A 230,686-nucleotide genomic window follows, 5' to 3' on the forward strand; every position below is an offset into this window, starting at 1 on the left:
CATTCTTTAGCACGTTGCATTTTGACACGGGTCGCATATTCGATAAAGGTCTCACCGGTTTCTTTTTTGAATAATCGACTAAAATAACTGGCATTCAAATGCAAATGTTCTGCCACCTCTTCTAATTTGACCAGACGATTCATATGTTGTTCGACATAATTGCGAGCATGAATAATTTCAGAGCGACAATGCGCTTGTAATGTCCAATCTCTTGATAATACAGCCAGCGCTCCAAAGCGGATATTCATCCATTCGGTAAGTTCATGGATATGACGAATATGCCCCATTTCACGATGTAATTCTTCTACAGAAAAAGCAAACGGTCGCTCATGCAATTGTTGTTGCTTTAATTGCCAGTCGATTGCTAATTTGAGCATAAATGTTTTGACTGTTTCTGGATGATAACGTTCTTGCTTGAGGCGTTCAATCCAATTGTTAATCCAGAGATTAATCTCACCATCAGGCAAAAGTGCCAATGACAATGATTCTGCCGCAGTTCCATAATTGGCAAATAAATCACTTTCTTTTTGAAAATCTAGTCGATAGCTAGTATCGCATAGTGTAGATGGTGGTAAGTAAAAATAACGATCAGCTTCTGCTTGCAATTGAATAGTATCGTTTATCGCTTCTTGCAAATGCATTGTTTTGGAACCACATACGGTAACAATCTCTGCTTTGGCAAATTTCTGCACACTATAGATCAATTGGTATATCACTTCATGCAGTATTTTTTCTTGTTCAGCACTAGAGCGAATCGGCAAAGCAAACCAGATAAAGCCTTCGCCAGGGCTTTTGCTCAAATGCACAGCGGTTCCTGAATGTTCTACTATTTCTTCGACGATATTTTCTACAGTAAATGAAAGCAAATCTAGATCATGAAATCGCTGTTTGCGCTCTTCATTGGCTGTGACAGTGTAATAGACAGGTAGCATCAATTTACCACGTGTGTCTAATCCGAAATGAGTCAATCGCTGAATCCCATACTCTTCATCTTGAATACTGCCAGATAGCAATTCACTGGTGAATTTGCGCTTAATTAATAATCGATGTCGCAAATGATCTTCTTGTAGTCGTTGATGTTCACTGGAATGCGATTGAGCTTGATCCAGTCGCTGGCGTATCTGTTCAAGAATAGGTACCAATTGATCTGCGGTTAGATTTTCTTTGAGCAAATAATCTTGTACACCTAGCTTCACCGCTTGTTGTGCATAAGCAAATTCTCCATGACAAGAAATAATGACTGACATTAGTGATGGATGTGTCTGCTTGAGCGTGGAAATTAATTGAATCCCATCGATCTTAGGCATTCCAATATCGGTAATCAATACATCTGGAGTGTGTTCCTGTCCATAAGTAAGCGCTTCCTCTGGATCACTAAAAGAACCTGCTAATTGAAAGCCGAGTTGCTCCCACGGGACAGCACGAGACAAATAATGAAGTACGGGCATGCTATCATCGACCAGTATGACGCTATACATCATCATCAACCTCCTTTGATATCTCAAGCTAAATTATGTTCTATAGCTAGGGCTCCAATCTATTGCTTATGCGGCAATCCGATCTTGATCTCTGTTCCTTCGCCGGGATGACTTTCGATGTGGACTTGTACAGCAGAACCATAGATCATTTGCAAACGACGGATCACATTCGTCAAACCAATTCCTGAAATGGCAGGCACAGAGGGTGAACTTGACTTGTATTCTGCTGAGCTATGATCGGATGATGCCTGTTCACTCGTGTTGTCTGTATCTGCTGTTGCTACATCTCTTTTGGATAAGTCCGTATGTGTAGATGCTGATAATGATAAAGGATGTTGAGCGTATTCTATGTTTGGTTTCTGAATCTGATCTATCACTTGTTGTACCGCTTGCAAACGTTCTTCATTCATCCCTTCGCCACTATCACGAATACTGATCCATAGCACATTATCTTTCAACCAGGATTGTATCCACAAAATACCGCCGTACTTCGACAATCCATGATGGTAAGCGTTCTCAACCAGCGGTTGAACAATAAATCGAGGAACATAGATACCGACCGTATCTGTAGCTAATTCCATTTCTACATGTACTTTAACTTCGCGCTGAAAATCCACTAGACGAATATAATGTTGTACCGTTTCTATTTCTTCTTGTAGTGGAATACACTCATTGCCCCGATTCACTGTCATGCGTAGCAATGAAGATAGTGAGCCTAGTAACACTGCCGCTTCTTCAGAACCTTTTAACAATAGATCCATCCGGATCGCACCCAAAATATTAAAAAGAAAATGAGGATTGATCTGTGCTTGAAGCATTTCTAGTTCTGCTTTGCGACGTTCGCTTTGTTCGCATTCTATCTGAATAATCATCTCTTCAACTCGATCTAACATCGCATCTAGCGATTGACCGAGTACACCTGCTTCATCTTCTCCACGAATACCGGAACGAATACTGAGATTATCGTTATCAATTTTGCGAACAACTCCTGTTAATTTGACAATCGGACGGGTCAGACGTGCAATCCCTAGTACCAGCAAAATCAGAAAAACGATCAACACCGCCATCTGTACAAAATTAGTCACTTGATAGATACGATTAATCTTTTCAGCGGCAACGCCATAAGGAACTAATCCTTCCAATCTCCATCCAGCGACAGACATGTCTCTTTCCAGTTCAAGAATACCTTCTCGTTGTTGATATAGCTGTGTAAAATCACTACCGATCCATGCGTTATTCGGATGAGAAATAATCTTGTTATCTGCTCCGACGATCATCATCTGAATCGTAGAATTATATTTATTGAGTACAGCTTTGAGTTGTTCTTCATTCATACTTACGATCACATAACCATAGACTTTACCTGATAATAAGCGTAAACTGCGAGCTACCGAAAGCATATACGTTGGTGGTTCTTCTTTCGATTGCAGATACGATGGATGAAGTAAAAAGTTCAGCTTCCCACCTGTTACAAATGAACCGCTATTGGTCAGTTGATGGATATCGAGCTTATCAAGCTGGTATTGATCCGACTGGAAATTGCTATATACCATTTTACCATTTCCTGTCCAGACAGAAATATAGACTTGTTCGCCTGCATAAGAAAGATTGTCTAGCTTTTTGGTAACATCAGATGCTTCGGTCTGTCCTACATAGATTCCGCTACGTCGATATTTGAGTGCTAGATTGAGTTCTTGATCCAAGTACAGATAATTGGAAATATAGATCAGCCGATTGATCTGATCGGTTAAGTACAGATTCGCTGCATCCAATGAATTGCCTGCATTTTGCAAAACGGTTTCTTTCATCATGTCTTTGGTTAGCCAGCTAGATAACATTGTGCCTGCGCCGATCGTTAACAGTAAGCAACAGGCTACGGAGGCAATTAGCTTGCCCCTTAGTGAAGTGTGCCAGATTCTCCTCCATGCCTTCATGCTCATATGACCTTTCATTGTGGATTAAAAGTTTTCATCAAAAATGGTGGGTGGGAGCGTGAAGGAGGTTGTCCGCTTCGGTGAAGGAATTGTCCTTGTCATCGCTGTTGAACAAAAATACCTTGATTGACCTGAACGGTCGGTATTTTTATTCAAAGGCGACCGCTTCGCTTTTTCAGGACAATTTCCTTTACCTCCGCTCCGACGCTCCTTAGCTCCCACGCAATTTCTTGATGTAAAGCTTTCTTAATTTGGGGTAGCCGTTTTGGGGCTGAAAGAAATTAGTTTGTGTTATAAGAATTTTTGGTTTTGTGGTGATTGGGATTTCTTTGTTTTAGCTTTAGTATAGAGTTTGGTTATTATAATAAGGATGTTTAGGTGAATGATATGATTTTATTTTTAGTTGGTTTAGTTGGTATATAGGCTTGTTTTTATTTTAGAGAAATTCATTTCATTTCATTTTTTTCGTTTGGTTTATGATTTGGTTTTATTTTATCTTTTTTGTATAGATTCTATAAATGCTATAGATTAGCTTTTGTTGGCGTCTATGATTTGTTGGACGATGGCTTTGGCGTTGGTGATGGTGGTGTCGATGTCTTGTTTTTGTAGGATATATTTTTCGAACTCGGCGTTGACTTCTTGTTCGATTTCACTCAAATATGGGACAGCAGGAGCTTTGTTGATGCCTTTGCTGACTTTGAAAGTATAGATGAGTGAGTCTAGATCGACATTTTCTGGATGGGTACCATTGTTGATAATACTCTCCAATGCTTTGCTTACATCTGCTTTTTGCCAAGAAGAAATATCTGTGCCTTGCGCTTGAATACCTTCTGTAGTCATCCAGCGGATAAATTTCATCGAAGCGTCTTGTTTGTCTGAACCTGCACCGATTCCATAGTAATCGTAGTCATTGCTAGAATAGATTTCTTTGGTATCTGCGCTATTTTTGGGATAAGGTGCGACAGCTACTTTGAAGTCTGGTGCAGATTCTTTGCTACCTGCGATATTAGAGTTCATCCAGCTTCCCATAACTAACATACTTGCCGATCCACCTAGAAATTGATCACGATAGTTTAACTTTTGAGAAATAGCATCGCTATAAGGAACAGCCGATTTGTCTTCATGTTCTGCATTATAACGAAGTTCAAACGATGCCTTAAAGTTCGGATCGTCCATATTGGATGTTCCATCTGCTTTGAGATAGCTATTGTTCTCCGGTTGATTCAATAGTTCTAGTAGCGTCTGAGATGCCCATGTATGGAAGTATACACCATAGTAGCTATGATCCGGTGCTGTTAATTTTTTGGCATATTCTCGAAATTCGTCCCATGTCCAATCGGTAGGTACTTTTAAGCCTGCTTTATCCAGACGATCTTTATTTAACAATACATACGTAATCGCACGCTTACCTGGTAGTGCATAACGTTTACCATCGACAGCGAAGTCTGCTAGATATTCATCTTCATATTTAAAATCAATCAGATCGTCTAGCGGTGCAAATAGTCCCATATCGACACGTTGAGCATACGTATTGGCATTGTTGACCATCACAACATCGATCGGATCACCTGAACCTGCGGCAAGGTCTAACTTTTTGATATATTCATCGGTATCACTTTTTTCAGACAAGCCTACATATTGTACTTCGATATCTGGATTCTTTTTTTGCCATGCTGCATAGACATCATCCCAATGGAATTGATCTTTGGTATACCATGTGTAAAATGTGATTTTTGTTTTGCCATCTGCGGTTGTTGCTGTATCTTTAGCCGGGCCACATCCTGCGAGTACCAATAGTAGACAACAACTTATAATAATCATTGATTTCCATCGTAGATTCAATTTCATGATAATCCCCCTTAGAATGTATACATTGTATATAAAAAATAAATCACGTTTATCCTTTGACACCACCGAGTGCAATGCCACCAATCACATGTTTTTGAGCCAGTAAAAAGACGATCACTAGCGGTAAAATAGCCGAGCATGTACCTGCCATAATCAGCGAATAGTATTCGCCGGTCGCATCGGCAAAACGGTTAATTCCTAGTTGAACCGTAAATAGTTCTGGGGAACGTAGAAAGATCAGCGGTGCTTGATAATCGTTCCATGTCCAGATAAAGCGCAGAATCGCATATGTAGCGATAAATGGTTGCACTAACGGTAATGCTATTTGAGCAAAAATCCGTAGATGCCCTGCTCCATCAATCTTAGCGGATTCAATAAATTCACTATGAATCGACATAAATGCTTGGCGCAACATAAATGTGCCTAGTGCGCTGAACGATTCGAGCAATACCAATCCGATATGGGTATCAAAAAGCCCTAGACTGCGATACATAATAAATTGAGGAACCAGTACCGCTTGCCCTGGAATCATAAAAGTCAGTAAGACGATAATAAATAATGTATCCCGACCGCGAAAATAGATTTTGGAGAACGCATATGCTGCCATTGCTGAGGTAATGACTGAGATTAGAATCGTCATCACCGATACTTTGATCGAGTTCCAGTAATACAGCATAAATGGCGGATCACCGAACCAGACAGCACGATAATTTTCGACTACATTCCAGTTATGCGGAATCCATTGTACCGGATATTTGAATACATCAGCTTCTGGCTTGAACGATGCTGACAACATCCAGATAAAAGGTAGTAAAAAGATAATTCCTATCACCAGCATGATAACGGTTACAATAATTTTCGTCAAAGACAGTTTATCTTTTGTTGGACGTTGAGATGAAGATACATGTGGAGCTGAAATCGGATGTTCCAACAGCTACACCTCCTTATAGCATCATAATAATTTAGTAGTTAACCCACTTTTTCTGACCCCAAAATTGAACAACCGTAATCAGTAAAATCACAGCGAACAGAAAGACCGATTCTGCGGCGGCATATCCCATTTTCAAATTCACAAAAGCTTGATCATAAATTTCATAGACCATAACATTGGTTGATTTGGCAGGGCCACCTTGTGTCAGTACAGCGATCAGATCGAACGTTTTGAACGAATAAATGATACCTGTAATCAATAAGAAAAATGTAGTTGGTGATAACATCGGTACAGTGATCGAACGGAACTTACGCCATGATGAAGCTCCATCAATATCGGCGGCTTCGTACAAGTCTTTGGGAATCGACTGTAACCCTGCTAGATAGACGACCATATTGAAGCCTATCGATGTCCAGACTGTAATCATCATAATCGAAGGTAGCGCATACGTAGGATCTGCTAACCATTTCGGTGGATTAGTAACACCTAGAGACATTAGAAATCCATTTACAGGCCCTTGAGAAGGATGAAATAAAATCTGAAATACAATCGCTACGGCAACCACACTTGAGATATACGGCATAAAGTAAATAATTTTGAAAAAGCTTTTGAAATACACTTTTTCATCTACTACAATCGCTATAACTAATGAAAATAAAAGTGTAAATGGTACAGCTAATAGTAATTTGATATTGTTCAGCATCGATACAAAAAACGATTTATCTTGAAACAAATGACGGAAATTATCAAGTCCGATCATCTCAACTCCGCGAAACCCTTGAATAAAGTTCCATTTGGTTAAACTTATAAAAAAGAGTGAGACCATCGGAATCAAAATAAAAACGGTAAGTCCGATCAACATTGGAGCAGCAAATAGATAACCAGCAATCGTTTCTTTGGCTGTTGTTGAAAGCCAGCGCTTGGACGAAGATGAAGCTGTAGATTGCGATGCAGAACGTTCCACGATTGGTACCTCCTTGTAGAATAGTGCCACAGCCGCGGACTGTAACAGGTATTCAGTTGATATCTTATGTTCTAAGTGTATCGTGGAACAATTGTTCATTTAAGACACAGAACTGACCTGTTTACAAACAATTTTTACCTTTTACGATTTCATGAGAAATTATTTTTCTGTTATGAACTATTATTAGGATCTATTAGTTGTTTATCAGCAGAAAATTACATTAAGTGTATTCACAACTATAGATAATAAAATAGACAACAAAAAAAGCAGTCTGGTTATTATATCCAGACTACTTTTTGTATAAGCATCATCAGCTAGACTATATTTTATGCTCAATCCTATCTGATTATAAAAAGAGTTCAAAAGAAATACGTGAACCTGTGGCTTCAATTCTTGCTCCTCGTAATAATCCGTTACGACTGGCTACCTCATTCGCTTCGTTAGGAAACGTAATCGTCGCTTGCGGGGTACGGGGTACGATTCGTATATACTGATCACGATAAGTCACTGTAATCACTTCTACCTGTTCTTGCTCTGTCATCGTTGCTGATGATGCCCCCACCTTATCTGCTGTATCCCATTCATTTATCGATTGTTCTGCACGAGCTGTTAATGATTGACGATCGATTCGTTCTGTCTTGATCGTAGATGATGCTTGTCCGTCAGATAGAAATAAAGGAATCCACGCACCGATCTGCTTGATCTGTTCTGTAGAGTTACCAGCTTCTGCTTCATCATTAGCAACAACTTCATACGTTACCACGATATGTCCGGGAGACTGTTCATAAGTCGCAACTACATAATTAATGCCTTGTAATGGCCCCTGCCATCGTATGACCAGATGATTATGATCTGCGGTGGTCGAAGATTGCTCAATACGATAAGAGCCTCCACCATCAGACGGATCAACTCCTGTATCACGATCAAAAGGAGTCGCAGTCGGTATTCCTTCTGCTAGATGATGCCATACGTTATCTTCTGTCTGCCACGCAGGCATATGAATAAGCGGGAAAATATCACCTGCGTTAAACTCTGTAAATCCTTGATCTCTATGTCCGGGAGAAGAAGTAGCTAGATTCGCGTGTAATCCGGCACGCTGAATACGTGCTATACCTGGAATGATATACGGATCATTCAGTGCCGTATGAATGACTATCTGCTGGTCTGGTACTGAACTAAAGACCGTCTCAAACCAACCATCTGCTTGAAGAGTACGACTTCCTAACTCTGCCGGAATAGGATAAGATGTAATCTCTTCGGGTTGTTCATACCAGAGCGTATAGGCCAGTGCAGCCGCTGTCCATAGATTATACGTCGTATGATTGCTATACACTTCATATCCATGTCGTTGCTCTGCCGGAAAATGATTACGAACGATCTGCACATATCCTTCAGAAGTTTGCCACTTTTCTATCGCTGCCCATGTCTTATCCGCTGCACGCCGAAATGCTCCAGCCCATTGTAATGCTCCATCTGCATACGCTTGCTGGGCTTGCATCGTAAATACAAATGCTGCTGCCGCTTCATTCCATTGATGCTGTGCACTGCGCCCCCGTGGAGGTAATTCTCCAAGTGGTGATAGTGTTAATAATGAACTGATCGCTCCATGCTGTAACTGACTTTGCAAAGCGGTTGCTGTTGTACCAGCATATCCCGATAACATCATCACACCCAGATGATAACGAGTCGCAATATCGTAAGCAAACGGGCTATTGGGTCGATCTAGCGGCCCATCTTCATACCAGCCAAGTGATGTAAAGCGAGGCAGATGGTACTTTTGCAAATAGTTGTCTATCCATGTCGTATCCTTAGAAGCTATACCTTCGGCTTGCCGTATCACTTCTCCAGACAACATAATCGCATTCCAGTTGATCATACGATTCGGATTTTTCATTTTGCTCATCGTAAATAAATAAGTCTGCTCCGGTTCAATCGTTGCTAATGCTTGTCGCCATAGTTCGGCTTGCTCTGGCATTTTTTCTTTAAGAATACGATAAGCTCCCATAATCATCACAATAAAAAAATCAGGATGCTGATCCGGTGTTCGCTCGGATACTAACAATTCAATACTATGAGTTAACGCAGACGCCGCAGAGTCAATTAAGTCTTCTCGTCCGCTACTCACTAATACCGCCGCCGCAAGAGCATACGAAGGTGTCGAATAATAACGTTCGGCTTGCGAATAAGGATCGATAATCGCTCCATCGGCTTGCTGATGACTCGCATAATAATCTACCATTTGACTGAGCATCTTCACTTTGCGTTCATGTGTCCAATCTGATGCAGGTAAAGGCTGACTTTGATGCAATAGTTGTTCATATTTACGTGCCTCATCTGCCCACCCATAAGAAGATGGATTCCATCTATTCCACTGTTTCAAAATAACCCCTTCTTTCGGTCTTTTGATAGTTCATGATTACGTCTATTTCTTCATGAGTTCAGTGTAGCACCTTGCTTAATCCGATAAGATTCACAGATTTGACTGATTAAGCGACAATCTTGACTCTGGTTATCATGCTAAAGATGGAATAGATGTAATTACAAATGATAGACCGATTACCACAGTGATTGTATGTTCTGAATGTGAGATGCCTTCTAACGAAGAACTATTTGCTGTAATACTCTTTTGCTGTATAAATTGTTCTTGTATTCCCTGTTCTATAGAAGCAACATGCTGAATCGATGTTCGATACAATACGATTGCCGCACCATGATGATCGACATGTTGAATCACTTCCACTGTGACCTTTTTTCGAGCTTGTGCAAGCTTTAGACAGACTTCTGCTTTGTTGCCAATCCAGCGCACAGTATCAGCTTCTATAATCGGCTCTATAGTGCTCATAAATCGTTCAACAATTGGCGGCATAGCGTGATCTAGTGAATGAGTACTACTTTCCTGTGCACTAAATCTATTCTTCTCTCCCTGCGGTTGAAGATTAAATGTAAATCGATCGATCAATTGCAACGTGGCTTCTGCTTGATCTTGTGAAACAGACCAATCCAGATCACGAGTATACTGTTGTAAAGTCGGATGTGCATAGGCTTTGGTGATATCTAGCTTCCATATCGCACGATCTGTCTGCCCCTCTCTCCATATACGCTGTTCTAACACATGAGACTCTGCTTCACGTCCACTTTGTTGCTCCTGACCATCTATCTGCGGAACCGAATGCCCTGCTGACGAAATATTCAAAATCTGTTCCCTGCCAGGCGCAAAATAAGCCTGTGTATACAACCCTGCTCCAAGATCAGATAATATATTTTCTCCACCAGCATGAATAATGAACGAACCCAGATCATTATGATTGTGAGGTTCATCATTATGCCCGCCTTTGGTTGCCAGCGCTATCGTCATATCAGACTTGGAAAGATTACTTTTGCAGATCATCCAATTCAGATCAGGTAAATAGACCCCACCTTCCTGTCCATCGACCTGCACAGAATCATAAGACGCAAAGGAACTTTCATCTGACCATAACAAATTACGAATCAAATGCGCCCATCGGCGACAAGGATCATCTATCAATAGATTGATCTGAAAAGGTAACGAATACTCATGCCCTGTCCATTTGCCCAATTGCGATAATAATCCAGGTGGCAATATCTCTTGTTCATCACTATCCGAGAAATTAACAAATACTCCGTCTGACAAATGAAGATGTTCTGGAAAAGCCGCCATCTGTGCAATCTTAGTAGAACGCAATAGATGTTCATACTGTGGTTCTACACGTATCAACATATCTGCAAAATAAGTATAATAACCGAATCCATAGACCCAATACCCTAACCCTTCTGCACATCCTCCATCTTCACCATATCCTGATAAAAAGTGACTCATTGCTTGAATCATCCGTTCCAGAATCTGAACCCGTCTAGGATCGTCTTGCTTCAGTAATAATAAAGTGGCAATTCCGCATCCTGATCCACAGACAGCCGACCAATTATGATCTGCGGTCTCCCAGCCGAATAATGGATTAGGTTCGCTCAATGGCTTGAATATCCGTCGCTGCACTTCGGACTCGATCCGTTCTATAATGCGATCATCTAACCGCCCCTGAAATAACGTACTTAGCTCGGCTAACATACCAGCTGTCTCTGCCGCAAACAAATCAATTTCTTCCCATACCGGTCGTTGTGCGTGTTGGTTGGACTGTGGCAAATGTGCAGGTAAGCACCATGTATACTCATTGCAGATATCCCATAATGCTTCTTCTAATGCTTCTATGTATGATGTACTCTCATCGGTTGTGTGTAAGCTTATGATCGCCAACGCTCCGATACGCCCTCTTTTCTCAAAATAAAGCTGTTGATACTGCTCCCGTCCTCCATGATCAGAAAATTCACGAAAAGCTTCAAACGACAGTACAGGAATCGGAAGAATCAATGCTTCATCCGCTAGATGCTGTAACTCTGTCCACCATGCTGTATAGTTAGGATTGCTTAATGTATGTTGTACTCGATTTTCCAGATCATCTATCCCCCAGAGTAAAGCAGAGGACTTGGTAGAAATATTCATGATATTCACCTCGTAGCTAGAATAGTTGTTGATTGTTTTGAAGATAACGCTTTCAACGATAAATGTATATCTATTATGAATTTTTCATATAATGAAATAATTATAAATGACTGGATATTTGAGCATTATAGGTTATGCTATATAAAAATATATACCGAATTGGAGGAATAATGATGAGTGTAAATATTGAGTTGGAACAACATATTACTACTTTGACCGATGAGGAAAAAAATGATTTTATCAAACATGTCTATTTAATCCTAAATAATCGTAGCAATTCGGATCTAATCGTTAGAGCTAAAATTAGTGAATTAGTAGGTCGTTATATCAATATCAGTAAATAACATACATCGCATACGATGATGAACTATTCATGATATCATTCTGCATTTTTAAATATAGAATACTCATTTTTAGCAAATAAAAAGTCGCTTTTTTATCAAAGCGACTTTTTGTGTTGCATGCTATTTTTTTATTAAATGCTATTGGTATAGATGTCTAGCGAAACCGTAGTCCGCTCTTTTTATGCTTGCGTCTACGGATCAAAATATAAAATAACATAACTAATACGATCCCAATTCCATCGACTAATGTATCTGTAAAATGCCCTGTTCGTCCTGATACAAATGTCTGATGCCATTCATCCGACAACGCATATAGATAAGATACAATACCTGCCCAGACAATCGGCGCATACTCTCGGCGTGTCAGTGGAGAAAACACACGACATAACAAAAACGCCAGAATCGCAAATTCAACCACATGCGCTATTTTACGAATAAAAAATTCAAAAAAATCATAAGGCGATGTGCCACTCACCAGATAACCATCATACGAAAATTCAATCGTAGGTGTAAATGTAGACAACGTGGACTCTGGAATCAAGTCTGCCAAAAACGGCTTCAAATCCTGCTCAATATACGGCTGATTGGATTTGTAAAAAATAAAAGCCATCCATGCTAAAGCCAGTACCGTCCATATGATCCAGCGAACGTACGGAAATTTTCGACTACTATAGATAGAACTCATTCAGCTTATCCCTCCAAACATATGCAGCATAGTATATCATATCCTGCACATCTGATCATCCCACTGTCCAAAGCAACATATCAAAAAACAGCCCGATCTTTACCAGACTGTTTTGGTTATTACACTATGTATTTTTCAGCACATACGGCTATCCTAGTATGTTTTTATCTTATCGACCCTATCGTGTCTTTAATCAAACATACTAGCTAGTCGTTAACCTATTTATCAAGTACAAACTTGTCTAGACAAACAGTCATTTTTCACGTTGCAATTACAGAATTCTTATTCTATTCGATAGGAGCACGTTCTACAAAATATTTATTTGTCATATAGAAAGCTTCACCACGTGATGTTTCCACTTTTCCTTTTTTCGGATCAAGGAACACAATCTCTTTACACTTCGTGCAATACCATTTGGTACGCATAAATGGTGAATCTGTAGTATAAGCTGTTCCACATTTGCAATCCACTTTGATCAAAATCTCATTTGCTTTATAAGCAGTGCTCAAGTCCTCAGCAGGATGTTGTTCTTCCGGCTGAATCGGAACAATCACACGTTGATGATCAGAGAATTGATTTTGTACTTTAAAATCAGCAACTAATTCGGGATTCAACCCAAAAAATTCTTTACCTATATTAGTCACATAACGCGTATTGCTTCTATAACTTTCAAGCCATTCCTCGATCTGCTGGTTCGATAAAGGTACAGTACCTTTTATACCACTGTTCAAGGTGTATGTCATGATGTGCAAAGCATCGCTTGGTCTGCTTGAGTACATTAGAAACCTCCTCTTTCTTCAAAGCTAATGTACTATAAATCATCGTTTTTATCAAAGCACGAAATTAACTAAAATCCCATGATATTGAATTCGCTAGTACATATATGCCGTTTTATTCCCGGTAAAACGGATTATTACATTTTTGTTACAAATAAGTCAGCAAGCATCGGACCCTACTTTCTAGCCTATCCCCCCTATTCGCGATGATTATGTACCATTGCTTAACTTATATAATCGCCCAGATCGACATGCCAAGTTATCTGGTTGCGGGCAATCCACAATTGGACAGCATCATGAAAATGCTGAGCATATTGCTTACGGGAGACCTCATTTACAGTACAAAAATGCTCTATTAATTGATATTTTTCTACCCAATCATTCATCGTAGCAAAGCCAATATGCTTGATCATATGACATTGGAAACATAACGACTGAAACCCGTTCAGGTACTGAACTTGTACGTCTGTATCAAATGTCCATATCTCATGGCAATGTAGCTTATCGATCGTATCCCCTTTGACACGATGACAGATACAGCAGCTATACTGATCACGCTTTTGAATATCCTGGCTGAATTGTCGCCACTGATAAGAAGTTAATCGATTACGAAGATTCAAGTGCATTGTCGATTCGGGAATTAATTCTATTTCTAACTTTAATTCATTATGATTCATAGAAGTTTCCTGTACCCAATCATTTTTGAGCTTCCTTAGATTATAACACTAATGTTAATAATTTATAACACTAATGTTAACATTAAGGCAAGACTAGAACTTGATTCAACGTACATAATTAATACGATTAAACTTTTGATCATTATATATCAATTATTCATTTTTTGAAATCGTTAAATCTAAGAAATGTAGATTTGGATCATTTTATTTGACAGTTAATTGAAATTTGCCGTTGATATTATTACCGATCTCATAATTATTGATCGTCATATATACAACCGTCTTTTTATTCCACGTCGGTAAATGTTCACCTTCTGCATATAATTGTTGGACATCGTCAATCATCTGCTCACATTTGGCTTGTACCTGCTGATCCGGTAAATCATATACCCCCTGCGCGCTATAATACGGTTCCATCTTCGGTTGATTGTAAATATCAATATATAGATACTCTAATTGATGAGATGGATCTTTGTAAAAGTAAATTTTATTGACTACAAAATCATCTGTCGCCACATAATCTTCGATCTGATGGGTCATATCATGAATAGCAGTATCTTCTTCTATCGTCCGCACATTCTTTTGGACAGTTGTTAACTCTTGTTGATACCTCTCAAGCTTCTTGGTTAGCGCCTGATTGCTCTGCTCACTCTGGTATATCGTTGTATAAAGCTTCTGATTGCTTATCCACAATACGCCAGCCAGTGCAGTTACTACTATTAGTAGAACAACGGCTATGATCCAACCGGTATGCCTTCTTTTATGCTGAATAACAGAAGTCGTCCAGTCTTTTTCTACAAACCGCATAACAACCTCCTTCAATATTATTCTCGTTTGCATTATACATGAAATGAATCATAAATCAGCACTTTTTTTACAAGCATGAGTAATGAATCAAGACTTTGGAATGAGGAAATAACAGCATTAGGTCTATCCACTTATTTTATAAATATTTGTCAAAAACACTAGCTGTTTATGTAAACCTATGGTAATATTAGTCCATACAGAAAGGAGGTGCGTCAACATTCAGATTAACATGTTGAACGCGTCCTTTACCCAATCCGAGGTTCTTGTCTAAACCACACGAACTTCGGAGGCGCGGGATGCGGATCAAAGATTTCAATTAGCGCCATCGGGTTAGAAAGACCACCTTCGGGTGGTCTTTTTATGTGCAAAAAAATATTTTTCCGAGTAATTCATATTTTTTTTCAGATAAAACTAACTTATTAAGGAAACTATGTTAATATGAAGTTAAATCCTATTACATAAGCCAAATAACTTCCTGAATATAGGGTATCCGTAACATCAAAGGAGGTTTATGACGAAAAGATAGATTGCACTTTCATTAAAAGGCATATAGTTCTTTTGTTTGTCTACTCTTCATAGGGAGCATCCAACTCTATAATATTATGATCAGGATCAAGAATATAAATCTGTGCAAAGCCGGCCAAACTATGGGGACGTGCTTCATAGAATACATTTTGTTGATCTAACCACTCCAATGTCTGACGATAACTCCTTACCCAGATAGCTAGATGTCCATCTGTTGAATCAATATTCCCCTCACGTAATGTTTCTCCTTGCGGTTGCTGTATCAAATGCAACTGTTGCTCACCTATTGCATACCATATTCCTACAGAATCAAATGGCGGACGCTCAATTTCTTTCAATTGAAGTACGTCAGAATAAAAGACACGAGATCTATTAATATCACGTACTGCCAAACTCATATGATGAATATATTCAAATTCAATCATGTTTGTGTTCTCCTTTTGTCTTTTTTTATTCATTGTTGGAACATTCTTTTTCTATATTATCCTGTATGTATGGATAAAGTAAATTCAGTTAGAGAGTGAAACGTGAAAAAGGGATTCTATTTACTAGGCATATGCTGTTCAAATTAGTATTCAAAGGAGAAATAAATAATGAAAAAAACATGGGTTACATTGGGTCTTACAACAGTGACAGCACTAGCGCTCGTAGTTCCTTTCCATTCATCTGCTTATGCGGCTACTTCTACAGCAACTCAAGAAACTACTCCTTCTTCGATCGATAGTCAGAATATTGATCTCAATTTCGACCTTGTACTTCAAAAAGGAAACTCTGTTGTCAAATCGAGTACATTCCCTTCTTATAAAGATCTGGTATCAGCAACAGCTGATCTTACCCTTCGTTCAGATGAACGTATCGTTTTATCCTATGAAGGCTATGATGTAGTTAAGAAAAAATGGGTTCCTGTTAATGTAAACATATACGATTATTCTTATAATAGTGATATCAGTCTGGCTCCAGACCCTAATGCAGATGGTGGTCGTGGTGCTGTTCAATTCCGTTTTGTAATAGCAGGATTCAATATCCAACAAACATCTCACCAAAAAATATCTGTACACTATTTTGCTTCTTAACGATAATATCTACAACTCATTTTAAAAACGTATAACATACAGATAGATAACCCTCTGACTTACGCTTGTTATCATAAGCAGAAGCTAGAGGGTTATTATTTAATTTCTCTACTTGAGTACATCTATTTCTAGCCACCCTATGAAAAATAATTGCCAACTTTTAAGAGAACGCTTACAATATGTAATATTAATATTCAATTAGCTATCTATTTTTTAACGCAGGAGGTACATTCACAATGATATCCAGCGAAAACGATTTGCATCATTTCTCTCAAAAGCCTATCCGCTTTATTCTCACCCCTTCTCCTGTCGCTCAATCCACTTATCTGTATATTCAAGAAATCGGGTATCATTATATCGATTCATCTTCTTCTATTAAGCATGCCAAAATTGCGTCCTATCTGTTCTTATATACATTGTCCGGTTCTGGTTGTCTGTATTATCGAGGACAGTCTTTTCTATTACAAGCAGGTGATTTCTTCTGGATCGATTGCAAAGAAGAATACCGCTATGAAGCAAAGTCCGAACAACCATGGGAAACGTTATCGATCCATATGTATGGAGCCACAATAGCGGGCTACTATGATCAATATGACAATAATCAGATGCCAGTATATCATTCACAATCGTCTTCGCTGATTCTGGAGCTAGCTCAACAATTACTTAACTTGCAATACACACGTACACAGAAAACAGAGCTTCTGAATGCTCAACTCCTCACACAATTGTTAACCGAGATCATCTTAACGACGATCTATGCCAAAGACAATACATACAGCATCCCCTCCAAAATTCTGAATATGCAAACTTATCTCGAACATAACTACACGCAAGCGATCACACTCGACCAGCTCGCCAAACAATACGGGATGAACAAATTTCAACTGACCAAAGATTTCAAACAATATATCGGACTCCCTCCGATCGAATACCTGATCCATATTCGGATCAATGCTGCCAAAGGCATGCTACAATATTCCGACAAAAGCGTCCAAGAAATCGCCAACGAAGTCGGCGTAGACAATGTATCTCATTTTATCAATTTATTCAAAGCCAGAGTCAATTGCACCCCGCTTAGTTACCGAAAAGAATGGTCGTAACGATAATTCAGACGACGGATGACATCATATAACTCTCTACATTTCACTGTACTTTATAAACACTATTTTAAGTGTAGTATACGTATATTCTCCTGTGAACAATAGAAATTATTCCTAATATATGGTATAAAAAATATGATAAATAAAGGATACTATTATTCATAAGGAGAATACGATGCTTATTTCGAACGATCATTTGTCTATTCGTTCTCTTACCATTGAAGATAAAAATAACCTTGCAAAATGGATGTCTGACCCTACAGTTTTGCAATATTATCAAGGTCGAGATGAACCTCTAGATGTGGACAAAGTCACTGAAATCTTTTACGATCCAGATAATGAAGATGTTCAGTGTATTATCGAATATGATGGTATACCGATAGGTTATATTCAATATTACCTGTTAGATCAAGAAAGCAGAAATGTATACGGATATCATGACTCTAGTGAAGTGATCTATGGGATGGATCAGTTTATCGGCGAACCAGACTATTGGAATCGGGGTATTGGTACTCTACTCATCCAGACAATGATCACCTTCCTCACACAGCAAAAACAAGCCCACCGCATCGCAATGGACCCTCAGACATGGAATACGAGAGCACTCCATTGTTATAAAAAATGTGGATTCCAAAAAGTAAAATTATTACCCAACCATGAATGGCATGAAGGTGAATATCGGGATTGTTGGTTAATAGAGTACAAAAAGTAGTAAAAGCTTATAATGAGGTTAGATAGAATTGAAAAATATGCAATTGTACGTTATGATTTGGCTGATATACATATGTAGGACATATTTATTTTAGAGGATATGCAAAGTCAATAACTGTACAGCACCTGACTTAATTGCAAGCCATCTTTGATCCCCTGCTCATACATCGTCGATTCTGCTAATCCTTGAATAAGCGTCACTACTTCTTCGTATTGGGTGAACAGAATTTGGATATCTGACGGAAGCTGATCATAGATAGTGGCAAATAGTTCTGTGCATTCAGTGGTGAGGGCTTGATACTCAGGCGAAGGCGAAATAGCATCCTCACTCACTTGATCCATACGTGTGGATATGAACTGATTGAAGGCTTCTTTGATTTGGGCTTTTCTATGTAGTAGTTGGGTCATTTAAAGTCCTCATCTCTAATTTAATAATTACCAAACTTTAAAAGTACTACTTTATTAGTACTATATTTATTTAAATATACTACTTTTCGAGTACTACGTCAATAAGTCATTAAAATAATTTAATAGTGTTACTTTAAGTGAAAGGCGGCTACGATTCAATGGAACAAATTCGATTTAAACTAAATGAAACTTTGAAAATTATTGGGGCTACTCGAAATAAATTATCTGTAGAATCTAAAATACGTTCTGCTACTATTTTAGACTTAGCAAGTGGTAATACTCGCACAATCAAATTAGAAACACTAATCAGTATACTGAATGCAATTAACGAAATTGCTATCAATAATGGAGTAAATCGTACATTTGATATTGAAGATATTATAGAATACATTCCTGTGGACCAAGAGAAAAAAGACCAATAAATTTTGGTCTTTTCTTAATTTCAGGATTTATTATTTATATTTAGAAAAGATTGTAAAGGCGCTTCATGTAAAAAATATTTCTGTGCCAACTCAATTTATCAACAAAATGGTTAATTATATCTTAACTTTTATAAAGATCTCATCTTACTTTTTAAATTTTCTTTATACTCTTTTTTCTCACTAATAACAATTTCTAAAATATATTTATGTTCAATTATTTTACGTAATCTTCGAAAGTATACTATTATTATTACTGCCAAAAACGTAAGTGTTAATGTAGCCAAAATATACGAAAAAAATAATCCTAATTCTTCACGAGCTGAAAAAAATTGTTGATAAAGAAAAACAAATATTCCAATTAGTAAAACCATCAAAGGATGTTTATATACAGCCTCACTTGCTTCTAATCTAGCTTTTTCTAGCTCTAAATCACTAACTTTCTCTTTAAAATATCTCAACTTTTGTTTTCTTCTACTTTCTAATGTTTTCAATTCTTGAAATTTCATTTGGGAATTTTCTCCTTATAATATTCTTTAGAAAACTTAAAATTAGTACATATGGAAATAATAGTTAATAAAATGCCACTCACTATAGAAAAAATCTCTATCAATAAGTGGCATTAATTAACATACAATTTAGCAAATAAATTTTCTACTCTGTTAATTCGGAACCTTATGCTCAATTCTAAGCTTGTCTGCTACCATCGCGATGAACTCCGAATTGGTAGGTTTGCTTTTACTAATATTAATCGTATAGCCGAACAAATGACTGATACTATCAATATTCCCTCTTGTCCAAGCCACTTCGATGGCGTGGCGGATGGCACGTTCTACGCGGGAAGGGGTTGTTTTGAACTTGTCTGCGATTGCAGGATATAAGGTCTTGGTGATCGATCCTAGAATCTCGATATTGTTGTAGACCATCGTGATCGCTTCACGTAAGTATTGGTAGCCTTTGATATGTGCAGGAACGCCGATCTCGTGGATGATTGCTGTAATATTCGCATCCAAATTCTTGCCTCTTGTTACAGGCGGTAGACCGTTATTGACTTTGTTGCCCATGCTATTGCTGCTATTACCTGGTTGCATATTGCCACCGCTATTGGTAATCGGAGATCCTACCAATTGGCGCACACGACTTACCAGTACTTCCATATCGAAAGGCTTGAGGATATAGTAAGACGCACCCAGTTGTACTGCACGTTGTGTAATATTTTCTTGACCAAATGCAGTCAGCATAATAATCTTCGGTGCTGGAGATAGATTCATATCCCGCAAGCGTTCTAGTACGCCCAATCCATCGAGGTGTGGCATAATGATATCCAAGATCAACACATCTGGAAGATCTGGTAATTGATCGATCATCTGCAATACTTCTTCCCCATTAAATGCGATACCTGCTACTTCCATATCTTCTTGATTGGAAATATATTCAGCAAGCATATTGGTAAATTCACGATTATCGTCCGCTAATAATACTTTGATATCTGACACGGTATAATTCCTCCTTATGAGTTTTCTTTAACTATGATATAGCGGTTCGTTGGACTTGCATCATTAGACTGTTTGGGAATGATTGAAGACTATATTTGAACTTTAATCACAGTGATCACAAAGTCTTTACAGAAATTTGACTGTTTTGGACTCTTTAGTATAGTTTTCGACATCAACAAGGGTATTCCTGCTGTCGAATGTAAAAAAGCGGATTATTTTTCCATATTTGCTAACTTGGTTGATGAACAGACCTTATCTATATGTATAACACAAAAGGAAGAGCTTTAAGCTCTTCCTTTTGACTTGAGCATCACTTATGCATTTGCTTAGTGTACTGCATACGTAGAGCTATCTTTACGCGCTTCAGCAAGCTTCAACATTTCATGAGCATGATGATTCGTTTTTTCGGTAATCTCTACTCCACCTAGCATACGAGCAAGTTCACCGACACGTCCATCTTCATGAAGCGAAGTTACACGAGTCGCTGTGCGATCTCCAATAATATGCTTTTCGATCAGGTATTGATGATCTGCCATACAAGCTACTTGCGGTAAGTGAGTAATCGAGAATACCTGACAATCAGCAGATAATTTGAACAATTTCTCTGCGATCGACTGAGCTGCCCGACCACTCACCCCTGTATCCACTTCATCGAATACCAGTACAGGGACTTGATCATGACGAGCAAAGATACTTTTCAGTGCAAGCATAATACGTGACAACTCACCACCGGAAGCAATTTTACCCAGTGGACGTAAAGGTTCACCCGGGTTAGGAGAGATCAGGAATTCTGCATTATCGATCCCTTGACGGGTAACGCGAATTGTTCGTCCATTCCACTCTGCTCCATTAGGATCATCAATATAATCCATATTGACACGTAGTGAAGTACGTTCCATTTGCAAATGTTTAAGCTCTGCTTCGACTTGATTAGCCAGTTCATCTGCTGCTTTACGGCGAATCTTACTTAATTTCTCACCGGTCTGAAGCAACTTATCACGTAACCGATCACGACGTTCTGTCATTTCAGCCAGACGTTCGTCTTTATTCTCAAGTAGATCGGTCTCATGTTGAATTTTCTCATAGTACGTTAGAATTTCTTCTACATTGTCTCCGTACTTGCGACGCAGACCAGAGATCTGATTCAGACGAGTCTCTACTTCTTCCAGACGACCTGGATTAAATTCAATATTTTCGCGATAACTACGCAATTGATAAGCAGCATCTTCCAACTGATAAAAAGCCGATTGTAACTGCTCTAGAATTGGGTCTAATGCTTTGGAATCGTAACGAGCTACATCTTCTAGCTGTGAAATAGCGACCGTTACAGAACCCATGCCGCCGTCACCATTGATCGAATGATATCCACCTACGATGGCTTCCATCATTTTTTCACTATGAGATAGACGTAGACGTTCTTCTTGTAATAGATCATCTTCTCCTACTTCAAGTTCTGCTGACGCAATTTCTTCAAGTTGGAAACGGTATAGGTCTAGCATTTGATATGTTTTCTGACTGGTTTCTTGTAGATCACGTAATTCACGTTCTACTTTGGCATAGTCTGCATATTGTTGTTGATATTGAATTTTTACTGGATTGATATCTGCAAATCCGAATGTATCTAGCAAGCTCAGATGACGTTCTGGCTTCATCAAAGATTGGTGCTCATGCTGTCCATGAATATTGACCAGTTGCTCACCGATCTCACGCAACATTGTCAGATTCACTAACTGTCCATTAATACGCGCAGTACTCTTACCACTCGCTGTCACTTCACGGCGAATGACTAGATGTTCTTCTGCGGTTCCCTGAATGCCAAGCCGTGACATCGTATCCCATACCGGGTGATCTCCACGTAGCTCGAATAACGCTTCCATCTCAGCTTTATCATTTCCGTAACGTACCAATTCCGCTGAACCTCGACTACCTGCAATCAGACCTAATGCATCAATAATAATTGATTTACCTGCACCTGTCTCACCGCTCAGTACATGGAATCCTTTATGAAAATAAACGTCGATTTCTTCAACAACAGCCAGGTTTTTAATGCTCAGCATAACTAGCATGAGCCTCACTCCTCTTCGTATAAAAGACTATAGAGCAACGCTTTTAGACCGAGATGGATCAAGCTCATGCTGTTAGGCTGACCGCTTGTGTGCCGAGCCGAACATTAACGTATCCATTACAACGAGATTGATGATTATGAGATAAAGCTCATAATTTGATCAATCACCTGTTGGCTGTCTTCCGGTTGACGGCAAATAATCAGTAGCGTATCGTCTCCTGAAATAGTTCCCATAATCTGAGGCCATTCCATATTGTCGATAAGCGCTGCGATTGAATTCGCTGTACCTGGTAAGAACTTCATAACCACCAGATTAGTTGTAAAATCTACTTGCAAGAAATTGTCCACCAATGCACGCTTTAACTTCTGCACCGGGTTATAACGTTGATCCGTTGGTAATGAATATTTATACCTTCCGTCATCCGTTGGAATTTTGATTAGTAATAGTTCTTTAATATCCCGTGATACGGTTGCTTGTGTTACTTGAAAGCCTGCATTACGCAATGCTTCGACTAGATCGTCTTGAGTTTCGATATCTTGATGGGTGATAATCTCCCGTATTTTGATATGTCGTTGTCCCTTCATAAAGACCTCCGTTTGTGATGTGCTCTCTACAGTCTTAACCTTCCGCTATCTCTATCTGTGTGTATTTATGCACCATACACAGAACATGCTCACATCTTTATTCGTGAACATATACGTATATTCCTTTTTGTGAATGGAAAATACTGTAGATATGAGGATCATTGATCATTAGCCGAACAGATTATCCTATTGTAACATCCAGAACGAGAAGGTCCAAGCTTCAGCGATCTCAATTGAGTCGATTCGCTGTGAAGCATATAGGCTACACTGATAGTGCTAAGCGCTATAGTCGGAACGTTCGTTCTCATTATATAGGAATACCTGTTCGTAAATCAATAGTCTTTTGAAATTAGTTTTTTCTTCCAGTTGAATCAATACATACGAACAAAAAAACCTGAGCTCAGTAACATACACCGAACATCAGGTCTTTGTTGTGTTTGAATCCATATCAATCGATCTTTATTATTTTTACTTTTTAGCAGAACCCCCGCGAAACGTATGAGCCGCTTCAAGTGCGGTCTGCGAAGCAAGTGCAGGAATATCGATAACATCCAGTTGCTCGGCAGTATCGTCTCCTTCACCGGAAGGCAGATACCAGTGAGCTAGAAATTCAATATTCCCTTCTCCCCCGGTAATCGGTGAAAAAGTAACACCTTTCAATACGTATCCGATTTCTCTGGCAAAAGTAAGCACATGTAGCAATACTTCTTCATGAATCTTCGGATCACGTACAACGCCTGTTTTGCCCACTTTTTCACGACCAGCTTCAAATTGAGGCTTAATCAGTGCTGCAATATCAGCAGGACGATCTAGCAAGTCTTTGAGTGGTGGTAACATCAATCGTAACGAGATAAAGGATACATCGATACTTGCAAAATTAGGACGTGGCCCTTCCAGTTGATCCGGTGTCATATAACGGAAGTTCGTCCGCTCCATCACCTGTACTTGTGGATGGTTCCGAAGTGACCAATCAAGCTGGTTGTAACCAACATCAATCGCATATACATATTCGGCTCCATGCTGTAATGCACAGTCGGTAAATCCTCCTGTTGAAGAACCAATATCAAGCATCGTTCGTCCTGTCATCGGGATTTCAAAATGTTTGAGTGCTTTCTCTAGCTTCAATCCGCCACGACTTACATATGGATGAACAGAACCTTTGACATTGAGATCTGTATCCCGAGCGATCTTCATGCCGGGCTTCTCCAGACGTTCTGTGCCTGCATAGACTAATCCAGCCATAATGGCTGCTTTGGCTTTCTCACGACTCTCGTAGTAGCCTTGTTCGACGAGTAAGACGTCAATTCGTTCTTTATCACTTGCCATGATTGGATATCTCCTAGCTTGCAAAATGAGATAACAACATGAAACGAAGCGGACAAAATACTCTCCGCTTCGCTTCTGTTGATCTTATGGTGTATTTATAAAAAGATTAGACTGAGTTTTTGTGAAATGTAATCGCTTCGCCTGGCGCAAGCGCTTTGAGAGCAGTAGCGATATTTTCAGTAGTTAATCCTGCTTCACGTTGTTGGTCTTTGATACTGCCATGTTCGATAAATTCATCCGGTACACCCATGATGCCTACAGCAACATCGTGTAATCCTTTTGAAGCATAAAACTCAAGCACAGCACTACCCATACTACCTGCTTGGGAAGCTTCTTCGACAACAAGCATACGTGTACCTTTTGCAGCTAGATCAAGCAACAATTGCTCATCTAACGGCTTCATAAAGCGCGCATTCACTACCGACACGTTCATACCGTCACGTTTCAGTTCATCGGCTACTTCCAATCCAAGCTGAACCATCGGCCCAGAACCTAGAATTGCGTAACCTTCCCCTTCACGTACCGTTTCCCATTGTCCGATAGGAATAGCTGTTAACACTTGATCCAAAGGAACACCTAAGCCGTTAATACGTGGATAACGGTAAGCGATAGGGCCTTCATTGTAATCAAGAGCTGTTTTCATCATATGACGAAGTTCATTCTCATCCTTCGGCATCATAATAACCATATTCGGGATATGACGCATAAATGCGATATCATATACCCCTTGGTGAGTCTCTCCATCTGCACCGACAAAGCCAGCACGATCAATGGCAAACATTACATTTGCATTGTGACGGCAAATATCATGCACAATCTGATCATACGCACGCTGCATAAATGTAGAATATACCGCATAGACAGGTTTCATGCCTTCCATTGCAAGCGCCGCACACATCGTAGCTGCATGTTGCTCTGCGATCCCTACATCAATCATACGATCAGGGAAACGCGCTGCAAATGGGAACAATCCTGAACCACCCGGCATCGCCGGTGTCACTGCTACAATACGCTCATCTTGCTCTGCAAGTTCGATCAATGTCTGACCGAATACTTCAGTATACATCGGATGACCGCCTGCTGCTTTGAGTACTTGACCGGATTCAATTTTGTATGGCGTAATTCCATGCCATTTGTAGGAATCCGCTTCTGCTGGTAGGTATCCTTTACCTTTGATCGTTACTACATGGATCATTACCGGACCTTCTACATTATCCGCTTGTTGCAACGTTTCCAACAATTTAGGAATATCATGACCATCGACAGGTCCTAGATAAGTGAATCCTAATTCTTCAAATAGTACACCCGATACCATAGCATATTTCAGCGTATCTTTAAGCTTTTCAGCCGTTTTGGCAATTTTATCACCGATTGCTGGAATCTTTTTGATCAATGATTCCATTTCATCTTTAGCACGCAAATAATTTTTATCCGAGCGAATTTTGCCTAGATATTTGTGCATTGCGCCTACGTTTGGAGCAATCGACATTTCGTTATCATTTAAAATAACTGTCAATTTACGTTGCTCATGACCGATATGGTTCAATGCTTCAAATGCCATACCGCCTGTTAACGCACCGTCACCGATAATCGCGATAACTTTGTTATCTTCTTTTTTGAAATCACGTGCAAGTGCCATACCCATAGCCGCAGATAAAGAAGTACTGCTATGTCCGGCTTCCCATACGTCATGTTCACTTTCATTCCGTTTGACAAATCCGCACAATCCTTTATATTTACGCAATGTATCAAAACGATCCATCCGTCCTGTCAATACTTTGTGCACATACGCTTGATGTCCAACATCAAAAATCATTTTGTCTTTTGGACTATCATACAAATAATGAAGTGCCAGGGTGAGCTCCACTACACCCAGATTAGAAGCAAGGTGCCCGCCAGTTGCTGACAATTTTTCGATCAGAAATTGACGAATCTCACCTGCTAAATCGGCTAATTGCTCTGTTGTTAGATCTTTAAGATCACTTGGTTGATGAATCTGTGGAAGCAGCACACCATTTCCCCGCTTTCCTTGTTGAATGCTTATCTACATCCAATTGGTTTTAAAATTATAATGTTTACCTTGCCTAACTTTTCATCTATCTTTTATATTATTATTCACTATATCACAACATTCCATTTTTTTCGAAAATGCCTAAATGGATGTACCTGAATAATGAATGTCTATCCTATATACGTATAGACGAACAAAAATGATCATACCTTGCGATTAATGATCTCTTTTCATCAAATAATCTGCAATTTCGGCTAGTCGTTGTGAATCTGCTAGATTAGCTTCTGCTAATGCTTGCTTCGCACTTTCCGTTAAGCGTTCTACCTCAGCTTGAGAAGCTTCGAGTCCGATAAAGTAAGGATACGTCACTTTTTGAGCTTTAATATCGCTTTGTGTCTTTTTACCCAGTAATGCCTCGTCTCCAATCACATCCAGAATATCATCCTGAATTTGAAACGCTAGACCAAGGTCAGAACCGAAGCGTCGCAAGGCATCCAGCTGTTCTTCAGTTGCCCCGGCTGTACGTGCGCCAGCAGTCAAAGAGAACATAAATAGATCGGCTGTTTTGTGCAAATGAATATATTCCAGTTGAGCAATTTCGGTCATCCCTTGCTCGCCTTCCATATCAGCCACCTGACCGCCTACCATCCCGCGCGGTCCTGCATATTCAGACATATCGCTGATAATCGCTAATACCGCTTCAGCAGGCACACCGGCTTTGGCTGCTTCGGTTACGGTGTAGAACGCTTGCGTTAACAGCGCATCCCCAGCTAAAATCGCCATCGCTTCTCCGTATACTTTATGATTCGTCAATTTACCACGACGATAATCGTCATTATCCATTGCTGGTAGATCATCATGCACAAGTGAATACGTATGCACCATTTCTACAGCACAAGCTACAGGAAGAGCTGCTTGACGGCTTCCGCCCAAAGCTTCAGCGGCGGCAATCACGAATAATGGACGCAGTCTTTTGCCACCTGCCATTAACGAATATTGCATCGATTCTTGTAGATTGACTGGTACACTCCACTCAATCGGTAAAACAAATTTCAGTTGATCGCCCACATAAGTAGCAATCTCTTGCATATATGTTTGTAGATCCGGACGATTAGTCAATACTGCCACCGCTTTCTGATGCATCAAACGGCTTTTTGCGCAGTTCGCCATCTTCCTCTACGATCATTTCGATTTTGCGTTCTACTTGCTCTAACTTCGAACCGCAGACTTGAGACAATTTCATTCCTTGTTGAAAAAGGTCGATTGCTTTTTCCAATGGAACATCTCCATTTTCCAGTTCGGAGACGATTTCTTCCAGACGATCCATTGCTTCTTCGAAGTTTAACTCTTTTTCTTTTTCAGCTTTTGCCATCGGTTGCCGCCTCCTTGATCTCTGTCACCTGACAATTCAATTGTCCATCTTCTACATTGACGATAATAGAATCGCCTTGTTGCACCTGCTGTACGGATTTGACCAATTGTTCTTGTTCGTCATACACCAGACTGTACCCTCTAGCCATCACTTTAAGCGGACTAAGCGCATCTAATTGCTTCATACCGAAGCCTAACTTTTGTTGCTTTTGCCGTAAAATACTGCTCATACGAAGTTCCAGTTGTTGACGTGCTACGTCTGTACGACGACGAGCATAAATCAATTGTTCTTGCGGATTATGACGAGCTAAGCGCTGGTTGAATCGTCCCAGACGATCACGCTGAATATGAGCACGACGCTGTAGACTGCTACTTAACCGTCTTTCTAACATATCTAATCTCGTCATATGTTGAACCAAATGACGTTGCGGATGTAACAACACAGGTGCACGACGTAGACGTTCTAATCGTTCACGTTGACGCTGAGATAGACGTAACAGCCCTTGCTTGAGTTGTCTACGCCGTTGTTCTACTTGAGCGCGTAATTCATTGATATTCGGTACAGCTAGCTCTGCCGCCGCTGTAGGCGTTGCAGCACGAAGATCGGCTACAAAGTCAGCAATCGTAAAGTCAGTCTCATGACCGACCGCAGAAATAATAGGAATCGTTGAAGAAGCGATAGCACGTGCCACGATTTCTTCATTGAACGCCCATAATTCTTCCAGTGATCCACCACCACGACCGACAATCAATACATCTGCTTCTTGCATACGATTGAAATTTTGGATCGCTTTGACGACAGAAGCTCCTGCCCCTTTTCCTTGCACCAGTACAGGGTAGACTTCAATCTTAACGATCGGATATCGTCTACGAATCGTTGTTAAAATATCTCGCACTGCTGCTCCTGTACCGGAAGTAATCACACCGATCACTTTGGGATACAGAGGTAATGGACGCTTACGTGTAGAATCAAAAAGCCCTTCATGCTCCAACTTCTGCTTGAGCTGTTCATAGGCAAGATATAGACTTCCTATGCCATCCGGTTGCATTTGCGTCACATAAAATTGATACTGTCCGTCCCTTTCAAATACAGAGATATTGCCTTTTGCCATCACTCTAGCGCCTTCTTTAGGTATAAAAGGAAGACGCTGATTGTGAGAAGCAAACATAATCGTTTTGATACGACTGCTTTCATCTTTTAACGTAAAATACATATGTCCACTGGAATGATGGGTGAAATTCGAAATTTCACCGCGTAACCATACCTCGGACAACAATGGATCGGATTCCATTTTCATCCGAATATATTTGTTTATTTCTTTGATTGAATAGACTTTTTGCTGCTGCATACCATCAGCCGCCTTCCTTACTTCAAGCCGTGAGCACGTTTCGCAGCGACCAGAGTGTTCTGCATTAACATCGTAATCGTCATTGGGCCTACACCGCCGGGTACAGGAGTAATTGGACCGGATACTTGCTTCGCACTTTCAAAATCAACATCGCCTGCAAGCTTACCGTTATCCAGACGATTTACCCCTACATCGATAACGACAGCACCGGGCTTGATATAGCTAGCATCGACAAAGTTAGCTTTTCCGATCGCTACTACCAGAATATCTGCTTGTTTGGCTAATTCTTTCATATTGCTTGTCCGGGAGTGACACATCGTTACTGTTGCATTTTCACGTTGTAATAGTAGAGATACCGGTTTACCTACAATGTTACTGCGTCCAATGACTACAGCATGTTTACCCGAAATCTCAACGCCTGCACGCTTGATTAATTCAATTACGCCCGCAGGTGTACAAGGCAATAGGCTATCGTCACCAATAACCAGATTTCCTACGCTGATCGGGTGAAAACCATCGACATCTTTTTCTGGAGAAATCGCATTGATAATTGCTTTTTCTTCAATCTGCTCTGGCAATGGAAGCTGTACTAAAATGCCGTTAATATTTTCTTGCTTATTCAATCGATCGACCATCGCTAACAATTCTTCTTGCGAAGTTGTAGATGGTAGACGGTGTACTTCAGAGTAATAGCCAAGATCATGACAAGCTTTTTCTTTATGGCGCACATATACTTGTGAAGCAGGGTCTTCCCCTACCAGTACAACAGCGAGCCCTGGTTGGAAACCTGTTGTTTTCAATTGTTCCATTTCTTGACGGATACCTTCACGAATGTCTTCTGCTATTTGTTTACCATTGATAATTGTTGCTGTCATGATAATCGCTCCTTTACCTGTTCGGAAAATTAAGTTTTATCGTTCAACTGCTTGACGTTTATCGTTGATGTCTGATGATCTTTTACTCTAAAAAATGATTATTCTGCTTCTGTACGTGCTTCTTTTAATTTATCCAGATCTTGAATCATTTTACCCAGTACACCGTTAACGAATTTACCGGATTCTTCTGTACCAAAATGCTTGGACAATTCGATCGCTTCATTGACAGCGACTTTGGCAGGTACATCATTATGGAATACCATTTCATAGACGGCTTGACGCAAAATCTGGCTGTCTACACGAGATAGACGGCTGATCTGCCAGCCTTTCAAATACTCTTCCAATAGGTGATCGATCGCTTCTTTGTTCGTAAATGTACCGTTTACGATATCAAGTACATATGCTTTTAATTTGGCTTCATCACGAATTTCAACTTCAGATTCGTTTTCTTGTGCTGCTTCTTCCAGCAACATTTCGATCGCTTCTTCTGCTTTTACATCGTTCATTTCCATTTGATACAGACTTTGTACAACGATCTCACGTGCTAATCTTCTTTTCATTCTTGGGTTCCTCCCGGTATGGATAAGCAGCTATATCTACATTCAGCCTACTATCCTGTGTACCTTATTATTTTCAATTCATTTATTGTACTCACGACAACCTATTCGCATCTATCGATCTTTCAAGTTCATATCTTCTAGCATACCAAAAAACCTGTCGTACATCATGCCCGGCTGTATAATTTATGATCCAATACGTAGTCCGGGAATGAGGTATGACAGGTTCATTTAAACGGGCGCCAGCGATCCGATATCCACGCATTCACCCGTTCCCAGGGAATGACAGAGCCTAATCGCATATCTTTATGCTTGCCGACGCTATAGCCTATGAACACTAACAGTGCAAAGAACAACATATCCCAAAAACCAACTACCACATATAATACTCCGAACAAAAGACCTGCGGCTACACCTGTTATCCGTCCTCCGTGAGTTTCCCAGATCGCTTTCCATATCATAAGGAGAACTCCCTTCTACTCCACTCTGCTTTTGAATGCAGGAGATTGAACGATATTCGCTATAAACACCGATACCGAGGATACCGGAATACCTGTAATTTCTTCGACCTGATCATGAACCGATTTTTGCATATTTTCCGTCAGTTCTGGAATAGAACTTTCTCCGTCTACGATCGCTCTAATCATAATTTCAAGACCCGATTCGATCACCCGCACACGCGTTTTGACATCACGTACACCACGCGAACGTTCGGCTACTTTGAGGCACATATTTTCTACCGTTTCCAGTGAAATCTGAATATCCCCAAATTCTGTACGTTGATGCACCGAATGATGATGTCCACGCTCTGAACGCACAGATAGATAGAAAAAGCGGATACTTAGCAAAAATAAGATTACAGCTACAATCACAATCGTAATATACAGATTTTGTTCGTTACGATCATTCAATTCTACAGGCACTTTGCCACTTAGTAAAAGGATTGCAAGCACAGACAAGATTCCAATGCTCAGACTGTAAATAAATAAAAGCAGTCTGTCTATAATTTTAGCCAAGAGTGTGCAGCCCCTTTACATTATAGTAAACATAGTAAACCCCTGACTGTTACGTCGGGGGTTTATGATTGCTTTTCGTACTTATTTGACCCGCTGTGAAAATTCCACTTCTTCGCTTCTGCTCTTCTCTGTCGTCTCTAAATGCACATCATGAATCTGTACATTTACTTCAACTACAGTTAGACCAGTCATCGTTTCAATAGAACGTTTGACATTACGCTGAATCTCAGCTGCTACTTCAGGTAGACGATGTCCATAATGAACAATCACAGAGACATCTACAGCTGCTTCACGTTGTCCTACTTCTACTTTTACACCACGGGAAAGATTTTTGCGACCGAGCAATTCAGCAATACCACCGGCAAAGCCGCCACTCATGCCTGCTACACCTTTTACTTCAATTGTCGCTAGACCTGCGATCACTTCAATGACCTCGGGAGCAATCTGAATCTCACCTATATCTGTCCGCTCAAATTCAGTCGGTAACGTACTCATATTTATCTATACACCTCCTGCTAAGTAAACTAAATATAACATGTGAATGATTCATTGACAAACAAGCTTAGACTTCGTTTTCCTCAAGGAACTTGATGTCAAAATCGCCACGTACAAATGTTTCATGATTCAATAGACGCATGTGGAAAGGAATCGTAGTATAAATACCTTCAATCGCAAATTCATCTAAAGCACGTTTCATTTTGGCAATAGCTTGCTCACGAGTTGGAGCCCAGACAATCAACTTCGCGATCATAGAATCATAGTAAGGACTGATCGTATATCCTGGATATGCGCCACTATCTACACGTACACCCGGACCACCTGGTGGTAAGTAGAAATCAATCTTACCTGGACTTGGCATAAAGTTACGTTCAGGATCTTCGGCATTGATACGACATTCCATAGACCATCCGTTGATCACTACTTCATCTTGACGGAAAGAAAGTGGATTGCCTTCTGCTACAGAAATCATTTCCTGAATCAAATCTATTCCCGTTACCATTTCAGTAACTGGATGTTCGACTTGAATACGAGTATTCATTTCCATAAAGTAAAATTGTCCATCTTCTCCAAGCAAGAATTCCAGTGTACCTGCACCTGAATAATTAACAGCAACAGCAGCACGTACAGCCGCTGCTCCCATTTCTTCGCGTAATTCAGGAGATAATACAGGACAAGGTGCTTCTTCAACCAATTTTTGACGACGACGTTGTACCGAGCAATCACGTTCACCTAAATGAACCGCATTACCATGTTTGTCTGCAATAATCTGCACTTCCACATGCTTCATCGACGTTAAATATTTTTCTAAATAAACGCCACCATTACCAAACGCTTTTTGCGCTTCTTGTTGAGCAGCTGTGATTTGCTTGATTAGTGATTCTTCGTCTTCTGCAAGGCGAATCCCTTTACCTCCACCACCTGCGGTAGCTTTGATAATGACAGGGTAACCAATCTCACGCGCGATCACGATCGCTTCGTCCATATCTTCTACGATTCCGTCAGAACCCGGAATAACCGGTACGCCTGCGGCAATCATCGTACGCTTCGCTTCAGACTTATCACCCATACGTGTAATCGCATCTGGTGATGGTCCGATAAACGTAATATTGCAAGATTCACAGATCTCTGCGAAATCTGCATTTTCAGCTAAGAAACCATAACCCGGGTGAACAGCATCGCATTCAGTCAATGTCGCAACACTCATTAAGTTGGTTAAGTTTAGATAGCTATCTTTGGATAAAGTCGGCCCGATGCAGTATGCTTCATCAGCCAACCGTACGTGCAATGATTCGCGATCTGCTTCAGAATAGACAGCTACAGTAGCTATGCCTAGTTCGCGACAAGCACGGATAATACGAACCGCAATTTCTCCACGATTCGCTATCAGTATTTTATGAAATTTCATTTTACGTTTCCTCCTCCGGGATTTGGCAAAAGCAATGTCTTGCTTATTCCGGTTTTACTAAGAATAATGGCTGTCCGTATTCAACAAGCTGTCCGTTTTCTGCCAAAATCTCTACAATTGTTCCTTTAGTCTCTGCTTCAAGCTCATTCATCAGCTTCATCGCTTCGATAATACATACAGTCGATTTATCGTTGACTTGATCACCCGTGCTTACAAAAGGAGCCGCTTCTGGTGAAGAAGAACGATAGAACGTTCCAACCATAGGCGATACAATGGTATGTAAAGAAGGGTCTACTTCCGGAGTAGTCGGTGCTGCCGCTGGGGTAGCAGATGTTGGTGCTGTTACAGGCGCTTGCACCGCTTGAGGTGTAGCTACTGGTGCACTTGCCGCTTGCTGTACATATACAGTCTCAGCTTTGCTTGGCTTACGAATCACTAAACGTGATCCTTCATTTTCGATTTCTACTTCTTGTACAGATGTCTCGTCTACCAATTGAATCAATTCTTTAATTTCATTTAAGTTAAACATCTATTTTTCACTCCTTTAGCTTCATTGCCCGTTGTACACGGAAAGTTACACATAACGCTATGTATTATAGCACATTCATTAAAAAGGCGTGAACATCTTTGTTCACGCCTTTTTAATAAAGAATCCATCTACCAATTATCTGGCAAACAACTCCTTATTGATTTTCAATTTTGCGATTGGAAGATTAACCAATGCTCTACTCTTCATCTTGCGGAATTATTCGACCGATGCGGACAAGCAGACCACTAGGATCACTCACTGCAAATTCGTATACTCCCCAGGGTTTTACGCAAGGTGTTCCTTTTTCGATAATCAAATCACTTACCTGTGCAGCTATCTCATCTACATTTTCCACATACAAATATAAACCGAAAGGATTGTCTTCGACTGTTTTGGGCCAATCTGGTACATAATTCAAATGCAGATGCCAACCACGTCTATCAGACAGAATACGGTAATGACCATAATCATGGAGTACATCAAACCCTAATCGCCTATAGAAAGCTTCACTCTTATCAAGGTCTTGGCTCGCTATAATTGGAACGGAATAATGATTCATACAGCTTCCTCCCTTATAAACAGCATTGCATCTAGGTTAGCCTTGCATCGTAATAATCTCTTTCAAATTTTATAAATGTTATGCTTTATTATGCAGTTGTATCGCAATACAATTCATTTAACGACGATCTTGAGGGCCGCCCACAAATGCTTGTTCTTCGGTATCCAGACCATATGCTGTATGAAGTGCAGCCACTACATCTTGCAAGCGACTTGCTTCGATTACGCAGGATACTTTGATCTCAGATGTACTCACCATCTTAATACTAACTCCCTGTGCAGAGATGGCAGCGAACATTTGCGCAGCTACACCCGGGTGACTGACCATACCTGCACCAACAATTGATACTTTCACTAGATCAATTTCAGAAGTGACTTCACTGAAAGGAAGTTCGCTACGCAAGCTTTCCATAACTGCAAGTGCACGTTCACGATCTGCTAGACTTACTGTATAAGAAAAGTCTGCTTTACCATCTAACACACCGCTCTGTACGATAAGGTCAACGTCTATTTTGGCAGTTGCGAGTTCTCCAAACATTTTCGCAAGTACTCCCGGTAGATCAGCAACGCCACGGATTGTAAGACGTGCTACATTTTTGTCATAAGCAATGCCGTTAACGACTGCTCCCTGTTCCATAGTTGTCTCCTCCTTCACAACGGTTCCTTCATTATAGTTAAAGCTAGAGCGCACAACGAGGCGTACATTGTTATGCTTGGCGTATTCTACAGCACGCGGATGAAGTACCGCTGCCCCTAAATTCGCCAGTTCTAGCATTTCGTCATAAGATATCTCTTGCAGTTTGCGAGCACATTTCACAATACGTGGATCAGTGGAATAAATACCATCAACATCGGTGTAAATTTCACAAGTATCGGCATTAATAGCTGCTGCAAGTGCAACTGCTGTTGTATCTGATCCTCCGCGTCCAAATGTTGTAATCTCGCCTTCTGCTGTGATTCCCTGAAATCCCGCTACGATCACGATTTTACCTGCTCCGATCGCTTTAAGTACACGTTCAGGCTGAATATTACGTATGCGTGCCTTGCCATGTTCCGCTTCTGTCTCAAAACCTGCTTGCCAACCGGTGAAAGATACGGCTTCTCTACCTAGATGCTGAATCGCCATCGATAACATCGCCATCGAGATCTGTTCACCTGTCGTCATCAACATATCCATTTCACGAGCAGGTGGATTCGGATTGAGCAGACGTGCCTGATCAATCAAATCATCTGTAGTATCTCCCATTGCCGAAACAACGACTACACAGTCGTGTCCTTCATCTTGCTTCTCAATAATGCGCTTTGCTACACGTTGCATGCGCTCGGTATCCCCGACGGAACTACCGCCGAATTTCATGACATACAAAGCCAAGACCTCTTCACTCCCTACTTGATACGGGTATATTATCTCTACAATATTTTACCCGGATTGAACAGCGTATTTAGGCGTTTCATACATAATAATGCATGAACATGCTTAGTCTTTAACAGTATAATACGAGAACGCGTTAAGTACTACCCGTAAATTAAAAAAGCTACACTAGAATGTTTACTCTATGTTAAATCCTTTTCTATTTAATTTCCATTGATTTCTAACTGATTGTAATAGATCAGTATGTTTTGTAATCTTGATTAGACACATATCTTTATCAGCAGCAGGTTCATAACCAAATTTGATAGACGGTATATGATAAAGTTGTATTAATTTTTGAAAATAATTAAGCATATGTAAGCATTTCATCGTGTCTAATACACCTTCGTAACTCAACTCAGTCTCTACAAAATTAAATTCTACAGTGATGTATTCTGCATCTGAAGAAATGATAAGCAATACCTCTTTTAACTCTGTTCCTAGTTCAAGAACTTCAAACAATATTGTTCCGGTACCTGGATTTAATAAAAATGCCGAGAAAGAATATATATCATCAAACTCTATATCTTTAGTAGTCGTCTGATCATAGAAGTGGGAAGATTTTATACTTGCTGAGATAATGTCTAGTTCATCTGTTAATAGCTTATCTATATAAGAAATATGTATATCAAACACAACTTCAAGATTATCCATCTTCTATACTCCTTATTGTATTTTATTCTAAAAAAAGAATGAGCAGGCATTAAAGCCACTCATTCTTTTGATGGTACATATAGTAAGTACTACGCGCGAGAAACGTATTTACCTTCACGAGTATCGATGATTAGAACGTCACCTTCGTTGATAAACATAGGAACTTGAACCGTATGTCCAGTTTCTAATTTCGCATTTTTAGTTGCGCCTGTTGCAGTGTTACCTTTGATTCCTGGCTCTGTTTCTGTAACAGCTAACTCTACGCTTGTTGGCAAGTTAATTCCAAGAATTTCACCTTGATAGCTAACGATGTTAACTGTCATGTTTTCTTTCAAGAATTTCAATTCCCATTCCAATTGCTTGGAGTTCAATTCGAATTGATCGTAAGTTTCGTTATCCATAAATGCATGCTCGTCACCACTTGCATACAAGTATTGAACTCCACGGTTTTCGATTTGAGCACGAGCAATCGTTTCACCTGCACGGAAAGTACGTTCTACTACGTTACCGTTACGCAAGTTTCTCAATTTAGAACGCACGAATGCTGCGCCTTTACCTGGTTTTACGTGTTGGAATTCCAAAACGGAATAAATATTACCTTCTACTTCTACGGTCAAACCTGTTTTAAAATCATTTACTGAAATCAAAATAACGCCTCCTCAGATGTGGTAAAGCTGGTCTCTTGCATAATTCTATGAAGCCTATATATTGTACTATACCCCATAACAATCGGATACTATATCATCATATACAGGTATTTTATTCGGCAAAAGATAGTCATCATCCTGCATGACAGAACAATCTTTTCGTTATACCGGTAAAATCGTAAGTTCTTTGGTGGAATGAGTTAATACTCGAATACCATCTTCTGTGATTAATACATCATCTTCAATACGCACGCCGCCAAACCCTGGAATATAAATGCCCGGTTCTACGGTTACCACCATACCTGGAGATAATACCGTATCGCTCATTTTAGACAAGCGAGGCTCTTCATGCACTTCCATACCGATACCATGACCTGTGCTATGTCCAAATGCTTCACCGTAACCATGAGAAGCAATAACATCACGTGCCAGTGCATCTGCATCTCTACCGCTCATACCTGGTTTTAAGTGTTTAAGCGTATTCAGTTGTGCTTCTAGAACGATATTGTAAATTTCAAGATGCTTTTCAGTGGGTGTACCTACAAATACAGTACGGGTTAGATCAGATACATAGCCTTGATAAATTGCACCAAAGTCTAAAGTAACAAATTCATTTTCACCGATTACTTTTTCGCTTGCTACGCCATGAGGCAAAGCAGAACGTTCACCTGAAGCGACAATCGTCTCAAATGAAGTCCCTGTTGCTCCTTGACGGCGCATAAAGGATTCCATTTCAAGTTCGATTTCTTGCTCTGTTACACCTGGTTTGATGTAGTTCAGGATATGGCTAAATGTGCGATCTGCGATATCAGTCGCTTTTTCGATAATAGCAATTTCTTCAGCGTCTTTGAAATTACGAATCTCTTCCATGATGCCGGATACAGGAACCAGCTCCACTGGTGCTAAATGTTTGCTGTACATTGCATATCTGCTATAAGGCACCAAATCTTGTTCAAATCCAAGCTTACTGATATTGCCTTTGGACAACAATTCTTTCATCGTATCGACTACATTTGCCGAATGTTCGACAACTGAAAAAGCTGTGGCTTGTTCTGGCGCTTGAGTCATATAACGGAAATCAGTCAATAAGTAAGCTTCCTGTGCAGTCACTAACACATAACCCGCAGAACCTGTAAACCCTGTCAAATATCTGCGATTCACACTACTTGTAATTAACAATGCCTCTAATTGTTGCTCTTGCATTGCTTGACGTAACTTATTTAAACGTTGTGTACTCAATTACATCTCTCCCCTTCAGCATTTTAGAATAAAATACGACTTCTGCTAGTGAAATCAAAAATAATCTTTGCAAAGCAAAATATCTTACCTTCGCTTGGTTCTTTGTATCGTCGTATTGTGATCATTTTGGACAAATGTAAACTGAGAAATAGCCAAAAATTATTTTACCATACGAATTGCAATTTTGAGAATAGGCAGTACAATATCTTATCTGTTCTCTTTAGGCTTTCTCATAGTGTATTCTGGTAAAAATCAGCTAAATCCGCTACAATTAAAGGATAAGCTTATTTCTATCTATGATCAATGAACAGATAAGCTTGATCAGGCATTTCGTGAGTCACGATAATGTCGAACTACGGAAGGGTGACTATACTTGTCAAAACAATCTGCTCCTCCGAGCTATGGCGGCCAAGCAGTAATAGAAGGCGTTATGTTCGGTGGAAAAAATGTGAATGTGACCGCTGTAAGACGTAAAGATGGTAAGATCACCTTTTTAGAAGTACCTAGACAGGATAAGTCATGGGTCAAAACATTACGCCGCATTCCATTGTTGCGAGGAATTATAAGTTTGATTGATTCAAGTGCCAAAGGCTCCAAACATCTGAACTATGCTGCTGATGCTTATTCCGAAGATCAGATGAGCCCTGAAGAATACGCAGAGCAGAAGCAAAAAGAAGAATCGAAAATGAGTCTTAGTATGATGCTTGGTGTGGCAGTAGTCGGTATTCTTTCTTTAATCGTAGGTAAGCTTGTTTTTACACTGGTTCCTGTATTTGTCGAAAGTTTATTATTTGGAAAAGCTTTTGACAATCATGCACTGCATACGTTGCTTGAAGGAGTTATCAAAATTGTTCTGCTGTTGATCTACCTCTGGGCGATCTCACAGACACCTATGATTAAGCGACTGTTTCAGTATCATGGTGCTGAACACAAAGTTATTACAGCTTATGAACATGGTGAAGAATTAACACCGGAAAATGTGCAAAAGTATAGTCGTCTGCATTATCGCTGCGGAAGCAGTTTTATTATATTAACCGTTATTATCGGAGTGATTATCTACGCACTATTCAGTTGGGATAGTCTAACCGAGCGTATTATCCAACGTATCGTTTTGTTGCCTGTCGTGATTGGTGTATCGTTTGAATTTTTGAAATTTACAAATAGCTTGCGTGAAGTACCTGTATTGCGCTATTTGGGATATCCCGGATTGTGGTTACAGTTGTTAACAACAAAAGAACCGACACTGGATCAAATTGAAGTCTCTATTGCTTCATTCAACCGCATGCGTGAATTAGATGCTGCTCTTGAACAACAGCATGTTCATTCTGCTGTTACCACTTCTTCGCCTGACCCTGTGAAAGGATGATAAAAATGAGAAAATCACCTGTTCAACTGATTGTTTTTGGAGTAGCTATGTTACTGGGTGCGGTCGGGCTGTTTCTTGAAATATTCCAAATGGTGGCTTCTCCTGCAACATATAATTGGGCGAATCTTATTGTACCGATCATCTTAATTGTTGTATTGTTTTTGGTTCTGCGTTCTACTTCTGGTATGTCTGGTCGAAGTTACAATGGCCCCAAAGTCAAACCTTCTGCACGCACCATGGCTAAAATGAATGGATCACAGAAAAATAGCTACAAAACAACTTCTGCTAGACCATCCAGCAGTCATTCATCCAAACCGAAAAAGAGCTATCCTTTTCAAGTGATTCAAGGCAATAAAGGAAAAGATGATGATGAAGCTCCTAAATTTCACTAGATTAATGAATAGATTCCAGATCCGTTCAGTATAACAATTATTATCATAAAGCTATTTATATCTATAAAAAAAGCATGACTTTTCCTTCTTACCGAGGAACAGATCATGCTTTTTTTACTATCTAGGTATTATGTTCTCAGATTTTAATGTTCTATATTTATCCATGTTGCTTTTTTAATCAAAAAAAGGGATTCTATCGCCTCAGTATCTGGCTGATAAAATCCCTTTTTTGTGATCTTATACTATCTTATAATCCCCAGTATGAACGTAATTTTGCTAATACGCCTTGCGGATTCTTTTTCAAATCTTTAGCACTGAAGAAGATACTACCTTTGATATTGCTGTATTTCTCATTGTATTTGAGCTGGTTAATGATTTCATTAGAACTGCTCCAGCCGATTTCTGGTGTACTGATTTTGTAAAGCGCCTGACCGATATACAGATCGACACCTGTATTTTTGGTTTCATTTGCCCACCAGTCTACCACTTTATCATAACGAGCTACAGGAAGTGTCATGCTCCAGTATACTTGCGGAGCAATATAGTCGATCCAACCATTTTTGATCCATGTGCGGGTATCTGCATACGTTGTATCGTAAGCTGTTACGCCTGCTTTGGTATCTGAACCTGTAATATCTGAAGATTTGTTACGCCATACACCAAATGGGCTGATTCCGAACTTCACAGCAGGTTTGGAATTGTGAATCGATGTATTTAGTTGTTGAACAAAACTGTTGATATTCCCACGACGCCAATCCGCTTTTGTTTTGAACTTACCACTGTTGTAACTAGCATAAGTGCTATCATCGCCAAACTTGTTCGAAGCGGTCTCTGAATATGGATAGAAATAGTCATCCAAATGTACACCATCAATATCATAGTTATTCACAACTTCCATCACTGTATCAATAACCGATTGACGAGCAGCTGGAATTCCCGGGTTCAAATAATATTTATTATCGAACTTTATCACCCAGTCAGGATGTTTGAGTACTACATTGTTGCTTGCCAATTTGCTTGTATTCGCATCGGTTGTTGCACGGAACGGGTTAAACCATGCATGGAATTCCATACCGCGTTTATGAGCTTCAGCAACCATATACTCTAATGGATCATATCCAGGATCTTTGCCCTGTGTTCCGGTTAGATATTTTGACCATGGCATCAGTGAAGATTTGTACAATGCATCTCCAGCAGGACGAACCTGTACGAATACTGCATTAATCCCCATACCTTGTAGATCATCTAACAATTTTGAAAATTCTTGCTTTTGCTTGGTTGCACCGGATGTAGCCGGCCAGTCTAGATTGTAGACAGTAGAGATCCATGCACCACGAAGCCCATCTTTGGCTACGGTGCTCGTTGGAGCTTTTCCACTATTACTATTATCTGTTGTTCCTGTATTGGTAGTAGGTGGTGTAGAAGGCTTGCTACTGTTATTTTTACTACCTGTACCTTGATAGCTACTTGTTGCTAGATTTACCGTTTGGTTGGCTTGATCCCAATTAACATCAAGACCGAGACCTTCCCCGATAAAACGTAGCGGAACCATCACACGACCGTTTTTCATTTCAACCGAAGCATCTAAGCTAACCGATTTGTTATTGATCGTAGCGGTATTCTGACCGGAAGTCAGTACCAGCACTTGCTTATCGCTGGTAATCGTAACAGTACTTGTCGATTGATTCCAGGCGATTTTGGCTTTTAAATTTTCGCTCACTAAGCGCAAAGGAACCATCGTTACATTGCTCTTGCTGGTTATGTAAGGAGCAGCATCCCCTTGTATCTGTTCTCCATCTAGCATGATCTTAATATCCGAATCTGCGGCGTGAAGTGTACTACTGATCGAAGGGACAATCATCAACATGACTAAAAATACAGCGATAAAACGAACCATTTTCATAAATTCAAACCTCCAGTAAATCGTTGCTTGGTGCTTATAACATTAGACGACTGACAGTTACCAAAGTTGCGAACAAAATAAAAGACATCTGCCAAGTGATCGACAGATGCCTGCCTTACGAGTCGCTAATCAGCTCTTTTTGTAGATTCTGTAGCGCTTCCACACGTGACGGATCACGACGGAAATATTCTAGCAATGTTTCAATTTGAGTGATCGAATTCCAACTCAGGTGATGCTCTATACCTTCTACATCTTTGTATATATAATCCGGGTTAACACCGATAACATTCAGGAAATCTTCGAGTAATTGATGGCGCTCTACAAGGCGTTTGCCCATCTTTTTCCCTTTGCTTGTCAGCACTAATCCCCGGTACTTCTCATAAATCAAATATTCATCTTTATCTAATTTTTGGATCATCTTTGTAACGGACGAAGGATGTACTTCTAACCCTTCTGCAATATCCGAGACACGCGCATATCCCTTTTGATCGATTAATTTATAAATGCGCTCTAAATAATCCTCCATACTGGGCGTTGGCATCTTGCTCCCCCTTTTTCACTACGTACTGTATTCATTTGGCAAATATTGATTCAATAATCATACATTTAATTCGCATGAGTTGGCAAGTTTTGCACGCGATTCAAACGATAGAAAGAACCTTCCATGTGTACACCATATATGCTGTTCCACGGAAGGTCTTTACTTATCTTTTGAAAATACTTTTACTTCACAATAGCACCGTTCGGCATACCGTCTGGAACTGTAGCTAGTGTCAATTGATCGCCATGAGAAGCCGCTAAAATCATACCTTTAGATTCTTCTCCGCGTAATTTCACAGGCTTAAGATTAGTGACGCAGATGACTTTGCGTCCTACTAATTCTTCCGGTGTGTAGAACTTCGCAATACCAGATACAACCTGACGTTGCTCTGTACCTAGATCCAATTGTAATTTAAGCAGTTTGTCTGCCTTTTTAACTGGTTCAGCAGAGATCACTTGAGCTACGCGCAGTTCGACTTTGGCAAATTCGTCAATACTGATCTCAGGCGCTTGTGACTCTTCTACTTCTACAGGTGCAGAAGCTGGTGTAGTTGTTGGTGCAGTTTCAGTTGCTGCTGTTAATACGCCACCCATCGCTTCTACGATATAAGCTACTTCTTCTTTGCTATCTAGACGAGGGAAAATAGGGTCACCTTTAACAACAGTCGTACCTGCTGGAATCTGACCATACGTACGAATACTTTCCCAAGCGGTAAGTTCGCCTTCTGTAATCCCAAGTTGTGCCCAGATTTTTTTCGGTGCACGTGTTAAGAATGGTTGCAATAACACAGAAACGATACGCAAAGTCTCTACAAGATGATACATCACCGAATCCAATTGCGGTTGATTAGCTTCGTCTTTAGCAAGTACCCACGGTTGCGTCTCATCAATATATTTGTTAGTACGACTAATCAACTGACTGATCGCTGTTAGAGCTACAGAAAATTCAAGATTTTCAAACGCATTTTCTACTTTCTCGATTGTTTGTGCAGCGATATCTTCTAATGTTCCATCCACTTCAAGTAGACGACCTGGATAAGCAGGAATAGTACCACTACAATACTTATCGACCATAGCTACCGAACGATTAAGCAAGTTACCTAGATCATTCGCCAAATCTGAATTGACACGATCGACAAAGCTCTCCGGTGTAAATGTACCATCAGAACCAAAAGGTACTTCACGTAGCAAATAATAACGCAGAGAATCTAGACCATAACGATTGATTAAAGTTACCGGATCAACCACATTGCCTTTGGACTTGGACATTTTACCGTCTTTCATCAATAACCAACCATGTCCAAATACTTTTTTAGGTAATGGTAGATCTAGCGCCATCAACATAATCGGCCAATAGATTGTATGGAAACGAACGATTTCTTTACCTACCAGATGAATATCTGCTGGCCAGAACTTGTTGAATAATTCTGGATTATCTGTTCCATAGCCTAATGCTGTAATGTAGTTAGAAAGTGCATCGATCCATACATACACAATATGCTTAGGATCTCCTTTAACTTGTACGCCCCACTCAAACGTAGTACGGGAAACTGCCAAATCTTCAAGTCCCGGCTTGATAAAGTTATTGATCATTTCATTTTTACGGGATTCAGGTTGAATAAATTCAGGGTTATCTTGATAGTATTTCAATAGACGATCTGCATATTTGCTCATACGGAAGAAATAAGATTCTTCTTTAACCAATTCTACAGGATGTCCACTATCCGGACTTTTCCCTCCAATAACCTCGCCATCTGCATTACGCTCAATATCGACAATTTGCGTCTCTGTATAATAGGTCTCATCTGGAATACTATACCAGCCTTCGTATTCACCTTTATAAATATCACCTTGTTTGAGCAAACGATCAAAAATTTCTTGAACTACAACTTTATGGCGCTCTTCCGTGGTACGGATAAAATCGTCATACGAAATATCTAATTGATCCCACAATTTTTTGATTCCTTCTACTACACCATCAATAAATTGTTGTGGAGTCTGCCCTTTTTCTAACGCTTTACGTTCGATCTTTTGTCCATGCTCATCTGTTCCTGTAAGATAACGAACATCGTATCCTCTTAGGCGTTTGTAACGAGCCATCGCATCACCGGCTACAGTTGTATATGCATGACCGATATGCAATTTGTCGCTCGGGTAATAGATTGGTGTTGTCAAATAAAAAGTAGGTTTGGCTGACATTATAATTCCTCCTTAAATATGTTGAAATTGCTATGTTCTCATTTCCATATCTGGACGCAAAAAAGCCCCCGCCCCTATATGGGACGAGAGCATAGACTCACGCGTTACCACCCAAATTCTCTACTCCTTTACAGAAGTAGACTCTTTCAGTCTTTTGCAGACTGCCCATTAACGCTGGTTCACGCTGAAGCCTTACATATGTATACGTGACATATGCTTGACTACAGTTCCTCCTGGACCATATTCGATGACGCTAACCATACCGGTTCCCAGCTACTCCGGCTCTCTGTACTGGTGCATTTTTCATCTACTTATCCATTCACAGGAAATAATATTTGATGTTATGAATATACCGAACTTCCAAATCACCTGTCAAGCATTTTGCTGTTCCTGATTAGTGACTGAAGAAGATGTATCCTTCGATTTGGCAGGCGGTACAGGGTCGAATCCTCCTGGATGAAAAGGATGACATTTCCCTATCCGTCTGGCAGCTAATCCTACACCTTTGACGACACCATGAATATCAATTGCTTCTAAAGCATACTGAGAACAAGTCGGATAAAAGCGACATGTTGGTGGTTTGAGTGGTGAAATGAATTTGCGATACACATGGATCGGCGCCTGAACCGCACGACGACTCAATTTGCGCTTCACTGGCTTTTACCTGCAGGCTCATGAGTATCATATTCATGAGACATCAATTTAGATGGTTTGAGATGTAGAGTGGGACCTTCTTTGCCATCTCCAGCACCCATTTCTTGACGACAATCTTTACAATATCCAAACACTTCAAATTTGTGTTTGACCACTTCAAATTGTTCAGGCATATCTGTCATATCCATCGGGCAAAAAGCAATCGGATACGTTTTTTCACATTGTAAGCAGATCATATGATGGTGATGATGATCTTGACTGCAATGACTTTTAAATTTGACACCATCTTCAAAAACGATCTGTTCTAATACACCTAGCTCCTGCATCACACGCAAATTGCGATAGACCGTATCAAAGCTAAGCCCACTGTACTTTTTACCCATATAGTCATATACATCTTTAGCGGTCAGATAACCGGGAGCTTCTGCAAATAAACGTGCTAATGTGCGACGTTGATCTGTAATTCGCAACCCTTGTGCTGACATCGTATCGATGATTTGTTCTGTCGACAGCATGAGTTATTCCTCCTGTCCTAATCTATCTTTTATCGTTTACATGAATTATTGTATTATTCGTAATAATAACTATTATACAACATAACGGTGTGCGATGCGTAATTATTCGTCAAAAGTTTATGGCGATTACGTTACTAATTGAAGCGTATTGGAACATCATTACACATTTCTCCATCATGCCTTATTTGAACACAATCGTCAATTGATTCTAGTAAAAGTTAATGATTATATCAAAACAAGCAAAAAAGCCCGAATCAGTAAAAACTGACCTGGGCTTTTTGATAAAACGATTATTGTTTTTTAGCTGGCAATTGTGTGAATAACAAGTTGACTGGCAAGTTACTACCAGGCGCTGCTGTAAACCACAATTCTACTGCTTCTGTATCTAATGTTCCTGTACGATAAAGCACAACATTATCATTCGCTGTTGTTGCTGCACCGTTATTTTTAATTGCTGTGATTGCTCCATTTACATACATGTAACCAGAGTAACGACCACCACGAGCATTAAAGGAAATCATTGTGTTAGGTGCAACCATATCTAACTTGATTTTGTATAACACACCGAAGTTACCTGCGTTAGAAGCTTCAGTCATTGACAATGGATCTGTACCCATTAAGTTAGGGTCACTATTATTGTCTCCGATAGGCATACGAACTGTTGTGTTACCGATCAAGTCAGCTACATGAATATTACGTACAGCATTGTCATACGTACCACGGTTATGAATACCATCGCGGTCCAATTTAGGTTCTGTAGCAAGTGCAGCGATAGGATCTTGATTTTCATCAATCATCATCACTGTGTATTGTACGTTAGAATCACTTACTAGATCGCCGAATAATGAAATAACGGTATCGTTCTTCATTGCAGTAGCACTTAGTTGATTAAAGATAACTTGGCTTTGTCCTGGTTGTAGAACAACAGATTGAGCATCTGCTCCACTTTGCATGGATTCAAAGTAACGTCTAACAGAAACTTTACCTACTGCTGTAGCATAAGGATTAGGTCCTCCAAAACCAACAGCTTGAATGTTAAGTGTAGCTGGTGTAGCGTTCGGGTTCGTTGCTACCACGTACATTTTTTTGCTACTACCTGTTTCATTCAAATGATGCACCATAAAGCGTGTTGCACCTGTAGCAGATTCTTGATATACGATACCTTTAGTTAAAACACGTTCAGGGCTGTTACTACGAATCAGACGACTTGGATCATCAGTGACTTGAGCATTTGTTACTGTTGCCCATGTTGGAATCAATGAACCGTTAAAGTCGAAAGAATCTCCAGTTGGTGTAAATAGCGGATAGAAATCTTCTGCTGTATACAATGTTTGATCTGTTATATTGATCGTTTTGCTATATGTGCCTGTTGCACCATGTTTATCGGTTACTGTTAATGTAATCGTCTGTGGACCTGGTGTAAAGAATGCTAATTGCTTATTATCCCATTTTGTTAAATCTGGGTTAATTGCATTTTCATCATCTGTACTCATATCCGTATAAGTTACCAATTCACCCATGCTATATGTTTCTTGGTTCGTATTAAACATCGCTACTGGCGGTTGGTTAGGAGGAAGTACGTTGATCGTAACGGTGTACGGATCACTCCATTGACCAGATGAATCCATTACAGAATACGTGATCACATGAGGACCTGCTTCTGCAAAAATGTCTTCGCGTCCTGTCCATGTTTCATTAGCGATAGGACTGCCATCAGAAGTGGTAGATTTTGTTTTGTATGTTACCAATGTTTGACCTGCATAAATAGCAGTAGGTGAAACAGTAAAGGAAGCTGTTGGTTTGACAACTAGATCCAATACCACTAATTTACCTTGTACAGTATAAGGAATATTTAATGCTTGAGTGATCGAAGTCAAAGGAACCATAAATACATTTTTTTGTTGAAAAGCTGGGCCTTTCATCAAAGTGCTCACACCATTTACAGTGTAGTACTTACTGTCTGTTTTGAAGCGTAATTCTTTACCATCTTTTTGCATAATGGTTTCTTTGGTCTTAGCATCATATGTAAGCTTCAGACCGACACGGGTCACAAGTGCGCGAACCGATACGTAAGATACTCCACTTTTCACAGCCATAGGTTGATCTGAAAAGTATAATTTACCATCTTGATAAATCTGGTTAGAGTTCATCATAAAAATCACTTTGTTAGGGCCAGCAGAATACACATCAGTCACCACAGTAGGTGTTGTCGGTGTAGTTACTGGAGGTGTAACTGTAGTAGGTGGTGTTGTCGGAACAGTGGGTACTGTACCAGCAGGATCTGTCGTCGGATCAGTCACTGCGTTAGGATCTGTAACTGCATTAGGATCAGTTACTGTAGTATCGTCTCCTACAGCACCTTGAGTATCATTGTATACATCTTGTACGATACTGCTATCCACATCGCCTTCAGCAGCGTGAACTTGTGCTCCTGGAACAGTCGCAACAGTCTGGGCTACAGCGAGTAATGCAATTAGTAACGTCTTCTTGAATTTCATTATTAGGCTCCTTCTCATAGCAATTTACTGTCTTGTACATCTAAAAACATTGGTCTTTCCCCCGAATTGGCACATTAATAAGACGCACCAAACGTTAAAAAGTTTCTCTGTTGTTGAAGAAACCTTACAACATACGTATCTGTTCACACTTCAGCCACATCTATTACAACGAAAAATCACATAAAAAACAGCCTTATCCATCAGCGATGAATAGACTGTTTTTGACTACATGATGTGCTCAGAAAACGTCATTAGTTATACTTTACCACAAATAAATCCAATAACCTATTTTGACGATAGATATTATCTATCAGCTATAGATGGAACCATATCCTAGGCACAAAATAAACGATATCACGTTCTATAATTGAATCCGATATTGGTCGTTTAAGCTAACGGGTAACTTGCCAAGTGCCGGCTTCACTCCTGCGATCACAGCGGCTAATGCTTCTACAGCATACTTTCGATTTTCATAACTACATATATACGTCTTGATCTCAGGTAGATCATTTATATCATAAGGATTACGTACAGAAGCTACGATCAATGCTGTATCTGATAACAAAGATAACTGACGAGCTAGTTCTGCCTGTCCAAGAGGTAACAGTCCTGATGATGTATACGCAGCAAAAATCACTTTAGGATAATGAACGGCTTGCTCTAACACGTGCTGAATCTCTTCTGGTTCTGGTCTAGAATCGATAATAATCTGCGTAGCATTAATGCCATAACTACGAAGCGCTTGAGCAGAGCTGATATCATGCCCTGTTGGTTCATCGACTTCTGTTAGACGTGTTACCTGTGGCCAGATCACTAATACCTGATCGTTTTCTTGTAAAGGCAATTGCCCTTCATCTTTGACAAGTGTAATACTTCGTTCTGCAATATCACGTAAAATCGGTTCGATCGTTGACGGCTCTAACCGCTCTGTCCACTCTTCTATCGGGTAAGGTTTTGCGTTCATTTGATGCTTCGCTTTGAGCGCAAGTATACGTTCGACCGAAGCATCAATTTGTGCTTCAGATAGATGACCTTGTTGAACAGCTTCTTTGATTGCTTCAATCGCAGCAATCTGATGCTCTAGTGTATGACTAACCAGCAATAGATCGGCTCCTGCTTGCGCCGCCATCACTGTTGCCTGTGGAATCGGAAAATGCTTCGCAATCGCATGCATTTCCAGACAATCGGTTACGATTAATCCGTCAAAACCCATTTCAGTCCGAAGCAGATCAGTCAATACTTTACGTGATAAAGTTGCTGGAATCGACTCTGGTTCAAACGCTGGAAAAATCACATGTGCAGACATAATCATATCTACCCCTGCTTGTATAGCCGCTCGAAAAGGAAGTAATTCTATCTGTTCCAAACGAGCTTTATCATGAGGCACCGAAGCCAAGCCGTAATGAGAATCGACTTCTGTATCTCCATGCCCGGGAAAATGCTTGGCTGTAGCGGCTACCTGTTCTTGTTGAATCGCTTGAATGGCAGCTGCTCCATGAGTCGCTACCACTTCTGGTTTTTCCGAATAGGAACGTACACCGATAACCGGATTGCGGGGGTTATTATTTACATCTACACATGGAGCAAAATTAACATTGATTCCAAGTGTGCGTAGTTCGCGTGCACTTATCGCTGAAGCCGCAGAAGTCAGACTTACATCATTTACAGCTCCTAATGTCATATTGCCTGGAATCAGGCTCATCTCGTCTTGGTCAATTCGGCTCACCATTCCTCCTTCTTGATCGATTGCTATCAATAATGGAGGTAATCCTTGCCTGTGAGCAATCTGTTGCAATCCTGCTGAAAGGTCTGTAATCTGACGAGCTTTTCCTATATTACGGCGAAAATAAATCACTCCACCTATATGATATTTCTCTATCAATTCAGTAATATGTTCATTCGGTACATTTGTATGAAATCCACATACAAATAATTGCCCGATTTTCTGGTCTAAGGTCAGGTCTGATAATTGAATCGTTTTCATATGTATCCCCCTTAAGCTTGAGCCTATTTTGAAAAGATGTCTTTATCCGAGCATGAAATGACTAGCTAGATCCTTATTTAAGTATAGATAACTATATGTAAGGCAACAAGCGGATAAAGTTTGGGTTTTGGGGAATTTTTTTAAGTAAATATACTGTATAGCTAGCGAAATATATGACATACCTATACACACCAAAAAGACATACCAAAAAGCCCTTTCCATTATTACCCTGGAAAGGACTTCTGGTTTCACGTTCGTATACCCTTTTTACTGACTATGGTTGTTATTCTATCTATTTTCATAAAGAGGAGGATTAGACACAAGAGACTTGACGACGACCTTGTTCGATCAGACGATACGCACGATCGACTTCAGCTTCGGTTGGCGAAGGAACCCCATCCAGCGGATAGATGCGTCCCAGCGCTTCCCATTTGTAGATGCCCATCTGATGATAAGGTAAAATTTCGAACTTCTCTACTCCTTTTAATGTACCGATAAATTCGCCTAAAGCGATCAAATCTTCTTCAGCATCATTAATTCCCGGTACAAATACATGGCGTATCCACATTTTGCGTCCATTGTCAGACAGCCATTGTGCAGTGTGTAGAGTGCGTTCATTCGATACACCAGTCAATTTTTTGTGCTTTTCATTGTTAATATGCTTAATATCTAGCATGACTAGGTCTGTGACTTCAAGCAGTTCATGGATTTTACCAGGTTCGTTGAATCCATTACTGTCGAGTGTTGTACTGAGATTCCAACGTTCTTTGACTGCCTTGAACAATTCTCTAACAAAAGGTGCTTGCAACGTTGGTTCGCCGCCGGATACAGTCAATCCTCCACCAGAAGAACGGTAGTAACTCAGGTAAGGTTCGATTTCAGCTAGCACTTCTTCTAGCTCCATCACTTTACCTCCGTCCAAGTTCCATGTATCAGGGTTATGACAGTATTGGCATTTCATCAGACAACCCTGCATAAATAGTACAAATCGTATGCCCGGGCCATCGACGGTACCGAACGTTTCTAGCGAGTGAACACGGCCTTTTACCATGATCAATCACCCCTTTCGTCTGAGTTGATGTATATAAGTTATGTGAAAATGTATCGCTCTAGCATGCTCCGTTACGTCAATAGATTATTTTTACGATCGCTGTTAAGATCGGATATCTGGAATGAACTGCTTTCGCAGTCGATATCCGAATCTTAAAGGCGAACGCTTCGCTTCTCCAAAATAATTCTATAGCCTTCACTCAGCAGATAGAGTTACATTTTCAGATATAACTTATATCATTCATTGTTGGTTAGCAGTTAAAAGCTTTGGTTAGTTTTATTGCTTTATTATTTTTAAAAGTTTGTATTACATTGATCCGTGGAATGTGCGGTTGATGACATCCATTTGTTGTTCACGAGTCAATTTCACAAAGTTAACAGCATATCCAGATACACGGATAGTTAATTGTGGGTAGTTTTCTGGGTGTTCCATAGCGTCTAGTAGTTGTTCACGAGCAAATACGTTCACGTTCAAGTGATGAGCGTTGCTACCAAAGTATCCATCTAGCATAGATACAAGGTTTGATTTACGGATTTCTTCTTCTTTACCTAATGCTTTTGGTACGATAGAGAATGTGTTAGAAATACCATCTAAGCTATCTTCGTATGGTAATTTAGCAACAGAACTTAGAGAAGCAAGTGCACCTTTTGTATCTCTTCCGTGCATAGGGTTAGCACCTGGTGCGAATGGTTCGCCAGCTTTACGTCCATCTGGTGTTGTACCTGTTTTTTTACCGTATACTACGTTAGAAGTGATTGTTAGTACTGATTGTGTTGGTGTTGCACCACGGTATGCTTTGTTTTTGCGAATCATACCCATAAATGTTTCTACCAATTCAACAGCAATTTGATCGACTTTATCATCGTTGTTACCGTAGCAAGGATATTCACCTTCAATTTTGAAGTCTACAGCAATACCACGTTCGTCACGGATAGGTGTTACTTTTGCATATTTGATAGCGCTCAATGAGTCAGCTGCTACAGATAGACCAGCAATACCACAAGCCATTGTACGTAAGATATCACGATCATGTAATGCCATTTCGATACGTTCGTAGCTATATTTGTCATGCATGTAATGGATAACGTTCAATGTGTTCATGTACAATTTGCCTAACCATTCCATCATTGCTTTGAAGCGTTTCATGACTTCGTCATATTCAAGCACTTCAGAAGTGATTGCAGGATATTCAGGTCCTACTTGAACGCCTGATTTCTCGTCACGTCCACCGTTGATTGCATATAATAATGCTTTGGCAAGGTTAGCACGAGCTCCGAAGAACTGCATTTGTTTACCGATACGCATAGCGGATACACAGCAAGCAATACCGTAATCATCGCCATAGATCGGACGCATAAGATCATCGTTTTCGTATTGGATAGAACTTGTTTCGATTGAAACTTTAGCACAGAATTTTTTGAAAGCTTCTGGCAATTGTTCTGACCACAATACAGTCAAGTTAGGTTCTGGTGCAGGTCCCAAGTTGTATAATGTATGCAAGAAACGGAAGCTGTTTTTAGTTACTAATGTTTTGCCATCTACAGCCATACCACCGATAGATTCTGTAACCCAAGTAGGGTCACCACTGAACAATTCGTTGTAGTCTGGAGTACGCAAGAATTTAACAATACGCAATTTCATTACGAAATGGTCAACTAGTTCTTGAGCTTGTTGTTCTGTTAATGTGCCTTCTTTTACATCACGTTCGATATAAATATCAAGGAAAGAAGATACACGTCCTAGAGACATCGCTGCACCATTTTGTTCTTTGATTGCTGCAAGGTAACCGAAGTATACCCATTGGAACGCTTCTTTAGCTGTTTGTGCAGGTTTGGAAATATCGAAGCCATGCATTTCAGCCATTTTTTTCAATTCGCCTAGAGCACGAATTTGTTCAGATACTTCTTCACGAAGACGAATAACTTCTTCATCAATTACATCAACTTCCATGTCATTCAAATCTTGTTTTCTTTCGTTGATCAAGAAGTCTACACCGTACAATGCTACGCGGCGATAGTCACCGATAATACGTCCACGACCGTAAGCATCTGGCAAGCCTGTAATGATACCTGCTTTACGTGCTGCTCTCATATCGGAAGTGTAAGCATCGAATACACCCTGGTTATGCGTTTTACGAATATTAGTGAAGATATCAATGATTTGTTCTGGTACTTCAAAGCCATATGCTTTACAAGCATCGATCATCATTTTGATACCACCGAACGGTTGAAGCGAACGACGGAAAGGAGCATCTGTTTGAACACCGACGATTTGTTCTTTGTCTTTGTCCAAGTATCCAGGACCATGTGAAGTGATAGTAGAAGGTGTTGCAGCATCTACATCCCATACTCCGCCACGTTCGATCTCTTCTTTAGATAGTTTAGAAATAATATCCCACAAGTCTTTTGTATTTGAAGTAGGGCCAGCTAGGAATGTTTCGTTTCCTTGATATGCGCTAATGTTTTGCTCAATAAAATCACGAGTATCTACATGTTTTGCCCATTTACCTGATTTGAAATTGCGCCATGCATCTTTTTTTAAATTATCCTGTACATTTCTTTCGATAACTGACATTGATAATCCCTCCATTATTGTGAATAAAATCACAAAAGCGTTTAAGCTAATGCTTGTCTCGCCTGTACGATACCGGAAGCTGTTATTTTCTCCCTCCGGCTATGTCTTTATTATGATGTAATTCATAAGCAGAGTATGTGACATTTATCACAAAATCGCATTTTTATTATGATTTTTATCACATTCTGTATCTATAACAGTTTTCAAAAATAACTATTACAGATATTCAGAAACCCTTTTACAGCATAAGCGAGCAACTAATTATGCTGTAAACACAGTAATATCAATCTACTAATACAAAAATATACATAAGATTTTACAACAAATAACTGTAGCATAATACCGGAATATACGACTTCTAACAACGAAATATATCACACTATTTCTGTATTATTCTATCTACACACTATAGAATAATGTTGGACATTGCATCACTCCTCTCTACGAATAAAAGAACGACTCTCATTAGTTCTGCTCATATCGCAAACTAGGAGATCGTTCTTTTGTATGAGGTGAATTTCCATATTTGCTTTATTTTTTATTTTCAATAGCGTATCTTGAGAGCCTATTTTTAGAGATGCCATTTAAATAAGAAGAAAAAAGGATCATCTCCAACGACTCTGCTATAAAAGCATTTGTGGAGTGATCCTTTTTTCAATCTACATGATTACTATTTCAAAAGTATACTTATTCAAATCTACCGTAGAATGCGTTGCGGTATACATCAGCTAGTTCAGTCACTAAAGGTAATTTAGGATTCGCTGTTGTACATTGATCTTCAAATGCACGGTCAGCAAGGTAATCGACACGAGATTCAAAGTCTTTTGCATCAAAGCCCAAAGCTTCAAATGTTTCTGGAATACCTAATTTACGGTTCAAGTCACGAATAGCATTGATCAAGCTGTTTACGCCCTCTTCAGTTGTACGTGCTGGCAATCCTAGGATGCGTGCAATTTCAGCATAACGTTCGTGAGCGATAAAGTGAGAATATTTAGGGAACGATGCGAATTTAGTTGGTTTTTTTGCATTGTAGCGGATAACGTGTGGCAACAAGATCGCATTGGTACGACCATGTGCTGTATGGTATTGTCCACCCCATTTGTGTGCCAAGCTATGGTTAATACCTAAGAATGCATTCGCAAATGCCATACCTGCAATCGTAGAAGCATTATGCATTTTTTCACGAGCCAGTTTGTCGCCTGTTAGAGCAGACTGTTCTAGATATTGGAATACCAGTTGAATCGCTTTGATTGCTAGTCCATCGGTAAAGTCACTTGCCATTACAGATACATAAGCTTCAATTGCATGAGTCAATACGTCCATACCTGTATCAGCTACAGCTACGCGAGGTAAAGAGTATACAAATTCAGGATCGATAATCGCTACGTCTGGTGTTAACTCATAATCGGCCAAAGGATATTTAGTGTTGCCTTTTTCTTTATCTGTAATAACTGCGAACGATGTTACTTCAGAACCTGTACCCGAAGTTGTAGGAATAGCTACGAATTGTGCTTTTTGTCCCAAATGTGGGTATTTGTAAATCCGTTTGCGGATATCCATGAATTTTTGTTTTAAGTTATCAAATTCAGTATCAGGGTATTCGTAGAACATCCACATGCCTTTAGCAGCATCCATAGGTGATCCACCACCAAGAGCGATAATGCAGTCAGGTTGGAAACGTTCCATCATTTGACGACCACGTTCAACTGTAGCTGTAGATGGATCTGGTTCTACATCAGAGAACACTTCAACAACCACTGGAGTTTGACGTTGACGCAAGTAATGTTGTACTTTTTCTACATAACCGAGTTGTACCATCATCGCATCTGTTACGATCACAACACGGCTAATATCAGGCATTTTAGCAAGGTATTGAGTTGCACCTTTTTCAAAATAAACTTTAGAAGGTATTTTGAACCATTGCATATTCACAGTACGACGAGCCACCCTTTTCACATTAATCAGATTCACTGCACTTACATTAGAAGAAGTAGAGTTACGACCATAAGATCCACAGCCTAGTGTTAGAGATGGTAAGTTAGTGTTGTAAAGGTCACCGATAGCTCCGTGTGTAGAAGGAGAGTTCACGATAATACGTCCAGTTTGTAGACGGTTAGCGAATTTTTGAATAACTTCATCATTATTAGAATGGATAGCTGAAGAGTGACCCATACCGCCAAATTCTACGATTTGTGCAGCACGTTCAATCCCTTGATCCGCATTTTTAACTCTATAGCAAGCCAACACAGGGCTTAATTTTTCAGCAGATAATGGGAATTTCGTACCGACACCTTCCAGTTCAGCAACCAATATTTTGGTGTCCGCTGGAACAGTAATTCCACAAAGTTCAGCAATTTTTACAGCAGATTGTCCTACAATAGAAGGATTCACTGCACATTTATCTGTATTCATTGCACCGTTTGTTAATTTGCCTGCTTCTTCTTTTGTTACAAAGTAGCAACCGTTATCGATCATTAATTTTTTCACTTTTTCATAGACAGGTTCTTCAATAACTACAGCCTGTTCAGAAGCACAGATCATACCATTATCAAACGATTTGGAAAGAATTAAGTCATTAACAGCTTGTTGTAGATCAGCACTTTTCTCGATAAAAGCAGGAACGTTACCAGGACCTACGCCAAGTGCAGGTTTACCACAGCTATATGCTGCTTTAACCATTGCGCCACCACCAGTAGCTAAGATCATGGCTACATCAGGATGGTTCATCAAAGCGTTTGTTTTGTCCATTGAAGGAGCATCAATCCACTGGATACAATCTGCAGGTGCACCATGTTTTACAGCTGCTTCAAGCAAAATGCGAGCTGCTTCTTTACTACAATTCTGTGCTGATGGATGGAAGCCGAAAATGATAGGGTTACGTGTTTTAATTGAAATTAATGATTTGAACATCGTTGTTGATGTTGGATTCGTTACAGGTGTAATCCCCATAATGATTCCGACAGGTTCAGCGATTTTTTGGAAGCTTTCATAATCATTGTCTTCAATAACACCGACTGTTTTATCATTTTTGATGCTGTGGTATATATATTCAGTAGCAAACATGTTTTTGATAATTTTATCTTCATATACACCTCTACCTGTTTCTTCAACAGCCAGTTTAGCAAGATACATATGTTGATCCAGACCAGCTAACGCCATTGCTTGTACGATGTTATCAATTTGTTCTTGATTCATATTCATAAATGCAGCGTGCGCTTTGTTAGCTTTATCAATTAATTTTTGAATTTCTTCCTGTGCACTCAATTCCACGTTGCGACTAGCATCATTTTTTACAGCCATTTCTCTCATCCTCCTCAGAATGTGTATTGCTTTTGTCTACGCACTGATCATAGCATAGAGACATAAATCATAATGTGATATTTTTCACAATCAATTTTTATTTTTTAAATTTATTCTATTTCATTTTTTCCTTTTGCATTTTAATATAAAAAGATGTATGATAATAGTGAAATTAATCACAAAGTACGAATAAGCTTTTCTTCATTTGTAAGTCATCATTATTACTATATAATGTAGAATTTAACTAATCATTTAATTTCCAATTTTTTTCCTAAAATGTTATGCATTATGATTAATTTCACGTATAATTGAAATAAAGGGGCGAATAATAATGAACAAGTCTTTAGAAGAAACTCAACCACGTCATAATACAGCATGCTTTTCGGAAATTAATCAGGAACGATTACTTAACCATTCTACAGAACGTAGTATCGCAGCAGGATCTCATTTATTCTGGGAAGGCGATTTATCCGATAAATTATATTTCCTTAAAAGTGGACGCGTTAAATTAACGAAATCAACCGATGAAGGTAAAGAATTGATTCTATATATGTATCAAGCAGGAGATATGATCGGTCAAGCTGACCCATTCTCTGGTACACGCCTTGGATTTACAGCAGAAGCAATAGAAGATACAGAAGTTGCTGTGATCGAACATAAAGAATTAGAATTAATGATCTGTCAGTATTGCGACTTTGCAATCGACTTTATGAAATGGATGGGAACGCATCACCGTCTGACTCAGACTAAAGTTCGTGACTTGATGTTATATGGTAAACCAGGTGCACTCTGCTCTACATTGATTCGTTTAAGCAATACGTATGGTGAAGATTACAATGATCAAGGTTCTATTTTGATTAACAAAAAAATCACGCATACAGACTTATCGAATATGATTGGTGCTACTCGTGAAAGTGTAAACCGGATGCTTAGCGATCTACGTAAAAAAGAAAGTATCGAATATGAACATGGTATGATCATTATCCATGACCTTGAAGCTTTACAAGAAGTATGTCACTGTGAATTATGCCCTAAAGAAATATGCAGAATCTAATGAATATTCAGTATCTTCTATACACTTACCTGTTTAGACAACTAAAGATACCAAAAAAGCTTTCCGTGTGTTACTCATAGCGGAAAGCTTTTTTTGATTCATTCATAGCGTACTATTCTACCCAATGCTCTGCCCAGTTCTGAATCTGCTCCATAACCGGCTTAAGTGCACGACCTTTGTCTGTTAACTCATATTCGATTCGAACAGGAGTCTCTGGATATACCTGACGAATCAGAATTCCACTGCTTTCTAGATCTTTCATTCGTTCAGATAGCATTTTGTCGCTCATCATCGGAATCAGATTAGAAATATCTTTAAAACGTTTAGGACCACTCATTAATGATTGAATAATTAGACCATTCCATCTTTTTCCTAAAAATGAAAACGCGGTCTCAAAACGGGGACATAATCCCAACTGGTGTTGCTCCATGTTCTCTCACCTCTTCAATTGTTCCGAAACACGGGATCGGATAGTCATAAGCTCGTATTTCATCATATTACGATGTTAACTTACGATTAGTTAGTACATATATTTTAGCATATTTTACCTGAAAAGAGAACGAAAACATTACATAATTACAGATTAATGCTCAATCTTTCAACATTATATTATGATTGTAGCGTTAAATCGATCAATTCTCGCAAAATGACCAGATCTTCTGCAATAATAGTTGTCAATGATCTATTATACAATACTGCCGCAGGATGATACATAGGAAAAATCCAGTATTCCTGTTCTGACCAGTGATATCCCTGATCCATATGATCGGCATCGACTTGTTGAATATGACTGCGCCGTGCTTGACCATGAACCTGAGAGACTTGGTATCCTTTGCCTAGTAATCGTTGTAAAGCAATATTGCCAAGCGTAATAATAATTTGCGGTTGTACCGTTTCAATCTCAGTATCCAAAATAGGTGCAAACGCAAATACTTCATACGAAGTCGGCGTACGATTCGATCGACTTGATCGTTCGGCTGTATGTTTACCTTGAATCATTTTGTCTTTGTATGGACGACTACGTACAGTACTTGTAATATATAGATCATTTCTTGTAATATTCAAAGCATCAAAGTAACCATCTAACACTTTACCTGCTTGTCCACAAAAAGGAATCCCTTTTTCAATCTCATTCGCTCCCGGTGCTTCTCCTACCATCATTAATCCACCCGGAAATTTACCATAACCACCTAAAAATCCTTCTAACCGATGTCCGGCTACTCGCTCCAAACATTCGCTAATTCGTGTTGGCGATAACGGAACGTTGCCAATCTGTGATTCTCTCTGTGCTTTAGACATCCATGCACTCCTTTCTATCACTAATCTACATGGTAGAGTGCTTTCATCAGTGTATAATAGCGATCTTGCTGGATAAAATCCCAAAAAAAGTACGCCTGTAGGCTATTAACCATACACGCGCACTTTTGAAAGATTTATTTTCTATGATTAATACTGTCTGGAACTCAGTTTGTTTGGTATAGCTGTTACGCCATTACTTTACTACCAAGTGCACGTGTAGGTTCTGTGCGACCGAATTCAGGACGTGTATTTATTGCAGGATACGCCCAGCGTACAGCGTTAGAGATAATGTGCATAATATCCTGATTGTAATACGTTGGATACGTCTCATGACCTGGACGGAAGTAAAAGACTTTACCATGTCCACGACGATACGTACAACCGCTACGGAATACTTCTCCGCCTTCAAAGTTGCTCAAGTATACCAATTCATCAGGAGCAGGAATATCGAAAAATTCACCATACATTTCTTCTTTATCCAGTGTAATGGAAGGGTTAACACCTTGAGCGATAGGATGCGTAGGATTTACACACCATAGAATTTCTTGCTCATCGGCTACACGCCATTTCAGATCACAACTGGTTCCCATTAATTGTTTAAATGGTTTGGAGAAATGTCCTGAATGAAGAACGATTAATCCCATACCTTCATTGACTCTTCTTGCTACCGCTTCTGCAATATCATCATCTACTAATTCGTGAGCTGTATGTCCCCACCATAACATCACATCGGTAGAATTCAACACAGACTCTGTCAAACCATGTTCCGGCTGATCGAGTGTAGCTGTACGGCAGGCAAAGCCTTCCTTCGATAGCCCATCCGCCAGAACAGTATGAATCCCATCAGGATATACTGCTTTGACATCATCACGGATTTTCTCATGTACAAACTCATTCCAGACCGTTACATTAATCATAAAAAACTTCCTCCTCTATATTAGACCCACCACATCTCACCAAGTTCTTCCTCAATCAAAACCTGCTTCAAGTTATGGACAGCTTTTGTGAAACCTTCATTTACTGACATTAGACCATCTTCGTGCTCTATACTTACAACATAATCGTATCCAACTAGACGTAATGTGCTGATAATATCAGCCCATGTTTTGTTATCATGACCAAAGCCTACTGTACGGAACTGCCATGCGCGATCTTGCATTTTGGTGTAGTCTTGCATATCTGTTACGCCGTGCATATTAACATTATCGGTATCTACCAGCGTATCTTTAGCATGAAAGTGATGAATTGCATTATTTTTTCCTAAAATTTTAATCGCTTGTACCGGATCAATCCCTTGCCACCACATATGACTCGGATCAAGGTTCGCTCCGATCACTTCACCAGCAGCTTCACGCAAGCGTAATAGTGTACCTGGAGTATGCACTGAGAAACCACCATGCAGTTCCAAACCAACTTTTACATTATGATCAGCAGCGAATTTACCATTCTCTGTCCAGTATGGAATGACTTTTTCTTCCCATTGCCATTTCATAAGATCCTGGAAATCATTCGGCCACGGTGCTACAGGCCAGTTCGGGTATTTCGCATCATCACTATCACCCGGACAACCGGAGAATGTATTTACAACCGCTACATCTAACTTCTGTGCCAGTTGAACGGATTTGATAAAGTCTTCATGGGATTCTTTGGCAATCGCTTTTTGCGGATGCAAAGGGTTACCATGACAGCTTAATGCACTAATCGTTAAACCACGAGAATCGATCGCTTGCTTGAATGCTCTAAGCTTACCTTCATCCGCAAGTAATTCGTCAGGCTTACAGTGAACATTACCTGGATTACCGCCAGAACCAAGCTCTACCATTTTAACGCCTTTTTCAGCTACATAATCCAATGCTTCTTCAAAGCTCATATTGTTGAGCAATACCATAAATACGCCTAATTTCATTTGTCCATCCTCCAGCTTCATTCGTTAATTTTATGAATGCAATCTGGTGAACTTATCACTTGAATCTAATCAATAGAGCGAACGGTGAGTTCTGTATTTGTCCTATCAGACAGTTGAGAATAGTGTAAATGCTCTATTATTAAATAATACGTCGAAACATGTCATAAAGTTCACCTAAATTGCGATTTATATCCATTTTAGTACAATTATTAGGATTGAACAGTAAGAGTTAGATTACACGCTTACTTTTCCACCTTTAGCACCGTATGATTTCACCCAGTTGATGCTTTGCTCGATACTTTGCAAAGGCGGTTGTAGGCATGAATCTTGCTCTACGACTAACCACTCTGCTCCTGCTTTTTCAGTAGCATCGGCTATCGCTGCAACAGGCACTTCACCTTCACCAAGTTCAACCGTCTGTGCACCTTTATCCGTGCGTTTGAAATCTTTCCAGTGAACAATCGGTAAGCGTCCAGCGTATTTTTGAATATATTCAATAGGATCATATCCACCATACTGTACCCAGCAACTATCCAATTCAACTTGCAATAGTGATGCAGGCACTTCAGTATACATCGCATCAAATACAGTATGTTCCCCTAATTTTTCAGTAAATTCAAATTCATGGTTGTGATATAACAACACTACATCGTTTTGATTGCACAATTCTCCAAGCTTGCGTAGATTCGTGAAAACTTCTGGCCAGTTACTACGGTGCTCTTCAGACAAGAATGGTACAATAATATAACGATTGCCAATTTCTTTGTTATAATCGATTAAAGACTGCGCATCTTGTAATAATTCTGTATATTGGGTATGAGAACCCACAACTTCAAGGTTGTGTTTTTTGAGTAATTCGTTAATTTGACTAGCAGTACGTCCGTAAAATCCAGCAAATTCAACACCTTGATATCCGAGCGATGCAACTTTAGCAATTGTACCTTCAAAATCTTTTTCTAAATCGTCTCGTACTGTGTATAATTGCAGTCCAACTTTAACCATTGCTCCATTCACTCCCACAATTTATGATAGTTGTATAGGATGATGATATTTAATAGCTGTTACCTTGTCTGTACCCTGCACGACTTTTGATAATCACATGCTTGCCTTCTAATGAAGAGCGTTGGAATGCATGCATCGCTTCAAGTACATGGTATGCTAGTTCACCACTTGCGCGGTGAGGTTGATTGTTGCGAATCGCTGTTACCATTTCGTTCAGACCTTTACCACGTTCATTACGAGTTCCTTCAAATACAGGAGGCACAATCTCAAACTCTTCTGAACCTGCACGTCTCAAGCGAACATCACCATCAAAAAAGTTAGGATCCGGAATATCTAATGTACCTTCTGTACCGTAGATTTCCATCCGAGGCAGTTGAGAGCCTCCTTTAATATCAAAACTGGTAATCATGGTAACGATTGCACTGTTTTCGAAATCGATCGTTCCTGCCAGATGTGTAGGTGTCTGTACACGTAATGGCGTACCTTCTTTGGGACCGCTATGAACATGACGATCAGGAATCTGTATACCGGCTGATGAGCTAATTCTAGTCATCGATCCTAACAAGCTTGTTAATGCTGTCAAATAGTAAGGCCCCATATCGAACATTGGTCCTCCACCTGGCGCATAGAAAAACTCAGGATCAGGATGCCAGGATTCAGGCCCACCACTCATCATAAAAGCAGAAGCTGCAATCGGTCGACCGATCAATCCATCGTCGATCGCTTTGCGCGCTGTTTCTATGCCTGAGCCGAGAAATGTATCCGGTGCACTGCCTACGCGGCGACCTACTTCTTTGGCTCGTAACAGTGTACGTTGACCATCTTCTAGCGATACTGCAAATGGCTTTTCAGCATAGACATGTTTTCCTGCTGCTAGTGCCGCCAAATTGACTGAAGCATGTGCCGCAGGAATCGTCAGGTTGATAATTAATTCAATATCTTCCTGTTGAAATAATTCCTCCGGAGTGAATGCGTTTGCAATGTTAAATTGTGAAGCTCTTGCTTGAGCCTTCTCAATCACCATATCTGCGCATGCTACCACTTCAACAACTGGACTTGATTGTAAATTTTCTAAATAGATCTCACTGATGTTACCGCATCCGATTAAGCCAGCTTTCATTCGTTCCACAGGTGATCCTCCTTTGGGCATCTGTTTTTCTAGGTGCAGAAAAGCTTTTCCTCTGGTGATAAGTATATCTAGGATTGCCCTGCATAACGACAATCTAGCAATGCTATGATAAACCCTTTATGTATGATGGACTTATACATACCATTGTCCTTTTTTGTTGATGATGTAATCTTGATGTTTTATAAGCTCGTTACAATAGTATTACTATTTGGTTTCAATTAAAATGAATAATATGATTAAAACATGAACTATTTGGTCAAATTTTAAATTTGTTGCTGAAAAGAGGATTTTTAATGGAATTAAGTGGAGAAATTTGTAAAGTTTACACCGCAGGTTATTCGTTTCATCGAAAACCTTTTTATATGAATGAGCCCGAAGGTGTCAAAAGTTACTTATTCCGTTTTCAAACCGAAGGAAACTGTTTGCTCCGTTACAAAGGAGGTATGGATGAAGTCGAAGTAGGTGATCTACATCTGTATGCACCTGATGAACCATATGAGCTAAAAATTGATTATACGCCTAATGCGGCTGGCTTACCTATGGTAGAAAGCGGCGACTATCATATCTTTTTCGGTGGTGAATGGGCAGACAAATGGTGGAAGCGTACAGAGCGACCTGCTAAAATAAAAATTCCGCTTAGTGATAATATCGTTGATTTATTACGTCAGATTTCGATGGAAAAAAGACGGATCGATGATCCTTATCCTGAGATTTTGTCTTATTATATGAAAATTCTGTGCTTATCGATCGATCGTTATTTATCTGAACAGCCTAGCAGTGGTCCAAAAACCTATTTAGCGTATCAAATCAAAAATTATATTGAAGAAAATGCGTCTACTGCGTTCAAATTAGATGATGTAGCGATGTATGTAGGAATTAGTGTTTCGCGGGCTGTCCATTTGTTCAAAGAAGCATTTGATACAACGATTATGCAATACGCCCTTGATGTTCGGCTGAATATGGCACAAGAGCGAATCGTATTTAGTCCAATGCCACTGGAAGAAGTTGCTGAATCTTCTGGGTTTGCAAATTATACGTATTTCCACCGGGTATTCCGTTCTCGCTTTGGCATGTCACCTAAAGAATTTCGGATCTCAAAGCGTGAACATATCACTTAAATAGGTAGCAGTTACGCCAAGATTTTACGGACTAATCATCTATAGGTAGAGAGATTCTTTGATCTAAAGAACCTCTCTTTTTTCATGTATAATAAACAGAATACACATTATAGATTATTTCATCATTTGATAGATCATTTCATTGCTTGATAAATCAGTCCAGCGCTTGTTCTATCATTTGTTTAATGAGCTATCTCAATATTTTGGATCTTTATAAGGAGCTTACAGCTATGAAAACGATTATCGATATTGCTCAAGCTGCCGGTGTTGCCAAAAGTACAGTATCACGTTATCTGAATGGCGGCTCGGTCAGTGACGAAACAAGAGAAAAAATCGAACGCATTATTAAACAATATAACTATGTCCCTAATACATTTGCTCGCAGCTTAAAAGCCAAAAAAACAAGTATTATCGGGATTATTGTACCGCGGCTCGATTCCTTTGCTGTATCTCAAATGTTAATAGGTATTGATGATACTTTGCGCCAAGAACAGTACCAGATGTTACTTGCTAATGCTAATCAAGAAACAGCTCGTGAGATCGAAGCGATCTATGAATTTTCCCGTCAAAAGATTTCGGGATTGCTGTTTATGGCAACCAAAATTACAGATGAACATCGCCAGGCTATTGCGAAATGCAATATCCCTGTTGTACTTATTGGTCAAGATGACGCGCTGTTACATAGTGTTATTCATGATGATCGTCAGGCTGGTTATATGTTAGGCAAATATGTATTATCCAAAGGGCATCGCCAGATCGCTTATCTAGGGGTGACTGAACAAGATGATGCAGTAGGTATCCAGCGTAAACTAGGATTCCAGCAAGCTTTTGAACACACGACTGATTATGATATCCGTTACTATGAATCAGGCTTTCGGATGGATCAAGCAGTCATCGCTGCTAATGATCTTCTAGATCAATGGAACCCTTCTATTGTTGTCGCTGCTACTGATAATATAGCGATCGGTGTATTCAAAGCAGCCCTCTCCAGACAGATTGATATTCCGACTACTTTATCGATCACAGGGTTCGGTGACTATGATATTACAGAGATTATGCATCCTGCTTTGACAACAGTCAAATTTCACTACAAAGAAGCCGGACAGTTAGCCGCTACCAACCTTATTCAGATGATTCATGGAGATTCTGTTCAAAAAACAACGATTTCAACTTGCGAACTTATTGTCCGAGAAAGCGTTGACAATCGTTAAATACCGACTTATAATACATTGGAACCGGTTCCGGTGTATTTTTTTAATTCAAATTGGAACCGGTTCCGTAGAAAGAATATATCAATAGCGATGGAGAATAATTTATGAAAATGAGTCGAACACAGTTGTATCGCACCTTAGATCAAGCTGATGTTGGAGAATGGGAAGCACTGAAGGTATTAGCCGATCAAAGCCCGTGGCGTCAGACTTTTCATATTCAACCTGAAGCCGGACTACTGAATGATCCGAATGGATTTTGCTTTTTTAACGGAGAATATCATCTTTTCTATCAATGGTTTCCATTAGGAACACAACATGGTATCAAATACTGGTATCACACTTCTTCTACTGATCTGGTTCATTGGCGTAATCAAGGGATCGGGATTGCTCCTGATACTATATATGATTCTCATGGAGCTTATTCTGGAAGCGCTATAGAAAAAGACAATCTGTTATATCTGATGTATACAGGTAATACGCGTAACAAGGATTGGAAGCGTTATCCATTCCAATGTATAGCTGTGATGAACACCCAGGGTCATATCTCAAAGCTACCCCCTGTGATCGAGCATGTACCTGATGGATATAGTGATCATTTTCGTGATCCGAAAGTCTGGCAAGATGGAGAATATTACTACTGTGTCATTGGCGCTCAGCGAATCAATCATACCGGGTGTGCGGTTATGTATCGTTCGCCTGATCTACAGACATGGACATTTCAAGGAGAATTACAGACATTCCTACCTTCATTCGGTTATATGTGGGAGTGCCCGGATTACTTTGAACTCAACCAACAAGGAATATTGTTATTTTCACCGCAAGGAATAGAACCGTTTGCAGATTCATTTCAAAATATTTATCAGTCCGGTTATATGATTGGTACTCCTTTGGATCTGAATACATGTGAATTTGATCATGGAGACTTTTGCGAGTTAGATCATGGATTCGATTTCTATGCTCCACAGACGACACTTGCACCGGATGGACGTAGATTGTTAGTCGGTTGGCTAGGCATGCCAGAGATTGATTATCCTACAGATCATCAAGGATGGGCGCACTGTCTCACATTGCCACGTGAATTGACGATCGAACAAGGGGAACTACGACAACGTCCTGTTCAAGAGCTTACTCAGCTACGTGGACAACGTTATCATGTTAATCATACAGTGGATAACCAACACCATCTGCTATCTTCTATGCAAGGCGTACAGTATGAAATGCTTGTTCAAATCAGTGATATTCAAGCTACCCGAATAGGCATAGAGTTACGCGTAGGCAACAATGAAAAAACCGTTCTGTATTATCAACCAGAGCTAGAAAAATTAACTTTAGACCGCTCATTATCCGGTCAACCTCTAGCGCTTGAATATGGAACAACACGAAGTTGTAGTTTATCTCTAGATGAAGGCACAGTAACACTGCATCTATTTGTAGATACATCTTCGATTGAAATTTTCGCTAATGATGGTCGTAAAGTATTGACAGCTCGTATCTTCCCTCAACCTGATAGCACAGGGATATCATTATTTGCGGAAGATGGAAGCGCATGCTTTGATGTTACACAATGGGATTTGTTAGCTAAGGAGGAACAATAATCATGTCTGAAAATCAAAAAATTGCTCAACAGGTAATCGAAGCTGTCGGAGGTAAAGACAATATCGCCTCATTTGCTCATTGTGCTACTCGCTTGCGAATTATGGTACATAACAAAGAGCTTATCGATCAAGAACGTACCGAAAACATAGATAAAGTAAAAGGCGCTTTTTTCAATTCAGGTCAGTACCAGATTATATTTGGTACCGGTACAGTAAATCGTATATTTGAAGAAGTTGAAAACTTAGGCGTAGAAAGTACTTCCAAAGACGATATCAAAAGTCAAAGTAAAAATGCAGGGAACTTTTTTCAACGCTCAATTCGTACATTTGGTGATGTATTTGTTCCTATTATTCCTGTTCTTGTAGCTACAGGTTTATTTATGGGATTACGAGGATTGTTAACACAACCTCAAATTCTAGCTCTTTTCGGTATGACACCTGATCATATCTCAGCTAACTTTCTATTATTTACACAAGTTTTAACCGATACAGCCTTTGCTTTTTTACCAGCGCTTGTAGCATGGTCTGCATTCCGTGTGTTTGGTGGAAGTCCAGTATTAGGGATTGTACTTGGTCTGATGTTAGTCAATCCTGCGCTCCCTAATGCTTATTCTGTCGCCGATGGATCTGCGCATCCGTTAACATTGTTCGGCTTTATTCCTGTTGTCGGTTATCAGGGTTCTGTATTGCCAGCATTTGTTATTGGTCTGATTGGAGCGAAGTTAGAAAAAGCATTACGTAAGCGGATTCCTGAAGCGATTGATCTGATTTTAACACCATTTCTAACGTTATTGATTATGATTACGCTTGGACTATTTGCAATTGGCCCTATTTTCCACTCACTGGAATCTGTTGTATTGAATGCGACCATTTATGTATTGGATATGCCTTATGGAATTGCAGGGCTATTGATCGGTTCTTTGCATCAAATTATTGTGGTAACTGGTGTTCATCATATTTTCAACTTTTTAGAAATTCAATTGTTAGAACGAACAGGTGTCAATCCGTTTAATGCTATTATCACTTGTGCGATGGCCGCTCAAGGTGGCGCATGTCTAGCGGTAGGTCTCAAAACCAAAGACAATAAGCTCAAAGCATTGGCGCTTCCTTCTTCTTTATCTGCTTTTCTAGGGATTACTGAGCCGGCTATTTTTGGAGTCAACTTACGTTATATGAAGCCATTTATTATGGGATTAATCGGTGGCGGTATTGGTGGTTTTATGGCTTCTTTGTTCCATTTAGCAGGATCAGGAATGGCGATTACTGTTATTCCAGGAACTTTGCTTTACTTGAACAGTCAACTTCCACTGTATATCTTATGTAACGTAGTAGCGATCGCGATCGCATTTACACTCACATGGTTGTTCGGATACAAAGATAAAGTAGTGATCACTGCAACAGATTCCGTTGTTGCTGATTCTATTGATTATGCAGAACCATCCACTTCTTCTATTGAATCAAGCTCATCTGCTATCAATAATACAACTTCTGCTTCTGCTAGTTCTCATGCAGTTAGTGACGTTCCGACTGATACCGCTGTATTGAATATTATAGCTCCGATTAGTGGAACACTGGTTCCGTTAGAACATGTGCCTGATCCTGCTTTTGCCGGCAAGCATATGGGTGAAGGTATAGCGATTGAACCGAACGAAGGTAAATTATACGCGCCTTTCGATGGAACGGTGGCACATGTGATGGATAAAAGTAAACATGCTATTATTGTTGAACATGCTAGTGGTGTACAATTATTGATTCATATTGGATTGGATACAGTGTCTTTGAAAGGACAAGCATTTACTTTACATGTGAAATCAGGTGATTCTATTCAAGCAGGGCAATTGTTGATTGAATTTGATATCGCTATGATCCAATCTTCTAATCTCTCTGTCATCACACCTGTTATTGTGCCCGATGGTATTGAACATATTCAGCTGATTCAACCTGCTGAACCTCAGCAAGTTCAAGCAAATGAACATTCTATTATGCAAGTGACGTACACTATCTCATCCTAACTATCAAAATAAACCTGAGGCGAACCAACGTTATGCTGGTGTATCGCCTCAGGTTTTTATCATTTATTATGCCTGTGTTACAGTGAATATTGAGTCTTAACGTTGCGTACGGTAAGCTTCCATCAATTCTTCAATAGCACTACGGCTAATCATTTTACCTTTAAAATAGATAAGGTCTTCTGAATCGCCTGTGAAAATGCAAGAAGGCTCATATTTTTTCAAAATAATACGATCGCTATCGACAAAAATCTCTAAACCATCTTTTACATCAATATTCATTACACGGCGCAATTCGATTGGAATAACGACCCGTCCTAATTCGTCTACTTTTCTTACAATACCAGTTGCTTTCATCATGTTATTTCTCCTCCAATTATATACTAGTATAACCCCTATATGACACTATTATATATCATTCTACAATTTTCTACATTTTTTTCAAATCGTAATAGTTATTATTAAATCATATTCAGTGTAATATGCCAAGTTAAAATTTTCAAATTTGCAAAAATAAATAAAAGCTTCTGTCATTTCCTTTAATTTTCAGGAAATAACAAAAGCTTTGTATACATGGTTATTCTACTCTTCTTCGCCTTCTTGTGAAGCCAATCGACGCTCTGTAGCTGCTCTTGTATCTATCGCTTCGCTAATAACCAGAGCAAGATCTTCATTTCCATACATCGACAATACACCGAATAATGTGTCATCAGGAATATCGCCTGCTTCTTCTTTGGGCACTGTCAAATTAATTCCTTGTTGTAGACGTGGATTATCTACCTGATCTGGATAAGCGGTCTGGTACAATTCTTTAGCATCAAATCCACGATTTACACACCACTGAGCAAATACCAGAATCATCATATCTTCATCTTGACGATAGCTTTGTACAATCTGCTCTTCTCTTAATTTCTGTTGCTCTTTGCTTGTTAGGTTGTCGTAATCATAATCATCCATCATATTGCATCCTTTCGAGGTGAACTATTTCTGTTGTTTATAAATCAGACGTTAATCGATCTGCTAAAATATGTGATTCCAATACCAGATCTGCGCGTATACTGCATTGTTCAGGCGTTGATAAACGATCTAGAAAATGATCAATCACTCCCATAAATCCGCGCCGTTCCCATATCGTCTCCCAGCTACCAAATTGTTGCTGCTGTGGTAACATATCTTTTTCATATAAATAAGCACTATCCATATTCATCACTTCGGCAGAACGTCCGCCACCATGCAAAATCAATCTTTCCATATCAATCCCTGCACTGCGAGCCATCGTATAGCTTCCGTATCGTCCATTACCTAACGACAACATGCCAGAAGCATGAAGCATCGGACCGTTGCCATTTCCTTGCTGACGAAGCTGATGAGCCATAACCGTATACGTGTCATTACCCAACCACATTAATAAATCCAACATATGGATCAGATCATCATATACCGTTTCTTTAGCAGGTACACTTTGTAAACGGGTACGATGTTTGACCACTTCGCACAATTCAAACCCGCCTGCTTCAGCTAGCCAGGCATAAGCATTCATATATAATGGAGCAAAACGACGATTAAATCCAACCGCAAGCAACAAATCTTTTTGCTCTGCTGTTGAGGTCATCTGGCGTGCTTCTTCTATATTATAAGATAACGGTTTATCCACATATACAGGCAATCCATATTGCAGACATTTCATTACAATATCATAATGCGTCGAAGTTGGGCTATGTACAAATACCGCATCCAGTTCCCACTTTTGAATATCTTCAATGTCAGTACTTCCTTTTGTCAGTCGAAATGTATCCATCGTCTGGCGTACAGTCTGCTCTGAATGACTGATAATTCCTACGACTTCTATATCTACACGATTGATCAGCAATGGCAAATACACTTTACGAGCAATATCCCCTATCCCGATCAAAGCGATCCGTTTGCGTTTTATATGTTTATTCTCGTGTTCTGTCATCATCTAATCTCCTTTGATCACAAGTATATGTATCTATCTCACCACTACTTCTACTATAGAAGCAATATCAAAAAGATAAAAGTAATTTTTAAATTTTATCTTTTTTTGTATTTATTTTGAAATTTCATATGGTTTTAAGCTATAACTCATGTGAATTTAATCGCAAAGCTTATAATAAGAGTATACAACATGACAGAACAAATATTTTAAAAATAACATCAAAAAAAATATACATCATCTATTGCAATTGTCGAATCATGGTGGTATATTTATATCATAAAGTTACTAAATGAAAGTAAGTTATAAAAAATTATGTAATTACAGAGGAGAAAATATCATGAACACAACATTTAAAAAAGTCTTATTGTCTACTGCTTTAGCTACTAGCCTGGGAGCTGTTGCTCTTGTTGCACCTATGGGAGCAAGCCAAGTATCGGCTGCTGCTGATACAAGTAATCACCAAAAAGCAAAAGACAAAGCAGAACAACGTGCAGATAACCTAGCTTACCAAACAGCAGTGTCTCAACAAGTAGAAGCTATGTTTGGAACAGCTAAAGAAACACCAACTGAACCAACAACTCCAGCAGTAACACCAACTAAAAATGCAACAACTGTTATTGTTCCACAAGGTGCTAGCTTGACTGAAATCGCTGCTCAATACGGTGTAACTGTAGATGAATTGATTGCTGCTAACAATCTTTTACCTGCTGGATACCAATTGACTATTCCACAAAAATAAGATTGATCCATCTGATCGGCCAACCGGATATCTTATAAAGACCAAAATATGATTATAGACCGCTCACATGCCAACATGTCAGCGGTTTTTGTCCCTTTATTTATAAATAGATGTCATCCAAATGAACAGTTTATACGTATCTAATGTTTGAATACACTGTTTTTTTGGGTTTTATATAGTGTAAGATATATTATGTATTATTTAAATTTTAATTATTTATTCAAAGAAATGGAGTGAACGATAAATGAGCAACTCACAATATGAAAAGGCTACTTTTGCAGGCGGATGTTTCTGGTGCATGGTATCCCCTTTTGAAGAACTACCAGGCATCATCAGTATTCGCTCCGGATATACAGGTGGACATACAGAGAATCCGACGTACAAAGAAGTATGTACCGAAACAACAGGACATGCAGAAGCTGTACAAATCGTATATGATCCAGAAATCTTTCCTTATACTAAATTGCTAGAATTATACTGGCAACAAATAGATCCTACTGATGCAGGTGGACAGTTCTACGATCGTGGTTCTTCTTACCGTACAACGATCTATTATCATACAGATGAGCAACGCGAGTTAGCAGAAATCTCCAAACAAGAAGTAGCTGCTAGCGGACGCTTTGACAAACCGATCGTAACACCGATCGAGCCTGCTCAGACTTTTTATGAAGCAGAAGAATATCATCAAGATTATCACAAAAAAAATACAGGACATTACAAACGCTATCGTAAAGGTTCTGGTCGGGACGCTTTTATCAACGAACACTGGTCTACCAAAATTGATAAAAGTGATCTAAAAAACAAACTATCCGAAATCCAATACCATGTTACTCAAAAAAATGGTACAGAACCTGCTTTCAAAAATGAGTTCTGGGATCATCATGGTGAAGGTATCTATGTCGATATCGTTTCTGGCGAGCCGTTGTTTAGCTCACTCGACAAATATGATTCCGGTTGCGGATGGCCAAGCTTTACCCGTCCAATTCGAGATTATCAAGTGAAAGAAAATATGGATTTGAGCCACTTTATGGTTCGTACTGAAGTACGTAGTCGCGAAGCAGACTCTCATCTAGGTCACTTGTTCGATGATGGCCCGGGTCCAAATGGATTGCGTTATTGCATTAACTCGGCTGCTCTACGCTTTGTTCCTAAAGAAGATCTAGAAGCTGAAGGATACAGCGAGTACAAAGCAATGTTCCAAGAAGCATAATAATACTAGATTCATCCATAAAGGCTCTTACCGCTAAGGTGAGAGCTTTTTATTATGCCCGGCTACCGTTTCGTCTAAGCATAGACGGGTAAATGAACTACATGGAATCCTTCTTATTCATCCTTTTAGGTGGTTGAATAATTAGTGATCGTTGTCTTTTATTCTATTTTATTGATAAGGAGTGTTTATGATGCCGTGGACTAACGGAGATTATCCCCCATCTATGAAAAATTTAGATACTCGTGTACGTCATAAAGCGATTGAGATCGCGAATGCTTTGCTAGATGAAGGTTATGAAGAAGGTCGAGCAATCGCGATTGCGACTGCCAAAGCTGAAGAATGGGATAAAGATCATCCCAAATAATGATCTAATGATAAAAAAACGATTGAACACAATGTTCAATCGTTTTTTCATTAATATCTTTATTTATGGAAATTTTATTACATATAGCGATATAGATATTATTCATCATCGTCATCTTCCCAAGTGTCATCATCTCTGTATGCAATATTGGATTTGGATTTGGATGAAGAAGAACTAGACCCGAATAAAGTAATCCCTTTAGAAGTATGAGTATGATAATGGTTGACTACTTTAGTATTATTCTTTTGATTTTGTAATTGACGTGTACGATAACGTTCTTCTGTTTTTGCTTTTTTTAGTGCTTGTTGTTGCGCTGTTATTTGATCATAAGCTAGTTGTAGTTCTGCAATAATACCTTTTATATTTTGTAATGATGCAAATGCAGATTCGTACTGACCATTCATTGTTAAATCTTCATAATCTTTTATAAATTTTTTAAAAGAATTTTTATAACGTTCACTTGCTCCCATGGGTAGATACCATTTTACTGTTCGATAGTGAAGCTTAAAATCATTTTCTAATCTTAACCTAAGGGGCACAGCATCATCACGGTAATCTATTAAGGTATTGATTGTACTAACCCATTGTTCAATAGATTCAATATAGGCTGTACATTGCTGTTGCAATAGATTTAAATTTTGGGGGGATTCTGAGAAAAGAGCATGCACTTTATCGTGTTGTTTCTGTATAGATTGATACTCCTCATCTAACATTGTGTTCATATTCCACTTGATCGCTTCTTGTTCAGCTTTAGCATAACTATATTTTAATTTATACTCAGCTTGCTTTACTTTTTCAGGAAGCTGTTGTTGTAATTGTTGCCACAATTGCAATTGCTCCTGACTAGCATATAATTCCTGTTCGATATAGATTAATTTAGAATCTAATGGTATAAGATGTTTTTCAGCTTCTATATATTTTTGAATATCTTCATGAAGATACTGTTGAATATGCTCTAAATCTGATTCAATCGTTTGTAAGGCTCTACATGCTTTCTCAAAATTTTTAAATGTATGATTCCAGACTGAAGATTTCAAATCTTGACGCGCTGAAACCCATGTTACAGATAATTCTAATTCAATACTCTTTAATACTTGCAACCGTTCATGTGCTCTTCTATGCTGTTCTCGAACGTTTTCTTGCAGAGCTATTCTATTCTCAATAATAACAATTGATTTCTCAATAGAGTCTTCTAATTGATTCCACAAGGATTGGGCTTGCAATAGATCAGCCTGACGAATAGAAGAATGAAAGGCTTCTAAAGTGTTACTGCTTTTATTTATCCATTGATAGGGATCAATCTCAACAGTTAATAAGCTATGCTTCTCTAGAGAATTATGAATTTCAAGGCGTACTGCTTTTATTTTGTCTTCAAACTCAATAGCATATTGATAATATATTTTTAGTTGTTCATACTGTTTTTGCAATATATTCACTTTTTGCTCTACTTTTTTTAAAAGTTGAAATGATTGAATAGTATCTGAATACTGCCATTGCTTACTTTTGCTGAGTAACTCTTGAATTTCTTTTTGTTGCCTAGACCACTTGGATAAACTTGATCCTATTTCAGTGGTAAAATGGTAAATATGTTGTTCTAGTATCTTAAAGGAATCTTCCCAATGAGTATAATAATCTTGTGTATACTGCTCTGCTTCTAGTAATTCATTTATTTTGAAACGATCTAAATTAATTTGTTCTTGAATCGTTTTATGTTTCTGCAAATATTTTTTTAATTCTTCTATCAGTTCTAATGAATCCCAAAAGAATGATGTCCAAGGTAACTTAATCTCAATTTCAATATCTTTTAACTGATTGAGTGTTTCTTTTAATATACTATATATTAATAAAGCATCTTTTTGAGTAATTCCACTTTTATTTTTTAATATATGATTAGAGTGTTCTAACAGTTCTTCAACTTCCTCCATAAGATTATTATTTTGAACATCAATAATTACTTTAATTTTGTGTATGTAAACAAATTTAGATTGTTTATATAACTTGATTATCCCTGTGAAAATAATAATCAAACCTGGTAAAAAAAATATACTTGCTACAATCCAAAATATAATAATCCATCCGTAGTTTGCTAAAAATCCATTCATTATTCGTACTCCTTGCTACTATGTAATGTATGTAGTTGATAAGTTTTTATCACTATTCTTATCGACAAAAATACTATAAATGTGAAGAATATACAAAAGAGGCACAGACTAATACATCGTCTGTGCCTCTTTTTCATTCATTTATAAAATAGCTTCAATACTTATTCCATATTCAATCAATGTTTATACAGACTGAATCGCTTCTTCAATAGCATCATCGCCAGACACAAGGTCGAAAGAACGACGATACGTACTGGATTGATCTAAAATGGATGCGATCACTGAAGCGACATCTTCGCGTGGGATACTGCCTTTTTCTCCTAAATGTTCAACCAATTTCACTTTCCCTGTACCACTATCGTTCAACAATCCACCCGGACGGATAATTGTATAATCAAGTGAACTGGCTTCTAGCATTTTATCCGCATAATGTTTAGCGACATAATAAGTTTTCATATCGTCTGGCCATTGCGTACGATCTTCTGCATACAATGCGCTCACTAGCACAAAGCGTGAAATGCCTGCTTTCTCAGCAGCTTCCATACTTTTGACTGCTCCATCTAGATCAATCAATAACGTTTTGTCTGCACCTGTGCTACCACCAGAACCTGCTGCAAAAACCACTGCATCTGCTCCTTGAAGTACTTTGGTTAGATCTTCTACTGATCCTTCCAAGTCTGCAAGTACAGCTTGAGCACCTACTTTTTCTAATGCTTCCGCTTGTTCCGGTTTGCGGATAACGGCACTGACTTTATGTTGATTTGCTGCTAATTGAGTAGTTAAGATTTTACCAATCTGTCCATTAGCTCCAATAATTGCGATATTCATTTTAGTGTCCTCCTATAGGCAAAAAAAGATTCGGTCTTTACTATGTATACCCCAATTACATACTATTTATTCTGTCTGTGTTCAAATTGTACTTGAATCTTTAGATTTCTGATTAGAAAAAACAATGGCTATACGTCAAAAAAGCGAGCATTCATCGTCATTAGCTACGAATTCATACTCGCCCAAATATTTTTGATATAAACTTAATTCCAAGAAGCTGGTTTGATCTCGACAGGCTTGATCTCAGCCACATCCATATAGTGTTTGCCCCAGTTATACATCGCATCCAGAATAGGCATTAAAGTTTCGCCCATTTGGGTTAATGAATATTCTACTTTGGGTGGAACGACTGGATAGACTTCACGATGCACAATAAGATCTTCTTCCAGTTCACGTAATTGACTGACTAACATCCGTTGCGTAATGCCGGGGATCAATGCTTTAAGTTCACCGAACCGTTTTGTTCCGCTTTTACCCAGATGCCACAAGATCAACATTTTCCATTTACCACCGATCACAGATAAAGTTAATTCTTTTTCACAATTAAATATACGTTCACGCATGATTAAGATTCCTCCAATTCGGCTAATAACATATGCTAAAGGATTGTTTTTTATACGGATTTACCTTTTTACGTTACCTTTATTATAACTGAAAAAAGGTTAACAGTATACTTTTAGACACTATGTAAATAAAAAGTGCGTACTTACATAAAGAGCACCTTTTACTTTATACTAGCAATACGTCGATGATAGCTGTCCACGCTATGTAGCATGATAGTAATCATCGAACGAGTCATTATACCGAACGAAACATACAACTAGGAGGAATTATATATTATGGAACTTCAATTAGCATTAGACTTGGTTAACATCCCTGATGGGATTGCACTTGTAAAAGAAGTAGAACCTTTTATCGATATCGTAGAAATTGGTACACCAATCGTAATTAACGAAGGTCTTCATGCTGTAAAAGCAATGAAAGATGCTTTCCCTAACTTGAAAGTACTTGCTGACCTTAAAATCATGGATGCTGGTGGTTATGAAGTGATGAAGGCTTCTGAAGCTGGTGCAGATATCGTAACTGTTCTAGGTGCAAGTAATGACCTAACTATCAAAGGTTGCGTAGACGAAGCTAAAAAACAAGGTAGCAAAGTATTGGTAGATATGATCAATGTCAAAGATATCGCAACTCGTGCTAAAGAATTGGACGAGCTAGGCGTAGACTATATCTGTGTACACACAGGTTATGACGGTCAAGCAGCAGGTCAAAATCCGTTTGAAGATTTAGCGACTATCAAAAGTGTAGTTAAAAACTCTAAAACAGCAATCGCTGGCGGTATCAAATTAGAAACATTGCCAGAAGCAATCAAAGCTAACCCTGATCTAATCATCGTTGGTGGCGGAATTACTGGTCAAGACGATAAAGCTGGCGTAGCTTCTCAAATTCGCGACTTGATCACTAAAGGTTAATTCGATGAGTAACCAAGCAGGAATCTCTACACATTTTGATCGTATTATTCAAGAATTAGAACGTACACTTGCAGCAATTCCTGAAGTCGAAGCAGAAGCATTGGTACAACAGATTTTGACAGCACGTCAAATCTTTGTAGCTGGTGCTGGACGTTCCGGTCTAATGGCAAAAGCATTCGCTATGCGCTTGATGCAATTGGGTCTTGATGCTTATGTTGTCGGTGAGACGGTTACTCCGCGTGCTGGAAAAGGTGATTTGTTAATCATCGCTTCCGGTTCTGGAGAAACACAAGGTCTTGTCCTAATGGCTGAAAAAGCGCAAAAAGCGGAAGTGACTATTGCTGCGGTTACCATTTTTCCTGAATCAACAATCGGTCAGAAGTCTGCTCTAACTGTCAAATTGCCGGGTTCTCCTAAAGATCCAGCCGATCATAATCAATATGAGACTGTTCAACCGATGGGTTCATTGTTCGAACAGACTGTATTATTATTTTTCGATGGATTGATGCTTCGCTTAATGGAACATCGTGGCGGAGATTCAGCAGCTATGTTTACTAATCACGCTAATTTAGAGTAAATTAATTTCTAAATAAACAGCATTCAATATCCACAGAAGGATTCCCCTCCTTTTGTGGATTTTTTGTGTGTAATGGGACAAGATGAATGATTTAGGTTACACTATTAAAGTAACATAGTATCGAAAAGTTACGATGATCACATTTTATCCCAAACAGAGGTGACTATATATGTTGAAATTAGGCGTACTGGATCAATCCCATATTAACGAAGGCGAAGATGCCAAAGATGCTTTGGCCAATACATTAAAATTAGCGCAAGAAGCAGACCGATTAGGCTTCTCCAGATTCTGGATGTCAGAACATCATGCTTCTCCAAGTCTGGCTCATTCCAGCCCTGAAGTATTAATCGCTCATGTAGCCGCACTGACATCACGAATTCGTGTCGGTTCAGGCGGTATTATGCTACCTCACTATAGTGCTTACAAAGTAGCAGAAAATTTCCGTCTATTAGAAGCACTTTATCCTAACCGTATCGATCTCGGTGTTGGTCGTGCACCTGGTGGTATGCCACTGGCTACACGCGCACTTCAAGAAGGTAAACTTCCATCGATGCATGCATCTGATCGCTATCCACAACAAATTGTTGATCTTATTGCTTATATGAATGATGCTCTACCTGGGGATCACCGGTTCCCCGGATTGATAGCTGAACCTAGTATCGAGACAGCTCCTGAGTTGTGGTTACTCGGTTCGAGTGGTGGAACTGCTGATCTGGCCGCAATGACAGGCGCTTCGTATGCATTTGCTCAATTTTTCGGGACAGCCGGTGGTGAAGATGCAGTTGCTCATTATAAAGAGAACTTCAAACCTTCACTGATGTCTAACACTCCAAAATCACTTGCAGCGATTACTGTTTCTTGCGCAGACACAGAGGAAGAAGCAGAATACCATATGCGTAGCAATGATCTGTATTTCTTAATGCTACGTCAGAATAATCCAATGCCTTATTTACCATCTGCCAAAACAGCAGCACAATACCCTTATACCGATTCAGAAAAAGCACATATTCAAGATACACGCCGCTTCCGTGTTGTCGGTACACCTGATCAGGTCAAAGAAAAAATGTTACAGTTTGCTAAAGACTATCAGACAGATGAATTACTTGTGGTCTCCGCTATTCATAACACCGAAGCTCGCTTGAAATCATATCGTTTGTTAGCAGAAACTTTTGATCTTCAAGCTTAAATCATTGATGTTCGTCAATTGTACTCTGATATGCTATGTAATTTGACCATAATCTTATCTATTGAAAGTACATTGATAAGTTATTGATAGCTGTCAGACTCCTAATTAAGTATTTATCTGTATAATGGATCTGTATTTGCTAAAAGTAAAAAACAAACCAACAAGGGAGCGACTCATTATCGCTCCCCTTTGATTTGCGTGTCATATGCATATGTGTTGTACCAATGATTGATAAGAGTTGTATCTTTGTTTATATGCTGACTATATCTATTATAGGTGCATCTTTATACCTGAGTTAAACAATGAGCAGGAATATGATCGGACAACCAGACTTCATGCCCTGCAAAATAAAAAGTCACCCCTGCTTCTATCGCGCGCACAGTATCGACTTGTAAAAGGACTAATTTGCCTCTACGCTTACCTGCTAATTCGGCAAAATGTGTACTCGCTGATAAATGCACATACTGGCGATTCATAGACAGAAGCCCTTGCTCTAATATGAGTGGTAATGCTTTCTCATGTGTACCATGATATAAGATTTCAGGCGGTGTACCTTGTTCATATTGCACCTGAGTATGACTATGACCATATCTAGCTTTGATACGATCTTCATTGATTTCAAAGCGTTGTTTGTCAGATTGTACGACTACCTGATGAATATCACCTTCTGTAATCTCGCTCCATCCTTTTTGCTCACGTAACACATGGACTAACTCTTCCAATGTACACGAACCATCACGAGCATCTAACAGGATTCCATATTCTTCAGGCGTATGACGCAAAATCAGACTCATATATTTACTTAATTGTACTTCTTGTTTGGATGTTAACATCGCCAAGCTCCTTTAGTATGAATTTTGAGTAAGTGTATACTCACTTTGAATTTTAAATGTTACTATGTACATACAGAAAATTGTACAAGCATTTTAGAGAAAAATAGTTCATTTCAGAAAATAGGAGATCATGTATGCAACCATCTGTAACAAAAGAACAAGTTTCACCTCAAAATGACCGCTTTCCAGCAGCTCTATTCTGCCTGACTGCTGGTGCTTTTGCTATTGGTATGACTGAATTCGTCATTATGGGACTGCTACCTAATGTAGCTAACGACCTTCATGTCACGATTCCACAAGCAGGGCAATTGATTACAAGTTATGCACTTGGTGTAGCTGTAGGAGCACCTGTCTTAACCGTATTAACCCATCGTATTCCGCAGAAGCAATTACTGTGTTTGTTAATGATTATTTTTATACTGGGTAATGCTCTGGCTGTCATTGCTCCTAACTATGGATTATTAATGGCTTCAAGACTAGTGACTGCTCTAGCACACGGTACTTTTTTGGGAGCAAGCTCACTTATAGCGGCTAGACTGGTACGACCGGAGAAAAGAGCTAGTGCCGTCTCTATGGTTCTTGCCGGGCTTACGATCGCTAATATTATCGGTGTTCCTTTTGGAACATTTATCGGACAATATTTGGGCTGGCGTTCTTCATTCGGTGCGATTACGATTATGGGTATGATCTCACTAATCGGTATCTTTTTCTTAATTCCGAAGATTGAGCAGTCTGGACCTTCGAGTCTTGCCAAAGAATTCCGTAGTCTAATCAATCCACAAGTGCTGCTTATTTTATTCACCGGTGCTTTTGGCTGTGGTAGTATGTTTACTGTCTTTACATACATTACCCCTTTACTCACAGATGTGAGCGGATTTCAAGAACATAGTGTAACATGGATTCTGGTGATGTTCGGTGTAGGTGTAACGTTAGGTAATATTATAGGCGGTAGGTTAGCAGATTGGAAGCTAATGCCTTCTCTAATTGCGACGTTTACTATTCTTGTGATCTTATTGGTTATTCTATCAAGCGTACTTCACAATCAGATTTTAACGTTAGTATTTGTTTTTCTCTGGGGTGCAGCCGCGTTCGGGATTATGCCAGGTATCCAGATTCGTATTATGAATCTGGCTCATGAAGCACCAAGACTTGCAGCGACTTCCAGTCACTCTGCACTGAATTTGGGCAATGCAGGTGGTGCTTTTCTCGGTGGTGTAGTGATTACACATCTTGGATTGCCTTATGTACCGCTGATCGGTGGTGCTGTAGCTGTAGTTGGCATTTTGGGATCGATTCTTAGTTATTATCTTGTTGAAAAAAGAGCTAGCACCAAAACGATATAACAAAAAAAGCCGTCAGGTTGATCTTAATGATCTACCTGACGGCTTTTATTTTATACTTTGATACTTTTATGATTGATTTGTAGTGATTGCGGAGTAGATGTTATTGGTTTAACAGCTACTTTACTTACAGATACAGCTAATGTGGATGTACGTTTGATCGGCAATAAGTGACGTACTTGCCATGTTGTTGTCATCGTCCATGTGATCACTTTACCTGCAATCCATACCGCCAAAACGGTATATATGGTTTCTTTAAGCGGTAAATAGAACAGACAGATTAACAATACAATCGCATCACTTGCAAAAAATACATTACCGATTTTCCAACCGCTCCAATCACTGATCAATTTGGACAACACATCATCGCCTCCGGTCGCCCCACCATATCGTAGAACGATTCCTGCTCCTAGACCGGTTAACAACCCAGATAATACAGCGGCTGCTAGCAGGTTACCGTGCAGGTCCACCACAAACAACGATAATTGCTCAAATAATGAGTAAAATAGTGAAAACGATAGTGCTCCAATCAGTGTAAATAACATAAATCGGCGGCCTTTCAACCACCATGCAAGTAATATCACTGGTATATCCAGCAGTAAAGCTGTCCAAGCCGGTGACCATCCAAATGCATATTTTCCTAATAAGGCTAATCCTACAAATCCGCCTTCTGATAATTGATTCTGAACATTAATGTGATAATAAGCAAACGCTAAAATCAAAGTTCCAAGCAGTATTATGGCAATCTGCCTTAATACTGTTTTATCCATTTGTTTTCTCCTCATACAAGCTCCCTCTATTTCTCGTAAGTTTGATCGATATCGACCGACTCTTACGTGAGGCAAACTTGGAGGACTTTGTCCTTCGCATACATGATTCCCTCTTCCGTTCGAGTTGGTCTATAGTGACTTGTTCTCTACGGAAGAGCTAAGTATAAGAGAGATCATAACGTTTCCAAACCGTCCTTTGGGGAAGTATCCTTCGGGGACCCATGGTATCCTGATCCTTTCGTTAATAGATTCTAAAGCTAAATTAATTATACCACAGGAACAGCAATGCTAAACAGCTTGCTTGTGTAAAATATAAAGAAGTATTGTATAATGTACGTTAAAAATGGTTCCAAGGTGATTTATTAATATTCTCGTTAATAATATTTAACACTTTTCGGAAAGAGGCTAGTTCTTCTTCGGTAACTCCTGACAAAATATCAGCATGAAGCGATTCGTTCACCGGTTTAAGATTTTGTTGCATTTCTTTTCCCTGTTCTGTGATATATGTAAAATAAGCTCTTCGATCGGTAGGGCTTTCTTTTCGCTCCACTAGATGTTTCTTTTCCAATTGATCAATTAAACGAGTTACATTTGCAGAAGGTTTATCAAGCAGACTTGCTAACTCTTTTTGATTAATACCTTGTTTTTCTGTTAATTGATTCAATACTGCTGATTGCTCTGCTGTAATTTCAAATTCTTCAAATCGGTTGGTAGCTGTTTGTCTGAATTTACGGCCAATATTACTAATAAAAAATCCTATAGACTGTGCCATCCTCTATGTTGTCTCCCTTAAAGTTCAGAATATATGACTAGATGCAAATCACTTTAAAGTTCATTTTTCATTTTCTTGTGTATCTCTTATCGATTATAGTGAAGCTTTTTTTAAAATGCAAAAAAAAGACCTTATAGCTAGAGCTATAAGACCTTTTTTTGAATATAAAATAGCAGTTAAGCTTCAACAGGAATAGCTACAGCTAATGAACTTGCTGCTATACAATCACAAGCTAATTTGGCTTCAGCAAACATCGAATGAACAACTTGCTCTACACTCGTGATCTCTTTAACCAATCCTGCAATTTGCCCTGCCATAACTGATCCATTTTCAGTATCGCCTTCCAGTACTGCTTTGCGTAGCGAGCCTAATGCTAATTCTTCTAATTGATCTCGTGAAGCATGTTCTTGTTCTAATTTAATATATTCTAATGTCATTTTGTTTTTGATGCTACGTACAGGTGCACCTTGCGTACGTCCTGTCACTAATGTATCGGTATCTTTAGCATGAACAACAGCTAATTTGAAATTCTCATGGGTTGGGCATTCTGTAGTCGCTAAGAAGCGAGTACCTACTTGCACACCTTGTGCTCCAAGTGCAAAAGCTGCCGCCACACCACGTCCATCCGCAATGCCACCTGCGGCAATCACAGGGATTGTTACACTATCAACCACTTGTGGGATCAAAGACATTGTAGTCGTTTCCCCTACATGTCCCCCTGCTTCGGTGCCTTCTGCCACAATAGCGTCTGCACCAAGCTCTTGCATTTTACGAGCAATTGCTACTGAAGGTACCACTGGAATGACGATAATTCCTGCTGCTTTCCACATAGGAATATAATTTTTAGGTGAACCAGCACCTGTAGTCACTACTTTAATCTTCTCATCAATAATAACTTGTGCTAATTCATCCCGATTTTCCGCCATTAGCATAATATTTACACCGAACGGTTTGTTTGTTAACTGTTTGCATTTGTGAATTTCTTCACGTAATTGCTCGGCTGTAAATCCACCTGAAGCTAAAATGCCTAATCCCCCTGCGTTCGATACTGCTGCTGCTAATGGAGCTAATGCAATCTGTGCCATAGCACCTTGAAAAATAGGATATTGGATACCTAGTAATGTTGTAATACTCATGTCTAACTCCTCCTTATATCATAATAAATGATTTTGAATACAATCAATTAAGCAGCTTTATTTTTAAGAGTAACGGTACGATTTCGATTTTCATACCATTTAAAGAATAAGGCTAGTAAGATACCGAATAAGCTAATCGCCAAAGCGATATAAAAAGCTTGTGTAAAATCACCGTTATGCGCATCTGCTACTTGAGCCGCAATTCTTGGTCCAAAAAAAGCTGCCATAGAATACCCGATAAATGTGACTCCATAATTAATGCCATAATATTTCATACCGAACTTCTCAGCAACAAGGGAAGGAAATACTCCCATCGTTCCTCCAAAGCAAAGACCGATACCGATAAGAGCAACAGCAAATCCGACAGTCGACGTTGTCAATGCAATCAATAAAAGCATGGCAGCAATAACACCATAAATACAGATCAGTGCATTATAACGTCCTAAGCGATCTGATACAGCGCCCCAGAATACTCGTCCAAGACAATTACTTAATGAATATAGACTTACATAATACGCGGCTGCAACAGCAGTCAAGCTAAACATACTTTGACCGATAGCCGAAGCATTCGAAGCCACCATCATACCCGATAGTGCTCCGATCATAAATAATACCGCAATAATATAGAATTTAGGTTGACGAACCATCTCTGTCCATCTCAGACTTTGACCACTATTCGATGTATTATGGATAGTTGATGGTGGTGTCCAACCGACAGGTTGATAACCAGCCGGAGCTACTTTAATAAATAATCCGCAACCTATAATAATAATTAAATAGACAACACCCATCGTATTAAATGCAGATGCTACACCACTACTTTGAATCAAATAACCTGCGATTGGTGCAGCAATAATAGTTCCGCCTCCATACCCTGCGGTGACAATTCCGGCGGCAAGCCCTTTTTTGTCTGGAAATAACTTAATCGTGTTACCTATAGTACCGGAGTAAGCAATCCCTTGACCAAGCCCTGTCAGGACACCATATGAAAGGTATAACATCCAGGGAGTATTACTCAATCCTGTTAAAAAAAATCCGATGCCAAACATCGATCCACCTAATAAAATCGCTAGCTTAGCTCCACCACGATCGACTAACTTTCCTCCAAGAATCATAGGAATAGGAGAAATAGCACCATTAATTGTAAAAGCCATCATTACGACTGCTCTTGACCATCCGTGAGCTTCTTGCAAAGGTCCAGCAAATACACTAAACGCATAGATAGCACCTACACATAAATTAATGAGTGTAGATAAGATTAAGATTCGCCACCGATTTAATGTAAGATCCATATATTCAGCTTCCTTTCAATCTTCAGTTATAGTAATCGTTTAAACTTCTACTGCTTCTAATTGTTTTGCTTTTTCTTTTGTCGCAATAATTTCTTTCAGTTCGCCCCATGTTTCTTGAAAAAGACCTATATCCATTAATTTTAATTGAGCAGAAATATCTGGTTTGAATCCCATTTGGTCTAATACATCACGTTGCAAATCAATACCAGGCGCAATTTCAATTAATGTCATTTTGCCTTTAATCAATTGAAAAACTGCACGTTCAGTAACATATAAAACGTTTTGCTCTGTAGTGGATGCATATTGACCGCTGAACGTAATTTGTTGAACTTGTTTAATAAATTTTTGAGCTTTGCCTTCTTGAACAATATTTAACTGACCATTTGCGACGCTGATCTGTAGACCCCCCGCTGTAAAACTACCGCAAAAGATTAAGTTTTTGGCAGACTGAGAAATATTAATAAATCCACCACAACCGGCGACACGTGTACCAAATTTGCTCACATTCACATTGCCCTGCTCATCCGATTGAGCAAGACCTAATACAGATAGATCAATCCCACCACCATCATAAAAATCGAACTGTGCATGATGATCAATAATTGCTTCGCTATTATAAGCATGACCGAAATTACCACCTGATCCCGGTACACCACCGATTGAACCTGCTTCTGTAGTCAACGTAAGTTGATCATTGACTTCTTCTTCCAAAGCCACAGTAGCTACATTCGCTGGAATACCTACACCCAAATTCAAAATCGTATTCGGTTGTAGTTCCATTGCACAACGTCTAGCAATAATTTTACGTTCATCTAGTGGTAGAGGATCAACAGATTGCAAAGGTACTTTCAATTCACCAGAGAAACCAGGATTGTATTGTGTGACTTCTGTCTGAAAATGATTTTCAGGTTTAGCAATCACGATATGATCGATAAGAATACCCGGTACTTTGACATGCTTGGGATTGAGTGTTCCTGTTTTGGCTAGGCTTTCTACTTGGGCAATAACAATCCCGCCTGAATTTCGTACAGCTTGAGCAATAGGTAACACTTCCATCAATAGACCTTCTTTTTCCATCGTTAAGTTGCCACGTTCATCAGCTACTGTCCCGCGGATCAACGCTATTTGAATCGGAAACGTTTTGTAAAACAACCATTCTTCGCCTTCAAATTCAATGACTTTAACAATATCTTCTGTCGTACAAGCAGACATTTTAGCCCCTTCGATCCTTGGATCAACAAAGGTACCTAGCCCAATTTTGGTAATGACTCCTGGACGTTTGGCTGCAATTTCTCGGTACAGTTGAGTAATCACGCCTTGTGGCAAATTATAAGCTTCACATTTATTATCTTCGATTAATTTCGCCATTTGAGGAGACGCGATAGCTATACCACCGATCCAACGTTTAATTAATCCCTCGATGCCTAAATGACTCATTCCTTTTTCTTTGCGGTTACCGACAGCACTTGCATGCATAATCGTTAAATTACGTGGTGCTCCTGTTTCATTAAAACGATCTTTAATAGCAATCCCTATCTCTTCTGCCCAACAAGATAATCCAAAACCACTTGCTGCTACGGTATCTCCATCTTTGATCAATGCTGCTGCTTGAGCTGCTGTTATTACTTTTGACATGATCCACACTCTCCTTGTGATTAATTTCACATAATACTCATCAAAAATTATTTTTTCATTTGCCGATGATAGATTATGTTATTTCCTTATATATTAAGCACTACATAACATCGGTTATTATTGCTGAAATGAAAAAATAGGTGGTATACAATATTTTATTGCAAGCAATACTGCACTATCTTATAAATACAACCATTTGAAATAGTTTCATGTGGTTGTATTTCATATGTCTAATATACATCATATAATGCTAATTAAAAGTGTATAGTTTGTGTTGTTATATAAAGAATAATAAGGATATTTTTGATATATTTCTTTGTATATGTATCTAGTATGTATCTAGGAAAAGCAGAGTATTTCCATTTACCTTTCTTTTACTTTTGATTCTATTCACTTGTTCTATAGATGATTGTTTACTAAAAATGTTCAATATCTGAATAAAGTACACTCCATATTTTGAATTTTTTGGTGATTTAAAATATTCATTTTAAAAGTGAGTAATGATATAGACAGCTATAGACTCATCTTATCTTGTTCTATAATTTTAATATCCAATACTCACATTCAACTTCAAATCGAATCTACATTTCCAACTGTATTTTAAATTGTTTATCATTTTCAATAGATTGTACTCTTCTCGGTTAAATCGTTGGTTTAACAATCTTATATACTGGTTCTCTTTGGATTGGTTATTATGATATAACAACAACTACACTAAAATAGATTTTTACTTTTTTATTACATCGGTTATACCAATATACAAAAAAGCCTGCATCATATACATGTGCAGGCTTTACATATTATTACTTTTTGATAGTTGGCTTCTGGTGATTAGCCAGCTTCTTTTTACCATTCATTAAAATGAATTTGCGCTCCCATAGACGTTCAGCACGCATTGCGACTTTGAACCATTTGAGAGAAGCACAACGTTTGTCTGCGGATACAGCGAGTCCCCAATGAATCACTCTTGTTAAAATAGGAGAGACTTTGGTCATATCACGCAAAGGTTCTAACGTATCATGGAACAAACGCTTCGGCACATCGATAGGTGCTTTGCCCTGACAGCAAAAATACATCGTAGCCGCTAAACTATAAATATCAGATACAGGGCCTTGCACCGAACGACCCGAATAAAATTCAATCGGTGAGTATCCTGCTGTCGTAAGGATCGTATGCGTCTTTTCTTGATAACGTACAGCCGAACCAAAATCAAGCAACTTGGTCTGTCCATCTTCCCCAATCAAAATATTACTTGGACGAATATCACGATGAATATAACCGAGACTGTGTATGTATTCTAGAGCACGAATAACCAGACCAAGCCGTTCTAACAAAAAGTCGTTAGTGATTTCTGTAGGATGTTCTTCAATAAATTGATCCAATGTCATACCTTTGCAATACTCTGTCACTAAATAAGCCGTACCATTTTCTTCAAAATACTGCACATAACGCACAATCCCTTGATGATCAATCTGACTTAGAATCTCAGCTTCAGATCGAAACGTTTCCAGCATTTCTCTATATTTAGAACCCAGACCTGGTTCATGACAATCAATATTTCGACGATCTCTTTTACGTTGTACCACTGCACTTGGAAAAAATTCTTTTACCACATGAAGTGTACCCTGCTCGATATGCCTTGCTACATAGACGATAGATAGTTCACTAACCGATAATGTCCTGCGAATCTGATATGTATTCGCAAGTGTATGGTTTCGGGCAAGGGCCGGATTGACTATTATTTTATTCATTCTACACCCCTTCGCACCTTCCCACAGCATAGCGGTTCCCCCATGTATGCGCCCTGCCGGTGAAGAATATGGATAACAGTCATAGATATGGCTGTCTACACAGACATTTTAGCATGAAACTTAACAAATGTGAGCAATTTCTCTGACAAATTTCACTTATTTCAGCAAATACTCTGGTTTTTTTGCATAATCCCAGAATATTTGCTGTTTTGCTGACTAATATCAACATTTATTTATAGTATCTCCCATTTTATAAACGTTATCAACGTTACTCTAGCATACCCAAATCAAGCTTCATCTTACATCGGTTACGCACGTTCAGATAGCCAATCACTATCACGCATAATCTGAATAGCACTTTCTGCAATTTCAGCAACTCGCGAATCAGGGTCATGACTAGCCGTATAGACTAACATCTTCTCGAACTCTTGCCATCCGATAAAGCTGGTAGCAAATACAGCCGATTGACGTACCCGTACATCTGGATCACGAAGATATAATTCAAAAATGTGCAATACTTCAGCAGACGGTTCTCCGTAAGAAGCAATACCAAGACGACAAATCGCATCAATTTTCTGATCGACATGTTGATCATGCAGACAACGATATACAATATCTTTACTTGAATATACAAGTCCACTTTGATATAAATCATAAGCTAATTGTTGGCAAGCAGGTCCTGAAATCAACAAATACGGAATGCTGGTAGATTGATCGTTAATTAAATGAACAAGTGTCGACTGGTCTTCCATCACAAATGTAAAATATTCTGCTGTCGCATATTCATTGGTATCTTGTTTGATGTCTAGCTTAGCTATATACGGTAAATTTGATAACGCTTCCAATATATGAAGAAAAAGTAGATTAGGTTTGGTACATAAACGAATATCTTTCATACGAATACCTCCTCCTTTACATAATGGGATAGAGTTAGTCTTACTTAAAGTATAACGATATCCGCCTACAAACGAATCATTTTGCTAAAAAATGTAAGAAAAAGTAATATAGAAACAGCTTCCCTTAGTGTATAAGAGAAGCTGTTGATTTTTATAATATAGTTAGATTATGAATGAACTTTGCACGTATTCGCTTTTAGAACATATTAACTACGTGCTGTATGAGGTTTGGCAGTCCATTTTTTCTCGTCTGCTGTTTGTTTTTCTTCGCTTGCACCAGCTACTGGAGGTTTGATCCATAGTGCAATCAAGAAGGACACGATACACAACATACCGATAACGATAAATGTAGGTTTGAATCCACCCATCCAAGCAGCGATAAACGAACCTGCTAAAGCACCAATACCGAAACCTTGATATACGATACCATAGTTTTTACTGTGGTTTTTGAGTCCAAAGAAATCACTAACAATTGCAGGGAATACAGTGATATTACCACCGAAGCAGAAAGCAATCGCAGCTACTGCGGTGAAGAATATGCTATAGGTTAGTGGAATAAAGCTAAGTACTGCTACTGCGGCGGCTGTTACGATAAATGTACCGCAGATGACTTTCATACGTCCTACTTTATCGGATAAAGCTCCCAAAATAATACGTCCTGCTGTATTGAAAATAGCGATCATAGCAACGGCATTTGCGGCTGTAGCTAGATCCAAGCCTGCTAATTGTACACCGATATCTTTGACAATGCCGATTAAGTATAACCCACTCATACAAGCTGTGAAGAACATAATAAATAGTAAGTATACTTGTTTTGTTTTGAGCATTTCTTTTACTGTGTAATCATGAGCAACAACTGTTGTTGGTTTGATTGCGGATGGCTGACTATTCCCTACACGTTGTTCTGCACCTTTAGCTTGTGGAGCAGTTGCACCATATACATTCGCTTCACGAATCAGACGAGAACCGATCACAATCATTAACAATACGATAATGCCCCAGTACAAGAACGTTGCCGATACACCGACAGAACCGATAAATGCGCCATTAATGTATTTGAAAATAAGACTTCCTGTTCCATATGCGCCGACAGATATCCCCGAGATCAATCCTTTACGTTCTGGGAACCATTTGATCAAATTAGAAAGTGAAGTGATATATGCTGTACCATCAGCAAATCCGACGATCACCCCTGCTAACATATACAGTAAAGGTAAAGAGGAGACTTGCGAACTAAGCATTAAGCCTAGACCAAGTACAATACCTGCTATACCGATCAGACGACGGATACCCCATTTTTCTTGTAATTTCCCAGCAAATAAAGTGGAAAATGCTAATGCAAAACTGGTAATCGAAAATGTAATCGCTACTGAACTTAGACCCCAACCGAATTTATCAACAAGAGGCTGGTTAAAAAGACTCCATGTATAAATCGTCCCCAGACCCATTTGTACAATAATTGTACCGAGTGCAATCAACCAACGATTGACTGGAGGTTTGGTAGATTGTAAGTTAGTTGTGCCTGCTTGATTGGATACGTTTTTCATGATTGATGTTCCTTTCCGTAAGGACCGCAAATTGTAGTGTTATATGGTTCGGAGAATTCTCTGTTTCCTATGACCAAATTATAACCCTACCTTTAATGTCACATTCCAAAAAAGGAATGAAATGCAGTATATACGGAATGAAATGCCTTTAGATACTCATGATCTGCCTGAACTCTTTGACCTTACTTCGGCTCACAGGAACTTCATAATCCAGATCATGTAAACGCAGTAAATAAGTGTTATTAAACCAAGGTACAATTTCACGGATTTTGGTAATATTAACGATATATGAACGATGACAACGGAAAAAATATTCGTCTGGCAACGTATTTTGAAATTCTGAAATGCTAGATGTCACTGTATATTCAGCTCGCTTGGTAAATACATTGGTTACTTTCTCACTAGCAGATGCATAATAGACATCATCTACAGGGATCACTTGAATTTTATCATTTTTCCATAAGCTGATTTTGCCTTGAAGCACATGAGAATGATGCGGCACATGAGTGGTACTTGCTGTTGTTGATTGTCCCAACAATGGTTGTGCTTTATGCGCATCATAATCTTCCGAAGAGTGATCGGCTGGTTCTTTGTCGATCGGCTGTGAGAATATCGGCTGTGCACCATGATCACGTTCATACGTACTTTCCAACTTGCGTAGCATCGAAGTCATACGTGATTCACTATACGGCTTCAAAATATAATCAAAAGCTTCAATTTCAAAAGCTTCTGCTGCATGTTCTTTGTATGCTGTAATAAAAATAATATAAGGCTTACGTGAAAATTTGCTAATCGTATGTGCCAAAAACACCCCGTCTAACGAAGGGATATTAATATCTAAAAAAATAGCATCGACTTCATGATCCTGTACATATTTCAATACATCCATTCCATCGTCAAAACTACCTACAATCTCGATCTGACTATACGTGCGAATATAATATTCTAATTCTTGTCTTGCCAGAAATTCATCTTCCACTACGATTGCTTTCATGATAGCTCCTTTTTCACTTTAAACTGAATACGTGTGCCTCGTTCCAGACGCTGAATCTGTAATCCTTCACCATAGATTAATTTAACCCTTTGATGCACATTAGACAATCCGATTCGATTTTCAGGCATTTTACCATTATAGACATTTTGAATAATTTCTGGATCGATACCTGCTCCTGTATCTTCAACACTAATCAGCACTTGATCACCATGATCTTTTACAGATAAGGTTACTGTACCGGAACCTTTCCCTTTCAAAATGCCATGAACTATCGCATTTTCAACTAATGGCTGAATAATAAGACTAGGAATTTTCACTTCTACTTCTTCGTCCACATCATAGATTACTGTCAATTTATTACCGAATCGTGCTTTTTCGATCTCTACATAATTCACTACTTGACCCAGTTCTTTGTTAATATCGATTAATTGGTCACTCCATTCCAAACTATGACGAAGATAACCGGAAAGGTTAATAATCATCTCGCGTGCATAATTCGGATCAATACGAATAGAGGAAGCAATCGCATTTAGCGCATTAAACAGAAAATGAGGATTAATACTGGTCTGTAACGCTTTAATCTCTGCTTTATTTGCCATTTCTTTCATCTGTTCAATTCGGGATACTTCCATCAATGTTGAAATAATCTGTGACAGACCGACAGCTAAAGTTTGTAAAGAATACGTGATTTTATGCGCTTTACGATAATAGATTTTGAGCGCACCGGTGACGACTCCTTTTTCAGTTAAAGGAATAATAATTAACGATTGGATATTAGGCACTTTACCTTCTGCATCGTTGTTGCTGATCATAATCTCGCCACTGCGAATCGTCTGCTTGGTCGCATCGGTTATAATTTCATGTCCAATATTATAATGATCTTCACCAAGCCCTACATAAGCTAAGATCAGCTTTGTATCGGTTATAGCTACCGCATCTGCTTGAATATCTTCTTTGATAATACCGCATATTTTGCGTAAAGATTCACTGTTTATCGATCGGAAATAAGGAAGCGTTTTGTTCGCAATATCAAGTGCTAATTTGGCTTGCCTTGCTGCTATATTTTCCTTTTCCCCTTCGACTCCTTGTACAAATAACACAATCAACCCTACACTCACCTGACCGAGAATCATCGGCAAAGCAATAATCGATACAATTTCTCTACCCAATTGAGCAGGTTCTGCCATCACTAGAATCAAAAACATGGTTAACGCTTCGCAAAACATACCTGCGATAATTCCGACAATCCAGCGTCGATTGCGTTTTATTTTTTTGTGAATATAACCTGAGACAATCCCTGCAATAATACTGGTAATGAGACACGGTAACGAAGTCACTCCATCAATATCGATCAAATAACGATGAAGCCCTGACACTACCCCGGTCACGATACCTACAGGCCAACCAAAAAGGATACCACCTGCCATCACAGCGATAATACGTACATTGACCAGTGATCCTTCGACGTTAATACCGGTATAAGTTCCAAATACAGCAAAACCGCTAAAAATAATCGAAATAATCAGCAAATCTTTTTTAAATAAAATATCTTTCTGGAAAATCTGTCTAAAATGAGATAGACGGGTCAAAAAATATAAACAGATCAACAGCAAAGCTGCTCGTTCAAACAGTTGTAATAAAATAATCACAGTCACATTATTGGTAAGCATCTGTTCCTCCAATATCAATTTCACAAAGTATAAGCTAGATCATATGTTCATTTACTACATCTTTTCTAGTGTACACTATTTTGCGACTATGGATTGTGACACCTTTCAAAATAAACCCAATCACTCTGCTAATCACAGAATCATTGGGTTTAGATTGAAATATATTAGAGAGTACAGTTAACCAAGCACAACACGATCATCTGCCATTTTAGTTCCGCTAATCTGTTCGAATTCAGACATTAGTCGTTCGATCGTAAGATCCTTTTTGCGTTCTTCATCAATATCCAAAATAATTTTACCTTTATCCATCATAATCAGGCGATTACCAAGACGGATAGCTTGCTCCATATTATGAGTAACCATCAATGTGGTTAGATTCATATCACGCACAATTTCTTTGGTAAGTGAAGTAATCAAATCTGCACGTGCAGGATCAAGCGCTGCTGTATGTTCATCAAGTAACAGAATCTGTGGACGGGTAAATGTGGCCATCAATAGACTGAGCGCCTGACGTTCTCCACCGGATAACATCCCTACTTTGGCGCGTAATCGATTTTCCAGTCCAATCCCCAGACGTGATAATTCCTGCTTGAATAGATTCCGTCTTGTAGAAGTCACTCCAAAAGCAAAACCACGATTTTTGCCACGACGATAAGCCATTGCTAGATTTTCTTCAATCGACATATGAGGAGCGGTTCCAGCCATAGGATCTTGAAAAACACGTCCGATCCAGCGACTACGCTGATACTCTGCTAAATGCCCTACAGATTGCCCTTCGATCTTCACCAGACCTGTATCTGGTTTTATTACCCCGGAAATAATATTCATCAGAGTTGATTTGCCAGCACCATTACTACCAATGACCGTTACAAAATCACCAGGGTTCAAATGAAGCTGAATTCCTATTAAAGCAATTTTTTCATCGACTGTACCAGGGTTGAACAATTTAGATACATTTTCGATATGTAGCATTACTGTTCACCTCCGGTTGGTTTGGAATAAGGAGTGGTCTGGATATTGCTTAGTAATTCTGCAGAACGCTTTTTAGCTAATCCTTTTTGCTTCACTTTACTGCGAATAGCCGGGAATACAAGCGCAATAATAACGATAACTGCTGTGATTAATTTGAGATCAGATGCTTCAAACCATTCAATTCGTAGAGCGGCTGTAACCACAATCCGGTACACAATCGAACCTAAAATAACAGCTAAAGTAGCTCTGAATACTGTTTTGGCACCAAATATTGCTTCACCTATAATGACAGAAGCAAGTCCGATCACAATCATCCCGATTCCTGAAGTTGCATCTGCAAAGGTAGACGTCTGAGCAACAAAAGCACCTGATAAAGCGACCAGACCATTGGACAGACTCACACCAATAATAGTGGTAGTGTCTGTATTCGCTCCCAGACTACGAATCATCTGCTTATTGTCGCCAGTCGCTCGCAATGCTAATCCCATATCGGTACGCAAAAAGGCATCCAATAACAATTTGCATAAAATCACAATTATCAGCATTAGTGCAATCGGAGAAATATGATCAAATACCATGGCATTACCAAAAATAGATACGTTAGGACTTCCCAAAATCCGCAAGTTGATCGAATATAATGCAATCATCATCAAAATTCCGGATAACAATCCATTAATTTTACCTTTCGTATGAAGTAAGCCTGTACATGCTCCTGCTGCCAGCCCTCCTGCAAAAGCACCTAAACAGGCAAGCCATGGGGAATATCCATGTACAATCATAACGGCTGTAATTGCACTACCTGTTGTAAAACTTCCATCTACCGTCAAATCAGGAAAATCCAAAATACGAAATGTAATATATACTCCTAATGCGAGCAACGCATATAACAACCCTAGTTGTAACGATCCCTCGCCTATTTTCAAAACTAAGTCCATAAAATAAGCTCGCCCCTTTCTTCTTCATGCTGCCTATTGCTAATCGCTGTTGGTTACGCTTATCTTATCCAACACCATGTACCAAAATAGGATGAACTCCAAAGAAGCTCATCCCATTTTGCATGATCTTATTTGCTTTTGACGACTGGTGCAATAGGGCCATACGATGTGATCTTATAGCTTTATTTTATTGTGTTAGTATCTAATATCACTGTTTTATCTTTTTATTGAATCAAATTATTCTCTGGATCTTTCACTTTGGCTTTCATTTCATCGGTCACTTTGATTCCCTGAGCTTCTGCGGCTTTGAGATTTAAGATCAAATCTAATTTTTCTTGCATCGCTACAGGTAAGTCACCTACATTTTTGCCATTTTTCAATACATCGACAGCCATTTGCCCTACTTGATAACCATGATCATAATATTTAAAGCCTACTGTAGCAAAAGCTCCTTTTTCTACAGTATCCCGATCACTTGAAAAGAAAGGCATTTTGTTCTCATTCGCTAATTGAATAATTGTATCAACAGCACTTACGACCGAATTATCCAGCGTAATATAAAAAGCATCTGCACGACCGACTAACGATTGTGCTGCTTGTTGAACTTCAGACGTGTTTGTCACTGCTGCTTTGATTAATGTAATACCATGTTTTTTGAAAGCTTCTTCTGCGCGCTGTGCCATAATAACAGCATTCGGTTCACCTTCATTGATGACCAGACCAATTGTTTTGATATCAGGCAATTCTGTACCGATAAAGTCAGCTAATTCTGTGATCGCTTCTGGGTTGGTATCCGATGCTCCAGATACATTTCCACCCGGCTTTTGTAGATCACTTACGATTTTGGCGCTTAATGGATCAGTAACTGCTGCAAATAAAACCGGTGTATCTTTCACCTGACTCACTACTGCTTGTGCTGAAGGAGTAGCAATCGCCAGTACCAGATCATTGTCACTTTGCGATAATGTCTGTGCAATAGATAAGTTATTGGTAGAATCACCTTGTGCATTTTTATAATCAACTGTTAAATTTTGACCTTCTACAATCCCTGCATCTTTTAAAGCTGCTAGAAAACCTTCACGTGTCTCATCCAAAGAAGGATGCTCTACAATTTGCGAGATACCAATTTTGTACGATTTGCTATCTGTGCTACCTGTATCTCCTGAAGAAGCACCTTCATTTGCATTACTGCTACATCCTACTGCTGTCAACATCATCATTACCATACTTAGAGGTAAAATCCATTTCTGCTTCAAATTCATTGACGTGTAACCCCTCTCATCTCTAGTCTTAAGCTGTATATGTTCAGTAAACTGAACTGCATCATTCAAACTACAATGCCGTTTGAATGCGTTGCAACTTTACTTAATGAAAGTAAGAGTATAAAAAAAGGAATCTTTTTATACTTCACATTCGGTGAAATATTCTTAGCGTATTTTAATTTACTTTTAAGAGTATTCTCATCTACATCGATTATGCTAAGCGGGTATCCTCAACGTAAAGCATCAATTGAGAAAGGTGGAGAGCCTGAATGGATATGAAAAAAATCGTAGCGACCAGTTCGATAGCGATGGCGCTAACTATCAGTGGAACAGCAATCATTAGTCCACAAGCTCATGCATCAACGATTAGCAAAATCATTCCTAGTCGACTGGAAAGCACTATCGCTACTCCGTTATCCGATAATCAGACTCCAAAGCGTGATATGCAACAGCTTATTCAAGAACAATATAAACCATCGATTTCGATCACTTCATCGGCTCCAAATAGTCTGCTATCTACTCATTCGTTATGGAGTATAGGCAACTTATTCGATGAAATAGCCAGTCTGCTTGGAATGACGAATCATGAACTGAAGCAACATTTGCAGGATGGAGATACAATTGCTCAAATCGCTGAGCATCAAGGTATGGAACAAACAAAAATTGCTGATGTGTTGATTACTAACATAAGTATCATCTGGCAGCAACAACGAGCTGCTGGTCAAATTACACAATCTCAATATGAACAATATAGGGTAGAGGCTGAAAATCAAGCACAGAGGATCATTAACAGTGCTATGTAAAAATATAAGTGATAGGGAAAATGTATATTGAATCTATATTAAAGCGCTGGACTATGGGAAGTCAATCTATAATTAGATATACATGTGTAAAAAAATCATTTGCTACCAAAGCGCTTGTTTATCCACTTTTTTCATATGTATGTTATAACGTATACTCAAAAGGAGAGCACGATAATCGTACTCTCCTTTTGTTTGTGATGTTTTGCTATAATCTAGATTTAATCCATTAACTCGCCTTGAAAAACTTGCTGTTTTTCAAGATAATCCCGTAAAGCAGCATATTCTGGTGAAGTCCAGAAAAATTCATTACTCACTAATTTTACAGCATCTACACGAGCAATCTCTAACACTTCGTAATCGCTCATCATATCCGCTACTTTGAACTCTGGCAGTCCACTTTGCTTGGTACCGAAAAACTCACCAGGTCCTCGAATTTCTAGATCGCGCCGGGAAACTTCAAATCCATCTTCAGTCTCAGTCATGGCACGCATTCGTTCTTGCCCTGTTTCCGATTTGGGATCGGCTATCAATATACAGAACGAAGCATGTTCTCCCCGACCGACACGTCCACGTAGCTGATGAAGTTGTGATAATCCAAAACGATCTGCATCCATAATAATCATCAGTGTCGCATTCGGAACATCGACACCTACTTCTACAACTGTTGTAGACACTAATAATTGAATATCATTACTGTAGAAATGACGCATCGTTTCTTCTTTTTCTGCTGCACTCATACGTCCGTGTAACAGTCCTACTTTGTAATTCGGAAAATCTTGATCCATCTGTATATATAGATCAATCGCATTCTGCACATCCAATTTATCGGATTCTTCAATCAGTGGACAGATTAGATAAGCTTGTCGTCCTTGATCAATTTCACGAGCGATAAATCCTTTGACACGATCCATCATATTATGTTTTACCCAGTACGTATTGATCGGCTTGCGCCCTTTAGGACGTTCGGCAATCGTCGACACATCCATATCTCCGAAAGCAGTAATTGCCAGTGTCCGCGGAATAGGTGTAGCTGTCATCGTTAGTACATCAGGATCAAAGCCTTTACGTCTTAAAATACTTCGCTGATTAACACCAAAGCGATGCTGCTCATCGGTGACAACCACCCCTAGACTGCGAAAATACACTTCATCTTGAATCAAAGCATGAGTACCGACCAAAATATCGATCATCCCCATTTGCAATGAAGCCAGCAGATCCTTCCGCTTGCGTCCAGTGACACTACTCGTTAACATCCCTACAGTTATCCCAAATGGCTCAAACATCCGCTGGAGCGAACGCATATGCTGTTCTGCAAGGATCTCGGTCGGAACCATTAATGCGCCTTGATGACCAGAACGTACGGTTGCAAATAAAGCAATTGCAGCAATGACCGTTTTACCTGAACCCACATCGCCTTGAAGCAGACGATTCATACTATAAGGTGCACGCATATCTTTCAGAATTTCCAATTCAACCTGTTTCTGTGCATCAGTTAATTCAAAAGGCAAGCTACGAACAAATTCCCGAATCGTTGCGTTATCTGTCGTATGCACAATCCCACCATTTCGCTTACGGTTAATATTGCGATACGCTTGTAATTTTAATTGGAATAGAAATAACTCTTCATAGACCATCCGGCGACGTGCTTGCTTACCTTCATCGGTATCACCCGGTTGATGCAAATGACGAATCGCTTGTTTGCGTGATACAAGCTTATAACGTTGCATAATCTCTTGTGGTAAAATTTCAGGAATCATTTCCCCATATTGATCCAAAGCTTTGCCTATCGTTTTGCGCATCCAGCCCTGTGTAATATTGCCTCCTACCGAATAGACCGGTTGAAGACTACCACTACGCTGTGTACCTTTATCGGGAAATTCGGAATCAAGTACAGTCATTTGTGAACGACGTTGATCCCATTTTCCAGTAAGTATAATTTCACGACCTGATGTTAATTGTTCTTTCAGATAATGACGGTTAAACCATGTCGCTGTTACCATCCAATCATCGACCATCATTTTACAGGTTAGACGTGATTTTTTACCATATCGTTGTAGTACAGGTAGACCTACAATTTTGGCTTGTACCGTAATTTTTTCTCCATCTTTCACTTCTATCAGTGACCGCAGACGGTAATCTTCATATCGAAAAGGAAAATACTCCAGTAAATCAAGTATCGTATAGACGCCAAAGGCGTGAAGCTCTCCTTCTTTGAGAGCACTCACGCCGTTCACTTGCCGAACTGTAATCTGTTCTAGACTGATATTCATGTTCATCCCTCGTTTATGGCTGATCCGGCCACGCGAAGATTCCAAGTGTACGCGCTCCTGTATGGCTTCCCACTACAGATCCGATGTCTGGTAGCACCAGCTCACCAATCTCATAATGTTCTTTGAACAACGCTAACAGTGGCTCGGTAGACTGTGGATCAGCTGTATGTCCCAAAGCTAGATTGATTTTATCCACTTTTAATTCTTGACGCATCATTTCTACGATACGTGCCATTGCTTTTTTCTGACCTCTTACTTTTTCAACAGCATAGATTTGACCTTGTTCATCAATCGATAAGATAGGCTTTACATTCAGTAATGTTCCGAGAACTGCTGATGCTCGTCCAATCCGTCCACCTTTACGCAGATTTTCCAGATCATCTACGATAAAGTACAATGAACGACTTTTCAAAATATGTTCTACACCGTCTATAATCTCATTGACTGTTTTTCCTTGCTGAGCCAGTCTAGCTGCATGTACTACAGCCATTCCAAACCCGTACGAAGCCGACTTGGAATCCAGTATCGTAATATGATCATCTTGATCGATCATCGATTTGCCGATTAATGCTGATTGATACGTCCCGCTAAGTCCTGATGATAAATGAATAGATACGATCGAAGCATCAGGATACTGCTCATGAATGGATTGGTACGCTTCTGCAAATTTGGCAGGAGCCGGTTGTGATGTAGTCGGCAAGACAGATACAGACACCAGACGACGGTAAAATTCATTTGCCTGAATATCTACACCATCTTCAAACGTTTCTTCACCGAAAAACAAACTTAACGGGATAATCCGTATACCATACTGTTCTGCTAGAGCAGCCGGAATATCTGCTGTACTATCAGTGACGATTATCGTATGTGCCATCGTTTCTCCCTCCTATCGTTCCTATTCTCAAGATTCCACCGAGAATAAATAATGGTAAACCGGTTGACCACCTTCATGCATCTCAATCTCTGCATCAGGATAGGTCTCTTCAAGCCAGCTCATCAGAGCAGTCGTGTCTTGATCATCTGCATCGTTACCAACCAATACAGTAACTACTTCTTGTCCTTCTTCAATCATTTTGGACAATAGTTGCTGACAGGTCGTAAGCATCAGATCACTAGCAGCTACAATTTTGGAATTATAAATTCCGATATATTGTCCTTCTTTGATATTCATATCTTCAATCACTGTATCACGTACAGCATTGGTTACCTGACCGGACTTCACATGTTGCAAAGCTTCATTCATATTGCTCTGATTCACACTGACCTCTTCATCTTCTTGAAAAGCAAACGCAGCCGCTATACCTTGTGGAATACTTTTACTTGGAATAACCGTGATCTGATGCGTTTCTTCTAATAAGTCTTTAGCTTGTTGAGCCGCCAGTACAATATTAGAGTTATTCGGCAGAATAAAGATATGATCTGCGGACATACTTTCGACCGCTTTTACAAAGTCTTCTGTACTTGGATTCATCGTCTGTCCACCGGATAAGATAACATCTACACCTAGACTTTTGAAAATATCAGAAATACCATCACCTGATGATACCGCTATAAATCCATAAGGTGCTACTTCTTCCGCAGGTGGTGTCGCTGTTTCTTGCGCAGTTAAAGGTTGGGTTGGCATTTCCGCAAATACATCTGGAGATGGAGCAATATCTAACCCTGCTGACAATAGATCACGATGTTGCTCACGCATATTCAAAATATGAATCTGTGTAATTTCACCATAACGTAACGCTAGATTCAATACTTCACCCGGTGCTTTGGAATGCACATGTACTTTGACCACTTCATCATCTGCAATCACAATAATCGAATCTCCATTAATTGAAAGTTCCTGACGGAATGCTTCTTCATGAAAAGGAGCATTTTTGATATCACCGATTTGACGATTGATAAAAAACTCCATATCGTACAAAAACTCGATATCTTCAGTTTCGATGCGTGATTGAGCAGAATGATCGTGAGTGGATAGATGTGCATCTGTAGTCGTCGCTAATCCTTTTGCTTTATCCAAAGCGACACTCGAACCATGTATAGGCACACTTTCTCCGATATTTGCATAGATATCTGCTTGATCTTGATTAACTTCATAACCGTTTTGCAAATAATTGTAGAATCCTTCATAGATATAGACTAATCCTTGTCCACCTGAATCGACAACGCCTACTTGCTTCAGGATTGGTAACATTTCTTGCGTCTGTGCTAATGTTTCTTGAGCACGTTTAAGTACTTCGCCCATCAACTCGGTAATATCAGTCGTGCGACGTGAATAATATAACGCATGCTTGGCTGCTTCTTTGGCAACAGTTAAGATTGTTCCTTCTACTGGCTTGACTACCGCTTTGTACGCAGATTCCACTCCGCTTTGAAGTGCTGCGGCAAATTGATTAGCATTTAATTCTTCATAAGAAGCTACAGAACGACTAAATCCGCGGAATAATTGTGATAATATAACACCAGAATTACCGCGTGCGCCCATTAATAACCCTTTCGATAATACAGTTGCAGTGGAGCCTATTACTGCTGAATGATTACGTTTTAATTCAGTTACACCCGCAGTCATAGTCAAATTCATATTCGTTCCTGTGTCTCCATCAGGTACCGGAAACACATTGAGGGAATTGACGTGTTCTGCATGTTGTTGCAATCGCTCTGCTCCAGCAAGCACCATAGCGGTGAAATCAGTCCCATTTAAAAAACGCTTACTCAATGAAAATTCCCCTTCCTCATCATACCTATACATCCTGCCGGTTCATATTTCGGTCAGGATATTCATTTTTATTTGTAGTTAAGTTTGTCGAAAAGCAATATTTGTATTTCATATGGACTATAACAGACTAGCCTCTACAGATGCCACTCTATCCATTACCACCATACCTATAAATTAGAACCTTGTCCTTGTACCAAGTACCAAAAATAGGCGAGAAGGTATAAAGAATAGACGATTTCTTCTCAAGCCTTCTGAAATCATCAAGTTCATTCCCTTTAATATCCGACAAAAAGATACACGTCGAACTATTTTACATTGTACTATAACCTACCATAGAAATAAATAAAGTATTTGACACTGTTGACTATAGCCAAATCGTTATGCTAATATGGTAGAAGTGTTGTTTTCATGCAGTTTTTTTGGAAATAGGAGGTGTAACTATGGCTCGCAAATGTTATGTAACAGGTAAAAAACCTGGTAGTGGTAATACTGTTTCTCACGCTAATAACCGCAATCGTCGTACTTGGGGCGTGAACGTTCAAAAAGTTCGCATCTTGGTAGACGGTAAACCAAAACGCGTATATGTCAGCACCCGTGCTTTGAAATCCGGTAAAGTGACTCGCGTATAATTTACGGCTAATACATTAAGTATTATATGTAATGATGAAAAGCATCTCTAGCGATAGGGGTGTTTTTTTGATGTCTTTTTTTGATGTCTCGGTTTTCTTTGTCTTTTTACTATCACAATACAAGAGTAACTTTATAGATACAAAAAACCAGTAATTCATATCTATACGATACGGATTACTGGTTTTTTTAGTATCAGATCAATATCGATCTTAGTGATAAATGCGGATGATTTAATTCAAGCTATCTCGAATACTTTGAATCGCTTTGGCACGATCAGGAGCTCCGAATATCGCACTTCCTGCTACCAACACGTCTGCACCTGCATCAACTACTAATTTGGCAGTTGTTGCCGAGATGCCTCCATCCACTTCGATATGAAAAGCAGTATGACCTTTTGCATTAGCCCAATCACGTAGTTGTTTTACTTTATCCACCATACGTGGGATAAACGCTTGTCCCCCGAATCCCGGGTTCACTGTCATAACAAGCACCATATCCAAATCATCCAATACTTCTGCAATCGCAGAGACTGGAGTTGCAGGATTCAAAGCTACCCCTGCTTTTACACCATGTTCTTTGATTAAATGAATTACACGATGTAAATGTACACATGCTTCTGCATGCACCGTAATCATATGTGCGCCTGCTTTTACAAAATCAGCGATATAATTCTCTGGATTTTCGATCATAAGATGAACATCTACAAATAATCCTGTATGTGGAGCAACAGCCTGTAATACAGGAGCACCAAATGTAATATTAGGTACAAAGTGTCCATCCATAACATCAACATGTAACCAGTCTGCTCCACTGCGTTCGATTTCTGCGATTTCGGCACCTAATTTGGCAAAGTCAGCTGACAAGATCGAAGGCGCGATTTTGATAGGATTCATAGTTCAATACCTCCGTTTTTCATCTTTCATTTCTTGATAAAATAATTGATAGTGCTTATAGCGACTTTCTGCAATTTCACCGTTAGCCAAAGCTTCGGTTACTTTACAGCCCGGTTCATGCAAATGAGTACATCCACGGAACTTACAACCGTCCGAGTATTCATTGAACTCACGGAAACATGATCCCAGGTCTTCTAAGTCCACACCGAGCTGTGTAAAGTTCATTTGACTGAATCCTGGAGTATCTGCTACATAACCGCCACCATCAAGCTCAATGAGCTCGACATGGCGTGTCGTATGCCGTCCACGTCCTAGACGCATACTAATCTCGCTTGTATTGATTGTACTTCCCGGAATAATAGCATTCAGTAAAGAAGATTTACCCACACCGGATTGTCCTGCAAACATACTCAGTCGATTTGATAATTCGGCACGAATTGCTGCGGTACCGGAGCCGTCTTCAGCACTGGTCAAAATTACTTTATAACCAATTTGCTCATATAGTTGACGTGCTTGCTCTACTTCTGTCAACGTTTGCGTATCTTCTGGATCAATTAGATCCATTTTGCTAAAACAAATCAAAGGTTCTAGATTCGCATCTTCTACATGAACAAGAAATTTATCTAATAAATGCAGACTCAAATCAGGTTCTTTGACCGAAAAAAGGAGCACAGCTTGCTCAATATTAGCTACAGGTGGACGAATCAACTCTGTTTTTCTAGGCAATATTTCTTCTACTGTGCCTTCTCCATTTTCTGTTAACGAATACAGTACTTGATCGCCAACTAATGGCGCAATTCCTTTTTTCTTAAGAATACCGCGTCCACGACACTGAACTGTTTTCCGGTGATCCCCGCCCGAGGCTATATCATCGACTTGTTGTTGCACATAATAATAGCCGCTTAAAGCTTTGACGATTAAGCCTTGTAGCATGTGATTCCGTCCCCTCATGGATAAAGCTTATTTCTTTTGTTTGTTCATTAATTGTTATTTTTTTATGAATGATCACTACATTACGGTGTACTGGTCGTTCCACCATCTGTTGATCCTTCTTCTGTTGTCGGATCTGTCGGAGTAGTTCCATCTGTAGCTGGATCTGTTGGTGTAGTTCCTTGACCGTCTGTTGGCGGATCTACAGCAGGATCATCAGTTCCTGTTCCTGTGCCCGTATTTCCACTGTTATCAACCGGTGGAACTTCAACAGGAGCGTCTGGTTCGATAACCGTTTCCTGTACACTGCCTTGCTTCGCTTCATTGTATCCAATCGCATACGTATCAATAAATTCGCCATCACGATAGATCGATACTGCACCATCACGATTCGGTCCTAACACCATATTCACTTTTAGAGATTGACGTGAACTGATTGTTTTGGTTCCCCAATCTTTATTTTCACCAGTAGCATCGGTGTATTTGATATTGATTTTACTAGATTTGCCTGCTGTTGCTGGTGGAATAGATACAGAATACGTAAAGTCAAATGCTTCTGGTGGATATCCAGAACTCACCCAGAACGATACTTTACTTCCTTTACTTAATGAATTACCAGCAGCCGGATTTTGACGAGTTACTTTACCGCTAGCTACGGTATAACTTGTCTCTTGTCCTACATCTCCTACAGTAAATCCATTTGAAGATAATTTAGCTTGAGCATCAGACTGACTCATCCCTGTGAGATCAGGTACAGAAGCCGTCGCTGTTCCTTTACTTACAGTTACAGTGACTGTTGTTGTTGCAGGGTCAACATCTGCATTCGCTCCAGGTGTCTGATCAAATACAGTTCCACTATCGACACTATCGTTATTTTCATCGACACGTGTAATCTGATCTTCTTTAAATCCTTCTGCTAGCAACAATTTACGTGCATCTTCATACGTTTTGGCATTCAGATCAGGCATTTTGGATAATTCTTTTTCAGCGGTGACTGTAATATCAATAGAAGCTCCTTGTTTGACCATCGTTCCCGCGTCTTTACTCTGGGCGATAACGATACCAGCAGGCTGTCCTTCTTTGTATTCACTTGTTACTTGACCTCTAACTAATCCTTGCGCCTCTAGCATACTTTCAGCGCTAGCTTGCGTTTGGTTAACTACATTGGGTACAGCCACCTCGGCTACATCGAGAGTAGAACGTACATACATTGTTGCAAGACCCATCAATACCAACAGAATCACAACCGCCGATATCCAGATGGTTGGTTTTACCCATTTGCGCTGTTGCTTCGCAGGAGCAGAAGATCGTGACATTTCACGATCTGACTTACGATCATCATCTCCTACAGGAATCGAAGTCGGACGAATCGCTGATATGACGCGTGTCTGCTCTTCATCATCTACTGTTGGGAAATATACTTTCGTTTCACTACGACGTTCTGGTAACAGACACGTATCTAGATCTTGTAACATTTCATGAGCAGAATTGTATCGTTCTGAAGGGCTTTTACGCATCGACTTCAAAATGATATTTTCTACACTTTGCGGAATCAACGGATTGATTAACCGCGGTTCTTCGAATTCATCTTGTAAATGCTTAAGCGCTACACTAATCGGGCTTTCACCGAGAAAAGGAAGTCGCCCAGTCAGCATTTGATACAACACAATCCCAAGCGAATACAAATCAGACTTTTCACCAGTAGCTACACCTTTAGCATGTTCAGGTGAAAAATAATGCACTGAACCAACAACAGAACCTGTCTGTGTAATCGTGGTAGAAGTCACCGCACGAGCAATACCAAAATCAGTTACTTTCACCCGTCCATTACGACCGATCAAAATATTATGCGGCTTGATATCACGGTGAATAATCTGATTATGATGTGCATGATCAAGTGCATCGCAAATCTGAGAAGCAATTCGGATCGCTTCATCCACAGGCAAAGGAGCACGTTCTTTGATCACTTCATTCAAATTGTAACCTTGTACATATTCCATCACGATATAGTGAATATCGCCTTCTTGTCCAACATCATAGATGCTAACCACATTAGGATGTGATAAGGACGCCGCTGATTGAGCTTCCCGACGAAAACGGCGAATAAATTCTTCATCATATACAAATTGCTGGCGCAAAACTTTGATGGCAACATGACGATTAAGCAGCACATCACGCGCATTGTATACAAGCGCCATACCGCCGCCACCGATTTCCTCGATGACTTCATAACGGCCGCCTAGCGTATGTCCGATCATTGTTCCCACCCCTTCGTGCTCAACTCTACCGTAGAGTCATCCATTTCGAATAGGGCAACAGTAATATTATCTTCGCCACCAGCTTCAAGTGCTAGAGCTACCAGATGCTTCGCACGTTCTTCAAGTGCAATACCTGCCAGAGCAACCGTTTCGATCTGTTGACTACCAATCATATTCGTTAATCCATCACTACATAGCAAAAGCACTTCACCGATTTTAAGCTGAATATCGTCTATTTCTACAACGACTTCTGCATCTGTACCCAGTGCACGTGTTAACACATTGCGACGAGGATGCACAGCTGCTTCTTCTTGAGTAATCTGATGATTTTTGAGCAATTCATTAACCAGTGTATGATCTTGCGTTAATAGACGTAATTCTTCTTCGCCTACCAAATAAGCGCGGCTATCACCGATATGACCGATAATGCCGCTATCACCGCGTAGCAATACAGCTACAACAGTCGTCCCCATATTGTGGTAACTGTCGTCCATTTGAGCAGTATGAAAAACAACATTATTCGCATGTAAAATCGCATCATGTAAAGCAGCACGACAAGCTTCTAGCGATAAGCCAGCTTCTAGCCCTTGCAGATCACCGATAATGGTCTGCACAGCCAGTTGACTTGCTGTATCGCCTGCACGATGTCCACCCATTCCATCTGCGACTATACCTAGTGTATATTCCTGTTGAATAGAACCGATCCATACTGAATCTTCATTCACTTGTCGAACGTGTCCCCTATCACTATGTTGCGCTGTTCTAATCAAATGTGATCACCTCGCAGTCGACTCCATGTGTTTCGCTCGTAGCTGTCCACAAGCAGCAGCGATATCGTGTCCTTGCTCACGACGAATCGTTACATTCACACCTTTGTCAGATAAAATACGCTGGAATTCAAAAATATCTTTGCGCGGGGTACGCACATAATCACGTTCTGGAACATAGTTAACAGGAATCAAATTGACATGACACATCATAGTTTTGAGAACATCTGCTAATTCTTCTGCATGCTCAGGCTGATCATTAACGCCACCAATCAACGCATATTCAAACGTAATCCGGCGACCGGTTTTATTCAAATAATAACGAAGAGATTCCATCACATCATCAAAAGGAAAACGACGGTTAACCGGCATCAATTTAGAACGCAATTTATCGTTCGGTGCGTGAATAGAAATCGCTAGGTTAATCTGTGTATCTTCATCTGCAAATTTATAAATATTCGGTACGATTCCACTTGTAGAAACAGTGATATGACGTTGCCCGATATTCAATCCTTTTTCATGAATCATAATCCGTAAAAAAGTCATTGTTGCTTCGTAATTTTCAAACGGCTCACCTGAACCCATAATTACAATACTGCTTACACGCTCATTCGTTTCATCCAAAATCTTCTGTGCTTGAACAACCTGAGCCACAATCTCACCTGCTGTAAGGTTACGTTTCAAGCCACCCAATGTGGACGCACAGAATGTACAACCGATACGGCAACCTACCTGTGTAGTTACACAGATACTATTTCCGTAGTTGTGACGCATAATAACGGTCTCGATCGCATGAGCATCATGCAGACCAAACAAAAATTTAACCGTACCATCTTTAGACTGCATTTTAGTAATCTCATCTAACATAACAAAAGAAAACTGGTCGTTTAGTTTAGCGCGAAGTTCCTTGGAAAGGTTAGTCATTTCCTCAAACGAAGTCACACGCTTCACATACAGCCAGTCAAAAATTTGTCCTGCGCGGAAAGCAGGCTCATTATTTTCCTTTGCCCAGTTCTGTAGATCTTCCAAAGCATAATCATATATAAAAGGTTTCATTACAATTATCACACCTATTCTCAAATTCTTTTCATTTTTTGATACCACAAATCATATGACGGTCAACATTGAATTTCATCCTTACTATTCTAGCATAAAATAATCAAACCCTAAAGGGTCTGTTCATTAAGATATCGTTACTATTTGTTACTATATTTTTTATATCGGTTGATTATAGATTAGCATTTATTCCTAAACACAGCAAAAGTGGCTTTACTCAGGATAACTATACTCTCCATAAGTAACAAGCCACTTTTATCGTGTCTATTTAGAAGATCAGAATAAACTAGATTACATACTGATTTTACGTAGTACAGCAATATAGAATCCATCCGAATGGAAATCTTGCGGTAAAATTTGAATCCCTGTTTGAGCATGATTCGTATTTACAGGTGCAAACGGAACCAATTCAAACTGTTTATTTTGATGTAAAAAAGATTCTACAATCGCTTCATTCTCACTACGTTCAATCGTACATGTACTGTACACCATAATGCCATCTGGCTTGAGTAGTGTAGAAATATTCTGCAACAGTTGTTGTTGTAACTGTACGATTTCTTTAATGTCCGCCATACTTTTATTCCATTTGAGATCAGGTTTACGACGAATAACCCCTAGACCTGAACATGGAGCATCTAATAAGATTCGGTCAAAAGACTCGGCAGGATAACGTTCTGTTAATGTTAACGCATCTCCAACTGTCGTTTCGATAATAGAGAGTTGGAGACGTTCTGCTTGATCATCCACTAACTGACGCTTATGTTCATGAATATCATTCGCAATAATATGACCACTATTATTCATTTTTTCAGCTAGATGTACACTTTTGCCTCCTGGAGCGGCGCAACAATCCAATACATTCATACCAGACTTCGCTTGCACTGCTTCAGCAACGAGCATAGAACTTTCATCTTGTACTGAAATTAATCCGTCTTGATACCATGATGTTAATGCCATATTCCCGCCACCATGCACCAGAATACCATCTGGAGATAATGGAGAAATTTCTACATCATATCCTTCACCTTGTAGCAATTCCAACATCGCTGTACGAGAAGTGCGATGCGTATTCACACGAATACTTACCGATGGTGCTTCGTTATTTGAAATACAGATTTGTTCAGCGGTTGCTTCATCATATTGCTTGATCCAACGTGCTACCATCCATTCAGGGAATGAATGTTGCAATGCTATTCTTTTCGCAGGTGGCAAATCTTGAGGAATCACTAATTCTTCCCGGCGACGAATCACATTACGTAATACGCCATTGACCATACCTGATATGCCTTGATGTCCACGACGTTTCGCGATATTAACCGCTTCGTTTACCGCCGCATGAGCAGGAATACGATCAAGATAATAAATTTGATAAAAGCTAAACCGTAACAAATTACGTACCCACGGTTGAAGCTTATTTAAGCCTTTTGCCACAAATTGCCCAAGAAAATAATCAATGGTATTCAGACGTGAAATGGTACCATAGACTAACTCTGTAGCCAGTCCAATATCTGCACGTTCTAGACGAATACGATTGAGCATTTGATTCAATACAAGATTACTATAAGAACCCTCTTCTTCCACTGCTGTTAATACTTCGAGCGCAACTTCACGAGCAGTAGTTGGACGAACCGATTTGCTTTTCGGATCAGACTTAGTCTTAGTGTTATTCGCTAACGGGCTATCTGCATTCGGTTGACGTTTGGATTTGTTGTTATGACTATTATTTTGATTATTCACCCGAGCACCGTACCTTTAGTCATTGACGTGCCACGTACAAAGTCAGACGCTTGTAGTGCTTTTTTGCCCGCAGGTTGAATCTCTGTCAGTGTAACGGTGCTATCGCCTGTACGAACAACAATACCTTCTGGCAATAATTCCAGAACTGTACCCGGTACAGCTTCTAGTGCTGCCCCTTTTAATGTAGCATCCGTCGTAGGCTTGCTTATTTTCCATACTTTGAATACTTCGCCATTCCATAATGTAAATCCACCAGAGAATGGTACAAGACCACGAACTTGATTATATAATTCACGACTGGTTTTCGACCAATCCAATTCTTCATCTTCACGAGTCAAATTCGGAGCATAGGTGGATTCGTCATCATTTTGCGGTTCTGCTTCTACTTTACCTTCTAGCAGTCGTGGCAATTCTCGACGCAGAATCGTTGCTCCTGCTTCACTCATTTTGGCAAATAAAGTACCGGATGTATCTTCATCTGTAATCGGCACTTCGATCTTCGAGATCATATCTCCTGTGTCTAGACCCTCTGCCATATACATCAGCGTAATGCCTGTTACCGTTTCACCATTGATAATACAACGCTGAATCGGTGCACCTCCGCGATATTTAGGCAACAATGATCCATGAATATTTACACAACCTAAGCGTGGTAGATCCAATACAGCTTTCGGTAAAATCTGACCAAAAGCCGCCGTAACGATCAAATCTGGCTTATATGCTGCAAGTTCAGCGATAGATTCAGCATTTCTCATCCGTTGCGGTTGAAGTACTGGAATACCATGTTCTACCGCTGCTGCTTTGACAGGAGTAGGTGTTAATACTTTTTTACGACCTTGAGGGCGATCCGGTTGAGTCACGACACAGACTACATTCATGCCTTCTTCAATCAGAACATTTAAGCTATGCACAGCAAAATCGGGTGTTCCCATAAATGCAATGTTCACGATAGACTTATTCCCCTTCCTCGTCTAGCTTACGGTCATAGACACGCTCTGCGATATCGGTAAATAGTACACCGTTCAAGTGATCAATCTCATGTTGAAAAGCACGTGCTAACAGATCACGACCTGTAATTTTCACTTCTTCACCATTGCGATCTAATCCTTTGACCGTTACTTCCAAAGCACGACGAACTTGACCGTTAAGACCGGGAATACTAAGACAACCTTCTGAACCTAGTTGCTCGCCGTTACTTTCTATAATTTCAGGATTAATGAGTTCGATTAATCCATTATCATCGCCTACATCTACTACGATCAAACGTTTCAAAATACCGACTTGGGGCGCAGCAAGACCTACCCCGTCTGCATCGTACATTGTGTCTGCCATATCGGTTAACAACTTCTGTACATTCGGTGTAATTTTGGTTACTTCTTTTGCTTTTTTGTGAAGCACTTCATCCGGTTCCGTTACAATAATACGTATAGCCATTCTTTATCCCGTCCTTTATATTATCTCTCTACATGTACATTCGATCCTGTTACATTAATACTTGTGGATCTACATCAATACTGATTAATAACTCTTTATCACGTACACTATCTTGCAATTGTTCTGCCACATGCTCAGCAAGCTTGGCAACGTCCATATCTCCACGCCATTTTATCATACATTGGAATCGGTATCTATTTTTTAAGCGTGGTATTGGCGAAGCGACAGGACCTAATACATCCAATGCTTCATTTGAAAATCGTTCTAGACTACCTAACCAACCTAATTTAGAAGCTTGATCTTTAATCATCTGTGTATAATTTTCAGCGATACGTACTAATAAGGCTAATTTTTCATGTGAAAAAGTAATCAATGCTAAGCGACAATAGGGTGGATACCCCAGTGTCTGACGATGCTTCAATTCTTCACGCACAAAAGACCCGTAATCGTGACGGCTCGCATGAATTACTGAATAATGCTCTGGATTATACGTCTGTACAATCACTTCACCCGGTAAATGATGACGACCTGCTCGTCCTGCTACTTGAGTCAGTAGTTGGAACGTTTTCTCAGCTGCGCGGAAATCAGGTAAATGTAGCGCTGAATCGGCTGCAATGACACCTACTAACGTAACATCTGGAAAATCCAATCCTTTGGCTACCATTTGCGTACCTAACAGTAAATCTGCTTTTTTATCGCGAAATTGATTTAATAATTTCTCATGTGACCCTTTTTGTGTGGTTGTATCGACATCCATTCGCACTACTCGAATACCGGGAAATAATTTCGCCAATTCTTCTTCGACACGCTGTGTTCCTGTGCCAAAATAACGAATATGTTCACTACCACATTCCGGACATATTTGCGGAGCAGGTTCAGCATGACCACAATAGTGACAACGCAGACTATTAGAACGCTGATGATAGGTGAGCGAGATATCACAATTCGGACATTCCGCCACATAACCGCACGTACGACACATCACAAATGTAGAATGCCCGCGCCGATTAAGCAGTAAAACAATCTGTTGCTTTTTCTCCAGCCGATCTTCTATCGCTTGATGAAGAGGTCGACTGAACATCGAGCGATTGCCTTCTTTTAACTCTTCACGCATATCAATAATCTCTACGGCTGGAAGTTCGCTTCCAAGTGCCCGTCCATGAATTTCCAATAACATTGGCATAAATTCATCATTGGCTTGCGATCTAGCTGCATAATAACTTTCCAGTGAAGGAGTAGCTGAACCTAGAATGACAACAGCATTATGCTGGTGAGCACGATGAATCGCTACATCACGCGCATGATACTTGGGACTTTCTTCTTGCTTATATGACGTCTCATGCTCTTCATCCATAATAATTAAGCCTAGATTGGAAAAAGGAGCAAAGATCGCTGAACGCGCACCAATCGCGACTTGAGATTTACCTTCACGAATTTTGCGCCATTCATCATAACGTTCACCACTAGACAATCGGCTATGCATCACGGCTACACGATCACCAAAACGACCTTTAAACCGCTCAACCATCTGCGGAGTTAGTGCAATTTCAGGCACAAGCATAATCGCTTGTCGATCTTGTTCGATTACACGCTGAATACATTGCAAATACACTTCTGTTTTCCCACTACCTGTAATCCCATGAATTAAATATTCGCCTTGTTCACGTTTATTAATACGGCTGATAATCGAGTTATATACTTGCTGTTGTTCATCTGTGAGCGTAAATGGTGTACTTGGTGTAAAGTTGCGATCTTGATAAGGATCACGGTACACTTCCATATCTATAATAGCGATATATCCTTTGTCTGCCAGAGCTTTCACTGTACTGGCTGTGACGCCAAGCACTGTCATGATTTCTTTGAGTGGTACATCGCCACCGGTATCTGCAATATAAGTCAGTACTTCTTGCTGACGCTTGGCTTTGGCTGGAAATTCTTCGATAATGGTACGAATCTCATCTTCTGGCAAATGCAAAGAAACGGTTCTCACAGTTTTCTTTTGCACTTTATCGCGTATACTACGACTTTCTAATAAAATGCCACGTTGCAATAACGATTTGATAATATGCGCTTGTTCGCCAAACCGACGACTTAACAATTCCATCCGCACTTCTTGTTGCTTTTGAATATGAGAAACAATCTGTTCTTCTTCGTCGGTTAATAATGACTCTGTAGCATCAAAAAGAGAATCTTCTCCTACCCAAGATTCACGTTCAGCGACTCGAATATACCGTTCTGCTTTTCCTTTCAAAGCCGCAGGTAACATGGATTGAAGTGCAGTAATCCGGTGACACGCATATTTGGCACTCATCCATTCAGACAATTCAACCAATTCTTCGGACAATGGAGGTACAAGATCTAGTAATTCTTGTAATGATTTGAGCTTATTTGCTGGTGTCTCAGAAGTTCCACTTAATCCAATCACGAATCCTTGCAATGTACGCGGACCAAAAGGAACACCTACACGACTTCCTACTTCTAACCATCCTCGCATCGATTCTGGCACGATATAATCAAATGGACGATCTGTGCCCCGGCTAGGTACATCAACAATCACCTGAGCAATAAGAGTCATAAGGTAGACACTCCATTCAACCGTTTGGCTACAATACTTAGCAATTGGATGGCGACTTCATCTTTACTCATTAATGGTAGATCCACTACTAATCCCTGTGCATCATAAATCTGAACAAGATTCGTATCTGTGCCAAATCCAGCTCCAACTGCGGTGACATCATTAGCGACTAATAGATCACAGTTTTTACGTTTTAATTTACCTATAGCATGTTCAGCGACATCATTCGTTTCTGCGGCAAAGCCAATCAAAAATTGCCCCTGTTTACGTTGACCTAGACTTTCCAGAATATCGACTGTTTTTTCCAATTCTAGTGTAAGTCCTTCGTCTTTTTTCTTCATTTTGGTCTCGTACACAGTTTGCGGGCGATAATCAGCTACCGCTGCTGTTTGAATCATAATATCAGTATGATTCCATTCGCCTAATACTGCTTCATACATATCTTGAGCAGATTGAACACGCACTGTCTCTATGCCTTCAGGTAAAGGTACTTGTACTGTTCCTGCAATCAATCGTACCGATGCCCCCATATCGTGAGCAGCTTTGGCAATCGCAATTCCCATTTTGCCAGAGGAATCATTGGTAATAAAACGAACAGGATCGATCCGTTCTACTGTTGCACCTGCGGTAACGGTCACTTTTTTACCTGCTAACACCTGACGTAACTGATTGCGGTGTGCTTGAGCTTGAAAAAAATCTTGTACTACTTTAATAATCGTCTCCGGTTCTTCCAAACGCCCTTTGCCGACATAACCACAAGCCAACATGCCACTTCCTGGCTCAATCATCAACACACCACGACTAACCAGTGTATTCATATTTTGTACAACTGCTGGATGCTGATACATATGCACATTCATTGCCGGTGCGACCATGATTGGAGCTGTTGTGGCAAGCAATGTGGAAGACAGCATATCATCTGCTAATCCATGTGCCATTTTAGCAATTGTATTGGCAGTGGCTGGAGCAATTAATACCAGATCAGCTAGATCAGCCAGGTTAATATGGGTGACTACTTCTGGATCACGTTCGTCAAATGTATCTATATGAACCGGGTTACGAGAGAGCGTCTGTAATGTAAGTTCGGTAATAAATTTGGAAGCAGAACGTGTCATAATGACATGCACATCTGCCCCTTGTTTTACCAATCCGCTACACAACGCTGCCGCTTTGTAAGCAGCGATTCCGCCAGTAATCCCCAGCACAATCTTTTTACCTTGCAGCATCTCTATTTCCCCGCTTTCGTTTAATTTTTGCAATTATTCATCCCTTTATTATACCTCTTTTTATCGTAAAAGGGGAATCTATTCCATCGTTTTAGTATATTTTCAAAAAAAATAACAACCTTTCGGTTGTTAGCAAGTGGCACAGGGGTCCGTATTTAATTAAGCTTCTATAGCGGGCCCCTTTACCGTAGCCTGTTACTTATTTTTCGTCGTCATACTCTGTTTCAGTTCTGCGTTCGATACGAAGAATATCGTTATAGATTTCTTCTAATGCAATCCCTACATATTTGCTCGCATGAGCATCTTTCAATTCACTAACACTACCTTCACGTAGTTGTCTAGCACGACGGGAAGCTGCAACAACAAGCGAGTACTTACTGTCGACTTTAGTCATCATTTCATCAATAGAAGGATATAACATTAGATACACACACCTCTTCGTGTTCTGCGAAATTTATTTCACAGGACTTATTTTGTAATCTTACAATGTTCTGCGACAATAATACTCTGGATTCGCATACACGCTAGATCAATTTCATCATTGACTACAGAGTAATCATAATGCTTCATTAATTCCAACTCGTCAGCAGCTACCGTCATTCGATTCATAATCGTATCTACGGTTTCGGTTCCACGTCCATGCAGACGTTGTTCCAATTCTTCAAACGAAGGTGGAGTCAAAAATATAAATACGCCTTCTGGAAACTTCTCCATGACTTTCAAAGCACCTTGCACTTCGATTTCAAGGAAAATATCGTTACCCGCATTCAGCGTATCTTCTACAAAATCGCGTGGTGTTCCATAAAAGTTGCCTACATATTCTGCATGTTCTAACAAACGATCGTTTAAGATCATTTCTTGAAATTGCTCATGGCTTTTGAAAAAGTAGTTCACTCCATCCACTTCACCTGCACGAGGCTGGCGTGTGGTTGCAGATACAGAATAGATCAATTCAGGCATACGCGTCCGAAGAGCACTGCATACCGTTCCTTTACCGACACCGGAAGGGCCGGATAACACAAATAATAATCCTTTAGACATGGTACACTCCATTTTAGGCTGTTGCGTCGTCCGGTGCATAGTGGATTGATCAACAGCCTCTTTTTGTTTATTCGTCGTGATCATCATCTTTAGTCGATAAGCGATGTGCTACAGTTTCCGGTTGCACTGCGGAAAGAATCACATGATCGCTATCTGTAATGATAACAGCACGGGTACGACGACCATATGTGGCATCAATGAGCATATGACGATCGCGTGCTTCCTGAATAATTCTTTTGATTGGTGCAGACTCAGGGCTTACTATAGAAATAATCCGATTCGCGGATACAATATTTCCGAAGCCAATATTGATAAGTTTGATGGCCATCTTCAGGTTTTTCCCCCTATACATTTGACTCATTTACGCCGAAATGAGGTCGCTGACTTGCATTCATTCCAAATTTGCGGCTTGTTCACGGATCTTTTCCAGTTCCGCTTTCATCTCGACGACATGATTCACGAGAGCCAGATGATTCGCTTTAGAACCAATCGTATTCACTTCTCTATTCATTTCTTGAATCAAAAAATCAAGCCTACGCCCGATTGCATCATTACTTTCTAGCAATAATTTGCACTGCTGAAAATGACTATTCAAACGCGTCAATTCTTCGTCAATATTAGAACGATCTGCAAATACAGCTATCTCCATGCTAATTCTGGAATCGTCCCAATGATAACTTCCATCCTGAAGTTCAGATAATCGCTGTTTTAGACGTATGCGATGTTCTTCTACTACAGTAGGCGCCAATTCACACATACTGCGATAATACTGCTCTAGCAGATTCAGCCGCTCCCGCAAATCGTTAGCTAAATGAATCCCTTCTCGTGCACGCATTTGCAGTAAATTTTGAAGTGCTTCTTGTAGTCCTTGTCCAAGAATCTGTTGCCACTGTGCTTGTTCTTCTTCATCTGCCAATTCCGAAGGTTGCTCGGTAGTCATGACTCCTGGTAATGCAAGCAATTGATTGATATCCAAATTTCCATTCACACCATAACGCTCTGTAAGCTCTTGACCGGCTTGTAAGTAAGACTGAACGTTAGCATGGTTGAGCTTCAAAGACGGAACTTGCCCTGTATCTTGCTCTTTGTTCATAAATACATCTATCCGTCCACGCTTGATCGCATCTTGAATCAGCCTTTTGAGACTGTCCTCCATTTGACCCCATTCACGTGGTAAACGCATCATAATTTCGCAATAACGATGGTTGACGGATTTGACTTCAATCTGGACTTTGTAGCCGCCAAATTGCACGGCGGACTGACCGTATCCGGTCATACTGAATGACATCGGCATCACATCCGTTATCCTATTGTAATTGATTATCTATTGTGAAACAAGGGGTTTGGACGGCGCTTTGCTTTTGCCCATATATATTCAGTTAGCTGTACACTCATATCATAAAACATAAACGGAGTCATAATATAAATTCCGTTAAAATGTTCCATAGCGACATCCAGCAATTCTTTGGCGATGATTACGCCTGTGGCTCTGCCTTCTTCGCCTTCCAATCCTGCCATCCGTCCGCGTACTTCATCGGATAATTGAATACCAGGTACTTCATTATGAAGATATTCTGCATTACGTCCACTAGCGAGAGGCATAATACCTATAAAAATAGGAATATCTAAATGCTTGGTTGCTTCCCGAATATCAGCGATCAACTGCACATTATAGACAGGCTGAGTCATAATATAATCAGCACCAGCCGCAATTTTCTTTTCCAGACGAACAACTGCTTTATCCAGATGTTTGACATTCGGGTTAAAAGCGGCGCCTACTACAAATTTGGCACGTTGTTTGAGCGGTTTGCCTGAGAATGCGATACCTTCATTCAATTGCTTAATCATTTTGATCATATCAAATGAAGTCATATCGTAGACAGAACTTGCTCCAGGCAAATCACCAAATTTAGACGGATCGCCGGTCACAGCCAGTACATGATCAATACCGAGAGCATCGAATCCCATCATATGAGATTGACTACCAATCATATTACGATCACGACAAGCGATATGAATCAACGGACGAATCCCTGCTTCACGTTGCACAATATGTCCGAGTGCCATATTACTCATACGAGTCACTGCAAGCGAATTATCCGCTAGAGTTAGTGCATCTACTCCAGCTTCTTTAAGTGCGGCTGCCCCTTTAAGAAAGCGTGTAATATCAAGATCACGAGGTGGATCAAGTTCTACAATCACTGTTGGACGTTCACGCACCAGGTCTACCAGTGTCGGCGGTACATCTTCTCCGTTACGATCGCTTTCATCCATAATGGCGTTCTCAATCGTTACACTAATTTGAGGAGTCGGTGTCTGGACATTGGAAAAGTCTAACTTCTCCGGTACATATCCTTCTAACGCTCTAGCAATAGCGGCGATATGTTCAGGTGTTGTTCCACAGCATCCGCCGATCACTCGTGCTCCTAATTCGGCAAATCGAATACTACGCTGGCCAAAATAAGCCGGACTTGCCCCATAGCGATACTCACCATCTACATAATCCGCTACTCCTGCATCAGGGTACACTGATAATGGCAAAGATACTTTACCTTGAACTGCTTCCAGTGCATGAAGTGTTCCGTTAGGGCCTACACGACAATTCAGTCCTACCATATCTGCACCCGCATCAGTCAGTAAAGCAAACGCATCTGGCAAAGCAAACCCATCCAGCGTCCGAATCGCATCTTCTACCGTTAACTGACACATCACCGGAATATCAGTCAGTTTGCGTACTTGCCGTAAAGCAATCGCCAGCTCTTCTACTTCAAAAAACGTTTCCAACAAAATTCCGTCTACGCCTTCTTCTAACAAAGACGATACTTGTTGTCTAAAATGCTGACGTAATTCAGACCGCGGAATATTGGTTCGTTTACCATTGCGAATCGCACCTACTGAACCGACAACATAAGCTTGATCACCAGCTGCTGCCCGGGCGATCCGTACACCTGCGCGATTAATTTCATCTACTTTATGTTCAAGCCCATATTTAGATAATCGGTCATAATTAGCAGAAAATGTATTCGTTTCGATCATTTGAGCACCAGCAGTTACATATTGACGATGTACATCTTCTATAATATGTGGACGAATCAAATTCAATTCTTCATAAGAAATACCTACAGGAAATCCTAATTGGTACAAATAGGTTCCCATTGCTCCATCGCCTATAATTACATGATCTGTCCATTTGGAACGCAAATCTGGCTTCATTGTATAGTCCACCCCACTGTATGTCATTTACGTTCTAATGTATCATATAAAAACGATCTATAAGACGTCTGAACGGTGGTATAGTTAAATTATATAACCAGACGCGTAACAAGCATATTATTCGGTTGTTTCTCCAGTGTATACAGTAGCCGCAGGGCCGGTCATATATACTTTGTTACTGGACTCATCCCATTCAATATATAAGTCTCCACCTTTAAGCGAGACATAACCAGTACGATCAGAATATCCATTCAGTACAGAAGAGACCAATGTCGCACAAGCTCCTGTTCCACAAGCAAGTGTCGGCCCTGCTCCTCGTTCCCATACACGCATGTCCATTCGATCACGACTTTGCACCGTTGTAAATTCTACATTGACTTTACGCGGAAATAATGGATGATTTTCAAGTAGTGGTCCCCATTTATTCAAATCGATATTCACAGCATCTTCTACATAAATAACGCAGTGAGGATTACCCATAGATACCGCTGTAAAATAGAAAATCTGACCTTCCACTTCTATCTCTTGATTGATTACTGGATTGCCTTCGATTGCTACAGGAATTAACGTACTATCCAAAATAGGCTCTCCCATATCTACACGAACTGTATGGGCTATTCCGTCTTCAGCTTGCACAGTAACCGATTGAACTCCTGCACCCATCGTTTCTATCGTGATTTCAGTATGAGGCGTTAACCCACGATCATACACATATTTGGCAACACAACGAATCGCATTCCCACATTGTTCTGCTTCTGATCCATCTGAATTAATAATTCTCATCATAAAATCTGCATTCGCAGACGGCAAAATATAAACTAATCCATCTGCACCGATACCAAAGTAACGATTGCAATGCTTAATCGCTAATTCTGCTACATTTGCTGGTAAGGATGGCTCTCCATAGACGATGATAAAATCATTGCCCAGACCATTCATTTTTGTAAATTCCATATTGATTCTCTCCTCCGAAAAACACGTTCTATTGGGTAAGCATACATGATGGCACTATAAATTGCTATGGCTTTGTGGCATGATAGAAGATGATTATGATAGTAAGAATAGGAGAATACTCGATATGGCATTAGATGGCATTGTTACCCGTGCGATTGTTCATGAGCTTCAATCTCTGCAAGGCGCACGTATTAATAAAATTCACCAACCGACAGGTAATGATATTGTTTTTCAGATTCGTGCACAGCGCGGGAATCGCAAATTAATTTTAAGCGTTAATCCTACCTATCCACGTGTTCAATTTACCGAGCAATCCTTTATGAATCCACAAGAAGCACCTATGTTCTGTATGTTGCTTCGCAAGCATTGTGAAGGTGCTATTATTGAATCGATTGAACAGGTAGGTATGGAACGTGTAATTCATTTCAATGTACGTCAGCGGGATGAATTAGGCGATGTTTCTTTCAAACGATTGATTATTGAAATTATGGGTCGTCATAGTAATATGATTGTGATCGATCCTGCAACCAATACGATACTGGACGGAATTCATCATATTACGCCAGCAATCAGTAGCTATCGCGTGATTATGCCTGGATTTAGCTATGTAGAACCACCAGATCAGCACAAATTAAATCCTTTAGAAACCAGTGAACAACAATTCATGGAGAAGCATCGTGAAAATATCGATCCTCCTGCTCGTTTTCTATTGAATACATTTAGCGGTCTAAGCCCATTGATTGCCGAAGAAATTGTATATCGTGCTCAACAAGCTGATATTAGCGCTAATGGAGAAAATGAAAACACTTATCCAGATGTACCGTATATCTGGCAAGCATTTTCCAGCTTAATGGAGCAAGTATCCAAAGGGGAATTTGCTCCGGTGAGCGGTCTTAATGCACAAGGCAAAATTGTGTTTTCAGCAGTTCCTTTAACATTGATTCAAGAAGAAGAAAAGCACTATGATTCGATTAGTCAATGTATCGAAGCTTATTATGGTGACAAAGCTGAACGCGATACGGTTAAGCAAAAAACAAGCGATCTGTTGCGTTTTCTCCAAAATGAACGTAGCAAAAATATTAAAAAATTAGATAACTTGCAAAAAGATATTAAAGAAGCTGAAGGCGCTGAAAAGTTCCGTATTCAAGGAGAACTATTATTTGCTTCTCTCCATGAACTAAAACGTGGTGATAAGCAGATCGAATTGATTAACTTCTATGATGAAGAACAGCGTCCAATAACGATTAATCTTGATCCACAATTAACACCGTCTGATAATGCACAGCGCTATTTCAAACGTTATAACAAATATAAAAATAGTCTCGCTGTAATTGATCAACAATTAATCAAAACACATGCTGAAATTCAATATTTAGATTCGTTACTCCAACAGCTAGGCAGTGCTTCACTACAAGATATTGATGAGATTCGTGAAGAATTAGCTGAACAAGGGTATGTACGTAATCGTAATAAACGCGCCAAAAAGAAACGCAAAGACAATCGCCCTACTCTTCATGTCTACACTTCCAGTGAAGGTATCGAAATGTATGTAGGGAAAAATAATTTGCAAAATGATTACATTACGAATAAATTAGCTCACTCGAATGACACTTGGTTACACACCAAAGATATTCCGGGTTCTCATGTAGTTATCCGTAGTCAACAATTTGGCGAAGCTACATTAGCAGAAGCCGCTCAGCTTGCCGCTTATTTTAGTCAGGCTAAAGAGTCTAGTAGTGTGCCTGTAGATTACACTCTTATTCGTCATGTACGTAAGCCAAGTGGAGCCAAGCCGGGATTTGTGATTTACGAACAACAGACTACGCTGTTTATTACTCCTGAAGAAGAGGTAGTCAAAAGCTTGGAAAGCACGATCAAATCGTAATGCTCGTCTGACTATAGGATAGGTATGCTTCAATAAAGTATGCTTTGAATAGGCTCTTATGTTTAAATCAAAAAAAGAACGGCTGGACTACACCTATTACAGGTGATCATCCAGCCGTTTTTTCTTATAACTATATCTAATGTTTTTGCTATCATTCCACTGTGATTACTGCATAATGATTATTCTGCTGTAATCCCTGTCTCGATAGCTGTCTGTAATTGGCGCAATTGAGTCAAGGTAGACATCGGTACATTTTTGCCACCTAATGGGCCATGAAATACTTTTCCTTGACGCTCTCCATGATAATCAGAGCCACCGGTAACTATTAGATCTCGGCGTTGGGCGATTTCCAGATATCGTTGCTCATCTTCAGCAGAATGATCGGAATGATACACTTCTAAGCCTGCTATAGAACTGTTATCCAGAATACGCTCTACTAATGCATCATCACCATAAATACCCGGATGAGCCATCACCGGAACTCCATTGGCTTCACGAATCCATACCGCTGCATCAGAAGCTGTAATACGTGGTGGAGAGACATATGCAGCCGCTCCTTCTGCTAGATACTTGTTAAAAGCATCTTTTAGATCGACAGCATATCCTTTCGCTACCAATACATCAGCCATATGCGGACGACCGATACTTTCATCAGGCATTAATTCTCTGCCTAATTGCTGGATGACTTCATCCATCGTAATCTCTACACCCAGATCACGTAACTTTTGCAAAATTTGTACGTTACGATTGTCTCGAACTTCGCGTAGTCCTTGCAGACGTTCTAATAATTGAGGATCTTCTGTATTAAGGTAATAACCAAGAATATGAATATCTTTATTGTCTTCTCTAGTGCTAATTTCTACACCAGCAATTACTTCAATATCATACTGCTTGCCTGCTTCTATCGCTTCGGCTACACCAGCTACCGTATCATGATCGGTTACAGCAATCGCGCCAAGACCTGCTTCTACTGCTAACTTTATATTTTGCGTTGGTGTATTCATACCGTCTGATGCCTGACTATGAGTATGCAAATCTGCATAACGTTCTTCTTGAGAATTATCCATTATCTAATCACTCCTATGTTATTGCTTCTACCTATCTATTACACTTCTATATTCACACCCACTCATACTCTTGTACAAATTGTAAAAAAGTAACTGCCGGAATAGTCAATAATGTAGATTTAAGATGAATCGAATAAAATTGCCGTTGAAACGAAACATTTTCAATAGTTAACACTTTCAATAATCCTAAAGTGACTTCATGCTTAACCGATGATGGTGATAAAATCGTAATACCTAATCCAGCTTCTACAGCAGATTTTACTGCTCCTGTACTGCCTAATTCCATCACTGTCTGAATTTGAGAAAGATCGACTTGATGTCTGATTAGCTCTTCTTCCATCACTTGGCGAGTTCCAGAGCCTTTTTCACGTAACACAAATGGATACTTCAACACATCTGTTAATTGCACAATCTCTTGATCAGCCAGAGGATGGTTGCCGGGTACAATGAGTTTGAGTTCATCTTGCATCACAGGCTTAATCGTCATATCGGGATGTTCAACAGGCGCTTCGATCAATCCAAAATCTAGCTGATTACGACTAATTTCATCTAAAATTTGAGTGGTATTCATCACTTTGAGCATGACTTTCATATGTGGATATTGCTGACCTAGTGGACCGAGTAGACGAGGTAATACGTACTCACCAATCGTATTACTTGCACCTAACACTAATCGCCCTGCTAGACTATCGGTAAATCTGGACATGACTGCATCGGTTTCCCGCATCAGATGAATCCCTTGCGAAGCGAACGGCATTAACGCATGACCTGCTTCAGACAACTCAATGCGCTTGGTCGTCCGATTGAACAATTTGGTGCCAAAATGATCTTCTAAAGACTGCACTTGCATTGTGACTGCCGGTTGCGTCATATGAAGAGCTTGCGCCGCCGCTGAGAAACTGCCACGCTCAGCAACTGTATAAAAAATGTGTAATTGATGAAAATTAAATGCCACTACCGTTCCCCCTCCTTGCTATGTATATATTGTACCATTTTCAAATAAGCATACAAAAAAGAAGCTCGCTTTAACAGCCGCTTCTTTTCAAAAGTATTATGATTAGATATGTGAGTCGTTTTATAAATATTGCATGTTTACGTAAACTCCTAATACAACGCTATGTCTTCTTTTCTATTAGGCACATCTGCTGTCGATATACAAATCTTATTTGCGTTTACGACTGTTTTTGATCAAAGTCATCCGACGAGAGTGTCTTAACCATGAATAGTAAGATTTAAGATCGCGAAGCTCAATCGTTTCCGACATTTTACCCAAAAATGTAACGATAATCATTTTGTGCAGTGGGTTACCTGTAAGATCGTATTCACCTGGTAGATCAGCAAATTCAGCAACAACAACAAGGTCTTCATCAATTAAATATACATCTTCTTCTTTGCGATAATACGATACAATACGATTTTGTTTAAGCGTTTCCCACATAAATGAAGCAATTTCTTCAGGTTTAGTCTGAGCCTTAGCGATACGGTCGTTATAACGACTAATAGCATGATTCGTAATTACGATATCTGCAACTTTTTTCTCGCCAAGTTCTACATGAAAAGGTTCATACGTGCTCCAACGTTCCATTACTTTATCTCTCATTAACTATTCACTCCCCATTCTGTATGGGTCTTTCCGTCTAAGTATTTATACCTATTAAGATATATACATCGTTCGCCCTACACAAGACGAAAAAGCTACCATTTTTTAACTCATTTCACTAAATTTCTTTAATTTTTAAAGTAAATTGATTTAAATTCAATATTTGTCTTTGCAACCTTACAGTTCTGTAGTCCCACTAAATATTATATCGACAGGGAGTAACGTTTCTTTAACCCATAAATGATAAATCTTCAAAATTATCATAAATAATACTTAGTACATACCTTTAAACGCTGTTAAATGAAACCGTTTCCTACAATAAAATATAAAAAAGCGACCATTAAAGGTCGCTGATAAATGGTAGTCAGAACTGCTCATTTCAAAATACTTGATTAAATACCGTAAAATTGAGTCTGATCAGGTACCGCTTTGGTATATTCCGTTTTGATCTCATTTCGATAAGATCGTTCAACTTTGCGCACGTAAGAAAGACGACGGATATTTTTGAGTGTTTCTTCTGCTTTTTCAGTGTACAAATACATAACTACATAATGCATGCGACGTGAAATATAATGAACACAGCCATATTTTTCAAGATTGCGTGCTGCTTTAACATCATTAACCCAGATAATGTAGCCCATACGTGAAGGCAATGCTAATTCTTGTTCTTCTGGTTGCTGTGTTACATTTTCTTGTTGTTCGTTCTCAACTGCATCCACATGATCCTCCACTACCACATCCGCCTCCTTTCGGTAAAGGGTTATTGCTTGGAACTTTAATACTTTCAGAGACCGAATGTGCTATCAACTCTGACATTTCGTATAACATTTGATCCAATTTTTCCTCAGCATCTTTAAAGCGCCATACTGCTTCTATCTGTTCCATTTCTCGTTGAACAGCTTCTACCTGTTCTTTGGCTTCATGGAAGTTGGGATGAAAATGTCCAAACCGTTGTGTTTCTTCAAATAATTCTTTTTTGCTGTTGAGCTTGTGCATCAAGCTTATAACTTCCGGGTGAGCCAGCATACGCTCTTCCCAATATAGGTAATTCGCGACTTCGATAGAATTGTTGATCATATCGCCTAATTCATAGGCGCTTGTCAAGACTTCGGCCATATCGACCGTCCTAATCTCGGTTACGCTCATGAAATTCATCTCGTTTCTGTATATAAAGTGGACAACCCTCTAACTTAGTTGTCTTTATTATCATAGCATAAGCCGAGAACAGATTAGAAGTGCTTTTCCAAAAATGGTATCTTTAATACATAAAGTTCACTATATTTAGCGATAAAACAACGATTTTCTTCTAAATACCTTACAACAAAGGTGAACATTCTTTGCGATAATCCATCGGAGATAGACCTATTTCTTTTTTAAATAGTTGGGAAAAATACGATTGCGATTTAAATCCTACAATTTCGGAGATATCCAAAATCGAATAATTCGTAGATTCTAGCAAAAATTTAGCTGTATTGATTCTAACCGTAGACAAATATTTAAGTGGCGATATATCGTATGTTTTTTTAAAAGCATGAGATAGATAGTATTTATTAATATGTGCTTCACTGGCTAATACATCTAGCGTAATATCTTTTTTGAAATGAATATCGATAAAATTGCGTACAAGAGCGATCTCACGATTTACTTTTTGGGAAGGTTCTACATGCAATGATACAGACTTTTTACGCAAAATAAGATAAAGCAAAATACGGATCAGATGTCTGCCTATTTCTTCATAAGCATACTGTCTGGCATTGTATTCTTCAAAAAGTTGATGAACATAAAATAAAATACTGTTGTTCACATCATCTATTTTAAGATAAGAAAAAGGGTTTTCTTCATTTACTAGTGAAATGCCATGGATTCCAATAACAATATATTCAAGCAACTGATGCGTATCTGAAATTTCCGTATGTTCGACATTGGGATTAATAACGATTATATCATTTTTTTTGATTGCAAATCTCTTATCCTCTACTAGAAACTCGCCTCTTCCACTCGTCACATAAAAAAATTCAACAAAATGGTGTGAATGTTTCATCGTGACCCAATTTTCTCCATCCGTATCCGATTTGTTAATATAAATTAACTCCGCATTGACATACGAATGAACATCGATCGTAGACGAATGTCCTCCACTATTCATCATTATCACCTCTTCATTCTAAAATCATCCACCTTTATAAACAATTCTTTACATCCTATGAACCCAATGTTCACACTATTTAGTCATATTATTTATTTTAAAGCAATAAATCTAAAATACATAGCAATAAAGATAAATTCTAATCTAAATTGCAAACGTATAATAAATTTATTCATACATTCATTTTGTAACACTAAAGGAGGGATAAATGATGAGCAAAAAAGCAGTAAACACCAAATCGTTTTTGTTATTAATCACAGGTTTATTTATCGTAGGGGGTACACTTTTAACCGTTATGCTGTATATGCTTAACTCCAATGATGAAGTTGCTACAGTCGATGAACATGTTATCAGTCAACAAGAATTAACCTTTTATATGCAACAATTACGTCCTAAAATACAAAATGAATTTCAAACCAAATACCAACGTCCACTTAGCAAAGAAGATTGGTACAAAAAAGTTGACGGAACAACACCTATGGATCAGTTACAGCAACAAGCATTAGCTCAAATTGTAAAAGACAAAACATTATTAATTGTTGGCAAACAGCAGCATTTGATCGAACATATCGATTATGCAGATATTATTCAAGCAATGAATACCGAAAACAAAAGTCGTACCGAGGCGATATCGCGTGGTGAAATTGTATATGGATTAACTTCTTTCACACCACAATCGTATTATTCTCACTTGCTAACCTCTCTCCGAACAGAACTGAAAAAGAAATTAAGCCAATCTCCAAATGACCCTCTTTATATTGATAACAAAGACGCTTATGCCTACTTTAATGCTCATCAAGCAGATTGGACGGTTAATGCGACTACGTACGAAATGACCAAGCTTCATATCCCTTCTACTCAGCAACAGAAAGCAACTACTTTACAACAAATCACACAAGATCTACAACAAAATATGAGTCTTACTATGATTCAAAACAAATACAAACTACCTCAAAAAATAGCAGAGACTATTACACCTGATAGCAATACCTCGCAAAATTCGTATCAAAATGAACTGATTATGAAGCTCAGAAATACTGATGATGCTTCAAAACCAATATTTATCGAGACAAAGCAAGGTTTTGATTTGTATCAATTAGAACACACTGCTATCAATAAAGAAGAAGCTTTCAAACAGTATCAAGCGCAGATTACACAAACATTGCTAGAAGATCGACTGAATACGTATTTAAAACACGTTCAACAATCCCTTCCGGTTACAGTAGATCAACCCAAAATCAGTACCGTATTAGCCACTTCTTCATTCATGATGCTGTAGCATTCTATATTGCTTATTCTGTAGTTTGGAAAAGTAAATTCAATTGGAGGTCTATAATGCCTAACATTAAAAAAGCTTGTATTGGCTTGGTATTGTTTACGTTATTATTTACTCTATTCCCTACTTATTCTGCGAATGCTAATACTTCTTTAGACTCACCTAAAAATGCACTTAGCGGCAATGCTCCTAATCCATACGGCGGAACCGATTATTATCTTGATGCAACCAATGGAAAAGATACCAATGACGGTAAATCTATCGATACTGCATGGCAAACGTTACAAAAAGCAAACAATACTACATTTCAGCCAGGAGATCGTATTTTGCTTAAATCTGGTGAGAGCTGGCAGAATCAGCAACTCTGGCCCAAAGGATCTGGAACAGCCGGTAAACCGATTGTGATCGATCGTTATGGTGATGAAACACTGGGCAAACCTTATATTGCTACCAACGGCAAAGTAGATAACCCTCTTCAATATATAAATGGAGATTTTGTCAAAGATAAAAATAAAGTCGGTTTGACCGGTGCTGTCGTTCTACGCAATCAGCAATACTGGGAAATTCATAATCTTGAATTATCCAACGATGATGATTTCAATACCGATATTAATGTCTCTGCCAAAACCAAGTCAGTCGTTCGAGATGGTATATCTATTTCCATTAATGCTGATTTACTAGAAGGAAACGATAAAATTATGGATTACTTCCGAATCAGTGATAATTATATTCACAATATTGATGGGCCTACAGACTGGCAAAAGATTCACTATGGTGGCATCGTTTTTCAAGTATTTGGAGAAAAAAGTTATAAATCTTACGATGAAGGTGCTTATTATTTCCAAGATGTGCGTATCGAAAATAACCGTTTCTATCAAACAGAATTACATGCGATTGAATTTGCTTTTAACTGGTTTTATGATCGCGATGCTAGTTCTGGTGAATATGATGAAACAGGTAAATTTCATGAAGGTTGGGAACAGCTATGGGTGAAAAACAGAGATTTGTACAGTCGTGATGTGTATATTGGTCATAACTATGCGGAAGATATTGGTCAAGGCGCGATTCAGCTAGCGAATACCAAAGATATGATTGTCGAATACAATGAAGTGAATGGCTATTTGCAACGCTATAATGCGGTTTCTTGTGGGTTGTACTTATGGGCAGGGGCAGATACAGTTATGCAATATAACGAAGTCTACGGCGGGCCGTATGGAGAATATGATGGTACCCCGTGGGATTTGGAATTCACCAATTTTAATGTAACCTATCAATATAATTATTCTCATGATAATGCAGCAGGTTGGATGGCCTATATGGGGAATAGCTCTAATTCGATTGCACGCTACAATTTAAGTGTAAATGATAACGGAGTTATTGTTAAAAATATGCTATCTACCAACTATTCACCTACGTATTTCCTGAATAATGTATTTGTCTATGATGCTTCCAAAATGGATTGGTTCCATGATGAAGTATTTAAAGATACCGTTTATTTCTTAAATAATGTATTTTATAACACATCAACAACTACGCCTACTAAATGGTACCGCAAAGAAGGAGCATTGAACAAAGCTGTCTTCTCGAACAATGCGTACTATGAAGCTGGTGGCGTACAGTCTGCACAACAACCAGCCGATGCGCATGCTGTACTAGCAGATCCGCAATTTGTAGCTGATCCTGCGGATTACAAACGTGGTAATGGCGTTGCTAACATTGTTGATTCAGCCGCTAATTTCAAAGTCAAACCAACTTCACCATTAATTGATACTGGTCGCTATAATGTACATGCAGGACAAGCCGATTTCTTTAACAATCATCTATACTATGGCGACAATATCGATATCGGAATTCAAGAAAGTCCAATAGGAACCAAAGTTGAATCACCTGTGGATACCAATCCTATCGAAAATGAGCAGCCTGCACCACGTGAAAATCTAGCGCTTCATCAGCAGATTTCAGCTAATTATACTCATCCAAATAAAGGCTTAGAAGCTACTAATCTAGTAGATGGCAAAACAACGACACGCTGGGCAAGCCCGGACGAAGTCACCTATCCAATCGAGATCACTATCAATTTTGGTAAACCTATTGCTTTTGATGAAGTCTATTTAGACGAATATGTCGACAGCGGAACTGATCCACGTATTCTTGAATATGAATTGCAACAATATGATGAAGCTACAGATACATGGACTACTTTTGAAAAGCAGACCAACGGTTTGGGAACCAATGTCTCGTTAAAAGATTTTGGTCATATTACAAGTAGTCAGCTTCGCTTGCTAATTGATAGTGTCAAATCTGATGCAACTGGAACGCCTACACTCACTGAAATTCAGGTATACAATAACAACAGTACTGAAAATCCGCAACAACCGACAACCTCAATCACTTCAGCAACATATGATCTGAATCCGTCCAAACAAAATGATCCTGCGAATCAAGTAACATGGGATGTCTATCTGAATGGAGATACGTTATCCACGATTCGTTATATCGGAACAGAAGGAAATGTATTGAGTAGTCTGACCGAAGGCAAAGATTATACAGTTAATGGAGATACGTATACGCTAACACGAAGTTTTCTAACAACACGAGCAGTTGGCAAGTCAGGCTTACAGCTTGAATTCGCTTCAGGAGCACAACTCAAAATCGATCTGAATATTATCAATTCTACAGATACTTGAGTGATCGTGATACCATGATAGATAAATAGGAACAGCTGGTAGCAAAAAAGATTCAGAATGTGGTGTATTGTTCACCCGTTCTGAATCTTTTTTATCGTCTAATTTTTTATAAAGTATAGTTTATTGAATACTTTTCACATCATTATAAATAACACTACAACTCAGTGTTGCAAAATAGATTACGTTTCTACCGCAGATTGTTGCAAATAATTTTCAGCAAGTGCTGTTAATATTTTGGCGGCATTTAACATTCCTGCTTCATCCATATCGAATTTTGGATGATGATGCGGATACGTAATCCCTTTATCTTCATTGCCAACTCCAACAAAAATAAAACATCCTGGCACTTCTTGTACATAATAAGCAAAATCTTCTGCTGGCATCATCGGTGGAGTCACTTCAACATGATCTGCTCCAAAGACTTCGGTAGCCACTTCGAAAAATCGTTCTGTTTCGCTTGCATGATTCACCAGTGGTGGATAACCCATCATATAATCAATCTCTACTTCTGCTCCGTTCATCGCACATACATGACGGGTCACTTCGTCAAACCGTTTACGGATAACTGCTCTAGTTTCTTCATCAAATGTACGTACTGTTCCCGTTATTCGGCAAGTTTCAGCAATTACATTTTTGGCTGTTCCACTATTGATGGTTCCGATCGTCAACACAGCAGGTTGCAAAGGATTTACATTACGACTCACGATAGATTGTAATTGCACCACCAATTGCGCTCCAGTAAGTACACTATCGACAGTCACATGAGGAATCCCACCATGACCCCCTTTTCCTGTAATATCAATCACAAAGTCATCAACAGAAGCCATAATCGGACCTGCGGCACTAGCTAATATTCCGACAGGCAAAGGCGACCATAAATGCACACCATAGATAACATCTACACCTTCAAGAGCACCTGCGGCAATCATTTTCAGAGCGCCACCCGGACATACTTCTTCACCCGGTTGAAAAATAAGACGAATTTCACCTTTTAATGTTGCTCGGTGTTCACTAAAATAACGAGCGACTGCTAATAAACCTGCGGTATGACCATCATGTCCACAAGCATGCATAACACCATCCACCTGTGAAGCATATTCACATTCTTTTTCATCTTGAATAGGTAAAGCGTCAATATCAGCACGTAACGCAACTGTTTTACCGGGTAAATCTCCTTTGATAACACCAATGACTCCTGTATCGCCGACACCGGACGTTGTCTCAATTCCAAAAGACATTAATAGATCAGCAATAAACTTCATTGTATGATGTTCTTGATAAGATAATTCAGGATGACGATGAAGATGCCTGCGCCATTCTACCATATCTGGAAATAAAGCTTCCCAATTGTAATTCCCCATCTGCTCTTCATCCTTTCAATGCTATTCTCATTATTTCATTATACACATAATTATACGTTTCAATACTGCTCAGGTGGTTAAATAATAGTTTATATGACTAGATTCTGTTTCATTATAGTATATTCATGGTAATATCTATGTTCAAACTGATGGGTAAAGCTTGCACCTACCTACAAAACGTACTATCATGAAAAGTGAACTTAACCATAATTTGATATGAAACAAAAAATAGATATATTTTTTTATTACAAAAGGAGGATTTGTGCATGAAAATTAGCAGTTGGTTAACTGCCTTGAATACTTCTGATCTGTACATATCCGTTCTATCCTTGGAGACTCGTTATGAATAAAATCAGACATACTTCGCCACGAACACTAAACAACCAGACAACAGCTAATCGCTATCGGAACGCGAATCCTTCTTCCAGTTCTAATGTGCGTAATATACAGCAACCTGCACAGAAAATCACTAAAAAAGGTGCTCCTGATTTTCAATTGTTAATCATGACCGTCATTTTAGTCTGTTTTGGTATTATTATGGTCTTTAGTGCAAGTTCAAGCATTGCATGGACGAACAAAAACTATAACTTTGACTCCTTGTATTTTACGAAAAAGCATATTTTATATGCGGTTATCGGTCTTGTAGGTATGTTTTTCGCTATGAAAGCTCACTATAGTAAATATAAAAAATGGTTTGCGCCCTTTTTTCTAATTACTTTAGCCTTACTGGTTATCGTTCTAATGGTAGGTAAAGAGCTCAATGGTGCTCGAAGCTGGTTGAATATTTTTGGATTTTCACTTCAGCCTTCTGAATTTGCTAAATTAGCTGTTATTTTGTATCTAGCAGCTTTGATCTCCAAAAAAGGAGATAAATTAAGAGATTTACGTAGCGGTTATATTCCGGTCATGGTCGTGGTCGGCTTAATCGCTGGCTTGATCTTTTTACAAAATGACTTGGGTTCTTGTATGATTTTGGTCGCTACAGCGGGTCTAATTATTTTTGCAGGTGGCGCTAGTGTAAAACACATTATGGCTTCTGTGCTTTTACTCGTTCTTGGAGCATCACTTGTATTAGGTATAGGTGCTCTTTTTAATCATGATGATAACACTGGTACAGAAAGTAGCTACAAAGCAGGTCGGATTGAAGCTTTCCTTGATCCGATGGCTGATGAAAAAGGAAGTTCTTACAACCTTGTTCAATCGTTAACTGCTATTGGAGTTGGTGGATTTACAGGTTCAGGTTTTGGACAAAGTATTCAGAAGCTTCATTACCTTCCTAACCCTTACAATGACTTTATTTTTGCAGTAATCGGTGAGGAATTCGGATTTATAGGAACCAGCTTATTTCTACTACTGTACGGGTATTTTATCTGGCGAGGTTTGTTTATCGCATTGCGTTGCCCTGATATCTTTGGGACACTGGTCGGTGTTGGTATTATGAGCTTGATTGCGATTCAAGCGTTTATTAATATCGGCGGTGTTACGAATACGATTCCAATTACAGGGGTTACATTACCATTTATTAGTTATGGTGGTACATCATTGATTATGATGATGACCAGTATGGGAATCATGTTAAGTATTTCTCGTGAAACCAATCGTGTAGCTAGTGAGAAATCACAAACGACCAATTCACGTATCGGTAATCGTCAATCGATCTCGATGCGAATGAAATAATAAAACAATAGTATAAAAAAGACGACAGAGATTACTTCTGTCGTCTTTTTGTATGTTTATGATCAAAATGTCTACAAAATATCGTCTTTAAAAGCAACGCCTTCTACTTTTACGTTGACTTCAACCACTTTAAGCCCGGTTAGATTTTCTACAGCTTCGCGTACATTTTGTTGAAGCATGCGGCATACTTCATGAATTGGAGTTTCATACAGCACGATAATACGTAGATCAATTGCAGCTTCCAATTGTCCGACTTCTACCGTAACTCCTTTTTGTACATTTTTACCACTTAGACGTTTGGCAAATCCATCGGATAATCCTCCAGACATAGCAGCAATACCTGGCGTTTCTAAAGCGGCCATGCCCGCTACTTTTGCTACGACGTCATCGGCAATTTTGATAATACCCATTTCCAATTGTAATGATTCGGTCATGTCCCATCCTCCTCTAAAGCTTAAGCCATTATCTTTATAAAAGAACTTCTATATCAAGCTGACTTTTCTCCTCTATTGTATCAGCATTCTGCCAAAATCTAAACTTTATCTCACGCAATTGGTTTAAATACACTACTGTTTTGGTTATAATGTTAAAGAATTTACATAAAATATATAGAAAAAGGGGTGCAGAATGAAGAAACATTTATCTACGATTTTATTGGCTATCTTTTTTGTGTTTAGTGCTATTGCTCATTATGCACATTTGAATCCTATTCTACAATTTGTAGTCTCGGCTATAGCTGTTGTATTAGTCGCTGGATTTCTAGGACGGGCTACAGAAAGTGTAGCTCATTATGCAGGACAACGTTTAGGTGGATTTCTTAACGCTACCTTTGGTAATGCCGCAGAATTAATTATCGCTATCATGTTGCTACGTGAAGGATTATACGATATGGTCAAAGCCAGCTTAACCGGCTCGATTATCGGTAACCTATTACTGGTACTTGGTCTTAGTATTTTTGCAGGTGGCGTGAAGCATAAGATTCAGAACTTTAATGTAGCGCTTGCTAATATGAACGGTTCTTTGATGATTGTAGCTGTCATCGCACTATTTGTGCCTGCTTTGTTTTTGAATACTCATTCGATCACTCCTACCGAAGTCGATACACTTAGTCTGATTGTAGCCGGACTATTGATCGCTGCGTATGTTGCCTGGTTGATCTTCTCGATGATTACACACAAAAAGTATCTTGAAGATGTGAAAGATCCCAAAGCACCTGAAGATCATGAAGAACCCAAATGGTCTAAAAATAAATCTATTTTGTTTTTGGTGATTGCTACTGTCATGACTGCTTTTGTCAGTGAATGGCTTGTAGGTACGCTTGAGACATTTACAACAGACTTTGGATTCAGTGAATTATTTGTCGGTGCATTTGTAGTAGCGATTATTGGTAATGCTGCTGAACATAGTGCTGCGATTATGCTAGCCATGAAAAACAAAATTGGTGCATCGGTTGAGATTGCTGTCGGTAGTAGTCTACAGATTGCTCTCTTTGTAGCGCCAGTACTGATTTTTGTGAGCTTTTTCTTAGGCAATACGATGGATATTGTATTTACGACTCTAGAACTTGTCGCGATTATGGTATCTGTATTTATCGCCAAATCTATTATTCAAGATGGTTCGACCAACTGGTATGAAGGGCTATTGTTATTAGTCACTTATATTATTCTCGGTGTCTCTTTCTATCTTGTCTAAATTAAAACAAACCAAAAACGCCTGTGCCCTCTTCTGAAGGTACAGGCGTTTCTATGTAACGAAAGTCTGCTACTCAGCAGACTGTTGTTTATTATTCATGGCTTCATACAACACAGACAAATTACGCTCCAGGTTGCTGATCAGCTGTTTGCCTACAGGCTCAGAAACAAATCCAGCACGTATAGCAAAATCTACTTCTTTGGAAAAGCCGTATACTTGAGTATCCAGAACTTCCTCGTACAGAGGACAGTAACGAGTATCCAAATTCTCCATCTGTATTTCAATTAATTTTTCAATTTTATTTGCATCTTCTTGTAGAAGATTCAATGCTTTTATATTCAACTGCTCTTGTAAATCAGATGAAGTCATGCTCTTCCCCCCCATGTTCGAGAATCGTCAGTCACTACTACTATTAATATTAGACGAAATTGGAGGCTAATACAAGAACCCCTAACGAAATTAAAGGAATTTACATTATATTTTAACTATTTATTGAAAAATAGAATTCGGATTGATCCATACAAAAAATGCTGCGATTCACAAGGAATCAGCAGCATTTCGTTAATCATTGACCTTCTGCAAGTTTTACGGCAAGTCCGTGCTTTTCAAAAGCAGCAACTACTGCTTTTTTAGCCTCTTCTTCGTCTGGTCCATGTACATGGAGCTCATAATCTTGATTTTTCACAAGTGTTGTAAATAGCCCCAAAATACTTTTAACATCAATAAATTTAGATTCGTGTTGTAAAACAATAGAAGAAGTGAACTGACCTGCTGTCTGTGCGATTTCAACTACTGCGGCATTATTCGTATTACTTGTTGCCATTTGAGAACCCTCCTACTCCGACTAAAATTTTCAACAATTCAGGTTTTCCATTTACATCATAATTGAATACGCTTTCTTATGCAACCCATTTCTTACAGCGTATGAGAGCGATAAAAAGAGGTTACGATTGTGAATAGCGTATAAGATGCTCTCAACAATATATAACCTCTTTTACCATTTTCAATCTTTTATAGTATTTATTAAAAGATTATTTCAAGTTCTCTGGATTAAGCGCTTCTAGTTCTGGCAATACAAAGATTCCGTCTTTGCGAATCAATACATCATCAAAGTAAATCTCACCGCCACCGTATTCTGGACGTTGAATAAATACTAGATCCCAGTGAATCGAAGAACGATTACCGTTATCTGTTTCTTCATATGCTTGTCCTGGCGTGAAGTGGAAACTACCTGCGATTTTTTCATCAAACAAAATATCGTTCATCGGATGCAAAATATGAGGATGGAATCCAATTGCAAATTCTCCGATATGACGAGCACCATCATCTGAATCCAAAATGCTGTTTAATTTCTCAGTATCATTACTTGTTGCTTCAACAATTTTACCATTTTCAAAACGGAAAGTGATGCCTTCAAAAGTAGTACCGTTATATACCGTTGGTGTGTTATAGCTGATAACGCCATTAACCGAATCACGAACCGGCGCGCTAAATACTTCACCATCTGGAATATTGCGTTGACCGGAACATTTTTTAGCACCGATATCTTTGATAGAGAATTGCAAATCTGTATTTTTACCGACTAAGCGAACTTTGTCTGTACGGATCATTAATTGCTCTAACGCATCTTGAGCTTTGTCCATTTTAGCGTAATCTAGATTACATACGTCAAAATAGAAATCTTCAAATGCTTCTGTGCTCATTCCTGCCAATTGTGCCATGCTTGCATTTGGATAACGAAGCACTACCCATTTGGTATGTTTAACACGTTGCTCGCTATGAACAGCATGTTGATAAATACTGTTGTACAACTTTTGTTTGTCATCAGGAACATCGGATAGATCATTGATATTTTCGCCTGCACGAATACCAATATATCCTTGCATCTGCTTCATACGCTCTAGATCAAGTGCAGCCCATGTTTTCATGCTTGATTCTGTCGCATTCATCAACATAGCACGTTGTACTTTACGATCAGTCAATTGAACAAACACATTACCGCCTCGTTCGCCAATCGCATGAATCACTGCATTTAATAGATCACGTTCATTACCGATCATTTCGACCAAAACATTTTCCCCTGGTTGTACATCGATTGAATATTCAACCAAATTTTTGGCTAATACTTTTACTCTAGGATCTTGCATCACATATCTTCCCCTCGTAAATAGTTTTTTAAATATTTTTTTGAACAACGGTTAATTATTCAAAAAACATTGTATCACGATGTTAAGTTTCTTGTCTTTACCTGTCGTTATAAAATAAAAAAAGTAGCTCTAGCATCTATATCGCTTATCGATAATGATCCTATAGAACTACTTCTTATATTATTCTCTTGGACTTTCATCAATACAGACTTGATTACGTCCACTTTTTTTAGCCTGATATAGCGCCATATCTGCACGATAAAATAAAGATTCTACACTTACTTTTTTGTCTTTGCGATCCCAGGCTGCAATTCCGCAAGAAACAGTCACTGTTGGATCTGTTTCCTGTTCGATTTTTTCACGAATCCGTTCAGCGATCACTTCTGTTTTCTCTGCATCAATCTGAGGGAAATAGACCGCTAATTCTTCTCCGCCCCATCGGGCTGCAATATCGTCTTCACGAATAGAAGATTGAATCATTTTACTGACTTGCTTCAAAATCTCATCGCCGATCTGATGACCATACGTATCGTTCACCTGCTTGAATTTATCTATATCGACCATCAATAACGTTCCGCTATCTTCTTTGCTTTGATAGCTGTGGATCTTTTCGTCTAGATAGCGACGTAGATATAACCCTGTGAGCGCGTCACGGCTTGCCATACGTCTTACTTCATCATGTAGGGTTGCATTGGCTACTGCTAGTCCAATGTGCGTTGTAATGACTTGTAATAGCTTAAAATTACCATATGAAAAGTAATGACTGGTACGATGACCTAAAAAGATCGATCCATTAACTTCTCCACCACTCATTAATGGAGAAGCGATCATCGAACAAGAACCTGAAGCATTCATAAATAACGATTCCAGACTAGGATTTTGGCAATAATCAGATAAGATCACAGGCTCTTTGGTTCGATACAGTAATCCGGTATATCCATGATCTTTCCCTACTGACTTGCCTTCCATACTTGGAACATTACCGGTGACCACTTCAAATTGCTCTGTCTCTGGATTCAGATGGAGTACTGCGACGGTCTCTGCTTTGAATACATCAAGTAATTCTTTACCTGCAATATCAAAAATCTCGTTCAATTGCAGACTTTGGTTGAGCCTTCTTGTAATCTCATTGATGAGACGCAGATCTTCGTTGAGCAATTGTGATTGTTCATATAATTTAGCATTTTCAAATGTACGTCCAGCCGCTTCTGCCATAATCCTCATGAGCTCTATATCTTCTTCCTCTAAAGGAGACTCAGACAATAGATGAAATACACCATAGATCGCTTGCTTCCCGATTAGAGGAATCGCTACTTCCATTCGATCAGACCCTTGAGCTTTGGCGTGTATTTCCATAAGTGGTTGCCCTGCTGTAAAAGCACGTACACACATATCTTCTTTTGGATTTTGCAACGATAAAGGCTTTACTCTAGCATTGTTGCTTTTATTATCTTGTGATACTAGCAATTCAAATTCTACCTGTGGATACATCTGATCTACGATAGCAAAAAGCTCATTGATCAAAGCATCGATATCGAATTTGTCGTGCATACGTTGAATCACTTGAAACAAGACAGAGCGACGCTGGGCTTCACGCTCTGCTAGTGTTTTGGAATGTAACATATCCGCTACAAATGTATATTCGAAGCGACGGTAAAATAGACTTTTATAATGCAACACAAGCAATTTAATTTCTTCTGTCAATAATACATCGGAGTCACGATTTAATTGAGCACATCCCATCATCGCAAATTGTTGATGATGACGGCGGGTATAAATAGGAACCATCGTATATCGATAAAGTCCTTCTTCATATTCAATCACATGCTCCTGATTCGTATGAGGAGTTAAGGTTGCTATATCTATCTTTGGTATCAAATGATCACTTGTCTGATCTCCGCCTATATATTTATGCATATGATTTATTAAAAACCAATGTGCATTACCTATCCGCATTTGAGAATGATTTTGTTGTTGCCAATCTTCCAGACTTTCTTGCAACAGTGGTTCAATATGCGGAAAATCTTCAGGATTAATATCCAGATTTTGCAGCCAGAACGTTTCGTCAGCAGTTGATACAACCGGATAGGAGGCATGTCCTTCTTCGGTACGCCAGGCTTGCACCGGATAATTCCATTGATTGTCTGACATATAAAATGCCTCCTTTCACGAATACTAATAAGTGACTAAATTTCTTAACATTAATACACTCATTCTACAATTTTATGCTATGGTTTGCACACAATATTTAATACATAAATAACCCGTAACAAATTTTACACAAACAATATTTACAAACCTATTGACGACAGATCCCTATTTCCTATATAATTTATTATTGATGAAGACTGGATAGACTTTAATTTGGGGTAACGTTGTTTCACCCTCACGCTTTTTGTTGCTAGCAAGACTGCGGCTGAACATTTTTGCTAGTAGTACGCTTCCTATCCGAGCCTACGACAAACAAAACGCGGCAACATGAATCACAGACCCAAAGCCCCGGAATGTTTATATTCAAAATAAAACTTTAATTACGAAGGAGCTTATTATAAATGTCACGTTACACTGGTCCTAAATTTAAATTAAGTCGTCGTCTTGGTATTTCGCTAAGCGGCAATGGTAAAGATTTGAAACGTCCTTTCCCTCCAGGTCAACACGGAGCGAACCAACGTCGTAAAATGAGTAACTATGGTATGCAATTACAAGAAAAACAAAAATTGCGTCACATGTATGGTTTGGGCGAAAAACAATTCCGTACTTTGTTCTCTAAAGCACAAAAAATTCAAGGTATTGCTGGTGAAAACTTCATGTTCTTGCTAGAAAGCCGCTTGGATAACTTGGCTTACCGTATTGGTTTTGCTAACAGCCGCGCTGGAGCACGTCAATTGGTATCCCACGGTCATATCACTGTTAACGGTAAAAAAGTAGATATCGCTTCTTACTCCGTAAAACCAGGTGATGTTATTGGTCTTCGTGAAAGAAGCCGTAGCTTGTCTTCTGTTAAAGAAGCTATCGAAAACCGTTCACACTTGCCTGCTTACATCGAGTACAACGAAAACGCTGTTGAAGGTAAATATATCCGTTTGCCAGAGCGTTCTGAATTGTCTCAAGAAATCGACGAAAAACAAATCGTTGAGTTCTACAACCGTTAAGATTTAAATTCAAAGCTGTCAGAGAATTCTCTGACAGCTTTTTTTATTTGGTTATTGAGCACAACACCAAAAAACCGCCAGCATATTGCAGGCGGTTTTTTGGTCTATCCTATCCATTTGAATCTATTTCATCATCATAAAGGGATCATATTATCAAGTACGGAATTTAGAAATAAGTTCATTCAAAGCATCTGATACAGCATCTAAAGATTGTGCGGAAGCTTGTAACTGCTGTAAAGATTGTGACTGTTGTGTAGAACGTTCTGTTGCACTTGCTGCACGCACTGCTGATGATTTAGCAATATCCGCCAGGTTGTTCAAAGACGCTGTCACTTCTTCTGCGCCAGCTGACATTTGTTCAGATGCAGATGATACTTCTTGAATCTCACCAGCTACACTTTCAATATCTCCACTAATAGAAGCAAACATCTGCTTCGTATCTTCTAACATGATGATACCGTCGGTAACCTGTGTTGATCCATCTTTCATCCCATTTACTACAGCAGACGTTTCTGCTTGCATAGAGACGATCTGTTCAGTAATCAATCTAGCCGAATCTCCAACGTTATTCGCTAGATTACTGATCTCAGACGCAACTACAGCGAATCCGCGACCTGCTTCTCCTGCTCGTGCTGCTTCAATAGAAGCATTCAGAGCAAGCAATGTCGTCTGTTTGTTAATCGATTGAATCATATCTATAATGCTACTGATCTGTTGAGAACGTTCATTTAGTGAAGCCGCCATACGTCCTGCTTCATCCATGACTTCTTTAGCTCTATCGATTTGCTGAACTGCTTTGTTCAGATGCTGGTTACCCTGCTCTGCTTTTTGCTCAATAATAACTGTAGCTTCCGATACTTCTTGTACCGATTCTGCGATCCGTTGTACACCAATCGCCATTTCTTCCATTGCTACTGTACTTTCATCAGCAGCTTTTAATTGTAATTCGGCACCACTTTCCATTTGTTGCAACTCTTTGACATTATGACCTGCATCTGTGGCGGCCATCGTTGAATCTTGAGCAATCTCTGTAGCTGCATTTTGAATCATAGTCGATTGTTGATTCAGATGATTCATAATGCCACTGGTAGACTCTAGCACTTTGTTAAACTCATTAGCCATCTGACCAAATTCATCGGCTCTTTGATTAGACAATCGTGCAGAATAATCGCCTACAGCCATTTTACGGCTGACTTCGACTACTTTACGCGTTTCTCGAATCATCCCTATATTATTCCACAAAATCGCGGCACTAATAATGATGATACCGATTGCGCCTACAATAATTAGAATATGTAGCAATTCTTGAGTAGGCTGTTGAATTTCAGAATCAGGTAATACTACAGCAATTTTCCAACCTGTTTCTTGCACAGTCATATAGAAAACAGTATTTAATTCTCCCTGAATATTCACTACTGTACGACCTGTTTGATTTTTGTTAATCAGGTTAGCTACTGTATCCATACCCTCTATTTTTTCATCTTTCAAAGGCATATCCGCTACAATCTCAGGTCTACCACTTGCTAGTACTTCGCCTTTACCGCTGACCAATATAGCACGACCGGCTGTACCTATTTTCAGATTGTTTACATAATCTCGAATATTATTCATACTGATATCTGCCAAAGCGACACCAAGCACTTGACCATCATTATTACGAATCGTTTTACCTGCTGTAATCATTTTGATTTTACTAACCGAATCGGTAAATGGTTCTGTATAATAGATTTTATCAAAGTTATTAAGAGTTGCAGTGTAATAAGGTTGTGTTAAATAATCATAAGCGGGATCATCATATTCTGTTGTAGTTGTAATTTTGTCTCCATCTCGGATTGCATAAGCAGACCGATATTTAACACCTTGTTCATACTGATTTTCTGCGAAGAAAATACCTACCCCGTACGTAAATGGACTTAACATTTGCCAGCGTTCTGTCAGTTTAAAATAATCGGCAATATCTAGATTATTTCCCAATTCTCCTGTAGCTGCTGCAAGTGATGATACAATCATTGAATTTTGTTTTAATTGACTGTTTAAGCTCTCATTCAGTCCTATTAATGTGTTATTAGCATTGGTATTGATTTCTGTATTAAGCTTCTCCTTTGCAAATTGGTACGATAACACACTAATGCCTACAAGAGCGATAATAACAATCGGAAGTAATGTTAATAATGTGCGAGCCTGGATACTTTTAAACTTGAATCTACGCAATGTAATTACCTATCCTCTCTTTATCTATAATAAAATCCACATTCTACTTATATCGACAAATTGATACATAAAATTAATAGTTTCACTTTGAGATATTGGATAAACAACTGACTATTTTGTCACTGTTTATCCTGTTACCTGTAATGAACACAAAAAACCTTTAGCATTACCGAAGTAATACCAAAGGTTGAAATGTATTTGTATTGAATTTGGATTTAATTTTGATTAAGCTTTTTTGATTTTGGCAAATTTACGTTTACCTACTTGTACGATATCTCCATCAGACAGTTCGATACTTGCATTCACATCATCATGTTTTTGCTCGTTAATTTTGAGAGCACCTTGTTGAATACTGCGTCTAGCTTCACTGGTAGATGTTGCAAATCCCAAAGTCATGACCAATTTAATAAGACCGATTTGTCCATTTTCCAAAAGATTTTCATCAATGACTACCTCTTGAATATCATCAGGTAATGCACGCTGTTGGAATACAGTCACAAAATGATTTTTCGCAGCCACTCCTGCTTCTTCATTATGGAACATACGTACATAATTTTGAGCTAGATTCATTTTGGCATCACGTGGATGGATAGAACCATCTGCAAGTCCTGCTTTGAGCTTAGCCAGATCTTCATTTGAAATATCTGTTGTTAACTCGTAGTACTTGAGCATCAATTCATCAGGTACACTCATGGATTTACCAAAAATTTCGTTCGGCTCTTCGTTAATCCCGATGTAGTTACCCAGACTTTTACTCATTTTCTGAACGCCATCTAATCCTTCAATAATCGGTAAAGTGATCGCTACTTGAGTTGCTTTACCGTATTCCTTTTGCAGTGTACGTCCCATCAATAAGTTAAACTTCTGGTCTGTACCACCAATTTCGATATCACTTTCAAGTGCTACAGAATCCATCCCTTGCATCAACGGGTAGAAAAATTCGTGAATACTGATAGGCTGCCCACCCTGGTAGCGCTTTGTAAAATCATCCCGTTCTAACATGCGTGCTACTGTAACTTTGGCAGCTAGATTGACTACATCTGCAAAATTCATCGGGCTTAGCCATTCGGAGTTAAAGTATACTTTCATTTTGCTAGGATCAAGAATCTTTGTGATCTGCTCTTTGTATGTCTCTGCATTATGTTTAACTTGTTCTTCGGTTAATTGCTTACGTGTCTCTGATTTACCTGTTGGATCACCTATTCTTCCGGTAAAGTCACCGATAATCAATTGAACATGATGTCCTAATTCTTGAAATTGACGTAACTTCTGCAAAACAACAGTATGTCCAATATGAATATCAGGTGCAGATGGATCAAGACCTAATTTGACCGTTAATGGCTTACCTGTTGCTACTGATTTGATAACTTTTTGACGCAGTGCATCTTCAGGAATAATCTCTGCTGTTCCTCGCTCGATTACACTTAATTGTTTTTCTACTTCTGCTTGTTGTGCTGGTGTTAGTTCTTCCCATTTCATGATCTATTCGCTCCCTATCACATCATTATACGGATGACTTCCGTTAGAGTGCCTGCTTGAAAATGAGCACCAAAAAAGACCTACCCATCCCCATAAAGGGACGAGCAGGCCTCGCGTTACCACCCTAATTAGAAGACTGATCTCATACTTATAACATCATAAGATATAGTCAGCTTCTCACTTCATTATATATAACGGAATCTTCATCCCGGCTTGATATTATAGATACATTCATTAATATCAAACGACTCCAGACCTGTAATTCAAAGGAAGTCCGCTTGCCGATTTGCACCAACCATCGGTTCTCTGAGAACGGTAATCTTCACTTCTACTGGGTGTCTTTCTTCGTCTTTGTGTTATGTAATTGTAGATTGCTTCAACGTATCACTTTTATAACATACCTTTTGCAAACAAGTCAATGCTTGTTCACATCCGACTTTGTGCCCATCCTACTTTTATCGTTCAGAAGAAACTGATTATAGCGTAATTTTTATGCTATAATAGTGGCTGGTAAAAGGGGGAAGTTACATGGCTGAAAAGAAGGACAAGCGTCCAACAAATAATTCCGCTAGCAAGCACTCTGGATTCCGCAAATTACTCACTGTGTTCAAATGGGTAGTTATTGCTGGTTTTGCTATTTGCCTGTTCGGTGGAGGTATTTTGATGGGCTACGTTTCTTCGATTGTAAAAGACGAACCTGTGCGTTCGCGTGAAGAAATAGTCAAAAAGATCAATGAAAATGCAGTGACCGGCTTTGCTTATTTTAATGACGGTTCCCCGATTGGACAACTTCGTACAGAAGAAGATCGTCGATTGGTGACTTATGAACAGATTCCTCAACCTGTCATCGACGCCATTATTTCCATAGAAGATAATCATTTTTATGAACATAAAGGTGTAGATATGAATGGTACGCTGCGCGCTGTCAAACAGCGGGTACTGAATGAATCCGTCCAAACCGGAGGGAGTACGCTTACACAGCAATTGTCGAGACGGGTATTTTTGAACTTGGACAAAACAGATGATCGCAAAATTAAAGAAATGTTGCTTTCTCTTCGTATCGAACGCTTTATGACCAAAAACGAAATTTTGACTGCCTACTTGAACAAAATGCCTTTCGGTAAAGGTTCAAGCGGATACAATATTTTTGGAATCAAAGCAGCAGCCAAAGGGATTTTTGCTCTAAATGATTTGAGTAAAATCAATATTGCTGAAGCCGCTTATATTGCAGGGCTACCTCAATTACCAACAGCTTATTCTGCTTTTGATAGCAACGGTAAATTCAATGAAAAAGGATTTAAACGTGCTGTAGGCAGGCAACAACTGGTTCTTGAACGTATGAAAGAGTTAGGTAAGATTACAGCGAGTGAATACAATGAAGCGATTAATTTCGATCTCAAAAGTGCACTGGCTAAACCAACCGCCAAAGCGTATTCTCAATATCCTTATCTTATGATGGAAATTGAACGACAAGGCGCACAAACAATTGTAAAAATGGAAAATCCAGATTTGGATATGTCTACTTTATCTTCAGAAGAACGCAATCAATTGTTTGAAGATGCTCGTCAAAAATTGTTAACTGGTGGTTATCGTGTATATACGACGATTAACAAAACGGTCTATAACACGATGCATGAAGTAGCAGAAGACAGCAGCAACTTCTCGCCTGATAGCAATACTAAAGGTAAAGAACAAACAGCCGCTATGATGATCAATCACAAAACTGGCGCTATTCTCGGTATGATTGAAGGTCGTAGCTTCCAAGAAGAACAAATGAATTATGCTACCCAGATGACACGTCAGCCTGGTTCTACAATGAAGCCAATCGCTGCTTATCTGCCTGCGCTCGATGCAGGTCTGGTACAACCGGCAAGTATTGTAGATGATGCTCCGATTATTTTGAAAGATGGGGGCAAAGGATATCACATCCCTGCGAATGCAAATGGACGTTATCAAGGTCTAGTGACGGCTCGTACTGCTCTTGATGAATCGTTAAATGTCCCTGCTCTCAAACTATTTAATCAAAAAGTAGGTATTGATAAAGCTTGGACATTTGCTAAAAAATTAGGCATTACGACGATTCAGGATACCGATTACTCTGCACAAACAGGAGTACTCGGCGGTCTTAAATATGGAGTGACTGTCGAAGAATTAACCAATGCGTATGGATCTATTCCGAATCAAGGGATATTCAATGATGCTTATATGATCGACAAAATTGTTGATCCTTATAACAAAATTGTCTACAAACACAAAGCTGATCCACAACGAGTCTTTTCCAAACAAACAGCTTATCTAATGACAGATATGCTTCGTACTGTTATTACAGATTCACGTGGTACAGGTAGAACGATGCAGACGTTATTTAATAAATACGGCAAAATACCAATCGTCGGTAAAACGGGTTCCACTCAGAACTATGCCGATGTCTGGTTTATGGGCTTTACGCCAGATGTAACGCTCGGGGTATGGGCAGGTTATCGTGAACCAGTGAACACCCTATCCGAGGATGGAAAAAAACGTGCTCGTACTTTATGGGCAACGATTATGAACAAAGTGACCGATAGTGATCCTGAATTGTTCAAAACAGACGCATTTACCAAACCAGACGGCATTGTAACGCAAACAGTCTCTGGATTCAGCGGTAAATTACCAACGTCTGCTACACGGCAATCTGGTAACCTTGTCACTGATATTTTCAATGCTAAGTATGTACCTAAAGACTTTGATGACGGTGTAGCTTATGCGAAATACATTACGTACAATGGTGTAAATTATATTCCACAAGATGGCACACCAGATGATATGGTGAATCAACGTACTGTAGTTAAACGTGAAATGCCGATCTCTGAATTGATCAAAGATCTGCAACATGCATTAGCTAATATGTCAGGGCCTAAATATGCACTATGGCGTTATCTACCTGAAGATGCAGGCGCAGATGCTCCAACACGTATTGATCCAAGACAAGATGATGGTGGCTCACCTAATCCGCCTAGCAATGTACGCTTATCTACTAGCGGTAGTGATGCTCGTATTACATTTAACTCTGGCGGTTCTGGTGATGTAGTCGGTTATCGTCTATATCGTTCAGCCGGCGATGGTTCGTATCAATATCAGAAATCAGCACAATTAGGCAGCAGTCAATTCAATTCATTTGTCTCTGCTAATGGCAATTTCTCTTTCTATGTTACTGCTGTCGATGTAGGTGGACATGAATCTAGTCCAAGTAATACTGTTGATTACAGTGCTGCTCCTGTGCCTGTAGAAGAGCCAGATGAAGGCACTTTATTACCAGATGGAACGACTGAAGAACCTTCAACAGATGGTACATCACCAGCTGAAGGTAACGCTACTGACCCTGCTACGACTACAGAAGAAGCTGCTCCTGCTAAAGCAAAAGTAGCTCCTTCTGCTCCATCTTCACTTAGCGCTAAAGGTGCAGGTAAAAGTGCAGTCGTGATCTCGTGGGGCGCTCCATCTCAGTCTGCAAGTAATTACAAAGTATACTTTAGCAAAACAAGTGGGGGTCCTTACAATCTAGCCGGATCTACACCAGATACAAAGTTCCAATATAATTCCAGTCGCAAAATTGATGGTTGGTTTTATGTAGTAGCGGTCAATGAGAGTGGTTCATCCCCACCATCATCGCCAATACAATATAAAGGTAAGTAAAAATACTGATATACTAAACAGCGAATACCGATTGAATATAATCGATATTCGCTGTTTTTTCTGTTTGTTTATAGATAAAAAGTGATAAACATTGATTTGAATTCAATCGTAACGCTCGCCTACTATACCTATAAAGCACAACAAAAAAAAGCATCTTTCCTTTGCAGGAGAAGATGCTTTTATCTATATTCATAGTTATTAATGATATGAACTATTAGTTCAATTGATTTACAGAAAGACGTAGAATCGTTTCGTGTGGCAAAATAACACGTGTATTCTCAACGTTTTCTTTTTTCATCAATTTCGTTAATAGACGCATAGCTACAGCACCCAGATCATACATCGGTTGCGCTACGGTTGTAAGCTGTGGACGAACCATAGAAGCAAGACGAATATTATCTACAGAAATAATAGAGAAGTCGTCCGGTACTTTCAAACCTTCGTCTTGAATACTGTGAATCGCACCAATAGCCATTTCATCGGTTGCTGCAAAAATAGCAGTTGGACGTTTTTTGAGACCGATAAAATATTTCATAGCTTCTACGCCAGATTCATAACGATAGTTACCGATACGTACCCAGTCTTCTTTGTATTCAATATTGGCTGCTTCTAAAGCTTTTTTGTATCCTTGAAAACGGGAGTATCCATTTGCAGGATCTTGTAATGTACCACTGATCATTGCAATCTCACGGTGTCCATGACGAATCAATGTGTTTACAGCATCAAAAGCTGCTGCTTCATGATCGATATCTACTGATGGAATCAATCCATTTTCATCACGAGTTGCACATAATACGATCGGTACAGCTGAAGATTGAAATGCTTGTAAATGATCTTCTGTTACTGTTCCGCCCATAAATAATAGACCATCTACTTGCTTTTCTAACAATGTGTTTACCACACGAATTTCTTTTTCTTTTTTCTTATCTGCATTACAAAGGATAATATTGTAATGATACATATTCGCAATATCTTCGATACCGCGGGCAATTTCTGCAAAAATAGAATTTGAAATATCAGGAATAACAACGCCTACAGTGGTGGTTTTCTTACTTGCCAATCCACGTGCTACTGCGTTAGGACGATATCCTAGACGTTCTATTGCTTCATAAACTTTTTTGCGTGTTTGTGGTTTTACGTTCGGATTATTATTCACTACACGAGATACTGTAGCCATAGATACTCCAGCTTCGCGTGCTACATCATAAATGGTTACTGTCACGGTCCTTCTCTCCATTACCAATAAATTTTCTTCATGTTTTCAAGAATTTGCTTCGTTTTTCATTTAGATTCATGATACGCTAAAATAGTATGACTTGCAATCATTGTTATGATGTTAAGATAGCGCTTCACGTAGCGAACTTACTGTAATCTTCGAGTGTGAAGTGTTCCAGACAGGCTCACCATTTTTAACTAAAATCACTTGTGGTGATTCATGTTTGACTTGCAAATGTTCTGCTACTGCATTCGATACATCGCGATTTTCCACTACATAGACCAATCCATAATCGACATCTTCACTTGGATTGCTTTCCAAATACGATTTAAATTCACTATAAGCGCCAGCGCTAATCGGACAACGAGTACTATGTTTAAATACAAGCAGTGGTTTTTGTGTTGTATGATTCAAAGCTTCTTGTAACTGATCGGTTGTAGTCATCTGAGTTACACTTGCCATTATGCACACATCCCCTTTTGCTATTAATTAATGTAAGAACGTTTTCATGAATAACTATCATAAGTATCTTAACAAATAACAGTGTAAAAATCCATTTTTTTGTCATTGTTACCGTTTTTTCAGCCGAATTTAGATGAATGTAATTTTCATAATGTTTTCTTTTCATTCTTCTGAGTCTTTTTTTTCATGATCATGGATTTTGATCCTTATCGTTTATTTTGATACAATGAACCTCAATAATGGGATTGATCGGTTCATATCGATCGCTATCATAGAATATAACTCTGAAAGGAATGATGATATGAGATTAGCAGGTAAAAAAGTCATTGCTTTAGTAGATGAGGAATTTGAAGACTTGGAACTATGGGTTCCTGTGTATCGAGTACGTGAAGAAGGTGCTGAAGTTCATCTAGCTGGTGCGGATCGCGGTAAAAAGTATATTGGTAAATATGGAGTACCTGCTGAAGCAGAATATAGCTTTGACGAATTAGACAGTGCTGATTATGATGGTATTTTGGTTCCTGGAGGTTGGGCACCAGATAAATTACGTCGCTATCCTAAAGTATTAGAACTGGTGCGAGAAATGCATGAAGCTCGCAAACCTATCGGTCAAATCTGTCATGCAGGATGGGTATTGATCTCAGCCGGCATTTTAGAAGGCGTTACTGTTACTTCTACACCGGGTATTCGTGATGATATGCAAAATGCAGGTGCTATCTGGAAAGATGAAGCTGTTGTGGTTGATGGACATATTATTTCAGCTCGTCGTCCACCGGATCTTCCTCCATATGGCAAAGCCTTTTGTGATGCGTTAGCTGAAAAAGTGTAACTATTGTATTTGTGGTGATCACCATTTAACAGCATAAGTACAGCAATATTTTAATAGACATAACAGGCTAAATATAAACAAAAAAGACATACCGTTAAAAGGTATGTCTTTTTTTGCTCTAATCTATAGAGTAAGATAAATCATTTTATGAAGTAGATGAAGCAAAAGAAGCATCTGAATCTGTTAATGTATTCATATATTGTTGAATACCTTCTTCGATCGCTTGCGATGTTTTTAATTTCATCCACGATAATGCTTGACTGCTCGCTTGCTTGGAATCAGTATTCAGTATACTCTGTTTAACTCGCAACAATGATTGTGGTGACATACTTAGATGATCGACACCCATCTGTAACCAAAATGGAATAGAACGCTCATCGCCAGCCATTTCTCCGCATACACTCACAGGAATGCCTTCTGCATGAGCTGCTTGAATCGTACTGCGTAACATACGCAACACAGCCGGATGATAAGGATTATACATATGAGCAATATGTTCATTCATACGATCAACAGCCAGTACATATTGCACCAGATCATTAGTGCCGATACTGAAAAAGTCACATTCTTCAGCGAGTAGATCCGCTATCGCAACTGCTGCTGGAATTTCGATCATAATACCAACTTGAATCTCACGATTGTAAGGCAATCCTCGTTGATCCAATTCATCCATCGCTTCATGCAAAATAACATTAGCTTGTTGTACCTCTTCTACAGAAGAGATCATCGGATACATGATTTTGACTGCTCCATAAGCACTTGCACGTAATATCGCAAGAAGCTGTGTTTTGAACATTTCTGTATGTTCCAGACAGATACGAATTGCTCGATAACCGAGAAATGGATTTTCTTCTTCAGGTAAAGGGAAATAATCCAGTTCTTTATCTCCACCAATATCAAGCGTACGAATAACCACTGCCTGTCCTTTGGCTTTCTCTGCCACTAAGCGATACACTTCAAACTGCTCTCGCTCACTTGGAAAAGAATTACGATCCATATACATAAATTCTGTACGGAACAAGCCTACACCTTTGGCTCCATTTTTCAAAGCGATATCCAATTCTTTAATCGAACTAATATTCGCTGAGAGACGCATAGGGATACCGTCTTTGGTAATAGAGTCAACAGTAGACAACATCTCTAGCTGACGCTTACGGCGATCCTGAGCAGTTCTAATCAGCTTATAATGCTCGATCGTTTGTTGATCAGGATGAACAATAATTTTACCATTATCGCCATCAACAATAATCATTTCGCCTGTCTGAATCGGTGGGTCTAATTGACTTTCTAATCCAGAGACAAGCGGAATCCCGATCGCTCGTGCCATAATCGCAGAATGCGATGTTTTCCCGCCTAAAATAGTAGCAATTCCCAGTACATTATGTGGATTCAAATGAACCAATTGCGAAGGCGATAACTCTTTGGCGACCAGAATGTAAGGTTGTGTATCTGTAGGCAAAGTCACCTCAGGTGCACCAAGTAAATGTTTAAGTAGACGGTTACCGACATCTTTAATATCAGCAGCCCGTTCTTTCATATATTCATCATCCAGTAGATCAAACATCGTTACAAAGTGGTTAATCGCTTCTTGTACAGCTACTTCTGCCGCTTTGTATTGGCGTTCGATAATACCGCGAATCTCATTCATAAATTCAGGATCTTCCAAAATAGCTAAATGAGCATCAAAAATACTTGATTCTTCGGGACCTGCGATTTCCTCGAATTCATTTTTCATCAGCTCAATCTCAGTTTTGGATGTACGAATGCCTTCATATAAGCGCTCAAATTCTTGCGCAAGGTCTGTCGGATCAAGACACTGATCCGGTACATCCCATTCCCATGTTGGCAACACAAAAGCTTTTCCTATGGCTACTCCACCAGCAGCTGCGATTCCTTTGATCATGTTTAGTCCCCCCCACCGCTCTTATCATGCAATACTACCGACATTACAGCCCCTTGTCCTTTTTTTACATTTTTAAATGGAGCATAACTCCATGATCGGACACGATCAGGGTTAGTAATAACCATCGGAGTTGCAAGTGACGGTGCGTTTTTTTGCAATGTTTCCAAATCAAACTTAATCAATAATTGCCCGGCTTCGACTACATCGCCAGCAGCTACAACCGCTTCAAAGCAGCCTTTTTGCTGAGAGGTATCAATACCGATATGAAGCAATATTTCGACACCTTCTGATGTACCGATACCGATCGCATGCATCGTAGGATACAAATGCATAATCGTTCCAGCTACAGGCGATACCAGTTCACCACTTTCAGGCAAAAAAGCTACACCTTCACCGACTAACTTACCTGCAAAAATCTGATCAGGCACTTCAGATAGGGCAATCATTTTACCCTGTACAGGTGCACAAAATTGAACATGTGTCAGATCGCGATCCATCAACTTCCGAATTTCTTCACGAATCAATTCCGAATATGTTCCAAATACAATCTGTACATTACCGCCACCTAACTTGATCAATCCTGCTGAACCCAGTGACTTTAACGCACGGCTATCTATAGCACGATCATTAACGACCGTTAATCTCAATCTTGTAATACAAGCTTCTACGCGTACAATATTTTCTTTGCCACCTAATGCTTGTAAAATAAGCGGTGTCTGATACGGAATATTTCCTACCCAATCGCCTAATGTAGAAGCTTCTTCACGACCGGGTGTCGGGATTCGAAAGCGCCGAATCGCAAATCGGAAAATAAAGTAATACGCTAGTCCATAAGCTATTCCAATCGGAATTAACATCCATGCATTGCTAGATAAATGATAATTCAGCACATAGTCGATCGCTCCTGCTGAATACGAAAAGCCATGATGAATATCTAACGCATACGTAATCCACATTGCGAGTCCAGACAATACAATATGAATACCGAATAACCATGGAGAAGCAAATAAAAAGGCAAACTCAATCTGCTCGGATACGCCTGTTAAAAAGCACACTAGAGCAGCACGCATAAATGTTTTACGTACTTTGGGCTTCAAATCTTCGCGCGCTTCTTGGATAATCGCTAATGCCGTTGCTGGCAAAGCGAACATCATCACCGGATATAATCCTGCCATATAAATACCGGCTGTCGGATCGCCACTAAAAAAGCGTGGCAAATCGCCTTGTACGATATCTCCATGGCTTTCATACGAACCGATCTGGAACCATACAATATTATTCAATAAATGATGCAGTCCAAAAGCAGACAAAATACGATATAAGGCTCCATATAAAAAGAGTCCAAACCCGCCCATTGTCGATAATCCCCATGTCAGCCCATTTAATAGGTGCTGTAATATGGGAGCGAACCACAACATGACGTAAGCAAACACAGAAGAGAATAACCCCATAAACAGCAAAACAAAACGCGATCCGCCAAAAAACTGGATCGCTTCGGGAAGACGTACATTTTTGAATCGCCTGTACACTGCCCCGGCAATGATACCCATCATAATTCCAATCAATGTGGAAGGCTGTATCAAATCACTGCTAAAATGCTTGGTCACCTGATCATATAATGCCATTCCGGCAAAAGCGGCAAGCCCTGCGGTGCCTGCTTGATTAGCAAGCCCTAACGCAACACCTATCGCAAAAATAAACGGTAAATAATGAAAAATACTTTGACCTGCTATTGTAGCTACCTCAGAGACGACAGGTAAGCCCCATGCTCCCCATGGAAGCCCTCCTACACTGAGCAAAATAGCCGCTGCCGGAAGTACCATGGTAGGAAGCATAATAGCTCTTCCGAACTGTTGCAGGGAACCTAGCCAATTCAACGCGCCCTCCCCCTTCCTATACCTGATGGTACGCTGTAGGCCATGTTTTGTCAAAGCGGCTCTATATGATAAGAATGTCATGATTTCCTCATTTTCATATATAACATACACCTATTTTAGAATCTATTCTATACCTATTCGGCAAAACACAATGAAATGACAAAAAAATATAGAAAAGCCTGATCAGATATCCTACAGACTTTTCTATATTTTTATGAATTACCTATCCTGTACAGGATAGGATCCGATATATTGTTCTAAATTTATACTCTTACAGGGCGCACAATCGCTTCTTCTACTTTAATACAACGATCCATAATCATATCAATACCCTGTTCTTCTGCGATCTGTGCTGCTTCATTATTAACTACACCTAATTGCAACCAGATCGTTTTGGCACCCACATCTACTGCTTCTCTAGCAATATCTGCACAATATTCACTACGACGGAATACATTGACCATATCAATCGGTTCAGGAACATCTTTAAGACTGGCATAACACGTTTCGCCTAGAATCTTCTGACCTGCTGCTTGTGGATTAACAGGAATAATACGATATCCCCGATTTTGCATCGCTGCGGATACCATATACGATGTACGATCCATTTTGTCAGAAAGTCCTACTACTGCAATATTGCCTACGTTTTCCAAAATCGTTTTGATTTCTTCTCGTGAAGGATTGGTAAAAGCCATCTTGATCTTCCTCCTTGATGTGTATTTGATCATGAAAAGTGGATGAGTCTATTCAGCTATATATGAATGCTTATATTAACCTTGTACCCATTCTATATTAGCCCCAAGCGCCTGAATATGATCAAAGTACTGTGGATATGACTTCGCTACATGATGAGCATCACGAATAACAATTGGTTGCTTCGCACGTAAGCCAACAATAGACAGCGCCATAATGACACGATGATCGTAATGAGCATCGATCGTTACACCGCCTTCTACTCCTTCAGGACGACCATGTACGATAATCTCTGCTTGACGTTCTTCTACATTAGCTCCTGCTTTGCGAAGCTCTGTCAAATAATCAGTAATCCGGTCACATTCTTTATAACGTAAATTTTCTACATTATAGAAACGTGATGTTCCTTCTGCAAATACAGCCGCGGCTACCATCGCAAGGACAGCATCTGTAGCAGCATCTCCATCAAATTCGACCGCTTGGAGTTGACCTGTTCCTTTGACATGGACAATATCATTTTCATGCGTTAACGGAACTTGCATCATTTGCAATACATCAACTACTGCTTTTTCGCCTTGCTTACTTTCTACAGGTAGACGGTGAATAATAACATCAGACTTTGTCACAGCCGCTGCTGCAAGTACAGCCGCTGACCCAGGATAATCTCCTTGTACAGTATAAGATTGAGCTACATATTTTTGACGACCAGGTACTTTATATGTCATGAGGTCTTCACTAGCTTCAATTGTAATACCTGCTTGAGCCAATACTTCAAGTGTCTGACCTACGACTACTTTGGATTTGAGATCATGTAGGACTGTAATTTCACTATCTTCTTCTAATAAAGGAGTCAAAAATAACAGCGCACTCAAATACTGTGAACTTACGCTACCGGATACAGTAATCTTGCCACCACGCGGCTGACCTCCACGAATCGTAATCGGTAATCTTCCGTTCTGATGTTCTACTTCTACACCTAATTGACCTAATGATGTAATCAGATCATCATGTGGACGTTTACCCAGTGAATCAGGATATGTATTCACAAACGTCACTTCAGGGCACAATGCAGCAATAGCCATCAAAAAGCGTAGTACCGCGCCAGCATTTCCTACATTAAGCTCTTTTACATCTACAGGTTTACTACCAAAACCCGTTATCACTATTTTCTCATCATCTTCTTCCAACACAGCGCCTAAATCTCGAATACAACGACGCATAGCATCACTATCTTCACTATGTGCTGGAAAATGAATTGTGCTTGTTCCTTCTGCTAGAGCAGCGACTAACAAATAGCGAGTCGTATAATTTTTAGAAGATAACGCTCCGATTTCTCCTTTGAGTTCAGGGGTAGGGGTAACAATAACATCCATGAGTTCAATCTCCTTTAAATAAAATAATAGTATTTATATAGTGATACAATTGCTTATATGTTTGGTATTTCTTTGCAGTTATCGGCTCACTTCAATTGACAGTCCAGAACACGCTTCGGTATGATAAAGAAGTTAAAACACATTCAGAAATGAGGGTATAACATATATGTCTAATCCTACTCAGATCGACACGGATGAACTGCGCGAACGCATAGCGGCAGGAGAAAAATTGCAATTGATTGATGTACGTGAAGATGAAGAAGTGAACCAGGGTATGATCGATGGTGCCAAACATATTCCTTTGGGTCAAATTCCTGATCGTCTGAATGAAATCGATAAAACGTTACCGACTGTTTTGATTTGTCGTAGTGGATACCGTAGTGAACGTGCTCGCGAATACTTACAACAATTAGGTTACGATCATTGCCTTAATATGTCTGGCGGTATGATTGATTGGGTTGAAAATCAATAATATATAGCTAGATTTTACTCAAAAGACTTGTTGACTTCATGTAACAAGTCTTTTACTTTCGCACCTAAACATTAAAAAGCTTGAACGCGGTAACGTGTTAAAACATGTGAAGCCACTTCATCAGGATTCAAAAGCGATGTATCTACCGTAACATGTGCAAATTGATAAGCATGTTTACGTTGCTCCATAATACTACTTACCCGTTCATACGTATCTCCTGCTAGTAATGGACGGTTATCATCTCCGCCTACTCGCTGTACAATATGATCAATATCCGCAGTCAGACAGACTACAAGCCCTTTCGCGATCATCAGATCACAATTTTCAGCACGTAGTACTGAACCACCACCTGTAGAAACTATCTGCCCTTTTTGCTCTAATACGCTAGCAAGCGTTTGGCTTTCAAGCTCACGAAAATACAATTCTCCTTTGGAAGCGAAAATATCCTGTACACTCATACCTTCTGATTCTGCAATCACTGCATCAATATCAACTAATGGATATTGTAATAAATTAGCTAGTAATGTGCCTACGGTTGTTTTACCTGTGCCCATCATTCCAACCAGTATAATATTGGAATGTACACTATCTTCTGATTGATGCACTATATCTACACCTCTTTCAACAACTATGCTATTCCACCCATCATAGCATAGAGATAAAACATAAGACAATCATTCGTTTTGATGAAAAAAGCGCACTGGCTTTTCCTATATTTATAGGAGTACCAGTGCGCTTTGATATATTTAATATGATAGTCAGCAGACTATTCTTGCATCCATTCGTGATGGAAAGTACCTTCTTTGTCCAAACGTTTGAAAGTATGCGCACCGAAATAATCGCGTTGAGCTTGTAACAAGTTCGCTGGCAATCTTTCTGTACGATAGCTATCAAAATAAGCCAATGCGCTGGAGAATCCAGGAACAGGAATACCATATTTCACAGCGATCGATACTACTTCACGCCATGCATCTTGATATTCTTCAACTACACCTTTGAAGTAATCATCAAGCAATAGGTTTTTCAAGCCAGAATCTTTGTCATACGCATCTTTGATGTTTTGCAAGAAACGTGAACGGATAATACAGCCACCGCGGAAGATCATAGCGATGTTACCATATTTCAAATCCCAACCGTATTCGTCAGAAGCTGCACGCATTTGTGCGAAACCTTGAGCGTAAGATACGATTTTGGAGGCGAACAATGCTCTGCGTACTGCTTCGATAAATTCAGCTTTATCACCTGCAAAAGCATCTGTTTTAGGTCCGTTTAAAATTTTGCTAGCTGCTACACGTTCTTCTTTCATTGCAGACAAGAAACGTGCAAATACAGATTCAGTGATCATAGACAAAGGAACACCTAGATCAAGTGAACTTTGACTTGTCCATTTACCTGTACCTTTTTGACCAGCAGAATCAAGAATCACATCAACCATCGGTTTGCCTGTTTCTTCATCGTATTTAGAGAAGATATCTGCTGTGATCTCGATCAAGTAACTGTCCAACTCGCCTTTGTTCCACTCGCTGAAAATCGATTGCAATTCTTCAGCAGATGTTCCTAGAACAGATGTAAGCAAGTTATATGCTTCACCAATCAACTGCATATCGCCATATTCGATACCGTTATGCACCATTTTTACATAGTGTCCAGCACCGTCTGGTCCGATATATGTACAGCAAGGGTCGCCATCGACTTTAGCCGAAATCGCTGTAAGAATAGGTTCTACTAATTTATAAGCACTTTCTTGTCCACCTGGCATAATAGCAGGTCCTTTAAGTGCGCCTTCTTCACCACCGGATACACCTGTACCGATAAAGCGGAATCCTTGAGCTTCCAAGTCTTTGCTACGACGTTGCGTATCAGGGAAGTAAGCATTACCACCATCAATAATGATGTCGCCTTCAGTTAAGAAAGGAATCAATTGTTCAATTGTAGAATCGGTTGCAGATCCTGCTTGAACCATAATTAGAATTTTGCGTGGAACTTCTAAAGAATTCACGAACTCTTCAATAGAGAATGTTCCTGTTAAATTTTTACCTTTTGCTTCTTCAAGCAAATCGTTCGTTTTTTGCGGAGAACGATTGAATACAGATACTGTGAAGCCTCTGCTTTCAATATTTAAAGCTAAGTTCTTACCCATAACGGCAAGACCGATAACACCAATTTGTTGTTTAGACATTTCTGGTTCTCCATCCTTTGCTTCAATATTTTGTATTCATGATTTTGCATAAAATAAGTTGGCTCAATTCATCATTTTACAGGTTTTAATGTCATAAGGAAAGTCTCAAAACGTGATCTGACCAAAATTCATAGAATTGTTGAAAGAATTGTGAATATTTTGGCTATTTCAACAAATTATTTTGGGGATCACGTTTTAAAGTTTACTTTTCCAAACGAATCAGTTCAAAACGAAGATTTTCCAACACTTTTTTGCATTCATCAATTTTTTCAGTATCGCCTGTTTTGATAGCTTCATTCAATCGATCAAGGGACTCGTCAATTTGGGTCTCTATATTTTCCAATCTCTCTTCACCTTCCGTTGATAAAAAAAGTGTGTGTAACGCTTCATGCGTTAGCGTTGATTCTTTTTGATACAAAACACGTTGTTCAAAACCAGAAATTTCGACCATCCGAATCACTTCGCCAAACAGAATATTCTCAACTAAAATTTGTTGATCTTTAAATCGTTTGACAATAGCATGACCACGCGTATCACCGATTAGTTTTTCCATCCATTCTGACAAACGTGAATCATGGATACGATAATCTCCGATCAATTTGTATCCTTCTTGCGTTTGTTGAAAACGTAATTTGGTCATATGATCATCTGTACGGATCGAGACGATAAATGAATCCTCTGTTTCTCTCCAATACAATGAATACCCTTCTTTGATCAAATCACGAATCAAATTCTGAATATCACGACGTTCAAAACGCAATTCCAAGTTACAATACTCTACTTCATAACTTTTGTTCATAGTAGTACCTCCTTTTTAACATTGGTTTATCTGTATGTGGGTCTATATATCTGTTTAGCTGTTCTGTAGTTAATTGATAAAATATACAAAAAAAAGTATAAATAACGAATACTGTTTCTGAAATGGTACCTATGAAGAGTGTAGTTATCTGTTGCATCTTTAGTACAATATATACTTAATATAATTTTACCCCTTTACAAGGTTGTCTAAGCACTAAAGCATACAGTCACATGTAATCTTCATGAAATAATTGCCTGTTCCTATGCTATAATAAACGCTGATTATCTCTACATTGATATGGATTGATTTGGAAAGAGAGGCATGACAAAGATGAATAATATTGAATTTAACGGTTTTGATTCTAAAGACTTTGATGTATTCACGATTGATGGATTAGAACCACGTATGGATGCATTGATTAGCACGATTCGACCTAAATTAACAACAATTGGTGAACAGATACAGCCTTATCTAGCTACATTATGTGGTGAAGAGATGTATGTGCATGTTGCCAAGCATGCTCGTCGTACGGTCAATCCACCTAAAGATACATGGGTAGCATGGGCATCGAATAAACGTGGTTATAAAGCATTGCCTCATTTTGAAGTAGGTATGTTTGGTAGTCATGTCTTTATTGTGTTTGCTATTATTTATGAGAGTCCCCGTAAATTTGATTTTGGAAAAGCGCTTCAGAAAGATTGGAAAAAGGTAAAACAAATGATTCCAGATGAATTTTACTGGTCTACTGATCATATGTCGCCACAAGCTAACATTCAGGGAGAATTGGATGATCAATACTGGCTAGATACTGCTGAACGATTGCAAAATGTCAAAAAATCCGAAATCGTATGTGGATTACGGATCGAAAAAGATGATCCTTTACTTCAAGATGGCAAAGCTTTTATCGAAAAAGTAGAACAGACTTTTGAACAATTGCTTCCGTTGTACCGTATGGCATTTTAATAGATCATTGTGAAAATAAAAAAACCTTATCTACTGTTATGCAGATAAGGTTTTTTGCATCTGTTTTTTTCATATATTGCTCATTAATTATTTGAGGAAGATAATTTTCGAGTATGACGTATCATAATCCAGTGAATACCGAATAAAATAAACATAGAGCTGGCACTAACAAAAAACGGCGCTTGAGGACTAATGATATCCCATAACTTTCCCGATACCAAAGGGCCAATAACAAGCCCTGATCCTTGTAATGTCAAAAATAATCCCCAGATCATACCACGCTCTTGTGCAGGTACAAGATTAGCCAGTAACGAGTTCCATGCTGGTAAAATCATTGCGTAACTAAGACCAATACCTATTACAAATATCCATATCCAAGCCAGTATCGTTGTAGAAGCAATCCCTATTAACGCTGTCCCTGCTAATAAAAATCCGATATGCAAAAAAAATCGACTGCCCCACCGATCGATCAGACGACCTGCTGGAATCAGACCCAAAGCAGTAACACCACCACCAGCAATTAACAATCCATTAAAATAAGCGGGGGTTAATCCTAACTGACTGATTACGTATAAAGTAATAATAGGCGTCAAAATACCTAAAGCAAAAGATTGCAAAAAAAGGGCTGGATACAATAGCGGATGAATATGTAGTGAACGAATCAACGCTATATATTGCTGTACCCGTTGTTTACCAGTGATACGTGTCACCGATACATGAGGTACAGATAATTGATTTGCATGAAGTGATCCAGTAGTAGCATCGTTGTATTGCTCGGTTTCATGGCGACTCCCTGTTGCTATCGAAGCTGATTCTTTACGACCGGGTAAGCATAATGCTATAGCTAGTACAACAGTCATAAAAATCAACATCATCCATAATGTAGATTGGTACGATGTATCACTAATCCAATTGACTGTAACCGGCCCAAGCCCCGCTCCTCCAAGAGAAGCAATCTCGATAATACTCATAGATGTTCCGTATTTTCCATCTGCATGTGACAGATCGGTGATCTTGGACATTACACAAGGCCATAATGGAGCACTGCCAACCCCCATCACACCACAAGCAAATATTAACCAGCCTGTACTTTTTTCTGTTGCCATAATAAATACTGCACCTAAGACAAGGATCATACCAATCGACATAATCATCCGAAATCCTAATCGTTCTGCTAACCAGCCTGCAGGACCTCGAAGTGCATTATCACCTACATACTGCAAAGCAAAAGCAATACCGATAGCAAAAGCAGGCAATCCAAGTACATGCCCCATATATACAGGTAACAAAGTAACTAATAATCCACCTTTAACAAATTCAACTAAAAAAATAAGTAACCACAGGCATACAAATACAAAAATATTGCGTTGACGATTTTTAGCTTGATTCTGATGATCTGTGTCAGCATTTGAAATTGATACCATTAATAACGATGACTCCCTTCAAGTCTACCCTTGAATGTATACCCATTTATCTTATATGCATTTTATCTTATCATAATAACTATTGCATTCCCCCCACGTTTTGCTATACTCATTTTGTTTGGCAAAATGTTGGATAAGCATTTTAGCCTCAGAATAATTACTTTACCTCAGAAAGGTTGTGACAGCTTCAATGGATCATAAGCAAACGCCGCTTTTCACCGCTCTACGAGAGCACGCGGCAAGCAATCCCGTCCAATTCCATATTCCAGGGCACAAAAAAGGAATCGGCAGTGATCAGGAATTCCGAGAGTTTGTGGGTGATAATACCCTTTCTATAGATCTGATCAATATTGCACCACTTGATGATTTGCACCAACCGATGGGTGTTATCGAGCAAGCACAAAAATTAGCTGCTGATGCTTTTGGTGCTGATTATACGTATTTTTCAGTACAGGGAACAAGTGGCGCTATTATGACAATGATTTTGTCAGTTTGTTCGCCGGGTGACAAAATTATCGTTCCACGTAATGTACACAAATCGATTATGTCTGCTATTATTTTTGCAGGAGCGAAGCCAGTATTCGTTTCTCCAGCACGTGATGAAAATTTGGGGATTGATCATGGGATTACGACTTCTTCTGTACGTCGTGCTCTAGATCGTCATCCTGATGCCAAAGCAGTGCTTGTGATTAACCCGACTTATTTCGGAGTCTGCGCTGATCTAAAAGAAATCGTCGATCTTTCTCATAGTCGCGGTGTACCTGTATTGGTTGATGAAGCGCATGGTGTATTGATTCATTTCCACAAAGACTTGCCGATCTCTGCGATGGAAGCTGGAGCAGATATGGCAGCTACCAGTGTACATAAGCTAGGTGGCTCGATGACACAAAGTTCGGTGTTAAATCTAAATGTCAAAAATGGACATGTGAATCCTCACCGCGTACAGACCATTATTAGCATGCTGACGACAACCTCTACTTCATATATCCTATTAGCGTCTCTAGATACGTCACGCCGCAATCTAGCGCTTAACGGGCATGATATGGCAGAGCGTACGATTCAATTGGCACAAGAAACTCGTCAAAAGATCAATGATATTCCGGGATTATACTGCTTTGGTAAAGAATTACTTGGCGGTGAAGCAACGTTTAACTATGATCCGACTAAGCTGACTATTCATATTCGTCATTTAGGTATTACGGGATATGATGCAGAGAACTGGCTACGTGAGCATTACAATCTAGAGATTGAACTCAGTGATATGTATAATATTTTGTGTCTGGTAACTCCAGGTGATACGCAGGATAGTGTCGATATTCTGGTGCGCTCTTTGACCGATATGGCATCTCAATATTACAGCACGGACGGTTCTAAAGAAATTCACGAACTGGTTGTCAAAATTCCAGAGATTCCGCAATTGTCACTGATTCCGCGTGATGCTTTTTACGGTGATACAGAAGTAGTTCCTTTTAAAGAATCCGCAGGACGTATTATCGCTGAATTTATTTATGTATATCCACCAGGTATTCCTATTTTGTTACCGGGTGAAGTAATTTCGCAAGAAAATATCGATTATATTACCGATCATGTTGAAGTAGGATTGCCGGTCAAAGGACCTGAAGATCGTACTGTACATCATGTAAAAGTAATCGTAGAAACAGACGCTATTTTCTAAATTCGTACTCTTTTCTATTGAAAGATACCAGATAGAATACAAAAAAAGCCGGAGTGAATACTGTATAGAAATATACAATATCTACTCCGGCTTTATTTATAACGATATTGAATCTTATTCAGATTCTTCGATAAGCTCGCCGTATGCTTTCTCTACAGCTGCCCATTCTTTTTCGTCTTCGATATTTTGCAATTCGAATCCGTCTTCTTCTTCTTCAAGACGCATGATGTAACCATCTGCTTCAGGGTTACCACGCTCTAATAGAAGTGCATATAGTTTCTCGCCAACATCAAATGTTTCAACAAGAACCATTTCTACATCATTACCTTCATCGTCAGTCAATGTTAATACATATTCTTCCGCTTCGTGGTCATGATCATGATTACAATTTTCATCATGTACGTGTTTATCGCTCATTAGGATAACCTACTTTCGGTATAAAATTGAATGTCATTTAGGTTCATAAATAGGTGTAATACCTTGCATTCATGAAATAATACTTGTGTATCTTACCACTTTCCCCTAGACAGGTCAATTGAGAGCCACACCTTCTATAGATCATCGCTACTGTGTGTTCATTATTATTGATTTAGCGCTGTAATTACTTTTTGTGAGACAAGCACATAATCGCTAGCTTTGGACTTTTTCATATAAAATCCAACTGTATATTTCCCTGCGGTATTAAAATCATACGTGAAATCGTATGTGCGGAACCAGAAGTTATCTTTTTGTTGCGTGATATCCTGACTTTGGATATCTTTTTGATTACCTGAAGGATCAATAATAGCCACTTTGACGCCTACGATATCTGTTTGTAGATTGTCTACCTGACTAAATACATTGAATTTGAGCTTTCCTTTACTGACGTTGCCAAACGCCGTATCATTTTTGAATAAAAAGATATGTACGTTGGGTTTGGTAAGTTTGACCGTTTTGGCATCATTATCATAATCGACAAGACCTTGAATTTCACGCAAAGGCACATAGGTTTTGCCATCGATCATGTAAGCTCCATCACTGACCTCACTTCCATTAATCCATACTTTAATCTTTTGACTTACAGCATCTGCAAATAGCACCGAACTGCTCATTAAGAAAAAGGCTAATGCACAGACTGCAACTCTTTTCCATATCACGTAAAAACCCCTCCTTTTATATTTAGAAAAAGCTTATCGACTCCAATTCTTTCTGTATTATAAAAGCATTGTATCTCTATGCTGATCTTCTTATAGATATATACTCCAATAGTCCCGTTCAGTTGCGGTAAAAAAATTGTAACCTTTTGACAAGTACGATTCTCGCACGATTGCTGTTTCAACTATCATTAAACCAATTAAGTGTGGTTGTATCTTTATCTGCATTTATGCCAGAATCCAATTCCTGCATTTCCCTTCTGGCTTCTATTCATGGTACATTGAGAAGGAAGAATGTCTGATGATTGGATAGACATCTCTTTATTACATGTACCATACAGACAGGAGGAATACTGTGTCTATTGAACTACAGATGCTAGGAACAGGTAATGCTTTTGCCAAAAATTATCATAATAATAATGCATTGATTCATGTAGGTGACTATACGCTAATGGTGGATTGCGGTATTACGGCTCCGCTTGCTTTACACCAGTTAGGCAAAACTGTTAATGAAATTGATGCGATTCTGATTACTCATATTCATGGAGATCATGTAGGTGGTCTTGAAGAATTAGGATTTCAGATGAAATTTATCTATAATCGTAAACCGGTTCTATATATTGCTAGTACATTAGTACGTCCTTTGTGGGAACACACATTATCAGGTGGTATGACGCAAGAAGGAATAGAGCGGATTGAAGATGTATTTGATGTAAGACCGATTGTGGCTGAACAACCGATCACGTTAACCGAAGGATTGGATATCGAATTAATTCAGACACCTCATATTGATGGAAAAAATAGCTATTCGTTTTTAGTAAATGAGACTATTTTTTATAGTGGAGATATGAAATTCCAACCTCATCTATTGGAACATTTAGTCTATGAGCGTGGGGTTCAGACGATTCTGCATGATTGCCAGTTACATCCTCCGGGTATCGTACATGCGACACTGGATGAATTGTTATCTTTACCAGAGCAAGTACGTTCGACTATTTTGTTGATGCATTATAATGATGACAAAGAAGATTTTATCGGCAAAACCAAAGAGATGACCTTTTTGGAGCAACATCAATTTTATACATTGGGTTAATTCCCTTTTGAAATACAACAAAAAAACCGTGCCAGATACAATTGGCGCGGTTTTGCTATGTTAACAACGATTGATAACGATCGTAATAATTTAGATGGTAACCACAAGTTGCTTTTTCATACTAACATGAGCAATACCTGCATCTTCAAAAGGCTCTTCGGAAATTGTGATATATCCCATTTTATTGTAAAACCCTTCAGCTTGACATTGAGAATCAAGTAAAGCTTTTTCAAATCCATTTTGGCGCGCATAATTTTCCATACCCAAAAGAATAGATTTGCCATACCCACCTCTCCGATAACCAGGTAATACAGCAATACGTTGCATTTTAGCTGCTCCGTTTTCATAACGAATCATACGACCTGCGGCAATATTCTCGCCATCTTTTTGTAACAGAAAATGATAAGCTACGCCGTCATTGGGCAATTGATCATACTCATCTACTTCTCTGCTTTCAGGAACTTTCTGCTCTACAACAAATACTTGTCTCCGAATATTCAAGCATTCTTCTAACTGTTGTTGAGTTTGTACGCGTATCACTTCTATCGCCATTTTATTTTGCTCCTTCGATCTTCCCATTGTGTACTCTTTACAATTGTATCATATAAATAGAAGATAAAGACGGCTGTTATTAGCATTGGATACATAATTTATATTTAAATCCTATAATCTTCGTTCTAAAACATACAAAAAAACAGCCCTTTTCTATATGAAAAAGAGCTGTTTGATCTGATAATTATTGATGTGGTACAAATGCTTGATTTAACTTTTCGATATCTTGGGCAAGCATTTCTTCTGTATATTTTCCCTGTCCGAAATTGACCAGCGCCCGTAACGGCATTCCTTTAACCATCGCTGACATCATATCATCACTAGCATCGAACAATTGTCCCATACCTGAACGATCCAGCAATTCTTTCGCCAGTTGCTCTGTTTTGGGATGAGTCGTAATATCGCCCATCGTGGTGTTGCGATCAATCGTCAGCGGAAGTTCTACACTGGATTGAATGTTGATCGATTGTTGGACATGAATATCACGAGAAGAAGAACCGATCAGAATCTCAAATGTTCCTGATTCCACATGCCAGTCTGCTAATTTTACATTGTAATAAGCAAATGCACGCTTATCGAGTGTAAAGTCTACGGTCTGACTTTCTCCTGCTTGTAGATGCACTTTAGCAAATCCTTTGAGTTCTTTCTCCGGACGTATCACTATACTTTCACTATCTTTTACATATAATTGTACAATTTCTTTACCTGCTATTTGACCTGTATTGGTAATCTTCACACTTACTTTTACTTGATCTTGATCGCTGTACTGCTCACGATCGACTTTGAGATCACTGTATGCAAATGTAGTGTAGCTTAACCCGTAACCGAACGGGAATAGAGGTTGGATCTGCTTGGTGTCATAATAACGATAGCCGACAAAAATACCTTCACGATATTCTACCCGATCTTGTTCACCTGGAAAATTCAAAAAGGATGGATTGTCGCTTAACTGCATAGGAAAAGTCTCAGCTAATTTCCCGCTTGGACTCACTTCACCAAAGAGTAAATCGGCAACTGCACCACCAAATGCTTGTCCACCCAAGTACCCTTCTAGTACTGCTTTGGCATGTCCTATCCATGGCATGACCACAGGTGAACCATTGCTAAGTACAACAATCAAATTAGGCTGCACTTTGGCAATTTCTTCGATTAAATGCTGATGATTTCGGGGGATATGAAGATGCGTACGATCATATCCTTCTGATTCATAACGATCAGGGAGCCCTGTAAATAACACTACAACTTCAGCTTTTGCTGCTAGTTGTACAGCTTCTTGAACTAATTCTTCTTTGATATCATCGCTATCCAGATCATACCCTGCTGCATAGGATACATGACCTTGATCCCCAACAAGCTTGGTCATTTCATCCAATGCTTTATCCAGTTGTGTAGGATTCACATGGGAACTACCGCCACCTTGATAACGTGGATTTTGAGCAAATTCACCGATCACCGCAATATTTCCTTTTTTAGCAAGGGGTAATAGTTGATCTTCATTTTTAAGTAAAACCATACTTTCTTGACCTATCTTACGGGCTAGTGCATGGTGTTCTTCTGCCTCATATGAACTATCTTGTTGACGCTGTTCTACTGCTTTGAAAATAAATTCTAAAATCCGTGTTACTGCTCGATCGACAACTTTTTCGTCCAATTGTCCTTCTTGTACAGCTTTGACGATTTTGGCATCACCGATACCATTGTTTGCGGGCATTTCAAGTTCTAGACCTGCTCGTAGACCGTCTACACGTTCATTAACAGCGCCCCAATCTGACACTACAAATCCTTCAAAGCCCCATTCTTCACGTAATACTTTGGTTAATAGAAATTCATTTTCACCAGTATATGTTCCATTTAATTTGTTATACGAACACATCACGCTCCATGGTTGAGATTGCTTAACAGCTCCTTCAAAGCTAGCTAGATAAATTTCACGTAATGTACGTTCATCGACAATAGCATCTACACTCATACGACGTTCTTCTTGATTATTAGCGGCAAAATGTTTAAGTGATGTACCTACACCTTGACTTTGTACCCCTTGAATATGATGAGCTGCTAATTCAGCAGAAAGATACGGATCTTCTGAAAAGTATTCAAAGTTACGTCCGCATAACGGAGAGCGTTTGATATTAGTCCCTGGTCCAAGCAAAACAGCGACATTTTCTGCTTGCGATTCTTGACCGAGCGCTTCCCCTACTTGACGAATAAGATCGCGGTTCCAAGAAGAAGCCATTCCTGCGGCTGACGGGAAACAGGTAGCCGGTACACTATCATTCAATCCCAAGTGATCGGCTTCTTTAGCTTGCTTACGTAATCCATGCGGGCCATCTGTCATCATTACAGATGGAATATTTAGACGTTCGATAGGTTGTGTGTTCCAAAAATCAAGACCTGAACAAAGACTAGCTTTTTCTTCCAGTGTCATTTGCGATAATAGTTGTGGAATATCTGTTTTCATAAGTCCTCCTTAAATGGCTATACCTAAAATCAATCTTCATTAATTCATTTACCCAATATAAGCATAAGCTGAAATGTATAGGCTGTATGGTACGATCCATATGTAATTGGTACTTATTTTGAAAACAATAAATAACACTTGAAAAAGAAACGTATGTTCGTATATAATAAGAATATAAATAAGAACAAATGTTCGGATAGGAGTACATGCCATGTTATCTAAATATTTAGGTGAAATTGTGGAAATTGTATATATGGATCGTTCTAATCAACTGACACAGCGACGCATTGAGATTAAGCATATTCGCAAAGGTCTAGTCTATGCTGACTGTCTACGTACAGGTAGTCCGCGTACATTTCGCGAAGATCAGATTCTTGCGTGGCAACCTGCGAAGTCCAAGCTCAAGCCTACAATTAAGCCTGTTCAACCGCTTCATCCTCGTCTGACTGGATATACTACATCTCCGACTATAGATGCTACAGCTCGCCAGACTACTGAATCTTCTGCTACTGCTATAACTCAACCTGTCGTCAGACCTACTGCTACCAGACGTAAATTCATCTCGATTACAACTACCCGTTCTCTTCGTCATTCTACAACGCCTAATGTTGCTTCTACTTCTCCTACGCAAGTTTCGTAATCATAGCTGCGCCAGTTACATTTATCGTTATGGTGATAATGTATATTTCTATAATATCCATCTTTCAACTCCATACTCTCCTTTTATATCTATCACAAAAAAAGCGCAGCTTCCCATAGAAGTCTGCGCTTGACTTGATATCTTTTGTGTTAGTTCAATCAGGTTTTACAATCATCATAATATCGAAGAAGCTGATAATCTCAACAGCAATTGATCATAGTTATTGAGTCGCTCAGGATCATGGATAATCTGACCTGATTCTACATAACTGATCTGACCTGTTCCTTCACCGATCTGAGAACGTTGTTGCAAAATGCGGTACAGATTGCGTGCAGTTCCTTCTCCACCATCAATAATATCGACTTCTTCAGGAAAGAAATGATGCAAATGTTCTCTAAAATAAGGAAAATGCGTACATCCTAATACGATAGTGCCATATTGATTGAGATCCAATCCTGCTAGTGCTTGTTGTAAATAAGACTGTACCTCTGCCTCTGCAAACTGTCTTTTTTCTGCTAGTTGTACCAGACCGGGCAAAGCCAAACTTTCCACAATATCAGCCGTATCTATCGAACGTACCAAATTTTGAAATTTTTCTTCTCGTAATGTTAATGTTGTTGCTAAGACCAGTACTTTTTTGTGCTTGATCATACTGTTCTGCACAGCAGGCTTAACTGCCGGTTCAATCCCAAGAATAGGAAAGTCATAACGCTGACGTAGATCGTTCACCGCTATACTGGTTGCTGTATTACAAGCGATTACCAATGCTTTGATATGTTGCGCTGCCAGATAATCTACCGCATCAAAAATATACTGACGCACCTCGTCTTTGGGCTTTTCACCGTAAGGCACATGTTGAGTATCTGCGTAAAATAGATAGTCTTCTGCTGGCAATACTTTTAGCACTTCATGTAAAACAGTTAATCCACCAATCCCCGAGTCAAAAACTCCAATTTTCAATGTATTCACTCTTCTTTCAAGACGGCAACTTGTTGTCTTTGTAATAAAATCGTTCTATGATTATAACTTTTTTGAATTCATTTTTAAAATAAACTTGAGATATGCTTTTAGATTACTCATTGTTGTCTGTAGATTCTGTAGGATTCAGTTCATCTTCGTCTTCTTGCTCTGTCGATTGAATATAAGTGACTGATTCGTGCAATAACTGAGCAAATGATTCAGGGTAATCATGATCCAGTTCAGGCAGTTCAATATACTGGTAATCTACATGAGCTTCTTGAAGTGCTTCGATCAGTTCCATTGTGCCCGGTAGACAATCGTCATCCCATTCTCCGCACATAATCGAAAGCTTCACTCCTGCTTCTTGTAACCCTGCTAGACCTTGCTCCCATTCTGATGCTTCTGGCAACCATGGTGCTAATAGAATCAAGCCACTGAACGCTGTAGGCTCTTGAATCGCTGTATATAATGCTACTCTTGCACCTGCGGAAAATCCTCCTAAAATCGGCTTGAGTGACGGTGTAGCAGGGCTTTGCGCATCTTCGGTCATAATATCACTAAGATGCCATTTCAACTCTTCTACCCCTTGCTCTACATCTTCCCATTCATATGCATCTGTAAAAAGAATTTGTGAAGATTGAGGTAAAGCTAACCGGTAATGATGATCAAGTAGACTGATCCAGTACGGTTCTGCAATCTCAATATTTTCCTGATCTCCATGTAGCGCAATAATGGTCTGCTTTATCGTATGATCTTCTTGATCATGCGGATACAAAATTTTCAATTCAGGTGTAGACTCTTCACGTGCTAGTGTTTCTCGTTCTGCGCATAATTCTACTAATTTCTGAAATTCATCTTGATCACGCAAAGACTTCAAATCTTCTTCTTCCAGCAAATACGTTGAAGAATACCAGTACCCTTTTTCCAAAATAGCTTCTTGTAATAATTGCAACGCTTCTGTATTCATGCCTGACGCCGCCGCTAACGAATAACGAAAATTATACACTTGTGCATCGTTACCTTTCACTTCATGAGCATGTTCAGTTATATAAGTATAAGCTTCTTGACTGCTATTCTCTGCCAAAATTTCAAGTGTTCGATTAATAAGACGTGTGTATGTTAGTGTAGTCATGTCTTCAGCTCCTATACTTTCAAAATAAGAAAAACCCTTGAAATGATTATTCAAGGGTTCTTGCATACGTATTGTACCAAATTCTAGTACGATAACCTATTCTATCTTATTGCGCGGTTACAGCACCATCGATAGAATATACGGCCCCGTTAATATATGGAGCTTCATCACCTAATAGGAAAGCTACCAGATTCGCAATTTCTTCCGGTCTACCTAAACGTCCAGAAGGAATACTGTCTACTGTTGCTTTCATCGTCTCTGGATTTTGTCTACCAAATTCAGCGACCATAGGTGTCTCAATTGTACCCGGTGCAATCGCATTAACACGAATATGATCTTTGCCGTATTCAATCGCTGCTGTACGTGTTAAGCCGATGATACCATGTTTGCTAGCGGCATAAGGACCTACTGTCTGTACGCCTACTACACCTGCGGTAGAAGCTGTATTGACGATCGAACCGCCGCCTGTTTTGAGCATTTCAGGAATTACGTATTTCATTCCATAAAAAGCTCCACGCAAATTAATATTAATAATCTGATCGAATTGCTCAATCGTATGATCTGCTAACTTTAGCCCCGGGCCTGAAATGCCTGCATTATTGAAAAACATATCTATACGCCCAAATGTAGCTACCGTTTGCTCAACAAACTGCTCTACCTGTGGTGCTTGACTGACATCAGCAGCGATAAACAGGGCTGTTCCACCTTTGGCTTCGATCATAGATACGGTTTCTTGACCAGCAGTTTCAGAGATATCGACAACAACTACACTCACTCCGTTATCGCTTAACTTCAGAGCGGTTGCTTGACCAAGACCGCTTCCAGCTCCTGTAATAATAGCTACTTTGGATTGTGTATTCATTCTATTCCTCCATCAGAAGTATTCTGAATACATAGCATTATCGCATGCTGGTATCAGACTTACTTACAAGTATTTATACTCTAAGTATAGACTGATTTTTATTTTTCTACACGACTAAGAAAAGCTTTGGTACGGTCTAATTGAGGATTCTCAAAAATCTGTTGCGGAGTACCGGATTCAGCAATCTCGCCTTTATCCATAAAGATCACCCGATCCGCTACATCTCTAGCAAAATTCATCTCATGTGTGACAACAACCATCGTGATTTTTTCTTGCGCTAGTTGTTGCATCACTCGCAATACTTCACCTGTTAATTCTGGATCAAGCGCCGAAGTGGGTTCATCAAATAATAAAATATCAGGATTAAGCATTAATGCTCTCGCAATCGCTACCCGTTGCTTCTGCCCGCCGGACAGATTGGCTGGTAATACATTGGCTTTATCAAGCAATCCGACTTTATTCAAAATGACTTCACTACGTTTACGAATATCAGCTACACTTTCTTTTTTGACCGCTTTGGGAGCCAATTCCAAATTCTGTTGCACCGTCAAATGCGGAAATAAATTAAAGTGCTGAAAAACCATTCCCATACGTGACGTTATTTTTTTGATCTGACTTGCATTAGTATATTTTCCGTTCTCTACTAATGCTTGACCTTGAAATAGAATGCTGCCGCTGTTGACTTCTTCCAGATGAATAAGACTGCGTAACATAGTACTTTTGCCAGAGCCAGAAGGCCCGATAATAGCAACTACTTCTCCAGGTTCAACTGTAAAATTAACACCTTTTAACACTTCTAGGTCGCCAAAACTTTTTTTGAGTTGTTGTACTTCAATCATAGTCATAGATAGACATTCCTTTTATTCAAATTTAAATCGACGTTCCAATCCTTTGAACAGCAACGTCAATACTAATGTCATTAATAGATAAATAATACCAGCCAAGACAAACGGGGTAATTGTAAAATCACGATTGACAGCTGTTTGTGCAAAGTGAAGCAATTCCGGTACAGCTACCGCATACAATAATGCAGTATCTTTTACCAGCGTAATTGACTCATTTGCCAGTGAAGGTAATGCTACCCGAATCATTTGCGGGATAATAACTTTGGTCATCGTTTGCCATTTGCTAAGTCCAAGTACCTGTGCAGCTTCATGTTGCCCTTTATCAATCGACAATAATCCACCTCTAAAAATCTCTGCAAAATAAGCCGCATAATTCAATACAAAAGCAAGCCCTGCTGCTACAAAACGATCAAATACCAAATAGTCACCTATAATCGGCAACATCGGTAATCCAAAACAGAAAAAGAGTAATTGCAACAATAGCGGTGTTCCACGAGTAATATAGATAAACGTATGGGCTATCCAAGATAATAATTTGATACTGCTATTAGCTAACAATGTAATTCCAAATCCTAATGGGATCGAAAGTACGATTGCAATCAAAAATAAAATAATCGTATTTTTAGCACCCTCTAGCATCGGGCCTATGATTTGTAATAAATAATCTACACTCATGATATTCGACTCCTACATCTCAACATTTTGAATTCAAGTCTTGCTCTTTACAAAAGAAAACCGGGTTGTATCGCTCAACCGGTTTTCTGATGATTTTTTATATGTGGTGCACTATTTTATCAAACAGTTATACATCATCTTTACTGGTGTTATTTTAGAACTTTATCTTCGCCAAACCATGTTGTTGAAATTTTGGCTGCGGTACCATCGCTATTCAATTCATCCAGCGCTTTTTGCAAGCTGTTAAGCAATTCTTCATTACCTTGCTTTACACCGATACCGTATTCTTCAGGAGATAACGATTCATCCAGTAATTTAAAAGTATTCGGCTCTTTAGACATATAATAACGAGCAACTACTTCATCAATCACGACAGCATCCAGACGACCATTTTTCAAATCGCTCAATGCCAGTACATTATCTGGAAACTCGCTTACTTCTTTAAGTTGTGCTTTGATCGGGTTTGCTTCCAACGCATCTGAAGCGGAAGATAGTGATTGTAATCCTACAGTTTTGCCAGCTAGATCATTAAACGTAGTAATCGGTGAGTTAGCAAGCACTGCCACCACCTGACTATTCGCTAGATAAGGTTTGGTAAATAGTACCTTTTGCTTACGCTCATCTGTGATCGTATATCCGTTCCAGATCAGATCAATCCGTCCACTGTTTAATTCAGATTCTTTGGCAGACCAATCTATCGGCTGAAACTCAACTTGTTTACCCATTTTAGCGGCTGCGGCTTTGGCATAATCAATATCAAAACCAACAATATTATTTTGTTCATCACGAAATCCCATAGGTGCAAATTTGTCATCGATGCCGATTACTAACTTATTGTCGTCCTTGTTAGTACCACTAGAACATCCTGCCAATACCAATAAAACAACACTAAAAAGTAATATCCATCCTCCTATTTTTCTCTGTTTCATATGATCGCTCCTCTTACAATTTACCGAACGCTTTAGTTCGTTACCACGTTATCAGAACCACTATAATAACATAGCATGGAAGTGAAGTCGAGCGCTATCGTATAGAAGTAAAAGATATTTAGTTATTTAGCATTTGTGACTATGTATCGAACGTCTAATCATAATGCTTATCGTAAAAATACATATAAAAAGCACCCGCTTAGGGGTGCTGTTGGAATAGCTATTATACGGCTTCCAGTGCATTCATAAAACGCTGAATATAATAAGTAGGAATATTCTGTTCCATCCAATCGGTAATGTCCTGATACACCAAGCTATATTTTGTATTTAAATATTGAGGATGCGGTAGAACTTCGACTTCCTCAAAATAATTTTTAACTTTGCGACGCAAATTACGCAAAACTTGCTGTTTGGATTCTACATCTTCACGGTCTTCAATTAGCAAATGGTCTTCTAATTGGTTACCATCGTTCATCATGATTTCGCGGCTATACATAAATCGTTCGCCTACACTTAATTCACTTTCATAAAAATTAGCATATACTTTATTGTCTACAATAATTCGTCTGCTGTAGATGCGTTTCAATTCGCCCATACTACGATCGAATTTTCTATAAGTTTCGACTCCGATCGTATCAATCAATTCACAGATTGTTTTTACAGCTTGTTGGTAATTTTCTTCTTTACTATCATACAATTCAAAGATATCTACTTTTTTGTAACGAAAACGAATATACGATTTGGATAACTTACCATACATATAAAAAACAATACTAACATCAAGAATCTGGTCATTGTACTGCACATCCATATTGACATATCGGTGCTGTTGACGCATAAGATTCTACCCCTTTTCTTGTTGAATTGATTGGGCTAGTAAATCGTTTATTCGACAAGGCGGATACCTTTAAAATAAATGTACTAAGCTACCATCGTATACAAATAAATCTAATCTATACAAGGATTTAACCTTTTAATTACAATTCAAATCAAAAGAAGCACAGTTATTATCAAAAATATTTACCATAAGTCAAAAATTAAACCATTTTTTTCTGTGCTTATAGTAAATCTATCTGGTATTTTGTTGGAATATTTGTAGATATACAGCGATTTTTACTGTTTTATTACACCTGCATCGAGCGTATTTTGTTGCCTCTTTTTTACTTTCCAGATACATATGTAAGAGCATCTTATAGATGTATACTTTAGCAATCTACACATCAAAAAACAGGCGAACACTAATGTTCAGCCTGTTTTTATATATAGTATGATTTATAGTTGTTGTTAGATAAATGTATGCAGTTTAGTTGGTTGTTGCTGTATATCGGCTGACCAATTCGCTAATTTTGCCTCTTACTGCTAAATCGGAATTTTGACGATTTTTCAAAATAGCATGTACTTGAGCCACAAAGCTATTTTCTGTATCCTCTGTTTCCATTACAGGTGCTGTTACCATAGATTCTAAGTTCATCATAATTCCTCCAAATCAATTAATACGCTCTTGAATGATACGCTTATTTAATATGACCCCGATTACAGTTGTTTAAAACACAATTTTACAAATATATTGGAAATACTTAGAAAATGATTAGAGGTATATGTAGTTTGTAATCGTTATCAAATAGTATTAATATGTTGTTTGAGGAATTTTAGAAAAATAAAAAAAGTTCCAAAATCATTTGGAACTTTTTACAGACAACCTTATCCTTCTGCAATGTCTGCTCGTAATGCACTAGCCACTTCTATCATTTTCGGGATAACAGCTTCATTGGTACCTGATACGTATAGATCACCTTCATAATGACGAAACGGAATTGAAGCTGTTCCAATATCCCACAAGAAGAAATCTCCTTCGATCGACATCGTCGCTTCTCCTTTAACGGTAAACACAGGGGTATAGATAAAGTCCGGCTGCAACGCAAAATAAGCCTGACACTCTTCTAATGTAATCGGATCCACTTGACCTTCTGGTTGTTGCATTTCTCTTGTAATACGATAACGCTGAATCATATGATGTCGCTCCTTTATTCAAAAAATAAAAAAGCCCTTGAGAGACAAGGACTTTCGGTTATGACCTGTAGTGGGATCGAACCACTGACCCCTACCCTGTCAAGATAGTGCTCTCCCGCTGAGCTAACAGGTCAAAATAAGTATGACAACTTCCATATAATATCAAGAATTTATAGTGTTGTCAATCAATTGCTTGCATACGACTATGCTCTCTCTAGTAGTAATTCATACTTCCTGTTAGGCAGGGTACAGACTCCGCCAAGTCTGTTGTATATGTACTTCAATATTGTGTCCAATAAGACTCTGGAAGAGGCAGTACTGTCTTTTCTTTGCGCTCCCAGCCCTGAATCATGACGATACTGTTCACTTCAAGTTTGCTATCCCAGTATATGTATTGTTTATTTTCCAAAGACAATAAGATTTGACTGAGTTCGTTGGTGGTTTTGCCTGTCTTAAACGATAACTCTCTCCATTCTGGCATACGACGATATAGTGAAAAGAAGTTATATAAAATACGTAACAATTTGCGTTCGTTATCTTCTAACATGCTGTATCTCTCCTAACAGTATCTCATAATATGTAGTTATAACTATATGCGAACTTTTGTTCTTATTTTAAATGAAGTAATGCCTTTTGGCAAGCCTACCATTATATCTTTCCTTCTCCACCCGAATATCCTTGTTATACAAAAAGACTCTACCTTATTAGGTAGAGTCTTAAAGTTATATCGATCACATCCAGTAAACCGATATGATTATTGTTTGGCTGGTACAACTTCTTTTACATTTACTGTAGTTGATAGCTTTTTATCGCCATATTCTACTTTAATCGTAGTTGTTCCTTTAGCAAGTGCTGTAATTTTACCTTCTGTTACTGTAGCGATATTTGCTTTAGTACTTGTCCATGTTGCTTCTTTCGTAACATCGACTTTGGTACCTGTATCGTATTCAGCTACGATTTGAACAGATTTAGCATCGCCTACAGTCAATTTCAACGCTTTTTCAGAGAACGTTAATTTTTTCAACTTCGCAGTTACATTCACTTTAACTGTCAATGTTAATCCTTGATACGAACCTGTTAACGTTGTTGTTCCTAGATTCAATGCTTTAACACTTGATCCTTTAACAGTCGCTACAGAAGGATTCGAAGAAACCCAATTCATTTTAGTAGATAATGTTACCGATTTACCTGTTGCAGCATAGATGCCTACTGCTTTAATAGTTTTGCTCTTTTTGATATTCAACTCAACCACATCTGGTGTAACAGTGATTGATTTAATTTTTGGTTCCATCGTTACCGCAACTTTAACTGTTTTGTTAAGGTATGTTCCTTTAAGCGTTGCTTTACCGTTTAATAAAGCTTTTGCTTTGGAACCTGTTAACAATAAGCTTTCAGAAGAAGACGTCCAATCGATATCATTGCTTACATCAACGGTAGAACCTTCTACTGTCATTGCTTCTACTTTAGGCAAGCTTGCAGTTTCACCAACTACAATACTTAATGTTGTTACGTCTGGTGTCAATACAAGCAATTTGGTCTGAACCGATACCGGTACAGTTACTTTAAGATCACCAATTGTACCCACTAGATTAACGTTACCTTCGCTTTCAGCTTCTACTTTTGTACTTGTGACTGAAGCAATACTTCCGTCACCTGCACTCCATTCTACAAGCTTAGACAAATCTACAGTTGTTCCATCTACTGCTGTTCCTGTTACTTTAGGAAGTGTAGCACTATCTCCTGTAACCAAATCAATTGAATCTACACTAGCTTCTACTTTTTTCATTGTTTTGTAGACAGTCACTTTGAAGCTCTTTGTATAATCTTCATATTCTGCTTTGATTGTAGAAGTACCTTCTACCCATGGAGTTAGCAAACCATTGTCTGCTGTTACATTGATTGCATTAGATGAAGTCCATTTCACATCATTCGTTACATCCGTAGGAACGCGAGTGGCATCTGCTACTTCTGCTTTGATTTGTTTTGGAGTATCACCGATAAACATTACTTGATCTTCTTCAGGTGTTAACATTAGACCCTGGAAAGAAGAACGTACATAAATCGTTTGTGTATCTGCAAGTCCTGCATATCTAGCTGTAATTGTTGTTGTACCTTGTTTGATTCCTTTTACCGTACCCAGAGATACAGTGGCTACTGCTGCACTGTATGTAGACCATGTTACTGAAGAAGTTACATCTTCTGAACTACCGTCTGTTTTGGTAGCTGTTGCTTTGAATGTATAAGGCTGTCCGATCGTTACATTTGCTGCTACTTCTGGCGAAATTTTTAATGCTGTATAAGGTGAAGTCACTGTTACTTTTTTAGTAGCAGATAGATCGCCATATTTAGCAGTGATTGTTGTTGTACCTGTGCCAACGGGTGTAATTGTTCCTGCTTTGACAGTAGCTACTGTAGATGCAGAAGAAGTCCATTTTGCATCATCAGATACATCTTCTGTATTGCCTGAACCGTCTACTGTGGATACTGTTAAGTCGGTAGCATCATCATCTAGAGATAGAGTTAAAGCATTGTCGTCTGAAAATTTGAGTGATACCGCACTGCTGTCTGCTGCGAAAACTCCGGCTGGAAATAGTGTACTCGCTACGATAACAAGTGCAAGCATCCATTTTGCCATTTTGGCAGTATGTGTCATTAATTTCTCTCCTTGTATAACGTATTTGTGATCTTCTCTGTCCATTCCTGTATTAATATCGGTTGGAATACTATATTTTTGAAGACAATTGATCCAAAATAAGGCTATAGTCCTGTAAACTCTCTTCTTTTTCTGGAAAATCAAGGTGTATTTTCACTAGTAAACTGTTCAGCATCCACGTAGAGAGCGAACAATAAATCGATAATCTGATTTGCGCAAAATACGACCATTGCCTAAAAATACTTGTTGATGATCATGTTTTATAATCTTAGCCTGTAATTCAACCAATCGATCGCCTTGCCAGATCATAACCTGGGAGCCGAAAAGAATAGCATTATCGAATTGCACCGGTAATTTCATAACATACCCGATATGATTCAGTTCTGCGGCAGAAGATTCTAATTCTTGAGGTAACTGTTCTAATTCTTTGATATACAAAATATCATTTAATAGCACATTGATCGCTCCTGGTTGTAAAATCAATCGATTTTTGCTTTCGTCCCAGTACTGGATCGTACCATATAATCTAGAAGTATATTCATCGTCACGAGTAACCATTACTTTTTTACCTTCCCAATGCTTCATCTTTTCACCTCCCTTGAAGTATGAATCTTTATGTGATATTTGGAATATGCCAGTCGATCGGACGTTCTCCATGTTGCTCTAAAAATTCATTTGTACGTGAAAAAGGTTTGCTTCCAAAAAATCCTTTGCGAGCTGCAAATGGGCTGGGGTGAGCTGACCGAATAATCAAATGACGCTCTTGATCGATAAAAGATTCTTTTTCAGCGGCATGATTGCCCCATAATAAAAACACCATCGGTTCTGAGCGATCATTCAACGCATGAATTACTGCATCGGTGAATTGTTCCCATCCTTTACCTCGATGTGAAGCAGGCTTGGATTCTCTGACTGTTAATGCGGTATTGAGCAAAAGAACACCTTCTTTGCCCCATTGTACAAGCGAACCATGATTCGGTGTCGGTATATTTAGATCTTCTTTTAACTCTATGTAGATATTACGTAACGATGGCGGTACTCGTACCCCTGGCATCACCGAAAAGCTTAATCCTTCTGCTTGCCCTGCTCCATGATAAGGATCTTGTCCCAAAATTACAGCTTTCACCTCAGCATATGGTGTTAATCGGAACGCTTGAAAAAGTAAATCACGTGGCGGATAGACTACAGCTTCTTCATATTCTTGGTCTAACCATGTCATTAGCTGTTGAAAATAAGGTTTCTCCATTTCATCTTTGAGCACTTCATCCCAATCATTACCGAACATATACAACGTCCTTTCTTGTTCATTGATTTGTAGTCTGACAAAAAAAGGACCAACCCATTATTCATGAGTCAGTCCTTTGTACGATAGGTGTACTTATGATAAACACGTATACCTACTTGAATGCTAAGGATCTCACCGTTCACCTATGAGCAACATTTATAATAGAAAGTAAATGTTGCTATGCGTCTGTATTATAGCTTATTTTAGGTTGGAAAGGCAAGAAATCTACATATTCAATGATCGCTCTATATCGCTTCTGATAGCGTGTTGTTGAAAGGATGCAAAAGCTATTTCAGGTTGTGATGTCTGCTCGTTCTTGTCATCCTTAGCGGTATATAATATCGACCGATCTGCTGGAAATAGTTCTGCGGCTTGATCGCAACAAGTCACTACTATTTGTTTAGACTCACCGGGAAACAACGTAAAGTACCCTTCGCTTGCTGTCATCCAAAATCGGTCTGTAGATTCATACGGATAAATATGCAAAGCCACTGTATTGCCTTGATTGGTCACTGTGTATTCCCGTTTCCAAAATGACGTATGATGATATCCTGATAAAGAAGAATGAGTCCAATCATGATGAGCTTCTACTGCTAAGTCAACATTTGCTTGATCAAGCGTAGGGGCATAGATCGACTGTTGCCTGGTTGAAAAAGGATACATATTATCCGCAATAGACTGATCTCCGCATACTGATTGCAAACGAATATAAAATAACTGATCTGCGGTCTGTGGAATCTCACAACAGAATATCGTAGGAGTAATAACATGATCGATATTAGTTGTCCCGACAATAGAATGATGTTGTAACATCTGACCTTTACTGTCTAATAGTTGCATATTGATAGTGAATTCTCTGGATGCATGATTACTTACAACACGTAACGGAAACTCCACCGTCTCACCAATAACATAATGCAGACTGCGATAATCGATACTTGCTCGAAAAGGAGCATAAGCTTCTTTCACCCAATAATAAGCCATTTTTGCTTCATTATAATAATCAATTAGATTGGTACAGGTGACATTCGGCCATGGTTCATTTAATTGCCAGACCAGACTGCCACTATTGTTAAATTGACGGCTTCGATTAGAATCCAAAATAAAGCGTAACCCTTCGGCTTGAATCCATTGACTACAATCTACAAATGATTCCAAAGTATCAAGCGAACCGAATAACTCGATGTCCCGGCTATACGTATCCCACCATTCTCCATGATGTCGCCAGACCAGACTATCTTCCATCGAAGTTGGTTGTCGGTAAGATTGACTTAAAAATTTATGTAGACTGCGAACATGACTTAGTCCATCTACACCGAACTCACTATGAAATAAATGATCTGCTTCACCGTACAACACATAATGCTGAGGATTACCTTCGTATTTCCAGTGACCATGTACATCATGGCTGACCCCTTTTTCATGGGTGATATATTGTACAGGCCCTGAAGCAGATGTTGGCAAAAACATTCGCTGTGGATCATACTGCTGTACCAGTTGCTGAAGCAATGCTAGATTATGATCATCATACGTGGAAGGAATATTAGGTGCACTCATTAATTCATTGCCACCGCTCCAGATCGTAAGGCTAGTATGATTACGACGACGCTTGAGCGCTGAGATTGCATTGCGTTGTAATAAATCCAAAAATTCAGGACGTTGTGAAGGTGTATTATCGATCCCTGAACTTGATTGAATAAATTCTTGCCAGATCATAATACCGTGCATATCACATAGCTCGTATAAAATACTTTTTTCGATAATACCGCCACCCCATATACGCAGCATATTCATATTTGCTTCTTTGGCAAGATGAATCAGCCATTCATAACGATGAGCGGTTACATTTCCATATAAATGATCGAGCGGAGTGATATTTGCTCCACGGATATAGATTTTACGTCCGTTGATTTTGACAGTATAAGGCAACGCATCGGTTGGACTTCCTTCATTAGATACATATTCCAATTGCCGTATTCCTACACGACATGTATACACATCACATATGGTATTGTGCTGAAGCAATGTAATCTTTACCTTATATAGTGGCTGATCTCCATATCCGTTGGGATACCATAATTGCGGAGAATCTATTAGACTTTGCATAGTAAATGTAGACTCATTCTTTATAAATGATTGTTCTAATTGAACAACAGCATTTCCTGCCGGATCAAAAATAGCCACTTGTACTAGCGTAGACTTTTTACCTTTACTTTTCCCATGTGGCTGGATCTCTCCACCGATCTGAATAACTCCTTGATGTTGTTCGTTTAGATCAGTCTTTACTTGAATATCCTGTAAAGAACAATGTTGATAGGATTTGAGCACGATATCATCCCAAATGCCAATATTAATCAGACGTGTAGAAAAGTCCCACTTGTAGTTGAATCGACTTTTCTGCGTAAATGTTGCTGACGTTTTGCCGATTTGCCCCATTTCATCCGGTGGATGCTTGAGTACAATCAACAGTTCAACACATTCACTTTGTTGCAGTTGCTCTGTAATATCGAATACCGCAGGTTCGTACATTCCGATATGTTCACCGAGGTATTGTCCATTCCAGTAAATGAGTGCTTCATAATCTAATCCCTGACAGATTAATTCGGTAGCTACTGTATCTGTCTGAGGATAAATATCTTTCCATTCAAAACAAGTCCGATACACCCACCAGCGATTCTCCACCCATTCACATTGCAGACTATTCATATCTTGATACGGATTTTCTATCCATCCTGCCCGGTATAGATCATAATGAACACCTCCCGGCACAGTCGCTGGCATCCATTCTGTAACTCCTAGCAATTCGTTCCCAATTTCCATACTTGTGCCTTTGACCGGAACCCATGGCCAGAATCCTTTCAGTTCCCATGTCATCTGGCTTAACGAATATTCACGATCAGATGTATACATACTTGCCAATAGAATCGTTCCTTCCTTTGTTAGATGCTTATCCTTTCACTGCTCCGCTGGTAACGCCCGAGAAAATATACTTCTGCAAAAACAAATACAACAAAATCGTCGGAATCATAATAATCAGAATTGCCGCACAAATATTCGTCCATTGTGCTTGATTATTGCCTGCAAACCGCATAATTGCTGTAGAGACCACAACCAAATCTTGCTTGGGCATATACAGAAATGGAATATATAACTCATTGTAAATATTGATCGTTTTCAAAATAATCAAAGTCGCTGTTGCTGGCCCAAGTAACGGTAAAATAATACTGCGATAAATCCGTAACAGACTGGCTCCATCCATCATGGCACTTTCGTCCAATTCATACGGAATATTTTTGATAAATTGCAAATAGATATAAATCTGAATCACATCGGCTCCTACAAATAATAAAATCGGTGCGTAAAGCGTATTATAAATACCCATCGCTTGAATAATCGAAAATGTCACCACTTGAGTCGTAATCGTCGGAATAATAGTAGCGATCAGAAACGCACCAATCACTAACATTTTGCCTCCAAATTGAATTCGACCTACAGCATAAGCCACCATCGTACCGAGTATAATATTGCCAAGCAATGCGATAATAATAATCAGAAATGTATTCAAAAAAGCATGCATAATATCTGCCCGATCAATAACATTTGCAAAGTTTTCAAAATTCAAAAAACTAGCAGGTAACGAGAAGGGATTACTGCCTTCATCTTCTTTTTTGAATGCATTCACAAATACCACATACAGTGGAAACAAAACGGTACATGTTCCTGCGATCAAAATGACATATTTGAGCATATGCACGATATCAAACTTTCGATTCATAAGCAGTTAATCTCCTTTCCGATTAATGACTAGATTTTGTACCACCAAAATAATCGCTGTAAATAAAAGCAGAACTACACTCATCGCTGAAGCTAGACCGTAATTGTTAAATTGGAACGCTGTCTCAATCGTTTTGAACAAAAATGTTTCACTTGCTCCAGCAGGCCCACCTTTGGTTAAAACAAACGGTAAATCAAATACCGCCAAAGCACCACTAAACGTAAGGAACATATTTAATGAAATAATAGGTGTCAAATTAGGAATCGTAAGGGACCATAACATTTGAAATCGGCTGGCTCCATCTATTCTGGCGGCTTCATACATATCTCCGGGAATCGATTGAAGAGCTCCCAGATAAATGACCATATTGTAGCCCATAAAGCGCCAAAATCCGATAGATGCCAGTGCATAATTGACCAGCGAAGCATTCCCTAACCAACTTTGTTGCCATGACTCTAATCCAACAAGCCCAAGCAATCCATTTAACGATCCATTGGTCGTATCAAATACATACTGAAACATAAAAGCCACTGCAACAGCATTCATAATAAAAGGAAGAAATAACATGACTCTAAAAAAATTACGTCCTCGCAATTTGGAATTTAAAATTACAGCAAATACAATCGCTACGATATTTTGAATAATCCCGATCAATACATAAGGAATCTGATGAAGAAATACACCAAACAAATCAGGATTGGTGAAAATTTCAATATAGTTACCCAGTCCAAGCCACTCTTTGACCGGGCTGATTCCATCCCAACTGGTGAAGCTCAAGTACACTAATCGCATCGCTGGATAATACGTAAAAATAGCTAATAATGCTAAAGGTATTAACAAAAACGAAATCAATATCAATTTTCGTTGTAATGGATATGAAATATGACTCATCGTTCCACTTCATTCCCTTTCTGTAACAGCTTCATTCTGCAAAGCAAGTCCGCTCTAATAAAATGACCTGCTTTGCTGATCTTCTTTATCTGTTCTAGTGTGAGCACAAATAGACGTCTATGTCCTATTGTTAATGACCTAACGATTTTTTGGCATTTGCCCATGCGGCATTATATTTATCCATAATCGTTTGTGGATCAGGAGCCAGTACAAATTCTTGTACAAATGCTTCTTTAGTAATTTGTGCTTTATTTACGATAGCAGTGACTTTAGGATCATCAGATACTGCTTCTAGATACTTGGGTTTGAAGCTATTAAATTCTGTCAATTGTTCTACAGCTGGCTTTTTGTCTTTCAATACAGGAATAAATCCAGCAAAATCATCGAACCCTGAATCTTCTAGCATCCATTTTACAAAAGCTTTGGCTGTTGCAGGATGCTCACTATTTTTGTTCACACCATACGCCCAGTCCGGTGCTAATGTGACATTGTATTTACCAGAATTATCGTAAGGAAATGGAAAGTATCCGATATTGCTGGAATCAGTGCCACTTTCAATCACTTGTGGAATCGCCCAGTTACCGATCACATACATCGCAAATTTACCGCTAGCGATATCTTTTTTGGATTGTTCCCAATTGGTAGAGTTAATATCTGGCTCTAAATAACCTTTTTCATACATATTGCGAATAATGCTCATCGATTGACCGTAAGGGTTATCCAATTGGTAAGGAGCATCACTTTCAAGTCGTTTGTTGTTGAGATTAGCATCACCTGCAATTGCAGTTGGAATCTCAGAAGACCACGGATACAATGTCCACTGATCTTTAAAATTAGAAGCTAACGCAACTTTACCTGCGACTTTGAGCTTGTCTGCTGCTGCATAGAACTCATCAAGCGTTTGGGGAACCGCAGTAATACCTGCATCGGCAAAAGCTTTTTTGTTGTATAAAATACCTGTTGTGGTCGCACCTACTGAAATACCATACACTTTATTTTCAAATGATTTGTAGTCTTTAAAATAAATACGATCATTCAATCCGAGATCATCTAATGGGGTGAAATATTTGGGGAGGTCTGAGTTAGGAATCGTTGGAATCAATACCACATCAGGAAATTCGCCAGAACCGACACGAATTTTGGTCGTTTTGTCTAGATCTGTAACTGCTTCAAATTCAACATGAGCATCTGGATATTTTTCATTGAAGCGTTTGGCATAATCATCATATTTTTCGCCAATCATATCTGTCCGATTTGTTAAAAAAGTGATGGTGCCACTAATTTCATTTTTGTCTGCTGATGTACTCTGACTTCCACCACAGGCTGTTAACAATACCGAAAATATACAAACGAGCAATACAGACAAATATATCTTTTTCACTTTAAAGCCCCCTAATATTGATATCGCTTACATTCAAACATTAACATAATTAAACTTTTATTTCAACAATATAATTATATTTAATTCAACATATTGATATTTTTGAAATAGACTTTAGATAAACACACAACAAAAAGACACTTAGCGCATAAGTAATACTTGCTAAGTGCCTTTTATAAACTATTTGTATTCCATATCGTTGTATAACATCGCTTTTCTTCGTTTATCACTATGACTTTCTTCTATATCACTGCTTGGGTGCTGTAATCGATGCCCGCTCAATCAATTGGGTAGACATCAATATGTGCTCGGGTGTAACCTCAGGATGTTCGATTCGGCGCATTAACATCTGTACTGCGCGCATGCCAATATCATTTTTGGGAACACGAATAGTCGTTAATTTGGGATTCATCAATTCTGTTAACGTCAAATCGTCAAACCCGATAATTGATACATCATCCGGACAATGAATATCCCATTTCGATAATAGACTGAGTGTTTCCAGAGCAACTACATCATTCCCACAAAATAGTCCGGTTAATGCTTGCTCTGAAGTTGTTTGCGTTTTCAATGTATCTGCAAATTCGCCTGTAATATACATCCCTGTCCCACTTACACCGATACCAGCAATAAATGTAGCTTGAATTTCTTCATCGTTTTTCTCATTAAAATCACGAATCGCTTCACGAAATCCCCGACTACGTTCACGAAAGCTCCACGAAGCATCTGGATCGCCCACAAATCCTATTTTCCGATGACCTTGTGCAAACAAATAATTGGTCGCTTGATAAGCACCAAGAAAGTTATTTGCCAGAATATGATCAATCGAAGGATCAAGTAAGTTAGCATCTAACATAACAAATGGGAAATCGATCGAACGTAACATTTCGATATAATTATCCGGTAAATGCCCCATCACTATCGCTCCATCTGCTTTGCGATCATAAATGCTAGACGGCAATCCTTCTTTTGGGAATAAACTAATATCTATTGTCGATAAAATCATACTAAATTGATGATTGGTTAATTCAGCTTCTACTCCTTGCATGACTTTACCCCAGTACTCAATATCATCTAGGTATGCTCTAGGCATCAGAACAACGATATTGCCTGTTTGAGTATCGGAAGCTTTTTTGCGAACAGGCTTAATACGGTAACCCATTTCTTCAGCTGTTTGCCATATTTTTTCTCGTGTACCTTCATTTACAGCAGGGTCATTGGATAACGCTTTAGAGACAAGTGCTTTGGAGACTTTCAATTCATCTGCAATCACTTGGAGCGTAATTTTTTTCATGGAGCTAATCATCCCCCTTTGTTCTATCGTCTATCTATAGTGAATTCACTTGACTTAACAATAAAGCTTTATTCAACAAATTTCAACTCTAATCCTATTCTCTATATGTATCAAAAAAATCCAAACAGCAACCAAGAGATTTCTCTTAGCATACTGTTTGGATCGATTATTTTACAAGCTATCTAATATGACTTACTACATACAATCAAATACTTATACTCTAACTTAATTCTTCCTTTGCTTCACTATTACTTTAACTTCGGTAACTCATCACGTGTAATCACATTAGACGCATTATAGACAGTCTGGATCTGAGCATTGGTATTCTTTTCAAATGTTAGCTCTGCCCAGCTCATAGCAAATGCCCATTTCGGTTGAGCCGCTAACTGACTAGGTGTAGGTAATACATCACATTCACCAATCGCTATCGGCTTGCCATTGGCTACGCTCAAAGCTGTATTGTACTTCTGCGTAGTGAATCCATCAGGATTGTATACGTCTAAAGCAAAGATATCCCAATAAGCATTCCCTGGATTGTATACATTCCAATTCAGATCCAAATCTTGCATATCCCATACCCATACCAGATTACTTAACCCTTTGGTATTTACAAGATAATCATGAGTCAAACGATACAATTCAGCAGTACCGGTACTACCCGGACGACCTGCCCACCAGAATACCCCTTGATTCATTTCATGGAATGGACGGAATAATACAGTGACTTTATTGTCTTCTAAATACTGAAGATATTGTGCATAATTATCTAAACGAGCTTTCCACGCTTTGTTTAATGTACCGCCGTTAGTCGTTAAGTCTTTCCACTGAGCATCGCTTAAATGACTGACTACTCCTCCTTCCCAATTGCCTGCATCGGCTTGTGTAGGTGGAGTAACGTGCATCATCACCTGGACAATCGCTCCGTTATCCCACTGCTTTTTAGCTTCATAGATCATATTCCAACGATTGTTGACATCATTGGCTGAAAATAATAAATCACCACTCCATAACCCTGGATATTTACCTGTAATACTTTTGACTTTCTCTGTCTGTACAGCAGGTGTAGCATTCGGTTCACGATTGTGCATGCCGATTACGGTTTGTTTGCCACTGATGCTTTTAATATAATCAAGTACTCCTGTAGCCGCTTGTGTACCACTGCCATATATTTCAAATTCGTATAACGAGTAACCATAGGTAGTCGCCCGTTGAAACGCATACATTTTTACATATCTAGCGGTAGTCGATGGAAACGTAATCGTATTGGTTCCTCCAGTGTTGCTATAGTTCGAATACACTGTCGTCCAATTTACATTATCGGTAGATGTCTGAATCTGAAATTGCTTCGCATAAGCAGCTTCCCAACGCAAAATAACACTAGATACCGATTGAGCCGTTCCAAGATCTACAATGTAATATTGCGTATCGCTATTTGTCGATGCCCATCTCGTCGATAAATTACCGTCTACTGCATTAGCTGCGATATTACCACTGGCTTCTGTAGAAGACACAACTACATTTTTGCCACGAGCCAGATTGATATCCGCTGCTTCTGCTTGCGATCCCAAAGACATTCCTACACTACCAAACACCAAACTGAACATCACTAGAACTAACAACCACGTATAATTTAGTTTCACCATTATATTGCCTCCCCTGTAAGGTTCAGTGTTTTCTGTCTACTCCTATCCTGTAGATTGCACTTTTTATCAAGCCTTTTGCTGAACCTTTTACAATTCTGCTCATCACCTCCTTATCCTTTTTATAATATAATTATACTTTTATTTAAAATTGAATTTTGTTTATTATACATATATTACATAATTTGAAAATAAAAATATATACTTATTTTTCAATTCATTAAAATTATTTACAAACTAAAAAGACCATCTATTGATACCAGATGGTTTTTGCTTTTGCTAAAAGATCAATTCAATATATTTCACACTTCAACAGTATAGAGACTTCCATATCATATATGTAGGATTATAGGCTCCTGTATGGCTTCAAAATCATTATTAGATTATATGATGAATCTTTATGCTTAACTTATTAAATAGTGTCTTACGCTTGATCAGAAGCCTTTTGCATCTATATCCAAAACCAGCACACTATCCAAAGAAACATTCCACGTTAATTTCACAAAACAAAAAAAGCGCCCCAACCGCTGTACAACGGTTGAAGCGCTCTTTTTGTTATCTGTACATCTCATAATGCCGAGAACCGGAATCGAACCGGTACGGTAGTCACCTACCGCAGGATTTTAAGTCCTGTGCGTCTGCCAGTTCCGCCACCCCGGCACAGTAACCCACATTGATGTTGAGGGTTATACATGTGCTACTTGTCTATATGTACTGATTGTATTGCGTTACACTTATATCAAAAATATAAGTATGCCGAGGACCGGAATCGAACCGGTACGGTAGTCACCTACCGCAGGATTTTAAGTCCTGTGCGTCTGCCAGTTCCGCCACCCCGGCACATGTTGAGATGAATAAATTCATCTTCATGCCTGTTGACTTTATCACTTGTTGTGATTGTTTCGCCAACATTTAAGATCATACCATGCTAGATATCTAACTGTCAACACTTTGGATTCGATTTTATTTTCAGTTAACCAAAACGTTGATTTTCTAAGATATAATATCTACATTTTCAAAAGAAATATACTGTGGCAACAATAAATTAAAACGAATAATCGTTCCCTGTTCTCCACTATTCATTTCAAATTCTCCATTCATCAAATGGATTAATTTTCGACTGATTGCCAGATTCAGACCGATACTACCGTATTGTTGATACCATGACATATCGTTAGCTTCTTTTAACGAATCAAATAACTGCTCTAACGTTGTGATATCTACAGTCATATGAGAATTATGAACAGTAATATCCAATGATACATTGTTATCAGAATCGCTTATTGCTGTTGACGCTGATAATGTTAATTGTCCTACAGAATTGAAACGCAACGCATTAAGCGTATTGATCAATATTTGTCTCAACCGCAAAGCATCTCCATAAATCAACGGAAGTTCACTTGGGTTAGTGTTCATTTTCAATGCGATGGGATTGTCATCCAAAGGTGTGCCTAGTGAAGTCACCACTTCATGAATAGTATGCATGAGATCAAATGGTTCTTGATCAATCTTCGTTGCGCCTTCTTCCATATGACTAAAGCTCAAAATATCTTCTACCAAAGTCAACATCGACTGATTACTAGATTCAATAATATCCATATAGACTTGTTGCTGTGGATCTATCTCTGAATCCATCATCAGATCGGCTACACCTACGATATTGGTCATCGGTGTGCGAATTTCGTGTCCCATAATAGCTAAAAGGTTCCGATTCACTTGTGCTGAATTTTCCGCTTTTAGACGGGCTTGTTCTAATTCAATTTCTTTTTGCTGAAGATCGGTTACCATCTTCTCTAGCTCTACTACATAAGCTAAAAAGATCGTCATCGTTTCTAACGTTTGAATATCAGCTTCACTGAACTTGTACGTATTGCGATCCAGTGCACAAATCGTTCCATAAATACTACCATCACGCAAACGTACCGGTAATCCTATAAAAGAACCACCACCTATAGAACGTGTTACATCCATATGGCGTGTTAATTCATTTTCATTGGTATTCTCGATAATCAAAGGCATATTACTTTTTGTTTTTTCATTATTGATCACTAGACTACAATAACTTAATTCTAAAGGAAGTATACTTCCCTCTTCTACAAGATGTTCATCACGATTATAAGCTCGCATAATTACATTATTAAGACCATCATTGCTAGCGATAAAAATAGTATTAATATGGATAAGTCCACCTATTATTTTAATAATGTGGTCTGCTGCATCGCCCACATTTTGATATAACATATTACTGATTGAAGAAGTATTCATTATGAACTCCACCGTCTTTCATTAAGAAAATATTAGATATAGTTCTATATACCCAAATTATACTTAAATGTATTATATATTAAATTTTAAATAATGTATTGTGAATTTTTGTACTTTTTTATGATTGTAGAATATGTTTGGATACACATATCAAATCAGTAAAAGTTTATATTTGTGATTCATCTGATGTCACATTGGTTTATTTCGATAACATAGCCTTTATATTGATTTACAATATGATTGATATCTATTATGTCGAAAATAGCTAGATAGACGAAAGGATGACTTCATAATGAGTAAACCGGATGAGTACAAAAACCATGAAGAACGTGGAGCGGGTGTAGATCCTATACCAGATCCAGACTCTAATAAAAATCATTCCGCAGAAAATCTGCTAGAAGAAGCAGTGAGCGAATCGGTAGATAAAGTTAAAGAGGACTTTAGTAAAGATTCTAAAAAAGACTCTTCGACCAAAGATTCTTCTCATCGATAAAAATAATTCTGATTCTTTTGAACTACTTAATCAGGGTTAAAGCTTGGAGGTAATATGCTATGAAATTTATTCTAATTGTTGTTATTGTTGTACTATTAGTTATGTTATTTATGCGACGTAGAAAAAGATAATATCACTACTTATAAAAAAAGACCCTTACAGATGTAAGGGTCTTTTTCTAATGGGCCCAGAGGGACTCGAACCCCCGACCAACCGGTTATGAGCCGGTAGCTCTAACCAACTGAGCTATAGGCCCGCATCTCCAAAAGAACGATTTCAATTGGAATGTAATATAAACAGCGACTCAATTAATATACCGTATTTCACTATTTCACGTCAAGTTAATTTTCTGCATATCTTGTATAAGCAGATGCTTCACTTTATCATGATCGTGTTTATATTTTACAAAATATGTATGTTCATTAAAAGGTAAGGGTATACCATAGGCAGTATACCCTCTTCGATATGATATCAAAATATATGGGTTTTATTGTACAACTATGGCGATGTAGTATCGTAATCTAGATCTACTTATTTACCAAAAGCAGATGGATCTTCACGCCATGAGCGTAACAGTTCTAAATCTTCTGCTGGAATTTTGCCTAATTCTACTGCTTTGTCGATCAAGGCTGTATAATTAGAAAGAGTCTGTAATGGAAGATTAGCTTCTGCAAAAGCGTCTGTAGCTTTATCTAGTTGATAACTAAAGATCGCCAGTACTGCTAATGGATCGGCTCCTGCTTCACGCACAGCCTCTGCCGCTTTGATCGAGCTGCCTCCTGTCGAGATCAAATCTTCAATCACAATCACTTTTTGCCCTGATTGAATCAATCCCTCGATCTGATTATGTTTACCATGTCCTTTGGCTTTGTCACGAATATAAGCCATTGGCAAATCTAACTTTTGCGCGACCCAAGCTGCATGCGGAATACCTGCTGTAGCTGTTCCAGCGATCACTTCTGTATCTGGATATTGTTCACGAATAATCATAGCAAACGCATCTGCTATCTGATCGCGTATGTATGGATAGGACATCGTAAGACGGTTATCACAATAAATCGGTGATTTGATACCCGATGTCCAGGTAAAAGGTTCTTGCGGGCTTAATGCTACCGCTTCAATCTGTAGTAATGCAGATGCAATATGAGCTGGAATCTCTTCAATGGTTAACATGTAAACTCATCTCCTCTATAATCTGTTGTGTCGCTTCTCTAGGATCATTTGCACCGGTAATCGGACGTCCAACGACTAAATAGTCGCTTCCCCCGGCTATCGCTTGCCCTGGCGTTAATATACGCGTCTGATCCCCTATATCACTACCAGCCGGACGTACACCCGGAGTAATCGTAGCAAATGAAGCTCCGCATGTTTGTTGAATCATCGCTACTTCTAATGGAGAGCATACTACTCCACCCAGACCACTTTGCTGTGCTAAGCGTGCGTAATGAACCACAGCATCTTCTACTGTTCCTTGAATACCAATTTCTTGATTCATCACTTGTTGTGACGTACTGGTTAACTGTGTAACAGCAATTAATAAAGGGCGTTCTAAGTCAGTATCTGCTATTAGGGCAGACTCCATACCTTCTACTGCCGCTTTCATCATCTGTACTCCACCTGATGCATGTACATTAAAAATATCTACGCCAAGTTTGGTGATGCTATTAGCTCCACCTTTAACAGTATTCGGAATATCATGCATTTTCAAATCTAAAAAAACCGAATATCCTTTTGACTTTAACTCACGAATAAAATCAGGTCCTGCACTGTAAAATAATTGCATGCCTACTTTGAGCGTACATGGAATGTCTTGAAGATGTTCAATAAATACTCGTGCTTCTTCTACATTAGGATAATCTAGCGCTACAATCAAGCGCTTAGCTATGGATGGGGAGATCGAATGTGTCAACTGTTGTACCTCCTTGAAGATATCGTATTTGTGGTTGATACGAATATAGCTATACAAGTCGTATAGACCGATTATATGCACACAAATGACGGCGGACACTAGAATGGTCCGCCGTACTTTAGTTTTGTGTGATGTAGTCGCTTATTTTTAGCTCAGAATCGTTTCCTGATCTTCCAATTGACCGACTACGATATCGTTAACAACGTCTTTTTTCGGATTTGCAGTGACTGTATTAGTCAAAGACGGCATAGCGTAAGAAGAGAAGTTAATCGTATCTAACATTGTGAGCAATGCTTCAACCGTATCCAGTGATGTCATACATACCACACCATTTTCAACAGCTTCACGGCGGATACGGAATCCGTCACGAGCAGGCGTTTTCCCTTTCGTGAAGGTATTGACTACAAAGTTGGCTTGTCCACTGCGGATCAGATCCAGAATGTTCGGCACACCTTCTGTCAATTTATGAATCACGGTTACTTTGATTCCTGCTTCTTCTAATGCTTTTGCTGTACCGCTTGTTGCAATAATTTTGTATCCTAGACGGTAAAATCCTTTAAGCAAGCGAACCGCTTCTGGCTTGTCTTTGTCTGCTACAGTTGCAATCAAAGCTCCGGTTGCCGGGATTTTCATACCTGCTCCGATTAGACCTTTGTATAGAGCTTTGGCATACAGTAGATCGCGTCCCATAACTTCACCTGTTGATTTCATTTCAGGTCCAAGCGTAGGTTCTACACGGCGTAATTTGGCAAAAGAGAACACTGGAACTTTGACCGAAATATATTCGCTTTCTTTCCACAATCCTTCGCTATATCCCAAATCTTTAAGTTTAATGCCTAGAATCGCTTGTGTAGCAATCTTCGCCATTGGAATATCGGTTACTTTACTCAAGAATGGCACTGTGCGTGAAGAACGCGGATTCACTTCGATCACGTAGACTTCATTTTGGAAAATAACGAATTGGATATTTACCAAGCCGACAGTTTTAAGCTCTTTAGCTGTACGGATCGTGATATCGACTACTTTTTGCTTCAATTCTTCTGAAAGATGCTGTGGAGGATACACTGCGATGGAGTCACCGGAGTGAACTCCTGCGCGTTCGATATGTTCCATAATTCCTGGTACAACGACTGTTTCACCATCACAGATCGCATCCACTTCCACTTCTTTACCTAGCATATAACGGTCAATCAGAACCGGATGCTCCGGATTTACTTTGACTGCTTCTGCCATATAGAGCAATAATTCTTCATCCGAGTATACAATTTCCATTGCACGTCCACCCAGTACATAAGAAGGACGAACCAGTACCGGATAACCTAACTTTTGCGCTGTTTCTACCGCTTCATCTATCGATAGCACTGTGCTACCTTCAGGCTGTGCAATATTAAGGCGAGACAATAAAGCTTCGAACTTTTTGCGGTCTTCTGCTTCATCAATACTTGCCAAGCTTGTTCCTAGAATTTTAACGCCTGCTTTGCTTAATGGAGCTGCAAGGTTAATCGCTGTTTGTCCACCGAACTGTACGATAACTCCGATCGGATTCTCCTGTTCGATAACATTCATAACATCTTCAAAGAACAACGGTTCAAAGTACAGTCGATCCGACGTGTTAAAATCGGTTGAAACCGTCTCAGGGTTGTTATTAATAATAACTGCTTCATAACCGGACTCTTGAATAGCCCATACCGCATGTACAGTTGAATAATCGAACTCTATCCCTTGACCGATACGAATCGGACCCGAACCCAGCACTACGATTTTTTCTTTAGGGCTTTCGATTACTTCATTTTCTGTCTCAAATGTAGAGTAATAATATGGTGTAGTAGCTTCAAATTCTGCGGCACAAGTATCTACCATTTTGAATACAGGCATCATATTATTTTCTTTACGATATGCACGAATGCTATGTTCGTTATTAAATGGATCTTCTGGATGATTGATATTGCGTAACTCCGCAATCGAGCGATCTGTAAATCCAAGACGCTTCGCCATATATAATGTATCATCGCTTAGTGTATCTTCTGATGAAAGTACAGATTCATATGCGACAATGCGTTCAATTTTATCTAAGAACCACCAGTCAATATTAGTAAGTTGTTGAATCTGTTCTAAGCTGTAGCCGCGGCGGAATGCTTCTGCCACCAAGAATAGACGCTCATCATCTGCTTTTATTAACCGTTCATCTAATACACTATCTTCGATATGTTCTGCATCTTTTAGATGAATACGATGAACACCGATTTCAAGCGAACGTACTGCTTTGTGAATCGCTTCTTCAAATGTACGTCCAATCGCCATTACTTCGCCTGTTGCTTTCATCTGTGTACCTAATTTACGGTTAGCACTGATAAATTTATCAAACGGCCAGCGTGGGATTTTAGCCACAATATAATCTAGTGTAGGTTCAAAGCAAGCATATGTTTGTCCTGTAACAGGGTTGACGATTTCATCCAATGTATAACCCATTGCAATCTTCGCTGCCATTTTCGCAATTGGATATCCTGTTGCTTTGGAAGCAAGTGCAGATGAACGACTTACACGTGGATTTACTTCGATCACATAGTATTGATAGCTTTGTGGATCAAGGGCGAACTGTACGTTACATCCACCTTCAATATTCAGCGCACGAATAATTTTAAGCGATGCAGAGCGTAGCATTTGATATTCACGATCAGAAAGCGTCTGGCTAGGTGCAACTACGATACTATCGCCGGTATGCACACCTACTGGATCAAAGTTCTCCATGTTGCAGACTACGATACAGTTATCGTTTGCATCACGCATGACTTCGTACTCGACTTCTTTCATACCTGCGATACTTTTCTCTACCAGACATTGTCCGATCGGGCTATAACGAATACCTGCTTGTACCGTTTCGCGTAATTCTTCTTCATTGATACAGATACCACCACCTGTACCTCCTAATGTATACGCAGGACGAACAATAATTGGATATCCAATCTCATTTGCAAATGCTAACGATTCTTCAAGTGTAGTTACGATAACACTATCAGGAACAGGTTGATCCAATTCGCGCATCAAGTCGCGGAATAAGTCACGATCTTCCGCTTTTTCGATCGATTCTAATTGAGTTCCTAGCAACTTCACGTTTTCGCTTTCTAGTACTCCTGCACGTGCCAATTCTACAGCCATATTTAAGCCTGTTTGTCCACCCAATGTAGGTAGTAGACCATCAGGACGTTCTTGACGAATAATTTGAGTGACGAATTCAAGTGTAATAGGCTCGATATAGACTTTATCTGCCATATTCGTATCAGTCATGATTGTTGCAGGGTTACTGTTGATAAGTACAACTTCTACCCCTTCTTCTTTGAGTGCCTGGCAAGCTTGTGTACCTGCATAGTCAAATTCAGCAGCTTGACCGATAACAATAGGTCCGGAACCAATAACGAGTATTTTTTTGAGTTCATTATTTCTAGGCATATCAGTTAGCTCCTTTCACAGCAGCCATCATTTCGGCTTGACGCGTTTTTTGAGGGTGTTGTTCTTTATATTCACGAATCATTGTTAAAAATTGATCGAATAGATAGCCGTTATCAAAAGGCCCTGGTGCTGCTTCTGGATGATATTGTACAGAAAATGCTGGATATTTCTTATGCTTCAAGCCTTCAATCGTTTTGTCATTGTTGTTGATATGAGTTACTTCCAGTTCTGTTCCTTCGATTGAAGCTTCTTTCACTGTATATCCGTGATTTTGTGATGTAATGTAACAACGACCTGTTTGCAAATCTTTGACAGGATGGTTACCACCACGATGTCCGAATTTCAATTTGTCTGTATCTGCTCCGCAAGCCAAAGCGAACAACTGGTGTCCGAGACAAATACCGAAGATTGGATATTCTCCAAGCAATTCTTCAATTACTTTGACAGCAGCCGGTACATCTTTCGGATCTCCTGGACCGTTAGATAATTGAATACCATCTGGATGTAAGCGGCGAATCTGTTCTGCTGTTGTATCTTGAGGTACAACAACCACATCGCAACCACGCTGAGACAACTCACGTACAATCCCTGTTTTTGCGCCGTAATCGATAAGCACAATACGTTCTTTTGGACCCGGACTTGTATAAATATGAGAAGTTGATGTATGACTTACTTGGTTGGTAGCCGATACGCTACTGTTTAGACGCTCCATCAATTCTTCGGTTGATAATGATCCGCTTGTCAAAATGCCTCTCATTGTTCCTTGATGACGAATACGACGTGTTAACATGCGTGTGTCGATATCGCTGATTCCGATAATGCCATGTTCGCGTAGCAACTCATCAATCGTATATTGAGCACGCCAGTTACTAGGTACAGGCTCATGTCGACGAACAACGAATCCATTAATATACGGACGAACTGATTCAAAGTCATCACGGTTAATACCATAATTGCCGATCAGCGGATAAGTCATGGTTACGATCTGCCCGCAGTACGAAGGATCAGATAGTACCTCCTGGTAACCGGTGATTCCGGTATTGAATACAACTTCTCCAGTGGTTTCGCCTTCTGCTCCGAAACTACGGCCTGTAAATAATGTTCCGTCTTCTAATAACAATTTTGCCTGCATCCCGTTTCACTCCTCTATCTATCTTAAAAGTTAGTTATATTCAAATGAATATTTTTATCATTTTTTAGTATATTTATGCTTTGGAAGCCGTAGCTTCCTGCGACCACACGACTTGACCGTCTACGATCGTTGTCTGTGGCCAACCTTGTAATGTCCAGTTGGTAAATGGGGTATTTTTTCCTTTTGTTGCAAATGTAGCTGGATCGACCGTTTGCTTTGTTTCCAGATCGATTAATGTGATATCTGCTGGAGCCCCTTGTTCTAAGCGCCCTGTTGCCAAACGGAATACTTTAGCTGGATCAGATGTCATCCGATCTACAAGCATTTGTAATGTCCAGCGTCCTGTTTGGACGAATTTGGTATATAGCAATGGAAATGCGGTTTCGAATCCAACGATACCAAACGGTGCTAATTCCATTCCTTTTGCTTTTTCTTCTTCACTATGAGGGGCATGATCGGTCACAATGATATCGATCGTTCCATCTTCTAGTGCTTCAATACAAGCTTCTACATCACGTGGTGTACGTAGAGGTGGATTCATTTTCCAATTCGCATCCATACCCGGAATATCTTCATCGGATAAGATTAAATGATGCGGGCATACCTCAGCAGTTACTTTGATACCAATCGATTTGGCTAAGCGAATCAATCGAATCGATTGCTCTGTACTCACATGACACACATGATAATGAACTCCTGTTGCTTCTGCTAGTAAAATGTCGCGTCCTACATGGATTGCTTCCGATTCATTAGGAATCCCTTTCAGACCATGTTTGCGAGCAAATTCGCCTTCACTTACAGCCGCTCCTACCACCAGTGAATCATCTTCGCAGTGTGCAATAACCGGCATATCCATCGATGCTGCAAGCGCCATTGCATTTTTCATCATTTGTGCATTTTGTACGCCTACACCATCATCTGTGAATCCGATAGCTCCAGCTGCTTTGAGTGCTGCAAAATTGGTTAATTCCCGTCCTAACTCGTTGACTGTGATGGCTGCATAAGGCAGTACTTTGACGCTCCCTGCTTCTGCTGCTTTGTCCAGTACCAATTTCACTACATCGGCATTGTCTGTAACCGGTCGTGTATTTGGCATACAAGCGATAGTTGTGAATCCACCTTTTGCCGCTGAAGCTGTTCCGGTAGCAATCGTTTCTTTATGTTCAAAACCAGGCTCTCGTAAATGTACATGCATATCGATCAATCCTGGCGTAACTAACTTGCCGGTTGCATCAATCTCTGTTATTTCTTGTCCTGCTCCATATTGTTGAAGCAATTCTGCTGTATTTTGATCTCCTGCAAAAATGTGTTCAATCTGACTGCCTTCTACCCATATATGTTTGATTTCCAGTTCATTTTGTCCGTTCAATACGTTTGCGTTTTTAATAAAAAGTGTCATTGTTAACCTCCGAAATTGTATTGTTGATTATCGTAGTGCTTAGTTACGTAGGGCTCTTTCAATAACAGCCATCCGAATCGGTACACCATTTTGCATTTGTGGGAAAATTTTTGATTTAGGACTTTCCACCAGTGCATCATCGATCTCAACATTACGATTGACTGGAGCCGGGTGCATAATAATTGCATGCTGTTTCATCCGGGCAGCTCTTTCTTCGGTCAATCCATATTGTAGGCGATATTCTTCTGCTGACTTGAGCATGCCTACAGCATGGCGTTCAAGTTGCACTCTTAACATCATCACTACATCTGCTTGTAACGCTTCTTCCATACTGATATAAGAAACTTCTCCGATATCATCAGCGCGCATATTGCTTGGTGCACAGAAGCTTACTTTGGCACCCATTGTCTGTAAAGCCCAGAGATTCGAGCGTGCTACACGACTATGCAAAATGTCACCTACAATCGCTACATGCAGACCTTTTAACTCTCCAAACTCTTGACGCATCGTGTACAAATCAAGCAATCCTTGGGTTGGATGTTCATTGTTGCCATCACCCGCATTGATTAAAGGTACATTCACTTTTTCTGCTAATTCTTGCAATACTCCTGAAGGCTTCAAGCGAATGATGCCTGCATCAATTCCCATACTTTCAAGTGTTCGAACCGTATCGTAAATGGATTCGCCTTTTTCTACACTTGATACTGCCGAGGTGAAGTTCAACACTTCTGCACCCAAGCGCTTTTCAGCCATTTCGAAAGAAAAACGTGTACGTGTACTATTTTCAAAAAACATATTCGCTACAAAGCGTGATTGCAAAACAGACACTTGCTTCTCTGTATGTGCATCCCAATAAGCTGCTCGATCGAGTATTGAAACTAACTCCGGTTGACTCATACCTTTGAGACCCAGTAGACTGCGTTGTTTCAATGTAGTAGTTGTCATAATCATGCAGTCACCTCACGATGTTGCATAATATTGACTTGATCGCTACCATCGATTTCGCTTAGTCGTACTTCGATTTCTTCCAGTTTGGAAGTTGGTACGTTTTTGCCGATATAATCCGGGCGAATCGGAAGTTCGCGATGTCCGCGATCTGCAAGGACTGCTAATTGAATCATTTCAGGTCGTCCGCAATCCATTAGTGCATCCATAGCGGCTCTAATCGTTCTACCTGTGTACAGTACATCATCGAACAAAATAATTTTTTTGTTACGAATCGTTAGATTAGCAGGTGTTAGCATCGTACTGCTATTCATATCTGTAGGACGTCCATTGTCTTGATCATCACGATATCCTGTAATATCCAGCTCACCACAAGGAACAGGTTTACCTTCAATTTCTTGAATACGTTCTGCGATCCGTTGTGCCAGGTAAATACCTCGTGTACGAATCCCGATCAGAATACAATCTTCAATCCCTTTATTTTTCTCCAAAATCTCATGTGCAATACGTGTAAGTGCGCGGCGGATTGCTGTTTCATCCATGATAATGCGAGTCTCTGTGTTCATTATCGTTAGCCTCCTCAGGTTGTGTACACCCTGGGCCCCGTGGTCAACATCATAACGCGTGTCTGGTTCATACTCTTGCTTGACTCTATTGCACGTTCTTCGGTCAGGGTATAAAAAAGACTCCCTGCCCTAAAACGGCAAGGAGTCTGTAGTCATAGACACACGTCATGACAGTCATACTCAGACGCACTGTAGTATGCACCACTCCACACAGAGGGTGTCCTACAGTGAACATCGTTCACGTTACCTTGCCAGTCTCACGGGACTGAATTAAAGGTGCTTATTCATCTGAAATGAATTATGACAGAAACAACAGTACCTGTCAACCGCACAACTTACCGTGGGATGATGAAGAAATGATTATATAGTTGTAAAAGAATAGTTATACTTTGTTTCAATAATCATAATTATACAATATATACGAATAAATATCCACAATTATAAGTAAATATATCATTATTATCATTTTTTATTCATAAATTATTCATAGCGATCAACTTTACGAATATAAATATTCGCTCTTTTACATATGGGTAGATATAAAAAAAGAAGCCAATCTGAATATCAGACTGACTTCTAAAATAAAAATGCTTATTAACGATTACGCAATGACAACAATACTTGTTCCAGATCATCAGGGATAGGTGCTTGAAATTCTAAATATTCCCCTGTAGTCGGATGAACAAAACCAAGTACAGCCGCATGCAGAGCTTGTCCATCTAGTGTAGAAGCTTTGGCTCTTACACGTCCATACATTGGATCAGCAACTAACGGATGATCGATAAATTTCATATGCACACGTATTTGGTGAGTACGTCCTGTCTCAAGACGAAGCTCTACTAATGAAAAATCACCAAAACGCTCTGTCACTACAAAATGAGTAACAGCATGCTTACTATTCTTCTCGGTAACGGTAAACATTTTACGATTTTGGCTAGAGCGACCAATCGGTGCATCAATAGTGCCTTGATCATGTTCTATATTACCATGAACCAGTGCAATATATTTACGGGTAACGGTATGATTTTTGAGCTGTTCCGATAATGAAGCATGCGCTTTATCATTTTTGGCAGCCATCAATAATCCAGTTGTGTCTTTATCAATACGATGCACAATACCTGGACGCACTTCGCCATTAATACCTGATAAGTCTTTGCAATGATACATCAAAGCATTAACCAACGTATCAGAAGAATGACCGACTGCTGGATGAACAACCATACCACGAGGCTTATTAATTACGATTACATCTGAATCTTCATAGACGATCTCAAGCGGAATATCTTGTGCTTCGATTTCTACAGTAGATAGACTAGGAAGTTGAACAACAACCTGTTCATTTTCTATCAATTTATGATTAGCTTTGATTACTTTGCCATCTACTGTGACTAAGCCATCGGTTATCCACTGTTGTACTTGAGAACGTGAGAAACCTTCTGGTAATAAATCAGTAATATATTTATCGATACGTGTTTTAGCATCTTCTGCATCAATCGTCCATTCCATCACTTGAACAGCACCGATCTCTGTCTCATCTTCGCCTGTTTCTTCCACATGTTCTAGATCAGGTAATTCTTGCTCTACCCAGTCTTTATCTTGAACTTCATTCATCTCTGATTTGTCTTGCTTACTCACTAAACATTCTCCTCTTCATGACCGGCAGTTTGTTTCTTCTGACGGCTCATATCCAGCAGTGCGTCTATGATAATCAATGCAACCCCGACTACAATACAAGAATCAGCTACATTGAAAATCGGAAACGTATAACTGCCAAAGTTAAATTGTAAAAAGTCCACTACTTCACCCATACGTGCACGATCAATAAAGTTACCAATCGCTCCACCCAAAACAAGTGATAAAGCAACAGGCAATAATTTATCCGGTTGTGATTTCACTTTTTGGATATACCATATAATCGCAACAACGACTATTAACGTAATCACGACAAAAAACCAACGTTGATTTTGCAAAATACCAAAAGCAGCGCCTTGATTACGGTGGGAAGTAATCAAAAAGAAATTGCCGATCACTGAAATCTGATCTCCTCGTTCCATTCCAGTAGCGATCCAGTATTTGGTTAACTGATCTACAATAATCGCTATAATTGCAATCACATAATATATCACAATAATCCTCCACCCTATAGATATCTCGTCCATATGCTTAGTACGATAACCTCACTAAACATAGCTTTGTTTATTGTAGCACAGCCTAGAATCAGTCGTCTATTGAGAACCTTTATAATAAAAAAACATGGGTATGATCTTCCTACTATAAAAGTAGATAGATCATACCCATGCTTATGTTAGATCAGATATATGATCTGCTTCATCCTGTCTTTTTTTACGAAATACGGATACCTACATTTTGTCCCATCAATTCAACTTGTTCCATGCCTTCTTCAGTAGCAAATGCTACATCGTTAACCAATACATTTTCACGTAATACATGATCAAATGTTTGGATTGCTTGACGAAGATCATCGTTCACAGACAACGTTAAATTCACGTATTTTTCGATAGGTAGATCTAATTTTTTACGATAGTCTTGAACCGCACGTACAATCTCACGTACCCATCCTTCTTGCTCTAGTTCAGGTGTTACATCTGTATTGAGTGCCACTGTTAGACCATACCCTGAAGCAGAAGCAAATCCAGACTTCGCTTTTTTCTCTACTAATAATTCTTCATTCGTCACTTGTAGCTCTTCGCCTTCTGGTGAAAGAATATGCAAGAATCCATCTTCAACCACTTTACGTGTTTCTTCTACAGACATGCCTTTAAAGAAGTTTTGCAAGAAGCCTACATTTTTACCGTATTTTTTACCGGCTACTTTAAGATTTAATTTCAATGTAAAGTCTACAAATCCAGAATCATCGGTTTCGGTATGAATACCTTTCACGTTGATCTCGTCTTTGATGATTGATTCATAGCTGGTCAAATCAAAATCTTTGTCCAGCGAAACGATCAATTCAGATAAAGGTTGACGTGTTTTGAGACCTGTCTCATTACGTACATTACGTGCTAGTTCGACAATGCGACGAGCTGTTTCCATATCGCGTTCTAGCTCAAGATCGATCAAGTCTTCATTGGCAACAGGATAATCATCCATATGCACACTTTCGCCACTGCTGAGGTTAAGATAGATATCTTCCGCTAACATTGGTGTAAATGGTGCAATCAATTTAGCTGTCGTTAATAGGACTTCCGTTAAAGTACGGTAAGCATCTAATTTGTCTTCTGTTAGACCACTACCCCAGAAACGGTCACGCGAGCGACGGATATACCAGTTACTCAATTCATCTACAAAAGCTTCGATCGCTTTAGAAGCATTTAAGAAATCATTTACAGCAAGCCCTTTTTCAACTTGCTTGATCAAACTGTTCAGACGAGACAGAATCCAACGATCCAACTTATGCTCTGACGGTTGGAAAGGATGTTCTGCTGGATCGAATCCATCAATCGTTGCATACAATGTCATAAATGCATGTGTATTTACAAGTGTATCCACCATTTTGGATTTCGCTTCACCTACGATACCTTTGGAGAAACGTTTACTGTTCCATGGCGCACTATCAGATAGCAATGCCCAACGGAAAGCATCTGTTCCATATTCATCAATGACTTCCCACGGATCGATTACATTTCCTTTAGACTTGGACATTTTCTGTCCTTGTTCATCCAATACATGACCTGTCGCCATAACTGCTTTGTAAGGAGCTTTACCTGTGATTAATGTAGATACCGCAAGTAGACTGTAGAACCAACCACGGGTCTGATCGATACCTTCACAGATCATATCTGCCGGGAATTGCTCTTGGAATGTATCTTGATTTTCAAAAGGATAATGCTGTTGCGCAAATGGCATTGATCCACTATCAAACCATACATCGATCACTTCCGGTGTACGGAACATCTCATATTGACCACATGAACTACGTACTTTGATATCATCTACATATGGTTTGTGTAGTTCGATATTTTCAGGCACATCACCAATCGCGCGCGCGCGAAGTTCTGCAATACTGTGCGGTGCAAACTGTTCACCTGTTTCTGCACATACCCATACATTAAGCGGTGTACCCCAATAACGATCACGACTAATATTCCAGTCCACCAAGTCTTCCAAAAATTTACCAAAACGTCCATCACGGATATGACCTGGATACCAATCTACTTCTTTATTGTTAGCGATCAATTGTTCTTTAACGGCTGTCGTCTGGATAAACCAGCTATCCATTGCATAGTATAATAGTGGTGTGTCACAACGCCAGCAGAATGGATACGTATGCTCATATCTTTCTTTGCTGAACAAACGATCTTTTTCAGACAACAAACGCACGATATCGATATCGCAATCTTTTACAAAACGACCTGCAAAATCAGTCACTTCAGCTACAAATTTACCTTCTAGATCTACCATATTCACAAAACTAATACCATTTTCACGACATACACGGTAATCATCTTCACCATGTGCTGGCGCCATATGAACAATACCTGTACCACTTGCATCGGTAACAAAGTCTGCTCCTAGAATGATGTTCGCTTTTTCTGCTGTAAAATAGTTAAATGGCGGAGCATACGTTTTTCCTACTAATTCTGCACCTTTTAATGTGCTCAGTACTTCGTATTCGCCCTTACCATCTTTCATAACATCGTCTACCAGATTTTTGGCAACGATATATACACTTCCATCTTGACTTACACGTACATAATCCATATCTGGATTAACTGCTAAAGCAACGTGAGAAGGCAATGTCCATGGTGTTGTTGTCCAAGCAAGAACATATTCACCACTGTCATCAAGCTTGAATTTCGCTGTTGCGCTCAAATCTTTGACATCTTTGTATCCTTGAGCGACTTCATGTGAACTCAGTGTTGTCTGACAATCAGGGCAATATGGACTTACACGGTGTCCACGATACAATAGACCTTTATCATGAATTGTCGCAAGATTGTTCCACACACTTTCGATATAGTTATTTTCAAGCGTTACATATGGATGATCTAGATCAGTCCAATATCCAATCCCAGACGTAAGATCACGCCATTGTTGCTCATATTCGAATACACTTGCTTTACATTCTTGAATAAATTTCTCTACACCATACTCTTCAATTTCATGTTTGTGAGAGATTCCTAATTTTTTCTGAACACCTAGTTCAACAGGAAGACCATGTGTATCCCATCCTGCTTTACGAACAACACGGTATCCTTTCATCGTCTGATAACGACCGACAAAATCTTTGATGACACGTCCCAAAACGTGACCGATATGTGGCTTACCATTTGCTGTTGGTGGACCTTCATAAAAAACGAAGTTAGGCTTACCTTCCCGATTCTGAATCGAACGTTGGAATGTATTTTCCTCATTCCATTTATTTAAAATCCGTAAATCCCGTGTGCGTGCTTTTTCTTTGACATCGACTCTTTGCATGATTTTGTCATCCTTCCCCATCTATTAATATCGAATGCACTCTAACTATCCCGTATGAAAACATCAAAAAACCCCATCCCATAAAAGGGACGAGGTTGCTCGCGTTACCACCCTTGTTTCACTTCGACCTTTATACATCTATACAAACTAAAATCCAGTATTTCTACTGTTTTTGTCTGTATTCAGGTGAAGTGACACCTTAGATCCGCACAAATGATGCGGTGCCTCTGTAACGGTTGGCACTCCGGCTTGGCTTACTTGATGCTCGTTCAGCCTCGCTTCTCCAGGGGGATATTCAATCATACGATGTTCATTGGCTTGCACCAACCGCCAACTCTCTGTGAACACAATGTATGATTTACTGACCCTATCAATGAATGTTGATGTTCATATTTATATTCGTCTACACGAATCAATTGAAATAAAGTTATAGAATATTTATAGCGCTTTAGACTATAAATGTCAACTTAGAACCCTTAATCTTAGTACAAATCACCTGAACTATGTTGTTCTTCGTTATCGCGGTCTCTATCACGATCTCTGTCTCTATCGCGGTCACGGTCGCGATCTTCTAGACGATCTCTTTCACGATCACGTTCATTGCTTGTGCGTTGAAGTTCACGCGTTTGATTTTCCAAAGCATCCCATCCATCTTGGCTAAGTAGCTCTAATTGAGCTTCTACCAATGTACGGAAACGTGTGCGGTAAATAGAAGCTTGTTTTTTGAGTTCTTCTACTTCCATCGACACTTTGCGAGATTTGGATAAAGACTCATTGATAATACGATCCGCATTTTTCTCGGATTCTTTAATAATCAATTGAGCTTCTTTTTTCGCATTGTTACGAACTTCATCTGCAGCTTCTTGAGCAACAATGATCGTTTTGCTCAACGTATCTTCCAGATTTGCAAAATGATCCAGACGTTCTTGAATAGACATTAACTGACTTTGCAGTTCTTTGTTTTCACGAATCGCCCCTTCATAATCTTTGATCACTTGATCTAGAAATTCATTCACTTCGTCTTCGTCATAACCACGCAAACGACGCGAGAATTCCTTATTATGTATATCCAGCGGGGTTAATGGCATGTTGGACACCTCCTGTAATGTTTAGGCCGTTGAATTGCCTCGTTATTGCTATGATACTTCATTTCGACGCATAAGGATATATCCCTGCCAAAGACGTTAAAAAATAAATAAATTTGCTGTATATTCACGATTTAAATAGAAGCCTATTCTATTCTTTATCAAACAAATTTACCTACTTTGACTCGATATCTTCCTTTTTTTGTAATTCCATCCATTTCTAATACTTTGAAGCGACCAAGTCCCTGAATAGAAATCATATCGCCTTGTTGCAAAGCATGAGAAGGATTTTCTTCTACTTTCCAATTCACCCGACAACGTCCCGCTTTGATTGGCACCAGGATTTTACTACGGCTTAGTCGGTATACATCACTTGCTATCCCATCTAAGCGTAAAGAAGCTACAGTTAGCTCCATCGATTGCAATTCTGGAGTAGCGACCTGTAATTCAGTAATCGGTAAAATCTCTGTCATTACATGCAAACGATGAACTTGTGTTAAATTTAGATGCAAATAAGAAGCAATCTCAGACGATACCACCGTATGACAACCATCCGCCAACGCGTGGATATCTCCAATTTTACCTCGCTTGATACCCAGTCCCAAAATAGAACCCATATAATCGCCATGTTCCAAATCAGCGAATTTACGCCCTTCTGGCGTGATCGATAATACTGATAACTGCATATCTTCGTTATCCAAATCCATATAATCCGGTCCGATGACGGCACGTTTACGTTCTGAATGTTCTGATCCTCCATCCAAACGAATATGCACATCTAGATTACGAGCAGCGAGAATATTCAGAATATAAGCTTGACGTGGATCTAAAAAATCGGTCAGCTTTAGCTCATGATAACGGGCTGCGTTATCGATCCACTCCGCAGCCCGTTCCACAAACTCTCGCTCATCTGGATGAAAATGATGATAAATATTGCTTTGCATGATGTTGTTCATACCTTTCATATTTAGAGCAAGTGTAATAGATTGTTTGTTACAAAATAATTAAAATTAGTAAATAAGACTTCTTAATAAAAATACTAATCCGCTAAATGCCAATTGTAATACGAATAAAGCTACAATCGGAGATATATCAATTGCTCCCATAATCGGTGGTATAAAGCGACGGAAAGGAGCAAGATAAGGTTCTACTAATCGTGCCAAAATTTGCCCAAAAGAACTTTCACGCGCGCTAGGCAACCAGGACAGCAAAATATAAATAATAATCATATACGTGTAGATTCGATATAAAGCATTTAAAACTGCAAAAGCCGTTTCCAAAATTGCGTCACCTCATCTTGTTATATTCGTAATCTTCGCCTAAAATTTCAGCGATCGTGCCCTCAATTTCGACGGTATCCGGTGTACACAGAAAAATGTTGCCCCCGATTTTTGAAATACTGCCTCCAAGTGCATAGACGGTACCGCTCATAAAATCAATAATACGTGTCGCTTGATCGATACGAACACGCTGTAAATTGACGATAACCGATCGGTGAGATCGCAAATGGTCTGCAATATCTTGAGCCTCATCATAACTGCGCGGCTCATTCAAAATCACTTTTACATTTTTCTGAGAATGAATACTAACTACATTGCTGGCTCTATTGTTCTTACGTAATTCTGTGCCAGAGGTTTCACGAGGTTCTTCATCATCATCCATAATCTGTTCGCGCTCAACAATTTCCTCTTCTTCTTGAAGCCCTAAGAAGTTCATAAAGCGATTCATTACTCCCATCGTTAATCCTCCTCTTTCCCTACTAATATGGAACCCAGTCGCACTAGTGTAGCGCCTTCTTCTATAGCAATCTCAAAATCACCCGACATGCCCATAGATAAATGCGTTAGTGGATTTTTAGTTAATCCACGCTTATTGATATCATCTTTTAATTCACGAAGTCCTCTAAAAACAGGACGTGTCATTTCTGCATCATCAACTTCTGGAGCCATCGTCATCAAACCTACTACTTCTAGATTTGAGAACGAAGCAATACTTTCAAAAAACGAATTCACTTGCTCAGGTGGCAAACCATATTTGGATTCTTCACCAGAGATATTAACTTGTACTAATACTTTAACACGAATATCCATAGAACTTGCTTTTTTTTGTATTTCTTTTGCTAGTGATAAGCGATCTAAGGAATGAATATATTCAAATTTGCCAATTACATCTTTTACTTTATTGGTTTGTAAGTGACCGATAAAATGCCACACTCCACGTTCGTGTAATTGATTCCATTTATCTTCAGCATTTTGCCAGCGATTTTCTCCTAGATGTAATAGCCCTGCATCTAGTACCTCCGCTGTTTTGGCAACAGAAACATATTTGGTTACAGCTACAAGCTGAATGTCTTCACGCTTGCGTCCGCTTCGTTCACAGACTTCATGAATTCGTTGTTCGACTTGCTCTATTCGTTCTTGTAATCCCAACTGTATTTCACTCCGTTTCTATACCTATCCAACTCGCCATTCTGCCGGTTGTTCCTCCGTCAGCTCGATACGAGAAAAAAAGATCGTGGTTACGGTAAGTACACCAATTACTCATTTCGATATGGTCAGCAGGAATTCCTGCAAAAATCATGAATTGTCGATTTAATTGTTTGAGGTCTAGCCAAGTTTTACCATTATCACCCGGACGGGCATAAAGAGGTTGTTCACCATTACCCATTAACTTGCTTTTCCAAACGTTTACGGCATCCATCACTTTATCATCGACTTCATAACTTTCGCCACCGATAGAAGGACCTATCGCAGTATGGATATCAGATATAACACTTCCATATTGCGTTCTCATCGCTTCGATCATTTCACCTGCAATATTAGCGACTGTGCCTTTCCAACCTGCATGAGCAAGCCCTACGACTTGTTGTACAGGATCTATAAAGTATAGCGGCACACAATCTGCATAAAACGAAGTTAATAAGATACCTGGTACATTGGTGATTAATCCATCGGTATTTTGAAAAGCACTTTCTCGATCAAGCCAACCTTTGCCTGCATGTTCTGCTGTAACGATCTCTATATGATTACTATGTACCTGTTCACCAGATACCCAGTGAGTATAATCAAACTTTAATTCATCGCATAATAGTTTGCGATTTTGCAATACATCTTCCGGTTGATCTTCTACATGATAGGCGAGATTAAACGAATCATAAGGCGCTTTACTGACTCCGCCTTTACGTCCGGTGAATCCTGCTGTGATTCCTTGACTATAGGCAGAAGTATCTAACTCAAATAATTCAGGTCCGCTCTCTATCGTACGGCTTACAAACTTCTCCATGTATATCCCTCTATTTTTCAAATTTTCAATGCATTAATTATACTCTAATGATATAAAAACAACAAAAAAGTTCTTTCTACTTTTAAATTTAGCTAAAGTAGAAAGAACTTTTTTAAACAAATATCAAATTATGAGGTTGAGCCAATAATAAAACTATTTTTCCAAGAAAATTTATCACCTAGTTCGGAAAATACTATACTAACCGGACCAATGGTAGCAGAACCAGGTACATCTGAATAAGGATGAGTATACGCACTAGCAAAAAGTCCAGTAGTACCTTTAAGACTAACAGGTATTCTAATTTCAGAAGCTAGATAACCACTTCCCCCGCTAGTTAATGTCTTAAATTTAGCATGAACACCATATACTGAAGATTCATCAATACTCTTGAAACCATTGACTGGCTGAAATACTCCTTTAGACCCTACTCCAGTAACTCCTGATTGCCAAGCCATTCCAACGCGATCAGTAGTTGCTATAATAGGCAAAGCACTCCATGAAAAATTTGTTCTATAAGAATACTTAAACTCTTTTGCATTAGCAGTTTTACCAATATATATTAATGAGCCACTACCTTTAAAAATCCCTTTACCATCACTGCCCATCAAACTTTTGTTCTGTGGTATCCCTAAGCTCTTTAGATCATTTTGTTTTATTTGTTCAATCTCAGATTTATTGCTATTATCTATACTATGATTTTTACCTTCTAAATCTGTATAAGACTCTTCATAGTTTTCGGTATTGGTATTTACTTTTATTCCTCCTTCACTGATGATTTCATTTTTTTCTTGATCCGACATCAGACTTATTTCATCCTTATTAAAATTCATTGCTGCTAAGAAATTATCTTTCTCGTTAGTTTCTAGTTTATCTTCAGGATTTTGAATTGCTTCGATTCTTCCATCTTGTAATTCTGTTACATAATTGTTCTCTACTATCTGCGTATTACTTTTTTGTTCTAATTGATTCGCATTTGAAAAACTTGGAAAAAGAGCTAGGGATATAGCTAAAGTAACTCCAGTAAATATTTTTTTGTTCAAAATAAGCCTCCTGTATATATGTATTTTGAATATTTGTAAAGTCTAACACTACTGAACTATAATGTCTAATTTACCAAAAAAAGAAAAAAGTATGTAACTAATAAAAGTTACATACTTTTTTAAGGTTTAATTTTAATCGTTTTTATGACGAGAACGATTGCGTAGGAATGTTGGAATATCCAACTGATCTCCACTAGGTTGTGTAGTATTTGTATTGTTGTACGGACGTGATGTCGGAGCTTTGTCTTCTGCATTCGTTGGTGCAGTAGGTGTAGATTCATCGACAGGCTGAGACGGACGACGTACCGGTGGCAATGGTTGTGCTGGTTTGTGTTCAAATCCTGTTGCGATAACAGTAACTTTGATCTCTTCTTTGAGGTCTTCATCAATAATCGCACCGAAGATCATATTTACTTCTGGATCAGAAGCTGAAATAACGATCTCTGCTGCTTCATTGACTTCATACAAGGAAAGGTTATTACCGCCAGTGATGTTCATAATCACACCACGTGCACCTTCGATCGAAGTTTCAAGCAATGGACTCATAATCGCTTTACGTGCTGCTTCTGCTGCACGATTTTCTCCTGTAGCTTCACCAATACCCATCAAAGCTGAACCACGTTCAGTCATGATCGTTTTTACATCGGCAAAGTCAAGGTTGATTAGTCCCGGTACAGCAATTAGATCAGAGATACCTTGTACAGCTTGACGCAACACATTATCTGCTTCACGGAAAGCTTCTAACATCGGTGTCTTTTTATCTACAATTTCAAGCAAGCGATCATTAGGAATAACGATCAATGTATCGACTTTTTCTTTCAATCCTTCGATACCTAGCTCTGCTTGTGAAAAACGCTTACGTCCTTCAAATGTAAATGGACGTGTTACCACACCTACTGTTAATGCGCCACATTCTCTAGCGATTTCAGCAATAACCGGTGCTGCACCTGTTCCTGTTCCGCCACCCATACCCGCAGTAACAAAAACCATATCTGCACCTTTAAGAGTGCTCATAATCAAATCACGAGATTCTTCAGCTGCTTTTTTACCTACATCTGGATTAGCTCCTGCACCCAAACCACGTGTCAGTTTATCACCGATTTGCAATTTGTGTTCAGATTTAGCCAAGTGCAATGCTTGAGCATCAGTATTAACTGTTATAAATTCCACGCCTTGAACACCATTCTCAATCATACGGTTAACAGCATTACTTCCGCCGCCACCTACACCGATGACTTTGATCTGGGCTAGGCTTTCCATTTCGAAATCAAATTCTAACATACTTTCCCATCTCCCCCTCGTTGTCCATGAATAGCTTGTTTCAATATAATATTGAACTCTAGCTTATATAAACTCACTGAACATATTTTTTAACCGTTCAATCAAGCCCGGCTTGGCACTGCTTTCCGGGGTCGAGGTTGTTTTGTTACGTGCTGGTGCTTTTTTGTTAGCTCCAGCCGTGCTTCCACCACCACGGATATTGCGGATGACATTGTACAAAATGCCTACCCCGCTTGTATAAGCAGGATCACGTACACCAATATAATCAGGAACTGCTATTCTTACAGAAGCTGCCAGTTCTTCGCGAGCTACTTCTAAAACGCCCGGCATTGAAACTGTACCTCCTGTCAGTATATAACCACCAGCAAGCTCTTGATAACCGAGTCTTGTGACTTCTTGACGAATCAGTTGAAAAATTTCTTGCACACGAGGCTCAATAATGGCTGCTAAATCTTGCTGTGTAAATTCTTTGTCTACGTTACTGCCAATACGCATAACTTTGAATACTACATCAGATGCAGCATCATCTATCAAAGCACAACCATATTTCAGTTTTACTTTTTCAGCATGCTCTGTTAATGTGCGTAATCCATAAGCGATATCATTCGTTACAAATTCTCCACCAATCGGTAAAGTTGATGTCGCTTTAAGCGAACCTTCTTCAAAGATTGCAATAGTAGATGAACCTGCACCAATATCAACTAGAATCGATCCCATCGATTTTTCATCTTTGGACAAAGCCAATTGACCTGCACCTAATGAAATCAATACAAGATCTTTGATACGCAAATCTGCTTTTTCTACACAACGAAGAAGATTATGGATCGAAGTTTTAGCACCTGTAATAATAGTAGCTTCTACTTCTAGACGAACACCAATCATTCCGCGCGGGTCTTGAATTCCTTCTAACCCATCTACCACGTACTGTTTAGCAACAACGTCAATAATTTCCCGTTCAGGTGGCAGAGCGATTACTTCTGCCGCTTTCAAAACACGTTCGATATCTTCTTCACCAATCTCACGATCTTCATTGGATACGGCAACTACTCCGTGGCTCGTTTGAAGTCCGATATGATTGCCTGAAATACCAACGATAACTTCAGATATCTGAATGCCGACCATACGCTCAGCATGATCAACAGCACTACGGATGGATTGCACAGTTTGATCAATATCTACGATCGCACCTTTGCGAATTCCTTCCGAGTCGGCAGATCCAACTCCAATAATATTAAAGGTTCCATTGTTGATTTCCCCGATAATAGCACGAACTTTGGATGTACCGATGTCCAAACTAACAATGATGTCATTGTTGCTCAAGCCCTAGGCACCTCCCGCTATCCTGTAATAAAAACGGTGTATTCGAATATTTTAGAATCACACCATTATGTGTTGGAAATTGAATTTCCGAAATAAATTGTTTCCCAAAATTGCTCTCTACATTAATATTCAACATTACATATGCTTTCCCTCTTTTTTCTCCAAACTTTTTGAACACTGGTTTGCATTATAAAAAGGTTGAAGAAAAAACGATCAGGTAGGCTATTTCACCGTAAATTTTTAAAAGTTTACAAAACTTTAATATCTACAACTTTCATTCTAGCATCTTTCGGTCATTGCAGAAAGTATTGTATCTATATGATTTTACAAAACGTTCGCATTTATCGATTACAAAAGGCTAAATCTTACGGTGCAACTTCCTGATCTGCTACGTCTTCCGGGTTGAAAGGCGTATAGGCATCTGCTTCAAGCATTGTAATGACACCTGGCGGTTGAGTCTCAATAACCTGATTTAGATACTCTACTTTGTCTGCCAAAAGTGACACACTTGTGATCACTTCAAAGCGAGAACGTGTATAGATTTTGATCCGGTCTGGAAACGAAGGCGTTGGTGAAGGGCTAATTTCAGAAATATCAGAAGACAATTCATTAGGAATAGTCCCTAATACTTTGCATAATTGCACTTTCTGAGCTTCAAAATCAGACCATCCTGTAAGCACAGGTTTTTCAACAGCCACTCCGCGTGTATCTGCTCTTACCAAAGCTCCACTTTGTAAAATAGCTGTGAGTTCTCCTGAATCTTGCAGTTCATAAGCAACTACAGGATATTCTTTGATCGTCACATCAATTTGACCTGGAAAATGCTTGATTACTTCTGCATCTTGGATCGAACTGATCGTTAATAATCGCTTTTCGATCGTTGTAGCCGATGTACCAAAAAAAGCATTTCCTTTCGCCAATCCACTTACATTTAACAAATCGGTTTTGGCTGTAAACGTATTTCCTTTAAACGTGATCTGAGATATTTTACCAATAGGCGAAAACCAAAATACAATTCCGATTACGACTAAAAGGATAAGCGACAATAAAATAATCAGTCGCGTTTTACGAGTTATTTTTGGATTAAAGGAAGGTCTCCGATTGCCAGCCGGTTTGTTATTTGGAATAACAGTTAATTTTTGCTTTACCATAGCGATCTCCACAAATCTTTTTTAGGTTTTATTCAATATAGTCTTTTGTACCAACTGAATTCAGTCATCCACTTGTCTGAAATAAAGTCTTTGTCATTATATCATGCAGAATGCTGAATACCTAAATGTGCTTTGGCTACGGTTTGATACGGTTCACTTTTACTTTTCACCCATCAGATATACTTCAGGTTGAAGTTGTACGCCAAACTGTTTAGATACTTCTTGTTGCACATATGATATTAACTCTAATACATCAGCTGCGGTACTTTGTCCCACATTTACAATAAAGTTAGCATGTTGAGTCGATATTTCGGCTCCACCAATCCGGTACCCTTTGAGTCCTGCTGATTCGATTAAGCGAGCAGAATGATCTCCAGGTGGATTGCGGAAAACACTTCCTGCTGAAGGTTGCTGTAAAGGTTGTGTAATCCGTCTACGATCTTTATGTTTATTCATTTCAGCCATAATGGTATCGCGATTGCCTGTTTTCATTTGAAATGAGGCTTCAACAACAATTCCAGGTTGTTCTTGCAAAATCGAATGACGGTAAGCATATTGCATATCTTCTAAGCTATAGGTCACGATTTGTCCATCATGAAGAACTATTCGAGCAGACTGCAAAATCTTAGATGTATCTGATCCATGAGCTCCTGCGTTCATATAGACAGCGCCACCTACAGACCCCGGAATACCGCCAGCAAATTCAAGACCAGATAATCCTTTTTTAGCAGCTAAAACACAAAGTTTGACGACAGAGTGTGCACCACCTGCAATAATCCGATCTTCTTCAAATCTAGCGTAATCAAAACCTTCGCCTAATTTGATAACCACTCCGCGAATTCCTTTATCTGCGACTAACAGATTAGAACCTCGTCCTAACTGTGTCCACTGAATATCATGCTCATGCAAAATAGTCATAAGTGTACTTAGCTCATCTTGATTGCTGGGTATCACCAGTACATCAGCAGGTCCGCCAATTCTCCATGTTGTATATTTTGCTAACGGTTCATTGATAAGAACTTGACCGACAGCATGCTGGGATAAAAGATTCATCCACTGCTGCATTTTGTTAACTTCCCCCTTCTAGCGGGACAGAACACCTGACAAACGCTTCATTTCTTCAACAATCAAAAATGCAGATTGAGGTGTACCCAAGCTTGTTGCTGCTTTGGACATGTTCTGTCTAACCTCTTCATCACTCATTACTTTATCTATTCGAGCTAACAATGATTCCCCTGTCAACTCACGCTCTAATAATACTTCTGCTGCGCCTGCTTTTTGTAAAGCCCAAGCATTAGCTTCTTGATGATTATTTGTAACATTAGGTGACGGTATTAATATAGATGGCGTACCTAATGAAGTGACCTCAGCCAACGAAGAAGCACCTGCACGACCGACTAACAACGAAGTAGCTGCTAGAACTTCGGGCATATTAGGAATATACGGAAGTACATGAAGATAATAAGGAAATGATCCTACAGCATCTCGAATACGTTCGCGAATTTCTTCGTAATAAATTTCGCCTGTTACAAATACATAATGTACTGCTGGATTGTTTTGTTTGAGCAAAGGAGCAATTTGAACCATTGCTTCTACAAGTGCTCTAGCGCCCCGGCTACCTCCTACAACTAATACAATCTGTGCATCAGCAGGTAGACCTAAGGAAGCAAGTCCACGTTCACGATTTGCATTTTGTACCATAGTCGCCCGCGGGTTGCCTGTAAACATCACATGCTTTGAACGCGGAAAACGATTCACTGAATCTTGAAAACTTACAGCTACTGTACTTGCATATCCACTCAAAAATTGATTCGTTAATCCAGGAATCGCATTTTGCTCATGTACAATAGTTGGTATTTTAAGCTTGGCAGCAGCATACACTACAGGACCACATACATAGCCACCTGTTCCTATGACTACATCAGGCTTAAATTCTTTCAGTAACTGTTTTGAAGTTTTCACACCCTGAATGAAGCGATTTATCGTTTTGAAATTTTCTAAAGAAAATAACTTGCGTCTAAAACCGGTAATATCAATAGATTCAAAAGGGATTTTTTCTTCAGGAACAATTTTGTTCTCCAATCCTCTTTTGCCACCAATATATAAAAATTCAGCATCTAATCCTTCGGTCTCACACTGTTGAGCAATCGCAAGTGCTGGATAGATATGACCACCTGTACCTCCGCCGGTCAATACGACCCGCATGATAAATCACCTCCTTAATTCAAATTTCATCATTGTTATTTATTCGTTAAGTAGCTGAATGATCTATTGTAAAGTAGATGTACGTTTTATGCTACTTATCTCAGTTGAACCTTATAGCTGGTGTACAGCTTCTTTAAAAGCACGACCACGTTCTTCATAAGACGAGAACATATCCCAGCTTGCACATGCAGGAGATAATAATACAATATTATCCGGTTCAGCAAACATTGCTGCTTGCTCTACTGCTTGCTTAATAGCTAGTTCTGGTTGCTCTGATTCTTCGATAATTTGCACTTTTGTAATTCCAGCAAGTTCTGCCACTTTAGCTAATTTGTGACGGGTTTGTCCCAAAACGACTAACGCTTTAACCTGTTGCTGAAATACAGGTAACAAATCCATATAATCAGAACCACGATCCAGACCACCAGCAATCAGTACAATGCCTTTATCTTGAAAAGCGGATAATGCTGTCATCGTTGCTTTGGCATTGGTTGCTTTGGAATTGTTGTAATACTGCACTTGATCATGTTCTTTTACATATTCTAAGCGATGTTCTACACCTCGGAAATCACGTAAGACATCAGCCAGATCTTGAGGACGACATCCAGCTGTAATAGCAATCGCGCAAGCTGCTAACGCATTGGCGACATTGTAACGACCAGGTATACCTAATTCTTGTACAGGTAAAATAGCCACTTCTCCATCTTGATCACAATACATCATTGTACGCGGTAATTCATCTTCCATTTCTGGAATATAGGCAGGAGATACGTATAATCCTGCTGATAATGGTGAATGCGTAGCTGAAGCGGATGGCTTGGCTGCTGATATATAATTGCCCAAGTTCTCTGTGATCGAAAATGGAATTAAAGTACCTGCTTGAATATAAGGCACAAGGCTACGACAATAACTGTCATCCCAATTAATGATTGCTGTATCGTCTTTGCCTTGATTTTCAAAAATTTTACGTTTGGAAGAAACATAATCATCCATCGAACCATGATAATCCAGATGTGTCTCTGCTACATTTAATAGACAAGCGATTTTCGGATTAAAATCACGTGTGCCTTTCAATTGAAAGCTACTTAATTCGGCTACGATCCAATTCTCTGGCTGAGCATCACTAACAGCTTCACATAATGGAATCCCTATATTACCACCTACAATAGGATGAAGATGATTAGCTTCCAACATTTTGCCTACCCAAGTTGTTGTGGTCGTTTTACCGTTAGATCCTGTAATCCCAATCATAGGCACATCAGAGATACGATAAGCTAATTCAACTTCTGTGATCACTTCTATCCCTAGATCGAGTGCTTGTTTGATTGGAGGAGCTGTATAAGGAATACCTGGATTTTTGACCATAAGGGCGATCCCTTTATGAATCAAACCTTCCGGATGCCCTCCACAAATCACTTGAATATCCAAAGCTTCTAACTCTGCTGCTTCTGGTGATTGTTCTCTTGGCTTCAAATCGTTAACCGTTACGATGGCTCCCAGACGATGCAAAGCTTTGGCTGCTTCTACGCCACTTCGTGCTAATCCGATTACGATCACTTGTTGTCCACGATATGTCTCAGGATCATTCATGTATTACAACCCCTTGCTCAAATAAATTCCGATCACTGCTAATACTAGACTAACTGCCCAGAATGTAGTTACTACACGCCATTCAGACCAACCTGACAATTCAAAATGATGATGAATCGGCGCCATCTTAAAGACTCGTTTCCCGTTTCTTGTTTTGTAAGATACAACCTGTATTACAACAGACAGCAATTCAATCACGAAAACAGCACCAATAATTAAAAAGAGCAATTCGCTTTTAGTTACAATCGCTATGCCACCAATCGCTCCGCCTATACCCAAAGAACCCATATCACCCATAAATACTTTAGCTGGATGCATATTAAATATTAAAAATCCAATCACAGCACCGATCATAGCTGCTGCACATACTGCTGCCGCAGGTGAAGTCGCTTGAACCGCTACTACTGCATATGCTGCAAAAGCTATCGCACTTACCCCGGACAATAATCCGTCTAATCCATCGGTAAAGTTAACCGCATTACTGATCGCCAGCAACATAATCACAATAAATGGATAATAAAACCAAGGACCCCAATCAAATGAAAATGATGTAGCAGGAATACCTAATGCTGTACTATGTCCGCTTTTGAGCAAAATATAACAGACAATTGCAGAAAATAACAACTGTCCAAACAACTTTTGTTTTGCTGTTAGTCCAAGTGAACGTTTTAAACCAATTTTGATAAAGTCATCCAAAAACCCTACTAACCCGAATCCAAGTGTAGCCACCAATAACACCCAAAAGTTAGTATCTACTACAGAAAATTTTACGTACGCTAATGTAAAAGCAATCATAATAATAATACCGCCCATAGTAGGCGTGCCTGCTTTTTTCAAATGACTCTGTGGTCCATCATCACGTACTTGCTGTCCAAACTTCATACGGCGCAATACCGGAATTAAAAGCGGTGCAGCAATCACTGCTAATACAAATGAAACTGCTGCTGTTAAAAATAATATTCGAAAATCCATGTCGTTTTACTCCTCCAGCGCCTCTGCGTTACTTGTTGAATCAGGCATCAGCGCCTGTACGACTTCTTCTAACTTCATCCCGCGCGATGCTTTAAATAAAATAGCATCTTTCTCCTGAGCCATTTGCAATAGATCGTTAATCAGTTCTTGTTTGGAAAGATAAGAATGAATCTGAGAAGCATCTAATACTTTAGCAGCTCCATTAGCTATCTGTTGTCCAAGCACACCATACGTGAATAACAGATCTGCTTGTCCATCGATATATTTTCCTACTTCCTGATGATATATCGCTTCCTCTTCGCCCAACTCTAACATATCACCGAGCACTGCAATTTTACGATGATATCCTTTGAGATTACCTAATACGTCTATAGCGGCTTTCATTGAAGTAGGACTTGCATTATAAGCATCATTTAACAAAGTGATTCCATTACGACCTTGAATGATCTCAATTCTCATTCCTGTCAGTTGTAGCTTGGATAAGCCTTGACGGATCTGTTCTGCTGTGACCCCATAATGTTGAGCTACTGTTATCGCTGCTAAAGCATTAGTCACATTGTGCATACCTAGCAAAGGCAATGTCCATGCTTCGTCTGCTTCACTATTTGTTGTGAAAACAGTATGTTTTCCTTGAAACATTACCCCTGTTGGATACACATTGTTCGTATGATCCAGCCCAAATGTTATTTTACGCATCTCTTTTTGCTCAAATTCGGGTTCCGCCAAAATTTGTTTTAATAAAGGTTCATCACCTAAATAGACAAGTAAGCCTTCTGAACGTAATCCACTGACAATCTCTAATTTGGCACGTGCGATTTCTTCTCGACTGCCCAATTGCTGAAGATGAGATTCACCAATATTGGTAATAATCGTTGTCTCCGGATGAGCGATATTTGATAGCAGTTCAATCTCACCGCGTCCACTCATACCCATTTCTAAAATCAAGATTTCAGTCTGTTCAGGCATTGCTAATATGGTCAAAGGCAATCCTATATGATTATTGAAATTACCTTCTGTTTTGTGCACTTGATATGCTTCTGCTAGCAAAGCATAAACGATATCTTTTGTTGTCGTTTTACCATTCGAACCTGTAATACCGACTACTTTTACACCTGTTTGTTGAACATACGCTTCAGCTAGTTGTTGTAGTGCTTGTAGAGTATCTTGAACAATGACTATATTTCCAGACGGTGGTGTTCCATGATCATGTTGCCATAATGAAGCTACCGCTCCTTCAGTTAACGCTGATGTCACAAATTCATGTCCATCGAACTTTTCACCAACAATAGGAATAAATAATCCGCCTTCAACCAATTGACGGGAGTTAATACTAACGCCTTTTAAACAGGTATCTGCTGAACCTTGAAGCTGTCCACCACATATATCGGCTATTTGACCGAGTGTTGTATTTATCACTTGTAAAGACCCCTTATCGCTTCTTTGGCTACCAAACGATCATCAAAATCCAATGTTTGTTGACCGATAATCTGATACGTCTCATGACCTTTGCCCGCAATCAATACTACATCTCCTGGCTTAGCCATTTCAACCGCTTTTTCAATCGCTTGTCTGCGATCAACAATAGATTCGTATTTGTCTGTAGCAATCTGTTGCTCTTCTAATCCTTTTTGAATATCTTCCAAAATAGTAGCTGGCTCTTCTGTACGCGGATTGTCTGAAGTGATCAATACATAATCACTATATTTAGCAGCAATCTGTCCCATCAAAGGTCGTTTGCTCCGATCACGATCACCACCGCATCCAAAAACAGTAATAATATTACCTTCTGCAAATTCATTGATCGTACGCAATACATTTTCCAATCCATCCGGTGTATGAGCGTAATCCACAATCACTGCAAAAGGTTGACCGCCATCTACAGACTCTACACGCCCATCTACACCGGCAATCTGTTCAAGACTAGACTTTATGTGTTCTAACGGAATATTCTCAATTAGAGCAGCTGTGATCGCTGCTAAAGCATTATAAACATTGAATTTGCCGACCATTTGAAGTGTGATTTCTGTATTGCCTTTAAACGTATCCACTTGGAAAGTCGTGCCTTGAGATGTAATTCTAATCTGTGAAGCATGTACATCGGCAGGATGATCGACTCCATATGTAATCACATCTGCAGCTGTAATTTTACGGAAATATTCAGCAGCAGGATCGTCGTTGTTCAAAACAGCATATTTACGCTTTGCAGGATCTATTTCATAACGGTTCCCCAAACGTGCAAAAAACAGCCCTTTGGCTGCAATGTATTCTTCCATCGTCTCATGATAATCGAGATGGTCTTGACTTATATTTGTAAAAATAGCTGTACGGTAATCTGTTCCTTTTACTCTTCCTTGCTCTAGAGCATGAGAGGATACTTCCATCACACAACTTTTCACATCTGCTTGCACCATTTCGTGTAACAAACGTTGTAATTCTAACGCTTCTGGTGTTGTACGAGGCATAGGTGTTGCTGTACCGTTATAACGCATTTCAATAGTTCCGATCAACCCTGTATTGATATGCGCATCATTCATAATACGCTCAATCAGATAAGAAGTTGTGGTTTTACCATTTGTTCCTGTAATTCCGATCATATTTAACGTTCTACTTGGATATTCAAAAAAATGATCAGATAATACAGCCATCGCGTGACGGCAACTACTAACGATCAATTGTGGAATATCTAATTCAAGTTGACGTTCTACTACTAAGGCAGTAGCACCTTTTTGAATCGCTTGAGCGGCATAATCATGTCCATCTACTGTAAAACCAGGCAGACAGATAAACAGATCACCTGACTTCACTTTGCGAGAATCAATCTCCATACCGGATATTTTCGTTTGAACATCACCTAGCACTTGAGATGTGATCAGCAGATGTGCTGCTTCTGACAAAAGCATAGTTTTACCTCTTTTCTAAATATTAATAACGATACCCGACAAATAGCAGACAAAAGATAGAGTCAGTTGCACTCTATCTTTGCTGATGATGCCGGGTGATCGTAGATTACATTAATTCGTTGGCGCCCCGGTAGGCTCTGGAATTTTAAGACTACTTGTAGGGCTTTGCTCTGTACTGCTTTCCGATTTACCCTTACTATCCGTACTACTTTCAGTGGTAGTGCCAGAATCTGTTTTGGTATCGGAAGATGTTGTATCTTTTGATTCTGTAGCATTTGGATCTGTAGAAGTATCTTTGTCTGTTGAAGACCCTTCAGAAGATGTAGATTCTGTACTGTCTGTTGCTCCATCTTTTGGTGTAGTGGCTTCAACTGAAGTCGCTGGATCTTCTTCTGTATCGTCGACTCCTGTGACTGTTGCTCGAGCAGATTTAAGTGTAAGTGTTACAGATCGTCTACCACTACTAGAAGACTCTACCTGTTCAGATACATATCCTTCACCAGTCGCTGTTACTTCTACTTTCATCAACGATAAGATTTGCAGAGCATCCCGCAACGATTCACCTTTTAGATCAGGAATACTCATTTTGGTTGGATCTTCTGTCATCAAATAAATGGTTTGTCCGCCTGTCATAGCTGCTCCACTAGCTGGATACTGCTTGACGACTTTTGTACCTGATCCTACTGTTGTATAGGAAATACCATCTGCAAGCAATTTTTTCTTCGCATCTGCAAGCATTTTACCTGTTAGTGTAGGAGCAGTATAGGAAGCCATTAGTTTTTTAGAATCCACTTCTGCTTTAGGTTTTTTTTCACCATCGTCAAAGACTTTAGAAATACCCATATACGGCAACACTTGACTCACGATTTTTTTAAATACTGGAGCTGCTGCTGTACCTCCGCCTAGCTTCGAATCTGACGGTTGGTCAATCACTACGATCATAGCGATCTTAGGATCATTAGCAGGTGCAAATCCTACAAAAGATACCACTTGCTTCGTATAATCATACTTACCATTGATAACTTTAATAGCAGTACCTGTTTTACCTGCAACACGATAACCATCAATATAAGCATGACGACCTGTTCCAATTTCCTGATCCGAAACGACCTGTTCCAGATAACCACGTACTTTCTCAGAAGTTAACGGGTCAACCACTTGACGAACGACTTTAGTCTGTGTATTTTCAGTGACTCCTGTATTGGGATCAGTGATCGATTTGACTAGATGTGGTGTTAATAATTTCCCACCATTGGCTACCGCAGAAATAGCAGCTAACTGTTGAATCGGTGTCACCTGTACCAATCCATGTCCGTAAGCAGCGGTTGCTACTTCTGTGGGAATATTAGGATGGAAAGTAATAGCACCTTTAGCTTCACCAGGCAATTCGATGCCTGTCTGTTCACCAAATCCAAACGAATCGATATATTTACGCAAACGTTCTGCACCAAGCATCTTATAACCAAGATTAACAAAAGCTACATTACTTGAACGCTTTAGACCTTCTAAGTAACTAATCGTTCCCCATCCGCTATGATTCAAGTCATGCAGTGTTGTACCTCCTACTTGAATAGAACCTGATTGATAAGTAGCATTAGGATTGAATAAATTTTCTTGTACTGCTCCAGAAAGAGTAACAATCTTAAATGTAGAACCTGGTTCATAGATCGCTTTGACAGCCAGATTACGGAAATCTTTAGGATCGGTAACTTCATTAAACTTATTAGGATTAAAAGTTGGCATATTTGCCATACCTAGAATTTCCATCGTATTAGGATCTGCTGCAATCACTGTAATACTTTCAGGTTTCAATTGTTCATAAGCATCTTTCATAGCTTGTTCAATATAATACTGAATTGTCTCATCAATCGTTAACGTCAGATTATCTCCATCTTTAGCAGGAGTATAGACATCTTTGGAATCTGGTAATTTATCTCCTTGTTTATCACGAAGATATTGAATATGACCATCTGTCCCTTTAAGCTTTTCATCATAATACGCTTCAATTCCCGCAACAGCATTGCCATCTTTGTTCGTATAACCAATAACATGAGCCGCTAATTCGTTTTTAGGATAAAAGCGTTTGGAATCAGCGCTTAAATACACACCGACATCCCATTTTTGACCGGTTTTTTCTTTCAGTTGTTTGATAAAAGCATTGATTTGATCAGCTTTTTCTTGATCGATTAGACGACCACCTGAATTGAGCTCACGCCAAGTACGAAGTTGACCGATATTATCTCCACTGGTCAATACAGAAGTGGCTTGCTTTTCAATTTCTGTTTCATCGGTGCCTAAAATAGCGTGAAGCTGGCTTACAACATCACTTTTAATCCCATACTCAGCGATGATTTTAGGATTAAGAGCAACATTATAAGCCGGAGCATCCATTGCTAGATCATTACCATTACGGTCTGTAATCGTACCACGTTTAGCTGAAATATCGCTGTTAGCTGTCCATTGTTTAATAGCTTTGTCAGTCCAGTTACCTGTTTGAACCACTTGTAGCCAGAATACTTTAATAATCAGTACAGCAAAAAAGAGGGTAATACATCCCCCTATAAATAAAGTACGAAGTTTTATTCTCTTATTCACTGTTGTTTCCCCCGTTTTACTTGCCTTGTGTCTCATCCGTCGTCGAGGTTGTTGCTTCTGTTCCCTTTACCCGGGATACTTGGATCGGAGCCGTATCCGTAGGCTCTATGTAACCTAGAGCAGTGGCACGTTCAACAATTTGATCTTGTAACGAATATTTGCGAATTTCGTTTTGTGTCGTTTGCTTTTTAATACTTGCCGTTTCACTATCCATACTTTGAATATTTTTATTCACTTCATAGATATGTGCATATTGAAAAACAATTACACTTGCTACTGTCGCACAAAAAATGATAGTCATCAAATAAAGCAGCTTTTCTTTCGTTGGAAGTGCGCTACGACGTAAGACTACCTTTGTAGTCTCACGATATCGTCGAGCAGCTTTTTCAGCCGATTGTTCTTTGACAGCTAGATTGCCGCGCGTATAAGCCATTGATCCGTCTCCTCTAAATTAAGTTTTCGTTTGTTTTTCCACCTTTTCGGCAACACGCAATTTAGCCGATCTTGCACGCGAATTCTCTTCCAATTCTTCTTCCGAAGGAAGGATTGGTTTGCGATTAATCAATTTCAGTTCTCCACCAGTACTAACATAGACTGGAAAACCAGGTGGTGAGACGTTTTTTTCCACGTATTCTGCAAAAATTTGTTTGCAAATACGGTCTTCTAAAGAATGAAACGTGATAACCGCTGCTCTTCCCCCAGGCGTTAGACA

General features: G+C 39.3%; 200 protein-coding genes, 4 tRNA genes, 1 pseudogene and 3 other annotated features (2 of these 208 only partly in view). Of the genes and pseudogenes, 35 read left to right on the forward strand and 170 right to left on the reverse strand.

Annotated elements, in window-relative coordinates; translation table 11 throughout:
* The 7 genes from PQ456_RS14425 to PQ456_RS14455 form a co-directional block, all read right to left on the reverse strand.
* Nucleotides 1–1,481 carry the 5' portion of a response regulator transcription factor gene (locus tag PQ456_RS14425; RefSeq protein ID WP_273612919.1) on the reverse strand. It extends 133 nt beyond the left edge of the window, so 1,481 of the gene's 1,614 nt are visible here — the first part of the coding sequence; it begins with the start codon at nucleotides 1,479–1,481; its stop codon lies off the left edge, out of view.
* Between the two features lie 56 nt (nucleotides 1,482–1,537).
* Nucleotides 1,538–3,412, reverse strand: a complete 1,875-nt coding sequence (locus PQ456_RS14430; protein ID WP_273612920.1) for a sensor histidine kinase — start codon at nucleotides 3,410–3,412, stop codon at nucleotides 1,538–1,540.
* 528 nt (nucleotides 3,413–3,940) lie between these two features.
* A complete protein-coding gene (locus tag PQ456_RS14435) occupies nucleotides 3,941–5,260 on the reverse strand; it encodes an ABC transporter substrate-binding protein (protein WP_273612921.1) in 1,320 nt (439 codons plus the stop codon).
* A 49-nt stretch (nucleotides 5,261–5,309) separates the two neighbouring features.
* Nucleotides 5,310–6,098, reverse strand: a complete 789-nt coding sequence (locus tag PQ456_RS14440; protein ID WP_273616327.1) for a carbohydrate ABC transporter permease — start codon at nucleotides 6,096–6,098, stop codon at nucleotides 5,310–5,312.
* A gap of 124 nt (nucleotides 6,099–6,222) precedes the next feature.
* Nucleotides 6,223–7,155, reverse strand: coding sequence for a carbohydrate ABC transporter permease (locus PQ456_RS14445; protein WP_273612922.1), 933 nt, complete (start codon nucleotides 7,153–7,155; stop codon nucleotides 6,223–6,225).
* Between the two features lie 346 nt (nucleotides 7,156–7,501).
* Nucleotides 7,502–9,535, reverse strand: coding sequence for a glycosyl hydrolase (locus PQ456_RS14450; RefSeq protein ID WP_273612923.1), 2,034 nt, complete (start codon nucleotides 9,533–9,535; stop codon nucleotides 7,502–7,504).
* Nucleotides 9,536–9,667: 132 nt separating this feature from the next.
* The gene (locus tag PQ456_RS14455; RefSeq protein ID WP_273612924.1) at nucleotides 9,668–11,671 is read right to left on the reverse strand and encodes a heparinase II/III domain-containing protein; all 2,004 of its coding nucleotides are present in this window, start codon (nucleotides 11,669–11,671) and stop codon (nucleotides 9,668–9,670) included.
* Nucleotides 11,672–11,844: 173 nt separating this feature from the next.
* Here PQ456_RS14455 and PQ456_RS14460 point away from each other — a divergent pair, with 173 nt between their 5' ends.
* Nucleotides 11,845–12,015, forward strand: a complete 171-nt coding sequence (locus PQ456_RS14460) for a hypothetical protein (protein ID WP_273612925.1) — start codon at nucleotides 11,845–11,847, stop codon at nucleotides 12,013–12,015.
* Nucleotides 12,016–12,169: 154 nt separating this feature from the next.
* On the opposite strand, the gene PQ456_RS14465 is transcribed toward PQ456_RS14460, so the two are convergent.
* From PQ456_RS14465 to PQ456_RS14485, 5 genes are all read right to left on the reverse strand, one after another.
* A complete protein-coding gene (locus tag PQ456_RS14465) occupies nucleotides 12,170–12,700 on the reverse strand; it encodes a VanZ family protein (RefSeq protein WP_273612926.1) in 531 nt (176 codons plus the stop codon).
* Between the two features lie 287 nt (nucleotides 12,701–12,987).
* The gene (locus PQ456_RS14470) at nucleotides 12,988–13,479 is read right to left on the reverse strand and encodes a hypothetical protein (protein WP_273612927.1); all 492 of its coding nucleotides are present in this window, start codon (nucleotides 13,477–13,479) and stop codon (nucleotides 12,988–12,990) included.
* Nucleotides 13,480–13,700: 221 nt separating this feature from the next.
* Nucleotides 13,701–14,153 (reverse strand): hypothetical protein, encoded by a 453-nt coding sequence (locus tag PQ456_RS14475; RefSeq protein ID WP_273612928.1) that lies wholly within the window; start codon nucleotides 14,151–14,153, stop codon nucleotides 13,701–13,703.
* Nucleotides 14,154–14,357: 204 nt separating this feature from the next.
* Nucleotides 14,358–14,960: a hypothetical protein gene (locus PQ456_RS14480; protein WP_273612929.1), complete on the reverse strand. Its 603-nt coding sequence runs from the start codon at nucleotides 14,958–14,960 to the stop codon at nucleotides 14,358–14,360.
* 566 nt (nucleotides 14,961–15,526) lie between these two features.
* Complete coding sequence (locus tag PQ456_RS14485) at nucleotides 15,527–15,910, reverse strand: VOC family protein (protein WP_273612930.1); 384 nt, start codon at nucleotides 15,908–15,910, stop codon at nucleotides 15,527–15,529.
* A gap of 168 nt (nucleotides 15,911–16,078) precedes the next feature.
* Here PQ456_RS14485 and PQ456_RS14490 point away from each other — a divergent pair, with 168 nt between their 5' ends.
* From PQ456_RS14490 to PQ456_RS14500, 3 genes are all read left to right on the forward strand, one after another.
* Nucleotides 16,079–16,558 (forward strand): hypothetical protein, encoded by a 480-nt coding sequence (locus PQ456_RS14490; protein WP_273612932.1) that lies wholly within the window; start codon nucleotides 16,079–16,081, stop codon nucleotides 16,556–16,558.
* 236 nt (nucleotides 16,559–16,794) lie between these two features.
* Nucleotides 16,795–17,658, forward strand: a complete 864-nt coding sequence (locus PQ456_RS14495; protein ID WP_273612933.1) for an AraC family transcriptional regulator — start codon at nucleotides 16,795–16,797, stop codon at nucleotides 17,656–17,658.
* 175 nt (nucleotides 17,659–17,833) lie between these two features.
* Nucleotides 17,834–18,370 (forward strand): GNAT family N-acetyltransferase, encoded by a 537-nt coding sequence (locus tag PQ456_RS14500; protein WP_273612934.1) that lies wholly within the window; start codon nucleotides 17,834–17,836, stop codon nucleotides 18,368–18,370.
* A 107-nt stretch (nucleotides 18,371–18,477) separates the two neighbouring features.
* Here PQ456_RS14500 and PQ456_RS14505 read toward each other — a convergent pair whose 3' ends face one another.
* The gene (locus tag PQ456_RS14505) at nucleotides 18,478–18,777 is read right to left on the reverse strand and encodes a hypothetical protein (protein ID WP_273612935.1); all 300 of its coding nucleotides are present in this window, start codon (nucleotides 18,775–18,777) and stop codon (nucleotides 18,478–18,480) included.
* A 158-nt stretch (nucleotides 18,778–18,935) separates the two neighbouring features.
* Between PQ456_RS14505 and PQ456_RS14510 the strand changes: the two genes are divergently transcribed.
* A complete protein-coding gene (locus tag PQ456_RS14510) occupies nucleotides 18,936–19,199 on the forward strand; it encodes an XRE family transcriptional regulator (protein WP_273612936.1) in 264 nt (87 codons plus the stop codon).
* A gap of 128 nt (nucleotides 19,200–19,327) precedes the next feature.
* Here PQ456_RS14510 and PQ456_RS14515 read toward each other — a convergent pair whose 3' ends face one another.
* The 21 genes from PQ456_RS14515 to PQ456_RS14615 form a co-directional block, all read right to left on the reverse strand.
* Nucleotides 19,328–19,705: a hypothetical protein gene (locus tag PQ456_RS14515; RefSeq protein WP_273612937.1), complete on the reverse strand. Its 378-nt coding sequence runs from the start codon at nucleotides 19,703–19,705 to the stop codon at nucleotides 19,328–19,330.
* 153 nt (nucleotides 19,706–19,858) lie between these two features.
* Complete coding sequence (spo0A, locus tag PQ456_RS14520) at nucleotides 19,859–20,692, reverse strand: sporulation transcription factor Spo0A (RefSeq protein WP_204823437.1); 834 nt, start codon at nucleotides 20,690–20,692, stop codon at nucleotides 19,859–19,861.
* 326 nt (nucleotides 20,693–21,018) lie between these two features.
* Nucleotides 21,019–22,758: a DNA repair protein RecN gene (recN, locus tag PQ456_RS14525; RefSeq protein WP_273612938.1), complete on the reverse strand. Its 1,740-nt coding sequence runs from the start codon at nucleotides 22,756–22,758 to the stop codon at nucleotides 21,019–21,021.
* 134 nt (nucleotides 22,759–22,892) lie between these two features.
* Complete coding sequence (gene ahrC / locus PQ456_RS14530; protein ID WP_069329109.1) at nucleotides 22,893–23,342, reverse strand: transcriptional regulator AhrC/ArgR; 450 nt, start codon at nucleotides 23,340–23,342, stop codon at nucleotides 22,893–22,895.
* 468 nt (nucleotides 23,343–23,810) lie between these two features.
* Nucleotides 23,811–24,668, reverse strand: a complete 858-nt coding sequence (locus PQ456_RS14535; protein WP_273612939.1) for a TlyA family RNA methyltransferase — start codon at nucleotides 24,666–24,668, stop codon at nucleotides 23,811–23,813.
* Between the two features lie 106 nt (nucleotides 24,669–24,774).
* Entirely contained in the window at nucleotides 24,775–26,679 is a 1,905-nt protein-coding gene (gene dxs / locus PQ456_RS14540; protein ID WP_273612940.1) for a 1-deoxy-D-xylulose-5-phosphate synthase, read from the reverse strand.
* A gap of 216 nt (nucleotides 26,680–26,895) precedes the next feature.
* Entirely contained in the window at nucleotides 26,896–27,798 is a 903-nt protein-coding gene (locus PQ456_RS14545; RefSeq protein ID WP_373461974.1) for a polyprenyl synthetase family protein, read from the reverse strand.
* Nucleotides 27,791–28,051: an exodeoxyribonuclease VII small subunit gene (gene xseB / locus PQ456_RS14550; protein WP_273612941.1), complete on the reverse strand. Its 261-nt coding sequence runs from the start codon at nucleotides 28,049–28,051 to the stop codon at nucleotides 27,791–27,793. The genes PQ456_RS14545 and xseB overlap by 8 nt, the downstream gene beginning before the upstream one ends.
* Complete coding sequence (gene xseA, locus PQ456_RS14555; protein WP_273612942.1) at nucleotides 28,038–29,399, reverse strand: exodeoxyribonuclease VII large subunit; 1,362 nt, start codon at nucleotides 29,397–29,399, stop codon at nucleotides 28,038–28,040. Before xseA ends, xseB begins: the two co-directional genes overlap by 14 nt.
* Nucleotides 29,400–29,416: 17 nt before the next feature.
* Nucleotides 29,417–30,274 (reverse strand): bifunctional methylenetetrahydrofolate dehydrogenase/methenyltetrahydrofolate cyclohydrolase FolD, encoded by an 858-nt coding sequence (folD, locus tag PQ456_RS14560; RefSeq protein ID WP_273612943.1) that lies wholly within the window; start codon nucleotides 30,272–30,274, stop codon nucleotides 29,417–29,419.
* A 98-nt stretch (nucleotides 30,275–30,372) separates the two neighbouring features.
* Nucleotides 30,373–30,834 carry a transcription antitermination factor NusB gene (gene nusB, locus PQ456_RS14565; protein ID WP_273612944.1) on the reverse strand — a complete coding sequence of 154 codons (462 nt, stop codon included), beginning with the start codon at nucleotides 30,832–30,834 and terminating at the stop codon, nucleotides 30,373–30,375.
* Nucleotides 30,835–31,058: 224 nt separating this feature from the next.
* A complete protein-coding gene (locus PQ456_RS14570) occupies nucleotides 31,059–31,292 on the reverse strand; it encodes a DUF2273 domain-containing protein (RefSeq protein ID WP_204823429.1) in 234 nt (77 codons plus the stop codon).
* Between the two features lie 15 nt (nucleotides 31,293–31,307).
* A complete protein-coding gene (gene amaP, locus PQ456_RS14575; protein WP_273612945.1) occupies nucleotides 31,308–31,847 on the reverse strand; it encodes an alkaline shock response membrane anchor protein AmaP in 540 nt (179 codons plus the stop codon).
* A gap of 81 nt (nucleotides 31,848–31,928) precedes the next feature.
* Complete coding sequence (locus PQ456_RS14580) at nucleotides 31,929–32,342, reverse strand: Asp23/Gls24 family envelope stress response protein (protein WP_204823427.1); 414 nt, start codon at nucleotides 32,340–32,342, stop codon at nucleotides 31,929–31,931.
* Between the two features lie 67 nt (nucleotides 32,343–32,409).
* Entirely contained in the window at nucleotides 32,410–33,753 is a 1,344-nt protein-coding gene (gene accC / locus PQ456_RS14585; protein WP_204823426.1) for an acetyl-CoA carboxylase biotin carboxylase subunit, read from the reverse strand.
* 43 nt (nucleotides 33,754–33,796) lie between these two features.
* Nucleotides 33,797–34,282, reverse strand: a complete 486-nt coding sequence (gene accB, locus PQ456_RS14590; protein ID WP_273612946.1) for an acetyl-CoA carboxylase biotin carboxyl carrier protein — start codon at nucleotides 34,280–34,282, stop codon at nucleotides 33,797–33,799.
* A 196-nt stretch (nucleotides 34,283–34,478) separates the two neighbouring features.
* A complete protein-coding gene (locus PQ456_RS14595; RefSeq protein ID WP_273612947.1) occupies nucleotides 34,479–34,841 on the reverse strand; it encodes a VOC family protein in 363 nt (120 codons plus the stop codon).
* Between the two features lie 117 nt (nucleotides 34,842–34,958).
* The gene (locus tag PQ456_RS14600) at nucleotides 34,959–36,212 is read right to left on the reverse strand and encodes an aspartate kinase (RefSeq protein WP_273612948.1); all 1,254 of its coding nucleotides are present in this window, start codon (nucleotides 36,210–36,212) and stop codon (nucleotides 34,959–34,961) included.
* A 177-nt stretch (nucleotides 36,213–36,389) separates the two neighbouring features.
* Nucleotides 36,390–36,905, reverse strand: coding sequence for a hypothetical protein (locus PQ456_RS14605; RefSeq protein WP_273612949.1), 516 nt, complete (start codon nucleotides 36,903–36,905; stop codon nucleotides 36,390–36,392).
* A gap of 89 nt (nucleotides 36,906–36,994) precedes the next feature.
* Nucleotides 36,995–37,552, reverse strand: a complete 558-nt coding sequence (efp, locus tag PQ456_RS14610; RefSeq protein WP_069329094.1) for an elongation factor P — start codon at nucleotides 37,550–37,552, stop codon at nucleotides 36,995–36,997.
* 162 nt (nucleotides 37,553–37,714) lie between these two features.
* On the reverse strand, nucleotides 37,715–38,791 hold the full coding sequence (locus PQ456_RS14615) for a M24 family metallopeptidase (RefSeq protein ID WP_273612950.1): 1,077 nt from the start codon (nucleotides 38,789–38,791) through the stop codon (nucleotides 37,715–37,717).
* Between the two features lie 373 nt (nucleotides 38,792–39,164).
* On the opposite strand from PQ456_RS14615, the gene PQ456_RS14620 reads away from it, so the two are divergent.
* The gene (locus tag PQ456_RS14620) at nucleotides 39,165–40,157 is read left to right on the forward strand and encodes a DUF1385 domain-containing protein (RefSeq protein ID WP_273612951.1); all 993 of its coding nucleotides are present in this window, start codon (nucleotides 39,165–39,167) and stop codon (nucleotides 40,155–40,157) included.
* Nucleotides 40,158–40,162: 5 nt separating this feature from the next.
* Nucleotides 40,163–40,549, forward strand: a complete 387-nt coding sequence (locus PQ456_RS14625; RefSeq protein WP_273612952.1) for a hypothetical protein — start codon at nucleotides 40,163–40,165, stop codon at nucleotides 40,547–40,549.
* Nucleotides 40,550–40,796: 247 nt separating this feature from the next.
* Here PQ456_RS14625 and PQ456_RS14630 read toward each other — a convergent pair whose 3' ends face one another.
* From PQ456_RS14630 to adhE, 10 genes are all read right to left on the reverse strand, one after another.
* Nucleotides 40,797–42,452 (reverse strand): family 10 glycosylhydrolase, encoded by a 1,656-nt coding sequence (locus tag PQ456_RS14630; RefSeq protein ID WP_273612953.1) that lies wholly within the window; start codon nucleotides 42,450–42,452, stop codon nucleotides 40,797–40,799.
* 115 nt (nucleotides 42,453–42,567) lie between these two features.
* Nucleotides 42,568–42,993, reverse strand: a complete 426-nt coding sequence (gene mntR / locus PQ456_RS14635) for a transcriptional regulator MntR (RefSeq protein ID WP_069329089.1) — start codon at nucleotides 42,991–42,993, stop codon at nucleotides 42,568–42,570.
* A 182-nt stretch (nucleotides 42,994–43,175) separates the two neighbouring features.
* The gene (metG, locus tag PQ456_RS14640) at nucleotides 43,176–45,191 is read right to left on the reverse strand and encodes a methionine--tRNA ligase (protein ID WP_273612954.1); all 2,016 of its coding nucleotides are present in this window, start codon (nucleotides 45,189–45,191) and stop codon (nucleotides 43,176–43,178) included.
* Nucleotides 45,192–45,267: 76 nt separating this feature from the next.
* Nucleotides 45,268–45,523: a binding site (T-box leader), on the reverse strand.
* 40 nt (nucleotides 45,524–45,563) lie between these two features.
* A complete protein-coding gene (yidD, locus tag PQ456_RS14645; RefSeq protein ID WP_273612955.1) occupies nucleotides 45,564–45,845 on the reverse strand; it encodes a membrane protein insertion efficiency factor YidD in 282 nt (93 codons plus the stop codon).
* Nucleotides 45,842–46,360, reverse strand: a complete 519-nt coding sequence (locus PQ456_RS14650) for a Fur family transcriptional regulator (protein WP_273612956.1) — start codon at nucleotides 46,358–46,360, stop codon at nucleotides 45,842–45,844. Before PQ456_RS14650 ends, yidD begins: the two co-directional genes overlap by 4 nt.
* Nucleotides 46,361–46,650: 290 nt before the next feature.
* The gene (locus tag PQ456_RS14655) at nucleotides 46,651–48,858 is read right to left on the reverse strand and encodes a stalk domain-containing protein (RefSeq protein WP_273612957.1); all 2,208 of its coding nucleotides are present in this window, start codon (nucleotides 48,856–48,858) and stop codon (nucleotides 46,651–46,653) included.
* Nucleotides 48,859–49,219: 361 nt separating this feature from the next.
* Entirely contained in the window at nucleotides 49,220–50,842 is a 1,623-nt protein-coding gene (gene nagZ / locus PQ456_RS14660; protein ID WP_273612958.1) for a beta-N-acetylhexosaminidase, read from the reverse strand.
* 313 nt (nucleotides 50,843–51,155) lie between these two features.
* Nucleotides 51,156–51,893, reverse strand: a complete 738-nt coding sequence (pflA, locus tag PQ456_RS14665) for a pyruvate formate-lyase-activating protein (protein ID WP_273612959.1) — start codon at nucleotides 51,891–51,893, stop codon at nucleotides 51,156–51,158.
* 306 nt (nucleotides 51,894–52,199) lie between these two features.
* A complete protein-coding gene (pflB, locus tag PQ456_RS14670) occupies nucleotides 52,200–54,467 on the reverse strand; it encodes a formate C-acetyltransferase (protein WP_273612960.1) in 2,268 nt (755 codons plus the stop codon).
* Between the two features lie 687 nt (nucleotides 54,468–55,154).
* Nucleotides 55,155–57,767, reverse strand: coding sequence for a bifunctional acetaldehyde-CoA/alcohol dehydrogenase (adhE, locus tag PQ456_RS14675; protein ID WP_273612961.1), 2,613 nt, complete (start codon nucleotides 57,765–57,767; stop codon nucleotides 55,155–55,157).
* Nucleotides 57,768–58,098: 331 nt separating this feature from the next.
* On the opposite strand from adhE, the gene PQ456_RS14680 reads away from it, so the two are divergent.
* Complete coding sequence (locus tag PQ456_RS14680; RefSeq protein ID WP_273612962.1) at nucleotides 58,099–58,821, forward strand: Crp/Fnr family transcriptional regulator; 723 nt, start codon at nucleotides 58,099–58,101, stop codon at nucleotides 58,819–58,821.
* A 112-nt stretch (nucleotides 58,822–58,933) separates the two neighbouring features.
* Here the strand turns inward: PQ456_RS14680 and PQ456_RS14685 are convergent, their stop codons facing one another.
* The 6 genes from PQ456_RS14685 to PQ456_RS14710 form a co-directional block, all read right to left on the reverse strand.
* Complete coding sequence (locus PQ456_RS14685; protein ID WP_273612963.1) at nucleotides 58,934–59,251, reverse strand: winged helix-turn-helix transcriptional regulator; 318 nt, start codon at nucleotides 59,249–59,251, stop codon at nucleotides 58,934–58,936.
* Between the two features lie 179 nt (nucleotides 59,252–59,430).
* Nucleotides 59,431–60,120, reverse strand: coding sequence for a uracil-DNA glycosylase (locus tag PQ456_RS14690; RefSeq protein WP_273612964.1), 690 nt, complete (start codon nucleotides 60,118–60,120; stop codon nucleotides 59,431–59,433).
* Nucleotides 60,121–60,305: 185 nt separating this feature from the next.
* Complete coding sequence (locus PQ456_RS14695) at nucleotides 60,306–61,037, reverse strand: ThuA domain-containing protein (RefSeq protein ID WP_273612965.1); 732 nt, start codon at nucleotides 61,035–61,037, stop codon at nucleotides 60,306–60,308.
* 20 nt (nucleotides 61,038–61,057) lie between these two features.
* Nucleotides 61,058–62,026 (reverse strand): sugar phosphate isomerase/epimerase family protein, encoded by a 969-nt coding sequence (locus PQ456_RS14700; protein WP_273612966.1) that lies wholly within the window; start codon nucleotides 62,024–62,026, stop codon nucleotides 61,058–61,060.
* A 234-nt stretch (nucleotides 62,027–62,260) separates the two neighbouring features.
* Nucleotides 62,261–63,028 (reverse strand): sugar phosphate isomerase/epimerase family protein, encoded by a 768-nt coding sequence (locus PQ456_RS14705; protein ID WP_273612967.1) that lies wholly within the window; start codon nucleotides 63,026–63,028, stop codon nucleotides 62,261–62,263.
* 49 nt (nucleotides 63,029–63,077) lie between these two features.
* On the reverse strand, nucleotides 63,078–64,157 hold the full coding sequence (locus tag PQ456_RS14710; protein WP_273612968.1) for a Gfo/Idh/MocA family protein: 1,080 nt from the start codon (nucleotides 64,155–64,157) through the stop codon (nucleotides 63,078–63,080).
* A 293-nt stretch (nucleotides 64,158–64,450) separates the two neighbouring features.
* Here PQ456_RS14710 and PQ456_RS14715 point away from each other — a divergent pair, with 293 nt between their 5' ends.
* The 4 genes from PQ456_RS14715 to PQ456_RS14730 all read left to right on the forward strand — a co-directional run bounded on the left by PQ456_RS14715 (nucleotide 64,451) and on the right by PQ456_RS14730 (nucleotide 70,093).
* The gene (locus PQ456_RS14715; protein ID WP_273612969.1) at nucleotides 64,451–65,275 is read left to right on the forward strand and encodes an AraC family transcriptional regulator; all 825 of its coding nucleotides are present in this window, start codon (nucleotides 64,451–64,453) and stop codon (nucleotides 65,273–65,275) included.
* Between the two features lie 230 nt (nucleotides 65,276–65,505).
* Complete coding sequence (locus PQ456_RS14720) at nucleotides 65,506–66,486, forward strand: LacI family DNA-binding transcriptional regulator (protein WP_273612970.1); 981 nt, start codon at nucleotides 65,506–65,508, stop codon at nucleotides 66,484–66,486.
* A 104-nt stretch (nucleotides 66,487–66,590) separates the two neighbouring features.
* On the forward strand, nucleotides 66,591–68,081 hold the full coding sequence (locus PQ456_RS14725; protein WP_273612971.1) for a glycoside hydrolase family 32 protein: 1,491 nt from the start codon (nucleotides 66,591–66,593) through the stop codon (nucleotides 68,079–68,081).
* Nucleotides 68,082–68,083: 2 nt separating this feature from the next.
* Complete coding sequence (locus PQ456_RS14730; RefSeq protein WP_273612972.1) at nucleotides 68,084–70,093, forward strand: sucrose-specific PTS transporter subunit IIBC; 2,010 nt, start codon at nucleotides 68,084–68,086, stop codon at nucleotides 70,091–70,093.
* Between the two features lie 96 nt (nucleotides 70,094–70,189).
* Here the strand turns inward: PQ456_RS14730 and PQ456_RS14735 are convergent, their stop codons facing one another.
* The 3 genes from PQ456_RS14735 to PQ456_RS14745 form a co-directional block, all read right to left on the reverse strand.
* Complete coding sequence (locus PQ456_RS14735) at nucleotides 70,190–70,450, reverse strand: AbrB/MazE/SpoVT family DNA-binding domain-containing protein (protein ID WP_273612973.1); 261 nt, start codon at nucleotides 70,448–70,450, stop codon at nucleotides 70,190–70,192.
* Between the two features lie 222 nt (nucleotides 70,451–70,672).
* Nucleotides 70,673–71,047: a hypothetical protein gene (locus tag PQ456_RS14740; RefSeq protein ID WP_273612974.1), complete on the reverse strand. Its 375-nt coding sequence runs from the start codon at nucleotides 71,045–71,047 to the stop codon at nucleotides 70,673–70,675.
* Between the two features lie 37 nt (nucleotides 71,048–71,084).
* On the reverse strand, nucleotides 71,085–72,047 hold the full coding sequence (locus PQ456_RS14745) for a Gfo/Idh/MocA family protein (protein WP_337957859.1): 963 nt from the start codon (nucleotides 72,045–72,047) through the stop codon (nucleotides 71,085–71,087).
* Nucleotides 72,048–72,384: 337 nt separating this feature from the next.
* On the opposite strand from PQ456_RS14745, the gene PQ456_RS14750 reads away from it, so the two are divergent.
* The 3 genes from PQ456_RS14750 (at nucleotide 72,385) to PQ456_RS14760 (ending at nucleotide 74,360) form a co-directional block, all read left to right on the forward strand.
* The gene (locus PQ456_RS14750; RefSeq protein ID WP_273612976.1) at nucleotides 72,385–72,786 is read left to right on the forward strand and encodes a LysM peptidoglycan-binding domain-containing protein; all 402 of its coding nucleotides are present in this window, start codon (nucleotides 72,385–72,387) and stop codon (nucleotides 72,784–72,786) included.
* A gap of 244 nt (nucleotides 72,787–73,030) precedes the next feature.
* Complete coding sequence (gene msrA, locus PQ456_RS14755; RefSeq protein WP_273612977.1) at nucleotides 73,031–73,996, forward strand: peptide-methionine (S)-S-oxide reductase MsrA; 966 nt, start codon at nucleotides 73,031–73,033, stop codon at nucleotides 73,994–73,996.
* 190 nt (nucleotides 73,997–74,186) lie between these two features.
* On the forward strand, nucleotides 74,187–74,360 hold the full coding sequence (locus PQ456_RS14760) for a DUF2188 domain-containing protein (protein ID WP_273612978.1): 174 nt from the start codon (nucleotides 74,187–74,189) through the stop codon (nucleotides 74,358–74,360).
* Nucleotides 74,361–74,458: 98 nt separating this feature from the next.
* On the opposite strand, the gene PQ456_RS14765 is transcribed toward PQ456_RS14760, so the two are convergent.
* The 3 genes from PQ456_RS14765 to hxlR form a co-directional block, all read right to left on the reverse strand.
* On the reverse strand, nucleotides 74,459–76,462 hold the full coding sequence (locus tag PQ456_RS14765; protein ID WP_273612979.1) for a coiled-coil domain-containing protein: 2,004 nt from the start codon (nucleotides 76,460–76,462) through the stop codon (nucleotides 74,459–74,461).
* A gap of 183 nt (nucleotides 76,463–76,645) precedes the next feature.
* A complete protein-coding gene (locus tag PQ456_RS14770; protein ID WP_273612980.1) occupies nucleotides 76,646–77,290 on the reverse strand; it encodes an SDR family oxidoreductase in 645 nt (214 codons plus the stop codon).
* Between the two features lie 203 nt (nucleotides 77,291–77,493).
* Nucleotides 77,494–77,853 (reverse strand): transcriptional activator HxlR, encoded by a 360-nt coding sequence (gene hxlR, locus PQ456_RS14775; protein ID WP_420540618.1) that lies wholly within the window; start codon nucleotides 77,851–77,853, stop codon nucleotides 77,494–77,496.
* Between the two features lie 276 nt (nucleotides 77,854–78,129).
* On the opposite strand from hxlR, the gene hxlA reads away from it, so the two are divergent.
* The 3 genes from hxlA (at nucleotide 78,130) to PQ456_RS14790 (ending at nucleotide 80,525) form a co-directional block, all read left to right on the forward strand.
* Nucleotides 78,130–78,762: a 3-hexulose-6-phosphate synthase gene (gene hxlA, locus PQ456_RS14780; RefSeq protein ID WP_273612981.1), complete on the forward strand. Its 633-nt coding sequence runs from the start codon at nucleotides 78,130–78,132 to the stop codon at nucleotides 78,760–78,762.
* Nucleotides 78,763–78,766: 4 nt separating this feature from the next.
* The gene (gene hxlB / locus PQ456_RS14785; RefSeq protein ID WP_273612982.1) at nucleotides 78,767–79,339 is read left to right on the forward strand and encodes a 6-phospho-3-hexuloisomerase; all 573 of its coding nucleotides are present in this window, start codon (nucleotides 78,767–78,769) and stop codon (nucleotides 79,337–79,339) included.
* Nucleotides 79,340–79,508: 169 nt separating this feature from the next.
* On the forward strand, nucleotides 79,509–80,525 hold the full coding sequence (locus tag PQ456_RS14790) for an LLM class flavin-dependent oxidoreductase (RefSeq protein WP_273612983.1): 1,017 nt from the start codon (nucleotides 79,509–79,511) through the stop codon (nucleotides 80,523–80,525).
* Between the two features lie 284 nt (nucleotides 80,526–80,809).
* Here the strand turns inward: PQ456_RS14790 and PQ456_RS14795 are convergent, their stop codons facing one another.
* Nucleotides 80,810–81,358 (reverse strand): RNA 2'-phosphotransferase, encoded by a 549-nt coding sequence (locus PQ456_RS14795; protein WP_273612984.1) that lies wholly within the window; start codon nucleotides 81,356–81,358, stop codon nucleotides 80,810–80,812.
* A gap of 134 nt (nucleotides 81,359–81,492) precedes the next feature.
* Between PQ456_RS14795 and PQ456_RS14800 the strand changes: the two genes are divergently transcribed.
* Nucleotides 81,493–82,701: an MFS transporter gene (locus PQ456_RS14800; protein WP_273612985.1), complete on the forward strand. Its 1,209-nt coding sequence runs from the start codon at nucleotides 81,493–81,495 to the stop codon at nucleotides 82,699–82,701.
* A 50-nt stretch (nucleotides 82,702–82,751) separates the two neighbouring features.
* Here the strand turns inward: PQ456_RS14800 and PQ456_RS14805 are convergent, their stop codons facing one another.
* The 13 genes from PQ456_RS14805 to PQ456_RS14865 form a co-directional block, all read right to left on the reverse strand.
* Nucleotides 82,752–83,468, reverse strand: a complete 717-nt coding sequence (locus PQ456_RS14805; RefSeq protein ID WP_273612986.1) for a YitT family protein — start codon at nucleotides 83,466–83,468, stop codon at nucleotides 82,752–82,754.
* A 337-nt stretch (nucleotides 83,469–83,805) separates the two neighbouring features.
* Entirely contained in the window at nucleotides 83,806–84,240 is a 435-nt protein-coding gene (locus tag PQ456_RS14810) for a MarR family winged helix-turn-helix transcriptional regulator (protein WP_273612987.1), read from the reverse strand.
* A 176-nt stretch (nucleotides 84,241–84,416) separates the two neighbouring features.
* Nucleotides 84,417–85,376, reverse strand: a complete 960-nt coding sequence (locus PQ456_RS14815) for a DUF561 domain-containing protein (RefSeq protein WP_273612988.1) — start codon at nucleotides 85,374–85,376, stop codon at nucleotides 84,417–84,419.
* A gap of 47 nt (nucleotides 85,377–85,423) precedes the next feature.
* Nucleotides 85,424–86,668: an L-lactate MFS transporter gene (locus PQ456_RS14820; protein ID WP_273612989.1), complete on the reverse strand. Its 1,245-nt coding sequence runs from the start codon at nucleotides 86,666–86,668 to the stop codon at nucleotides 85,424–85,426.
* A gap of 39 nt (nucleotides 86,669–86,707) precedes the next feature.
* Complete coding sequence (locus PQ456_RS14825; RefSeq protein ID WP_273612990.1) at nucleotides 86,708–88,303, reverse strand: acyl CoA:acetate/3-ketoacid CoA transferase; 1,596 nt, start codon at nucleotides 88,301–88,303, stop codon at nucleotides 86,708–86,710.
* An 803-nt stretch (nucleotides 88,304–89,106) separates the two neighbouring features.
* Complete coding sequence (locus PQ456_RS14830) at nucleotides 89,107–90,054, reverse strand: serine/threonine protein kinase (RefSeq protein WP_273612991.1); 948 nt, start codon at nucleotides 90,052–90,054, stop codon at nucleotides 89,107–89,109.
* A 308-nt stretch (nucleotides 90,055–90,362) separates the two neighbouring features.
* Complete coding sequence (locus PQ456_RS14835; RefSeq protein WP_273612992.1) at nucleotides 90,363–90,950, reverse strand: hypothetical protein; 588 nt, start codon at nucleotides 90,948–90,950, stop codon at nucleotides 90,363–90,365.
* 206 nt (nucleotides 90,951–91,156) lie between these two features.
* The gene (locus tag PQ456_RS14840) at nucleotides 91,157–92,497 is read right to left on the reverse strand and encodes an L-lactate MFS transporter (RefSeq protein WP_273612993.1); all 1,341 of its coding nucleotides are present in this window, start codon (nucleotides 92,495–92,497) and stop codon (nucleotides 91,157–91,159) included.
* A gap of 148 nt (nucleotides 92,498–92,645) precedes the next feature.
* On the reverse strand, nucleotides 92,646–93,491 hold the full coding sequence (locus tag PQ456_RS14845) for a LytR/AlgR family response regulator transcription factor (protein WP_273612994.1): 846 nt from the start codon (nucleotides 93,489–93,491) through the stop codon (nucleotides 92,646–92,648).
* Nucleotides 93,488–95,161: a sensor histidine kinase gene (locus PQ456_RS14850; protein ID WP_273612995.1), complete on the reverse strand. Its 1,674-nt coding sequence runs from the start codon at nucleotides 95,159–95,161 to the stop codon at nucleotides 93,488–93,490. Before PQ456_RS14850 ends, PQ456_RS14845 begins: the two co-directional genes overlap by 4 nt.
* A gap of 177 nt (nucleotides 95,162–95,338) precedes the next feature.
* Complete coding sequence (locus PQ456_RS14855; protein WP_273612996.1) at nucleotides 95,339–96,133, reverse strand: ABC transporter ATP-binding protein; 795 nt, start codon at nucleotides 96,131–96,133, stop codon at nucleotides 95,339–95,341.
* Nucleotides 96,133–97,068: an ABC transporter permease gene (locus PQ456_RS14860; RefSeq protein ID WP_273612997.1), complete on the reverse strand. Its 936-nt coding sequence runs from the start codon at nucleotides 97,066–97,068 to the stop codon at nucleotides 96,133–96,135. Before PQ456_RS14860 ends, PQ456_RS14855 begins: the two co-directional genes overlap by 1 nt.
* Nucleotides 97,069–97,292: 224 nt before the next feature.
* Entirely contained in the window at nucleotides 97,293–98,330 is a 1,038-nt protein-coding gene (locus PQ456_RS14865) for an ABC transporter substrate-binding protein (protein ID WP_273612998.1), read from the reverse strand.
* 269 nt (nucleotides 98,331–98,599) lie between these two features.
* Here PQ456_RS14865 and PQ456_RS14870 point away from each other — a divergent pair, with 269 nt between their 5' ends.
* Nucleotides 98,600–99,133 (forward strand): hypothetical protein, encoded by a 534-nt coding sequence (locus PQ456_RS14870; RefSeq protein WP_273612999.1) that lies wholly within the window; start codon nucleotides 98,600–98,602, stop codon nucleotides 99,131–99,133.
* A gap of 218 nt (nucleotides 99,134–99,351) precedes the next feature.
* Here the strand turns inward: PQ456_RS14870 and recG are convergent, their stop codons facing one another.
* From recG to PQ456_RS14885, 3 genes are read right to left on the reverse strand one after another with little or no spacing between them, the layout of a single operon-like run.
* Entirely contained in the window at nucleotides 99,352–101,403 is a 2,052-nt protein-coding gene (gene recG / locus PQ456_RS14875) for an ATP-dependent DNA helicase RecG (protein WP_273616330.1), read from the reverse strand.
* Nucleotides 101,404–101,416: 13 nt separating this feature from the next.
* On the reverse strand, nucleotides 101,417–102,277 hold the full coding sequence (locus PQ456_RS14880) for a DegV family protein (RefSeq protein WP_273613000.1): 861 nt from the start codon (nucleotides 102,275–102,277) through the stop codon (nucleotides 101,417–101,419).
* Between the two features lie 27 nt (nucleotides 102,278–102,304).
* Complete coding sequence (locus PQ456_RS14885) at nucleotides 102,305–104,116, reverse strand: DAK2 domain-containing protein (protein WP_273613001.1); 1,812 nt, start codon at nucleotides 104,114–104,116, stop codon at nucleotides 102,305–102,307.
* 440 nt (nucleotides 104,117–104,556) lie between these two features.
* On the opposite strand from PQ456_RS14885, the gene rpmB reads away from it, so the two are divergent.
* Nucleotides 104,557–104,745 carry a 50S ribosomal protein L28 gene (rpmB, locus tag PQ456_RS14890; RefSeq protein ID WP_069329046.1) on the forward strand — a complete coding sequence of 63 codons (189 nt, stop codon included), beginning with the start codon at nucleotides 104,557–104,559 and terminating at the stop codon, nucleotides 104,743–104,745.
* Nucleotides 104,746–104,976: 231 nt separating this feature from the next.
* Here the strand turns inward: rpmB and rpe are convergent, their stop codons facing one another.
* The 16 genes from rpe to dapF all read right to left on the reverse strand — a co-directional run bounded on the left by rpe (nucleotide 104,977) and on the right by dapF (nucleotide 122,830).
* The gene (rpe, locus tag PQ456_RS14895) at nucleotides 104,977–105,639 is read right to left on the reverse strand and encodes a ribulose-phosphate 3-epimerase (protein WP_273613002.1); all 663 of its coding nucleotides are present in this window, start codon (nucleotides 105,637–105,639) and stop codon (nucleotides 104,977–104,979) included.
* A gap of 3 nt (nucleotides 105,640–105,642) precedes the next feature.
* A complete protein-coding gene (rsgA, locus tag PQ456_RS14900) occupies nucleotides 105,643–106,572 on the reverse strand; it encodes a ribosome small subunit-dependent GTPase A (protein ID WP_273613003.1) in 930 nt (309 codons plus the stop codon).
* Between the two features lie 80 nt (nucleotides 106,573–106,652).
* Nucleotides 106,653–108,827: a Stk1 family PASTA domain-containing Ser/Thr kinase gene (gene pknB, locus PQ456_RS14905; RefSeq protein ID WP_273613004.1), complete on the reverse strand. Its 2,175-nt coding sequence runs from the start codon at nucleotides 108,825–108,827 to the stop codon at nucleotides 106,653–106,655.
* Nucleotides 108,824–109,597, reverse strand: a complete 774-nt coding sequence (locus PQ456_RS14910) for a Stp1/IreP family PP2C-type Ser/Thr phosphatase (RefSeq protein ID WP_273613005.1) — start codon at nucleotides 109,595–109,597, stop codon at nucleotides 108,824–108,826. The genes pknB and PQ456_RS14910 overlap by 4 nt, the downstream gene beginning before the upstream one ends.
* A 6-nt stretch (nucleotides 109,598–109,603) precedes the next feature.
* Entirely contained in the window at nucleotides 109,604–110,650 is a 1,047-nt protein-coding gene (rlmN, locus tag PQ456_RS14915) for a dual-specificity RNA methyltransferase RlmN (RefSeq protein ID WP_273613006.1), read from the reverse strand.
* A 291-nt stretch (nucleotides 110,651–110,941) separates the two neighbouring features.
* Nucleotides 110,942–112,387, reverse strand: a complete 1,446-nt coding sequence (gene rsmB, locus PQ456_RS14920) for a 16S rRNA (cytosine(967)-C(5))-methyltransferase RsmB (RefSeq protein ID WP_273613007.1) — start codon at nucleotides 112,385–112,387, stop codon at nucleotides 110,942–110,944.
* The gene (gene fmt / locus PQ456_RS14925) at nucleotides 112,384–113,334 is read right to left on the reverse strand and encodes a methionyl-tRNA formyltransferase (protein WP_273613008.1); all 951 of its coding nucleotides are present in this window, start codon (nucleotides 113,332–113,334) and stop codon (nucleotides 112,384–112,386) included. The genes rsmB and fmt overlap by 4 nt, the downstream gene beginning before the upstream one ends.
* A gap of 7 nt (nucleotides 113,335–113,341) precedes the next feature.
* Nucleotides 113,342–113,821, reverse strand: a complete 480-nt coding sequence (gene def, locus PQ456_RS14930) for a peptide deformylase (protein ID WP_273613009.1) — start codon at nucleotides 113,819–113,821, stop codon at nucleotides 113,342–113,344.
* A gap of 49 nt (nucleotides 113,822–113,870) precedes the next feature.
* On the reverse strand, nucleotides 113,871–116,396 hold the full coding sequence (priA, locus tag PQ456_RS14935; RefSeq protein WP_273613010.1) for a primosomal protein N': 2,526 nt from the start codon (nucleotides 116,394–116,396) through the stop codon (nucleotides 113,871–113,873).
* Entirely contained in the window at nucleotides 116,393–117,622 is a 1,230-nt protein-coding gene (gene coaBC, locus PQ456_RS14940) for a bifunctional phosphopantothenoylcysteine decarboxylase/phosphopantothenate--cysteine ligase CoaBC (RefSeq protein WP_273613011.1), read from the reverse strand. The genes priA and coaBC overlap by 4 nt, the downstream gene beginning before the upstream one ends.
* A 199-nt stretch (nucleotides 117,623–117,821) precedes the next feature.
* A complete protein-coding gene (rpoZ, locus tag PQ456_RS14945) occupies nucleotides 117,822–118,043 on the reverse strand; it encodes a DNA-directed RNA polymerase subunit omega (protein ID WP_204823367.1) in 222 nt (73 codons plus the stop codon).
* Between the two features lie 47 nt (nucleotides 118,044–118,090).
* Nucleotides 118,091–118,663: a guanylate kinase gene (gmk, locus tag PQ456_RS14950; RefSeq protein ID WP_273613012.1), complete on the reverse strand. Its 573-nt coding sequence runs from the start codon at nucleotides 118,661–118,663 to the stop codon at nucleotides 118,091–118,093.
* Between the two features lie 67 nt (nucleotides 118,664–118,730).
* The gene (remA, locus tag PQ456_RS14955; protein ID WP_020615370.1) at nucleotides 118,731–118,991 is read right to left on the reverse strand and encodes an extracellular matrix/biofilm regulator RemA; all 261 of its coding nucleotides are present in this window, start codon (nucleotides 118,989–118,991) and stop codon (nucleotides 118,731–118,733) included.
* 63 nt (nucleotides 118,992–119,054) lie between these two features.
* Nucleotides 119,055–119,951, reverse strand: coding sequence for a YicC/YloC family endoribonuclease (locus tag PQ456_RS14960; RefSeq protein ID WP_273616331.1), 897 nt, complete (start codon nucleotides 119,949–119,951; stop codon nucleotides 119,055–119,057).
* A gap of 32 nt (nucleotides 119,952–119,983) precedes the next feature.
* Nucleotides 119,984–121,876: a bifunctional homocysteine S-methyltransferase/methylenetetrahydrofolate reductase gene (locus PQ456_RS14965; protein ID WP_273613013.1), complete on the reverse strand. Its 1,893-nt coding sequence runs from the start codon at nucleotides 121,874–121,876 to the stop codon at nucleotides 119,984–119,986.
* Nucleotides 121,877–121,993: 117 nt separating this feature from the next.
* Complete coding sequence (dapF, locus tag PQ456_RS14970; protein WP_273613014.1) at nucleotides 121,994–122,830, reverse strand: diaminopimelate epimerase; 837 nt, start codon at nucleotides 122,828–122,830, stop codon at nucleotides 121,994–121,996.
* A 124-nt stretch (nucleotides 122,831–122,954) separates the two neighbouring features.
* Between dapF and PQ456_RS14975 the strand changes: the two genes are divergently transcribed.
* Complete coding sequence (locus PQ456_RS14975; protein WP_273613015.1) at nucleotides 122,955–124,715, forward strand: Rqc2 family fibronectin-binding protein; 1,761 nt, start codon at nucleotides 122,955–122,957, stop codon at nucleotides 124,713–124,715.
* Between the two features lie 179 nt (nucleotides 124,716–124,894).
* Here PQ456_RS14975 and PQ456_RS14980 read toward each other — a convergent pair whose 3' ends face one another.
* The 6 genes from PQ456_RS14980 to PQ456_RS15005 all read right to left on the reverse strand — a co-directional run bounded on the left by PQ456_RS14980 (nucleotide 124,895) and on the right by PQ456_RS15005 (nucleotide 129,528).
* Nucleotides 124,895–125,782, reverse strand: a complete 888-nt coding sequence (locus PQ456_RS14980) for a PHP domain-containing protein (protein ID WP_273613016.1) — start codon at nucleotides 125,780–125,782, stop codon at nucleotides 124,895–124,897.
* Nucleotides 125,783–125,834: 52 nt separating this feature from the next.
* Nucleotides 125,835–126,737, reverse strand: a complete 903-nt coding sequence (locus PQ456_RS14985) for a selenium metabolism-associated LysR family transcriptional regulator (RefSeq protein WP_273613017.1) — start codon at nucleotides 126,735–126,737, stop codon at nucleotides 125,835–125,837.
* 207 nt (nucleotides 126,738–126,944) lie between these two features.
* Nucleotides 126,945–127,382: a hypothetical protein gene (locus tag PQ456_RS14990; protein ID WP_273613018.1), complete on the reverse strand. Its 438-nt coding sequence runs from the start codon at nucleotides 127,380–127,382 to the stop codon at nucleotides 126,945–126,947.
* A gap of 392 nt (nucleotides 127,383–127,774) precedes the next feature.
* On the reverse strand, nucleotides 127,775–128,023 hold the full coding sequence (locus PQ456_RS14995) for a YlbG family protein (RefSeq protein ID WP_069329121.1): 249 nt from the start codon (nucleotides 128,021–128,023) through the stop codon (nucleotides 127,775–127,777).
* Between the two features lie 64 nt (nucleotides 128,024–128,087).
* Nucleotides 128,088–128,528 carry a YlbF/YmcA family competence regulator gene (locus PQ456_RS15000; RefSeq protein ID WP_273613019.1) on the reverse strand — a complete coding sequence of 147 codons (441 nt, stop codon included), beginning with the start codon at nucleotides 128,526–128,528 and terminating at the stop codon, nucleotides 128,088–128,090.
* Between the two features lie 169 nt (nucleotides 128,529–128,697).
* Complete coding sequence (locus tag PQ456_RS15005; protein ID WP_273613020.1) at nucleotides 128,698–129,528, reverse strand: helix-turn-helix transcriptional regulator; 831 nt, start codon at nucleotides 129,526–129,528, stop codon at nucleotides 128,698–128,700.
* 211 nt (nucleotides 129,529–129,739) lie between these two features.
* Between PQ456_RS15005 and PQ456_RS15010 the strand changes: the two genes are divergently transcribed.
* Both PQ456_RS15010 and PQ456_RS15015 read left to right on the forward strand, forming a co-directional pair.
* Entirely contained in the window at nucleotides 129,740–130,807 is a 1,068-nt protein-coding gene (locus tag PQ456_RS15010) for a SurA N-terminal domain-containing protein (protein ID WP_273613021.1), read from the forward strand.
* A gap of 56 nt (nucleotides 130,808–130,863) precedes the next feature.
* Complete coding sequence (locus tag PQ456_RS15015; RefSeq protein WP_273613022.1) at nucleotides 130,864–133,491, forward strand: X2-like carbohydrate binding domain-containing protein; 2,628 nt, start codon at nucleotides 130,864–130,866, stop codon at nucleotides 133,489–133,491.
* A gap of 179 nt (nucleotides 133,492–133,670) precedes the next feature.
* On the opposite strand, the gene PQ456_RS15020 is transcribed toward PQ456_RS15015, so the two are convergent.
* Nucleotides 133,671–134,852 carry a M20 metallopeptidase family protein gene (locus PQ456_RS15020; protein WP_273613023.1) on the reverse strand — a complete coding sequence of 394 codons (1,182 nt, stop codon included), beginning with the start codon at nucleotides 134,850–134,852 and terminating at the stop codon, nucleotides 133,671–133,673.
* Between the two features lie 342 nt (nucleotides 134,853–135,194).
* Between PQ456_RS15020 and ftsW the strand changes: the two genes are divergently transcribed.
* Nucleotides 135,195–136,529 carry a putative lipid II flippase FtsW gene (gene ftsW / locus PQ456_RS15025; protein ID WP_273613024.1) on the forward strand — a complete coding sequence of 445 codons (1,335 nt, stop codon included), beginning with the start codon at nucleotides 135,195–135,197 and terminating at the stop codon, nucleotides 136,527–136,529.
* 71 nt (nucleotides 136,530–136,600) lie between these two features.
* Here the strand turns inward: ftsW and PQ456_RS15030 are convergent, their stop codons facing one another.
* Complete coding sequence (locus PQ456_RS15030) at nucleotides 136,601–136,963, reverse strand: Asp23/Gls24 family envelope stress response protein (RefSeq protein ID WP_204823353.1); 363 nt, start codon at nucleotides 136,961–136,963, stop codon at nucleotides 136,601–136,603.
* Nucleotides 136,964–137,156: 193 nt separating this feature from the next.
* On the opposite strand from PQ456_RS15030, the gene cax reads away from it, so the two are divergent.
* Nucleotides 137,157–138,221, forward strand: coding sequence for a calcium/proton exchanger (cax, locus tag PQ456_RS15035; protein WP_273613025.1), 1,065 nt, complete (start codon nucleotides 137,157–137,159; stop codon nucleotides 138,219–138,221).
* Between the two features lie 69 nt (nucleotides 138,222–138,290).
* Here cax and PQ456_RS15040 read toward each other — a convergent pair whose 3' ends face one another.
* The 4 genes from PQ456_RS15040 to PQ456_RS15055 all read right to left on the reverse strand — a co-directional run bounded on the left by PQ456_RS15040 (nucleotide 138,291) and on the right by PQ456_RS15055 (nucleotide 142,519).
* A complete protein-coding gene (locus PQ456_RS15040; protein ID WP_069329024.1) occupies nucleotides 138,291–138,590 on the reverse strand; it encodes an Fpa/YlaN family protein in 300 nt (99 codons plus the stop codon).
* A gap of 196 nt (nucleotides 138,591–138,786) precedes the next feature.
* Complete coding sequence (locus tag PQ456_RS15045; RefSeq protein WP_069329023.1) at nucleotides 138,787–139,044, reverse strand: HPr family phosphocarrier protein; 258 nt, start codon at nucleotides 139,042–139,044, stop codon at nucleotides 138,787–138,789.
* 208 nt (nucleotides 139,045–139,252) lie between these two features.
* Nucleotides 139,253–140,368, reverse strand: coding sequence for an aminopeptidase (locus PQ456_RS15050; protein WP_204823351.1), 1,116 nt, complete (start codon nucleotides 140,366–140,368; stop codon nucleotides 139,253–139,255).
* 180 nt (nucleotides 140,369–140,548) lie between these two features.
* Nucleotides 140,549–142,519 carry a sensor domain-containing diguanylate cyclase gene (locus PQ456_RS15055; protein WP_273613026.1) on the reverse strand — a complete coding sequence of 657 codons (1,971 nt, stop codon included), beginning with the start codon at nucleotides 142,517–142,519 and terminating at the stop codon, nucleotides 140,549–140,551.
* Nucleotides 142,520–142,920: 401 nt separating this feature from the next.
* Here PQ456_RS15055 and rpsD point away from each other — a divergent pair, with 401 nt between their 5' ends.
* Nucleotides 142,921–143,520 carry a 30S ribosomal protein S4 gene (gene rpsD / locus PQ456_RS15060; RefSeq protein ID WP_204823349.1) on the forward strand — a complete coding sequence of 200 codons (600 nt, stop codon included), beginning with the start codon at nucleotides 142,921–142,923 and terminating at the stop codon, nucleotides 143,518–143,520.
* 153 nt (nucleotides 143,521–143,673) lie between these two features.
* On the opposite strand, the gene PQ456_RS15065 is transcribed toward rpsD, so the two are convergent.
* Together PQ456_RS15065 and tyrS are read right to left on the reverse strand one after the other, a co-directional pair.
* Nucleotides 143,674–145,731, reverse strand: a complete 2,058-nt coding sequence (locus PQ456_RS15065; protein WP_273613027.1) for a methyl-accepting chemotaxis protein — start codon at nucleotides 145,729–145,731, stop codon at nucleotides 143,674–143,676.
* Nucleotides 145,732–145,956: 225 nt separating this feature from the next.
* Nucleotides 145,957–147,210 (reverse strand): tyrosine--tRNA ligase, encoded by a 1,254-nt coding sequence (gene tyrS / locus PQ456_RS15070; RefSeq protein WP_273613028.1) that lies wholly within the window; start codon nucleotides 147,208–147,210, stop codon nucleotides 145,957–145,959.
* A gap of 93 nt (nucleotides 147,211–147,303) precedes the next feature.
* Nucleotides 147,304–147,565 (reverse strand) — a binding site (T-box leader).
* Nucleotides 147,566–147,738: 173 nt separating this feature from the next.
* Between tyrS and PQ456_RS15075 the strand changes: the two genes are divergently transcribed.
* Nucleotides 147,739–150,885: a penicillin-binding protein 1A gene (locus tag PQ456_RS15075; RefSeq protein WP_273613029.1), complete on the forward strand. Its 3,147-nt coding sequence runs from the start codon at nucleotides 147,739–147,741 to the stop codon at nucleotides 150,883–150,885.
* Nucleotides 150,886–151,099: 214 nt separating this feature from the next.
* On the opposite strand, the gene ccpA is transcribed toward PQ456_RS15075, so the two are convergent.
* Both ccpA and ytxJ read right to left on the reverse strand, forming a co-directional pair.
* Nucleotides 151,100–152,107, reverse strand: a complete 1,008-nt coding sequence (gene ccpA, locus PQ456_RS15080) for a catabolite control protein A (protein WP_069329015.1) — start codon at nucleotides 152,105–152,107, stop codon at nucleotides 151,100–151,102.
* Nucleotides 152,108–152,221: 114 nt separating this feature from the next.
* Nucleotides 152,222–152,563: a bacillithiol system redox-active protein YtxJ gene (ytxJ, locus tag PQ456_RS15085; RefSeq protein ID WP_273613030.1), complete on the reverse strand. Its 342-nt coding sequence runs from the start codon at nucleotides 152,561–152,563 to the stop codon at nucleotides 152,222–152,224.
* A 301-nt stretch (nucleotides 152,564–152,864) separates the two neighbouring features.
* Here ytxJ and PQ456_RS15090 point away from each other — a divergent pair, with 301 nt between their 5' ends.
* Nucleotides 152,865–153,392, forward strand: coding sequence for a type 1 glutamine amidotransferase domain-containing protein (locus PQ456_RS15090; protein WP_273613031.1), 528 nt, complete (start codon nucleotides 152,865–152,867; stop codon nucleotides 153,390–153,392).
* Nucleotides 153,393–153,537: 145 nt separating this feature from the next.
* Here the strand turns inward: PQ456_RS15090 and ptsP are convergent, their stop codons facing one another.
* The 4 genes from ptsP to aroA form a co-directional block, all read right to left on the reverse strand.
* Nucleotides 153,538–155,295 (reverse strand): phosphoenolpyruvate--protein phosphotransferase, encoded by a 1,758-nt coding sequence (ptsP, locus tag PQ456_RS15095; protein ID WP_273613032.1) that lies wholly within the window; start codon nucleotides 155,293–155,295, stop codon nucleotides 153,538–153,540.
* Nucleotides 155,296–155,297: 2 nt separating this feature from the next.
* Entirely contained in the window at nucleotides 155,298–157,172 is a 1,875-nt protein-coding gene (locus tag PQ456_RS15100) for a glucose PTS transporter subunit IIA (RefSeq protein ID WP_273613033.1), read from the reverse strand.
* 263 nt (nucleotides 157,173–157,435) lie between these two features.
* On the reverse strand, nucleotides 157,436–157,867 hold the full coding sequence (locus PQ456_RS15105; RefSeq protein WP_273613034.1) for a CoA-binding protein: 432 nt from the start codon (nucleotides 157,865–157,867) through the stop codon (nucleotides 157,436–157,438).
* A 75-nt stretch (nucleotides 157,868–157,942) separates the two neighbouring features.
* The gene (gene aroA / locus PQ456_RS15110) at nucleotides 157,943–159,238 is read right to left on the reverse strand and encodes a 3-phosphoshikimate 1-carboxyvinyltransferase (RefSeq protein ID WP_273613035.1); all 1,296 of its coding nucleotides are present in this window, start codon (nucleotides 159,236–159,238) and stop codon (nucleotides 157,943–157,945) included.
* Between the two features lie 166 nt (nucleotides 159,239–159,404).
* On the opposite strand from aroA, the gene PQ456_RS15115 reads away from it, so the two are divergent.
* On the forward strand, nucleotides 159,405–159,710 hold the full coding sequence (locus PQ456_RS15115) for a rhodanese-like domain-containing protein (protein ID WP_273613036.1): 306 nt from the start codon (nucleotides 159,405–159,407) through the stop codon (nucleotides 159,708–159,710).
* Between the two features lie 71 nt (nucleotides 159,711–159,781).
* Here the strand turns inward: PQ456_RS15115 and PQ456_RS15120 are convergent, their stop codons facing one another.
* The 3 genes from PQ456_RS15120 to PQ456_RS15130 form a co-directional block, all read right to left on the reverse strand.
* On the reverse strand, nucleotides 159,782–160,315 hold the full coding sequence (locus PQ456_RS15120; protein ID WP_273613037.1) for a shikimate kinase: 534 nt from the start codon (nucleotides 160,313–160,315) through the stop codon (nucleotides 159,782–159,784).
* Between the two features lie 161 nt (nucleotides 160,316–160,476).
* Complete coding sequence (gene gndA, locus PQ456_RS15125; RefSeq protein ID WP_204823337.1) at nucleotides 160,477–161,889, reverse strand: NADP-dependent phosphogluconate dehydrogenase; 1,413 nt, start codon at nucleotides 161,887–161,889, stop codon at nucleotides 160,477–160,479.
* A gap of 202 nt (nucleotides 161,890–162,091) precedes the next feature.
* Entirely contained in the window at nucleotides 162,092–162,688 is a 597-nt protein-coding gene (locus tag PQ456_RS15130; protein WP_273613038.1) for a hypothetical protein, read from the reverse strand.
* Nucleotides 162,689–163,027: 339 nt separating this feature from the next.
* Here PQ456_RS15130 and PQ456_RS15135 point away from each other — a divergent pair, with 339 nt between their 5' ends.
* On the forward strand, nucleotides 163,028–163,651 hold the full coding sequence (locus PQ456_RS15135; protein WP_273616332.1) for a YktB family protein: 624 nt from the start codon (nucleotides 163,028–163,030) through the stop codon (nucleotides 163,649–163,651).
* 83 nt (nucleotides 163,652–163,734) lie between these two features.
* Here the strand turns inward: PQ456_RS15135 and PQ456_RS15140 are convergent, their stop codons facing one another.
* Complete coding sequence (locus tag PQ456_RS15140; protein WP_273613039.1) at nucleotides 163,735–165,075, reverse strand: MFS transporter; 1,341 nt, start codon at nucleotides 165,073–165,075, stop codon at nucleotides 163,735–163,737.
* 190 nt (nucleotides 165,076–165,265) lie between these two features.
* Here PQ456_RS15140 and PQ456_RS15145 point away from each other — a divergent pair, with 190 nt between their 5' ends.
* Nucleotides 165,266–166,750, forward strand: a complete 1,485-nt coding sequence (locus PQ456_RS15145; protein ID WP_204823334.1) for an aminotransferase class I/II-fold pyridoxal phosphate-dependent enzyme — start codon at nucleotides 165,266–165,268, stop codon at nucleotides 166,748–166,750.
* Nucleotides 166,751–166,864: 114 nt separating this feature from the next.
* On the opposite strand, the gene PQ456_RS15150 is transcribed toward PQ456_RS15145, so the two are convergent.
* Nucleotides 166,865–167,167: a DUF1292 domain-containing protein gene (locus tag PQ456_RS15150; RefSeq protein WP_273613040.1), complete on the reverse strand. Its 303-nt coding sequence runs from the start codon at nucleotides 167,165–167,167 to the stop codon at nucleotides 166,865–166,867.
* Between the two features lie 164 nt (nucleotides 167,168–167,331).
* Complete coding sequence (locus tag PQ456_RS15155) at nucleotides 167,332–167,886, reverse strand: stalk domain-containing protein (protein ID WP_273613041.1); 555 nt, start codon at nucleotides 167,884–167,886, stop codon at nucleotides 167,332–167,334.
* A 352-nt stretch (nucleotides 167,887–168,238) separates the two neighbouring features.
* Between PQ456_RS15155 and PQ456_RS15160 the strand changes: the two genes are divergently transcribed.
* The gene (locus tag PQ456_RS15160) at nucleotides 168,239–168,976 is read left to right on the forward strand and encodes an MBL fold metallo-hydrolase (protein WP_273613042.1); all 738 of its coding nucleotides are present in this window, start codon (nucleotides 168,239–168,241) and stop codon (nucleotides 168,974–168,976) included.
* A gap of 90 nt (nucleotides 168,977–169,066) precedes the next feature.
* Here the strand turns inward: PQ456_RS15160 and PQ456_RS15165 are convergent, their stop codons facing one another.
* Together PQ456_RS15165 and PQ456_RS15170 are read right to left on the reverse strand one after the other, a co-directional pair.
* Complete coding sequence (locus PQ456_RS15165) at nucleotides 169,067–169,528, reverse strand: GNAT family N-acetyltransferase (protein ID WP_273613043.1); 462 nt, start codon at nucleotides 169,526–169,528, stop codon at nucleotides 169,067–169,069.
* Nucleotides 169,529–169,712: 184 nt separating this feature from the next.
* Nucleotides 169,713–171,986, reverse strand: a complete 2,274-nt coding sequence (locus PQ456_RS15170) for a glycoside hydrolase family 3 C-terminal domain-containing protein (RefSeq protein ID WP_273613044.1) — start codon at nucleotides 171,984–171,986, stop codon at nucleotides 169,713–169,715.
* Between the two features lie 211 nt (nucleotides 171,987–172,197).
* Between PQ456_RS15170 and PQ456_RS15175 the strand changes: the two genes are divergently transcribed.
* Nucleotides 172,198–172,626 (forward strand): hypothetical protein, encoded by a 429-nt coding sequence (locus PQ456_RS15175; protein ID WP_273613045.1) that lies wholly within the window; start codon nucleotides 172,198–172,200, stop codon nucleotides 172,624–172,626.
* Nucleotides 172,627–172,800: 174 nt separating this feature from the next.
* On the opposite strand, the gene murI is transcribed toward PQ456_RS15175, so the two are convergent.
* The 23 genes from murI to PQ456_RS15290 all read right to left on the reverse strand — a co-directional run bounded on the left by murI (nucleotide 172,801) and on the right by PQ456_RS15290 (nucleotide 195,223).
* Nucleotides 172,801–173,586 (reverse strand): glutamate racemase, encoded by a 786-nt coding sequence (murI, locus tag PQ456_RS15180; RefSeq protein ID WP_273613046.1) that lies wholly within the window; start codon nucleotides 173,584–173,586, stop codon nucleotides 172,801–172,803.
* A gap of 112 nt (nucleotides 173,587–173,698) precedes the next feature.
* Nucleotides 173,699–174,718 (reverse strand): alpha/beta hydrolase, encoded by a 1,020-nt coding sequence (locus PQ456_RS15185; protein ID WP_273613047.1) that lies wholly within the window; start codon nucleotides 174,716–174,718, stop codon nucleotides 173,699–173,701.
* A 106-nt stretch (nucleotides 174,719–174,824) separates the two neighbouring features.
* Entirely contained in the window at nucleotides 174,825–175,580 is a 756-nt protein-coding gene (locus tag PQ456_RS15190) for an SDR family NAD(P)-dependent oxidoreductase (RefSeq protein ID WP_273613048.1), read from the reverse strand.
* A gap of 98 nt (nucleotides 175,581–175,678) precedes the next feature.
* The gene (locus PQ456_RS15195) at nucleotides 175,679–176,425 is read right to left on the reverse strand and encodes an amino acid ABC transporter ATP-binding protein (RefSeq protein ID WP_273613049.1); all 747 of its coding nucleotides are present in this window, start codon (nucleotides 176,423–176,425) and stop codon (nucleotides 175,679–175,681) included.
* 15 nt (nucleotides 176,426–176,440) lie between these two features.
* Nucleotides 176,441–177,100: an amino acid ABC transporter permease gene (locus tag PQ456_RS15200; protein WP_273613050.1), complete on the reverse strand. Its 660-nt coding sequence runs from the start codon at nucleotides 177,098–177,100 to the stop codon at nucleotides 176,441–176,443.
* Nucleotides 177,101–177,249: 149 nt separating this feature from the next.
* Nucleotides 177,250–178,029, reverse strand: coding sequence for an amino acid ABC transporter substrate-binding protein (locus tag PQ456_RS15205; RefSeq protein WP_273613051.1), 780 nt, complete (start codon nucleotides 178,027–178,029; stop codon nucleotides 177,250–177,252).
* A 223-nt stretch (nucleotides 178,030–178,252) separates the two neighbouring features.
* Nucleotides 178,253–178,867, reverse strand: a complete 615-nt coding sequence (locus PQ456_RS15210) for a hypothetical protein (protein ID WP_273613052.1) — start codon at nucleotides 178,865–178,867, stop codon at nucleotides 178,253–178,255.
* A 465-nt stretch (nucleotides 178,868–179,332) separates the two neighbouring features.
* On the reverse strand, nucleotides 179,333–179,500 hold the full coding sequence (locus tag PQ456_RS15215; RefSeq protein WP_273613053.1) for a hypothetical protein: 168 nt from the start codon (nucleotides 179,498–179,500) through the stop codon (nucleotides 179,333–179,335).
* Between the two features lie 230 nt (nucleotides 179,501–179,730).
* Nucleotides 179,731–180,039 (reverse strand): hypothetical protein, encoded by a 309-nt coding sequence (locus PQ456_RS15220; protein WP_273613054.1) that lies wholly within the window; start codon nucleotides 180,037–180,039, stop codon nucleotides 179,731–179,733.
* Between the two features lie 61 nt (nucleotides 180,040–180,100).
* Nucleotides 180,101–180,172, reverse strand: a tRNA-Val gene (locus PQ456_RS15225).
* A gap of 147 nt (nucleotides 180,173–180,319) precedes the next feature.
* Nucleotides 180,320–180,586, reverse strand: coding sequence for a hypothetical protein (locus PQ456_RS15230; protein WP_273613055.1), 267 nt, complete (start codon nucleotides 180,584–180,586; stop codon nucleotides 180,320–180,322).
* Between the two features lie 207 nt (nucleotides 180,587–180,793).
* Nucleotides 180,794–182,692 carry an Ig-like domain-containing protein gene (locus PQ456_RS15235; protein ID WP_273613056.1) on the reverse strand — a complete coding sequence of 633 codons (1,899 nt, stop codon included), beginning with the start codon at nucleotides 182,690–182,692 and terminating at the stop codon, nucleotides 180,794–180,796.
* A gap of 168 nt (nucleotides 182,693–182,860) precedes the next feature.
* A complete protein-coding gene (locus tag PQ456_RS15240; RefSeq protein ID WP_273613057.1) occupies nucleotides 182,861–183,277 on the reverse strand; it encodes a hypothetical protein in 417 nt (138 codons plus the stop codon).
* A 28-nt stretch (nucleotides 183,278–183,305) separates the two neighbouring features.
* Complete coding sequence (locus PQ456_RS15245) at nucleotides 183,306–183,977, reverse strand: uracil-DNA glycosylase (RefSeq protein ID WP_273613058.1); 672 nt, start codon at nucleotides 183,975–183,977, stop codon at nucleotides 183,306–183,308.
* A 225-nt stretch (nucleotides 183,978–184,202) separates the two neighbouring features.
* Complete coding sequence (locus tag PQ456_RS15250; protein WP_273616333.1) at nucleotides 184,203–186,887, reverse strand: glycoside hydrolase family 2 protein; 2,685 nt, start codon at nucleotides 186,885–186,887, stop codon at nucleotides 184,203–184,205.
* A gap of 37 nt (nucleotides 186,888–186,924) precedes the next feature.
* On the reverse strand, nucleotides 186,925–187,752 hold the full coding sequence (locus PQ456_RS15255) for a carbohydrate ABC transporter permease (protein WP_273613059.1): 828 nt from the start codon (nucleotides 187,750–187,752) through the stop codon (nucleotides 186,925–186,927).
* A gap of 6 nt (nucleotides 187,753–187,758) precedes the next feature.
* Nucleotides 187,759–188,643 carry a carbohydrate ABC transporter permease gene (locus tag PQ456_RS15260; RefSeq protein ID WP_273613060.1) on the reverse strand — a complete coding sequence of 295 codons (885 nt, stop codon included), beginning with the start codon at nucleotides 188,641–188,643 and terminating at the stop codon, nucleotides 187,759–187,761.
* A gap of 130 nt (nucleotides 188,644–188,773) precedes the next feature.
* Nucleotides 188,774–190,024, reverse strand: a complete 1,251-nt coding sequence (locus PQ456_RS15265; protein WP_273613061.1) for an ABC transporter substrate-binding protein — start codon at nucleotides 190,022–190,024, stop codon at nucleotides 188,774–188,776.
* A 247-nt stretch (nucleotides 190,025–190,271) separates the two neighbouring features.
* Entirely contained in the window at nucleotides 190,272–191,318 is a 1,047-nt protein-coding gene (locus tag PQ456_RS15270) for a LacI family DNA-binding transcriptional regulator (protein WP_273613062.1), read from the reverse strand.
* A gap of 248 nt (nucleotides 191,319–191,566) precedes the next feature.
* The gene (locus tag PQ456_RS15275; protein WP_273613063.1) at nucleotides 191,567–192,961 is read right to left on the reverse strand and encodes a glycosyl hydrolase; all 1,395 of its coding nucleotides are present in this window, start codon (nucleotides 192,959–192,961) and stop codon (nucleotides 191,567–191,569) included.
* Between the two features lie 571 nt (nucleotides 192,962–193,532).
* Nucleotides 193,533–193,618, reverse strand: a tRNA-Leu gene (locus PQ456_RS15280).
* Between the two features lie 94 nt (nucleotides 193,619–193,712).
* Nucleotides 193,713–193,798: transfer RNA gene (locus PQ456_RS15285), tRNA-Leu, on the reverse strand.
* A gap of 153 nt (nucleotides 193,799–193,951) precedes the next feature.
* Nucleotides 193,952–195,223, reverse strand: a complete 1,272-nt coding sequence (locus PQ456_RS15290) for a GAF domain-containing sensor histidine kinase (protein WP_273613064.1) — start codon at nucleotides 195,221–195,223, stop codon at nucleotides 193,952–193,954.
* A 292-nt stretch (nucleotides 195,224–195,515) separates the two neighbouring features.
* Here PQ456_RS15290 and PQ456_RS15295 point away from each other — a divergent pair, with 292 nt between their 5' ends.
* Complete coding sequence (locus PQ456_RS15295; protein WP_273613065.1) at nucleotides 195,516–195,716, forward strand: hypothetical protein; 201 nt, start codon at nucleotides 195,516–195,518, stop codon at nucleotides 195,714–195,716.
* A gap of 182 nt (nucleotides 195,717–195,898) precedes the next feature.
* Here PQ456_RS15295 and PQ456_RS15300 read toward each other — a convergent pair.
* The 30 genes and pseudogenes from PQ456_RS15300 to rsmH form a co-directional block, all read right to left on the reverse strand.
* Nucleotides 195,899–195,972, reverse strand: a tRNA-Ile gene (locus PQ456_RS15300).
* A 275-nt stretch (nucleotides 195,973–196,247) separates the two neighbouring features.
* Nucleotides 196,248–196,889, reverse strand: coding sequence for an orotate phosphoribosyltransferase (gene pyrE / locus PQ456_RS15305; protein WP_273613066.1), 642 nt, complete (start codon nucleotides 196,887–196,889; stop codon nucleotides 196,248–196,250).
* Nucleotides 196,876–197,625, reverse strand: coding sequence for an orotidine-5'-phosphate decarboxylase (gene pyrF / locus PQ456_RS15310; protein ID WP_273613067.1), 750 nt, complete (start codon nucleotides 197,623–197,625; stop codon nucleotides 196,876–196,878). Before pyrF ends, pyrE begins: the two co-directional genes overlap by 14 nt.
* A gap of 147 nt (nucleotides 197,626–197,772) precedes the next feature.
* On the reverse strand, nucleotides 197,773–201,072 hold the full coding sequence (gene carB / locus PQ456_RS15315) for a carbamoyl-phosphate synthase large subunit (RefSeq protein ID WP_273613068.1): 3,300 nt from the start codon (nucleotides 201,070–201,072) through the stop codon (nucleotides 197,773–197,775).
* A 1-nt stretch (nucleotide 201,073) separates the two neighbouring features.
* Nucleotides 201,074–202,204, reverse strand: a complete 1,131-nt coding sequence (carA, locus tag PQ456_RS15320) for a glutamine-hydrolyzing carbamoyl-phosphate synthase small subunit (protein ID WP_273613069.1) — start codon at nucleotides 202,202–202,204, stop codon at nucleotides 201,074–201,076.
* Nucleotides 202,205–202,277: 73 nt separating this feature from the next.
* Entirely contained in the window at nucleotides 202,278–203,603 is a 1,326-nt protein-coding gene (locus tag PQ456_RS15325) for a dihydroorotase (RefSeq protein ID WP_273613070.1), read from the reverse strand.
* 39 nt (nucleotides 203,604–203,642) lie between these two features.
* Entirely contained in the window at nucleotides 203,643–204,554 is a 912-nt protein-coding gene (locus PQ456_RS15330; RefSeq protein WP_273613071.1) for an aspartate carbamoyltransferase catalytic subunit, read from the reverse strand.
* Nucleotides 204,551–205,114, reverse strand: a complete 564-nt coding sequence (gene pyrR, locus PQ456_RS15335; RefSeq protein ID WP_273613072.1) for a bifunctional pyr operon transcriptional regulator/uracil phosphoribosyltransferase PyrR — start codon at nucleotides 205,112–205,114, stop codon at nucleotides 204,551–204,553. The genes PQ456_RS15330 and pyrR overlap by 4 nt, the downstream gene beginning before the upstream one ends.
* A gap of 594 nt (nucleotides 205,115–205,708) precedes the next feature.
* Nucleotides 205,709–206,725 carry an RluA family pseudouridine synthase gene (locus tag PQ456_RS15340; protein ID WP_420540671.1) on the reverse strand — a complete coding sequence of 339 codons (1,017 nt, stop codon included), beginning with the start codon at nucleotides 206,723–206,725 and terminating at the stop codon, nucleotides 205,709–205,711.
* 23 nt (nucleotides 206,726–206,748) lie between these two features.
* The gene (gene lspA, locus PQ456_RS15345) at nucleotides 206,749–207,240 is read right to left on the reverse strand and encodes a signal peptidase II (protein WP_204823285.1); all 492 of its coding nucleotides are present in this window, start codon (nucleotides 207,238–207,240) and stop codon (nucleotides 206,749–206,751) included.
* A gap of 217 nt (nucleotides 207,241–207,457) precedes the next feature.
* Nucleotides 207,458–210,553, reverse strand: a complete 3,096-nt coding sequence (gene ileS, locus PQ456_RS15350; protein ID WP_273613073.1) for an isoleucine--tRNA ligase — start codon at nucleotides 210,551–210,553, stop codon at nucleotides 207,458–207,460.
* 82 nt (nucleotides 210,554–210,635) lie between these two features.
* Nucleotides 210,636–210,936 (reverse strand) — a binding site (T-box leader).
* Nucleotides 210,937–211,137: 201 nt separating this feature from the next.
* Nucleotides 211,138–211,641 (reverse strand): annotated as a pseudogene (locus PQ456_RS15355) (DivIVA domain-containing protein); the annotation flags it as partial.
* A 158-nt stretch (nucleotides 211,642–211,799) separates the two neighbouring features.
* On the reverse strand, nucleotides 211,800–212,582 hold the full coding sequence (locus PQ456_RS15360) for a YlmH family RNA-binding protein (protein WP_273613075.1): 783 nt from the start codon (nucleotides 212,580–212,582) through the stop codon (nucleotides 211,800–211,802).
* 66 nt (nucleotides 212,583–212,648) lie between these two features.
* On the reverse strand, nucleotides 212,649–212,921 hold the full coding sequence (locus PQ456_RS15365; RefSeq protein WP_373462044.1) for a YggT family protein: 273 nt from the start codon (nucleotides 212,919–212,921) through the stop codon (nucleotides 212,649–212,651).
* 4 nt (nucleotides 212,922–212,925) lie between these two features.
* Entirely contained in the window at nucleotides 212,926–213,375 is a 450-nt protein-coding gene (locus PQ456_RS15370) for a cell division protein SepF (protein ID WP_204823282.1), read from the reverse strand.
* 2 nt (nucleotides 213,376–213,377) lie between these two features.
* Nucleotides 213,378–214,067, reverse strand: coding sequence for a YggS family pyridoxal phosphate-dependent enzyme (locus PQ456_RS15375; RefSeq protein ID WP_273613077.1), 690 nt, complete (start codon nucleotides 214,065–214,067; stop codon nucleotides 213,378–213,380).
* 7 nt (nucleotides 214,068–214,074) lie between these two features.
* Entirely contained in the window at nucleotides 214,075–214,920 is an 846-nt protein-coding gene (gene pgeF / locus PQ456_RS15380; RefSeq protein ID WP_273613078.1) for a peptidoglycan editing factor PgeF, read from the reverse strand.
* 128 nt (nucleotides 214,921–215,048) lie between these two features.
* Entirely contained in the window at nucleotides 215,049–215,960 is a 912-nt protein-coding gene (locus tag PQ456_RS15385) for a hypothetical protein (RefSeq protein ID WP_273613079.1), read from the reverse strand.
* 132 nt (nucleotides 215,961–216,092) lie between these two features.
* A complete protein-coding gene (gene ftsZ, locus PQ456_RS15390; RefSeq protein ID WP_273613080.1) occupies nucleotides 216,093–217,241 on the reverse strand; it encodes a cell division protein FtsZ in 1,149 nt (382 codons plus the stop codon).
* A gap of 63 nt (nucleotides 217,242–217,304) precedes the next feature.
* Nucleotides 217,305–218,561 (reverse strand): cell division protein FtsA, encoded by a 1,257-nt coding sequence (ftsA, locus tag PQ456_RS15395; protein WP_204823278.1) that lies wholly within the window; start codon nucleotides 218,559–218,561, stop codon nucleotides 217,305–217,307.
* A gap of 365 nt (nucleotides 218,562–218,926) precedes the next feature.
* The gene (locus tag PQ456_RS15400) at nucleotides 218,927–219,712 is read right to left on the reverse strand and encodes a cell division protein FtsQ/DivIB (protein ID WP_273613081.1); all 786 of its coding nucleotides are present in this window, start codon (nucleotides 219,710–219,712) and stop codon (nucleotides 218,927–218,929) included.
* A 159-nt stretch (nucleotides 219,713–219,871) separates the two neighbouring features.
* Nucleotides 219,872–220,777, reverse strand: coding sequence for a UDP-N-acetylmuramate dehydrogenase (murB, locus tag PQ456_RS15405; RefSeq protein WP_273613082.1), 906 nt, complete (start codon nucleotides 220,775–220,777; stop codon nucleotides 219,872–219,874).
* A gap of 18 nt (nucleotides 220,778–220,795) precedes the next feature.
* Entirely contained in the window at nucleotides 220,796–221,917 is a 1,122-nt protein-coding gene (gene murG / locus PQ456_RS15410; protein ID WP_273613083.1) for an undecaprenyldiphospho-muramoylpentapeptide beta-N-acetylglucosaminyltransferase, read from the reverse strand.
* 111 nt (nucleotides 221,918–222,028) lie between these two features.
* Nucleotides 222,029–223,507, reverse strand: coding sequence for a UDP-N-acetylmuramoyl-L-alanine--D-glutamate ligase (gene murD, locus PQ456_RS15415; protein ID WP_273613084.1), 1,479 nt, complete (start codon nucleotides 223,505–223,507; stop codon nucleotides 222,029–222,031).
* A 3-nt stretch (nucleotides 223,508–223,510) separates the two neighbouring features.
* Nucleotides 223,511–224,479 carry a phospho-N-acetylmuramoyl-pentapeptide-transferase gene (gene mraY / locus PQ456_RS15420; protein ID WP_204823273.1) on the reverse strand — a complete coding sequence of 323 codons (969 nt, stop codon included), beginning with the start codon at nucleotides 224,477–224,479 and terminating at the stop codon, nucleotides 223,511–223,513.
* A gap of 6 nt (nucleotides 224,480–224,485) precedes the next feature.
* Nucleotides 224,486–225,892 carry a UDP-N-acetylmuramoyl-tripeptide--D-alanyl-D-alanine ligase gene (locus PQ456_RS15425; protein WP_273616335.1) on the reverse strand — a complete coding sequence of 469 codons (1,407 nt, stop codon included), beginning with the start codon at nucleotides 225,890–225,892 and terminating at the stop codon, nucleotides 224,486–224,488.
* On the reverse strand, nucleotides 225,892–227,379 hold the full coding sequence (locus tag PQ456_RS15430; protein WP_273613085.1) for a UDP-N-acetylmuramoyl-L-alanyl-D-glutamate--2,6-diaminopimelate ligase: 1,488 nt from the start codon (nucleotides 227,377–227,379) through the stop codon (nucleotides 225,892–225,894). Before PQ456_RS15430 ends, PQ456_RS15425 begins: the two co-directional genes overlap by 1 nt.
* 111 nt (nucleotides 227,380–227,490) lie before the next feature.
* On the reverse strand, nucleotides 227,491–229,974 hold the full coding sequence (locus PQ456_RS15435) for a penicillin-binding transpeptidase domain-containing protein (RefSeq protein ID WP_273613086.1): 2,484 nt from the start codon (nucleotides 229,972–229,974) through the stop codon (nucleotides 227,491–227,493).
* Nucleotides 229,975–229,990: 16 nt separating this feature from the next.
* Nucleotides 229,991–230,407, reverse strand: coding sequence for a hypothetical protein (locus tag PQ456_RS15440; RefSeq protein ID WP_273613087.1), 417 nt, complete (start codon nucleotides 230,405–230,407; stop codon nucleotides 229,991–229,993).
* An 18-nt stretch (nucleotides 230,408–230,425) separates the two neighbouring features.
* Nucleotides 230,426–230,686, reverse strand: the final stretch of a protein-coding gene (gene rsmH / locus PQ456_RS15445; protein WP_273613088.1) for a 16S rRNA (cytosine(1402)-N(4))-methyltransferase RsmH. 705 nt of this gene lie beyond the right edge of the window; only the last 261 of its 966 coding nucleotides appear in the window; its start codon lies beyond the right edge, outside the window — the gene reads right to left on this strand; it ends in the stop codon at nucleotides 230,426–230,428.

This window comes from Paenibacillus kyungheensis (assembly GCF_028606985.1).
GTDB classification, from domain to species: Bacteria; Bacillota; Bacilli; order Paenibacillales; family Paenibacillaceae; genus Saccharibacillus; species Saccharibacillus kyungheensis.

Coding starts and splice junctions, on each gene's coding strand:
- PQ456_RS14430 (WP_273612920.1), bottom strand. CDS start 3,412: ATGAAGGCATGGAGGAGAATCTGGCACACTTCACTAAGGGGCAAGCTA.
- PQ456_RS14435 (WP_273612921.1), bottom strand. CDS start 5,260: ATGAAATTGAATCTACGATGGAAATCAATGATTATTATAAGTTGTTGT.
- PQ456_RS14440 (WP_273616327.1), bottom strand. CDS start 6,098: ATGCTGGTGATAGGAATTATCTTTTTACTACCTTTTATCTGGATGTTG.
- PQ456_RS14455 (WP_273612924.1), bottom strand. CDS start 11,671: ATGAATATTTCTACCAAGTCCTCTGCTTTACTCTGGGGGATAGATGAT.
- PQ456_RS14460 (WP_273612925.1), top strand. CDS start 11,845: ATGAGTGTAAATATTGAGTTGGAACAACATATTACTACTTTGACCGAT.
- PQ456_RS14465 (WP_273612926.1), bottom strand. CDS start 12,700: ATGAGTTCTATCTATAGTAGTCGAAAATTTCCGTACGTTCGCTGGATC.
- PQ456_RS14470 (WP_273612927.1), bottom strand. CDS start 13,479: ATGTACTCAAGCAGACCAAGCGATGCTTTGCACATCATGACATACACC.
- PQ456_RS14475 (WP_273612928.1), bottom strand. CDS start 14,153: ATGAATCATAATGAATTAAAGTTAGAAATAGAATTAATTCCCGAATCG.
- PQ456_RS14480 (WP_273612929.1), bottom strand. CDS start 14,960: ATGCGGTTTGTAGAAAAAGACTGGACGACTTCTGTTATTCAGCATAAA.
- PQ456_RS14485 (WP_273612930.1), bottom strand. CDS start 15,910: ATGATTGAATTTGAATATATTCATCATATGAGTTTGGCAGTACGTGAT.
- PQ456_RS14490 (WP_273612932.1), top strand. CDS start 16,079: ATGAAAAAAACATGGGTTACATTGGGTCTTACAACAGTGACAGCACTA.
- PQ456_RS14495 (WP_273612933.1), top strand. CDS start 16,795: ATGATATCCAGCGAAAACGATTTGCATCATTTCTCTCAAAAGCCTATC.
- PQ456_RS14500 (WP_273612934.1), top strand. CDS start 17,834: ATGCTTATTTCGAACGATCATTTGTCTATTCGTTCTCTTACCATTGAA.
- PQ456_RS14505 (WP_273612935.1), bottom strand. CDS start 18,777: ATGACCCAACTACTACATAGAAAAGCCCAAATCAAAGAAGCCTTCAAT.
- PQ456_RS14510 (WP_273612936.1), top strand. CDS start 18,936: ATGGAACAAATTCGATTTAAACTAAATGAAACTTTGAAAATTATTGGG.
- PQ456_RS14515 (WP_273612937.1), bottom strand. CDS start 19,705: ATGAAATTTCAAGAATTGAAAACATTAGAAAGTAGAAGAAAACAAAAG.
- recN (WP_273612938.1), bottom strand. CDS start 22,758: ATGCTAGTTATGCTGAGCATTAAAAACCTGGCTGTTGTTGAAGAAATC.
- ahrC (WP_069329109.1), bottom strand. CDS start 23,342: ATGAAGGGACAACGACATATCAAAATACGGGAGATTATCACCCATCAA.
- PQ456_RS14535 (WP_273612939.1), bottom strand. CDS start 24,668: ATGGCAAGTGATAAAGAACGAATTGACGTCTTACTCGTCGAACAAGGC.
- xseB (WP_273612941.1), bottom strand. CDS start 28,051: ATGGCAAAAGCTGAAAAAGAAAAAGAGTTAAACTTCGAAGAAGCAATG.
- xseA (WP_273612942.1), bottom strand. CDS start 29,399: ATGCAGCAGCAAAAAGTCTATTCAATCAAAGAAATAAACAAATATATT.
- folD (WP_273612943.1), bottom strand. CDS start 30,274: ATGACAGCAACAATTATCAATGGTAAACAAATAGCAGAAGACATTCGT.
- nusB (WP_273612944.1), bottom strand. CDS start 30,834: ATGAAAAGAAGATTAGCACGTGAGATCGTTGTACAAAGTCTGTATCAA.
- PQ456_RS14570 (WP_204823429.1), bottom strand. CDS start 31,292: ATGATATGGAAAGCGATCTGGGAAACTCACGGAGGACGGATAACAGGT.
- PQ456_RS14580 (WP_204823427.1), bottom strand. CDS start 32,342: ATGAGTACGTTACCGACTGAATTTGAGCGGACAGATATAGGTGAGATT.
- accC (WP_204823426.1), bottom strand. CDS start 33,753: ATGAAATTTCATAAAATACTGATAGCGAATCGTGGAGAAATTGCGGTT.
- accB (WP_273612946.1), bottom strand. CDS start 34,282: ATGTTTAACTTAAATGAAATTAAAGAATTGATTCAATTGGTAGACGAG.
- PQ456_RS14595 (WP_273612947.1), bottom strand. CDS start 34,841: ATGAATCATTATTCCGTTCCAATTATAGCGAGCCAAGACCTTGATAAG.
- PQ456_RS14605 (WP_273612949.1), bottom strand. CDS start 36,905: ATGGATAATCTTGAAGTTGTGTTTGATATACATATTTCTTATATAGAT.
- PQ456_RS14625 (WP_273612952.1), top strand. CDS start 40,163: ATGAGAAAATCACCTGTTCAACTGATTGTTTTTGGAGTAGCTATGTTA.
- PQ456_RS14630 (WP_273612953.1), bottom strand. CDS start 42,452: ATGAAAATGGTTCGTTTTATCGCTGTATTTTTAGTCATGTTGATGATT.
- mntR (WP_069329089.1), bottom strand. CDS start 42,993: ATGCCAACGCCCAGTATGGAGGATTATTTAGAGCGCATTTATAAATTA.
- metG (WP_273612954.1), bottom strand. CDS start 45,191: ATGTCAGCCAAACCTACTTTTTATTTGACAACACCAATCTATTACCCG.
- PQ456_RS14650 (WP_273612956.1), bottom strand. CDS start 46,360: ATGCTGTCGACAGAACAAATCATCGATACGATGTCAGCACAAGGGTTG.
- PQ456_RS14655 (WP_273612957.1), bottom strand. CDS start 48,858: ATGAAATTCAAGAAGACGTTACTAATTGCATTACTCGCTGTAGCCCAG.
- nagZ (WP_273612958.1), bottom strand. CDS start 50,842: ATGAAAACGATTCAATTATCAGACCTGACCTTAGACCAGAAAATCGGG.
- pflA (WP_273612959.1), bottom strand. CDS start 51,893: ATGGTAAAAGGCCGTGTTCACTCGCTAGAAACGTTCGGTACCGTCGAT.
- pflB (WP_273612960.1), bottom strand. CDS start 54,467: ATGTCAGTTATCGAAAGAAATGTACAGGATAATTTAAAAAAAGATGCA.
- adhE (WP_273612961.1), bottom strand. CDS start 57,767: ATGGCTGTAAAAAATGATGCTAGTCGCAACGTGGAATTGAGTGCACAG.
- PQ456_RS14680 (WP_273612962.1), top strand. CDS start 58,099: ATGAACAAGTCTTTAGAAGAAACTCAACCACGTCATAATACAGCATGC.
- PQ456_RS14685 (WP_273612963.1), bottom strand. CDS start 59,251: ATGGAGCAACACCAGTTGGGATTATGTCCCCGTTTTGAGACCGCGTTT.
- PQ456_RS14690 (WP_273612964.1), bottom strand. CDS start 60,120: ATGTCTAAAGCACAGAGAGAATCACAGATTGGCAACGTTCCGTTATCG.
- PQ456_RS14695 (WP_273612965.1), bottom strand. CDS start 61,037: ATGATTAATGTAACGGTCTGGAATGAGTTTGTACATGAGAAAATCCGT.
- PQ456_RS14700 (WP_273612966.1), bottom strand. CDS start 62,026: ATGAAATTAGGCGTATTTATGGTATTGCTCAACAATATGAGCTTTGAA.
- PQ456_RS14705 (WP_273612967.1), bottom strand. CDS start 63,028: ATGGTTAAAGTTGGACTGCAATTATACACAGTACGAGACGATTTAGAA.
- PQ456_RS14715 (WP_273612969.1), top strand. CDS start 64,451: ATGGAATTAAGTGGAGAAATTTGTAAAGTTTACACCGCAGGTTATTCG.
- PQ456_RS14720 (WP_273612970.1), top strand. CDS start 65,506: ATGAAAACGATTATCGATATTGCTCAAGCTGCCGGTGTTGCCAAAAGT.
- PQ456_RS14725 (WP_273612971.1), top strand. CDS start 66,591: ATGAAAATGAGTCGAACACAGTTGTATCGCACCTTAGATCAAGCTGAT.
- PQ456_RS14730 (WP_273612972.1), top strand. CDS start 68,084: ATGTCTGAAAATCAAAAAATTGCTCAACAGGTAATCGAAGCTGTCGGA.
- PQ456_RS14735 (WP_273612973.1), bottom strand. CDS start 70,450: ATGATGAAAGCAACTGGTATTGTAAGAAAAGTAGACGAATTAGGACGG.
- PQ456_RS14740 (WP_273612974.1), bottom strand. CDS start 71,047: ATGGATGATTATGATTACGACAACCTAACAAGCAAAGAGCAACAGAAA.
- PQ456_RS14745 (WP_337957859.1), bottom strand. CDS start 72,047: ATGACAGAACACGAGAATAAACATATAAAACGCAAACGGATCGCTTTG.
- PQ456_RS14750 (WP_273612976.1), top strand. CDS start 72,385: ATGAACACAACATTTAAAAAAGTCTTATTGTCTACTGCTTTAGCTACT.
- msrA (WP_273612977.1), top strand. CDS start 73,031: ATGAGCAACTCACAATATGAAAAGGCTACTTTTGCAGGCGGATGTTTC.
- PQ456_RS14760 (WP_273612978.1), top strand. CDS start 74,187: ATGCCGTGGACTAACGGAGATTATCCCCCATCTATGAAAAATTTAGAT.
- PQ456_RS14765 (WP_273612979.1), bottom strand. CDS start 76,462: ATGAATGGATTTTTAGCAAACTACGGATGGATTATTATATTTTGGATT.
- PQ456_RS14770 (WP_273612980.1), bottom strand. CDS start 77,290: ATGAATATCGCAATTATTGGAGCTAATGGACAGATTGGTAAAATCTTA.
- hxlR (WP_420540618.1), bottom strand. CDS start 77,853: ATGCGTGAACGTATATTTAATTGTGAAAAAGAATTAACTTTATCTGTG.
- hxlA (WP_273612981.1), top strand. CDS start 78,130: ATGGAACTTCAATTAGCATTAGACTTGGTTAACATCCCTGATGGGATT.
- hxlB (WP_273612982.1), top strand. CDS start 78,767: ATGAGTAACCAAGCAGGAATCTCTACACATTTTGATCGTATTATTCAA.
- PQ456_RS14790 (WP_273612983.1), top strand. CDS start 79,509: ATGTTGAAATTAGGCGTACTGGATCAATCCCATATTAACGAAGGCGAA.
- PQ456_RS14795 (WP_273612984.1), bottom strand. CDS start 81,358: ATGTTAACATCCAAACAAGAAGTACAATTAAGTAAATATATGAGTCTG.
- PQ456_RS14800 (WP_273612985.1), top strand. CDS start 81,493: ATGCAACCATCTGTAACAAAAGAACAAGTTTCACCTCAAAATGACCGC.
- PQ456_RS14805 (WP_273612986.1), bottom strand. CDS start 83,468: ATGGATAAAACAGTATTAAGGCAGATTGCCATAATACTGCTTGGAACT.
- PQ456_RS14810 (WP_273612987.1), bottom strand. CDS start 84,240: ATGGCACAGTCTATAGGATTTTTTATTAGTAATATTGGCCGTAAATTC.
- PQ456_RS14815 (WP_273612988.1), bottom strand. CDS start 85,376: ATGAGTATTACAACATTACTAGGTATCCAATATCCTATTTTTCAAGGT.
- PQ456_RS14820 (WP_273612989.1), bottom strand. CDS start 86,668: ATGGATCTTACATTAAATCGGTGGCGAATCTTAATCTTATCTACACTC.
- PQ456_RS14825 (WP_273612990.1), bottom strand. CDS start 88,303: ATGTCAAAAGTAATAACAGCAGCTCAAGCAGCAGCATTGATCAAAGAT.
- PQ456_RS14830 (WP_273612991.1), bottom strand. CDS start 90,054: ATGAATAAAATAATAGTCAATCCGGCCCTTGCCCGAAACCATACACTT.
- PQ456_RS14835 (WP_273612992.1), bottom strand. CDS start 90,950: ATGAAAGATATTCGTTTATGTACCAAACCTAATCTACTTTTTCTTCAT.
- PQ456_RS14840 (WP_273612993.1), bottom strand. CDS start 92,497: ATGAAAAACGTATCCAATCAAGCAGGCACAACTAACTTACAATCTACC.
- PQ456_RS14845 (WP_273612994.1), bottom strand. CDS start 93,491: ATGAAAGCAATCGTAGTGGAAGATGAATTTCTGGCAAGACAAGAATTA.
- PQ456_RS14850 (WP_273612995.1), bottom strand. CDS start 95,161: ATGCTTACCAATAATGTGACTGTGATTATTTTATTACAACTGTTTGAA.
- PQ456_RS14855 (WP_273612996.1), bottom strand. CDS start 96,133: ATGCTACATATCGAAAATGTATCTAAATTGTTCAACCCTGGTACAGTC.
- PQ456_RS14860 (WP_273612997.1), bottom strand. CDS start 97,068: ATGGACTTAGTTTTGAAAATAGGCGAGGGATCGTTACAACTAGGGTTG.
- PQ456_RS14865 (WP_273612998.1), bottom strand. CDS start 98,330: ATGAATTTGAAGCAGAAATGGATTTTACCTCTAAGTATGGTAATGATG.
- PQ456_RS14870 (WP_273612999.1), top strand. CDS start 98,600: ATGGATATGAAAAAAATCGTAGCGACCAGTTCGATAGCGATGGCGCTA.
- recG (WP_273616330.1), bottom strand. CDS start 101,403: ATGAATATCAGTCTAGAACAGATTACAGTTCGGCAAGTGAACGGCGTG.
- PQ456_RS14880 (WP_273613000.1), bottom strand. CDS start 102,277: ATGGCACATACGATAATCGTCACTGATAGTACAGCAGATATTCCGGCT.
- rpmB (WP_069329046.1), top strand. CDS start 104,557: ATGGCTCGCAAATGTTATGTAACAGGTAAAAAACCTGGTAGTGGTAAT.
- rpe (WP_273613002.1), bottom strand. CDS start 105,639: ATGAATCCTATCAAAATCGCGCCTTCGATCTTGTCAGCTGACTTTGCC.
- rsgA (WP_273613003.1), bottom strand. CDS start 106,572: ATGCTACAAGGCTTAATCGTCAAAGCTTTAAGCGGCTATTATTATGTG.
- pknB (WP_273613004.1), bottom strand. CDS start 108,827: ATGATCGGACATACGCTAGGCGGCCGTTATGAAGTCATCGAGGAAATC.
- rlmN (WP_273613006.1), bottom strand. CDS start 110,650: ATGAAACCTTTTATATATGATTATGCTTTGGAAGATCTACAGAACTGG.
- def (WP_273613009.1), bottom strand. CDS start 113,821: ATGGCTATACGTATTATTGTAACGGAACCGGATGAAGTGCTTCACAAA.
- priA (WP_273613010.1), bottom strand. CDS start 116,396: ATGACTCTTATTGCTCAGGTGATTGTTGATGTACCTAGCCGGGGCACA.
- coaBC (WP_273613011.1), bottom strand. CDS start 117,622: ATGCTGCAAGGTAAAAAGATTGTGCTGGGGATTACTGGCGGAATCGCT.
- rpoZ (WP_204823367.1), bottom strand. CDS start 118,043: ATGTTATATCCTTCTATTGATGAAATGATGACTAAAGTCGACAGTAAG.
- gmk (WP_273613012.1), bottom strand. CDS start 118,663: ATGTCTAAAGGATTATTATTTGTGTTATCCGGCCCTTCCGGTGTCGGT.
- remA (WP_020615370.1), bottom strand. CDS start 118,991: ATGGCCATCAAACTTATCAATATTGGCTTCGGAAATATTGTATCCGCG.
- PQ456_RS14960 (WP_273616331.1), bottom strand. CDS start 119,951: ATGTCATTCAGTATGACCGGATACGGTCAGTCCGCCGTGCAATTTGGC.
- PQ456_RS14965 (WP_273613013.1), bottom strand. CDS start 121,876: ATGAAGCCAGATTTGCGTTCCAAATGGACAGATCATGTAATTATAGGC.
- dapF (WP_273613014.1), bottom strand. CDS start 122,830: ATGGAATTTACAAAAATGAATGGTCTGGGCAATGATTTTATCATCGTC.
- PQ456_RS14975 (WP_273613015.1), top strand. CDS start 122,955: ATGGCATTAGATGGCATTGTTACCCGTGCGATTGTTCATGAGCTTCAA.
- PQ456_RS14980 (WP_273613016.1), bottom strand. CDS start 125,782: ATGGATAATTCTCAAGAAGAACGTTATGCAGATTTGCATACTCATAGT.
- PQ456_RS14990 (WP_273613018.1), bottom strand. CDS start 127,382: ATGAGAGATAAAGTAATGGAACGTTGGAGCACGTATGAACCTTTTCAT.
- PQ456_RS14995 (WP_069329121.1), bottom strand. CDS start 128,023: ATGGGCTACATTATCTGGGTTAATGATGTTAAAGCAGCACGCAATCTT.
- PQ456_RS15000 (WP_273613019.1), bottom strand. CDS start 128,528: ATGAGCGTAACCGAGATTAGGACGGTCGATATGGCCGAAGTCTTGACA.
- PQ456_RS15005 (WP_273613020.1), bottom strand. CDS start 129,528: ATGAATAGTGGAGGACATTCGTCTACGATCGATGTTCATTCGTATGTC.
- PQ456_RS15010 (WP_273613021.1), top strand. CDS start 129,740: ATGAGCAAAAAAGCAGTAAACACCAAATCGTTTTTGTTATTAATCACA.
- PQ456_RS15015 (WP_273613022.1), top strand. CDS start 130,864: ATGCCTAACATTAAAAAAGCTTGTATTGGCTTGGTATTGTTTACGTTA.
- PQ456_RS15020 (WP_273613023.1), bottom strand. CDS start 134,852: ATGGGGAATTACAATTGGGAAGCTTTATTTCCAGATATGGTAGAATGG.
- ftsW (WP_273613024.1), top strand. CDS start 135,195: ATGAATAAAATCAGACATACTTCGCCACGAACACTAAACAACCAGACA.
- PQ456_RS15030 (WP_204823353.1), bottom strand. CDS start 136,963: ATGACCGAATCATTACAATTGGAAATGGGTATTATCAAAATTGCCGAT.
- cax (WP_273613025.1), top strand. CDS start 137,157: ATGAAGAAACATTTATCTACGATTTTATTGGCTATCTTTTTTGTGTTT.
- PQ456_RS15040 (WP_069329024.1), bottom strand. CDS start 138,590: ATGACTTCATCTGATTTACAAGAGCAGTTGAATATAAAAGCATTGAAT.
- PQ456_RS15045 (WP_069329023.1), bottom strand. CDS start 139,044: ATGGCAACAAGTAATACGAATAATGCCGCAGTAGTTGAAATCGCACAG.
- PQ456_RS15050 (WP_204823351.1), bottom strand. CDS start 140,368: ATGCAAGATCCTAGAGTAAAAGTATTAGCCAAAAATTTGGTTGAATAT.
- PQ456_RS15055 (WP_273613026.1), bottom strand. CDS start 142,519: ATGTCAGACAATCAATGGAATTATCCGGTGCAAGCCTGGCGTACCGAA.
- rpsD (WP_204823349.1), top strand. CDS start 142,921: ATGTCACGTTACACTGGTCCTAAATTTAAATTAAGTCGTCGTCTTGGT.
- tyrS (WP_273613028.1), bottom strand. CDS start 147,210: ATGAAATGGGAAGAACTAACACCAGCACAACAAGCAGAAGTAGAAAAA.
- PQ456_RS15075 (WP_273613029.1), top strand. CDS start 147,739: ATGGCTGAAAAGAAGGACAAGCGTCCAACAAATAATTCCGCTAGCAAG.
- ytxJ (WP_273613030.1), bottom strand. CDS start 152,563: ATGGCAAGTGTAACTCAGATGACTACAACCGATCAGTTACAAGAAGCT.
- PQ456_RS15090 (WP_273613031.1), top strand. CDS start 152,865: ATGAGATTAGCAGGTAAAAAAGTCATTGCTTTAGTAGATGAGGAATTT.
- ptsP (WP_273613032.1), bottom strand. CDS start 155,295: ATGATCAAAGGAATCGCAGCTGCTGGTGGAGTAGCCATAGGAAAAGCT.
- PQ456_RS15105 (WP_273613034.1), bottom strand. CDS start 157,867: ATGGCTTTTACCAATCCTTCACGAGAAGAAATCAAAACGATTTTGGAA.
- aroA (WP_273613035.1), bottom strand. CDS start 159,238: ATGGATGTTATTGTTACCCCTACCCCTGAACTCAAAGGAGAAATCGGA.
- PQ456_RS15115 (WP_273613036.1), top strand. CDS start 159,405: ATGTCTAATCCTACTCAGATCGACACGGATGAACTGCGCGAACGCATA.
- gndA (WP_204823337.1), bottom strand. CDS start 161,889: ATGTCTAAACAACAAATTGGTGTTATCGGTCTTGCCGTTATGGGTAAG.
- PQ456_RS15130 (WP_273613038.1), bottom strand. CDS start 162,688: ATGAACAAAAGTTATGAAGTAGAGTATTGTAACTTGGAATTGCGTTTT.
- PQ456_RS15140 (WP_273613039.1), bottom strand. CDS start 165,075: ATGGTATCAATTTCAAATGCTGACACAGATCATCAGAATCAAGCTAAA.
- PQ456_RS15145 (WP_204823334.1), top strand. CDS start 165,266: ATGGATCATAAGCAAACGCCGCTTTTCACCGCTCTACGAGAGCACGCG.
- PQ456_RS15150 (WP_273613040.1), bottom strand. CDS start 167,167: ATGAGCGATAAACACGTACATGATGAAAATTGTAATCATGATCATGAC.
- PQ456_RS15165 (WP_273613043.1), bottom strand. CDS start 169,528: ATGGCGATAGAAGTGATACGCGTACAAACTCAACAACAGTTAGAAGAA.
- PQ456_RS15170 (WP_273613044.1), bottom strand. CDS start 171,986: ATGAAAACAGATATTCCACAACTATTATCGCAAATGACACTGGAAGAA.
- PQ456_RS15175 (WP_273613045.1), top strand. CDS start 172,198: ATGTTATCTAAATATTTAGGTGAAATTGTGGAAATTGTATATATGGAT.
- PQ456_RS15185 (WP_273613047.1), bottom strand. CDS start 174,718: ATGACTACACTAACATACACACGTCTTATTAATCGAACACTTGAAATT.
- PQ456_RS15190 (WP_273613048.1), bottom strand. CDS start 175,580: ATGAATACACAATCCAAAGTAGCTATTATTACAGGAGCTGGAAGCGGT.
- PQ456_RS15195 (WP_273613049.1), bottom strand. CDS start 176,425: ATGACTATGATTGAAGTACAACAACTCAAAAAAAGTTTTGGCGACCTA.
- PQ456_RS15200 (WP_273613050.1), bottom strand. CDS start 177,100: ATGAGTGTAGATTATTTATTACAAATCATAGGCCCGATGCTAGAGGGT.
- PQ456_RS15205 (WP_273613051.1), bottom strand. CDS start 178,029: ATGAAACAGAGAAAAATAGGAGGATGGATATTACTTTTTAGTGTTGTT.
- PQ456_RS15210 (WP_273613052.1), bottom strand. CDS start 178,867: ATGCGTCAACAGCACCGATATGTCAATATGGATGTGCAGTACAATGAC.
- PQ456_RS15215 (WP_273613053.1), bottom strand. CDS start 179,500: ATGAACTTAGAATCTATGGTAACAGCACCTGTAATGGAAACAGAGGAT.
- PQ456_RS15220 (WP_273613054.1), bottom strand. CDS start 180,039: ATGATTCAGCGTTATCGTATTACAAGAGAAATGCAACAACCAGAAGGT.
- PQ456_RS15230 (WP_273613055.1), bottom strand. CDS start 180,586: ATGTTAGAAGATAACGAACGCAAATTGTTACGTATTTTATATAACTTC.
- PQ456_RS15235 (WP_273613056.1), bottom strand. CDS start 182,692: ATGACACATACTGCCAAAATGGCAAAATGGATGCTTGCACTTGTTATC.
- PQ456_RS15240 (WP_273613057.1), bottom strand. CDS start 183,277: ATGAAGCATTGGGAAGGTAAAAAAGTAATGGTTACTCGTGACGATGAA.
- PQ456_RS15245 (WP_273613058.1), bottom strand. CDS start 183,977: ATGTTCGGTAATGATTGGGATGAAGTGCTCAAAGATGAAATGGAGAAA.
- PQ456_RS15250 (WP_273616333.1), bottom strand. CDS start 186,887: ATGTATACATCTGATCGTGAATATTCGTTAAGCCAGATGACATGGGAA.
- PQ456_RS15255 (WP_273613059.1), bottom strand. CDS start 187,752: ATGAATCGAAAGTTTGATATCGTGCATATGCTCAAATATGTCATTTTG.
- PQ456_RS15260 (WP_273613060.1), bottom strand. CDS start 188,643: ATGAGTCATATTTCATATCCATTACAACGAAAATTGATATTGATTTCG.
- PQ456_RS15270 (WP_273613062.1), bottom strand. CDS start 191,318: ATGAAAAAAATTACGCTCCAAGTGATTGCAGATGAATTGAAAGTCTCC.
- PQ456_RS15275 (WP_273613063.1), bottom strand. CDS start 192,961: ATGGTGAAACTAAATTATACGTGGTTGTTAGTTCTAGTGATGTTCAGT.
- PQ456_RS15290 (WP_273613064.1), bottom strand. CDS start 195,223: ATGAATACTTCTTCAATCAGTAATATGTTATATCAAAATGTGGGCGAT.
- PQ456_RS15295 (WP_273613065.1), top strand. CDS start 195,516: ATGAGTAAACCGGATGAGTACAAAAACCATGAAGAACGTGGAGCGGGT.
- pyrE (WP_273613066.1), bottom strand. CDS start 196,889: ATGTTAACCATTGAAGAGATTCCAGCTCATATTGCATCTGCATTACTA.
- carB (WP_273613068.1), bottom strand. CDS start 201,072: ATGCCTAGAAATAATGAACTCAAAAAAATACTCGTTATTGGTTCCGGA.
- carA (WP_273613069.1), bottom strand. CDS start 202,204: ATGCAGGCAAAATTGTTATTAGAAGACGGAACATTATTTACAGGCCGT.
- PQ456_RS15325 (WP_273613070.1), bottom strand. CDS start 203,603: ATGACACTTTTTATTAAAAACGCAAACGTATTGAACGGACAAAATGAA.
- PQ456_RS15330 (WP_273613071.1), bottom strand. CDS start 204,554: ATGATTATGACAACTACTACATTGAAACAACGCAGTCTACTGGGTCTC.
- pyrR (WP_273613072.1), bottom strand. CDS start 205,114: ATGAACACAGAGACTCGCATTATCATGGATGAAACAGCAATCCGCCGC.
- PQ456_RS15340 (WP_420540671.1), bottom strand. CDS start 206,725: ATGAATGAAGTTCAAGATAAAGACTGGGTAGAGCAAGAATTACCTGAT.
- ileS (WP_273613073.1), bottom strand. CDS start 210,553: ATGCAAAGAGTCGATGTCAAAGAAAAAGCACGCACACGGGATTTACGG.
- PQ456_RS15360 (WP_273613075.1), bottom strand. CDS start 212,582: ATGCAAAGCAATATTTATCATCATTTTCATCCAGATGAGCGAGAGTTT.
- PQ456_RS15370 (WP_204823282.1), bottom strand. CDS start 213,375: ATGGGAGTAATGAATCGCTTTATGAACTTCTTAGGGCTTCAAGAAGAA.
- pgeF (WP_273613078.1), bottom strand. CDS start 214,920: ATGGAGAAGTTTGTAAGCCGTACGATAGAGAGCGGACCTGAATTATTT.
- ftsZ (WP_273613080.1), bottom strand. CDS start 217,241: ATGTTAGAATTTGATTTCGAAATGGAAAGCCTAGCCCAGATCAAAGTC.
- PQ456_RS15400 (WP_273613081.1), bottom strand. CDS start 219,712: ATGGTAAAGCAAAAATTAACTGTTATTCCAAATAACAAACCGGCTGGC.
- murB (WP_273613082.1), bottom strand. CDS start 220,777: ATGCAGCAGTGGATGAATCTTTTATCCCAGCATGCTGTCGGTCAAGTT.
- murG (WP_273613083.1), bottom strand. CDS start 221,917: ATGCGGGTCGTATTGACCGGCGGAGGTACAGGTGGTCATATCTATCCA.
- murD (WP_273613084.1), bottom strand. CDS start 223,507: ATGAATGATCCTGAGACATATCGTGGACAACAAGTGATCGTAATCGGA.
- mraY (WP_204823273.1), bottom strand. CDS start 224,479: ATGGATTTTCGAATATTATTTTTAACAGCAGCAGTTTCATTTGTATTA.
- PQ456_RS15430 (WP_273613085.1), bottom strand. CDS start 227,379: ATGCTTTTGTCAGAAGCAGCACATCTGCTGATCACATCTCAAGTGCTA.
- PQ456_RS15440 (WP_273613087.1), bottom strand. CDS start 230,407: ATGGCTTATACGCGCGGCAATCTAGCTGTCAAAGAACAATCGGCTGAA.